The sequence below is a fragment of the Arcicella sp. GW822-FHT02H01 genome, assembly GCF_058802005.1.
Genome location: NZ_JBXANT010000001.1, coordinates 3,155,343 through 3,386,028 on the forward strand (window position 1 = coordinate 3,155,343; position 230,686 = coordinate 3,386,028).

Annotated in this window: 165 protein-coding genes (2 of these 165 only partly in view); 59 read left to right on the top strand and 106 right to left on the bottom strand. The window is 35.5% G+C overall.

From position 1 onward, the window contains the following. Positions 1-227: the final stretch of an Rne/Rng family ribonuclease gene (locus tag AC1RNE_RS13415; RefSeq protein WP_309922564.1), read on the top strand. Its footprint begins 1,330 nt before the window's first position; 227 of the gene's 1,557 nt are visible here — the last part of the coding sequence; its start codon lies off the left edge, out of view; the stop codon is at positions 225-227. 86 nt (positions 228-313) lie between these two features. Next, on the top strand, positions 314-1,648 hold the full coding sequence (locus tag AC1RNE_RS13420) for an AAA family ATPase (protein ID WP_492801440.1): 1,335 nt from the start codon (positions 314-316) through the stop codon (positions 1,646-1,648). A 54-nt stretch (positions 1,649-1,702) separates the two neighbouring features. Here AC1RNE_RS13420 and AC1RNE_RS13425 read toward each other — a convergent pair whose 3' ends face one another. Then, positions 1,703-2,080: a hypothetical protein gene (locus AC1RNE_RS13425; RefSeq protein ID WP_492801441.1), complete on the bottom strand. Its 378-nt coding sequence runs from the start codon at positions 2,078-2,080 to the stop codon at positions 1,703-1,705. A gap of 22 nt (positions 2,081-2,102) precedes the next feature. Further along, positions 2,103-3,266 carry a DUF6973 domain-containing protein gene (locus AC1RNE_RS13430; RefSeq protein WP_492801442.1) on the bottom strand — a complete coding sequence of 388 codons (1,164 nt, stop codon included), beginning with the start codon at positions 3,264-3,266 and terminating at the stop codon, positions 2,103-2,105. A 195-nt stretch (positions 3,267-3,461) separates the two neighbouring features. On the opposite strand from AC1RNE_RS13430, the gene mcrC reads away from it, so the two are divergent. Further along, the gene (gene mcrC, locus AC1RNE_RS13435; RefSeq protein ID WP_492801443.1) at positions 3,462-4,502 is read left to right on the top strand and encodes a 5-methylcytosine-specific restriction endonuclease system specificity protein McrC; all 1,041 of its coding nucleotides are present in this window, start codon (positions 3,462-3,464) and stop codon (positions 4,500-4,502) included. Position 4,503: 1 nt separating this feature from the next. Here the strand turns inward: mcrC and AC1RNE_RS13440 are convergent, their stop codons facing one another. The 5 genes from AC1RNE_RS13440 to AC1RNE_RS13460 all read right to left on the bottom strand — a co-directional run bounded on the left by AC1RNE_RS13440 (position 4,504) and on the right by AC1RNE_RS13460 (position 9,794). Then, the gene (locus AC1RNE_RS13440) at positions 4,504-5,013 is read right to left on the bottom strand and encodes a DUF6702 family protein (protein ID WP_492801444.1); all 510 of its coding nucleotides are present in this window, start codon (positions 5,011-5,013) and stop codon (positions 4,504-4,506) included. A gap of 157 nt (positions 5,014-5,170) precedes the next feature. Then, positions 5,171-6,562 (bottom strand): RIP metalloprotease RseP, encoded by a 1,392-nt coding sequence (gene rseP / locus AC1RNE_RS13445; RefSeq protein ID WP_492801445.1) that lies wholly within the window; start codon positions 6,560-6,562, stop codon positions 5,171-5,173. A gap of 89 nt (positions 6,563-6,651) precedes the next feature. Beyond that, a complete protein-coding gene (locus tag AC1RNE_RS13450) occupies positions 6,652-7,803 on the bottom strand; it encodes a 1-deoxy-D-xylulose-5-phosphate reductoisomerase (RefSeq protein ID WP_492801446.1) in 1,152 nt (383 codons plus the stop codon). Between the two features lie 282 nt (positions 7,804-8,085). Continuing rightward, positions 8,086-8,703: a rhomboid family intramembrane serine protease gene (locus AC1RNE_RS13455; protein WP_492801447.1), complete on the bottom strand. Its 618-nt coding sequence runs from the start codon at positions 8,701-8,703 to the stop codon at positions 8,086-8,088. A gap of 119 nt (positions 8,704-8,822) precedes the next feature. After that, a complete protein-coding gene (locus tag AC1RNE_RS13460; RefSeq protein WP_492801448.1) occupies positions 8,823-9,794 on the bottom strand; it encodes a polyprenyl synthetase family protein in 972 nt (323 codons plus the stop codon). Between the two features lie 137 nt (positions 9,795-9,931). Between AC1RNE_RS13460 and AC1RNE_RS13465 the strand changes: the two genes are divergently transcribed. From AC1RNE_RS13465 to AC1RNE_RS13520, 12 genes are all read left to right on the top strand, one after another. Next, positions 9,932-10,765 (top strand): exonuclease domain-containing protein, encoded by an 834-nt coding sequence (locus AC1RNE_RS13465; protein WP_492801449.1) that lies wholly within the window; start codon positions 9,932-9,934, stop codon positions 10,763-10,765. A gap of 195 nt (positions 10,766-10,960) precedes the next feature. Further along, on the top strand, positions 10,961-11,290 hold the full coding sequence (gene nuoK / locus AC1RNE_RS13470) for an NADH-quinone oxidoreductase subunit NuoK (RefSeq protein ID WP_492801450.1): 330 nt from the start codon (positions 10,961-10,963) through the stop codon (positions 11,288-11,290). Positions 11,291-11,345: 55 nt separating this feature from the next. Continuing rightward, positions 11,346-13,247 carry an NADH-quinone oxidoreductase subunit L gene (gene nuoL, locus AC1RNE_RS13475; protein ID WP_492801451.1) on the top strand — a complete coding sequence of 634 codons (1,902 nt, stop codon included), beginning with the start codon at positions 11,346-11,348 and terminating at the stop codon, positions 13,245-13,247. A gap of 61 nt (positions 13,248-13,308) precedes the next feature. Further along, positions 13,309-14,760, top strand: coding sequence for a complex I subunit 4 family protein (locus tag AC1RNE_RS13480; RefSeq protein ID WP_492801452.1), 1,452 nt, complete (start codon positions 13,309-13,311; stop codon positions 14,758-14,760). A gap of 73 nt (positions 14,761-14,833) precedes the next feature. After that, positions 14,834-16,249 (top strand): NADH-quinone oxidoreductase subunit N, encoded by a 1,416-nt coding sequence (locus AC1RNE_RS13485; protein WP_492801453.1) that lies wholly within the window; start codon positions 14,834-14,836, stop codon positions 16,247-16,249. A 2-nt stretch (positions 16,250-16,251) separates the two neighbouring features. Then, positions 16,252-16,740, top strand: a complete 489-nt coding sequence (locus AC1RNE_RS13490) for a GtrA family protein (RefSeq protein ID WP_309922525.1) — start codon at positions 16,252-16,254, stop codon at positions 16,738-16,740. Positions 16,741-16,979: 239 nt separating this feature from the next. Then, complete coding sequence (locus AC1RNE_RS13495) at positions 16,980-17,147, top strand: PG1828 family lipoprotein (RefSeq protein WP_492801454.1); 168 nt, start codon at positions 16,980-16,982, stop codon at positions 17,145-17,147. A 109-nt stretch (positions 17,148-17,256) separates the two neighbouring features. Further along, the gene (locus AC1RNE_RS13500) at positions 17,257-17,865 is read left to right on the top strand and encodes a SprT-like domain-containing protein (protein WP_309922519.1); all 609 of its coding nucleotides are present in this window, start codon (positions 17,257-17,259) and stop codon (positions 17,863-17,865) included. Positions 17,866-17,909: 44 nt separating this feature from the next. Then, the gene (gene porU, locus AC1RNE_RS13505; RefSeq protein WP_492801455.1) at positions 17,910-21,329 is read left to right on the top strand and encodes a type IX secretion system sortase PorU; all 3,420 of its coding nucleotides are present in this window, start codon (positions 17,910-17,912) and stop codon (positions 21,327-21,329) included. A 95-nt stretch (positions 21,330-21,424) separates the two neighbouring features. After that, positions 21,425-22,588: a type IX secretion system outer membrane channel protein PorV gene (gene porV, locus AC1RNE_RS13510; protein WP_492801456.1), complete on the top strand. Its 1,164-nt coding sequence runs from the start codon at positions 21,425-21,427 to the stop codon at positions 22,586-22,588. Between the two features lie 131 nt (positions 22,589-22,719). Beyond that, a complete protein-coding gene (locus AC1RNE_RS13515; protein WP_492801457.1) occupies positions 22,720-24,003 on the top strand; it encodes a M16 family metallopeptidase in 1,284 nt (427 codons plus the stop codon). A 71-nt stretch (positions 24,004-24,074) separates the two neighbouring features. Beyond that, complete coding sequence (locus AC1RNE_RS13520) at positions 24,075-24,512, top strand: CBS domain-containing protein (protein WP_309922504.1); 438 nt, start codon at positions 24,075-24,077, stop codon at positions 24,510-24,512. A 46-nt stretch (positions 24,513-24,558) separates the two neighbouring features. Here the strand turns inward: AC1RNE_RS13520 and AC1RNE_RS13525 are convergent, their stop codons facing one another. Beyond that, positions 24,559-25,473, bottom strand: coding sequence for a PfkB family carbohydrate kinase (locus AC1RNE_RS13525; RefSeq protein WP_492801458.1), 915 nt, complete (start codon positions 25,471-25,473; stop codon positions 24,559-24,561). A gap of 401 nt (positions 25,474-25,874) precedes the next feature. On the opposite strand from AC1RNE_RS13525, the gene AC1RNE_RS13530 reads away from it, so the two are divergent. Further along, a complete protein-coding gene (locus tag AC1RNE_RS13530; protein WP_492801459.1) occupies positions 25,875-28,202 on the top strand; it encodes a penicillin-binding protein 1A in 2,328 nt (775 codons plus the stop codon). A 71-nt stretch (positions 28,203-28,273) separates the two neighbouring features. Continuing rightward, the gene (locus tag AC1RNE_RS13535) at positions 28,274-29,290 is read left to right on the top strand and encodes a GntR family transcriptional regulator (protein WP_492801460.1); all 1,017 of its coding nucleotides are present in this window, start codon (positions 28,274-28,276) and stop codon (positions 29,288-29,290) included. 37 nt (positions 29,291-29,327) lie between these two features. On the opposite strand, the gene uvrC is transcribed toward AC1RNE_RS13535, so the two are convergent. Next, positions 29,328-31,139, bottom strand: a complete 1,812-nt coding sequence (gene uvrC / locus AC1RNE_RS13540) for an excinuclease ABC subunit UvrC (protein ID WP_492801461.1) — start codon at positions 31,137-31,139, stop codon at positions 29,328-29,330. A gap of 516 nt (positions 31,140-31,655) precedes the next feature. On the opposite strand from uvrC, the gene AC1RNE_RS13545 reads away from it, so the two are divergent. Both AC1RNE_RS13545 and AC1RNE_RS13550 read left to right on the top strand, forming a co-directional pair. Further along, positions 31,656-34,892 (top strand): SusC/RagA family TonB-linked outer membrane protein, encoded by a 3,237-nt coding sequence (locus AC1RNE_RS13545; protein ID WP_492801462.1) that lies wholly within the window; start codon positions 31,656-31,658, stop codon positions 34,890-34,892. 57 nt (positions 34,893-34,949) lie between these two features. Continuing rightward, positions 34,950-36,692, top strand: a complete 1,743-nt coding sequence (locus AC1RNE_RS13550) for a RagB/SusD family nutrient uptake outer membrane protein (RefSeq protein ID WP_492801463.1) — start codon at positions 34,950-34,952, stop codon at positions 36,690-36,692. 74 nt (positions 36,693-36,766) lie between these two features. On the opposite strand, the gene AC1RNE_RS13555 is transcribed toward AC1RNE_RS13550, so the two are convergent. After that, entirely contained in the window at positions 36,767-37,312 is a 546-nt protein-coding gene (locus tag AC1RNE_RS13555) for a CopD family protein (protein ID WP_492801464.1), read from the bottom strand. A 22-nt stretch (positions 37,313-37,334) separates the two neighbouring features. Further along, positions 37,335-38,069, bottom strand: a complete 735-nt coding sequence (locus tag AC1RNE_RS13560; protein ID WP_492801465.1) for a polyprenol monophosphomannose synthase — start codon at positions 38,067-38,069, stop codon at positions 37,335-37,337. Between the two features lie 551 nt (positions 38,070-38,620). Between AC1RNE_RS13560 and xylA the strand changes: the two genes are divergently transcribed. Continuing rightward, positions 38,621-39,952 carry a xylose isomerase gene (xylA, locus tag AC1RNE_RS13565; RefSeq protein WP_309922480.1) on the top strand — a complete coding sequence of 444 codons (1,332 nt, stop codon included), beginning with the start codon at positions 38,621-38,623 and terminating at the stop codon, positions 39,950-39,952. 76 nt (positions 39,953-40,028) lie between these two features. Here the strand turns inward: xylA and porN are convergent, their stop codons facing one another. From porN to AC1RNE_RS13690, 25 genes are all read right to left on the bottom strand, one after another. Next, the gene (porN, locus tag AC1RNE_RS13570; RefSeq protein WP_492801467.1) at positions 40,029-40,922 is read right to left on the bottom strand and encodes a type IX secretion system ring subunit PorN/GldN; all 894 of its coding nucleotides are present in this window, start codon (positions 40,920-40,922) and stop codon (positions 40,029-40,031) included. Between the two features lie 110 nt (positions 40,923-41,032). Continuing rightward, entirely contained in the window at positions 41,033-42,610 is a 1,578-nt protein-coding gene (porM, locus tag AC1RNE_RS13575; protein WP_492801469.1) for a type IX secretion system motor protein PorM/GldM, read from the bottom strand. A gap of 104 nt (positions 42,611-42,714) precedes the next feature. Further along, positions 42,715-43,503 carry a type IX secretion system motor protein PorL/GldL gene (gene porL / locus AC1RNE_RS13580; RefSeq protein WP_492801471.1) on the bottom strand — a complete coding sequence of 263 codons (789 nt, stop codon included), beginning with the start codon at positions 43,501-43,503 and terminating at the stop codon, positions 42,715-42,717. 140 nt (positions 43,504-43,643) lie between these two features. Then, complete coding sequence (gene porK / locus AC1RNE_RS13585; RefSeq protein WP_492801473.1) at positions 43,644-44,786, bottom strand: T9SS ring complex lipoprotein PorK/GldK; 1,143 nt, start codon at positions 44,784-44,786, stop codon at positions 43,644-43,646. Between the two features lie 255 nt (positions 44,787-45,041). Further along, positions 45,042-46,016, bottom strand: a complete 975-nt coding sequence (locus AC1RNE_RS13590; protein WP_492801475.1) for a PorP/SprF family type IX secretion system membrane protein — start codon at positions 46,014-46,016, stop codon at positions 45,042-45,044. Positions 46,017-46,218: 202 nt separating this feature from the next. Next, positions 46,219-47,004: a uroporphyrinogen-III synthase gene (locus tag AC1RNE_RS13595; RefSeq protein WP_323247079.1), complete on the bottom strand. Its 786-nt coding sequence runs from the start codon at positions 47,002-47,004 to the stop codon at positions 46,219-46,221. 85 nt (positions 47,005-47,089) lie between these two features. After that, the gene (locus AC1RNE_RS13600) at positions 47,090-48,346 is read right to left on the bottom strand and encodes a DUF4271 domain-containing protein (RefSeq protein WP_492801477.1); all 1,257 of its coding nucleotides are present in this window, start codon (positions 48,344-48,346) and stop codon (positions 47,090-47,092) included. A gap of 60 nt (positions 48,347-48,406) precedes the next feature. Further along, positions 48,407-49,282 carry a succinate--CoA ligase subunit alpha gene (sucD, locus tag AC1RNE_RS13605; protein WP_309922454.1) on the bottom strand — a complete coding sequence of 292 codons (876 nt, stop codon included), beginning with the start codon at positions 49,280-49,282 and terminating at the stop codon, positions 48,407-48,409. A 479-nt stretch (positions 49,283-49,761) separates the two neighbouring features. Then, positions 49,762-53,340 carry a CRTAC1 family protein gene (locus tag AC1RNE_RS13610; protein ID WP_492801479.1) on the bottom strand — a complete coding sequence of 1,193 codons (3,579 nt, stop codon included), beginning with the start codon at positions 53,338-53,340 and terminating at the stop codon, positions 49,762-49,764. A gap of 213 nt (positions 53,341-53,553) precedes the next feature. Further along, positions 53,554-57,030, bottom strand: coding sequence for a translation initiation factor IF-2 (gene infB, locus AC1RNE_RS13615; RefSeq protein WP_492801481.1), 3,477 nt, complete (start codon positions 57,028-57,030; stop codon positions 53,554-53,556). A 125-nt stretch (positions 57,031-57,155) separates the two neighbouring features. Next, a complete protein-coding gene (nusA, locus tag AC1RNE_RS13620) occupies positions 57,156-58,403 on the bottom strand; it encodes a transcription termination factor NusA (protein ID WP_492801482.1) in 1,248 nt (415 codons plus the stop codon). Positions 58,404-58,505: 102 nt separating this feature from the next. Further along, a complete protein-coding gene (gene rimP / locus AC1RNE_RS13625) occupies positions 58,506-58,979 on the bottom strand; it encodes a ribosome maturation factor RimP (RefSeq protein ID WP_492801484.1) in 474 nt (157 codons plus the stop codon). Between the two features lie 142 nt (positions 58,980-59,121). Beyond that, a complete protein-coding gene (locus AC1RNE_RS13630) occupies positions 59,122-62,445 on the bottom strand; it encodes a T9SS type B sorting domain-containing protein (protein ID WP_492801486.1) in 3,324 nt (1,107 codons plus the stop codon). 336 nt (positions 62,446-62,781) lie between these two features. Continuing rightward, on the bottom strand, positions 62,782-63,669 hold the full coding sequence (locus tag AC1RNE_RS13635) for a hypothetical protein (protein ID WP_492801487.1): 888 nt from the start codon (positions 63,667-63,669) through the stop codon (positions 62,782-62,784). Positions 63,670-63,873: 204 nt separating this feature from the next. Continuing rightward, positions 63,874-64,809: a hypothetical protein gene (locus AC1RNE_RS13640; RefSeq protein ID WP_492801489.1), complete on the bottom strand. Its 936-nt coding sequence runs from the start codon at positions 64,807-64,809 to the stop codon at positions 63,874-63,876. A gap of 20 nt (positions 64,810-64,829) precedes the next feature. Further along, positions 64,830-65,738, bottom strand: coding sequence for a DUF6175 family protein (locus tag AC1RNE_RS13645; RefSeq protein WP_492801490.1), 909 nt, complete (start codon positions 65,736-65,738; stop codon positions 64,830-64,832). Positions 65,739-65,755: 17 nt separating this feature from the next. Then, positions 65,756-66,241, bottom strand: a complete 486-nt coding sequence (locus AC1RNE_RS13650) for a hypothetical protein (RefSeq protein ID WP_492801491.1) — start codon at positions 66,239-66,241, stop codon at positions 65,756-65,758. A 25-nt stretch (positions 66,242-66,266) separates the two neighbouring features. Beyond that, entirely contained in the window at positions 66,267-67,175 is a 909-nt protein-coding gene (locus AC1RNE_RS13655; RefSeq protein WP_492801493.1) for an LpoB-related protein, read from the bottom strand. Between the two features lie 85 nt (positions 67,176-67,260). After that, positions 67,261-68,262 carry a vWA domain-containing protein gene (locus tag AC1RNE_RS13660; RefSeq protein WP_492801494.1) on the bottom strand — a complete coding sequence of 334 codons (1,002 nt, stop codon included), beginning with the start codon at positions 68,260-68,262 and terminating at the stop codon, positions 67,261-67,263. A 95-nt stretch (positions 68,263-68,357) separates the two neighbouring features. Continuing rightward, positions 68,358-68,885, bottom strand: coding sequence for a hypothetical protein (locus AC1RNE_RS13665; RefSeq protein WP_492801495.1), 528 nt, complete (start codon positions 68,883-68,885; stop codon positions 68,358-68,360). 328 nt (positions 68,886-69,213) lie between these two features. Next, positions 69,214-70,212: a matrixin family metalloprotease gene (locus tag AC1RNE_RS13670; RefSeq protein ID WP_492801496.1), complete on the bottom strand. Its 999-nt coding sequence runs from the start codon at positions 70,210-70,212 to the stop codon at positions 69,214-69,216. Between the two features lie 30 nt (positions 70,213-70,242). Next, positions 70,243-71,910, bottom strand: coding sequence for a M48 family metalloprotease (locus AC1RNE_RS13675; RefSeq protein WP_492801497.1), 1,668 nt, complete (start codon positions 71,908-71,910; stop codon positions 70,243-70,245). A 6-nt stretch (positions 71,911-71,916) separates the two neighbouring features. Further along, the gene (locus AC1RNE_RS13680; RefSeq protein WP_492801499.1) at positions 71,917-72,546 is read right to left on the bottom strand and encodes a hypothetical protein; all 630 of its coding nucleotides are present in this window, start codon (positions 72,544-72,546) and stop codon (positions 71,917-71,919) included. A gap of 4 nt (positions 72,547-72,550) precedes the next feature. After that, a complete protein-coding gene (locus AC1RNE_RS13685) occupies positions 72,551-73,543 on the bottom strand; it encodes an RNA polymerase sigma factor (RefSeq protein WP_492801500.1) in 993 nt (330 codons plus the stop codon). 163 nt (positions 73,544-73,706) lie between these two features. Further along, the gene (locus tag AC1RNE_RS13690) at positions 73,707-73,943 is read right to left on the bottom strand and encodes a hypothetical protein (protein ID WP_492801502.1); all 237 of its coding nucleotides are present in this window, start codon (positions 73,941-73,943) and stop codon (positions 73,707-73,709) included. Between the two features lie 183 nt (positions 73,944-74,126). Between AC1RNE_RS13690 and AC1RNE_RS13695 the strand changes: the two genes are divergently transcribed. Together AC1RNE_RS13695 and AC1RNE_RS13700 are read left to right on the top strand one after the other, a co-directional pair. Further along, positions 74,127-74,681 (top strand): RNA polymerase sigma factor, encoded by a 555-nt coding sequence (locus AC1RNE_RS13695; RefSeq protein WP_492801504.1) that lies wholly within the window; start codon positions 74,127-74,129, stop codon positions 74,679-74,681. A gap of 12 nt (positions 74,682-74,693) precedes the next feature. Further along, positions 74,694-75,380, top strand: a complete 687-nt coding sequence (locus AC1RNE_RS13700; protein WP_492801506.1) for a hypothetical protein — start codon at positions 74,694-74,696, stop codon at positions 75,378-75,380. Here AC1RNE_RS13700 and AC1RNE_RS13705 read toward each other — a convergent pair. Both AC1RNE_RS13705 and AC1RNE_RS13710 read right to left on the bottom strand, forming a co-directional pair. Next, positions 75,289-78,174 (bottom strand): CHAT domain-containing protein, encoded by a 2,886-nt coding sequence (locus AC1RNE_RS13705; protein WP_492801508.1) that lies wholly within the window; start codon positions 78,172-78,174, stop codon positions 75,289-75,291. The two genes, AC1RNE_RS13700 and AC1RNE_RS13705, sit on opposite strands and share 92 nt — an antisense overlap. 98 nt (positions 78,175-78,272) lie before the next feature. After that, complete coding sequence (locus tag AC1RNE_RS13710) at positions 78,273-78,713, bottom strand: GNAT family N-acetyltransferase (protein ID WP_492801509.1); 441 nt, start codon at positions 78,711-78,713, stop codon at positions 78,273-78,275. Positions 78,714-78,881: 168 nt separating this feature from the next. Here AC1RNE_RS13710 and AC1RNE_RS13715 point away from each other — a divergent pair, with 168 nt between their 5' ends. Next, complete coding sequence (locus AC1RNE_RS13715) at positions 78,882-79,691, top strand: enoyl-ACP reductase FabI (protein WP_492801510.1); 810 nt, start codon at positions 78,882-78,884, stop codon at positions 79,689-79,691. 142 nt (positions 79,692-79,833) lie between these two features. Here AC1RNE_RS13715 and rpmB read toward each other — a convergent pair whose 3' ends face one another. After that, positions 79,834-80,073 carry a 50S ribosomal protein L28 gene (rpmB, locus tag AC1RNE_RS13720; RefSeq protein WP_184137596.1) on the bottom strand — a complete coding sequence of 80 codons (240 nt, stop codon included), beginning with the start codon at positions 80,071-80,073 and terminating at the stop codon, positions 79,834-79,836. Between the two features lie 253 nt (positions 80,074-80,326). Between rpmB and AC1RNE_RS13725 the strand changes: the two genes are divergently transcribed. Next, the gene (locus tag AC1RNE_RS13725) at positions 80,327-81,433 is read left to right on the top strand and encodes an endonuclease/exonuclease/phosphatase family protein (protein WP_492801512.1); all 1,107 of its coding nucleotides are present in this window, start codon (positions 80,327-80,329) and stop codon (positions 81,431-81,433) included. A gap of 2 nt (positions 81,434-81,435) precedes the next feature. On the opposite strand, the gene AC1RNE_RS13730 is transcribed toward AC1RNE_RS13725, so the two are convergent. From AC1RNE_RS13730 to tpiA, 3 genes are all read right to left on the bottom strand, one after another. Beyond that, positions 81,436-82,302, bottom strand: a complete 867-nt coding sequence (locus tag AC1RNE_RS13730; RefSeq protein ID WP_492801514.1) for a glycosyltransferase family 2 protein — start codon at positions 82,300-82,302, stop codon at positions 81,436-81,438. Between the two features lie 14 nt (positions 82,303-82,316). After that, positions 82,317-83,207 carry a glycosyltransferase family protein gene (locus AC1RNE_RS13735; protein ID WP_492801515.1) on the bottom strand — a complete coding sequence of 297 codons (891 nt, stop codon included), beginning with the start codon at positions 83,205-83,207 and terminating at the stop codon, positions 82,317-82,319. Positions 83,208-83,364: 157 nt separating this feature from the next. After that, positions 83,365-84,126, bottom strand: a complete 762-nt coding sequence (gene tpiA / locus AC1RNE_RS13740; protein ID WP_323247059.1) for a triose-phosphate isomerase — start codon at positions 84,124-84,126, stop codon at positions 83,365-83,367. Between the two features lie 327 nt (positions 84,127-84,453). Here tpiA and AC1RNE_RS13745 point away from each other — a divergent pair, with 327 nt between their 5' ends. Continuing rightward, positions 84,454-85,794: an aspartyl protease family protein gene (locus tag AC1RNE_RS13745; protein WP_492801517.1), complete on the top strand. Its 1,341-nt coding sequence runs from the start codon at positions 84,454-84,456 to the stop codon at positions 85,792-85,794. Positions 85,795-85,850: 56 nt separating this feature from the next. On the opposite strand, the gene AC1RNE_RS13750 is transcribed toward AC1RNE_RS13745, so the two are convergent. The 18 genes from AC1RNE_RS13750 to AC1RNE_RS13835 all read right to left on the bottom strand — a co-directional run bounded on the left by AC1RNE_RS13750 (position 85,851) and on the right by AC1RNE_RS13835 (position 127,733). Beyond that, positions 85,851-86,513, bottom strand: a complete 663-nt coding sequence (locus tag AC1RNE_RS13750) for an ABC transporter ATP-binding protein (RefSeq protein WP_323247056.1) — start codon at positions 86,511-86,513, stop codon at positions 85,851-85,853. A gap of 54 nt (positions 86,514-86,567) precedes the next feature. Next, the gene (locus AC1RNE_RS13755; protein ID WP_492801519.1) at positions 86,568-88,979 is read right to left on the bottom strand and encodes an ABC transporter permease; all 2,412 of its coding nucleotides are present in this window, start codon (positions 88,977-88,979) and stop codon (positions 86,568-86,570) included. Positions 88,980-89,069: 90 nt separating this feature from the next. Further along, complete coding sequence (locus AC1RNE_RS13760; protein WP_492801521.1) at positions 89,070-91,487, bottom strand: ABC transporter permease; 2,418 nt, start codon at positions 91,485-91,487, stop codon at positions 89,070-89,072. A gap of 95 nt (positions 91,488-91,582) precedes the next feature. Continuing rightward, positions 91,583-93,967, bottom strand: coding sequence for an ABC transporter permease (locus tag AC1RNE_RS13765; RefSeq protein WP_492801522.1), 2,385 nt, complete (start codon positions 93,965-93,967; stop codon positions 91,583-91,585). A 98-nt stretch (positions 93,968-94,065) separates the two neighbouring features. Next, the gene (locus AC1RNE_RS13770; protein ID WP_492801524.1) at positions 94,066-96,468 is read right to left on the bottom strand and encodes an ABC transporter permease; all 2,403 of its coding nucleotides are present in this window, start codon (positions 96,466-96,468) and stop codon (positions 94,066-94,068) included. Positions 96,469-96,648: 180 nt separating this feature from the next. After that, complete coding sequence (locus tag AC1RNE_RS13775; RefSeq protein ID WP_492801526.1) at positions 96,649-99,033, bottom strand: ABC transporter permease; 2,385 nt, start codon at positions 99,031-99,033, stop codon at positions 96,649-96,651. Positions 99,034-99,054: 21 nt separating this feature from the next. Further along, the gene (locus tag AC1RNE_RS13780; RefSeq protein ID WP_492801528.1) at positions 99,055-101,421 is read right to left on the bottom strand and encodes an ABC transporter permease; all 2,367 of its coding nucleotides are present in this window, start codon (positions 101,419-101,421) and stop codon (positions 99,055-99,057) included. Between the two features lie 112 nt (positions 101,422-101,533). Continuing rightward, on the bottom strand, positions 101,534-103,954 hold the full coding sequence (locus AC1RNE_RS13785) for an ABC transporter permease (protein ID WP_492801529.1): 2,421 nt from the start codon (positions 103,952-103,954) through the stop codon (positions 101,534-101,536). 97 nt (positions 103,955-104,051) lie between these two features. After that, entirely contained in the window at positions 104,052-106,478 is a 2,427-nt protein-coding gene (locus AC1RNE_RS13790) for an ABC transporter permease (RefSeq protein ID WP_492801531.1), read from the bottom strand. A 115-nt stretch (positions 106,479-106,593) separates the two neighbouring features. After that, positions 106,594-109,065 carry an ABC transporter permease gene (locus AC1RNE_RS13795; protein WP_492801532.1) on the bottom strand — a complete coding sequence of 824 codons (2,472 nt, stop codon included), beginning with the start codon at positions 109,063-109,065 and terminating at the stop codon, positions 106,594-106,596. A 160-nt stretch (positions 109,066-109,225) separates the two neighbouring features. After that, complete coding sequence (locus AC1RNE_RS13800; protein ID WP_492801534.1) at positions 109,226-111,610, bottom strand: ABC transporter permease; 2,385 nt, start codon at positions 111,608-111,610, stop codon at positions 109,226-109,228. 199 nt (positions 111,611-111,809) lie between these two features. Then, positions 111,810-114,194 (bottom strand): ABC transporter permease, encoded by a 2,385-nt coding sequence (locus AC1RNE_RS13805; RefSeq protein ID WP_492801536.1) that lies wholly within the window; start codon positions 114,192-114,194, stop codon positions 111,810-111,812. A gap of 165 nt (positions 114,195-114,359) precedes the next feature. Further along, positions 114,360-116,720: an ABC transporter permease gene (locus tag AC1RNE_RS13810; protein WP_492801537.1), complete on the bottom strand. Its 2,361-nt coding sequence runs from the start codon at positions 116,718-116,720 to the stop codon at positions 114,360-114,362. A gap of 120 nt (positions 116,721-116,840) precedes the next feature. Beyond that, the gene (locus AC1RNE_RS13815; protein WP_492801539.1) at positions 116,841-119,225 is read right to left on the bottom strand and encodes an ABC transporter permease; all 2,385 of its coding nucleotides are present in this window, start codon (positions 119,223-119,225) and stop codon (positions 116,841-116,843) included. A gap of 116 nt (positions 119,226-119,341) precedes the next feature. Next, on the bottom strand, positions 119,342-121,756 hold the full coding sequence (locus tag AC1RNE_RS13820) for an ABC transporter permease (protein WP_492801541.1): 2,415 nt from the start codon (positions 121,754-121,756) through the stop codon (positions 119,342-119,344). 301 nt (positions 121,757-122,057) lie between these two features. Then, positions 122,058-124,436 carry an ABC transporter permease gene (locus AC1RNE_RS13825; RefSeq protein WP_492801543.1) on the bottom strand — a complete coding sequence of 793 codons (2,379 nt, stop codon included), beginning with the start codon at positions 124,434-124,436 and terminating at the stop codon, positions 122,058-122,060. A 100-nt stretch (positions 124,437-124,536) separates the two neighbouring features. Continuing rightward, positions 124,537-126,933: an ABC transporter permease gene (locus AC1RNE_RS13830; RefSeq protein ID WP_492801544.1), complete on the bottom strand. Its 2,397-nt coding sequence runs from the start codon at positions 126,931-126,933 to the stop codon at positions 124,537-124,539. A gap of 122 nt (positions 126,934-127,055) precedes the next feature. Then, complete coding sequence (locus AC1RNE_RS13835; RefSeq protein ID WP_309922375.1) at positions 127,056-127,733, bottom strand: ABC transporter ATP-binding protein; 678 nt, start codon at positions 127,731-127,733, stop codon at positions 127,056-127,058. A gap of 259 nt (positions 127,734-127,992) precedes the next feature. Here AC1RNE_RS13835 and AC1RNE_RS13840 point away from each other — a divergent pair, with 259 nt between their 5' ends. Further along, positions 127,993-128,343 carry a four helix bundle protein gene (locus AC1RNE_RS13840; RefSeq protein WP_492801546.1) on the top strand — a complete coding sequence of 117 codons (351 nt, stop codon included), beginning with the start codon at positions 127,993-127,995 and terminating at the stop codon, positions 128,341-128,343. A 245-nt stretch (positions 128,344-128,588) separates the two neighbouring features. Here AC1RNE_RS13840 and AC1RNE_RS13845 read toward each other — a convergent pair whose 3' ends face one another. The 13 genes from AC1RNE_RS13845 to AC1RNE_RS13905 form a co-directional block, all read right to left on the bottom strand. Next, positions 128,589-129,854, bottom strand: a complete 1,266-nt coding sequence (locus AC1RNE_RS13845) for an efflux RND transporter periplasmic adaptor subunit (protein ID WP_492801548.1) — start codon at positions 129,852-129,854, stop codon at positions 128,589-128,591. Positions 129,855-130,216: 362 nt separating this feature from the next. Further along, a complete protein-coding gene (locus AC1RNE_RS13850; RefSeq protein WP_492801550.1) occupies positions 130,217-130,759 on the bottom strand; it encodes a YceI family protein in 543 nt (180 codons plus the stop codon). A 1-nt stretch (position 130,760) separates the two neighbouring features. Beyond that, the gene (locus AC1RNE_RS13855; protein WP_492801552.1) at positions 130,761-131,672 is read right to left on the bottom strand and encodes a DUF5777 family beta-barrel protein; all 912 of its coding nucleotides are present in this window, start codon (positions 131,670-131,672) and stop codon (positions 130,761-130,763) included. Positions 131,673-131,774: 102 nt separating this feature from the next. Further along, positions 131,775-132,221, bottom strand: coding sequence for a Rieske 2Fe-2S domain-containing protein (locus AC1RNE_RS13860; RefSeq protein ID WP_492801554.1), 447 nt, complete (start codon positions 132,219-132,221; stop codon positions 131,775-131,777). A gap of 93 nt (positions 132,222-132,314) precedes the next feature. After that, a complete protein-coding gene (locus tag AC1RNE_RS13865) occupies positions 132,315-133,493 on the bottom strand; it encodes an efflux RND transporter periplasmic adaptor subunit (protein ID WP_492801555.1) in 1,179 nt (392 codons plus the stop codon). Continuing rightward, positions 133,486-137,817 carry a CusA/CzcA family heavy metal efflux RND transporter gene (locus tag AC1RNE_RS13870; RefSeq protein WP_492801557.1) on the bottom strand — a complete coding sequence of 1,444 codons (4,332 nt, stop codon included), beginning with the start codon at positions 137,815-137,817 and terminating at the stop codon, positions 133,486-133,488. Before AC1RNE_RS13870 ends, AC1RNE_RS13865 begins: the two co-directional genes overlap by 8 nt. 162 nt (positions 137,818-137,979) lie before the next feature. Beyond that, positions 137,980-138,375, bottom strand: coding sequence for a hypothetical protein (locus tag AC1RNE_RS13875; protein WP_492801559.1), 396 nt, complete (start codon positions 138,373-138,375; stop codon positions 137,980-137,982). 76 nt (positions 138,376-138,451) lie between these two features. Then, positions 138,452-140,413 carry a 1-deoxy-D-xylulose-5-phosphate synthase gene (gene dxs / locus AC1RNE_RS13880; RefSeq protein ID WP_492801560.1) on the bottom strand — a complete coding sequence of 654 codons (1,962 nt, stop codon included), beginning with the start codon at positions 140,411-140,413 and terminating at the stop codon, positions 138,452-138,454. Between the two features lie 199 nt (positions 140,414-140,612). Next, positions 140,613-141,524, bottom strand: coding sequence for a rhomboid family intramembrane serine protease (locus AC1RNE_RS13885; protein WP_492801562.1), 912 nt, complete (start codon positions 141,522-141,524; stop codon positions 140,613-140,615). A gap of 86 nt (positions 141,525-141,610) precedes the next feature. Continuing rightward, positions 141,611-142,399: a rhomboid family intramembrane serine protease gene (locus tag AC1RNE_RS13890; RefSeq protein WP_492801564.1), complete on the bottom strand. Its 789-nt coding sequence runs from the start codon at positions 142,397-142,399 to the stop codon at positions 141,611-141,613. Positions 142,400-142,437: 38 nt separating this feature from the next. After that, complete coding sequence (gene cysS, locus AC1RNE_RS13895) at positions 142,438-143,928, bottom strand: cysteine--tRNA ligase (RefSeq protein WP_492801566.1); 1,491 nt, start codon at positions 143,926-143,928, stop codon at positions 142,438-142,440. 91 nt (positions 143,929-144,019) lie between these two features. Beyond that, positions 144,020-145,804 (bottom strand): tetratricopeptide repeat protein, encoded by a 1,785-nt coding sequence (locus AC1RNE_RS13900; RefSeq protein ID WP_492801568.1) that lies wholly within the window; start codon positions 145,802-145,804, stop codon positions 144,020-144,022. Next, positions 145,782-147,083 carry a hypothetical protein gene (locus AC1RNE_RS13905; RefSeq protein WP_492801569.1) on the bottom strand — a complete coding sequence of 434 codons (1,302 nt, stop codon included), beginning with the start codon at positions 147,081-147,083 and terminating at the stop codon, positions 145,782-145,784. Before AC1RNE_RS13905 ends, AC1RNE_RS13900 begins: the two co-directional genes overlap by 23 nt. 217 nt (positions 147,084-147,300) lie before the next feature. On the opposite strand from AC1RNE_RS13905, the gene AC1RNE_RS13910 reads away from it, so the two are divergent. Continuing rightward, positions 147,301-148,476, top strand: a complete 1,176-nt coding sequence (locus tag AC1RNE_RS13910) for a hypothetical protein (protein ID WP_492801571.1) — start codon at positions 147,301-147,303, stop codon at positions 148,474-148,476. A 242-nt stretch (positions 148,477-148,718) separates the two neighbouring features. Here the strand turns inward: AC1RNE_RS13910 and porW are convergent, their stop codons facing one another. Continuing rightward, a complete protein-coding gene (porW, locus tag AC1RNE_RS13915) occupies positions 148,719-150,878 on the bottom strand; it encodes a type IX secretion system periplasmic lipoprotein PorW/SprE (RefSeq protein ID WP_492801573.1) in 2,160 nt (719 codons plus the stop codon). A gap of 176 nt (positions 150,879-151,054) precedes the next feature. On the opposite strand from porW, the gene AC1RNE_RS13920 reads away from it, so the two are divergent. The 4 genes from AC1RNE_RS13920 to AC1RNE_RS13935 all read left to right on the top strand — a co-directional run bounded on the left by AC1RNE_RS13920 (position 151,055) and on the right by AC1RNE_RS13935 (position 155,950). Beyond that, the gene (locus tag AC1RNE_RS13920; protein ID WP_309921110.1) at positions 151,055-151,267 is read left to right on the top strand and encodes an AtpZ/AtpI family protein; all 213 of its coding nucleotides are present in this window, start codon (positions 151,055-151,057) and stop codon (positions 151,265-151,267) included. 207 nt (positions 151,268-151,474) lie between these two features. Next, on the top strand, positions 151,475-153,511 hold the full coding sequence (locus AC1RNE_RS13925) for a penicillin-binding transpeptidase domain-containing protein (RefSeq protein WP_492801575.1): 2,037 nt from the start codon (positions 151,475-151,477) through the stop codon (positions 153,509-153,511). 84 nt (positions 153,512-153,595) lie between these two features. Continuing rightward, positions 153,596-154,885, top strand: a complete 1,290-nt coding sequence (gene rodA, locus AC1RNE_RS13930; protein WP_492801576.1) for a rod shape-determining protein RodA — start codon at positions 153,596-153,598, stop codon at positions 154,883-154,885. Positions 154,886-154,927: 42 nt separating this feature from the next. Next, positions 154,928-155,950: a hypothetical protein gene (locus tag AC1RNE_RS13935; RefSeq protein ID WP_492801578.1), complete on the top strand. Its 1,023-nt coding sequence runs from the start codon at positions 154,928-154,930 to the stop codon at positions 155,948-155,950. Between the two features lie 95 nt (positions 155,951-156,045). Here the strand turns inward: AC1RNE_RS13935 and AC1RNE_RS13940 are convergent, their stop codons facing one another. Further along, positions 156,046-156,420: a DUF423 domain-containing protein gene (locus AC1RNE_RS13940; protein WP_492801580.1), complete on the bottom strand. Its 375-nt coding sequence runs from the start codon at positions 156,418-156,420 to the stop codon at positions 156,046-156,048. Between the two features lie 220 nt (positions 156,421-156,640). Between AC1RNE_RS13940 and AC1RNE_RS13945 the strand changes: the two genes are divergently transcribed. The 8 genes from AC1RNE_RS13945 (at position 156,641) to AC1RNE_RS13980 (ending at position 166,261) form a co-directional block, all read left to right on the top strand. Further along, positions 156,641-157,213 carry an RNA polymerase sigma-70 factor gene (locus tag AC1RNE_RS13945; RefSeq protein ID WP_309921097.1) on the top strand — a complete coding sequence of 191 codons (573 nt, stop codon included), beginning with the start codon at positions 156,641-156,643 and terminating at the stop codon, positions 157,211-157,213. A 121-nt stretch (positions 157,214-157,334) separates the two neighbouring features. After that, positions 157,335-158,393: a FecR family protein gene (locus AC1RNE_RS13950; RefSeq protein ID WP_492801581.1), complete on the top strand. Its 1,059-nt coding sequence runs from the start codon at positions 157,335-157,337 to the stop codon at positions 158,391-158,393. 35 nt (positions 158,394-158,428) lie between these two features. After that, positions 158,429-160,195, top strand: coding sequence for an STN and carboxypeptidase regulatory-like domain-containing protein (locus AC1RNE_RS13955; protein WP_492801583.1), 1,767 nt, complete (start codon positions 158,429-158,431; stop codon positions 160,193-160,195). Between the two features lie 75 nt (positions 160,196-160,270). Continuing rightward, a complete protein-coding gene (locus AC1RNE_RS13960; RefSeq protein WP_492801584.1) occupies positions 160,271-161,371 on the top strand; it encodes a hypothetical protein in 1,101 nt (366 codons plus the stop codon). A 107-nt stretch (positions 161,372-161,478) separates the two neighbouring features. Continuing rightward, positions 161,479-163,314 carry a 3-keto-disaccharide hydrolase gene (locus AC1RNE_RS13965; RefSeq protein WP_492801586.1) on the top strand — a complete coding sequence of 612 codons (1,836 nt, stop codon included), beginning with the start codon at positions 161,479-161,481 and terminating at the stop codon, positions 163,312-163,314. A 64-nt stretch (positions 163,315-163,378) separates the two neighbouring features. Then, a complete protein-coding gene (locus tag AC1RNE_RS13970; protein WP_492801588.1) occupies positions 163,379-163,834 on the top strand; it encodes a hypothetical protein in 456 nt (151 codons plus the stop codon). A gap of 12 nt (positions 163,835-163,846) precedes the next feature. Next, a complete protein-coding gene (locus tag AC1RNE_RS13975; RefSeq protein ID WP_492801590.1) occupies positions 163,847-164,326 on the top strand; it encodes a hypothetical protein in 480 nt (159 codons plus the stop codon). Between the two features lie 42 nt (positions 164,327-164,368). Further along, positions 164,369-166,261, top strand: coding sequence for a hypothetical protein (locus tag AC1RNE_RS13980; RefSeq protein ID WP_492801592.1), 1,893 nt, complete (start codon positions 164,369-164,371; stop codon positions 166,259-166,261). 71 nt (positions 166,262-166,332) lie between these two features. Here the strand turns inward: AC1RNE_RS13980 and AC1RNE_RS13985 are convergent, their stop codons facing one another. Both AC1RNE_RS13985 and AC1RNE_RS13990 read right to left on the bottom strand, forming a co-directional pair. Beyond that, positions 166,333-166,821: a GNAT family N-acetyltransferase gene (locus tag AC1RNE_RS13985; RefSeq protein ID WP_492801593.1), complete on the bottom strand. Its 489-nt coding sequence runs from the start codon at positions 166,819-166,821 to the stop codon at positions 166,333-166,335. A gap of 12 nt (positions 166,822-166,833) precedes the next feature. Further along, the gene (locus AC1RNE_RS13990; RefSeq protein ID WP_492801595.1) at positions 166,834-167,235 is read right to left on the bottom strand and encodes a DUF983 domain-containing protein; all 402 of its coding nucleotides are present in this window, start codon (positions 167,233-167,235) and stop codon (positions 166,834-166,836) included. 319 nt (positions 167,236-167,554) lie between these two features. On the opposite strand from AC1RNE_RS13990, the gene AC1RNE_RS13995 reads away from it, so the two are divergent. Then, positions 167,555-168,643 carry a hypothetical protein gene (locus tag AC1RNE_RS13995; protein WP_492801597.1) on the top strand — a complete coding sequence of 363 codons (1,089 nt, stop codon included), beginning with the start codon at positions 167,555-167,557 and terminating at the stop codon, positions 168,641-168,643. Positions 168,644-168,651: 8 nt separating this feature from the next. Here the strand turns inward: AC1RNE_RS13995 and AC1RNE_RS14000 are convergent, their stop codons facing one another. The 6 genes from AC1RNE_RS14000 to AC1RNE_RS14025 form a co-directional block, all read right to left on the bottom strand. Continuing rightward, positions 168,652-169,884, bottom strand: a complete 1,233-nt coding sequence (locus tag AC1RNE_RS14000) for a glycosyltransferase family 4 protein (RefSeq protein WP_492801599.1) — start codon at positions 169,882-169,884, stop codon at positions 168,652-168,654. Between the two features lie 55 nt (positions 169,885-169,939). Continuing rightward, positions 169,940-170,572, bottom strand: coding sequence for an LON peptidase substrate-binding domain-containing protein (locus AC1RNE_RS14005; RefSeq protein ID WP_492801601.1), 633 nt, complete (start codon positions 170,570-170,572; stop codon positions 169,940-169,942). Between the two features lie 40 nt (positions 170,573-170,612). Further along, on the bottom strand, positions 170,613-171,077 hold the full coding sequence (locus AC1RNE_RS14010) for a gliding motility lipoprotein GldH (protein ID WP_492803642.1): 465 nt from the start codon (positions 171,075-171,077) through the stop codon (positions 170,613-170,615). 85 nt (positions 171,078-171,162) lie between these two features. Next, positions 171,163-172,731, bottom strand: coding sequence for a PSP1 domain-containing protein (locus AC1RNE_RS14015; protein ID WP_492801603.1), 1,569 nt, complete (start codon positions 172,729-172,731; stop codon positions 171,163-171,165). 57 nt (positions 172,732-172,788) lie between these two features. Further along, complete coding sequence (purD, locus tag AC1RNE_RS14020; protein ID WP_492801604.1) at positions 172,789-174,069, bottom strand: phosphoribosylamine--glycine ligase; 1,281 nt, start codon at positions 174,067-174,069, stop codon at positions 172,789-172,791. Between the two features lie 161 nt (positions 174,070-174,230). After that, positions 174,231-176,585, bottom strand: a complete 2,355-nt coding sequence (locus AC1RNE_RS14025) for a RecQ family ATP-dependent DNA helicase (protein ID WP_492801606.1) — start codon at positions 176,583-176,585, stop codon at positions 174,231-174,233. 107 nt (positions 176,586-176,692) lie between these two features. Between AC1RNE_RS14025 and AC1RNE_RS14030 the strand changes: the two genes are divergently transcribed. Both AC1RNE_RS14030 and AC1RNE_RS14035 read left to right on the top strand, forming a co-directional pair. Beyond that, positions 176,693-177,661, top strand: coding sequence for a KpsF/GutQ family sugar-phosphate isomerase (locus tag AC1RNE_RS14030; RefSeq protein ID WP_492801608.1), 969 nt, complete (start codon positions 176,693-176,695; stop codon positions 177,659-177,661). 246 nt (positions 177,662-177,907) lie between these two features. Continuing rightward, a complete protein-coding gene (locus AC1RNE_RS14035; RefSeq protein WP_492801610.1) occupies positions 177,908-180,403 on the top strand; it encodes a bifunctional glycoside hydrolase family 9 protein/polysaccharide deacetylase in 2,496 nt (831 codons plus the stop codon). Between the two features lie 150 nt (positions 180,404-180,553). On the opposite strand, the gene AC1RNE_RS14040 is transcribed toward AC1RNE_RS14035, so the two are convergent. Next, the gene (locus tag AC1RNE_RS14040) at positions 180,554-184,273 is read right to left on the bottom strand and encodes a PVC-type heme-binding CxxCH protein (RefSeq protein ID WP_492801612.1); all 3,720 of its coding nucleotides are present in this window, start codon (positions 184,271-184,273) and stop codon (positions 180,554-180,556) included. Positions 184,274-184,294: 21 nt separating this feature from the next. On the opposite strand from AC1RNE_RS14040, the gene AC1RNE_RS14045 reads away from it, so the two are divergent. Further along, entirely contained in the window at positions 184,295-184,477 is a 183-nt protein-coding gene (locus tag AC1RNE_RS14045) for a hypothetical protein (RefSeq protein WP_492801613.1), read from the top strand. A gap of 4 nt (positions 184,478-184,481) precedes the next feature. Here AC1RNE_RS14045 and AC1RNE_RS14050 read toward each other — a convergent pair whose 3' ends face one another. The 3 genes from AC1RNE_RS14050 to AC1RNE_RS14060 form a co-directional block, all read right to left on the bottom strand. Beyond that, entirely contained in the window at positions 184,482-185,048 is a 567-nt protein-coding gene (locus AC1RNE_RS14050; RefSeq protein WP_492801615.1) for a transposase, read from the bottom strand. A 181-nt stretch (positions 185,049-185,229) separates the two neighbouring features. Then, positions 185,230-186,339: a Gfo/Idh/MocA family protein gene (locus AC1RNE_RS14055; RefSeq protein WP_492801617.1), complete on the bottom strand. Its 1,110-nt coding sequence runs from the start codon at positions 186,337-186,339 to the stop codon at positions 185,230-185,232. A 92-nt stretch (positions 186,340-186,431) separates the two neighbouring features. Next, the gene (locus tag AC1RNE_RS14060) at positions 186,432-187,268 is read right to left on the bottom strand and encodes a sugar phosphate isomerase/epimerase family protein (protein WP_492801619.1); all 837 of its coding nucleotides are present in this window, start codon (positions 187,266-187,268) and stop codon (positions 186,432-186,434) included. Between the two features lie 254 nt (positions 187,269-187,522). On the opposite strand from AC1RNE_RS14060, the gene AC1RNE_RS14065 reads away from it, so the two are divergent. Beyond that, the gene (locus AC1RNE_RS14065) at positions 187,523-188,416 is read left to right on the top strand and encodes an AraC family transcriptional regulator (RefSeq protein WP_492801621.1); all 894 of its coding nucleotides are present in this window, start codon (positions 187,523-187,525) and stop codon (positions 188,414-188,416) included. Here AC1RNE_RS14065 and AC1RNE_RS14070 read toward each other — a convergent pair. Continuing rightward, complete coding sequence (locus AC1RNE_RS14070) at positions 188,394-188,837, bottom strand: transcription elongation factor (RefSeq protein ID WP_492801623.1); 444 nt, start codon at positions 188,835-188,837, stop codon at positions 188,394-188,396. The two genes, AC1RNE_RS14065 and AC1RNE_RS14070, sit on opposite strands and share 23 nt — an antisense overlap. 184 nt (positions 188,838-189,021) lie before the next feature. Beyond that, complete coding sequence (locus AC1RNE_RS14075; protein WP_492801625.1) at positions 189,022-190,032, bottom strand: GntR family transcriptional regulator; 1,011 nt, start codon at positions 190,030-190,032, stop codon at positions 189,022-189,024. Positions 190,033-190,419: 387 nt separating this feature from the next. Between AC1RNE_RS14075 and rhaT the strand changes: the two genes are divergently transcribed. From rhaT to AC1RNE_RS14090, 3 genes are all read left to right on the top strand, one after another. Then, positions 190,420-191,496 (top strand): L-rhamnose/proton symporter RhaT, encoded by a 1,077-nt coding sequence (gene rhaT, locus AC1RNE_RS14080; RefSeq protein WP_492801627.1) that lies wholly within the window; start codon positions 190,420-190,422, stop codon positions 191,494-191,496. A gap of 436 nt (positions 191,497-191,932) precedes the next feature. After that, positions 191,933-193,072 carry an FIST signal transduction protein gene (locus AC1RNE_RS14085; protein WP_492801628.1) on the top strand — a complete coding sequence of 380 codons (1,140 nt, stop codon included), beginning with the start codon at positions 191,933-191,935 and terminating at the stop codon, positions 193,070-193,072. A 5-nt stretch (positions 193,073-193,077) separates the two neighbouring features. Next, positions 193,078-194,604, top strand: coding sequence for a response regulator (locus AC1RNE_RS14090; protein ID WP_492801630.1), 1,527 nt, complete (start codon positions 193,078-193,080; stop codon positions 194,602-194,604). A gap of 69 nt (positions 194,605-194,673) precedes the next feature. Here AC1RNE_RS14090 and AC1RNE_RS14095 read toward each other — a convergent pair whose 3' ends face one another. Together AC1RNE_RS14095 and recQ are read right to left on the bottom strand one after the other, a co-directional pair. After that, on the bottom strand, positions 194,674-197,562 hold the full coding sequence (locus tag AC1RNE_RS14095) for a PAS domain S-box protein (protein ID WP_492801632.1): 2,889 nt from the start codon (positions 197,560-197,562) through the stop codon (positions 194,674-194,676). A gap of 496 nt (positions 197,563-198,058) precedes the next feature. Continuing rightward, entirely contained in the window at positions 198,059-200,203 is a 2,145-nt protein-coding gene (gene recQ / locus AC1RNE_RS14100; protein ID WP_492801634.1) for a DNA helicase RecQ, read from the bottom strand. 182 nt (positions 200,204-200,385) lie between these two features. Here recQ and AC1RNE_RS14105 point away from each other — a divergent pair, with 182 nt between their 5' ends. Beyond that, positions 200,386-202,110, top strand: a complete 1,725-nt coding sequence (locus AC1RNE_RS14105) for a M3 family oligoendopeptidase (RefSeq protein WP_492801636.1) — start codon at positions 200,386-200,388, stop codon at positions 202,108-202,110. Positions 202,111-202,390: 280 nt separating this feature from the next. On the opposite strand, the gene rpsJ is transcribed toward AC1RNE_RS14105, so the two are convergent. Next, on the bottom strand, positions 202,391-202,696 hold the full coding sequence (rpsJ, locus tag AC1RNE_RS14110; protein WP_184135098.1) for a 30S ribosomal protein S10: 306 nt from the start codon (positions 202,694-202,696) through the stop codon (positions 202,391-202,393). 553 nt (positions 202,697-203,249) lie between these two features. Between rpsJ and AC1RNE_RS14115 the strand changes: the two genes are divergently transcribed. Further along, positions 203,250-203,957 carry a hypothetical protein gene (locus tag AC1RNE_RS14115; protein ID WP_492801638.1) on the top strand — a complete coding sequence of 236 codons (708 nt, stop codon included), beginning with the start codon at positions 203,250-203,252 and terminating at the stop codon, positions 203,955-203,957. A gap of 29 nt (positions 203,958-203,986) precedes the next feature. On the opposite strand, the gene AC1RNE_RS14120 is transcribed toward AC1RNE_RS14115, so the two are convergent. Beyond that, complete coding sequence (locus AC1RNE_RS14120; protein ID WP_492801640.1) at positions 203,987-204,697, bottom strand: pseudouridine synthase; 711 nt, start codon at positions 204,695-204,697, stop codon at positions 203,987-203,989. A gap of 141 nt (positions 204,698-204,838) precedes the next feature. On the opposite strand from AC1RNE_RS14120, the gene AC1RNE_RS14125 reads away from it, so the two are divergent. After that, positions 204,839-206,104, top strand: coding sequence for an aminotransferase class V-fold PLP-dependent enzyme (locus tag AC1RNE_RS14125; protein WP_492801642.1), 1,266 nt, complete (start codon positions 204,839-204,841; stop codon positions 206,102-206,104). 327 nt (positions 206,105-206,431) lie between these two features. Here AC1RNE_RS14125 and AC1RNE_RS14130 read toward each other — a convergent pair whose 3' ends face one another. The 8 genes from AC1RNE_RS14130 to AC1RNE_RS14165 all read right to left on the bottom strand — a co-directional run bounded on the left by AC1RNE_RS14130 (position 206,432) and on the right by AC1RNE_RS14165 (position 214,557). Continuing rightward, complete coding sequence (locus AC1RNE_RS14130; RefSeq protein ID WP_309920974.1) at positions 206,432-206,680, bottom strand: acyl carrier protein; 249 nt, start codon at positions 206,678-206,680, stop codon at positions 206,432-206,434. Between the two features lie 95 nt (positions 206,681-206,775). Then, positions 206,776-209,838: an efflux RND transporter permease subunit gene (locus AC1RNE_RS14135; RefSeq protein WP_492801644.1), complete on the bottom strand. Its 3,063-nt coding sequence runs from the start codon at positions 209,836-209,838 to the stop codon at positions 206,776-206,778. A gap of 31 nt (positions 209,839-209,869) precedes the next feature. Continuing rightward, positions 209,870-210,919, bottom strand: coding sequence for an efflux RND transporter periplasmic adaptor subunit (locus AC1RNE_RS14140; protein WP_492801645.1), 1,050 nt, complete (start codon positions 210,917-210,919; stop codon positions 209,870-209,872). 32 nt (positions 210,920-210,951) lie between these two features. Beyond that, positions 210,952-211,515 (bottom strand): glutathione peroxidase, encoded by a 564-nt coding sequence (locus tag AC1RNE_RS14145; protein WP_492801647.1) that lies wholly within the window; start codon positions 211,513-211,515, stop codon positions 210,952-210,954. A gap of 15 nt (positions 211,516-211,530) precedes the next feature. Continuing rightward, the gene (locus AC1RNE_RS14150) at positions 211,531-212,940 is read right to left on the bottom strand and encodes a TolC family protein (protein WP_492801648.1); all 1,410 of its coding nucleotides are present in this window, start codon (positions 212,938-212,940) and stop codon (positions 211,531-211,533) included. A 95-nt stretch (positions 212,941-213,035) separates the two neighbouring features. After that, complete coding sequence (locus AC1RNE_RS14155) at positions 213,036-213,482, bottom strand: PaaI family thioesterase (protein WP_492801649.1); 447 nt, start codon at positions 213,480-213,482, stop codon at positions 213,036-213,038. Then, complete coding sequence (locus tag AC1RNE_RS14160; protein ID WP_492801651.1) at positions 213,475-214,089, bottom strand: TetR/AcrR family transcriptional regulator; 615 nt, start codon at positions 214,087-214,089, stop codon at positions 213,475-213,477. The genes AC1RNE_RS14155 and AC1RNE_RS14160 overlap by 8 nt, the downstream gene beginning before the upstream one ends. A gap of 45 nt (positions 214,090-214,134) precedes the next feature. Beyond that, entirely contained in the window at positions 214,135-214,557 is a 423-nt protein-coding gene (locus AC1RNE_RS14165) for a DUF2147 domain-containing protein (RefSeq protein ID WP_492801653.1), read from the bottom strand. 321 nt (positions 214,558-214,878) lie between these two features. On the opposite strand from AC1RNE_RS14165, the gene AC1RNE_RS14170 reads away from it, so the two are divergent. Beyond that, positions 214,879-215,640 carry a phosphosulfolactate synthase gene (locus AC1RNE_RS14170; RefSeq protein WP_492801654.1) on the top strand — a complete coding sequence of 254 codons (762 nt, stop codon included), beginning with the start codon at positions 214,879-214,881 and terminating at the stop codon, positions 215,638-215,640. Positions 215,641-215,757: 117 nt separating this feature from the next. Further along, entirely contained in the window at positions 215,758-216,405 is a 648-nt protein-coding gene (locus AC1RNE_RS14175) for a VTT domain-containing protein (RefSeq protein WP_492801655.1), read from the top strand. A 79-nt stretch (positions 216,406-216,484) separates the two neighbouring features. Here the strand turns inward: AC1RNE_RS14175 and AC1RNE_RS14180 are convergent, their stop codons facing one another. Continuing rightward, on the bottom strand, positions 216,485-217,300 hold the full coding sequence (locus AC1RNE_RS14180) for a phytanoyl-CoA dioxygenase family protein (RefSeq protein ID WP_492803643.1): 816 nt from the start codon (positions 217,298-217,300) through the stop codon (positions 216,485-216,487). 418 nt (positions 217,301-217,718) lie between these two features. After that, positions 217,719-218,477, bottom strand: a complete 759-nt coding sequence (locus tag AC1RNE_RS14185) for a phosphatase PAP2-related protein (RefSeq protein ID WP_492801656.1) — start codon at positions 218,475-218,477, stop codon at positions 217,719-217,721. A 136-nt stretch (positions 218,478-218,613) separates the two neighbouring features. Here AC1RNE_RS14185 and msrA point away from each other — a divergent pair, with 136 nt between their 5' ends. Together msrA and AC1RNE_RS14195 are read left to right on the top strand one after the other, a co-directional pair. Beyond that, a complete protein-coding gene (gene msrA, locus AC1RNE_RS14190) occupies positions 218,614-219,279 on the top strand; it encodes a peptide-methionine (S)-S-oxide reductase MsrA (RefSeq protein WP_492801658.1) in 666 nt (221 codons plus the stop codon). A gap of 231 nt (positions 219,280-219,510) precedes the next feature. Then, entirely contained in the window at positions 219,511-221,586 is a 2,076-nt protein-coding gene (locus AC1RNE_RS14195) for a protein-disulfide reductase DsbD family protein (protein ID WP_492801659.1), read from the top strand. A 53-nt stretch (positions 221,587-221,639) separates the two neighbouring features. On the opposite strand, the gene AC1RNE_RS14200 is transcribed toward AC1RNE_RS14195, so the two are convergent. Then, complete coding sequence (locus AC1RNE_RS14200) at positions 221,640-222,125, bottom strand: YdcF family protein (RefSeq protein ID WP_492801660.1); 486 nt, start codon at positions 222,123-222,125, stop codon at positions 221,640-221,642. A gap of 147 nt (positions 222,126-222,272) precedes the next feature. Here AC1RNE_RS14200 and AC1RNE_RS14205 point away from each other — a divergent pair, with 147 nt between their 5' ends. The 5 genes from AC1RNE_RS14205 (at position 222,273) to AC1RNE_RS14225 (ending at position 229,885) form a co-directional block, all read left to right on the top strand. After that, the gene (locus tag AC1RNE_RS14205; RefSeq protein ID WP_309920937.1) at positions 222,273-222,794 is read left to right on the top strand and encodes a cupin domain-containing protein; all 522 of its coding nucleotides are present in this window, start codon (positions 222,273-222,275) and stop codon (positions 222,792-222,794) included. Positions 222,795-223,236: 442 nt separating this feature from the next. Then, positions 223,237-223,839 carry a TetR/AcrR family transcriptional regulator gene (locus AC1RNE_RS14210; RefSeq protein ID WP_492801662.1) on the top strand — a complete coding sequence of 201 codons (603 nt, stop codon included), beginning with the start codon at positions 223,237-223,239 and terminating at the stop codon, positions 223,837-223,839. Between the two features lie 7 nt (positions 223,840-223,846). Beyond that, a complete protein-coding gene (locus tag AC1RNE_RS14215; RefSeq protein ID WP_492801664.1) occupies positions 223,847-225,196 on the top strand; it encodes a TolC family protein in 1,350 nt (449 codons plus the stop codon). Positions 225,197-225,255: 59 nt separating this feature from the next. Continuing rightward, positions 225,256-226,416, top strand: coding sequence for an efflux RND transporter periplasmic adaptor subunit (locus tag AC1RNE_RS14220; RefSeq protein ID WP_492801666.1), 1,161 nt, complete (start codon positions 225,256-225,258; stop codon positions 226,414-226,416). A gap of 115 nt (positions 226,417-226,531) precedes the next feature. After that, positions 226,532-229,885 (top strand): efflux RND transporter permease subunit, encoded by a 3,354-nt coding sequence (locus AC1RNE_RS14225; protein ID WP_492803645.1) that lies wholly within the window; start codon positions 226,532-226,534, stop codon positions 229,883-229,885. Positions 229,886-229,945: 60 nt separating this feature from the next. On the opposite strand, the gene AC1RNE_RS14230 is transcribed toward AC1RNE_RS14225, so the two are convergent. Together AC1RNE_RS14230 and AC1RNE_RS14235 are read right to left on the bottom strand one after the other, a co-directional pair. Next, the gene (locus tag AC1RNE_RS14230) at positions 229,946-230,182 is read right to left on the bottom strand and encodes a hypothetical protein (RefSeq protein WP_492801668.1); all 237 of its coding nucleotides are present in this window, start codon (positions 230,180-230,182) and stop codon (positions 229,946-229,948) included. A 197-nt stretch (positions 230,183-230,379) separates the two neighbouring features. Continuing rightward, positions 230,380-230,686: the end of a T9SS type A sorting domain-containing protein gene (locus tag AC1RNE_RS14235; protein WP_492801669.1), read on the bottom strand. 950 nt of this gene lie beyond the right edge of the window; the window shows 307 of its 1,257 coding nt (coding positions 951-1,257); its start codon lies beyond the right edge, outside the window — the gene reads right to left on this strand; its stop codon occupies positions 230,380-230,382.

Below are 230,686 nucleotides of genomic sequence, written 5' to 3' on the forward strand. Positions count from 1 at the left end.
TAGAGCATCATCTTGAACATATTCTAGAGAAACAAAACGAGAAAAAACCAACTATTTTACTTCATCCGTTTTTACATGCTTATTTTACAAAAGGTTTCCCTTCAATTCGTATGAAGTGGTTCTTTAAATATAAAACATGGGTGAATTTAATTCAGGATACGTCCTTTGGTATTACAGATTTCAAATTTCTGAACGACCATAGCGAGCCAATCGAATTGAATGGATAAACGATAATTACCTGAAAAAACAGCCTGATTTCACCTTGATTTCAGGCTGTTTTTTTTGCCTATATTTGTATAAATTTTATATGGAGATGCCTCAAAAAAATGCTAGAAATTATTGGTGGTTGAATGCCAATCCTCGTATTTGGTCGATAGACTCGCTCAAGCCTGAGCAAGTACAGGCTTATGCTTCCCACAATGAGTTTGACCATAAAAGACGTATCTATAAGTATTTCGAGGCTGTAAAGAAAGGGGATTTAGTAATCGGGTATGAATCTACGCCTGTAAAACAAATAAAAGCAATTTTTGAGATTACAGAGCCACTTCACGTCGACCCTCATTTTGGAGAAATAATTTCTTTCAAAATGAAAGAACGAGTACCCGAACCTATCGATTGGATTGAGCTAAAATCCATTCATTTCTTTAAAGATTCGGAAGTATTAAAGAATAAAAACAATCAGGGAAGTTTATTCAAAATTACCGAGGATGAATTTGAGGCCATTCAGGCCATGATTGATGAGCAGAAAGAAGCAATGATGGGTGAAGATGTGTTGATACCTTATGAAAAAAAGGATGCTTTAGTAGACCTATTTATGGATGAAGAGCAATTTGAAGAGATACTAGATACGCTGAAATACAAGAAAAATATTATTCTTCAAGGCCCCCCAGGGGTGGGGAAAACCTTTATTGCTAAAAGGCTAGCTTATACTTTGGTCGGTACTCAGGATGATTCTAGGATAAAAATGGTGCAGTTTCACCAGTCATATTCTTATGAAGACTTTATACAAGGGTTACGCCCTGATGGAGAGGGAGGATTTAAACTGAAAAATGGGGTATTTTATGAGTTTTGCAGACAGGCTCAACGTAATGCAGGTATTGACCATTTTTTTATTATTGATGAAATAAACCGTGGTAATCTGAGCAAAATTTTTGGTGAATTGTTACTCCTGATTGAATCTGACAAACGTGGACGAGCCAATGAAATGCCATTGACTTATGGCGATAAAGACTCTGAACCGTTTTATGTGCCTGATAATTTATACATCATCGGCACGATGAATACAGCAGACCGCTCTTTGGCAATGATTGATTACGCCTTAAGAAGACGGTTTGCCTTTATTAATCTTGAGCCTCTTTTCAATCAAAAGTTTGTAGCGTACTTAGTACAAAAAGGTGTTGAAAGAAATTTTGCTGAAAATATCAGTAAAGCCATTACACAATTGAATCAAGTGATTGCCAATGATAAAAACCTACAAAAAGGATTTCAGATTGGGCATAGTTATTTTTCAACTTTTGCTAACGAAGATGATACACGTAAATGGTATCGCAGGATTGTAAACCTAGAAATCGCTCCGCTTTTAGAAGAATATTGGTTTGATAATGAGGATAAAGTAAAGGCTGAAATTAAGAAGTTATTATGGTATTGAAGACTTGTTTCTTTATTTGAAGAAACAAGTCTTTAATAAATTTATAAAAAGAAATTACAAAGCTGTATTTACAGTTAGTTTTCCCTTGTTATTTTTTAGATGTTTAAATGTAATAAGAGCATGATAAGTATTATCATAAAAATCCCAATACTTATCATTAATACTTACTTTACCTGAGTCTAAAGGGATTTCTAATTTTACATTTTCGTTTCCTTTAACTTCACTTTTATAATAGGTAATAATTAATAAAGCCTTATTATCAAGGTGACCTTGAATATTATACTTCATTGAGGTAGGTGTTTGTGCGTGTCTTTCCACTATAAAAGTCGTATCCTTAGACGCATCAAATGTAACTGTTGCTGATACACGTTCTTTAGTACAGCTTAATAGACAACACATTATAAACACAATAACTATAATGTAGTTTTTCATGAGTTATATTAAATTTTTAGCGTTAAAATGGTATTTGTTGTACACAATTTGAACCTCCGACTGTCCATAATTGTCCATTTTTAGCCATTTGGTAAATATTATAGACTAAATCATTAAATCCTCCTGTAAATGATGCTCCTAGGTTTATACCAATTGTATTGTTTCTTAAATCCATTACAGTTGAACAGCCATCTCTACCATATTCATGTGCATCTGTTAATAATTGTGCAACATTAACACCAAAATCTCTAGTGTGAAGTGTCGCAAATAATACATGTTTAAAAGCATTAGCATGACCATCATCAGCATTTGTATGAAATTGAGCAGCGGTTATTCGCTCTGCTTGTACATAGTGATTATAAAATTTCATAATTTGACCAGTGCTCATGGTCTCTAAAATTGCAATTTCTTGTGGATTTAATACTTTACCAAACTCTTCTAATATTTTCTCTTTAATCCAATCAAGAATAGCTTGAACTAATGCTGGATCGTAGTCAGGGTCTATATAACCACACCCCCAATCGGCACAAGGCTCAACAGTAGCATTTAACACAAAAGGAGAAGAATTCGCTGGGCTAAAAAGTAATGTTACAAAAAGCCAAGTTCCCCCATGATTTACGGGTGCTGTTACAGTAACTTCAGGTAAATCTGTGTTTCCAAAATCAGCTAATCTTGAATTTTTATTGCTTATAACTTTATTGTCTTTATAGGTATATTCTCGCTTATACTTTTCATCCAGTGACATGATAATAACGGTTCCAGTAAATGTGTTACTTTGGACATTATCCTTATTTATTTCTACTTTATAACCATTTTTTTTGCCTTCTACTTCAGTCAAGTATAATTGTTTTATCTTAATTTTTCCAGTTTCTTTAAAGTCAATTAAAGGAACAGTAAGTAATTTGTCGGACAATTTGGACTGCTTATTACTTATAGCTTTCTCCCAAATTTCAACTTCTAGGACTTCGTTTGTAGAATCTAGTGAACCAGTACGTGTGTTTGGATTACTTTCCAAGTTATAATACCATTTTTTGAAATTCTCAATTTCAGTGGCAGAAGGTTTTACACTTTGACTTGAAGTGAAAGGAGGAATCACTTCAATATCACTACTTTCTTTACAATTGGATAAAATTACTGGAATGGCAAATATGCCAATAAGACAGGCTAATCTACGTTTTAATTTCATGTAGTGTATGAGTTTTTAGATGGAGTAGAAAACAAAAGTGTAGGACATTACTTTTACTCTCAAATTTCTACGTTAAAAAATTAGATTGTAATATATTCTAAGGCAAAAATAAAAAAATAATAATATGGTGAGTGCATAATTGTAAATTTGATAGCGATAAATATATCTAAAATCAAAATTTATACTTGTTAATAAATGATTCCTATCGAAAACATATATTACCTACTCTGCTACGCTTGGAATCGGCTTGATGAAAAGGAGCTTGTCAATATTTCTACCATTGAAGTAACAGATTTGCCTAATTTGCTAGCAAGGGTGCTTTTGAAGGGTACAAAATTATTAATTAATCGTGGGCTAGATAAACAATATATTACCGAGCAGAACCTTTATCAAGGCATCAAAGGGAGAGTAGATTTTAATTATTCATTCCGTAAAAATCTATTTCAGCAGGGGTTGGCAATGTGTGAGTTTGATGAACTTTCGGTGAATATTTTGCCTAATCAAATACTAAAAACTACCTTACAACATGTAATTAAGCTACCGACGCTCGATAGAAACTTAAGAAGAGAGATACACGCTATTTTATATCATTTAGCAGAGATTGATACCATTGTAGTCAGGAATGACACTTTTGCAAGTGTAAAGATTAACCGACATAATCAGTATTATCTTTTTTTACTGAACATTTGTGAATTATTACATCACAATCTACTGATTCATGAAAAAACGGGAGAAGTAAAATTTAAAGATTTCCTGAGAGACGAACGCCAAATGGCTAGACTTTTTGAAGAGTTTGTCCGCAATTTCTACAAGATTGAAGTACCCGAAGCAAAGGTTTTTAGAGAAGATTTACATTGGCAGTTTACAGGCGAACAGATGCAGTTTTTACCCAAAATGCAAACAGATATTTCTATCAAACTCCCTTCTGACCGAAAGATTATCATAGATGCCAAGTATTATTCAGAGACACTTCAACATTTTTATGATGCCGAAAAAATACATTCTCGGAACCTATACCAAATGTTTGCCTACTTGAAAAATCAGCCAAACCTACAAGCAGAAGGGATTTTATTGTATCCAACTGTTCAGAAAAGCCTAAGTGTTTCTTATACTTACGAAGGGCATCAAATCAGGGTAGAAACCTTGAACCTCAATCAATCGTGGATGGAAATCAAAAACGATTTGTTAAAAATATTAGATAGAGAACAGCACGAGTTAAAAACTCATGCTACATAAATTACTCAAAGCTAATGGCAAAAATCTTTGTTTTAGCATTGAAGATAAAGGACTTTTTTTCATCTTTTACAAAGACATTCACAATATTTGTTTGGTCTTCAAACATATCAACCAATACATCATTTTTAAGTTTTAATCCTGCAATGGCTTCATTCACGGGAACTTCTAAATAAATCCAAGTAGCCTCACCTTCTTTTTCTTTACCAACGTATTGAATCGCCTTTAGTTGATTAGTGGCATTCACCAACATAAAGTGTTTTTTTACGTATTGTTCTACCAAAGCATCATTTTTGTCATTGTTTTCAATAACAATTTTCTTGTTCTGATTGTCACGTGATATTACTTTCTCTAGGTCATCCGTAAACACCCTTAGACTCACTTCAAAACCTTTGCTTTTAGCATTATAACGCATTTCTGTAAGGCTAGTATGAAATGCATGAAAACCAGTATTACTTAGCTTGAAACTGCTTGAAAGGATAATGATTCCTAAAAGGGGGATAAACCGTTTCACAAATGCAGTTAAGCTAAATATCCCTAGCGAGGGACTTAAGTCCCTCGCTAGGGATAAAAGATTGAATTTAATAGTCTTCTTGAAGCCAAAAAAGCCCCTTCTCTGAAGGAGAAGGGGTTGGTTTTTTTGTATATTAATATTATTAATTACTATCATTCTATTTAAAAAACAATTTGAAGGCACCATTTCCTAATACAAAAACCATTAGTCCCAACAGGATTACTGTTCCTACTTGTTGAGCTCTCTCTAATACTTTTTCCGATGGTGGGCGACCAGTAATGATTTCATACAATAAAAATAATGCATGACCACCATCTAATGCAGGAATTGGCAATAAATTCATAAATGCCAACGCCATCGAAAGCAAACCTGTAAGCGTCCAGAAATTTAACCAATCCCAGTGAGCACCATACATTTCTGCAATTTCAAAAGGACCGCTCAATGCTTTATCAGCACGAACATCCCCCGCAAAAATCTTTTTAAAACCTTTTACATTTTTTACTACTACATCAAAAGCATCGTGAGCACCCATTACAAAGGCCTGTCCGATAGTATAATCCTCATGAGAGAATTTAATCAAACGTTCCATCGCAAAACCAAGCTTTCCTTCTTTGGTAACAGTAATATCCATTGTATCAACTTTGCCTTGTCTTTCGATACCAAAAGCTACTTTTTTGCCAGCATATTTTGTTAGGCTGTCTTTTAATAACTGATAGAAAACTACGGGCTGTCCATTCATACTTACAATTTTATCACCTGCTTTCAAGCCCGCTTTATAAGCTGGCAATTCTTCTGAATCTGTCGACTTCCCGAATATCTTGCTTAATAACGACGGCTTTTTAGGCTCAGTAACTTGTAAAATCTTGAAAGGATACAAAGGTTGAATAAATTGGTCTTTTTGGTCAGATAACTTATTCAAAAAATCAGATGGAATTACCACTTCAATAATTTTTCCAGCACGTTCTACGGTATAAGAAACGTTATCATCCAAAATAGCACCGCCTATTTCGCTATATTCTTTAAAATCTTGTCCGTTTACTTTTAATACTTTATCGCCAGTTTTAAAGCCAACTTCTTGTGCTAAACTTCCTGCGTAAATACCGTTTTTGTTTAATTCATCTTTAGAGATATAATTATTTCCCACTTTGTAATTAATACCAAAGTAAATAACAACACCCAAAATAACATTGACGATAATACCACCAAGCATCACGATTAAGCGTTGCCAAGCTGGCTTGCCACGAAATTCCCAAGGTTCTGGAACAGCAGATAATTTAGAAGCATCTTGGGTTTCATCAATCATCCCTGCAATCGAAACATAACCACCCAATGGAAACCACCCCAAACCATATTCTGTATCACCGATTTTCTTTTTGAATAAAGCAAAGTTCAGCACCGTAGGTACTGGGAATAAGAAATCAAAAAATAGGTAGAATTTATCAACACGCATTTTGAACCATTTTGCGGTAATATAATGCCCAAATTCATGTAAACTTACTAAAATTGACAGTCCTAAAATTAACTGTCCCGCCATAACTAAACCGTCCATTTGCTAAGTGTTATCTCGTAAAATTTAATTGACTATTTACGATTTGTGTTTTGAGATTTCTTTACTGATTAAATAAATATTTATAAATATCAAACTAGCGTTTGGGCTAGTCTTCTTGTTTCTTGGTCTGTCTGTATATAATCGTCGATAGTTGGCTGAGGAATAAATGTTACTTTACTCATACAGTTTTCGATAAGGTCTGACATCTCTAAAAAGCCGATTTTATCCTGCAAAAATGCTTCAACGGCAATTTCGTTGGCTGCATTCATGATACAAGCAAGGTTACCCCCTTTGTCCATCGCTGCGAAAGCTAATTGCAAGTTACGAAATGTTTCGGTATCAGGTTGTTCAAATGTGAGAGACGGATATTTTGTGAAGTCAAAACGTGGAAAATCCGACTTTAGTCTGTTAGGAAAGCCTAAAGCAAATTGAATTGGCAATTTCATATCGGGCAAGCCCATTTGTGCTTTCATTGAGCCATCTTCAAACTGCACCAATGAATGGATAATAGACTGAGGATGAACTACTACTTCGATTTGAGAAGCCTTTAGCCCAAACAACCATTTTGCCTCAATTACCTCAAGTCCTTTATTCATCAAACTGGCCGAATCAATCGTGATTTTAGCCCCCATTACCCAGTTTGGATGTTTTAGGGCTTGTGCTTTGGTCACGTTCAATAAGTCTTCCCGTTTTTTCCCTCTGAAAGGCCCACCAGAAGCAGTCAGAATAATTTTTTCTATAGGGTTATGAAATTCACCTACTAAGCATTGAAAAATAGCAGAATGTTCTGAGTCAACAGGGTAGATGTTTACGCCTTTTTCTTCGGCAAGTTTAGTGATTAATTCACCTGCCACCACTAGGGTTTCTTTATTCGCAAGGGCAATGTGTTTACCTGCTTCAATGGCTTTGATAGTGGGTAATAAGCCAGCATAGCCAACCATCGAGGTAAGCACAATATCAATAGCATCCATCTGAACCACGGCTTCTAATGCTTTTGCACCAGCATACACCTTGATACCTGCGGGGTCTAAGATAGCATGTACTTTATCATATAAATCGTCATTACCAATTACTACGCAGTTAGGCTTGAAAGCTAAGCTTTGTTCAATCAATAAATCAGCATTGTTCTGAGCAGTTAGTACTTCAACTTCGAAAATGTTTTCGTTTGCTTTTATTACTTCTAAGGCTTGTGTTCCGATTGAACCCGTTGAGCCCAAAATGGCAATTTTTCTTTTTTGCATAAATTATAAGTAGCTATCAGCTATCAGCCGTAAGCTATGAATCTTATTAAGTAATTGAGCGATTTAATGAATGAGTAATTTAGAGATTAACACCTTTAAACCGCGGTGACAGACCGCCCACAAATTACTCTTTTTCATTATATCATTTAATTTTGACTCACTATTTATCAGACAATTAGCTAATAAAATATCAATTATATTTAAAGGTATTTATTAAAAGCTTGGTTAGAAATCACAAAGAGGAATGTTGTTTACAACTTCCATTTGATTTATGGTATAAAATTAAAGACTCCAGCCTAGAATTTGATTAATAAAGTGCGAAAATAATGAGGGTTGTAAGAGTAATGTAAAAGCAACCCCAAAAGCAGCACCATATAAGTGGGCAGAGTGGCCAATATTATCTAAATTTCGCTTAGACATATAGTATGAATAAGCTGAATATAAAATAGCATATACAAAGCCTGGCACTGGAAAGAAATACACATATATCTGAGCAGTAGGCTGAAAAAGTATGGCTGAAAATACTACTGCCGAAACCCCACCTGATGCGCCTAGGGCATTATAATAACGGTCATTTTTATGGTCTGCATAACTTGGAACATTGGCCACGATAATACCAACTAAGTATAATACAGCATATAATAACGAACCAATATCAGAACCAAAAATGCCTGAAAAATAATATGCTACGATATCTCCAAAGAAATATAAACTCAGCATATTAAAGAATAAGTGTGCATAATCAGCATGTAGAAAACCTGACGTTAAGAAACGATAATATTCTTTGTATTGCTTTACTGAATAAGGATTCATAATCCATTTATTCATAATGGATTGGTTGTTCCAAGCATAAAGGCTGAGAGCAACAGTAATTCCAATAAAAATGAAAGTTAATGACATATTATTTTTTTAGAATATCTGTGGAAAAATATATTAAGTTACAATAGGTTTGTTTTCATAAAACAAAAGCAGTCGAAACAAATGGTTCGACTGCCACAATATTTCTTGACAAATTTAAGCTAAACCTCTCTATCAATCAAAGTTTCAGTGAATGTTCGTAACACAGCCTTTCGTTCATCATCTACCTTTAGTGAATCTAGGGCTTCAAAGGCTTTATCAAAATAAGCATTTATCTTAATTTTAGCCAATTGGTCTATTCCCAAGCAATCATAAATAGCAGTAACAGCTTTTACTTTTTCAGTCGCATCAAATTCTTCTAAAGACAGCCATTTGTTTAATTCAATTTTTGTATCGCCTGTCGCTTTTTCTAAGGCTTCTATCAGCATAAAAGTCTTTTTATTAGAAATAATGTCACCGCCTACTTGCTTGCCAAATTTTTCAGGGTCACCGTAAACATCCAATAAATCATCTTTCAATTGGAAGCCTAAGCCAATATTTAAGCCAATATTATATAATAAATCACAAGATTTGTCGCTTGCTCCGCCAATGATTCCGCCTAATTCTAGGGCATATCCTAATAATACCGACGTTTTCAACTTTATCATTTCCAGATATTCTTCTTCACTAACGTTCTCACGTTTTTCAAAATTCATATCCAGTTGCTGACCTTCACAAACTTCTGCGGCTGTACGATTAAATCTTTTTAATGCTTTTTTAAAGCGCGCATCTTCCACAAACATCAATAATTCATAAGCTTGTACTAACATTACATCCCCAGAAAGAATGGCAATATTATCATTCCATTTGGCATGCACAGTAGGTTTCCCCCGACGCAACGGCGCTTTATCCATGATGTCATCATGCATTAAAGTAAAATTATGGAATACTTCCACAGCACTGGCAGGTTTTATTGCTTTTTGCCAATCGTCTGTGAATAAGGCTGTTGCCATCAAGGTCATTAATGGACGCATTCTTTTACCACCCAATGACATTAAATATCGAATGGGTTCATATAATTCTTCGGGATGTTCGCCGTAAGTTTGTTGGGAAAATTCTTCGTTGAGAGCTTGTACGAATTGTGTAAGTTTCATTTAATAATTGATGGTTCTTCTTATTAAGAAGTAACGCACTTCATGTTAGAAATGTTATGAATTGCCAAAAATAGAAAGAAGAATTTAAACTCTCACTCGTTTCAGATTTATTTTGGCTAACTTTGCAAAACCTCTAAATGAGGTCTATATTATTTATGCTCAACCATCAGCTCAAACTCCGTAAACCTCTTGCCGTTTTCGATTTAGAAACGACAGGTGTAAATGTTGTAAAAGACCGTATCGTAGAAATCAGTATTGCCAAAGCCAATATTGATGGCACAGTTACGGTGAAAACCCGTCGTGTAAATCCTGAAATACCTATTCCTTTGGAGTCATCTTTGGTACATGGTATTTATGATGAAGACATTAAGAACGAACCTACCTTTAAACAAATAGCCAAATCGATGGCTCAGTTTTTAGAAGGGTGTGATTTAGCTGGTTTTAATTCAAATCGTTTTGATGTTCCTATCTTAGTAGAAGAATTTCTTAGAAACGAGATAGATTTCGATATTAAAAACCGTAGGCTGATTGATGCACAACGTATTTTCCATTTGATGGAACCACGCACTTTGTCGGCTGCCTATAAATTCTATTGCAAAAAAGAATTAATCGATGCTCACTCGGCAGAGGCTGATACTATTGCTACGCTCGAAGTGTTAAACGCACAAGTAAAACATTATGAAGGCGTAAAAATAAAGGATAGTCACGGAGTGGAGATTGAGCCTGTAAAAAATGATATGGATGCCTTGCATGAAATCACTGCAGCTAAACTCGTAGATTTTGCCCAAAGAATGGCTTTCAATAAAGAAGGAATTGAAGTAATCAATTTCGGCAAGCATGCTGGCAAGCCAGTTGTACAAGTATTGAAAGAAGAACCATCATATTATGATTGGATGATGAAGGGTGATTTTCCGATGGATACCAAGAGAAAACTCACAGAAATAAAGCTTAGAGCTTTCAATAACAAGTAAAATAGCAAAAGACAAAGGTCTGGGCAGAATAAACCTACACTTTTGTCTTTTGTTTTTATGCTTTTATCAGTTTTTCCTTAATTTTGCTGATAAGTTTTCATAAGTACATTATAAGATTCAATAAACAAGTAGTGCTTTTTGATTTAGCAAAATAAGTTTCGTTTAATTAAGTTCTCAAGCAGAAACGCTATACTCATGCAACAAATACCTGATGTCATCCGTGAAATAGATTTGAACTATTATGTCTGGTTCAGTACAGCCTTATTTTGTATCGGAATTATTGGCGTATTAACACGCCGCAACGCAATCATCATCTTCATGTCAGTTGAATTAATGCTCAATGCCGTAAATTTATTACTGGTAGCATTTTCATCTTATAAAGCTGACCCCACTGGACAAATCTTTGTATTTTTTATCATGGCAGTAGCCGCAGCCGAAGTAGCTGTTGGGCTTGCTATCATCGTGATGATTTATAGAAATATCCAGACAATTGATGTTGGTTTGTTGAATAAATTGAAATGGTAATTTTCCAATTTAAAACATTATCATCTCAAATTTAGAAAACTTTCAAATTAGAATTATGTCTCTAATTACACTCATTCCACTATTTCCCTTAATCGGCTTCCTTATCAATGGAATCGGATTCCGCCATGTTCCTAAATCTTTAGCTGGTATTATTAGCTCTGCGGCCGCATTTGCCTCTTTTGCTTGTGCTTTAACCTTGTTTTTAGGCTTTAATGGTCAACCTCAGATTGTTCATTTGTTCGACTGGATTACAGTTGGCACCCTGAATATCTCAATGTCATTTCAGCTAGATCAACTTTCGTTGTTGATGCTTTTAATCATTACAGGGGTAGGAACGCTAATTCATATTTACTCTATTGCCTACATGAGTCATGATGAAGGTTTTGGTAAGTTTTTTGCTTTTCTAAATCTCTTCTTGTTCTTCATGCTTTTACTAGTATTAGGTTCAAACTATGTAGTAATGTTCATTGGTTGGGAAGGCGTAGGTTTATGTTCATATTTATTGATTGGTTTCTGGAATAAGAATAGTAATTACGGAAATGCCGCACGTAAAGCCTTTATTATGAACCGTATCGGTGACTTAGGTTTTCTATTAGGTATTTTCTTAATAATTACTCATTTCGGTTCTGTTGAATATTCAGAAGTATTTAGAAGAGTAGTGGAAGATGGATATTCTTCTGGCGACAAAACATTGTTTTATATTACGATTCTTTTGTTCGTTGGAGCAATGGGTAAGTCGGCACAGATTCCATTATATACATGGTTGCCAGATGCAATGGCTGGCCCGACACCAGTATCTGCTTTAATCCACGCAGCTACGATGGTAACGGCTGGTATTTACATGATTATTCGCTCGAATGTGATGTATTCACTAGCACCCGAAACGCTTGATATTGTAGCTTGGGTAGGGTTGGCTACTGCTTTGTTAGCGGCTTCTATTGGTCTTTTCCAAAATGATATTAAAAAGGTATTGGCTTACTCAACGGTTTCACAACTAGGTTATATGTTTATGGGCTTGGGAGTAATGGCGTATTCTTCTTCATTTTTCCATGTAATGACTCACGCATTCTTCAAAGCACTTTTGTTCTTAGGAGCGGGTTCGGTGATTCACGCCATGTCTGACGAACAAGATATTCGTTCAATGGGCGGGCTTCGTAAAAAATTGCCAATTACCTTCATTACCTTCTTAATTGCTACCATTGCTATCTCTGGTATTCCTCCTTTCGCAGGGTTCTTCTCTAAAGACGAAATCTTAGCACACGTGTTTGAACATAACAAATTGATGTGGGCTTTTGGTGTGTTTGGTTCAATAATGACATCATTCTATATGTTCCGTTTATTATTCCTTACATTTTTCGGAGAATTCAGAGGAACAGAAGACCAGAAACATCATTTGCACGAGTCACCCCTTGCGATGACAGTCCCATTGATGATTCTTGCAGTACTTTCAGCAATAGGCGGATTCTTTAATTTTCCACATATTTTTGGTGGTCACGCTAGTTTAGCAGAATTTATGGCTCCATTGTTTGAGCAATCAGCTCTTGAACACGTAGCTGTTGATGAATCTCTTGAAATAAAATTAATGATTGTTTCAGTAATAGCTGCTTTGGTTGCTGCTGGTGTTGCCTACTTCATATACGTTGTGAAGAAAAATATTCCATTAGCTGAAGGAGAGGAGACAGGTTTACAGAAAGTAATTTACAATAAGTATTACATAGACGAATTGTACAATGCCATTTTTGTAAAACCAATCACAGCACTTTCTAATTTCTTTACTTCGGTTATTGAGTTCATAGTAATTGATTTAATTGTAGAAAGTATTGGAAAATTAGTAAAGACACTCTCTAGCGAAATTCGTTTGCTTCAAAGTGGAACAACAGGTTATTATATTTTTGCAATGGTACTATCTATTGCAGTCATATTAGTTTGGGGCTTGAAAAGTTTCCTTTGGGTATAGATTAAAGACAATTAAATACATTGAAAGATTTGCTCATTACAAATCCGATTGATAAAAAAATATGCTAACACTTTCTCTCATTCTTCTTCCCATTATTGCAGGGCTAATTACATTAGTCATCAAGGGAGAAACCGCTAAAACTGTTGCCCTTGTCTTTGCTTTTGCTGAGTTGGCTTTAGGAGCATACTTGTATAAATCATTTGTGCCAGATGCTACTTCACAATTTAGTGTTAGTTACGACTGGATTCATTCTGCAGGGATTAAGTTTTCTGTAGGAGTAGACGGTATCAGTTTGATATTGGTATTTCTTACCACTTTAATGGTACCATTTATCATCCTTTCTACTTTTGGGAATAATTACGCAAATGCCTCAAAACTGCATGCATTGATATTGTTTATGCAAGCGGCACTAGTAGGCGTATTTACTGCTAAAGATGCTTTCCTTTTCTATTTCTTCTTTGAAGCCGCTTTGATTCCTATCTATTTTATTGCAGCTATTTGGGGCGGAGAGAATCGTATTAAAATAACATTCAAGTTTTTTGTTTATACATTGTTTGGTTCTTTGTTTATGTTGTTGGCATTAGTATACTTGTATTTACTAACACCGGGGACGCATTCTTCAGATATTAATGTGATTTATCAATCCGCAAAAGGATTAGAAATATCAACGCAGAGTTATTTATTTGGCGCATTTTTTATTGCCTTTGCTATTAAAATGCCCCTTTTCCCCTTCCATACTTGGCAGCCAGATACTTATCAGGAAGCACCAACGGCAGGAACTATGCTTTTGTCGGGTATTATGTTGAAAATGGGGGTTTATGGCTTGATTCGCTTTATCTTACCAATTGTTCCACTAGGTGTTGAAAAGTGGGGCTTTGTTGCTATCATCCTTTCGGTAATTGGTATTATTTATGGTTCGGTGATTGCTATTCAGCAAAAAGACATGAAACGATTGATTGCCTACTCATCATTTGCACACGTAGGGTTGATGTCGGCAGGTATTTTTTCAAGAAACCTTGACGGTATTCAAGGAGCGTTGATTCAGATGTTGGCACACGGTATTAACGTAGTTGGTTTATTCTTTGTGGTAGAAATTATTGAAAGAAGAACAAAGTCGCGTGAATTACCACTTTTAGGAGGAATTACACAAACGACTCCAAACCTGACAGTATATTTCATCATCCTAATGCTAGGTTCAGTAGCTTTACCGCTTACCAATGGTTTTGTAGGTGAATTTTTGTTATTGAAAAGTGTGTACGAGTTTAATGCATGGATAGGAGCAGTAGCAGGATTAACCATCATTTTAGGGGCAGTTTATATGTTGAGAATGGTTCAGAAATCAATGTTTGGTTATACTTCTCCGATTACAGAAGGATTCGCAGATTTGACTTTTAATGAAAAAGCAGTATTGTTACCGCTTTCATTCTTAGTAATTGCTTTGGGCATTGCACCGAATATTTTCTTAAAATTAACTGAACCAGCTGTTAGCCAATTATTATCAATCATCAAATAATTTGATTATTGGATTTGTGAAATTGTTTTTGCCTTTTCAGAAATTCAACTATTCAAGTTTTCAAATTTGAAACATGAACGCAATTATAGCATTATCACTCTTCGGGATTTCTAATCTATTTTTAGGTTTTTTGAACAACCGTAAAATATTATTACCAGCTACGCTAGTTTTTGTCCTTATTGCTCTTGGATTAAATTTCGCAGACTGGAATCACGAATATTATTGGTTCAATAATATGTTGAAAACCAATAATCTATCAGTCAACTTTGTTTCTATCATTTTGTTGTCAACCTTACTTGTAGTAGGTATCTCTCGTAGTTTTGGTGATGACGACGAACACTCGCATCCAGCCGAATACTATGCTATTTTGTTGTTTTCTACGGTGGGTGCTATCATGATGGTAACTTTCGAGAACCTGATTATGCTTTTTGTAGGCTTAGAAATCCTTTCTGTTTCAATGTATGTATTGACAGGGTCAGATAAACGTAGTTTACGTTCAAACGAAGCGGCGTTGAAATATTTTTTAATGGGTTCTTTTGCAACGGGAATTTTGTTGTTTGGTGTAGCATTGGTTTATGGTGCAACAAGTTCATTCGATATTCATGGAATAGGATTGGCAGTAGCTCAGGCAAAAGAACAAATGGGTGGTGCATACGGTCCATTGTTGTATGCTGGCGTAATATTGATAATGGTTGGCTTGCTCTTTAAAATTTCGGCAGCACCTTTTCACTTCTGGACACCAGATGTGTATGAGGGTGCACCAAGTATCTTTACAGCATTTATGTCAACAGTAGTTAAAACTGCAGGTATTGCAGCTACTTACCGTATTTTATCAACGTGCTTCCCTTCAGTATATGGTTTGTGGGGAAATCCATTAGTCTATATTGTTTGTGCAACGTTAGTAATTGGTAATATCTCTGCCGTTTATCAGCAAAGTTTCAAGAGAATGCTAGCTTACTCTAGTATCTCTCATGCTGGATATTTATTAATCACGGTTCTAGCTAAAAGACCTGAAACAAACTCTTCGCTTTTGTTTTATTCACTCGCTTATGCGATTGCTACTATTACAGCCTTTGCGGTGTTAATTGTAGTCTCAGAAGCAAAATCTAAAGGAGGAAAAGCGGATGAAAGTTTTGATTCCTTGAATGGGCTAGCCAAAAATAATCCATTATTAGCATTTTCTTTAACGGTATCAATGTTGTCTTTAGCAGGAATACCTCTGACTGCTGGTTTCTTTGGTAAGTTTTTTATCTTTAGTGATGCTTTCTCTAACCCTTCAGTATTGTTCAAAGGAATTCTTATCCTTGCCATTTTGATGTCCGCGGTAGGGGTTTATTATTACTTTAAGCCAATCATTGCGGCGTATATGAAAACAGGAGAAACAGAGAAAATAGAACTATCACCGTTTTATAAATATATCTTAATTCTAACAACAGCGCTGACTATTATATTGGGAATAGCTCCTGATTTAGTTAAAAATATCTTTTAATCTTGTCGAATTCAAAATTACTTAACAAAAAGGATCTAATCGTTTACTTTTTGGTTGCTGGAACAGGAGTTGTCATTCAGCTAGTTTGTAGTAGCCTCTTTCAGTCTTGGTTTTCAATAAGTTACGAAGCAAGCATTGCTCCCTCGTATTTTATTTCTTTGATTGCAGGTTTTATCCTCACTAAACTATTTGCATTTAATGCTCGTAAGTCAAGCCAAACTCGCCGTGAAGTAGTGAAATACTTAATGGTAGCTACTTTTTCGGGAGGAGTAACTTGGTTTTTCGCTACTTTCTCTTACAGAATTTCAAATCATTATTTCGAAATTTTCCATTACTTAATCCCTTTTTCAAAAAAGGTGATTAATGTAAATCAACTAGTTTGCCATTTAATTGGTAACGGTTTTAGTTTTATGTCAAACTATACACTTCATAAAACTTTTACTTTTAAAGACACGGGCTTCTATGACCGATTAAAGAAGCTAGTTTTGTGAAATATAAATATTTTAATATTTAATTTTATTTTTTATTGTTGGTCTGCTCGTTGAATTCATAAAAAGATATTAAAATAAAAGAGATTTTAAGGTTTTAATTGTACTTTTCTTTGATTAAACACTGTAAAAGGTAGATTTTTTACCAATTATTAAGAAATACTTAAAATTTATTTACAAATCCTTGCATGGAATAAAAGTTGTACATAAATTTGTATCAAACAAACCCCAATCACAACGAAATGAAGAAATTTTTTGCATTCGCTTTAGTAGCTGGTATGATTTCATTAGCTGCTTGTTCAGAAAAGAAAGCTGAAACTACTACAACTGATACAGTAACTGTAGATACTACAACTGTAATTGATACTGCTGTTGTTGATACTGCTGCTGTTGATACTACAACTAAGTAATTATCAGTTTCCTTATGGAAAGAAAAAAGCCTTAACCTAGTTAAGGCTTTTTTTATGACCTCGTGTATTTCCTTCAGAAATCAACGAGGTTTTATAGTATATTAGCATCATGAAAAAAGAATTAGAAGTTTTTCAAAAATATTTCCCGAGCACAACTATTAATTACTGTTTTGACTTGTGGAGAACATACCAATTTAACTTTAAAATTACTCGCACCCGCCAATCCAAATTAGGTGATTATTCCTTTAGAAGAGATAAAGGACATCAAATTACGGTGAATGGCGATTTAAACCCCTATTCTTTTCTAGTAACTTATGTTCACGAAGTAGCTCACTTAGCTACTTTTAAACAATTTGGGAATAAGCCAAAACCGCATGGTAAAGAATGGAAAAAGTATTTTAAAGATTTATTTGTGCCATTATTGAATGAACAAATTTTGCCTATAGAGATAGTTATTCCATTGAAAGAATATCTACAAAATCCCTCTGCGACTACTCAGAGCTATTCGCCATTGATGAAAGAGTTGAGAAAATATGATCAATTATCGGATGATTGCTCAAAAATAATTTTAACAAATCTGGAAAAAGGCGAAATATTTGAATTGAATGGAAGGTATTTTGAAAAAGGAGATTTACGCAGAACACGTTTCTTGTGTACAGATAAAGCTAATGGCAAACGGTATGTAGTTTCGGCCATTGCGATGGTAAAAAAAATATAATTTTTGAAATCAGCTTACGTTTAAATAAAGTAAAAAATGTAATCTTGAAAAAATCACTTATAAATAGTATTCTATTTTTCCTTTTCTTTTTTCCTTTAAAAAACTATGCTCAAAATTCAGTATTGGCAAAAGGTAATTGGATAAAAATTGGGGTAAAAAATAATGGAGTTTATCGATTAGACGCTGAGTTTCTACAACGAAATGGCTTTGATTTAGCTAAAATCAATCCTCAAAATATTCAACTCTTTGGCAATGGTGGAGGAATGCTCCCTCAAAGCAATCTACAGAATAGGGCTGTTGATTTAACTGAAAATAATATTTATATTGAAGGAGAAGCCGACGGAAAGTTTGATGCCCAAGATTTTATTCTTTTCTACGGACAAAGTCCGAACAAGACCTATTATGATTCCGCAACGGGCTTGTTAAAGCACCAATTCAATATTTATGCTGACACTACTTTTTATTTTTTAACCCTTGCAGAAACTAAAGGATTAAGGATAAAAGACCAAGCGTCTGTAGCCGCTACGAACAATATCTCAACATTTGATGATTACGTTTTTCATGAAGTAGACCAAAAAAACATTTTGGCACAAGCCCCTTTTGCTGGTTCTGGCAGAGAATGGTTTGGTGAAGAATTTTCGGGAACTAATGAGCAGGTTTTTGCTTTTAATCTTCCAGGAATTATCGCAACTTCAATGGTAAACATAACTTGTTCGGCAGTAGTATCGGCTTATGGGCAAACAGACTTTGTTATAAGAGCCAACGAGCAGAATTTGGGCAGAATGGCAATGTCGGCAATAGGTAGTGACCGATACGATTATAAAGGAGCCAGTGCGACAAAAAGTTTTAGTATTAGCGGTAGTGCCTTTGCTAGTACAGATGCCTTTAGAGTTGGCCTAACTTATGATAAAAAAACACTTACTTATGGCGTAGGATACTTAAATTATTTAGGTATTCAGACAAAAAGAGTTTTGAAGTTATATAATCAACAGACGATTTTTAGGGCTATTGAAAGTATAAACTACCCAACCGTAAATTATGTCATTGAGAAGCCCATAGCTACCTTTAAAATTTGGGATATTACTAATCCCCTACAAGTACAAAATCAGGTATATTCTTCACAAAACCAGTCCGTAAGCTTTGGACTTACTAGCCAAATACTCAGAGAATTCATCATTTTTAGCAATGCTGATTTTCTTGTTCCAGTATCGACTCAGAAAATTAATAATCAAAATTTACATAATATTGATGTTCCTAATTTAGTAATAGTTAGTTCACCTTTGTTGAGAACCCAAGCCTCACGTCTGGCAGATTTTAGAAGAGAGCATGATAAATTATCGGTACTGGTGGTGTCGCCAGAAGAAATTTATAACGAGTATTCTTCAGGGAAACAAGATATATCAGCCATTAGAGATTTTTTGAGGAGTCTTTATCAAAGAAAGCCTGATACCATCAAATATTTATTGCTTTTTGGGGACGCTTCTTATGATTATAAGAAAAGGCTGAGCGTAATTAATGATGAAACCAAGGCTATTTTAATACCCACTTATGAAAGTAGGGAATCATTACATCCTATTTTTAGCTATTCTTCAGATGATTACTTTGGCTTTTTACAGGATAATGAAGGTGAATGGACGGAGAACCAAGCTGGAAATCATAGCCTTGAGATTGGAATAGGTAGATTGCCTGTTAAGAATATAGAAGAAGCCAAGCAGATAGTAGATAAGTTGATAAATTATGGTACGAACAAAAATACAATTGGGCAATGGCGAAGCAAATTAGCTTTTGTGGCTGACGATGACGATGGTAATATTCACCAGCAAGATGCAGAGGCTTTTGCCACTATGATAAATATATTTTCGCCAGCTTATCAAACAGGGAAAATTTATTTAGATGCCTTTCCTTTGGTTTCTTTACCCGAAGGACAGCGGTCGCCCTTAGCCAATAATGCGCTTAATCAAGCTTTTCAGCAAGGGTCGTTAATTGTGAATTATAATGGTCATGGGGCTGAAACTGGTTGGACTGACGAACAAATATTGACGTTAAAAGACATACAATCTTGGACAAATTTTAATAATATGCCCTTGATGCTTACGGCAACTTGTCAATTTGGTAGATTTGATGACCCCAATCAGATTTCAGGAGCCGAGTTATCTATTCTGAACCCTAACGGTGGTGCAATTGCCTTATTAACCACCACACGACCTGTTTATCAAAACACTAATTTTTTTATTAATCAGGCCTTTTATCAAGCTGTTTTTACGCCTATTAATGGAGTAATGCCAAGATTAGGGGATGTGATGGTTTATACAAAAAATAATAGTTTGCAAGGAGTATTGAATAGAAACTTTTCATTGTTGGGTGACCCATCTATGAAATTAGCTTATCCTGAACATGAAATAGCCTTTGTGAAAATAAATGGAAAAGAAATAGCCAAAGCCGATACTTTAAAAGCCCAAAGCAAAGTGAAAATTGAAGGCGAAATAAGACTGCTAGGAACACAGACAAAGGTAAATACATTTAGTGGAAAAGCTGTTATTACAGTTTATGACAAAGAAAAGAGTATTTCGACCAAGGGAAACAAGGGGGCAAAGTTCAATTATCAAGATTTTACTAACATTTTATTTAAAGGAGAAGTAAGTGTTTTGAATGGAAGCTTTACTAGTTCTTTTGTTGTTCCTAAAGATATTAATTACCAGTTAGGAGAGGGTAAAATCTTTATGTATGCTCAAACTACTGATGGGGCACTCGATGCTTCGGGTGCATTAAGCCCTATGATAGGAGGAGCAGATAATCGTTTGGAACAAGACAATACTCCACCCAGTGTAAAACTGTTTTTAAATGACTTATCTTTTATTGATGGAGACTTAACGAATGAGAGTCCGATTTTTTTAGCTAATATTGCAGACGAAAATGGTATTAACATCGCTAGTGAAGGATTGGGTCATGAACTATTATTAACGGTTGATGATACGCTGAAAATAATTGTAAATCAATACTTTATTGCTAATAAGGATGATTATAGAAGCGGACAAATAAAGTATCAAATCAAGAACTTAATAGCAGGGGAACATCAATTAAAATTAAAAGTTTGGGATACCAATAATAATTCCACTGAGTCTTCGTTACGATTCAGAGTCAACGCCGAGAGTGAAAATACATTAAAAAATGTATTCTGTTTTCCAAATCCAACAAGTGAAAAAACTACTTTCAGTTTTGAGCATAATCAAGAAGGAGATGATTTTAATGTAATTATCGAAATTTTTGATACTTTTGGGCATCTAATTAAACAAATAAAAGAAAATGCTTACCAAGTAAGCACACCATTTAATAAAATTTCATGGAATATTGTAGAAGATTCTGTTTCAAATGTAACTGGTAATTACTTTTATCGTATTTTTGTAAAGTCACTAACAACTGGATATCAAGCAAATGGAAGTGGCAAGATTATCTCGTTAAAATAATTTCCAGCAAAGAATATTTGGATAAATTTTGTAAAAAAAGGTTTATTGACTACTTTTGATATGCCTCGTTCCAAGAAACTTTAACCTTAAAGACAATGATTAAAAAAATTACCAGCGCTCTAAGAGTGACCCTGTTGTTTGGATTAACAGTGCCCGCTGTGAACGTCTTTGCTCAAACTCAAACTGAATTTACTAATGCACCGTCTCCAGTTATTCAATCTTTAATAATTACTCCTGATGCCCGCTCGGCAGCAATGGGCGATGCAGGGGTAGCCCTATCGCCAGGTGATGGCGATGCGAATAGTATTTTTTGGAATCCAGGAAAAATCCCTTTTTCTGGGAAAGATATGGCTGTTTCTGTATCATATACGCCATGGCTACGCCAATTGGTTAATGATATGGGGCTTTTGAATGCTAGTTTTTATAAAAAAATTCAAGCAAATCAAGCACTAGGAATATCAATTCATTATTTTGATCAAGGTAAATTTCAAGCGACTGACGGTATTGGAAACTCTTTAGGAGATTTTTCTTCAAAAGAATATTCAATCTCAGCTTCTTATTCTCGTAAATTATCTGAAAAACTTGGACTTGGTGTAAATGTAAAATATATCAATTCTCAATTGTTTCCGATTACAGCTAATGCAATTGTTGTACAGAACGAATCTACAGTTGCTGCGGACATTGGTTTATTTCACACTTCAAAAAGAGATAAGCCTTGGAATTATAACTGGGGTGTAATGATTCAAAATATTTCAGGCCGCGTTTCTTATGGCTTATCAGAATCTAATTTTATTCCGACTAATTTTAAAGCAGGTTTTGCGGCTATCAATACGATTGATCAACACAATAAGTTGACATTGACAATGGATATCAACAAATTGATGGTGCCTACTCCGAAAAAAGTTAATAATGTACTGCAACAACCATCAACAGCTATTGGGGGTATTTTGGGCTCATTTGGTGATGCTCCAGACGGATTTAGTGAAGAATTGAAAGAAATCAATGTTTCTTTAGGAGCAGAATATTTATACAATGATTTATTTGCACTAAGAGGAGGTTATTTCTATGAAGATGCTTATAAAGGAGGTCGTAAGTATTTTACAGCAGGTTTTGGTGTAAAATTAGAAAAGAAATTTGGGTTAGATTTTGCCTACTTAATTCCAGTATCAAGTGGAAACGCATTAGCACAAACACTTAGATTAAGTTTACATGCTACTTTTAATTCAGCTCCAAAAGTGGCAACGACAACAACCAAATAATTTTGTATAAAATATTATTACAATAATAGAATGAATGGCATCTCGAACGAGATGTCATTTTTTTTAGTTTAAAATATTAGCCTATACCAATGAACATTTATAAAGTCTAATAAAAATTAGTATAACGAGAAATGATTATAGATAGAGTAAAAAATCCAGATTATCAAACTATTCAGCAAGTAAGCATTCCAAAAATTGAAAGCATTTTCTTGTCAAACGGCATTCCATTGCATTATATCAGTGTTGGGGAACAACCTGTAGTAAAGCTCGAAATTAGTTTTGATGCAGGGAATTGGTATGAAAAAGAAAATGGAGTATCATTTTTTACTGCCAAAATGCTTGGAGAAGGAACAGCTAAATATTCGTCTTCACAAATAAGTGCTTTTTTTGATCAATATGGAGCCTTCATAGAGTTTGGTCATGGGCTTGATAGAGCAAATATTACGGTATATGGATTAGCGAAGTATTTGCCTGCGCTTTTGCCCATGGTACAGGAAATACTCAATAATGCTACTTTCCCAGAGGATGAGTTAATAAAATTCAAAAAAATACAGTTACAAACGCTATCAGTAAACACTGAAAAAACTTCGTTTTTAGCCAATAAAATTTTTAGAAATACCATATTTGGAGATAATCATCCATACGGAAAATCTTTGGACGAAGAAGCTATCAATACTATTAGTCGTGCATCGTTACTTGAATTCTATCAAAGCTTCTGGTTAAATAAAAAGCCACGAATATTTTTATCAGGAAAAATAACGGAAGCGGAAGTAAAGCTGGTAGAAGACTTTTTTGGAGATATTAAAGTGCAAGAGGGCGATAAAAAATATTTGGATAATACCCAAGTATACAGAGCTGAGAAGAAGGAAATATTGATAGATAGAGAAGAAAGCGTACAATCGTCTATCAGAATAGGAAAGCAGATGATGACTCGCAAACATCCAGATTATTTTAAAATGCTGGTTTTAAATGAGACTTTAGGAGGATATTTTGGCTCAAGATTGATGAAGAATATTCGTGAAGAAAAGGGACTTACTTATGGCATTTCTTCAAATATTGCTCCTTTTTCACAAGCAGGTTATTTCGTGATTGGAACTGATGTTAAAAAGGAATACACGCAACTTACAATAGATGAAATCCATAAAGAAATAACAATACTTCAGAAGGAATTAATTGATGCTGAAGAATTAGAAGTTGTTAAAAACTATATGATTGGTTCATTTGCTGGCTCTTTGAATACGCCATTTGATATTTCAGACCGTTATAAGGTTATTTTTTCTGAGGGACTTCCTACTGATTTTTACGATTGTTATATTCAAAATATCCAAACTGTTACTACTGAGATGGTTATGGAAGTGGCAAATCAGCATTTATCGATAAATTCTTTAGATGAAATAGTAGTAGGTGGAAAATAAATTGACTTTTCGGCTTTTTTATTTAGGATTTTTTCGCTAAATTATAGCATTATAACAAAATAAATAAAGCTATGAAAAGAGTATCTAATCTTATTTATCACAAAGGAAATACTGTTACTGTCATCGATGCTTCTAAAACTGTTTACGAAGCACTTGAGATTATGGCCCAGAAAAATATAGGGGCACTGGTAGTATATAATCAAGATGAGTTTGTAGGAATACTCACAGAGCGAGATTATGCTCAGAAAGTAATTGTGAAAGGAAAACATTCTAATGATACTTTGGTATCAGAAATCATGGAATCAGAATGTCCCTCTGTTAAGTTTGAAGATTCTATTGAAAAATGTATGGAGATAATGTCTGAAAGACATATACGATATCTACCTGTAATTGCTGAGAAACACGTTGTAGGGATTGTTTCGATGGGAGACGTAGTACGATATATTATTGAAGACCAGAAAGCAACGATTAGTCATTTACAAAACTTTATATCTGGCGGAGGAATGTGAAGATGTCGGATTACTAGACGATACAAATCTAGTAATCCGAAAAAGCTTAAATATCAAATCCAGCTAAATCTTTAAATTCATTGATACGTGAAGTAAGTTCTTCATCGTTCAGGTCAACAATTCTTTCTGTACCAAATTTCTCTACACAGAATGATGCCATTGCCGAGCCATGTACGATGGCTCTTTTCATATTTTCAAAGCTGATATCGTCAGTTTTAGCTAAATAGCCAATAAATCCACCAACAAAAGTATCTCCAGCACCAGTTGGGTCAAACACTTGTTCTAGTACCAAAGCTGGGCAGAAGAATAATTTATCACCTTGGAAAAGCAAAGCTCCGTGTTCTCCCTTTTTGATAATTAATGTTTTAGGCCCCATTGCCATAATCGTTTTGGCAGCTGTTCTTAATGAATAATCACCTGAAAGTTGGCGTGCCTCCTCATCATTGATACAAAGTACATCAATCATAGTAAGTACTTTTTTCAAATCATCCATTGCAATATCCATCCAAAAGTTCATTGTATCCATTACAATTAATTTTGGGCGTTTTGCCAAACGTTCGATGACTGTTATCTGTACTGCTGGCGTCAAATTACCCAACATTAGGTATTGGCAGTCTTGGTATTGTGCTGGAATAATAGGGTCGAAAGTGCCTAAAACATTTAATTCAGTAACTAAAGTATCACGAGAATTCATGTTGTTGTGATAACGACCAGACCAAAAGAAAGTTTTTTCTCCTTTTTTTATTTGTAAGCCAGTAGTGTCAATTTCTTTACTTTCAAGAAGTTGAATATATTCTTGTGGGAAATCTTCGCCTACAACCGCTACAAGGTTTACGGGAATTTTGAAGTAAGAGGCAGACAAAGAAATATATGTTCCTGCACCACCGATGATTTTGTCTGTTTTGCCGTAGGGTGTTTCGAGGGCATCAAATGCTACCGAACCAATTGCTAATAAACTCATTTAGAATATTTTAGAATATTGAAATAATCATGCAATTTACGACTTTTCAAGTGTTTATATATAGGCGTTATTTATAAAGTTGGTATTTGAAGGATAAAAATCCGCAGAAATGCTTGTGTAAATTTCATATAAAACTATCAAAATATTGTATATTGATAAAAACCTCAAAAGGAAATCATTTCTTTTACAATTTTTAAAAAACCAAGACGTTCTCTGCAACAGAAATACCATTTTGCAATTGGCTAAAGTGCAGGTATTTGCAGGAATTCAATATTTAATTTTTAAATTTGTAAGATAGTTAATTTAATATCATTGCTCATTCATATCTTAGGGAACTTGCAGGTTTAAGTTTGTTACCACTTAAATATAATCCTTTTATAAATCCTTATTGAAAATTACCCATGATTCAATTTCAAACTGGTAAATACAAACTAATCATAAAACGGCTATGGAGGCTGTCGATTATTGGTTTTGTTGCTTTTATACTCTATATCTTTGCTGTTCAATATAACTTCTTATGGCTTTTTGGCGGGATGCCTAGTTTACAAGAACTAGAAAATCCGAAGAGTCAGATTGCCTCTGTTTTGATTTCTGAAGATGGTGTAGAATTAGAAAAATATTTCCGTGAAAACCGCTCACCGATTGAGTATGAAGAGCTTTCTCCTAATATCATCAATGCTTTAATTTCAACAGAAGATGCCCGTTTTACACAGCATTCTGGGATTGATTTAAGAAGTACTTTCAGGGTTATATCACATTTTGGTAGCGCTGGAGGAGGAAGTACGCTTTCACAGCAATTGGCCAAAAACCTTTTTGATACACGTAGGCTAGATCAAACAGAAGATGGCCCAAGTTATAAAGGATTGTTAGCAAAAATCCCATTGGTCAGGACGATAATCGCCAAAACCAAGGAATGGATTTTAGCCATTCGTTTAGAAAGCCGTTATACCAAACAAGAAATACTTAAAATGTATTTAAACGAAGTAGAGTTTGGAAATAATGCCTACGGAATTAGAGTAGCTTGTAAAACTTACTTTGGAAAAAGTGTGGGAAATGTATCCGTAAAAGAAGCCGCAACTTTAGTCGGAATGCTGCAAAACCCTGCCATGTACGACCCTCGTCGTCATCCAGAAAGATGTCTTGTTCGTCGAAACGTTGTACTAGGTCAGATGAATAAATATGAACATCTGTCGGAAGGAGAAATGATATCCTTGCAAAATGAACCGCTAGATTTGAAATTTAAAGTAGAAAATCAAAACACTGGACAAGCTCCTTATTTTCGTGAAGCTGTAAAAAAACAACTACAAGCCCTCCTTGCTGATATTAATTCAACCAGAGACGATGATGACCAATTGAATTTATATACTAGTGGTTTAAGGATTCATACAACCATTGATTCAAGATTGCAGGCCTATGCTCAAACATCTTTGGAAGACCATATGAAGGCCGAACAAAAGTTGTTTTATGCACACTGGAAAGGCAGAAACCCGTGGGTTGATGAAAGAATGCACGAAATCAAAGGGTTCCTGAAAAGTGCAATGAAACGTACTCAGCGTTATAAAGCATTGATGGAAGAATTGGATGGAGATGAAGAGGCTGTTTGGAAAGTATTGAAAACACCTGTGAAAATGACGGTATTTTCTTGGCAAGGAGATAGAGATACTACTTTATCACCTCTTGATTCTATGAGTTATTACAAAAGAATCTTGAACTGTGGATTCATGGCGATGAATCCCAACGATGGGCATATCAAAGCTTGGGTAGGAGGAATAAATTTTAAATATTTTAAGTTTGATCACGTAAGACAAAGTAAACGCCAACCAGGCTCTACCTTCAAACCATTTGTGTATGCAAGTGCCCTTGAAAATGATGCTGTAAGTTTGTGTGAAAATGTAGTTGATGAGCCAGTAACGTTTGGCCCAGAAGATGGAATTGATAGACAATGGACACCGCAGAACTCAACAGGTAGTTATTCTTACGCTTCTATGTCGCTTCGTCATGCTATGGGGCTTTCTATTAACTCCATTTCTGCTAGGTTAATGAAGTTATTAGGACCAAGAAAAATAGCAGAATTTGCCAATAGGGTAGGTATTCAGAGTAGTTTGATGGAAGTTCCTGCTTTATGTTTGGGTGCTAGCGAGGTTTCTGTATATGAGCAAGTAGCCGCTTATAGTACTTTTATCAACCAAGGCTATCGTATAGAACCTATCATGATTTTGAGTATTGAAGATAAAAATGGGAATGAATTAAGACGTTTCGAAACAACGACCAAACAAGTAATTAGTGCCGATTTAGCCTATAAGATGACTTATATGTTAAAAGGGGCTGTACAAGAATCAGGCGGAACGGCTCAAGGATTGAATCGATATAACTGTGCACAAGGCAATGATATTGGTGCAAAAACAGGTACTACGTCTAATTACTCAGATGGTTGGTTTATGGGTGTTACTCAGAACTTAGTAGCTGGTGTTTGGGTAGGAGGCGACGACAGAAGTATTCACTTTAGAAGCTTGGCACTCGGACAAGGAGCAAAAATGGCTATGCCTGCTTATGCTAATTTTATGGATAAAGTATATGCTGACCAGTCTTTGGCAATAGCAGGTTTCAAGAAAGAACCTTTTAAAAAACCTGACGGAGCAGATTTAGGGTGTAACTCTTATACCGTAGATTCAACGCAAGTACAAATGCCTACTGCTAAACCCAAAGAAGAAGAAGGCTTTTTGAAATAAAATCTTGAATTTTCGATTCATTTAAATTTGGAGAGAAAATGAGTGTAATAATTGTCGATTAAACCCCATCAATGAAAAATAAATTACAAATCGAACCTAAAGCTCAAAAACCAAAATATCAACAAATTGTAGATGAAATCATTGAGAGAATCCAACAAGGACTTTTAAAAAGAGGTGACCAACTCCCGACAATTAATGATATTACGGCGTCTTTGGGTGTTGCTAGGATGACAGTAATTCGAGCCTACGAAGAGCTTCGAGAAAGAGGAATTGTGGCTGCACAGCATGGCAAGGGATATTATGTTGCTTCAACTAATATTCAGGCTTCCATGCACGTTTTTGTGCTTTTTGATGCCATGAACTCTTATAAAGAAGTACTTTTCCATGCCATGAAAGAGGCGCTAGGAGAAAATGTTTCTATTGATTTGTTTTTTCATTATCACGATTTGAAGGTTTTTGAAAACGTAATTATTAATAATATTGGTAATTATAATTTCTATATTATTATGCCTCACTTTAATGAGGATGTTTCGGATATTGTTACGCAAATATCTAAAGACAAATTATTGATTTTAGATATTGATGTCGAGCAACTGGATGAAGAATATGCAGTTTTATACCAAGATTTTGAACAGAACTTTTATCAAGGACTCACAGAAGCGATTCCGATGTTGAATAAATACGAAAGTTTAACATTGTTCTTGAGTAAAAACCAGTTTCAGTACACGCCCAAAGGTATTATAAAAGGGTTTAGTAAATTCTGCGAAGCACACAATGTAATAGGAGAAGTGGTAGATAATCTCGATGTTGAAAACCTGCAAAAAGGACACGCATATATACTTTTCTTAGAGAATGACTTAGTCCGTTTTGTCAATTATACCCATAAAAAACAGTTGAAACTAGGAGAGGAGATAGGCTTACTTTCTTATGATGATACACCGATTAAAGAAATTTTAGCTGAAAACGGCATTACTACTATCTCAAACGACTTTGTTCAGATGGGAAAAATGGTTGGAAGAATGGTGCATAATCGACAAAAAGGAAAGATTGCTAGCGCAAGCTCATTGATAGTAAGAGGTTCATTATAACATCATCCACAGATGAATGATGTTATAATGACAGCTATTATTGGTCGTTAATTACTTTTAATTGCTCTTTTAATTTTAAAGCTTTTGCTCTGCCTAATAGGGTTTCTAATTCCTCAGAAGTAGCCTTATAAATATTACTTACAGTACCAAAGTGCTTCAATAGTTTTTCGGCTGTATTTTTTCCGATACCGTCAATGCTTTCTAGTTGACTAATAATAAAGTTTTTAGAACGCTTATCTCTGTGTTTAGTAATACCAAATCTATGGGCTTCATCACGAAGACGTTGTATTAACTTGAGTGATTCCGACTTTTTATCAATGTATAGTGGAATGCTATCTTCTGGGAAATAAATTTCTTCTAGTCGTTTGGCGATACCAATAATCGGAATTTTTCCATAGAGTCCCAAGTTTTTCAATGCATCTGCCGAAGCACTTAATTGTCCTTTGCCACCATCAATAATAATCAAATCAGGTAAATCTGCCTCTTCTTGCAGTAATCTTGAATACCTCCGCGTAACTACCTCGTGCATGGTAGCAAAATCATTAGGCCCCTCAACTGTTTTTGGGGTAAAATGCCGATAGTCTTTTTTAGAGGGCATCCCATTCTTAAAACACACCATTGCTGATACGGGGTTTGTCCCTTGAATATTAGAGTTATCAAAACATTCTATGTGGCGTGGTATAGATTTTAATTGCAAATCATTCTTTAAGGTAAGCAAAATCCTCATTTTTGCATCACCTGCACTTTCTTCAGAGGCTTGTCGGTCGGCTTTTTCTTTCTTAAAGTATAGCACATTTTTCAAAGACATCTCCAAAAGCTTTTTCTTATCTCCAATTTGTGGAATGGTATTTTCAACTCCTTTCAACTCAACTGACAAGGGAATATTAGTAATTACCTCTTTCGCTTCGCTTTCATACTTATCACGCATTTCCCATACCATCATGGTCAATATATCTTCATCGGTTTCATCCAACTTTTTCTTTACTTCTAACGACTGAGTCTGCGTGATAAAACCATTCAATACTTTCATGAAATTAAAATAGAAAGCATTTTCATCTGAAACAATTGAAAATACATCAACATCCCTAATGTTAGGATTTACCACAGTTGATTTACTTTGAAAATTAACAAGATAAGCTAGTTTTTCTTTGAATTCCTGTGCTTCTTCAAAGGCTAACTTAGAGGCTGCCTCTTGCATTTTTTCTTCAAAATATTGCTTAGGAAGGCTCATATTGCCTTTCAAAATATTCTTAGCTTGGTCTATTTCCTTTAGATAATCTTTTTCAGTTTGTAGTGCTTCACATGGACCCTTACAATTACCAATATGGTATTCTAAGCATACTTTAAACTTTCTATCTTCAATATTTTTATGATTAAGGTTCAAATTGCACGTTCGAAAAGTGTATAGCTGATTAAACATTTCAAGGATAGCATACATCGCTTTCTGATTAGCAAAAGGGCCAAAGAAAGTCCCCATTTTTTTATCCACCCTTCTGATGGTAATAATTTTGGGGAAAGGCTCATTGGTCACACAAATAAAAGGGTACATCTTATCATCCCTCAACAAAATATTATATTTAGGTTGAAACTTTTTGATAAGTGTATTTTCTAAAAGTAAGGCATCGAATTCAGTGTGAACAATGGTAAATTCAAGGTTTTTGATTTGACTAACTAAACGTTTTGTCTTTCTATCATGCTGATTCGATTTGGCAAAATAACTACTTACTCTATTCTTTAAATTTTTGGCTTTTCCTACATAAATAACAGTTCCTTCTTCATCGAAATATCTATATACCCCCGGAAGTTCTGGAACTTTAGCTAAAGCACTTTTATAATCAAACTCATCCATATCATTTTATTTAAAGTACAAATTTACTAAATAAAACAACCACCATTTTGGAAAAATTTTACTTAGATTTTTACAAGAAAATTGTAAAATAAATGCTGTACGGGTTTATTGGCTTCTCCGTAAAAAAATAGATTTTTTTTATTTTTAAATTATTTTAATAGTAACGCTCTATATCTAAAAAACTTTTTAATTGGCCCAAATTAGCTTAAATAATATTATTTTATCAAATAAGAATATAATACTAAAAAAACATAAATAATATTAATATACTGATAATCAATGTGTTACAAAATGTTAAAATAATACTGGTTAATATTTTTTTATTTATAAAAAGTATCAAAATGATACAATAAATATTATCAAAATGATACATTAAGAATATAGGCTCATCAAATTAAAATGAAATAAATTATTAGAATATATATAATCGTTTTGTTATGGAATTAAAATAAGCATATATTTACAAGGATTTTCGACCAAAAATCTAATTTTTTCAATCAAAAACCCAATTTTATTATGAACACAAAATTTTACTCTACATGGAAGAGTATGCTTTTGTCGTGCGTCTTTTTATTAAGTACGTTCTTGACAATGGCACAGGACAGACGAGTAACAGGAAAAGTTACTGGCGGAGATGGTCAGGGTATTCCTGGAGTCTCAGTTCTTCTAAAAGGTACCCAAACTGGGGTTTCAACCGATGCAAGTGGTAGTTTTGCCATCAATCTCAAATCAGGTAAAGATGTTTTGTTAATTTCAGCAATTGGCTATAAAAGCACTGAAGTTAAAGTGGGTGTACAGAGTACTGTAGATGTTATTTTAGCAGAAGATGTTTCTGCCCTTGATGAAGTAATTGTAACAGGTTATTCTAGTTCAAACAAAAAAGAATCAACAGCTGCTATTTCAACAGTAAAAGCGAAAGATTTATCAGCCGTTCCTTCAGGTAATATCGAACAGCAATTACAAGGTAAAGTTTCAGGGGTAACTGTAATTACGAGTGGTCAGCCGGGTACTACAAGTATTGTGCGTGTACGTGGTTTTGGTTCATTTGGTGGTAATAACCCATTATATGTTGTTGATGGGGTGCCTACACAAAATACAGACTTTATTTCTCCAGATGATATTGAGACAACAACTGTATTGAAAGATGCTGCTGCTGCTTCTATCTATGGAGCAAGAGCTGCTTCTGGTGTAATTGTATATACTACTAAAAAAGGAACAAAGAAGGCTCGTCCTTTAGAAGTAACTTATGATGGTATGTATGGCGTGACTGATCCAGGTACTGGAGTTAAAATGTTAAGTCCTCAAGATCAAGCTACTTGGGATTTTGCTGCTATGAAAAATGCTGGACAAACTCCTTCACACGTTCAGTATGGTTCTGGAACTACTCCAATTATTCCAGATTATTTAATGGTAGGACCAAACCGTAAAGGTGTTGTTGGTAGTATTGACCTTGCAGCTGAAAAAGCTAATTATCAAAATAACCCATTAGCAGGTAATTTATATTTAGTAATGGCTGCTAACAAGTCAGGTACAGATTGGTACAAAGAAATAACTCGTACTGCTCCAATCACAAGACATAACTTAGGGTTTTCAGGCGGTACAGAAACAAGTCGTTTCTATTTCGGATTGGGCGTTCAAGAACAAGCAGGTATCTTGAAATTCAACCAATTCAGACGTTATGACTTCCGTGCTAACTCTGAATTTGATGTTACTAAGAAATTACGTATCGGTGAAAACTTACAATTTACTTACCGCCAAACAAAAGGTTTAGCCGGAGGTAATGGTGGTGCTGGTATTGCACAAGAAGAAAGTTATTTATTGGATGCTCAACGTATGCCAACAATTATCCCAGTTTATGACGTATTCGGTGGATATGCTGGCTCGGCTGCGGGTGGTTTTAGTAACCCTCGTAACCCAGTTCAAGGGTTGACATTAAACTCTAAAGATAATGTATTTGGTTTGAGTGGCTTTGGTAACATCTATGCTGAATACGATGTATTACCTGAATTGACATTGAGAACAAGCTTTGGTGGAGGTGTTGGTTTTGGTACTTATCAAGACTATACATTCGTTGACCATGGTAACTCTGAGCCAAGTGCAGGTAAGAATGCATTAAGAGAAGGAAGCTCATATGTATATAACTGGATATGGACAAACCAAGTAAATTACAAAAAGAAATTTGGTCTTCATGGTATTGATGCCTTAGCGGGTATAGAAGCGTTGAATACTGGAGCTGGTAGAAATATCGAAGGATTTGGACAAGATCCATTTACTACAAGTCTTGACTACCTAAGTTTAACTACTATCTCAACAGGTAAAAACGTTTCAGGTGGATTGTTTAGCGGTGTAAATTTCTATTCATTATTTGGTCAGGCAAATTACTCTTACAACAGCCGTTATTTCTTAACAGCAGTTGTACGTCGTGATGGTTCTTCTCGTTTTGGTGCAAACAATCGTTATGGGGTATTCCCTGCGTTCTCTGCAGCATGGAGACTATCTTCTGAAGACTTCATGAAAGATTTAGTATTTTTCAATGATTTGAAAGTAAGAGCAGGTTGGGGACAAATGGGTAACTCAAACAACGTTGATCCAAATAACCAATACAGTTTATATTCTTCAAGTATTGGTACTGCTGCGTATGACATCAATGGAACAAACAATTCAGTAGCAGAAGGTTTCTATAGAAGCCGTATCGGTAACCCGAATGCAAGATGGGAAACTGCTGAAACTTCAAACATTGGTATTGATGCTTCTATCTTAAATGGCAAGTATGAAATTCAATTGGACTTCTGGAGAAAAGATACAAAAGACTTATTGTTCCAAGTACCAATTGCTGCAGTAATCGGTGTTTCAGCCGCTGCTCCGTCAGTAAACATTGCTAACATGCGTAACCAAGGAATTGACTTACAAATTGTCAACCATGGAAACTTTAGTCGTGACTTCAAATATGACCTTACAGTTAACGGTTCATTGTTAAGTAACAAAATTACTGCGTTGGCACCAGGTACTGATTACTTTGATGTAACTCCTCCAACAAACCGTTTAAGTATTGCTCCAACACGTAACATGGTTGGTTACTCAATGGCTTCTTTCTACGGATATAAAGTATTAGGTTACTTTAAAGATGCTGCTGAAGCTGCTGGTGCTCCAACTCAAGATGGTGCTGGTGCAGGTCGTTTCCGTTATGCTGATATAAATGGTGATGGTGCAATTACTGCTGATGATCGTACAGTATTAGGAAGTCCAATCCCAACATTTACTGGTGGTATCAACTTAAAAGTTACTTACAAGAACTTTGATATCGAAACATATTTGTACACTTCTTTAGGAAACCAAATCTTCAATATGACGAAATGGTACACGATGTTTGGTTCAACGTTCCCAGGTTCTGCAAAGGCTGATGCTGTTAAGAACTCATGGACTCCAACTAACTTGAATGCTTCTTCTCCAATTTTCGAGAACGTATCTAACTTCAGTACTGATACACAACCAAACTCATGGTATGTTGAAAATGGTTCTTATTTAAGAATGACTAACTTGACTTTAGGATATAATTTACCTAAAGCTACTTTAAATAAGTTGAATATGAAGAAAGTAAGAATTGCTTTATCAACTAACAACGTATTTACAGTATCAGGTTATTCAGGTCTTGATCCTCAAGTTGGTGGACAAGCAGATACTAACTTCGGTATTGATATTGGTAACTATCCAGTAACAAGAAGCTATAACTTGTCAGTAAAACTTGGTTTCTAATATCTTGTTGCTATAAGATTAGGGAATTATGTTCAACTAAAAAATAGAAAAACTCAAATGAAAATAAATATAATTGGTAAAACACTTGTCGGTACAGCCCTTTTATCTGCTATTCTAGTGGTTGGGTGTAAAGACAGCTTTTTGGAGGTAGCTCCAAATGGACAATTAACAGCTGCCCTTTTGACTTCAAAAGCAGGTCTTGAAGGTACATTAATGGGGAGCTACAGTATGTTGAATGGACGTGGATATTCTCGTCTTGCTTCATCAACTAACTGGGTATATGGAAGTATACTTGGGGGAGAAGCTAACAAAGGAACTGAATCTGGTGACTACGGTGCTATCAACCCAATCCAACGTTTCGAAACAATTGCAACTGCAAGTGATGTTGAAGATACTTGGAAAGCAAAATACGAAGGTATCAGTAGAGCAAATGCTGTTATTCGTTTAGTAGCTAATGCTGATGCTGCAGTTACTGCTGCTGACAAAGCGAGGATTTTAGGAGAAGCTAAATTCTTGAGAGGTCACTACTACTTTGAATTGAAGCGTTTGTTTAATTTTGCCCCATACGTTGATGAGACAATGGATTATGGTACAGGTATCGAAAAAGTTAAAAATGATACTGACCTTTGGCCAAAAATCGAAGCTGATTTCAAGGCTGCAATCGCTGGTTTACCTGAAACTCAGATTGCGGCAGGTAGAGCTAATAAATGGGCTGCTACTGCGTATTTAGCTAAAGTATATATGTATCAAAAGAAATATACAGATGCTAAAGCACTATTTGACCAAATTATTGCCAATGGTAAAACAGCAAACGGTAAAAAATATGCTTTAGTTGCTAAATATGCTGACGTATTCAACGCTGCTAACGATAACAACGAAGAATCTGTATTTTCTATCCAAGCTGCTGCTAACACAGGTAGTGTGAACAATGCAAACCCTGAGAATGACTTGAACTTCCCTTATGGTGGTGCAGCTGCTCCAGGTGGATGTTGTGGTTTCTTCCAGCCAAGTTTTGAGTTAGTAAACTCATTCCGTACAGATGCAAATGGTTTGCCTTTATTGGATGGTTCTTATAACTCTGCTACTAATGCTGTGAAGAATGACTACAATCTATTATCGAAGGATCCATTTACTCCAGATGCTGGTAATTTAGATCCTCGCTTAGATCACTCTGTAGGTCGTCGTGGTATTCCATATTTAGATTACGGCCCGTTCCCTGGTGCTGACTGGATCCGTTCTCAAAGCTGGGGTGGTCCATACTCTACTAAGAAATTTGTTTATTACAAATCTCAAGAAGGAACTTTGACAGATGGTAGTTCTTGGACAAGAGGTTATGCTGCAATGAACTATAATATCATTCGTTATGCTGACATATTGTTAATGGCTGCTGAAGCTGAAGTAGAAGTTGGATCATTAGCAAAAGCTACTGAATATGTAAACCTAGTTCGTAATCGTGCTTCTAACCAAGCTGGTTTTGTGAAAGGTGCTGACGGAAATCCTGCTGCTAAATATGTAATCACTACATACGGTACATTCGGAAGCAAAGCTGCTGCTACTACAGCAATTCGTTTCGAACGTAAATTAGAGCTTTCGGGTGAAGGTCACCGTTTCTTCGACTTAGTTCGTTGGGGTGTTGCTGAGACTGAACTTAACAAATACTTTGCGTATGAAGGCAATCTCTTGAAAGTAGCGCTTGGTGGTGCTAAGTTTACTGCTGGTAAGTATGAAATTTTACCAATTCCTGCAACTCAAATTGATAGACAAGGAAAAGATATCCTAAAACAAAATCCTGGATATTAATCTTGATAATGTAGTGTAAATAAGAAAGGGATGGCAATTGCCATCCCTTTCTTGTTATATAACGCAAATGAAATTTACTTCTTTTTCTCTCTGATTGATTTAACAATTCTGACTGCTGACATTATCAATATAGCAAAAATGATTAAACCAATAATTCCCCAAATCCAATCGACTGTATTCTTTAAAACGACGATAAATACAATGGCAAATAAAAAGATGGTAGCTACTTCATTGAATAATCTTAACTGAAATCCTGTAAACCTAAATTTATCTTCTCTGAGCTCTAAGATTAATTTTCGGCAATAAAAATGATAACTTATTAAGCCGAGTACAAACGCTAATTTTAAATGAAGCCAACTTTGTGAAGCAAAACTATCCCACCATAGCCAGTAAATCATTGTAGTACCCGTTATGATTGTTAGCCACATGGCTGGAACCATGATAGCATTGAAGAGTACTTTTTGCATTCGTTTATACTCTTTTTGAAGAATTTGTCGTTCAGGGTCAGGCTTCTCATTCGCTTCAGTGTGGTAAACAAATAAGCGGGGTAAATAAAAAAGCCCAGCGAACCAACTCGTTACAAAAATGATATGTATTGCTTTAATATGATTATATTCCATTGTTAAACCATTTTCAATGATTTTATGAATGCTTGTAGTTTTTGAAAAAGCTATTAACCTTCATTTGAATAACCCCGAGAATAGCCTCTTTGAAAATATTAGCCGACATTTTAGAAACGCCTTTGGTTCTATCGGTAAAAATGATAGGTATCTCGGCAATCTTAAATCCATACTTCCATGCTGTAAATTTCATTTCTACCTGAAAAGCATAGCCAACAAATTTAATTTTATCAAGATTAATTGTCTTTAACACTTTAGAATGGTAGCATTTAAATCCTGCTGTTACATCCATTATCGGCATTCCTGTGATAAAACGAACGTAATAGCCCGCAAAATAAGACATTAGAACCCTTCCCATTGGCCAATTGACAACGTTTACCCCACTTATATAGCGTGAACCAATAGCCATGTCAGAACCCTCTATACAAGCATTATAAAGCTTTACTAAATCTTCGGGATTGTGCGAAAAGTCCGCATCCATTTCAAAGATATATTCATAATTATTGACAAGAGCGTATTTAAACCCATGAATATAGGCAGTACCTAAACCCAACTTCCCTGTTCTTTCTTGTAAATGCAAACGATTTTTACCGAATTCATCTTGAAGTTCTTTTACTTTCATTCCAGTACCATCTGGTGAACCATCATCAACAATTAGTAAGTCAAAACTTGGTTCTAAACTCATTACTTTACGGACAATGGATTCAATGTTTTCAATTTCGTTGTATGTCGGTATAATTACAAGACGAGAGATCATTATGGAATTTGCGCAGGTTAAAATTTAATATTGATACAAAGTTACGAAAATCTATAGCATATTATGGTATAGAAAATTTAATAGCAGGAACAGCCGAACAAATATCCATTCATAACCCGTATAACTTATATAAAGACTTATGGAAAGGATATTAACCAAATCTGGAATATTTATCTGTTACAAGACTTTTTAAAGCCTTTATAACGAATTATTTATGTTTTGAATACTTCATTTAATTAAATAGGGTTAAAATCTGATAAAAATATCATTATATTGATGTATAATTGTATTTTTGTTGGTTGAATTTTTCGGAGATATCATTGAGATAAAATACTCTTAGACAAGTTTATACCAACGTTATAATACTATTTTATTGTCCATTTTAACAAGATTTAAGAATGTCTTCTACTTCGAATAAAAATAATTTCAAATAATGAGAAACATTTTTTGTGTTTCTTAGATGTAATAGTATTTTTGCATTAAATTTATAGAACAGTATAGAACACATATTTATACCGACTAAACAAATTAAACAATCAATAACAAAGACAATGGCAAACATCACGTTAGGCGACAAAGAGTATTTCGCAGGAATTGGTAAAATACAATTTGAAGGAAGAGAGTCTGATAACCCTTTAGCGTTCAAATGGTATGATGAAAATCGTATTATTGGAGGCAAAACAATGAAAGAGCAAATGCGTTTTGCAATTGCTTATTGGCATACTTTCTGTGGAACTGGTGCTGATCCTTTTGGTCCTGGAACAAAAGTATTTCCTTGGGATGCAAAAAATGAAATCGTAGGAAGAGCTAAAGATAAAATGGATGCAGCCTTTGAATTCATTACTAAAATTGGTGCTCCATACTATTGTTTTCATGATATTGACTTAGTAGATGAAGGAAGTTCTTTATCAGAATACGAAAGCAATATGCAAGCAATTGTAGACTATGCAAAACAAAAACAAGCTTCAAGTGGTGTGAAATTATTATGGGGTACTGCCAACGTATTCTCGAACCCACGTTATATGAATGGAGCTTCTACTAACCCTGATTTTTCAGTATTGGCGCATGCAGGTACACAAGTAAAAAATGCTATTGATGCTACTATTGCTTTAGGCGGTGAAAACTATGTGTTCTGGGGTGGTCGTGAAGGTTATATGACATTGTTAAACACAGATATGAAACGTGAGTTAGCTCACTTAGGACGTTTCTTAACGATGTCGCGTGATTATGCTCGTAAAAACGGGTTTACTGGTAAATTCTTCATCGAACCTAAGCCATGTGAGCCAACTAAACACCAATACGATTTTGACTCTGCTACCGTAATCGGCTTCTTGAAAGAATACGGTTTAGAAAATGATTTTATGTTGAATTTAGAAGTAAACCACGCTACTTTAGCTGGTCATACATTCCAACATGAATTACAAGTAGCTGCTGACAACAATATGTTGGGTAGTATGGATGCTAACCGTGGTGATTATCAAAACGGATGGGATACTGACCAATTCCCTACTAATTTAAATGAATTAGCTGAGTCTATGTTGATTATCTTAGAGGCTGGTGGAATCACACAAGGAGGTATCAATTTTGACGCTAAGACACGTCGTAATTCAACTGATTTAGACGATATTTTCTTGGCTCACATCGGTGGTATGGATGCTTTTGCTCGTGCATTAGTCATTGCTGATAACATCTTAGAGAAATCATCTTACAAGAAATTGCGTAAAGACCGTTATGCTTCTTTTGATGGCGGTAAAGGTGCTGACTACGAAGCTGGTAAATTAACTTTAGAAGATTTAAGAAGTTATGCTTTTGAAGTGGGTGAACCTAAAGTTACTAGCGGTAAGCAAGAATTATTTGAAAATATCATCAATCAATTCATCTAGTCTAGGTTGATTGATAATTCATAAAAAAAGCGAATGGAAATTTTCCACTCGCTTTTTTTATGATATTATTCTTGGATTAATATTCCCAAAGATTATGTTCCATTTCCATCAATTTGTATTCTAATTGTTGAGATTGGATTAGCCCTTGTTTTTCTCCTCCATAAAATTCGTCTAAGCTTTTATCTTCAGGGTTCCCTTTTTTGGTAAGTCTAGCATGGAATAAACGTAAATCGAAAGCATCTGCCATATTTTTATGTTGAGCTTCGTTTTGAGCATTATACCAGATACAATTTGGGTTACTTCTGAATAGTTTGTCTAAGTCTTTGTATTTGAATGACGCTACAGTCTTATCAAAACCAGCCGCCGTTTTATTAGCAGGAATAATGATTGTGATAGCTTGAATATCATAGTATAAACGAGAGCGCTGTTTATCAAAAATAGCATCTTCTCTGATTTCTATGATAGAAAGCTCTTTAGCGAAATACAAATCTCCCGTTTCACTGGCAGGCTTAGCAGGAGCTTTAGCACCATTTGCCGCAGGTTTAGGGTCTCCCCAGCCATCATCAGCCCCTGTGGTAGCAGTACTTTCAGCACCGAATCCTGCAGCTCTTTCAGCATCAGAAAGGGCATTGTCTCCGATAGAGTTTTCAACAACCAAGTTCTTTAGAAAATCTTCTTTAGAAATCTTCGTTTTTAATGAATCGTTTCTATAAGGTTGCAAAACCCCACTCTGAACCCATTCCATTAAATATTTGGTAATCTCGTTTCCTTTAGAGAAAAAAGGTTGGTTTTGCTTTTCATTCAAATCCATTCTTCTCCATAAACGCATCTTCCACATGATATTAGAATCATCGATAGGACGTACAGAGTCGGGATTTTTTCCTCTAATGTCTTTTTCTTGTGCTGTTACCAGCGAACAAGAAACTAAACTAAGAACAATTGCTCCGGTAATTTTGATTAAATTTTTCATAATGTTATTATCATTACAAGTTTTACACTAAGCTTGATTATCAAATACTTGTAAACTTATAGCTATCACAAATTTTGTATAAATTAATGTCGTCTATACAAAATATGAGATTAGTTTAATGGAATATTCTTTACCATTTGAAATGGAATAGTTTCTATTACACCTTTAAAGTTTTTTCGTTGAACACCTTTTACCTCGATATAGTAACGGTCTCCAGCTTGAGCACTCTGCGCTAATGAACTAATACTTCCAGCACCAGGTAATGTAATGTCAGCAACTTTTTTAGAGCCTCTTGCTAAAGCTACATAAATTTCTGATACACGGTATTGAGCATCTTCAGGATTGGTTGCTTTGAATGATTCATCGGCAATTGCTCTTGCTTCAACACTTCTTAAACCACTTGCACTAGCACCACGCTTTTCATCTAATTCACCACCACCACCGAAGATTTTCACTTCAGGTCTTGGTACTCTTCTTACTCTGAATTTCTCTGTTCCTAATAGGATACCACCATTGTTGATGTTTAATTCTACAGAAGCAGCACTTGGTACTACAGTTACTTTACCACCACCAGCAGCAATAACCTCTGCACCATTGGCACTAAAGCTTGGTTGCCATAAAGCACCTAATCCTGGGCTAACAATACTTAATTTATTCGCACAACCTAAATACAACGGAGGTAAGCTACCTGCTTCGATATTATAAGTTGGTTTTAAGACAAAGTATTCACCATTAAGGGTTCTAGTTTCAGGACCGTTAGGGCCATTGAATGAGATACTAGCCGAATAAGTTTTCTTTGAAAGTCCACGACTGTCGTATTGACCGCCCTGTGCCTTAAACTTAATCTGACCTTTACCATCTCTTACAGGTACTCCAGCACCATTGAAGCTCATTCTAGGCGTAATTCCACTTGAATAAGCTGCAATAAACATTTCAGCTTCATAATCCATACCAGCTACTACAGTATTAGATTTTGCAGAAACCATGGCTAATATTTTATCGAACTTGATGTCTTTGATACCTACTTTCTCTGCTAATTGCCCTAAAATAGTACTTTCGTAACGACGAATTTCAGATTGTTTCTGACTTAACGTTGCTAAAGCAGCAGGTACTGGCGTTTCAGCAAAGTTCAATTCAGCGAAATCTTTATTTTTATTGTTAGCATCCTTAGCTACCGCAGGGTCTTCTTTTCCTGAAAGAGCTAGGGGCTCAAACTTCGTATTTTTATCACTATAAGTTGCTATTTTAGTGACAAAATTATCAAGCTGAGTTTTTAAGCCATAAGCTAATCCATTCTTTTTACCCCCGATCATTATCTCATATACTTTTTCGGTTTCTTTCATACCGACATAAGCACCTGTTTCTGGATCTATACCACCCGTTTGTTCAACGATAGTACCTTTCAAATTATCTAATTCACCAACCATCGCGTCAGAAAGCTTACGTACTTCTTGCGCTTGTCTAATGATATCAGCATATTGAGCAGGATTAGGCGAATCATTTACTTTTGCCTTAATCCCTTCAACAGTTTGGTTATTTTTTTGAACAGCAGAGCCATTCGCTGCTTCTAAGCTATTATTTAATAGTACAAATTTTTGTAAAAGGGCATCGCTCACTTGCAATGCAAGTAAAGCTGTGAGCACCAAATACATCATCCCAATCATCTTCTGACGGGGCGTTTCTTTCATTCCAGCCATTTTCTTATCTACTTGTAGGAGTTTTTGTTTAAGTTTTTTTTCAACATTTTGTCTTGATTAGTATTAAACTATCAAAGACGGATATGTTTCTTAAATTAGTTCCCTTTCATGGCTGTTAACATACTTCCATAAACATTGTTTAGTGAAGTTAAGTTAGAAGTCAATTTGGCTAATTCTTGCTTAAACTGCTGAGTATCTTTACTTGCATCAGCCATGTTTTCCATCGCTACTGTTAAGTTGCCATAGAAAGCATTCATTGCTTTTAAATGCTTGTTTGTATCTTGTAATTCTAATTCATATACAGCATTCAATGCACCCATGTTTTGAGTAACTTTCTGGAACTGTACACGATATTCTTTAGCATCTTGTGAAGCATTGGCCATTTCACCCATTGCACTCATCGTTACGCCATAAGCCTTGTTCATTTCTGTCATTGTACCAGCAGCAACTTTTACGTTTTTAGCATATTCGTTTGTAGCTACAGTAGCATCAGTAATTGTTCCAATTTTTGAAACCGTTTCTGTTAATGACTTCATGCCTTTACCTAAATTTTCAAAAACATCTGGCGTAATTTTAGCATTAGCTAACATTTCGTCCATTTTAGCTGTTAAACCAACGCCTGCAGTTGACGTTGCCACACTTCTTTTAGGCAATTCACCTTGAAAATCTTTAGATAATTCTGGATATACTTTTTCCCAATCGTAAGATTTCTCAGGTTTTGCAGAAAGATACAATACCCCAAATAATATAAATATAAATGCTTCAGTAAACATACCAACCATTAGCATTTCATTGGCATTATTCCAGTGTAAGATTTTAAATAAAGCACCAACGATAACAACTGCTGCACCAAAACTGGCGATAACGTTAATAATTCTTTCCATTTGTCTTTTTAATGATTTTGAGTGTAATATGATTTGAGAATGATTTGATGTGTGAAGGGATTATCAAAACGAAGCGAGAGAATGTTGTCGTAAATTAACGACTGGATTCCCTCGCTTACGATTTAAAATCGTTTTTTCTTTTATCTGAATTCTTTTCCAGATGAACGTCCTAAATGATTCATGGCACAACGGAAGCCGATATAAGATCGTTTCTTTGTTTCATATTCATAAGAACGAGTACCTGTTTCAAGATAATAAGCAACATCTTTCCATGAACCGCCACGAATAACTTTTCTTGGTTCGTCTTTATCGTCATTCATCGTGTTTAAGTCCCAAGTAACTGCTACAGCATTGTCTGCATAAGCATCTAAGCACCATTCGGCAACGTTTCCTGCCATGTTATATAAACCATAATCGTTCGGATTGAACTGGTTTGCAGGAGCCGTATAAGCATATCCATCTGCATCATAATTACCTCTGTGAGGCTTGAAGTTGGCTAGCAAACATCCTTTAACGTTCGCTACATAAGGGTTACCCCAAGGATATTTAGCAGAAGCTTTTCCACCACGAGCAGCCCATTCCCATTCAGCTTCAGATGGTAAGCGGAATCTTGGAGAAATATACATTCCCTCAGAGGTTCTGTAATCATTATAAGCTTTTGTTCGCCAGTCGCAGAAATATCTTGCAGCAATCCAGCTTACGCCCACTACTGGATACATATCAAAAGCAGGGCTTGAGAAATAATATTCAGTCATTGGGTCACCATTATGATAAGTAAAGTCTTTACTCCATACAGTAGTATCAGGATAATATTCAGAAATAACTTTTTCTTCGCCTAGTACAGCGATTGAGTCTGTCAACATTACATCGGTAAATTGACGATATTCGTTGTTGGTGATTTCTGTGTCGTCCATATAAAATTGAACAACTGTTACACGTTTGTTAAAACCAACTGACGATGCAGCAATATCTTCATCCGCTTGCCCCATCATATAAGAGCCAGCCGGAATTAAAACCATGCCTAGTGGAGTAGTTTGCTTCCAACCTTTACGGCTAGTAGCTGCAATTTCCCCATTAACCATTTTAATATCTTCTTTTTTGCTACTTCTACTTCGTTTACCGTTTTTGCCTTTGGCAACCTGTTCTCCTCTAGACCTGCTACTTCTTCCCCTACTACTAGTCGATTTGCTAGTACCAGAAGAGCTACAGCTATCCAAAAACAAAACAGTAGTAACTACTAAAAGTAGTAAGGATATTTTCCTGTAAATTCCACTGTAATTCATAGTGTCTTAACTTTTTTAATTGATACCCGTGAGTAAAATAAGGTAATGATCTCTTAAATTTTGATAATGGTTGTATTAATAATCGTACTTTATATTTATTGTAATAAAATTCATTTTTAGTGTTAAATCTTCTTAAAAACGACCTTATTTACTCGGTTATTATAGTAACCCAAAAACAAAGTTAATATTTTTTTTTGTTGTAAATACATCAATCGTTTATTTACGTTTTTGTAAGCACATTTTACAGAAAAAAAACTACTGATGTCTGAACCTTGGTGTACGTACAGGTGTCTTCTTTCCACCAAATAATTTAGGTGCTGGCAAGGCATAACTTATTAATACTTCGTGTGATGTAGGCGACTTAGCTGTTTGCCCAACAGTGGTTAAATCTAGCGAATATCCCAATCTTAATGAGTTATTCAACATCGAAATACCTGCAATAATGATACCAGCATCGTTTAATCGATAGGAGCCTCCTAACCAATATTTTTCTGTATAAGTAAAAATCGCACCTCCTTCTAAAGCCGTTGTTACGAAATCACTACGCCAAAGGGCTGTAGGAGTAACTTTTACGTCATCGTTTAAATAATAATCATAACTCGCCGTTACATTCAGGGCTTGTTTGATGGTATACTGACTAGCTCTGTCAACACCAAAACTATAATTTGGATTATTTACGTGATTAAGACTTACCCCGATTTGATAATTCTCTGCTTTATATAAAACCCCCAGTGATAAGTCTGCTTTGGTTTCATTAAGTTTTTTTAGGGCTGCATCCACAATTGGGTCTCCAGATTCACCAGGTCTGAAATTTGAATCAAATGTTTTAGTATGAAAACCACCCTTTATACCAATTGAAATAATCGAACCATTTCTAAGCCCGATTTGATAAGAATATGATAACAACATATTCTGATAACCACTTCCAGAGGGTGTTTTGTCGTTCACAAACTGAATACCAAGCCCACTATGAAGGCCATTTAACGGCATTGAGGCTGTAAAAAGCTGTGTTCCTAATGACCCCGAACCATCATAAGTAGTTTGATAGGCTGTCCATTGATTACGGTAATGTAATTGAAATTTCATCACACCATCAGTACCAGCAGTGGCTGGATTAATGTATAGTGGATTAAACATATATTGGCTTAACTGTGCATCTTGTTGAGCAAAGACGGAATAGTTTGCCAATAGCAGTAGAATTATAGTAAAAAATTGTAAATTCTTTCGCATAGTCTTTCAAAAAAGTACAAATAAGTCAAATACAGGCTTTAATTCCAAATCTAATAAACATTTGTATAAATTACGTTAAAAAATGTATCTCATAGATACTCCTAACGCTAATTTATTAATATTTGTTGTGATATGGTGATAAAAAAAGAGACCCATGAGTTTATATTACTCACAGGTCTTTTATGAATTCTTTTAAATAGTCTTAAATACTATTTGCTTTCTTGATATAAAGCTCCAAAGCACCCGTCATAGATGGGGCATTTGGAAGAGGCGCTTGAATATCCAAAATCAAGCCTGCTTCTGTTACTGCTTTTGCCGTTGTTGGTCCAAAGGCAGCAATTCTTGTTTTGTTTTGCTTGAAATCTGGAAAATTATGAAACAAAGATTTTATGCCAGAAGGGCTAAAAAATGCAATTACATCATAAAACACGCTTTCTAAATCAGATAAATCTGAAGAAACTGTTTCATACATTACAGCCTCTGTAAGTTGTAAATCGTTTGTTCCCATAAATTCTGGGATATCACTACGACGCTTGTCTGAACAAGGAAATAAAAACTTTTCAGTTTTATGTTTCTTGATTAACTCAAGTAATTCAGCAGCAGTTTTTGTTCCTGTAAAAATCTTACGTTTACGTATTACAATATATTTCTGCAAGTAATTAGAAGTCTGTTCTGTGATACAGAAGTATTTCATATCAGCTGGTACTTCTATACGCGCTTCTTTACAAATGCGAAAAAAATGATCTACAGCATTACGACTAGTAAAAATAATGGCAGTATGATCAAGGATATTGATTTTTTGCTTCCGGAAGTCCTTAAAAGCAACGCCTTGAATTTCGATAAATGGGCGAAAATCAACTTTGATATTGTATCTTCTTTCCAACTCAAAATATGGTGATTTATCGTCGGCTGGGCGTGCTTGCGTAACTAAAATACTGGTTACTTTGGTTAATCTGTCTGGATGTGCGGTTAATGCTATTTCGCTCATGCTCAATGCAGTTAAACTTGATTGGATTATTGTTTGGGCTAATGTGCTATTTTTAGAACATTTTTTTGTTGAATTATCACATTATTTAGAGTGCAAAACGGATGCCTACTATAAGCGGTATTAATTCAACGATGCAAAGGTACGAAAATAAATACAGATTTTTTAGTGCCGTCATCTTATTTATCGTAAAGTATAAAAGTGCTAGGCGTCCGATAAAGAATAATGAAATAGGGAAGAACAAATATTTTTCTGCATTTTCCGTGATTTCAGGTATTGATATCGTACTGTAAGTGAGTATAATTAGTACAATCAAGAAAAAAATACTTGAAGCTTGAATAATTTTAAAAAAATGGATATTGATGATTTTATCGAGCCTGTAAAGGTTTGAAAGAATCATTAAGGAGATATATTTAAAAATATATGCGCCAAAGATAATTGAAGAAATTACTAAGAAGTTACTCAATAATACGCCAAGTGTTTCTCCTTCTTGAAGGATACTGCTAGTAGAGAATAAATCGTTCTTTTCATTAATGACTAGCATAAAAATAAAGCCGATTGTAAAACTAAGGTTTATGACAAACAGTAGATTCCCTAAATCAAAAGGCTTGTTTACGATAAATGAATCATCTCGTACACTAATTGTCAGCAAGTCTTTGGGATTAAAAAAACGCTCGAAAGATTTTGGCTGATAATTATACAAAAATGCGTAGGCACCTACTAGTAAAAATAAGCCAATCACAAAAAAGTTTTGGAAAGAGGAAATATCACGTGGAATAATGGTTAATAAAGACTCAGATAATTCAAATGTTTCCTGAGTTCTAGATATTCTATTTCCTACATAAACCATCAGTTCTTCAATATTGGTATTGCCACCATAAATTGTAAGAAATAGTTTCGTTTTTTTATAGACTCTCTGCAAGCTGTCAACATCTAAAACAACCCATTTATTAATAGGTAATTGTTGTTGTAAGGAAGCATTAATGAATAGGTAATTTTCTTTGGATGAGTAATATAGAATTTTATAAGTTTTATAATTTTCTATATCACAAAACAAGCTAAATGAATTATAGTCTTTATGGAGTTCACGAACATAGGGAACATAGGCTTTATATCGTTCATCAAATACCTGCCAGTCATCTCGGTAGTCATGCACTAAATAATAAGCGTTGCTTGGCCCAACGGTGTCTTTGGCAAGGGTGTTAGGAATGAAAAATAAATACCCCGATAGGATTAAAAAGCCTATTCTGAGGAAATAGTATGATTTGACTAAACGCAAAATCCTGCATGATTGAATAAATCGTGCAGGATTTTGTGAATGAATATATTGTTGGAAGGATTTCAAGTCTTGATAGTTTTGTGCAAAATTAGAAAAAAACTATCAATAATTCATTGAAACCGTTTACTACAATCCTAATGCTTTTAACATTGTAGCACCAATATCTGCTGGAGAATGTACTACGTGGATACCACAAGCTTCCATGATAGCCATTTTAGCAGCAGCAGTATCATCTGCACCACCGATAATAGCACCAGCATGACCCATTCTACGACCTTTCGGTGCAGTTTGACCAGCGATAAAACCTACTACAGGTTTTCTGTTTCCGTCAGCTTTAATCCATTCAGCAGCTTCTGCTTCCATGCCACCACCAATTTCACCAATCATTACGATACCCTCAGTTTCAGGGTCATTCATTAATAATTCAACGGCTTCTTTAGTAGTTGTTCCGATGATAGGGTCACCACCAATACCAATTGCAGTTGTTTGTCCCAAACCTGCTTTTGTTAATTGGTCTACAGCTTCGTAAGTTAAAGTTCCTGATTTTGATACGATACCAATTTTACCTTTAGTGAAAATAAAACCAGGCATGATACCTACTTTACATTCACCTGCTGTCATTACTCCCGGACAGTTTGGTCCAATTAAACGACAATCTTTGTTCTGAATGTATTCCTTAGCATAAATCATGTCTTTGGTTGGAATACCTTCTGTGATACAAATAATTACTTTGATACCAGCATCAGCCGATTCCATAATAGCATCAGCAGCAAATGCAGGTGGTACAAAGATGATTGAAGTATCAGCACCTGCCTTTTCTACAGCTTCAGTAACTGTATTAAATACAGGACGGTCAAGATGGGTTGAACCACCTTTTCCTGGCGTTACACCACCAACTACATTAGTACCATATTCGATCATTTGCTGAGCGTGGAATGAACCTTCAGACCCAGTAAAGCCTTGTACGATTATTTTTGAGTTTTTGTTAACAAGTACACTCATTTCAGATAAATATTTGGTTTGTAAAAATCAGTTTTTTTGTGAAATTACTGCATTTAATCTTAACAGTGATTATATTTATACAGTGCCTACGTAAATTTATCGTAAAGGTATAGTTTGCAAAGCAAAGGACAAAAAGGAATTTGGAGATTGAGCAATATACTTATTTTAAATAGTGTTTAACCATTTGATTATTAATAACTTAGATGTATTTCTATTTCTGGAAATATAGTATAGCTTATTCACATAAGGTATTTTTTGCTTAGCAATTTTGAGATAATGTTTTGAGCTAAAATTTTATTCAAGATTTTAATCCTGCCTTGTTAGAATTTTTTTTGAAGAAAATAACCATCAAATATCCTTTTGCTATTTGTAAGGATAAAGCCCAATAGGAAGAGAATCTAATCAGAAAAGGAAATAAAAAAAGCAAATCCAGCTAATTAGCTGGATTTGCTTTTTTTATTTCCTTTTTATTGTTTAGGTTAAAGCGCTCGCTTTTTACCTTTTGAATCTATTACTTCTATTGATTTCAAATTTGAATTTATCAATACGCTTCGTGATGATTGTGATAAAAACGAATTGCCATAGCCAACTTCTACTCTGCGTGTTTTTCCATTTTTCAGATTTTCCAACACAACGCAATCATTGGTTTTCAAAGGCTTACTTTGAAGAGTATTGTTGCTTAATTGGAATGTTTTTAATGCTCCACGGTTTTGTGTAGCCATTACCAAGGTTTTTCCTTTTGCATTAGTAAGTCTTACTAAGCCTTTTGCATCACCCGTTACGCCAAAGGCTGTTTCTGGCAATAAGCTTGCTTTGAAATTCCCTTTTCCATCGCCTTTCAAGAGGAGGCCATTGAATGCATCCAGTCTACCTACAGATACTTCAGACGCAAAGTCATTTCCTACCATGAGTACGTCAAGATGTCCGTCGTTGTCAAAATCCTCCGTCAACATTCCTAATACAGGGGCTGTTTGTGCCTCCATAGGTAATGCTTTTACTTTGAAATTACCACTGCCAAGGTTTTCTATATAGCTTGTTTTTAGGTAATTAGCCCTTAAAACGAGGGCGTCTTTCAATTCCTCTTCGGTGAAAAATCCTTTAATGTCGGATTTAGCTAGTTGATTATAGGTTACAAATTTCTTACGTGTAGTAATCATTTGTTTACTTAAATCGTCGCGACCATTAAAAGCAAATTCTTTTTTATGAGCGTCTGTGTCTTTAGGTTTAAAAAAGACCGTTGGGATAGCATCATAATTACCATCCGTATTGAAGTCTTTGGCGTATATAGACACGGGTTCAGTATCGCTTGCTCTCATGACAGAGTTTTTACCAAAATTACCAACGATATAATCCATATCTCCATCATCATCAAAATCGCCAGCGGTAATACTATTCCAAAATCCAATTTGCTTGTTAAGGTCTAAAGCTCCTTCTAGTTTTTCTAATTTACCCTTGTTGTTTTGTAGCATTGTAATGGGCATCCATTCGCCAGCAAGCATCAAATCTACCCAGCCATCATTGTTATAGTCTGTCCAAATGGCATCACATACCAAACCTATATTTGATAGACTTGGTGCTACCTGAGTACTTACATTGGTGAATTTTACTTGCCCAATTTTTGAATCATTTCTAAGGATATAGCTAGAAACTGGCATTGGATAGCTAGAAACTTCTACACGCCCACCAATAAATAAATCAAGGTCACCGTCTTTATCATAATCGGCAGCTTTCACACAAGAGCCACTTTTTAAGAAGCTAGGTAAAGCCTGTGTTTTTTGTACAAAATGCCCTTTGCCGTCATTTTCATAAAATCTATCTTGATAAGTTGGCGAATCTTTTGGTTGTTCGTTACTACCACTTACAATGTACAAATCAAGGTCGTTGTCGAGGTCAGCATCAAAAAGCAAAACCCCCATATCCTCCGCAATTTTTGTAAGGTCAGTTTCACCGCCTATCAAATCAGACTTAACAAATTTTCCAGCTTGATTTTGTAATAAGAAGACACCCTTTTGTTCAGAAGGCCCACCAATAAAAATATCTTCAAGTCCATCACCGTTTACATCGCCAACGGCAATCGCTGGGCCAAATTGGGATAGCTTATGGGGAATCAACTTCTGAATATTGAAATCAATAAAATCTTTTTCAGTATGAACATAATCGATATTAAGGGAATCTGTAAGATCTGCAAAAAGTGTTGTACGTTTTAAGGGCTGACTTACATTGAGAATGGTAGCATTCTTTTCATAAACCGTTAAAACTTGGTTCGCAGCTACATTTTTCAATAGTTGAGTTTTGCCACTTTGCCAAATGATTTTCACTTCATCTATTTTCTTGCTTTTGCCTAAACCGAAATGAGCAATGTTTTCGATAGTAGAAAGATATCCTCTATAAGGCGTATTTTCATACACTTGCTTTTGTCCGTTTTGATAACTGATTTCTATGAATGCTCCCAAGCCACCAATATTTTTATCTGTTCCTTTTAGTTTTATACGTAGATAATTACTTTCGGTGGGCTTCGTTTCAATTAAATTATTACGATAAACAGAAGCCGAATCGTTGATGTTGTTGGTAACATAATCTAAGTCTCCATCATTATCTAAATCTCCATAGGCTGCTCCATTAGAAAAACTAGGCTTAGTAAGTCCCCATGAAGCACTGACGTCATCAAAAGCAAAGTTTCCTTTATTCTTAAATGCATAGTTCGTGATTTTTATAGAAGGGATAGAATCCAAGAGCATCATTCTAGGCACCATATTACCCATTTCAGCACGGTAAATCATGAAGTCTTGATCAGTAATATCACGTGGAAAACCATTGGTGATAATAATATCTCTGAGTCCGTCATTATCAAAATCTGTTGCCATAGGCGTCCAACTCCAGTCAGTTTCAGCAATACCCGCCAACAAGCCAATCTCACTAAAAACAGGTTTGCCTGTTTTCGGATTAAAACCTTGATTCATTTGTAACGTATTTCGAGGATATTGGAAATCATACCCAAACTTTTCATTGTTTTGATAAGTCAGGTAATTATTAGGAGGCAACATCATCTTTTTGCGATAATTATCCGCAGGCATCATATCAACGGCTAAAATATCGACAAGACCATCATTGTTTAAATCGGCAACATCATTACCCATGGCTGAATAAGAAGTGTGCTTGAAATAATCATGGGCTTGGTCGGTAAATGTACCGTTATGGTTATTGATATAAAGTAAATCGTTCGTCAGGTAATCGTTGGTAATATAAATATCCTTCCAGCCATCTCTGTTAATATCAGTAATGTTTATTCCTAAGCCATAGCCTTCTATCAAAATACCCGCCTTTTTAGAAATATCTGAATATACGCCATGCTTTAGTTTTTCATCCCAATCGTTGCGGTATAATCTACCTGTGCGTTTAGATGAACCATCTACTATTTTATCATGGTATTTATTTGGAAAACGGATGTCTTCCATTTCGTTAATCAATACATATAAGTCTAAGTCACCATCGTTGTCATAATCAAAAAATGCAGCATTAGTTGTATGGGTGGTGTCGGCAATGCCATATTCCTTCGCCATTTCTTTGAAAGTAGGAATGCCATCTTTACCAACACCTTGGTTAACATATAGCATATTAGTACGTTCTGAGGCTACCTTTTTAACAGTGGCACATACGTATATATCTAACAGGTTATCATTGTTGATATCAACAACAGCTACACCAGAACACCATTTTCCCTGTCCTGCAACGTTAGATTTTTCGGTTACATCCTCAAACTTTAGCTTGTTAGCCTCATCTACGCCTTTGTTTAAGTATAGTTTATTAGCTACTTGATTGCCCGTAAAATAAATATCAGTAAGATTATCATTATTGAAGTCTCCAAGGGCTACTCCGCCACCATTATAGACGTATTCAAACTCAAGGACATTCATCGTATCGTTTTCTATAATCCGATTGGCGAAAGTAATGCCTGTATCTTCTGCGGATAATTGAGTAAAGAGTGTGTCTTGTTTTTCGCAAGCGCAAAATGAAAAGATAATAGTGATTAATAACAGCAGTAAAAGTTTTTGATTCATATTAAATAAGATAAGTTTTGAATATAAAATTAGCAAGATTTTATATGAATTCTATATGCTAAAGCCTTAAAATAAATATTGATAGCATATTTTTTTTATAATTTATATTTAAATAGTAAAATTAAGTGATTGGTATGGAAAAAGAGGAGAGGGGTAAAACACAAAAAAAGCTCGAAGATATCTCCGAGCTTTTTTTGTGCTATTATTAACGAATTATAATGTACGTTTCAATTCTTTCATTTCGTAACATTCGATGATGTCACCTACTTCAAGGTCATTGAAGTTTTTGATTGAAAGACCACATTCATATCCGAATTTCACTTCTGCCACATCGTCTTTGAAACGTTTTAAAGCAGAAATTTCACCTTCATGAACCACGACGAAGTCACGGATAACACGAATCTTATGCGAACGTTTCACTGTACCATCTAATACATAAGAACCTGCTACAGTACCTACTTTAGAGATTTTGAATACGTCACGTACTTCAATGTTAGCAGTTACTACTTCTTCAAACTTCGGTGCTAATAAACCTTCCATCGCGTCTCTTACATCATCAATTGCTTGGTAGATGATAGAGTATGTACGAATTTCGATTTGTTCGTTTTCTGCCAAACGACGAGCGTTCACACTTGGACGAACTTGGAAAGCTACAATTACTGCATCTGAAGCAGAAGCCAACAATACGTCTGATTCTGAAACTTGACCAACACCTTTGTGAATGATACGAACTTGTACTTCTTCGGTAGATAGTTTCAATAATGAATCTGACAATGCTTCTACAGAACCATCCACGTCACCTTTTACAATTACGTTCAATTCTTTGAATGTACCGATAGCTTTACGACGACCGATTTCATCTAAGGTAATATGTTTACGTGTACGTAATGATTGCTCACGGATAATTTGTTCACGTTTGTTGGCAATTTCACGTGCATCACGCTCATTTTCCATTACACTTAGTTTGTCACCCGCAGCAGGAGCACCACTTAGACCAAGTACTTGTACTGGAATAGATGGACCTGCTTCTTTTAATTTATTACCACGGTAATCGAACATGGCTTTTACACGACCATAGTGAGCACCTGCAAGCATCATATCTCCTACTTTTAATGTACCAGCTTGAACCATGATATTCGCAACATAACCACGACCTTTATCTAATGAAGCTTCAATAACAGCACCTACAGCACGTTTATTAGCATTGGCTTTCAATTCTAACAATTCGGCTTCTAGTAATACTTTCTCTAACAATTCATTGATACCCATCCCTGATTTTGAAGAAATTTCCTGAGTTTGATATTTACCACCCCATTCTTCTACAAGCATGTTTTTGATAGATAATTGCTCACGAATTTTTTCTGTGTTTGCACCTGGCTTATCTACTTTTGAGAAAGCAAAAACAATAGGTACACCAGCAACCATTGCGTGGTTGATAGCTTCTTCTGTTTGTGGCATCACTGCGTCGTCTGCTGCAATTACGATAATGGCAACGTCTGTCAGTTTAGCACCACGAGCACGCATTGCCGTAAAGGCTTCGTGACCAGGCGTATCCAAGAAGGTAATTCTACGGCCATCGTCATGTTTTACAGAGTATGCACCGATGTGCTGTGTGATACCTCCGGCTTCACCAGCGGCAACTTTAGCACGACGGATATAATCTAGTAATGATGTTTTACCGTGGTCAACGTGACCCATAATCGTTACGATTGGCGCTCTCGGTAATAAATCCTCTTCAGCATCTTCTTCTTCAACAATCGCAGATTCGATTTCTTCTTCAGCTGAAACAAACTGAACTTCAAAGCCGAATTCTTCTGTAATTAAGGCGATAACATCTGCCTCAAGACGTTGGTTGATTGAAACGAACATTCCTAAACTCATACAAGTAGAAATGATTTCGTTTACCGATACATCCATTAAAGAAGCCAATTCGCTAGCTGAGATAAATTCAGTTACTTTTAAGATTTTTGCTTCTTCGTCTTCTGCTAATTGACGTTGTTCATTTCTTTCTGCACGGAACTTACGTTTAACACGACGTTCTTTTGCACCAAAGTTAGACTTATTGGTTTGCCCTTGCAGACGAGCCATCGTAGCCTTGATTTGGTCTTGAATTTGTTTTTCAGAAACTTCACCTTTAGGTTGTGGTTTTACGCCACCGCCAGCATTATTGTTGTTATTATTTCCTGCTGGTTTTTTCTTAAAGTTGTTATTATGCTGATTATTATTATTACCCTGATTATTGTTGTTGTTATTCTGGGTATTATTGTTGTTCTGATTGTTGTTGTTGCCTGATGCTCCACCATTATTCGCAGGTTTTTTAGCATTAGGGTCATTCGTAGCGGGTGCAGCATTAGGTACACCATCTTTTTTAGGACGAGGGGCACCTCTTTCGTTACGGATTTCAGCTTCTGTAACTTTAGCACCACCAGGTTTATCAATACGCTTACGCTTCTTCTTATTGTTATTATTGTTGTTGTTATTTCTAGAACCACCGCGAGAAGGCTCGACAGGTAAAGAAATTTTCCCTAAAACTGTTAATCCTTTTAGTTGCTCTCCTTTGGCTTCGATTAATTCCACATTTGAAGTATCTTCAGGAATTTCATCGTTACGTCCTAGCTTTTGTGCTGGTGCTGGATTAGGACGTTGTTGTTGCGGCTGAGGAGCTGGATTAGGAGTTGGTAAGTTGCCACCCTGTTGTACTGGACGAGCCTGATTGTGATGTGCACCACCGCCTTGCTGTTTGTTGTGCTGAGGGTTCTGATTGGAATTCCCGCCACCTTGTTGCTTATTATGCTGAGGGTTTTGATTCGGATTCCCGCCACCTTGCGGTTTATTTGGCTGATTCGGGTTGTTATTATTCCCTCCGCCTTGTGGCTTGTTGTGTTGATTTTGGTTATTATTATTATTCACCCCACCTTGTGGTCTATTGTGTTGGTTCTGATTATTAGGCTGTATTGCTGCTTCAGCAATTTTTGGTTCTGCTACTGGTGTTGCGACTGCTTCTATCACTACTGGTTTTTCTAATACTACCACAGGTTCAGGCTTTGGTGCTTCCTTAACCGTTTCAACTTTTGGAATCTCTACTACTTTAACCTCTTGGGTTACCACAGGAATAATCGCTGGCTTTACCTCTTCAACTTTAGGTTGTTCAACTTTCACTTGAATTTCAGGTTGTGGCTCAGGTTTAACAGTTTCAACCTTCACCACGGGCTCTTCTACTGTAGGCGCTGGTTTTGGTTCAACTATTGCAGGCTTTTGAGGAACAGGATTGCCTTTCGCATCCAATTCTATTTTACCAAGTACTTTAAATTGTACTTCGGCTCTTCCCAAAATAACATCTGATTCTTTCTCAGCTTTTGCTGGCTCGGTTACTTTTGTTTGTTCTGATGCTTCTGTATTCTCTTTTCCTCGGAAGTAAAGAGGCATATCATCATCCTGTTTTTTTACAAGTACAAACTCTTCCTCTGTAGGTTTTGATGAAACTACAGGAGTTGCTGCACCAACATCCTTTAATAAGGATTCGGCTCCATATTCTTTTGCTACGAGCTTTAACTGCTCAAAATTTAGTTTGGCGTTGGGGTTGTTCTCAACCTTATGACCTTTGACAGAGAGATATTGAACAATGGTTGAGGTTCCCACGTTAATCTGCTTTGCCACAAGGCTCAAACGCATCATTTTATCTTCTGCCATAATTTCTGTTGATACTTTTCTATAGTAATTTGTAATTTTAAGTAATGAATGATAGAATAGCTTTTATGAGTAAGTGAGATATAAACAATGACTATTCTATCATTCTATCACTTACTCATTCTAAATTACTCAAACTCCGAACGTAGAATTGATAATACCTCGTTTACGGTTTCTTCCTCAAGTTCAGTACGACGAATTAATTCATCGCTATTCAATTTGAGTACTTGTTTTGCCGTATCAAGACCGATTTTGTGTAATTCTGTAATTACCCAATCCTCGATTTCGTCAGTAAATTCAGTTAAGTCAACATCTTCTTCGTCAACTTCACTTTCTTTAATATCACGATACACATCTAATTCGTAGCCTACTAACTTGCCTGCTAACTTAATGTTTTGTCCTCCTTTACCAATAGCCAAGGAAACTTGGTCTGGTTGTAAATACACCGCAATTCTCTTTCTTTCTTTATCAATTTTCATTGAGCTTACTTTGGCAGGACTTAAAGCACGACCAACTAGCAATTCAAGGTTTTCTGTATAATTGATAACGTCAATGTTTTCATTCTGTAATTCACGCACAATGCCATGAATACGAGAACCCTTCATCCCCACACACGCACCTACTGGATCAATACGGTCGTCATAAGATTCTACCGCTACTTTTGCACGCTCACCTGGTTCACGCACAATTTTACGAATCATGATTTGTCCATCATAAATCTCAGGAATTTCTTGTTCAAATAAACGTTCCAAGAAAACAGGAGAAGTACGAGAAAGGATAATCTTTGGCGTACCGTTGTTCATATCTACTTTATGAATAACTGCTTTTACTGCTTCACCTTTTTTGAAACGGTCTTTCTGAATCATCTCTGATTTTGGTAAAGTCAACTCGTTGCCTTCACCATCAGTAATGATAAATTCTTTTCCAATAATTTGGTAAACATCTCCCGAAACCATTTCACCCACCAAGTCTTTGTATTTTTCAAAGAGGCCTTCTTTTTCTAAATCCTTAACTTTTTGAATCAATGTCTGACGAGCCGTTTGAACAATTCTACGACCGAAATCTTCTAGTTTGATTAATTCCGCTACTTCTTCGCCAATTTCAAAATCAGGTTCAATTAATTTTGCTTCTGCCAAAGGAATTTTGTCATAATCCCAAATATCTTCTGAATTGTCATCAACAATTTCACGTGTACGCCACATTTCTAAGTCGCCACTTTCAGGGTTGATAATTACATCAAAATTTTCATCCGTACCGTATCTTTTACGAATCATCGTGCGGAATACGTCTTCCAGCACTTTAATCATCGTCGGACGGTCGATATTTTTTTCTTTTGCAAAATCCGCAAACGATGAAATTAACTCTGCACTGTTCATCTTTTCATAATTTTATTAATGTGAAAAGAAGCCAACAAGTAGAATGTATGAGGAATAGATTTGCTCTAATTTCAATGATTCAACAATTCGGCAACTCGACCACTATTTAAACGATATTTGTACTTTTGCTTGCTGTATACTCGAAAAAGGAATCGCGACTGCCTCTATTGGCTCTACTTTCTTACTTTTTGTTTTCTTTGGTTCTTCTTTAAATATAATGCCTTCATCGCTTACATCTTCTAAAGCTCCTATTTTTTCAACGTTGTCTTTCAAAACTAATTTTAAATTACGACCAATGTTTTTTACAAACTGACGCTTAAAAGTAAGCGGATGGTCGATACCTGGCGACGATACTTCAAGATTATAGGCACCAGTTATCAATTCGTTGGTTTCAATAAAATGGGCTAATCTTCTACTTACAGAAGCACATTCTTCTATTTTGATACCTTCATCAGTATCCAATAAAATAGTGATGTTCTGTCTTGTCTTACTTTCACTTACTTGAACATCTACAATAAACAATCGTCCTTCTTCAAGGTATGGTTCAATAAGTTCGGTTATTTTTTCTTTTGTCATTTCTTTTTATCACGATAAAACTACCGTGCTACAATCTAGTAAACAAAAAAGAGGGACTATCGACCCCTCTTCCTTTAAATTCTCTGCAAAAGTAATAAAAAATGTGTTAGAAAGCAAGCTTCCTTGTTGGTTTACAGTGTTTTTACCTCACTAAAAGTAAAATTCCACTCTTAACTAGCCTTTTTGGACGAGGGTCAATGATATAAGGGTAAGATCCTATGGGAAGAACTTCGCCGTTTACTTTGCCATCAAAAGGTTCTTTATATCCTTCAGAATGAAAAATAATATTGCCCCACCTATCAAATACACTAACTTTTACAAGAGGGAAAGCCTCAATCCCAAATATTTTCCAGATATCGTTATCTCCGTCGCCATTGGGGGAAAACGCATCTGGAACGATAATTTCACAATTGCTAACCACAAAATTGTGTCCTGTTGAATCTTTACAATATTTATTGTTTGTTGCTACTAAGCTAATAGTGTAAGCTCCTTTGTCTAAAGTGAAATCATCTGGTAAAGTTCCTTTAAATGATTGCCCATTACTCACTATCCAATTAAACTCATCTGCATTAGTAGATGAATTTAACATATTGATAGATTCAGCAATACACAAAATTGAGTCTGCAGAAAATGCTGCCTTAGGGTTAGGCATGCTGTTCATTATAACGTTCTTTGTAATATCTCTGGTACATGTTTTTCTGTTTCCTACTAATGTCATTTTTACTGATAGGCTTCCTCCATTACTATTAAATTTGTGTATCGGAGCATAGTTGATAGAATCTATTGGAGAACCATCCCCAAAGTTCCATCGCACCCCACTTACTGTACTTGGGTCTGTCAGATTTTTAATTTGTACTTCCTGTCCTTGACATACCAGCGGAGGAACTGAGAAATCTCCTTCAGGAAGCTTATTTGTCTTAATCGTTAAAGTAGTAGTATTAGCACTACAGGCAGTTCGGGCAGTGAGTTTAACAACAAAGGATGTATTGGCCCTATTAAAAATATGCTCGGGATTTTCTAAAATTGAAATTTGCCCATCACCAAAATCCCACACCCAACCTTCGGGCTTAGGAACAGAAGCATCTTTAAAGCGAATTACTTCGCCCGGGCAGGCTTCCGCAGAACTTACATTAATAAGTGCTTTGATATTTGTAGGATATACTTGAATCTTTGTGATATATGTGTCTGTACCACATTCATTATTAACCAATAATGATACAGAATAGGTTCTGATGGTTGAATCATTATTAATGAAAACATGAGATATCGTATCTGCTTTTGAGATTATATCAGCACTGCCATCTCCAAAGTTCCATACACCATTTTTTTCACTACCAGATGAACGATTAGAAAACTTTATTCGTGCAGGGTTACACCTAACAATGGTAGAGTCGACACCTATTTCAGATTTCACTATTGGTTTTACAATGATTTCGATAGAAGCAGATTGTTTGCCACAACTATTCTCGATACTAAGGATTGTTTTGTAGGTCAGATTGTTTTTGCTAATATTATTAAAAACATGAGAGCCAATTTTATAGCCTTTTTCGCTAGGACTACCATCTCCAAAATTCCAGCTATAGGTTAAGTCTGTACGTTCTACCTGACTTACAGTAAAAGAAACAGGTAATGGAGCACATCCCATTGTCTGATTTGCTGTTATATTGATAGCAGATGGGGGTGTTGTAACGGTGACTACCTTACTAATACTATCCATACAACTTCCCGATACGGCAATTAGTTTTATAGAAGTACTACCTGAAGGAATATCTAATGAAGGGCTGGCTTGGGTAGCTACCTGTGTAGTGCCAACAAACCATCTGTAGGTTGTTGCACCAGTAGAATTGTTTAAAGGCTGTACTTTGTTACCTGCACAGCCATCTTTAATACTGAAATTAGCTTTAGGACGACCAATCTTTATTTGGGCAGAAGCACTTGCTTTACAGCCGATACTACTAGTTACGTCATAATTTATTTTTATAGTGCTTAAAGAAATTCCAGCTAAAGAAATAGAATCACCGATGATACAAGTTGAACAATCTGGACTGGTCCAATTTCCTCCTGAAGGACTACTTTTTAATTTTACACCTGAAACCCCCTGACATACATCAATATCATTTATCGTAATATTAGCGCCTGCTACACTTATTTTAACACTATCGGCTACTCTACATTTGCCTATTCCTTTTACGTATTTAATAAGATAGGCTCCTGTTGTTTTGGGATTAAAAAATGTATTCGTTCCTTGGGTTTGTATATTAGGATTGCTATCCCAAGCGCCTCCTGGGATATCTACTTTTAATGGTAAAAGATTAGAACCGACACAAATTGTTGTATCGCGAGGGAGCGATAGTATCCTAATAGGTTTTGCTTGTGCTACAAAGAACGTATCCGAAACTTGTTGGTTTCCACAAGCATTTGATAGTCTCGCCACAACGATATAAGGCGATGTAGATTCAGGTAATAACTTTTCTTCTGTTAATCCCAATGGACTTCCATTTAGCGTATAGCTTGCATCAGCTATAGGATTGACTAGTTTATAGCGGATGGGTTCGCAGACGTCTGGCTGAGCTGTAATCTTTAAAGTAGGCACATCAATTACTCTATGAGGACAATAGGCAACGCTTGGACTAGAACAAGGATTATCGGCAGTTAACTTGATATTATAAGACCCTGTTTTTTTGAATCTTATTTTAGGCATAGGGGAATTCCGATTTGTCTTTTCGATATATTCCCAATCTACACCTTCAACACCCGGAATATCCCATCGTAAGGTGGTAGCATTTGCAGAAATAGTACCATCTAAACGTAGAACACCACCATTACCCAGACAAATAACTGTGTCTCTTCCAGCAACTACATAACCAGAATCAGAAATAGAAGCAATCGCTTTATTGATTACTTGGATATTTTGAACATAAGGCTGGCTAGTTCCACATGAATTTGTTGTTTTGAGGGTAACGTTATAATATCCCGCCGTTGTATAGGTATGGGTGCTAGTAGTACCCTTAGGTGAACCATCGCCATAATCCCACTCATATTTTGTGATAGCAGGGCACGAGCTATTCACAAAGTTGGTCGATTGTCCAATACAAATAGTAGAAACACTAAATCTAGCTTTTGGTAGATTTTTGAATGTAATAGGCGTGATGTTTCTATCAGGGTCTGGATTACAGGAAGTCTCATTAAGGGCAGTTATTTCTAAACTGTAATCAATAGTAGCAGTACACCTGGCAATAAAATCCTTAAAATTATAAGTATGAGGATGAGTGATTTTTTGTTGGGTGCTTGATGTAGGAACAAGGGTATTAAAAGTTTGTGAGAAACCATCTCCCCATTTGATTGTATAGCTTGTAATAGGGCAATGGTTCGGCGGAACTACAACCTCCGCAACGAATGGGAAAAGAGTGTCTTCTTTAATACAAATATTCTGACCCACTGTTGACGTTATCGTGACGTTTGTCACTGTTTGACTAAAACTTTTAATGAGTTGAAAGAAAAATAATAAAAAAATAAAGATAATTTGTTTATGTTTTTTCATAGTAAAACTTAACCTGTAGCTATTAATTAAATAGAAAGAATGTAATTATAGTATAGATAATAACTTCATATTTTTTGTTCATAAAATTGATCGTTTTAGATGTTAAAACTCCTGTTTTTTAGAGCATCAGAACTATAAATATAAGCATGGAATATGAATATATTGTTTTGAATATGAAAAAATACAACCTTAATTAATTAAAAATACCTGCATCTAAAAAACGCCCTCACAAGAGCTATTTCTTTGTATAAGCTACCATGTCTATTTGCCAAAACCAATCCCCAAACGCAAACCCGTATAATAAAGAGGTTCTTCAATACCTTTGTAATTTTTGGAGTTAACAACTTGAATAAAAGCTGACATATCTACAACAAAAGGGAGTTTGTAGATTTCACAACCAATACTAGCACCGTATCCAATCTTACTCAGACTAGTAGTATTAGTACCATTACCATAAGGGTTAAGAATATACTCATCTTTATTGGTAAGCTTAGAGGAGATAATATTAAAAGAACCTTGGGGGTGTATATAGAACCCTTTGACTAAATATAATTTAAAGCCGATTTGGATAGGGATTAATTGAAATTTATCTAACGAAGAATATTGTATAAGTTTGTTCTTGGTAACTGGGTCGATATTAGTATAATTACGTTGTACTTGCCACTGGTTTATTCCTATAGTTGCCGATAAGGCAATTGCTTTGGTAAGGTGTAAATCTACACGTAAACTTCCTCCGAAACCTAACAAAATAGCTGCACTATCGTTAGTGGCTACCCAGCGTTGGCTTAAAGGCTCTAAAACGTAGTTACAGCTACCTCCAACATTAATCACTAATCGAGGTTGGTCTGATAAGTGTTTATATTTATTGGCTTTATTTTGCTCATTAACCTTTTGCGGAGGAATATTTGTGTCTTCTATGCTACCATCAGAGAAAACAATTTTTAAAACATCACTTTTTGCAATGCTTAAAATATCTTCTTTAGGATTACTAGCAATCTTATATAAGATTGCTGTTTCTGAAATGTCGTCAATGTTACAAGTATTAGCATCGTCTATTTTGAAAATTTGATTACTCTTTTTGGTTTGAGACTGTGCAGCAAAACTTATTAATAACCAACTAACAAATGCCAGTGAGATAGTTTTTTTCATCGTATGTTATTTTATTATTTATTCGTTTAGGCTTTTAATACTTTCTCAAGAGGGTTAATATATAAGCTTTATTAACATTTAAAACACATGGATACAACACGTAGATAGAAATTGCCTTTAAATAATTTTCTATACGCGTTTGTATATACGTAAATAGCGTATTGTTGCTATTGATTAGTGAAAGTCAAATGTTAAAAAACCTAATTATCGTATTACTATATCATAAGAATACTCTTGACGGTTATTCAAATATCGTTGTGAAATATCAGCAATAGATTTTAAACGATATTTTTCTAGTTCAAAAGCGTTACTGATAATCTTCTGTTGCAAATCAAATTCTCTTTTTTCAACATCATCTACTTCCTTAGCATGAACCTTAAAAAGAGTCTTCACTTCATTAGTACATTTAGATGAAGGGTCTATTTGGTTCAATAACTCAAAGCCTTCTTTAAAATTCTTTGTAGCAAATTTGGCTTTAGCTGCTTGAAGCACTTCTGTACATATCTTAGTTTGATATTTAGTATAGATATCAAACGCTTTTTTGCGTGCCTCATTATAACATGGTACATCAACAGGAATACTCATAATCAAGCTAAATGCTTCTGCTTGCTTGCCTACATTTGCAAGCTGTTCGGCTTGAGTTAATATAGTAGAGCATTTTTGAGTATAGTAATTAAGTATCCTATCCTTTGTTTTTGCAATAAATTCATCAAACGATTTATTATCTGTTTTGATAGCACTGAGTAAATTATTAATAGCTATCAGATGTGTACGACCACTTCCTTGAATATTCGTTGTAGTACTTCCAAAAATATATTTGTCGTCAATCTTTTTTATGAAAAGACTCATTTCCGCATCAATAATCACCATTTTTTGCAGACCAGGTTGAATTTCTCTTTCGTTATAAATTTTTATAATAGGATATAATACAATGCCATTATCAATTTCTCCAGATGCAATTCCTGTATTTGTTAATAGCACTGTCAGTTTTGTTGCTAGCATTGAAAGATTTTCCGTACTAAACCCTTCTTGCTCCTGAGGTACTACTACAGAGATATTTAACTTGCCAAAATTATCATTTTGGGCTATTGCTGGCTTAATTGTTAGGAATGCCAACAACAAAAAGATATATATTTTCATAAGGTATAATGATTAACCTATTACTTAAATGATACAAAAATTGTATTTCCTTTGACAAGTCTTTCAACTTTGAGTTTTTTCCCTTCAATCATAAGACTGTTGCAAAACTTCAAAATCTCTAATCCATAACGTGTAGGAGTAAGTGATCTGCCTTGTGCATCATTCCTAGGAATTCTAACAACATCAAACATTACTTTAAGCTTTGTAACACCTTGAATATGATAACTCTTTGAATTATTACCAACCCATTCTTCTAATACATCTGAGATGGGTAAATTGTCTTTATTGGTTTCAGAACTCATCGAAATTCCAGTATCATTATTGAGATTAAATTCCAAAGCCATATACTTGCCATTCTCTACAATATCATTAAATTTCTCCTGCATAACATTGAGAAAATCTTGGACAATGCTTTCTATCGCTTGGCTTGAAAGCAAGCCAATATCTTCTGAATACACTTTTCTGCTAAAACCAACCTTATTAGAAAGTGACATTGACGTAGAAGATTCGTAGGCAGTTAAAATAATTTGGATTCTATTTCCTGTCGTGCTTTTTTCAAATTGATACTCCACCTCTACACTAATATCTGTACCCGAAGATTGAATAATAGCAGTTTTTATATCTGTTTGCTTATCATTATTTAATACGTCATTTGTAGATAAATTTCTTACTTTAGACAGAAAATCTACGGTAGAATAACCTCTATTATCAAAAGCTTCTTTTACTTTAGTGAGTATCACTCGATTGTTAACATCCGTTTCTATCAATTTCCTAAGGTCTTCTTCTTCTTTAAAAAATGGAAAAACCATAATAGTGGGTCTAGTAACAAGTACCCGCTCCTGAGTAGGAGTTTCTTTATTTGTTGAAACTTGTTGAGCATAACAGAGTTGAGACAAGAAAAGAAATAAAACAAAGAATCTTGTTTTCATAATTTTGATTTAAAAGATTAATAACCAAATTTTCTAATTACTTGAATTTGCTCCATGTGTCGTCTCAAACCATCGTAATTGATAGTGATAGCAAAAGGAATACTTTTTAAATTGCTTGAAGGAAGTTTTTTTATACTTTCCAAAGGTGTGGTATTTGTAATAAAGCGGTTGTATTCTTCTTTTTCAAAAAAGGCCTTCAATTGAGGTAAACTTTCGACCTTTGCTTTATTTTCTATTAAGGGTAATCTAAAATCTGTATTTCTAATTTGAGTATTGGTAGCATCAGGAAGACCAACATAGATTAATTGTTCAAAAGCCCTAAATGCTGCATCATTCTGAATTTCAAATTGCTTTTGTCCATACCCAGTAACCCTTACTTTAACTGTACCTCCAACATCTTGTCCTAAATAACTAATTTGATTGCTCGTGACAGCGTGTTGAACACAACAAGTTATTCCCCACAGCATGAATACTAAACCGTATAAAAAAATGAGCTTTTTCATTGAATAAAACTTTTTAAGTTCACCTTTATTTAATTTTATTAGTACTGGCATTGACATTGCTATTAGTACCCTTTTGAAGAATTACGATACCTCCATCGGTTACCTTACATAAGGTAATGTCTCCTTCAATAGCTTCTATTTTGAGTTGCCCAATTTCTTGTTTACGTTTCAGTTTTTTCCCTCCAACATCCAATACTGATTCTTCATAGACAAATAACGTTTGCCCTTTTTTTAGATTCATCCCTTCACCCATCGCTACTAATACTTTTTCTGCTTTTTCACCCTTTTGCTCTTCTATCTTAATGATTTTAGAAGTCAAGGAGAAATACGAATTAATAAATGCTGTAGTTCTTTTAACGATATCAAGGGTATTGACAGTCAGATTGTTAATCAGCGTATTGCCAGCTGTGTTAGTGTTTACATCAGAGGAGCTTTGGTAGCCTCTGCCAAGGGTTGAAAGTGCCGTTCCTGTACTTAATATTGACCCTAATGTCTTTTTAGAATTATCATTTGAAATATTCTTAGTAACCACTATTTCAGCCGTTTCTACATCTATTAAACTTAATGTGATAGAGATAGCTCCATTTGAACCCCCTGCACCAATATCGCCTAATACCAGAAAATTAGCACCGAGTTGTTCACCCTGTTTTGCCACTTTGGAGCTATTATTATATATTTCATTTTTTTGTTTTTCAAGTTCATCAAAAATAGCTTTATGGTTTTTTCTTTCAATTATTGTAAAGCGTTTGGAGTTTACAAAGGCTTCCATAACTTGCCCATAAATGATTTCAATGTCTTCTTTTTTGACATTACTCACAGCAGTAAAAGGCAAAATCGCTACTGTAGTTTTGTCTTCATAGTTTTTAACGAGGTTACAGTGGCTATACAATGAAGTCAATATTAATTGCAAGCAGATAAATATTCGTTTTTTCATCAGTATGGTATAATTTAATTATTTTATCTTTTATAAGATAGTATTACAATTGAATGAGAGGTAAAAAATGTATTGGGATAATATGCTACAAACGGCTAACAAAAGGCATCAAAAAGGTTTTTCCATTAGATAGCTTTACTTGCAAATAGAGAAGGCGAGGCACATTAGAGAAACTACTAGCTGTGGCTTGAAATGTTAAGGTATAATAATTAGCATTACCATGTAAAAGATTGCCTAATGTGCCAAAATAACTGATAAGTTGTTTAGCATCTTTTGCCCACATAAAAGCTCCTCCTGTATTAAGTGCCATGTCATTAAGTACTTCAAAATCTACCCCACTGCTTAAACCAACTGTAAAAACAGGAACATTTTTTTGAATAGATAGCGCACTGGTTATCGCTTGACTTGAGCCATAATTGTCTTCTCCATCAGTAAAGACTACTACTACCTTGTTTTTATTTGGAGCTTTTGAAGCTGCATAATTAATTGCCCATTGTGTTGAGTAGAACAATGGTGTATTTCCTTTGGGAATAATTGTTGCTAAAGAATCTAACGAAGGATAAAAGGAATGCCCATTAGTAGTAAAACCTCCGTGCAAATAAGTATAGCTATTGGAAGATGGATAATTACGCCCTGTTGTAAAGCTTCCAAGGGCCACTCTGTCATTATTGCCAAGCGCATTCAAGAATATTTGACTCGCTTGTATTCTTAAATCCTTAGGGTCTGTTGCATCTGTACTTCCACTTTGATCAAGCAATAAGAGAGCACTATAATCACCCTTAAAATCTGTTTTACTACCACCCTTAACATCTAAAAGTTTAAATGTCATTCCTTTAGGGTTTGTTAAAGTATCTTTTATAGAAAAATTTTGAAGTCCTAATGAATTTACAAAACTACTAGTAGCATCTACAACATGTACGTCAATGCTAAAAGTAGCAGTTTGGGCAGCTCGGACAGGAGCTCCAACACGAATAATGGTTCCTGAAGGAGCACCTAAATCAGGTATTTCAATAGTACGGATACAACCCTGTAGGCTAGTTATCGTTATTACTGAAAAAAGGATTATGTTATAAAGCTTGATTTTCATAATGATAAAAATTGTAGTATTCTATTTGCTTACTAAGGCTTTAACTGTATCCACTTTTATTAAATGAAACTAGAACAGTACGCTAATCTCTACTACTAAAATTTAAAGGCTAATCCAATACGAACATTCGATAATCCTGTACTTCCTGCTTCCAACATACCTCCAATCTTCTCTGAAAAATAATATTTACCTCCAACAAAATAATTAAGATAGATGCCACTTCCATAAGAAAAACCAGACCCAAAACCACTTTCTCCCCATGAAAAACTCTGATATCCTAGCCCTAAACCACCATATACATCCAACTTATTATCAGTGATTTTTAAGATTTCATTAAAGTGATAAGAGCCTCTGGCTCCAATATAAAAAGCTGTATATTTCCAGTCATAACTACTGCCATAATAACTACTACCATAGCTTCCTGAGTTGTAATCAAACTGTCCTCCGACACTAATATTTTCTTTTATACCAACTTCATACGACACTCCCAGTGGAATACCTTGATAGTAAGAGTTGAGCCCAACGCCAATATTTAGTAATTTATCTCCTTGTTTGTATGCTTGAGAGGAAGCATCTAATGACCCAACTAATAAAAGAAATATTGGGAGTAGTAGTTTTTTCATGGTACAAAATGTTAAGAATAATATTAATTGATTTAATAAATACAATCTGTTATGTGCATTATTTACCACTGAAGCATTAATAGTAACAGGCCTGGAAAATAATTAATCGCACATCAGCTTTTACTTTATCATTATATACCGCAAGGAGGGAGAGGGTAACGAGGTTATTGAAAAATATTTATCAGATTTTTGAAGTTTGCTCTTAACAATGAAATTCACTGATATAATTGTTAAGAAATAATAAATGCTGTTTCATGGTAAATAATGATTTATTGACCATTATTTACCAAAGAAAGGAGGGAAGTAACAGAATTTGAGAAAAGAAAAATTATTTGTAGTCTACAACAACATCATAAGCTCCACTATTATTAGTTAAATCGATATCATTGATATTAAAGGTAATGTCAAGATATTGGCTACAATCAGTTTTGATTTGACAGTTTGAACCACAATAGTGCCAGCTTTTTTCATTATTTATTTTATAAATCAAAGCAGCATGAAAAATACTAGGAATAATATTGTAAGTATCCAAAGGAAAGCCTAATAAGCCTGTCTCTCGCCCATCAGGAGTAGAGGCCCCCACATAAGGCCCAACTATAATGGTACCACTTGCTTTTACAGATAATGTACTACAAAGATTATCTAATTTGATACCCTTTGTAATCAATTCACCCACTTTTAAATTAAGCGGTAAGAAATTGATATTTAGGTCTTTGCATGGAATAGAATATAGTTTATTAACAATGCTGGAGTCTGACTTTGATAATTTAAGTACCTTGTTAGTTAGATAAGGATACATCATAGAAGAAATATCTGTCGATGTTTTCATTCCTAAGAATAAACCGACATGATAGACTATCACCCTTGATAGACTTTCGTTATCCCAAGGAAAACTATTACTCAATTGTATTGTATAACTATTGCTATTTTTAACAAGAGAAGCTATACTGTTGATAGGAAATACAAAAAATCCATTCAAGGTAATTAAGTCTCCATGTGGTATAGTATTCCCTTCAACAAATTGTATTTTAATTTCCGATTTAGTGCTATCTGAAAATTGCAAGAAAGATATGTTTTTATTGACCTTCTGCCACAGGTTAAAAGCTAGTTTGATAGCGTTTTGTTGAGAAGTTGTTTCAAGCTGTTGATAATTGTTTACAAAGGAATATCTAAAAACACAACCACTTGAGGCCTTGTAATCAATTTCGTCATTAATGGTAGCACTAATGGATTTAACTTCTTCGCTAGGTTGAAGCTCCTGTTGACACTCCCAAAAACAACAGCTACCTAAAAGTATCAGTACTATTCTGAGGATAAATACTTTCATCGATTTGTGGTTTTATGAAAACTTGATTCTTTACAATTTCCAGCACCTAAAAGCCAGTTCAATACCAATTTGGTAGGTCCAGGCATTAGCTTTTGTACTAGTATTCGCTTGAAGACTTAAGGGAATAGTTTGGGCTTGAAAAGTAATCATAGCTCTTATATATTTACTTTTCATTCTTCTTTGCAAATGTTCGCCGCCAATACCAACGTATATACTAGGACTCCATCCTGTTTTTACGATAGGAGATTCATTTATTAAAAAATTAGTATACTTCGTTTGTAAATTATAATTAAGGCTAGCTCCGAAGGATAGTAATAATCCAGTTCTACTATCACAAAGGGTATCTTTCTGAGACCCACTAGTACTATGAGCGATGTAAGGACCAAAGCCAATTTGTTTTAAATCAAATCGCTCTATTGCTTTTTTCACTACGTCTAGCTCATTATAAGTATCAAAACTAAGGTTAGAATATCTTATATCTATCCCAAGTCTTCGCTTTTTATACCAAAAATATTGACTTAGCCTTAATCCTACAGTAGGGCTACTATATCCTTTTGCAGGAACTGTTTGTTTATCTGAAGTTAATTGAGGAAAATTTAATGAAACTCCACCAAATGCCTCGATATTCCAATTACTTTTTTGTTGAAGTATCGATTTAATATTTTTAATGTTCTCTTGATTTTCTTTGTATATGGCAGTGTTTGGATACAAGATTGAAAGAGTAGAGTCTATTTCCTGATAAGTATTTAGTGCTGTGCAGTATCTGCCAGCCTCATAGTCGGCATTTGCTTTTTTACTTTTTTTAATTGCTTTTTCATATACTTCAAATAATGCTTTACTAATAGCAATCTCTGATTTAGTTAATGAATCTTTTAATTTTTCATCTTTAAAAAGATCTTTTAATGGTATAGTATATTGTTGAAATTCTTTGTCGCTATCACCACCAAAGCCCTTATTAGGATATATCGGGCCACTAAGATAAACTTCTAATAATCTTTTTCTTGATGTCAAAACTTGCTCTGAAAGGTTAGGTTTATATTTTCTCAATTTATCAAATGCATCATTCATATATCCTAATATCTCCCTAGGGTTGTAGCCAGTATTTAGAAGTAATTTGACTCCCATAAAATCAGCTTGATATTCTAAAAATTGACTTTTAATGACAATTTTTGGATTATGTTCAAGGAGGGTAATTAAAGAATGTATTTCAGGGTTAAGATTAGTTAATCGTATTAAGTTACCTGAAAAGTGTCCGCATAACATATGTCCTACTTCGTGAGCTAATACAAACCATTCGCTTTTTTTTACTTGGAGATTGTCGAATAAATTATTAGAAAAAACTAAGCATAATTTATTACTCTCTGACTTGTATGGTCCTGAAAATGCTCCTCCATATTCTTTTGTACACTCATCGTCTTTTTTTACAATAACTGTTCCTTTGAATTCTTCATAATGATTTTTCATTTGATGGTTATAAGCATTGATAAAAATCGTCACGATATTCCTAGCATTCTCTGTACCATAAAAGAAACCCAAGTTATTGTTTAATGGAGCTGCATTAAAATCTAATAGAGAAACCCTACCAGACGTTATGTCATCATTAGTAACACTTTCGCAACTACATTTTTGTCCCCAAGCACAAATTATACTCATCATATTAAAGCAAAACAGGCAAAAAATCAATAAAGGTCTTTTCATAAAAACTTATTTTTCGGGGATAAGTAATTTTGGTTTATTAGACGAATCTCTTACAAGTGGGTAGCTTGTATTGAGTGTATTTAAAGTATAATATTGTGTTTTTGATTGGTGTTCTAATGACCAATTTTTAATATTGTCAGGATCATAAGAATTTAAAGTGATTTTTAAGGTATCATTTGAAAATTGATAAGTATCAACGTTGTCTTTTCTTACTGCAATCACTATTGAATCAACTTCTCCTGCAAAACCAAGCATTCCATCACCTGTTTCGTTTATTTCAAACTTAGTATATTGTATTTCGTTTGTATTAGGGAGAAGCATCCACCACACAAGACCAGCAAATATGATAATGCCAGCTACAGATGCTGCTACCCTACTCCAAATTATTTCCCTCTGATTATGGATAGGTAATGAAATGGGATTAATATTTTTTTTGAAAGTTTCAATTTCATCTGCTAATACTGTCATTCTCTTGCTATCTATGCGTTCACAAATAGCTTTTTGAATAAGATAATCCTGATAAAAATCCTCATCTTCTATCAAGCGTTGTTCTATCTGTTGACTGGTATGTTCATCAGCATTTCCTTCTATGTATAAAATCAATAGTTCAATCTTGTTATCGTCCGTTATTTTCATGTCTTTAAGATGTTTTTTTGATACAGTCTTTTACATCGTTATGAAGCTTAATCTTTAATCTCTGCATTATTTTCCTAAGATTACCTTCAGAAATACTGGTTTGATTATTAATATCTGTATAGCTTGCTCCTTCTAATCGTTGTTTAAAAATATATCGTTCTGTAGCGGATATGCTTTTACTGTTTAAGGCTACCTCCAAACAATGTTCCATCATTTCTTGTAGTTCATTTTCCTCCTTTACTCTTTCATCATCAATAATGTGAAGATTGGTATACATTTCTTCAAAATTTTCAGCTAAGGAAATGGGGTTTTTTCGCCTTGAAACATTCTCTGTAGTGTGTTCTGGTACATCAACTTGTTTATTGTTTTCCTTGTTAAAAGCACTTCTATATTTATTGAAGGCTATGCCTTTCAAAAAATAAGGTAAAGGAGATGCGAGAGGGGGTATTATTTTTTCTGTATCTGTAGCTTGAGTTTTTTTAATTGATTCCATCAATACATCAACCAAAAACGTTTCTCTATCTTCCTCTGCTGTATATAAGCTTTTGGCATAAGTAACAGATTTGGACAAATAAGGAGATTTCAGTGCAGGCAAAAGCCTAAAAATAGTAGGAGGGTTTCGTCGTTGTTTAAAATACCATAAAAGACCTACATTGTCAGCAAATTCATCCAATAATCGTTTGGTTTTTTCTTTACTTTCTATCGTAGCTTCTTTAACATGATATTCACTTTCAATAGAAATAAAAAAGGAAATGAAAGTTTCGTCAATGATTTTCTCTTTGTCTGTGTCTTCAAAATGATATTTCTTGAATTTAGGAGCATCACTTTCTGTTTTTCCCTTTTGCTTAGATTTCCCCTTTTTTTCTAAAGCTACCTCAGTAGAGTAAGTCTGGCTAAAAAATACTTCAAGAGTTGGCTTGTATCTGTGATAGAAGTCTTTTCGCCAGTCTGGACTAGGCTTTGAAAAAAAAACGATTAGTTTGTTAAAGATTGACATGGGATAGATGTTTAGTGGCTTATATATTTTCCATAAAATACTAATTAAAAGATTACTGTTCAAGTGAATAGCTGTAAAAAATATTAAATTTAAAAAAGATAAAGCCCAACCTAGGTATATTAAGGATGGGCTTTAAGAATTTGATTAAATTAAAGGATTTTCATTAAGGATGCCAATCAACTGGAGGTTTAAGCGAATCAAGAGAATCATCATTAACAACCACTTTAAGCTCAACATCCTCTATTATTTTAGAAGATGAATCTATTTTACTTTGTGTTTTTACGGCTGTTAATTTAGGCTCGTAGATTTCTCCCTGTGAACAAGAAGCTAAAAAGAATGTGAAGGCTAGTAAAAGCCCAGAGAAGATGCGTAATCTTCTTGTGAAATTTGCATGTTGCATAAATAAGAAATTATATGGGTGATTGAGCGTTAGATTTGATGATGTATTCATCAACCTTGCTCAATCAGTCCATGCTTCTCTTTCATGCTTTGTGACAATTTTTAGAGAAATTTTTTTTTATTTTTGTCATGTTACCTTCATCTCTTTAGTGGTAAATAATGACAGAACATTTACCCTAAAGCCATGAAAGATATTGAGATTGTTAACAAGCTTCAAGCAGTAGAAGATTACGATAAAGTTGCTAGGTGGTTATACAAGCAACATCAAGCAAAAATCATTAAGATGGCCACCTATCATACTGGTGATAAATTAGATGCTGAAGAGATTTATAATGATAGTATAATGACTTTTCTGGCTATCGTAAGGTCAAATGAATTTGACCCTTCGCTTTCATCAATAAGTACCTTTCTTTATAGCATTGCCAGATTTAAGTGTTTGAAAAAAAACGAGTCAAATAATCGTAGGATAAATAGAGATACGCATGCTTTTGAGGATTTATCAGAAGAACCAGCGCTTACACCTGAACAAATTATTATTGCACAAGAGCGTTTGGCGTATTTAAGTACGCTTCTTAACTACTTATGTGAAAAATGTCGATTAATTATTGAAGCTCATTATTTGAATGAGTTAACATGGAAGGTAGTTGCAAAGATGTTTGATTATGCAAGCGAAGATGCTGTAAAAATGAAAGGGATGCGGTGTTTGCTTAAATTAAGGAATTTTGTATCTCAAAATTAAAAAAATAAGAAAATGGATGAAAATGACAAAATAAAAGAGCTGAGTTTAATAGATCAATACCTTAAAAGGCAGCTTTCGGAAGAAGAGGTGGAGGAATTCGATAAAAAAATATTATCAGACACCAATTTTAGAGAGGATTTTAAACAAACTCAGAAAATGTATAAAGACTTAGAGGATTTACGTGCCCAAAACCTCATGAAAGAAGCATTAAAAAAAATAAATGCAGAAGAGAAAAAACGAATAATAGGAATTCCCCTGAGAATTCTACAGAAAAGTCTTTCGATAGGAATAGCTACTTGTTTATTGATAGGTTTATTTTTAATTAATAGTACTGTTAATCTACCCGATACTGAAAACGATATTAATGTTTTACGTCAGATTGATACTAATGACCTATCAGATGAAGAAAGAAAGGTTTATAAAACCTTTTTTGATGGACAAGCCCATTTTGTTTCTGGAGAATATTTGACAGCTTCAATGGATTTTGAAAAAGTGCTTAAAATTAGTGATTTAAGAGAATACTTTAAAGAAGCAGCAGAATGGCATTTAGTACTCTCTTATTATAAGAGTAATCAGCCCAAAAAGGCAGAGAAATTGTATGAATCACTTAGAGATTGTGATGATTGCGAGTACCAAGTAGCTTGGTTAGATAGATTGAAAATCTGGTCCCAAATCCAGTGGCAAAAGCTAAAGGGATAAATGACTTTTTATAATAAACTAACGAGAATGCTATACCTATCACGATAATAATGATAGAACTGCTCCATAACCAATGCACAGCAAACGAACTTGTTTCAAAAACAGGTTCGCTACGACCAATCAAAACGAAGTTTGCCCAAAAAAAAGGATGATTAAATTTTTTATAGGATTTACTATGCCAAAAATCATTTCTTGTTTTTTGAATAGCGATATCTATTGTCTCTCCATCCTGCAGATATTCATTTAATTTTTTTGAGAATACTGCCGTCGTAACATCATTCGCTTTCCAGTGTGTTGTTACAATAGACGGGCATCCAGAATAAGCAAAAGCCCTTGAAAGTGAAATCATTCCTTCTCCGTTCTGTACTTGGCCATATTCTGCTTCACAAGCATCTAATACTACTAAGCGAGTATTCTTTAAATCAAGGGCGTAGATTTCGTCTAAAAACAAACGATATTCCCTATTATCTGTTGGGTAAAATGCAATAAAAGACTTTGAAGGGTTTTTGTCATTGGTAAAGGCATGGGTAGGTAAATAGATTACTTTATAGTTTTTATAATTAGCTAAAAAACTGTTTTTATTAGCTTCTGCATCAATGAAACTACTTTTGTTAATAGCAATTGCTTCTTCTTTTGATTTTTTGAGGGCTTTAAAAGTTGTATCATTCAGTTTTATCGTTTTAATAAAAGGAGCAAAAGCAATGGTTGTATTTTTATTAATAATTTTTGGTTGAAGCAAACTCCAAACCGCTATAGAATAAGTATAAGTAATATAATGTGTTTTACATAAATAATCATTCATTACCTTTCCTGATTCTAGCACTTCAAACGGAAGAATACCAAATGTGAGATCTCTAGAGATTAATAGATGCTTAGTTGAAGCTAAAAAGAGCTCAATAGGTTTTATTAATGTCTGGAAAAGTAAGATAGCATGTTGTCTTCCTTTGTATTTGCTAATACCAGGAGGGGTAGAAATTTCTTGCTGTAAATTATTTAATACGCTATTGAAATCATTAGGAATTCGTTGCTTCAATATTTTTACGTTTGCTTGCTGAATAGCCATAATGTATAGATATTCCTGAAAGCTGGCATAGCTAATGTAGCTAGTTTGAGGAGGTAATAATTGTTGAACTTTACCTAATGATAAAGTATCATTATTGAATTTGGCTTGATAATAAGCTGGATATTCTTGATGTAACTTCTCTGTTAAATTAGTGTATTCAAGGTTTTTTTTTAATAAGGTTTGCTTGTCATCAACTTCCTCCTTATTAATAATTTTTATCTTTAAATAAGTTATCTGCTTCCTTAACGTTGCTAAATATTCTAATTCATTCGTTGGAATTATTTGAGAACGAGTATTCCTCTCCATGATAGCATCACTAATAGAGATTTCTCTACTCAATTCCATTACTTTAAAAAAGAGGTTTTGGGCTTCTATCGCATTTTGATTGGTAAGCAGATATTCATGACTTAGTTGTAACGCAAAGCCCTGAGCATCTTTAATGCTATTTCCTAAGAAAGCATTGTAATGCTGTAAGGTTTGAATCTTCTTTACAAAAGCAAAAGCATTTAATGTTTTTAAGGCTGTATGAGAAGCTTGTTTAATATAGATAGCTTGTTTGTAATGACGATAAAATTGGTAGAGCAACCTTGATTTGATATTAAAGCTTTCGATGAGCGTTTCAAAAGAAAGTACTTGTTCATTAATAGTGGGATTATCTTCGAGCCTGTTACTTTTAAAGCTGAGTTGAGTTCTTTGTAATGCTTTTTGAATATAATCGGTAGCTGACAATAAATGATTATTATCCATTTTGATAATAGCCATTTCATTCATTGCTTTCGTGATAATTTCATATCCTTGCGAACTACCTTTAACAAAAGGTATAGTAATGATTTTTTGTAAAGTGAGTTCTGCTGTTTGAAGATTATGCTCAGATTTTTGGATTTCAAATTGACAAAAAGCCTGTGTCAATTCTGTATCTTGATTTTCTGTTTCTTTCCTGTTTTTTTGATAAAGGCTGATAGAGTTACTTAAATATGGCTTTGCCTCCTCATACTTTTTTAGTTTGATTAAATCATTGGCTAGGCCTAGTAATAAAATACTTTTATGAGCATCATCTCCATTGCCATGATACTTTATTGCTTTTTTCCGTTGAGCAATTGCCAATTCATATAATTTTTGCTTTTCAAAACTGTAGGCTAAGTTGTTGTAAAGCACACTCATAAATGCTAAACTCCTATTCTTTTTAGAAATGATAATTGCTTGATCAAACACCGCTTCAACTTGGCTAAACTGATGCCTGTCTATCAGAAAAATGGCTTGATTGTTATAGTGAGGTATTACATACAGAGGTATTTGTTTTTCTAAATAAGGCTTTTTGCTGAGCAACATATTTCCCTGATGAAAAAAATATTGACATGAATCTGGCTTATTCAACTTTTTGTACATTTCCCCTAAACTTGAATAAAGTTTAAAAGTAACAGAGTCACTATTAATCTTTCCAATTTTAACAAAATTCAACCCTTTTTTACACCATTTTAAGGCTTCAAGATAATTTCTTTTTTCATAATACATAGTGCTAAGGTCTACACTAAGATTAGCCATTGTTAGATAATCCTTCGTTGAAAAAGAGAGATGAAAGGCCTTCTGATAATATATCAAAGCACTATCTTTTTTATCTTCATCATAATATCTCTCAGCTTTATTTCTCCATGTATCAGACAAGTTCTTTTTTTGACAAAAAGCACAAAAACTGACAAAAAAAAATAATAGCGTTAGTAGAATGTATTTCATCTATATTAAGGTTAGTAAAATGTATTCACTTGAAAATCTGATATATAAAAATAGAAAATATTTTTTCAAATCCAAATAATTTTACCCCTCAGGAATCTTTATAAATTTACCCTAAAACTAAATCCATGCTTTTCAAAGGTTAAGCTTTCATAAAATGCATGGGCCTCGTGGCGTTTTAAATTACTGGATAATACTAATTTATAACAGCCTGCTTCTGTGCTTTTTTCCATGGCGAAAACCATCATTTTTTTACCGATTCCTTTTCCTTGAAAAACATCAGAAACCACGACATCTTCAACCACAGCGGAGGGAGTGCCAATATGAGCCAGATTGTCCATAATTAATAAGGCGAAAGTGCCGATAATATCCTCCTCATTTGTTGCGACATATACCTTATAGTTAGGATAACTCATCATTTTCTGAAAGAGAGCTTCTGCTTGTTCAATGGTTAGAACTTCTCCTTTATCTAGTACTTTGGCATAGAGACTGAGGATAGCAGGTAAATCTTCTTTTATGGCTTGTCGAATTTGAATATTCATGGTTTTAAGAAAAAAAATAGTACTTTTGGACAAAATTTTAACCTTGATTTTAGTATCCATCTAAAATACTTAATTATTTTAAAATGAACTCCGTATCCTCAGAATATAAGTTTGTTAGAAGAATAATTTAATTTTAAGCACTAAAATCAACAATCAGAAATCAAAAAAATGTCATACGGTTTATTAAAAGGAAAAAGAGGAATTATTTCTGGAGCATTAGATTCCAACTCTATCGCTTGGAAAGTAGCTCAGCGTGCTAAAGAAGAAGGAGCAATTATTACCCTTACCAATGCACCTTTAGCAATGAGAATGGGAGAAATCAATAAATTAGCCGAAGAGTGCGAAGCTAAGATTATTCCTGCTGATGCTACTTCTGTTGAAGATTTGGAAAAACTTTATGAAGGATCAATGGATGCTTTGGGTGGAAAAATAGATTTCGTATTACATTCAATCGGAATGAGTACAAACATCCGTAAAAACAGACCTTATGGCGATTTAAACTATGAATGGTTTATGAAGTCATTAGATGTTTCTGCTTTATCATTCCACAAAATGTTGCAGGTAGCTGATAAAATGGATGCTATTGCTGATAATGGTTCAGTGGTGGCTTTGTCTTATATTGCAGCACAACGCTCTTTCCCTGACTATACCGATATGGCACAAGCTAAAGCGATGTTAGAGTCGATAGCGCGCTCGTATGGTTTCCATTATGGAAAGAAAAACGGAACAAGAGTAAATACGGTTTCACAATCGCCTACTAAAACTACTGCTGGTACTGGTATTTCTGGATTCAATGCTTTCTATGAATATGCTAACCAAATGGCACCACTAGGAAATGCAACGGCTGACGAATGTGCAGATTACGTAATTACTTTATTCTCTGACTTAACGAAGAAGGTAACAATGCAAAACCTTTTCCATGATGGTGGTTTCTGTTCTGTAGGTATTTCAGAAGAAATCGTAGCTAAAATGGGATAATCAACATAGGCTTGCGTAATAATATATAGTGCAGATAAGTGTGGCAATCTCTTTAGAGGTTGCCATATTTTGTTTATAGGCTTAAACGAAAAAAGCTCTTTACATCAAATGCAAAGAGCTTTTTAAGCAAATATTTTTATTACTATAAACTCAAAGTACCTCTACGAGCAGCATCTACTAAAGAAGCTTCTAAGCCTTTTTTGTTAATAGTACGGATAGCTTTCGCTGAAACTTTCAACTGTACCCATACACCTTCTGATTCTAAGAAAAATTTCTTAGTGTGTAAGTTTGGAAAAAATTTACGCTTAGTCTTGTTGTTAGCGTGAGAAACGTTATTTCCAACTTGTGTTTTTCTTCCTGTTAATTGACAAACCTTCGCCATGATAAAATTCTTTTATTTGTTATGTAAAATCGCCTTGAGAGCGATGTAATAGACTTGATTACCAGTGTTTTCCGAAATGGAATGCAAAATTATGAAATATTTGTTAATCTAACAATTAATTACTGAAATAAAACGAATATTTTTCGTGTTATCATTCAAAGACACACTTAAATTGAAATATTCATGTTTTATTATTTATTCAAGACATTCAAAATTAGTACTTTTGTTTAAAGCTAACTGCCAAGATTACATCATGCTAAAAAAAACAGTAACATCTCTTTTGTGGCTAATAAGTCTTCCTTTATATATATATACTTTATTTACCTATTTATTAGCTTATACTCTAGTAATTGATCACTGGTTTGTTGGTTTTATGATGATGAGCCTACCCGTCGTCATGTTGCTCTGCGCTATCACCGCCATTACGTGGTTATTTATCCGTCCATCCAGAATGATTCTGCCTATTATTGTTTTACTAATTGGCTATCCATTTATCCGACGCACATTTGGTTTTCATATAGCCAAAGAAGCAGATAAAAATTTATCTGTACTTGATTATAATGTGTATGGTTTTCAACATAGTGCATATTATGAACATTTTGAAGATAACGAGATTAAAGAAAAGGTAAAGAACGAAATTTCATATTGTGTAGATACTCAGGCTGATATAAAATGCTTTCAAGAATTTTCTAGTTTTAGAGAAGACCCAACTTTTAATACTTTTGATGCCATGATTGTGGATAATCCCTATTATGTAATCAACAGTATTTATGGCACAGGTAGAGTTTTTTCATTAGCGATATTCTCTAAATACCCTATCATTCATGAAGAAAAAAGTTTGTTTGGACAAAAACCTGGAAAAGACAATGGTAATGGCTATCTACTAGCCGATATTGCTTTGAAAAACGACACCATCAGGGTAATTAATTTACAATTACAATCAATGGGAATAAGGGTGAAAAAAGTGGTGGATGAAGTAAAAGGAAGTTCATTTGGTCAGGCTAGAGATGAAGCTCGCGCTATTCTATGGAGTTTGAAAATGGGATTCATTAAACATTCAAAGGAGATAGAACTGATTGAAAGACTTATTGATGAAAGTCCATATCCTGTAATTGTGTGTGGAGACTTTAATGAAACGCCTTATGGCAATGCTTATGGACATATTCGTGATAGACTGAAAAATTCTTTTGAAGAAGCTGGCAATGGCTTTGGATTTACCCTGAATCGCAGTCCACGATTTGTGAGAATCGATAACCAATTCTGTAGCGAATCTATTGAAGTATTAGATTTTCAAACACATAATGATATTAAGTATTCAGACCATTACCCTGTATTTGGAACTTATAAAATACAGAAGTAGCACTATAAATCAGGTTGATATTTCCCCATCTTGTTTTGTTTAAAATCACGACGCGCTTCAATAACATACTTAATTATTTCCCAAGAACTGTCTCCATAGAAAAAACCTTTCTTTAAAAATGACATTGCATTCTTATTAATTTTTTGCATTTTTTGCTTGTCAAATTCTTTGTATTTAGACTGTAAATAGAGGTTGTTCCTATACATATAATAATATCGTAAAGGCGAGTGCAATTCTTTTTCTTTCTTGACTAAATAAAGGGTTTTGATAGAGGCCTTTGTGGCTGTTTTTCCTAATTCATGTTGAAGGAATATATTCATAAACTGAATAATTTTATAGCCAGCTTTTTGAACCCGCAAACAATACTCTATATCAACACCATCTATAAAAAGTTTTTCATCGAATTCCCCAATTTCTTTGTAAGCAGCCAAGTTTAACATCGTCCCTGAGGTAATGATACTATCTACTTCTTTAGAGATAGACTGGGTAATCGACGTTTGATTTTTGCGGTCAAATTGTGGGCCAAACAAACCTACCTTTGCTTTGTCTGAAAAGTCATTAATGCTATCTAAGTAAAATTTGATGGAGCAATCGTCAAACCTAGAATCCTGATCCATCATTAAAAGCCAATCAAAACCTTCGTGGATAGCCATCTTGGCTCCAGTGTTTAATCTTTGTGCTATGCCAGCATTATGTTTATCATGAAAATACGCTACGTTCTGCAATTCACAGAGCCTATCTTTCATAAAAGTACTTTCTTCTGAATTATCAAAAACAAATATTTTATCCACTGCATTAGCATAAGTACTTATGTTATGTAGTGTTTCTAAAGTAGGATAATATAGTATTACGACAGCAGCAGTTTTCATAAAGTACAAAATGTTTAATATTGAGCAATCAACTTTTTGACTAAAAACTCAAATTGAGGTTGAAAAGAGAATTCAAATGCGTTAGGTCCTTCAGGAATAACATTAGGGGATTTGTAATAACTTTCCAGCATTCTCGGTGTTTTTAGCGCCTCAGCAATAGCAAAAGGGAATGATTGGTTTCCTATAAAAAACTTGGCTCCAGCAATCACAATGGCTAATTCAAGAAAATTATTGACTGGTACGTATTCTAGCTGTGGTATAATGGATTTCATTAACTGGTATTCTTCGGGTAACCCTACGAACACTAGATTATTGTATTTTTTTAGAATAGAATAATCTACCACTGGCGAATTATAACGTATACTTCTTGCTATAACGATTTTATCAGCCATTGTGGTATCTTTTGGAACATCTAGCCAAGGTTTGCTTAAATCGTAATGAGTAGCAAAACAATTAAAGTACCATCTACTAATATTTCCTTTAGAATAATCGAAAGGAAATTTTCTGAATATATCTAAATCATAATCAATTTCTTGCTTATCATAAATATCAATTTGCTGAAACTGTTGCTGATGAGCCAAAAGAGGTTCTAACATAAGTATCGATTTTTCGTTTAGTCCAATACCTTTAAGAGGGTGCTCTCCGTCAACTTTTATTTTCTGACCGATATTCAAATGGAGGCGTGCTTTGCCATTTTCAGCCAAAGCATACATGGTAGGAATAGCATAGATAATATCACCCAAATGCCCACTATGTTTGAAGTCAACAAGGGGTTTGGGGGTATCTAAAAATTTAATAGAAGGAATATTGCTAACCTTTAATTGATATTTATAATTTTGATAAGCGTCTTTGTTAGTATTTTTTAAATAGAGTTTTTCAAAAGGGTTCAGTTTTTTAAATGCCATGTATAAAATGGTATAATTGAGAATGTGAGTTTAAAGAAAAGTTGAGTAATATATTGTTAATCAAGTTGTTGACCTTGATTAACAAGTGAAGTTAGCATTTATTTTACAAAAAATCCCGCATAGGTTTTCCTAAACGGGATTTTATATTATTATTTTATTAGAATGACTTTGCAATATTCGTAAATTCACGAGATTTCAATGATGCACCACCAATTAAGCCACCATCTACATCTGGACAAGCAAATAATTCTGGAGCATTTTTTTCATTACAGCTTCCACCATAAAGGATAGAAGTATTATCAGCGGCTTCTTGGCCATATTTTGTAGCAAGATGAGCTCTTAAATAAGCGTGCATTTCTTGTGCTTGGTCAGAAGAAGCCGTTAAGCCTGTTCCAATTGCCCAAATTGGTTCGTAAGCAATCACAACTTTAGCGAAATCTTCAGCAGAAAGATGGAAAAGACTGTCTGTCAATTGTGACGCTACAAAAGCAAGGAAATCTTCTCCTTGACGTAATTCTAACGACTCACCACAACAAAAAATTGGCGTTAATCCGTTTTCAAGTACAATGTTTACTTTTTCAGCTAGTTCTTCGTTCGTTTCGTTAAAATATTGACGACGCTCTGAGTGCCCAAGAATAACGTGTGTAACACCGATTGACTTTAGCATAGAAGCCGAAATCTCGCCAGTGTAAGCGCCTGAAGCTTTACTTGAACAGTTTTGTGCAGCAATACCTACATTTGAAACTGTTTCAGTATATTTCTGTAGAGTAGCTAAATAAAGTGCTGGTGGAGCAATAATTACTTGCACATCAGTATTTACTTCGTCTTTTACCATGTTTACAACTTCAGAGGCTAAAATTAATGCCTCATCAGCTGTTTTATTCATTTTCCAGTTTCCTGCTACAATTTGCTTTCTCATTGTTTTTTGGTTAATTATAAATTAGATACTTTAACAAAAGTACTCGTTATCACAATTTTAAAAAACAAAAAAGGACAAGTATCTTCATTCTGAAGGAGAAAATTTTGTTTTTTTTAAAAAGTTAACCTCTCAAATGGGTACAAGATTGACTATAAATTCAAAATAAAATTGCTTTTATTAGGTACGCTAAATCTGCTATTTTTCTTAAAAAATACTTAACGAAAATTTTTGTGTACTTTTCTTTGAATAAACATTAATTTTTCTATGTAGACCCTTGGAAATATGTAATATTATTCTGATATTTAGTTAAGAAACTGACTCTTCTCTATGAAACTCACTTGGCATAAAATATTAATGTTCAGTACTTTACCGCTGGCAGGGTATTGTCAAGATACTATTGTACCTGCTGAACAAAATAATAATGGTGTTACAGTCACCACCATTCCCCGAAATGAATATCCAAAGAAATTTAAACTGAAACCTGTAGTCGAGGAAAACTTTGGTTTTCAATTACTTAAGAAAAAAAAGAGAACTATCATTCCCTTTGAATTTCATGCAAATTTAGTGATAGTACCCCTCAGGGTTAATAACTCTGATACCTTACGTTTTATTCTGGATACTGGCGTAAGTTCAATCATTCTTACTGATTCCAAAATAGCGCAATTGCAACACATGAATTATAGTAGAAATGTGAAAATTGCGGGTGTTGGTATTGGCAATGACCTTGAAGCTGGAATAGTGTTGGATAATACTATCAGAATGGGTGATGCCATCGGCTATCGACAGAATATTGTAGTGCTAAAAGACGATATCCTAAAACTAAGTGAATTTGTGGGAAAGCCTATACATGGTATTATCGGATATGACCTTTTTAATCGCTTTGCAGTAACGATTGACTTTGCAGAAAACCAATTGATTCTGGAGAATCCAGAACATTATAAATATAAGCCTTCAAAAGGAGAACGCTTCCCTATTTCTATAGAAGAAAATAAACCGTATCTAGGGACAGTAGAATTAGTAAATGGACAAGAAAAGGTGCCTATCAAAGTTTTGTTAGATACAGGCGCTGGGCATGCTATCTCTATTGAAGTAAATAAGAAATTTAATATACAATTGCCTCCTAAAGTAGTGAAAGCACAACTTGGGCGAGGGTTGAGTGGTATTATCAATGGTAACTTGGGGAGACTACCTAAAATTAAGTTTGGGAAATTTGAATTAAACAATGTGGTGGCATCGTTCCCTGATAGCTCTTCTTTTCATTTAAAGCCAACTAATTTTTCTGAACGTCAGGGAAATATAGGGTGCGAGTTTCTCAGAAGATTTAAAGTTACTTTTAATTATCGTGATAAATACGTGGTCTTGAAACCTATCAATAGAAGGATGAGAGAACCCTTCGAACACAACATGAGTGGCATGGAATTGATGGCAAGTGGAAGTGATTACCATGAATTTATGATTGAAAGAATTATTGAGAATTCTCCTGCACACTTAGCGGGTTTGCAACAAGGAGATAGAGTAATATTTATCAATAACAGATCGTACAAAGATGTATCCATTACTGAGATCTATAAGATATTTCAGAAAGGAGAAGGCAAGCCGATTAATTTAGTAGTAAAAAGAGGAGCAAATGTGATTTTTACAACGGTTAATTTAAAAAGGTTGATATAAAAAAGTCGCTCAGAGAATATCTCTGAGCGACTAACACTTAAACCAAAACTAAATTTTTATCTTTCGATGCGTCCATCTAATAACTCAATTACTCGGCTACCATAAGTAGCATTTTTTTCCGAGTGAGTTACCTGAATAATGGTTACGCCTTCATCGTTCAATGTTTTAAACAATTCCATGATTTCTTGGCCTTGCTTTGAGTTCAGGTTGCCCGTAGGCTCATCTGCCAAAATCAAATTGGGTTTTGTGATAATAGCCCGAGCAATACCCACTAACTGTTGCTGTCCGCCCGAAAGCTGATTGGGGAACAAGTCTTTTTTACCCACAATATTGAACCTGTCTAGAATATCAGCTACCATAGATTTCCTTTCAGACGACCCAATGCCATGATACAACAATGGCGTTTCGATATTTTCATACACCGTTAGTTCATCAATCAAATGGTAGGCTTGGAAGACAAAGCCAATGTGTTTTTTGTATAATTCTGCTCGTTGTTTTTCTTTGATTTTAAGTACGCTGTGTCCCATAAAAGAATACTCTCCTTCATTGGGTTCGTCCATCATACCAATAATATGCAATAGCGTAGATTTGCCCGAACCCGAAGGTCCCATAATGGATACAAACTCCCCTTGCTCAATAGTCAAGCTTACATCACGTAAAACGAATGCTCTATTTACTCCTGAATTATACCAACGAAAAATGTTTTTGAGTGCTAACATATTTTTAATTTTATAAAATGTAATTGTCTGACAATAACTTTTAACAGTATTTTTTTACTCTGTTTTTAAGCTTTTTACAGGATTTTCTAAAGCTGTTTTAAAGGTTTGTAAGAAAACAAAAAGGCTAATGATAATGCTGAATCCGAAAGCAACGATGGCAAACATTTGCCAACTTAAATCTATACGATAGGCATAAGCTGAGAGCCAATTGTTCATACTCATTGCGCCAAGTGGAAAGGCAATTACGATGGCAATGGCTATTAAAACCACAAATTCTTTCAGAAAAAGCATGATGATACTGATGCTCGAGGCACCCAATACTTTGCGAATACCCAGCTCTTTGGTTCTGCGTGCAATGCTCATCGAAACCATTCCCAAAATCCCCAATAGCACAATAATTCCTGATAAAATCGTTGCGATTTGCGAGGATTTCTTAAGTTGAATTTCAGATTGATACAACTTTTGTAACGTATCATCAATAAAAGTATATTCAAAAGCCGAACCGGGCATTAATGTTATCCATTTTTGCTCGATACTTGATAAAGATTGAGCGAGATGGTTAGACTGAATTTTAAAAGATAAATACCTGAAAAAGGTAAAATCTTTCACATTCATAAATACTAAAGGTGAAATGGCTTTATGCATTGAACCTATATGAAAATCTTTCGTAACACCCACAATGGTAAAAGGTTGTGTAGAGTAATGAATACGAATTTCCTGACCAATGGCTTCTGTGGGATTTTTAAACCCCAAGGTTTTAATGGCAGTTTCATTCAATACAATTTTTCCAGCTTGAAACCTTTCTTGTGCACGCTGAAAATATACACCTGCAATCATTGGTATTTGATACGTATCAGCATATTTTTCATCCGTTGCTATGGTCTGAACATACACTGCTTGGGTGGAATCTTGCCCCATTTTATAAAAAGCATTATTGTTTCCTCCATGACCTGCTGGAATATCATACGACAAACTTACTTGACTTACTTCTTTTAGTTTAGCCATCTCATCTCGGATTCGTTCCATTTTATCAACGCCTTGTGGCGACCAATCACGGGGAACACTTAAAGTAACAACGGCTTCTTTATGATACCCCAAATCCTTGTTAAAAAAGTAATTGACCTGTTTATTAATCACACTTGCCCCAACACAAACAAAAAGAGCAATCGAAAACTGCGAAACGATAAGGACTCTTCGCAAGAAAATATTCTCTTTGATAGATTTCAGTTTGCCTTTTAAAGAATCTATGGAAGGCAAATTGGACAAAATAAAAGCTGGATAAACACCCGAAATTAAGCCAATCAGCACCGAAAAAAGTATAGCAAAAAGGTAAAAATATGGTGAAACCGACAACAAAGAAGGTATTTTCTTGTGGAGCATTTGTCCGAAAAAAGGTTGAAATACTTCATAAAGAATCAGAGAAATCAATAAACTGAACAAAGAAATCAAGATGGATTCTGCCAAAAATTGAAGCATTAATTGCTTTTTCTGGCTACCAAGCATTTTTCTAACACCGATTTCTTTGAGTCTTGTAACAGCATTGCCGATAGACATATTGATAAAATTAACAATTGCCATCAGCAGAATAAACAAAGCCACAAAGAACAGCGTAAGAATGGTCTTTTTTACGATACTGTTGTTAGCTTCAAGATAAACCTCTTTCATCGGAACAAGGTAAGCTTGAAGATTGGTACTGATATTTTCGGGTGCATTGGCTTTGATGAGTTTCGCCATTACTTGCGTAACCGTTGCTGGATTTACGCCTTTTTTTAGCTCTACAAAGCCAACATTATAAGGATTGTTCCAAGCGAAGTACTTCTCGATTCCCCAGAATTTACTGCTTTCAAAAGACATTAAAATTGGGATTCTGGTATCAGAAAGTAAGTGCATCACCGAATTAGTATTTACTTTTCCCAAAACGCCCGAAATCATAAAACTCTTTTTGCTTCCAGCATTTGATTCTACCGTCAGGCTTTTGCCAACACAATCCAATTTACCAAAGTACTTAATTGCTTGTTCAGACGAAATTACCATTGAATAAGGTTGGTCTAAAGCCGTTTGGCGGTCGCCATAAAGCAATTGAAAGCCATACATTTTCAATAAAGTAGCATCGCCAATTTGAATATCTTCTCTGAAAGCTTTGTCACCGTTTGAAATCGTAGAAGTATAGCCTTCAAAGCCATAGTAATTTTCTACCATATTGGGGTAATTCACTTTCAAAGTTTTTGCCAGCGGAGCAAGTGTCGTGATTTCTAAACCGAAGTCTGCTTGCTTCCATTTGCTTTGAATTAAATACTGATTTTCTACATTTTTTAAATCAGCATTTACTTGTAACTCTCCCCAAATGTAAGTGCCTATTAGTAAGGTAAAAGTAATACCCACAGATAAACCCAATATAGAAACCAATGAGTAAAACTTCCGTTTCATCAAGTTTCGCCACGCTATTTTAAAGTAATTTTGTATCATAATTTCAGAAATTTATTAGTTCAAAGTGAAGATAATCAGACTAATATATATTCTGATTTAGCTTAACTTTTTTTAACATTTCAATAGAAATTATTCTGTCCTCAAACTCTTTACAGGGTTGGCTAAAGCGGCTTTTACTGCTTGGAAACTTACTGTTAATAAGGAAATTACAATGGCTGTGATACCTGCCAAAGCAAAAATCCACCAAGAAATTTCAATTTTATAAGCAAAATCTTGTAACCATTTTGTCATTGCCCAATAACCTAAAGGAAATGCAATAAGGCAAGCCATTAAGACTAATTTTAGAAAATCTATTGACAATAAACTTGTAATACTTATTACCGAAGCTCCTAATACTTTCCTGATACCTATTTCTTTGGTGCGTTGTTCTGCGGTGAAAGTAGCCAAGCCAAATAAACCAAGACAAGCTATTACAATTGCTATAAGCGTAAAATAAATAATAATACCAGCCGAACGTTCTTCTTTTTCATAATTCCTTTGGAAGTCTTGGTCAAGGAAAGAATATTCAAAAGGCGTGTCAGGGTTTATTTTTTTCCAAACTTTCTCTATATCAGCAATTACATCTTTGTAGTCTCCTTTCTGTACATTAGCTATTAAATAATGGATTTGGTCATTACCCAAAAGTTTAATTAGCCCAAATGGAGATATGGTTTCGTGCAGGCTTTTATAATTAAAATCTTTAACAACCCCTACAATTTCTCTTGCGAAAAGTTGATTGTTTAACTCACTGTAAATTTTTTTACCAATGGCATTTTCACTACTAAAACCTAATTGTTTTATGGCAGTTTCATTTAAAACAATCGCATTGGTATCCGCCTGCGGATTACTTGAAAGCGGTCTGCCTATCAATATTTTATAACCAAGTGTAGAAATATAATTGTCGTTTACTCTGGCAAAATGAATATCCACATTGTCTTTCATGGTATTACCTTCTGCATAAAATAGCTGGTCTTCAATTAATTGAATCCCAGGATAACTTGAACCAGCAGTTATTGAAACTATCTTTGGATTTTTCGCCATTTCATTTTTTAGGGCTATATAGTTATTAGCCGATGTTGTACTTTGAAATGGTAAAATAATCTGTTGATTTTTGTTGAAACCTAAATCTTGATTTCGTATTAAGCTCATTTGTTGCCAGATAATCACGACTGCTAAAATCAATGATATTGAAATAACAAACTGAAAAACAACAAGCCCTTTGCGAATAGCAATTACTGAAATACGATTGATTAATTTACCTTTTAGTACTTCAATAGGTTTGAATGAAGCCAGATAGAATGAAGGATAAAGCCCTGCGAAAAATCCTGTGGAAAGTGTAATGCCAATAATCCAAAATAAGGTATTGGGGTTTTGGAACAGCATTAATTTCTTTTGAGTAAAACCATTAAAAACAGGTAAAAATAATTGGATGATTAATACTGCAATGAAAAGTGCAATGATACACATCATCAAGGATTCTCCCAAAAACTGTCTAATCAATGCACTTTGATAGGCACCAATTGCTTTTCGGATACCAACTTCTTTCGCTCTTTTTTCAGCTCGTGCTGTTGAAAGATTCATGAAATTAATGCAGGCAATCAATAATAGAAAGGCTGCTATTGAGCTGAAAATATAGATATACTTTATGTTTCCATTTGTAGAAATTTCGTTTCCAAAATTTGACTCTAAGTAAATATCCTTTAAAGGTTGTAAAAAGAAATGTTTTGATACACCCAACGATTTTAGGTCTGCTCCTCCGTTATGTTGAAAAAAGGCTGGCAGTTTTGCTTCAAAAGAAACAGGATTTGTGCCTTTTTTTAATTTAAAATAAGTATGAAATATACTATTGTTTGCCCAGTTGGTTTGGTTTTTTACCCACCCACCAATTTCACTATTTTGCATAGATAAAAATATATGAGCATTGATATGTGATTTATCTTCGGTTTCTTTAAATACTCCTTTTACAGTATAATCAGATTTCCCATAAGGAATCTCAACGCTGATTGTTTTATCTATAGGGTTCTCATTTCCAAAAATTTTATAGGCAACTTTTTCTGATATAACTATGGTATTGGGCTGATATAAAGCTTTTTGAATATCACCATATTTGGACTCATAAGTGAATATTTTAAAAAAAGTAGAGTCTACATAATAAGCATTAGTTTCATAAAATTGCTTATTGCTTTTAATGTTTTTCAATAGCATTTTATCAATACCGGGAAATTTCAAAAGACGTGTTGCTTGCTCTACCTCTGCAAAGTCCTTCTTTAGTGCACCCGCAACAGGTGCTGGAACAGACACCCATTTTTCTGTTTCAGTCTGGATGGCAATTCTATATAATTGAGCTACTTGATTAAGATGTTTATCATAACTGAGTTCGTCAAAAACATACAAAATTATCAACATACAAGTAGCAAGCCCTACGGCTAATCCAACAATATTAATAAACGAATAAACCTTGTTTCTAACGAGATTTCGTAAAGCGATTTTCAGATAGTTTTGTAACATAATGATATGACTTTAGGATTGATGACTAAATGACCAAAAGATTTTAGATTTGGGATTTTGAAAAAAACTCCGCACTCAAAACTACCAACTCCAAATCATTCTGTCCGCAAACTCTTTACAGGATTAGCCAAAGCTGCTTTTACTGCTTGGAAACTTACCGTTAATAAAGTGATAATCAATGCTCCTAAGCCAGCAAAAGCGAAAATCCACCAAGAAATATCAGTTCTATACTCATAGCTTTGTAACCAATTGTGCATATAGTAATAGGCAAGAGGGGTAGCTGTTAAAAGTGAAATCAGCACGAGCAATACAAATTCTTTTGAAAGTAAAGTCCATAGGTTTAACACCGTAGCACCTAATACTTTTCTGATACCAATTTCCTTTGTTCTTTGTTCTGCTACAAAAGAGGCTAGTCCGAACAACCCTAAACAAGAAATAAAAATAGCGAGTACTGCAAAGAATGAAGTCAGCTTTCCGATTCTTACTTCATTAAGAAATTTTAGATTATATTCATCATCAGCAAACCAATAATCAAATGGCATATCAGGAGCATATTTTTTTAAAGTATTCTCAATTTTACCTAATGCTTCTGAGGGACTTACGTTAGGATTAATTTTGATATTAATAATATTTATCCATTTATAGTCTAATACAAAAACAGTTCGTAAAGCAGGTTCATACGGAGAGTTCATGACCATGTCTTTTACTACGCCTAGTATCTTATAAGGTTTGCCATCGATTTTCATGGTTTCGCCAACTACTTGTTTGATGCCCATGAATTTTACGGCAGCCTCGTTCAATACAACGCCAGTAGAATCAGTTGAAAAGGCTCTTGAGAAATCTCTTCCTTCTTTGAATTGCCAACCTACCGTTTTCCCAAAATCGTGGGTTACTGCAACTGTGCCAAAATTGCCTTGTACACTAGGGTCTTTGTCCTTCCAATCATAACCATTATTAATTGCCCAAACACCCGTTGTTGGACTAGAAGACTCAGACATTTCTGATACAGCACCAGTCTTTATCAAATCATTTCTGATGGCATCATAGTGTTGTAATAATTCAGGCGTATTGACAAACATTGTTAACAAACCTTCTTTGTCATACCCTATTGGGCGATTCTTAGCAAATTGAATTTGGTTGTAGATGATAATCGTGCCAATGATTAAAGTAATTGAAACGGTAAACTGCACGACTACTAACACTTTTCTAGGCATTGAGGCAAAATGCCCGATTCTGAAAGTTCCTTTCAACACTGATATGGGCTGAAAAGAAGATAAATACAAGGCTGGATAACTTCCTGCTATAAAGCCCGTAATTAAACAAAAAGCTATATTCAAAAGCCAAAAAGCTGGACTTGTATATAGGATAACCATTTTTTTATCTGCTATTTCATTGAAAGCAGGCAAACTAAGTTCTACCAATAGTAAGGATAGTATAAAAGCGATAAATACTACTAAGAAAGATTCACTAAGAAACTGAATGATTAATTGACTACGCATTGACCCAATGGCTTTTCTGACACCAACTTCTTTAGCACGTTTTTCAGAACGGGCCGTACTTAGGTTCATAAAATTGATACAAGCCAATAGCAACACAAACACCCCAATAATGCCAAATAGCCAAACAAACTCGATTTTTCCACCTGTATTTATGCCATTTTTAAACTCAGCATATAAATGCCATTTATTCATAGGATGAAGAAATACTTCAGGTTTAAAAGAAGCACCTGCTTTATCGACCTTAAGGAGTTTGACATTTTTTATTTTTGTAGAAACCTTATCTACATCAGCATTATCAGCCAATTGAGCATACGTCTGAAAGGCATTACTTCGCCAAGGATTGCTTAGCTTTTCATCCCAATTTTCATTTTTGATGTAAAGATCCCAAGGAGCGATAAATGCTAAATCATGAAAATCAGAATTATGAGGAATATCTTCATAAACACCAGTCACTTTTAGCGTAAATTTATTATCAATTCTAAAAGATTTGAACAGAGGGTTTTCATTACCAAAAAATGCTTTTGCTGTTGATTCATCAATTAAGATAGATGAAGGGTCTTTCAACCCATTATTTGTTCCTTTCAGCATTTTTAAGCTTAGCATTTCTGGAGCCTCAGCTTCAAAGTATTCGCCTCGTATAGAAAGCTTTTTATCACCAAACTTCAAAATATGCTTACCTCTTCCAGAAGACATGAGTACAAATTTGAAATCGCTTCCATATTTTTCACGAATTTCAGCACCCAGTAAATAGGGATTAGATGTCTGAGTACCCACTTCGCCATTAAAGGTTTGGTGTTGCATTACTTGTACAATTCTATCATAGTTTTTATGATATTTATTGAACGACAATTCATCATGAATCCACAAGCCAATCAGTGTTGCCACTGCCATACCAACAGCTAATCCACCAATGTTAATAAAAGAGTAACCCTTGTTTTTAACAAGATTACGAAAGGCGATTTTGAAATAGTTTCTAAGCATAATGATATGACTTTAGGATTGATGACTAAAAGACTAAAGGATTTTAGATTTGGGATTTTGACAAAAAACACGCTACATTCAAAACTCCTAACTCCAAATCATTCCGTCCTTAGGCTCTTTACAGGATTAGCCAACGCTGCCTTGATAGCCTGAAAACTTACTGTTAATACGGTAATAGCGATGGCACCTAAGCCAGCAAAAGCAAAAATCCACCAAGAAATGTCTGTTCTATATTCATATTTCTGTAACCAATTGTGCATAAAGTAATAGGCAAGAGGCGTTGCTGTAAGGAGTGATACGATTACGAGGATTAAAAAATCTTTTGAAAGCAAAGTCCAAAGGTTTAAAACCGTAGCACCTAACACTTTTCTGATACCAATTTCCTTGGTTCTTTGTTCAGCTACAAAAGAAGCCAGTCCGAATAAACCTAAGCATGAAATAAAGATAGCAAGGGCAGCAAAAAACAAGGCTAGTTTCCCGATACGCTCTTCAGTTTTGAATTTATTAGCAAATTCTTCATCTGCAAACTTATAGTCGAAAGGAGCAGAGGGAATATACTTTTTGAAGGTAGCCTCAATCTGTGAAATAGACTCGCTCGTACTTTTATTAGGATTCAATTTAAGGGTTATCCAATTCACATTATGTGAACTCAAGAAGTAAAAAGCTTGCTTTACGGGTTTGTATGGCGACTGCATCAGCATATCTTTAATTACCCCAACAATCGTAAAATTTTGTGCATTTTTACCAGTACCCCAAGTAACGGTTTTTCCAACGGGATTTTTAATACCCATAAACTTTACAGCTGCTTCATTGATAACTAGCCCTAATGAATCAGTAGAGAAATCTCTTGAAAAGTCTCTTCCTTCTTTAAACTTCCAACCTACTGTTTTTCCAAATTCATGGGTAACACTGATGTTTGCAAAGTCAGTATCTAAATTAGGGTCTTTGCCTTCCCAAGAAAAACCACCTGAATTTGACCAAACTTCGGTTAATGGACTTGATGATTCGGCTAATTCAACAATAGCTCCCGAACCTTTTAATTCATTGCGCAGTAAATCAAATTTTCCATAAAAGTCTGGCGTTTTCATCATTATCATCATTAGTCCGTCTCTATTATAGCCAATAGGTCTATTTTTTGAAAACTGTACTTGTCGGTAAATAATGATAGTACCAATAATGAGTGCTACTGAAACGGTAAACTGAAATACTACTAAAACCTTGCGTGGTATAGCCGCAAAACGCCCTGCTTTAAAGGTACCTTTTAGTACTTTAACAGGTTGGAAAGATGATAAATATAAGGCTGGATAACTACCAGCGACTAAGCCAGTAAGTAAACTAAAACTAAGTGAGAGAATCCAGAACAAAGGGTTTGTCCACAGAATCGTCATCTTTTTATCTGCTACGTCGTTGAAGAAAGGCAAAACAAGTTCTACCAAAATGATTGAAAAGATAAACGCAAAAGCTACTACTAGTAAAGACTCGCTCAGAAATTGGGCAATTAATTGGCCACGGACTGAACCAATGGCTTTACGAACACCTACTTCTTTCGCACGTTTTTCAGAACGAGCAGTGCTCAAATTCATGAAATTGATACAAGCTAATAGCAATACAAAAATACCTACAATGCCAAATAACCAAACATATTCTATTAATCCGCCGATATTTACACCGTTTTTCCAGCTAGACTTTAAGTGCCAGTCAGCCATCGGTTGAAGGAAAATTTTAGCATCAAATCGTCTTTCTTCTTTGGGAAGATTGTTGAATTTTGAACGAAGAATGCGTTTATTGACTGTTTCAAAATCAGTATTATCAGCTATCTGAGCATATAATTGAAATGAATTATTATCCCATTGATTATTATCTCTTGCTCTTTTTATCCAATCTTCTGAAGAAATGTATAAGTCCCAAGGGGCAATGAATTTCAAATCTCTGAATGAAGTATTAAAAGGTAAATCTTCATATACGCCTGTTACCTTTACATTCAGTTTATTATCAATTTTCATGGTTTGATTAATAGGGTCTGAATCTCCAAAAAAAGCTTTTGCCGTTGATTCTGCAAGCAAAATAGAATTAGGTGTTTTCAGTCCTTCATTCGTTCCTTTCAAAATTTTCAGTGACAACATTTTAGGGGCATCAGTATCGAAGTAAATTCCACCTTTAGATAATTGCTTGTCATTAGTAGATAAAATATGGTCTCCTTCCCACGAAGCCATGGCTAAATATTTAAAATTATTACCATACTTGCTTTTAAGCTCAGGCCCTAAAGGAAAAGGCATAGCATTGCCTGTATAAACTGTGCCATTTTCTGTTTGATGTTGCATACCAACACCTATTTTATCATAATTTGTATGATATTTATCGAAGGATAACTCGTCATGAATCCATAAACCAATCAGCATTGCTACAGCCATACCAACTGCTAATCCACCAATGTTGATAAAAGAATATACTTTATTCCTAACAAGATTTCTGAAGGCTATTTTGAAGTAATTTTTGAACATAGCGTGAGGAGGTTATTTTGATGTTGATATGTAACATATATTTTCAAAAACATCACCAAAAAATTATCTATTTGATTTTCAGTAGATTATAAATTTTTACAAAAAAAGAAGTGTCCGTTTTCGGACACTTCTTGTGCGGTTTTGAACAAATATATTGGGTGCTATAAAAGACGTTTAGCCTTATTCAGACCTTAAACTCTTGACAGGATTTGCCAAGGCTGATTTAAAGGCTTGGTAGCTAATCGTTAGTATCGTAATGCATACTAAAAGGACTAATACTAAGGCGAACATCCAACCACCAATGTCGATACGGTAAGGGTAACTTTCTAAGAATTTACTAGCAGACCACCAAGCTAACGGAAAAGCAAATACAACGGAAACAAACACTAATTTCAAAAAATCTTTGGTCAGCATGGCTACGATGGCTAACGCAGTTGCTCCAAGCACTTTTCTGATACCTATTTCTTTGGTACGTTTTTCGGCAGAAAGTGTAGCTAATCCAAAAAGACCAATACAAGAAATAAACATGATTAAGATAGCCGAAAAGCTAATGATTTGCTTCCATTTTGCCTCTTTTTCATATTGTTTCTGGTTGATTTGGTCTTTAAATTCATAGATATAGGGTTGCGTAGGGCGTAGTTTTTTAAATACTTTTTCGATGTATTTTAAACTAGCAGGCGTATTGCTAGGCTTAATTTTGATATTCAGTTGCGCATACGAACTCATTTCTGGATTGCTTGTGAATAGTTGAGGCTTGATGGTTTCGTATAAGGACGAAAAATGATAGTCTTTTACTACGCCTACTACTTGAAACTTTCTATTGCGTGAAAAGAAATCAACTGTTTGCCCGATTGGATTTTTCCAGCCCGCTTCTTTTACAAAAGCTTCATTGACCAAAATGGCTTGTGCGGTATCCGAAGGAAAATCTTTAGAGAAATTTCTGCCTTGTACCATTGGTATTTGTAGCGTAGGGAGATAATCTTGGTCAACAATATCAAAGGCAAAAACAATGTCTTTGTTGCCATTGATACGAGCAAGCGTATTCCAAGAACCACCTTGTCGTGGCGCTACATTTTCGATAGCAGGATTTTTTAATAATTCTTGTTTAAAGGTCTGTGTTTCGGTATAAGTCATTCTGCCCGTGGATAGTTCTACGATATTGTCGTCTTTATAACCTAAATCTTGTTTGACTAAAAAATCAAACTGAGCGTATAGAATCAAGGTAGCCATCATCATAAAGGCTGCTAACGAAAACTGAAAAACGACAAGACTTTTTTGCAAGAAACTACCCTTTGAAAGCTTAAAGCGACCATAGAGTGTATCGACAGGACTAAAGCTGGATAATACCAACGCTGGATAAATACCTGCCAAAAATCCTGTGAGGAGGAACAAGCAAAAATAAGCAGCAATCAGTTGAATATCAAAAAGGTATTTCAATGATAAAGCTTTGTTTGATAAACCATTGAAGACAGGCAACGTTAATTCTACCAAAACAATGGCTAACAAAAAGGCAATGAGGCTCAAGACAAAAGATTCGCCCATGAATTGCCAGATAAGTTGCTTACGGTCGCCACCAACTACTTTTCGGATGCCAATTTCCTTACTTCTTTTGACCGAACGAGCTACCGTTAGATTTACAAAATTGATACAGGCAATCAACAATAGAAAAATAGCCAACCCAATTAATACATAAGAATACATGGGATTACTTTCGTCTCTTAGTCCATTGGCTGCTCTGAATTCTGTAGAAAGATGAACGTCTAAAAAGGGTTGCAATCCATATTGTATGGTACTTTGGTAGTTCCATTTTTCTTTCGCTTCAATCAATTGCCCTTTTGCTTCACGTGCATAAATACTGGCAAATTTCGCTTCTAAGGCCTTTGGGTTAGCAAAAGGTTTTAAGGTTACTATTGTGTTTAAATAAAAGTTTATCCATTGGTCATCATGCGTTTTATCGCGGTGATAGGGCATCAATAAATCAATCTTAACAGAAGAATTTTGGGGCGTCTTTTTGGTAACAGCACCCACGGTGAAATCTTGAAAGGTATCATCGTAATTAATAGACAATGTTTTGCCTAAAGCAGGCTGTTTGCCAAAATATTTTTCAGCAACCTCCTCCGAAATTACCACGGATTGTGGGTCTTTTAAAGCTGTTTTAGCAGAACCTTCTGCAAAATCAAACGTGAAAATGGTGAAGAAAGAACTATCTACCTTCATGGCATCTTGCACCAGAATATCATTTCCTTTTTTGATATTATAACTTTCGCCTTGCATACGGACGTAGTTTTCAATCTCGGGCAATTGCTCTTTAAAACTAGGGCCAGGCATCATGCCTGTAATCCCAAATTTTTGTACTTTACCATCTGGAGCAGTTTCAGTAGAGGTGATTCTATAAATCTGATTGACATTTTTATGGAAACGGTCGTAACTGACTTCGTCTTTGGTATAAAGTACTATCAGCATACAGCAAGCTAAGCCAATGCTTAAACCCGCAATATTGATAAACGAAAACACCTTATTGCGTTGGAGGTTTCGGATAGCTATTTTTAAATAGTTTTGTAACATCGCTTTAATGGGTTAGTTTTTTTATTCGTTACGGAGGCTTTTAATGGGATTGGACACTGCTGATTTCAATGCTTGATAACTGACCGTAATGAACGCCAACGCCATACTGGTTAAACTTGCCAACAGAAAGGTTTCCCAAGTAAGGGATATTCTAAAGACAAAGTCTTGCAACCATTTTTGCATAGCCCACCAAGCCAATGGAATAGCGATGAAGTTGGCAATGATAACAAGCCCTAGGAAGTCTTTAGAAAGGAGGAATACAATGTTCCTGATGTTGGCACCTAATACTTTTCTAATACCAATTTCCTTGTCTTTTTGCTCTGCCAGAAATGTAATTAATCCGAAAAGACCTAAACAGGCTATCAGAATAGCGATACTAGTAAAGCTGAAAAACATCTTTGACATACGTACTTCATTGGTGAAGGTCTTTTGAAATGCTTCATCTAGGAAATAAAATTCAAAGGGCTTCTCGCTTTGATATTTTTCGTAGATGTTTTGCACTTGTGCCACTTTTTCTTGCATATCGGTTTTTGAGTCTAACCGTAGATAAATACAACCAGATAATATTTCAGTAGGATTAGGTGCAGCTACTGAAATCATCAATGCTTCGATTTTTGATTTTACGCCCACGTAATGAAAGTCTTTCATGATACCACCGACTATGGTTGTACCACTTCCGAGGTTCACAGATTTTCCTACAGGATTATCACCCAACTCCATTTGTTTTACAGCTACTTCGTTTAGATAGATTTTTGCTGTTAAATTTTTATTGTCAATAGGCGCTTTCAGCCATTTCAAATCAACAGTATTAAAGAAATTTTCGTCGGTGCTGATAGAAAATAATGTAACTTCTTTTTTAGAAATCAATGACTTAGTAAACCATGCATTTACGCCTTTATACAAGGGTGTTGAAACGCTTGAAACACTTTTTACACCACTTATTTGCTTGAGTTCATTGTTGAACAATGCGATTTTTGAGGCAGCACTTTCTTCAATAGGTAATACCAACACTTGGTCTTTGGTTAGTCCCAAATCCATGTTTCGCATAAAATCCAGTTGTTGTTGTACTACCAAAGTGCAGATAATAAGCACTACAGAAACAGAGAACTGGAAAATTAAAAATCCTTTACGAACGATTGCACCACTCTGTTGGCTTGAAAACTTACCTTTTAGCACTTCTATCGGGCTGAACCTAGAGAGAAAAAGGGAGGTATAACTTCCAGATAATAGAATACTTAATACAAATATTGATAGCAGTAAGCCTATAAAAAGAGGGCTTTTCATAAAAGAGGTATCTACCACCATGCCCAAAATGTCGTAAAATGGCTGACGTAGTATTTCTAGTAATAGAAAGGCTAACACAAAAGAACATAAGCAATATATAAAGGCTTCTACATAAAACTGCTTTACTAAACCTAGGCGTTCGGCACCAACTACTTTTCTGATACCTACTTCCTTTGCTCTAATCGTGGCTCTGGCAGTTGTCAGACTCATATAGTTAAATAATGCCAATACGAGAATTAATATCGCAACACCCGAAAAAATTAAGGCAAATTTTGTATTTGCTTTGTCTGAGTAATTACTTCCGTTATGAAGTTTATCAAATTGTTCAAGCGAATAAGTGGCAGTTTCATCAAAACCTCCTGAGAGTTTACCCGCTTTAACAATCGTCTTTTCTACTTTAGAAACAGACTGCTGTTTATTCAATAACACATAAGTTTCAAATGAACCCGCACGCTCCCAAATTGATAGGTGAGAGGCATCTAGTTTTGGGAAAGTGGAAATGGGAGTAATCAACTCAAATTGAAAAGTTGAATTGGAAGGCATTTGTGCCATAACACCCGTCACCGTGAATACTTGTTTGCCTTCTAATAGTAATGTTTTTCCAATAGGATTTTCGTTGCCAAAATATTTTTTAGCAACCTTCTCAGAGATAACCAAACTGAAAGGATTGTTTAAGAATGATGTATCGTTGCCTTGTAAGGTTTTAAACGTAAATACTTTGAAAAAAGAAGGGTCAACGAATGAAAGCAATTCTTCTTTGAATTTGATTTCAGGATGAAGCGCATTTTTGAAAGTGATATTCCTTTCTTTCGCTATTCTTACAATCTCTTTTACCTCAGGGTTACTTTGCTTTAATATTCCACCCAATTTAGCATTCATAGCTGTAAATTGAACAGTTTGTTCACCGTATTTGCTCACCGATAATATTCTATAAATTCTATTACCTTTTTCGTGAAATTGGTCGTAGCTAAATTCATGCGAAACAAAAAGTAAAATCAGCATAGCGGCTGCTAAGCCCGTAGCTAGCCCACCAATATTCAAGATAGAATACAGTTTATTACGCCATAGATTCCTAAGAGCTATTTTTAGATAGTTTTGTAGCATGATATTTATGATTTAAAGATTTCAGGACTAAATGACTGTAGGATTTTAGATTTGGGATTTTGAGTTTTAATGAAAATACTCCTCACGCTGCATTCAAAACTCCCAATTCAAATCATTCTGTTCGTAAACTTTTTACGGGATTAGCCAAGGCGGCTTTAATCGCTTGGTAACTGATAGTCAACAAAGCAATGAGGACAGCTAATATTCCCGCTAATACAAATACCCATGCATTGATGTCGATACGATAAGCGAAATCTTGTAGCCATTTGTTCATGAGCCAATATCCTAACGGAAAAGCTAAACAACAGGCTACTAACACCAATTTGAGGAACTCTTTAGAAAGCAAGGTTACGATTTGTTGTACTGAAGCACCTAGCACCTTGCGAACCCCAATTTCTTTAGTACGTTGTTCAGCCGTGAAAGTAGCTAAGCCAAACAACCCTAAGCAAGCTACAAAAATGGTCAGCCCTGAGAAAATACTTAAAATGACACTTATTTTCTGTTCGCTCTGATACGTTTTTTCAAATAGCTCGTCCATGAAAGAATAGGCAAAAGGCTCTTCTACATTAAACTTTTGCCATTGGTTTTTCAATGAAGCCAACAAACCTTCCACATCTTTGCCTTTTACTTTGATGGTTAAACCATAGGTTTTTTCAGAAACCATCAACAAAGGTGTGATACTTTCATGGAGCGATTTAAAGTGAAAATCCTTCACAACGCCAATGATTCTATAAGTAATTTTCAAGCCTTCGTTATTTTTTAGGCGAGTAATGGTATGTCCAACGGCATTTTTACCCCAACCAAAAGCCTTTGCTGCTGTTTCGTTAATAATCATTGCGGTAGAATCCGTTGCAAAATCTTTAGAGAAATTTCGTCCAGCAATGATTTTCATGCCCATCGTTGGAATATACTGCTCGTCGATTTTGTACTCTAACGTTCGCATCATTTGGGAATCATCTCCGTCGGGATAGCCCAGAGAATTATTTGAATCACTCGGTCCGGCTGGTAAATAACCAGCACTGGTTACGCTCAATACTCTTGGGTCTTGTAAAATTTGCTGACGAAATACTTCTTCATTTTTTCCCATCGACCAAGTATTTCGCATGATGAGTAATTGGTCTTTGGCATAGCCTAAATCTTTACTTTGAATAAACTTAATTTGCTGATATACGACCGTTGTACCGATGATTAGAGCAATAGAAATAAAGAATTGAAAAACTACCAAACCACTTCTCAGACTGATACTTTTTCCTGCCAATTTAAATTTTCCTTTCAGTACTTCCACAGGATTGAAAGAAGAAAGGAAAAAAGCTGGATAACTGCCTGCCAAAACGCCAACCAAAAAACCGAAAAGTAAAAAAGCAAGAAGTAGGAGAGGGTTTTTGAGGAAATCTAATTGTAAATCTTTTTCGGCTAAATCATTGAAAATTGGTAAGGCTAATTGCACCAACATCAAAGAAAGTAAAAGTGCAACGATGCTTAAAAGTACCGATTCAAATAAAAACTGGGTAATCAAATCTTGTTTTACAGAACCCAATACTTTACGAACGCCTACTTCTTTGGCACGTTTGGAAGCTCCAGCCGTAGAAAGATTCATGAAATTGATACAAGCGATGAGTAACATAAATATCGCAATCGCTCCGAAAATATAAACATATTGAATGTTTCCGCTGGCTTCCATGCTACCAGTATAACCAGCGTCTAAGTGAATACTGGTTAAGGGTTGAAGGAAAAGTCCAAGCTGATTACCTTTCTGTAAAAACTGCGAAAGGCTCATACCCATGGCTACTTGGATTTGCGGACCCATGTATTTTTTAATGACTTGGGGCAATTTGGCTTCTAGTTGCTTATAATCATACCCTTCTGGTAGCACCAAATACGTGAAGAATCCTGAGGTCATCCATGAATCACTCTTTGCATCTTTTACACTGGACATTGAACCAAAAATATCAAAATGGAAGTGCGAATTATGCGGTACTTTGTCGATAAGCCCTGTTATTTTATAATTCTCATTCCAACTTTTGATAAATAATACCTTGCCGATAGGGTCTTCGTTTCCGAAATATTTTTTAGCTAATTCCTTTGTGATGACAGCCGTATTGGGTTGAACCAAAGCCGTTTTAGCATCACCTTTCAAAAGAGGCAAAGTAAATACTTGGAAGAAATTGGCATCTACAGAAGCAAAAGAGTTTTCCTTGAATTTCTTGTCGTGATATACAATTTCAGGCGAACCGCTGGTGCGTAAACGAGTAGCATCTAGTACTTCAGGATAATCATTTTTCAATACCTGTGCTGTTGGGGGCATCACATTGGCCTCATTGATTTTTCCATCATTGATAGAAGCTTTAAAAACAACACGATAAATCCTGTCGGCTTTTTCATTAAATCGGTCATAGCTTAATTCATCATAGACAAAAAGCATAATGATAAGGCAAGTAGCAATTCCCAAAGCCAAGCCTACGACATTAATTGCTGAGAAAGTCTTGTTTCTAAGCAAATTACGAATAGCGATTTTTAAATAATTTTGTAGCATTGTTATATGACTTTAGGATTTATGACTAAAGGATTTTGGATTTCGGTGAAAAAAATACTCCTCACTCCGCACTCCGCATTCTAAACTCTTCACTCATTTATTCTGTTCTTAAACTTTTCACGGGATTCATTAAGGCTGATTTGATAGCTTGGTATCCAACGGTTAGCAAGGCAATTCCCAAAGCCAAAGCTCCCGCCACTACAAAATACCACCATTCAATGGTTATTCTACTCGCAAAATCTTGTAGCCATTGTTGCATAAAATAATAGGCAATTGGGCAAGCAATGATGATGGCGATAAATACTAGTATCAAAAAATCCTTTGATAACAATTGTACAATACTGAGGACAGATGCTCCCAATATTTTACGGATACCAATTTCTTTGGTGCGCGATTCTACCGTGAAAGTAGCTAACCCAAAAAGACCCATACAAGCAATGAAAATTGCCCAGACAGAAGCCGTTGTGAACAAAGTACTATATTGACTTTCGGTTTCATATTGCTTGTTGAAATTGTCATCCATAAAGGAATATTCAAATGGATTACCAGAAAAATTGCTTTTAAATATGCTTTCTAGTTTACCTACTTTAGAGACCATATTGTCTCCAGATAACTTTACAGTCAGGTACGAAGAGCTATTCTGCGGATAGAAAATCATCGGGTCGATAGCTGTTTGTAAGCTTTTATGATGATAATCTTTCACTACCCCAATCACTTCAAGGTAACGCTCGTCCCATTTGATTTTGGCATTTACAGCCTCTGTTGCCGACCGAAAGCCTAATTGTGCAATGGCTTTTTCGTTCAAAAGCACTTTGCTATTATCATTCCAATCAACATCACATTCTTTAGCCGTAAAATTGCGTCCCGCCTTTAAAGGAATCTGATAGGTTTTCAAAAAGTTATTGCCAATGATAACAAATGAATAAGCTTTCTGTTCATCACCTGCTTTTGATTTTGCTGAAGTGAAACCAACTGTCGTAAAATTATACCAGTTACTAGGGACGCTTCCGCTCGTGCAATAATCAGTCACAAAGCTTTGTTGGGCAATCGCTGTTTCAAAGGCACTTATTCGACTTTTATAAGTACTATCTTTGCCAATTTCTGGGCCTTTTATGACTAACAATTGCTTGATATTCATGCCTAAATCTTGGTTTTGCATGTGTTTCAATTGACTGAAAACAATAATCGTTACAATAATTAGGGCAATGGAAATACTGAATTGTGTCACTACCAATGATTTCCTCAAAAATATTCCTTTGGTCGATTTATGTAATTTTCCTTTGAGTGTTTCTATCAATTTAAAATTAGCCAGCCCAAAAGCAGTATAAACACCCGAACCAATAGAACCTACGATTAGCAAACCCAAGCCTATTATCCACAGGGAGGAGGAGAGGAGGGTTGCGAAAGACAGGTCTTTCTGAATTGTCTGATTGAAAAATGGTTGTAATAAAGTAACTAAAAAGATAGCTCCCACGAAGGCAAACAAATTAACTAACATCGATTCTCCTAAAAATTGGAGTACTAGGTTACTTCTAGTGGCACCGATTACTTTTCGTACGCCTACTTCGTTAGCTCTTTTCAGTGCATTGGCTGTGCTAAGGTTGATATAGTTGAACCATGCTATTACCAAAATAAGGAATGCTATTCCACTAAGAATGAACACATATTTTACATTACCATAGTGTTGATAAGTATCTGAAAAACTACTGGCTAAATGTATTTCAGAAAAGGGTTGCAATCTGAAATTAGTAGCATCGTTTTCTTTGCTAAATTCAGTTCTAAGGGTGTTTAATTTGCCTTCAAGTGCCAAATAATCAGTTTTTTGATTGAGCAAAAAATACGTGTCAATATATTGTGAGTCTAAATTATCAATACTTGCCCAATCATTGCCATTTAAATTGGCTGGATTTTTTAGGGTTTCTAAAGAAAGTACTAAATCTAACTTTATATCCGAATTATCGCCCATGTCAGCAAAGACGCCTTTTACGGCATAATCTTTTTTGCCAAATTGGTTATATAAGGTAAGCGTTTTGCCGATAGGGTCTGCTTTATCAAAATACTTTTTAGCGGCCGACTCAGCCATGAAAATTACGTCAGGTTTGTTTAATTCACTGGCCGTGCCCTTGATAAGAGGGAAAGTGAAAAATGAAAAGAAATTACCTTCGGCATAGGCAATATTTTTCTCTCTAAACGAAACATTCTTAGATTCATTTTTTACAATGCCTTGCGCTACTCCATCGGCTACTCTGCAATATTCTTTTATTTCTGGAAGACGCTCCTTGGCTTTGGTTGCCCAGCCTGGTTCTACTTGCGCCCATGTTTCGCCTTTATTATTCTGGTTCAGTAGGCGATACATGTTGGGTAAATTAGCATGAAATTGGTTCACGCTTCTTTCCAAGCTTACATATTCTAAAATCAACAAAAAGGCAGAAATTCCTAAAGCCAACCCTGCAATATTAATAAATGAGTAAACCTTGTTCCTGAACAAGACTCTCAAAGCTATTTTAAGATGATTTTTGAACATGAGTAGTTATGACTTTAAGATTTTAGACTTTAGTATTTGTGACTTTAGGACTAAAGGATTTTGGATTTCGGTGAAAAAATACTCCTCACTCCGCATTCCAAACTCCTCACTCCATTCATTCTGCTCGTAGGCTCTTTACAGGGTTCATCAAGGCTGCTTTGATAGACTGGTAGCTTACTGAAATCAAGGCGATGATGATTGAAGCAATGGCTGCCAAAGCAAAAATCCACCAACTGATGTCTACTCGATAAGCAAAGTCTTGTAGCCATTTATTCATTGCCCAATAAGCAATTGGCGAGGCTATTACAATGCCTAGGATGACTAACGTCAAGAAGTCTTTTGATAACAACTTCACAATCTGACTTACCGATGCTCCCAATACTTTTCTAATACCAATTTCTTTCGTGCGTTGTTGGGTTGTAAAGGCTACTAGGCCGAATAAGCCCATGCAAGAAATCAAAATAGCAATACCCGTAGCCGTATTTAGGATTTGAGCAAAACGTTTTTCTTTTTCATAAAACTTCGCAATACTTTCATCAAAGAAAGTAGCGTTAAATTCTTCATAGCTATTTGGATATACTTCCTTATAAGCCTTTCCTATTTTGGCTAAGACGGCCTTGAAATCAGCAGACGATTGTCCTTTGCTGCGCACTTTTACGTTGAAAGCCGTTTCATATTTATTCTCCGACATCATGTATAAGGGCTGAATAGCCTTGTGCAAGGGTTGTAAATGAAAATCAGCCACTACTCCCACGATTGGTAAGTTGATATCTCCTTTCCCTCCTGAATAAATCAAAAATTGACCAACAGCTTGTTCTGGTTTATTAAAGCCCAACGCTTTTGCATAGCTTTCATTAATTACAAATTCTTTGGCGGTATCGCTAGTTGTAAGATTTCTTCCAGCGATAACTTTCAATCCATACATTGGGATATAATTTGCATCAACAGAGCGTCTGTGAACATCCAACTTAACTTCTTTTTTCCCATTTCTATAGGTAACCCTGTTGGTAGAATATCCATTTTTAGCTGGTTTGTCACCTAGACTAATCATTTCTACTTCAGGGATTTGTTTTAGCTTTTGAATCAATACATTCTTCTTATTATTTTCTGTATCGTGCCAATCGCTATAAAAATTAATGATAGCATCCTTCTTAAAGCCTAAGTCTTTATTAATCATAAACCTAGATTGCGTAGCGACGATGATTGTCCCTAAAATGAAGACTTGCGATGCCGTAAACTGAAACGTAATCAATGCTTTGCGGAGGAATGCTGTTCGGCTTTGACCATTCACTACCTGATTTTTTAAAGATGATACAGGCTGATAGGATGAAATAATCCAAGCAGGGTATAAGCCCGATAAAATACAGGTTACGATGGTAATGGTTATTAAAAAAGCAATAATGTTTGGGGCTAAAATATTAAAATGCAATTCTTTAGGAACGAAATCTTCAAATACCCAAAGGATGGGTTCTACAAATAAAACAGACAGCAATACCGCTGAGGTAGTGATGATGAGGGTCTCACATAGAAACTGTGTAATCAAGCTTTTACGATTGCTCCCCAACACTTTACGTACCCCAATTTCTTTCACACGGGTGATAGATTGGGCAGTAGCTAAATTGACAAAATTGATAGCGGCAATCATTAATAAAAATACTGCGATACCTAGCAAGGCATAGAGTGTTGGTAAATGTACCTGACGGGAAAAATTATCACCAAATTCAGCATTGAAATGTATATCAGACAAAGCTTGCAAACTAAGGGTACGCCCAATATTCCATTCGTCTTTCTGATCAAGATGCTTCTTTAGAAAAGTTGGAAACTTGGCATTGATATTCCCTGCTGTGGTATTCTGACTAAGTTTCACAAACGCCATAGAACTAGAATTTGTATTGGTCCATTCGTCCAATTGAAATTCTTTTCTCCAGTTTTTTGCCTCGATGCTTTTAAAGGAAATAAAAACTTTGAATTTGAAATCAGAATTATCAGGCAATTCTTTGACAATCCCTGTTACGGTTGTAACCAAAGAATCATTAAAGTATAATTGTTTGCCTAAAACTTGTTGTAAAGGAATTTTGCCAAAATATTTTTCAGCTTCATTTTTTGTTAATATTACCTCATTAGGGGTTTGAAGGGCTGTTTTTTGATTACCCTCTAGCCATTCATAATTGAAAATATTAAAATACTGTGGCTGACAAATCAAGATTTCAGCATGATTGCTTTTCCATGTTTTAGGCAAATTTTTAGTGTCGTTTTTACCGTTTGGTACTGTTACTTTAGATTCCCAAACATGGCAAGCCGTAAGGTATTCAATGCCTGGTACTTCCTGTAAGATGGATTCGGGCATGGGGGCAGATAAGCCTGCATTAAAGAAATACTTGCCATCTTGATTTTTAAATCCAGACGTGATTCGGTAAATCCGTTCACGGTCGGGATGAAAATTTTCAAAACTCAATTCAAAGCTTACCAACAGGTAAATTACCAAACAAGCACTTACGCCAATAGCTAAGCCCAGAATATTAACTAAGGAATAGAGCTTGTTTCTAAACAAGATTCTCAAAGCGATTTTTAAGTAACTGTTGAACATAATTTTTTAGACTTTAAGATTTTAGAAATAAGACAAAAGACTTTAGGGTTTACGATTTTTAAGATGTAGGATTAATGACTTTAGGACTAAAAGACTAAAGCGTTTTGGGCTTAGGTAAAAAATATATCCCTCACTCCGCATTCAAAACTCTAAACTTCATTTATTCTGTTCTCAGGCTTTTTACAGGATTCATCAAAGCTGATTTTGTGGCTTGGTAACTCACGGTTATTGTCGCAAAAAGTAGCGTAACAAGGAATGAAACTATGAAAATGTCAATGTTGATATTAATTCTATAAGCAAAATTCTGTAACCATTGATTCGCCGATAGCCATGCAACAGGCGAGGCTATCAAAAAGGCAATGATGACCAGTTTGGCAAACTCTTTACCGAATAGCCATAATATTTGTGGAACAGAGGCTCCTAAAACTTTTCGGATACCAATTTCTTTCGTTTTAGTTTCTGCCATAAATGCTACTAAGCCATATAAACCCAAGCAACCAATAAAAATAACAAGCAAAGCAAAGACATTCAGGAGTTTAGAAATCATGGTTTCTTGCTCGTAAAACTTCGCTATTCTTTCATCCATGAACGAAAACTCGAATACATTTTCAGGATAAACACTTTGCCAAATAGCTTTGATTTTATCAATTTTATCGCTAGTCACTTGCCCGCTTAATTTTATGCCAGCAAACTGAAAGCTATTCTTTTGCATACCAATAACCAAGGGTTCTATTTTCTCATGAAACGAACGTTGATGAAAACTCTTGACAACACCTACGATGGGTGCTTTTATGCCAAATTCTCCCACTTCTATTTCTTTCCCTATTACTTCGTTTGCATCTTTAATACCAAGTCTGGCTACTAGTTCTTCATTGATTAAAAATTCGCGGATGCTATCATTTGCCACAATGTTTCTACCAGCAATGAGTTTAATGCCAAATGTTTCCAAAAAATTAGTATCCGCTAGCTTAGAGCGAGCTGGGAAGCCTTCCCAATCTCTCCCCGCATACCTTATAGAACCTCCATAACCACTATTATCAGCAGGCGGACGAAAGCAAAAACTAACATTTTTTACATCGGGGTCTTGGCGAAGTTTATTCAATAGCACATCCGTTTGGTTGTGTCTTTCTCCAAAGACAGGAATGATTAAAAGAGTATCCTTATTAAAACCTAAGTCACTATTCTTGAAAAAATCCATTTGTTGAAAAACCACAAATGTGCCAATAATTAATAATTGTGAAAGGGTAAATTGAATAACAACCAAGCTTCGTCTGATGGGAAAACCTGCAATTTGCTGATTGGTATTACTGCCTTTCAAAGCTTTTGTCACGTTAAATCCAGATAAGACAAAGGCTGGATAAAAGCCAGATAATAAAATAACCAATGCGAAAAGTATAATCAAAAAACTAACTAATTGATAGTCAATGATAAGTGTTAGGTTTGTATGTGTCCAGTCACTTAAAACGGGCAAAAATTGTTGTGTAAGAGCAATAGCTAAAATCAAAGATGACCCAACAATTAAAGTGACTTCGGCAATGAATAACCAAAAGAGATGGCTACGTTTACTGCCGAGTAGTTTTCGGATACCTACTTCCTTATTTCTTTTTAAGGCTTGGGCTGTGGCCAAATTTACAAAGTTAATACAAGCTGTGATAACTAAAAACACACCAATTATGACTAAAACCCAGATAGTTTCTATTCTGATAACACCTCTATACAGTGGATTAAAGTGAATATCTCTCAAGGGTTGAAGATGGTGCTTAAAAACGTTGGCATCTGCACCATGATATTTTTTAGAAAAAGCTATCATTTTACGGTCAAAATCAGCAGGAGCAACATTGTCTTTTAACAAAACAAATACTTCTTTATTTGAATCTATCCACCCCCAATCTTCAATATGTTGCTTTGGTTCTATGGTTTTAAATGACTCCATAGAAATAAACATATCCATTTTATTATCCGTATTTTCTGGATAATCGTTTAAAATACCCGCTACTTTCAGGGTGAATTTATTATTAACCTGAATGATTTTACCCATTGGGTTTTCATTCCCAAAGTATTTTTTCGCTAGTTTTTTCGTCAAAACAACGGTATTGGGTTCATCCATTACTGTTGGGTTACCAACAATCCATTGGTAATCGAAAATATCAAACCAATTTTTATCAGTATAGGCAATCCCCGTTTTTTCTAAGTAACGATCTACCTGAGTTGTACTTTTAGGAATACCAACGGTGTAAGACATATTTTTGGCGATATATGATGCCTTTTGTACTTCGGGTATATCATTTTGAATGGCTTTTACCATTGGGTAGGGGCTACCATTATCGTGTTCGAGATGGTCTTTACTAAATTGTAAATCACTTACTACCCTATAAATATTATCAAAGTTTTTATGGTACCCATCAACACTTAAATTGAATTTTACAAACACAAAAATCAGTAAACCTCCTGTTAAACCAAGCGATAATCCTACGACATTAATTAGGGTATAATTTTTATGTCTTAGCAGTGTCCTGATGGCTATTTTTAGATGATTCTTTAGCATGACTTTCAAGATTTTAGCATTTGTAATATGATCAATGTTTCAATTATGAGTTTTGAGCGGTACTTCGCCACAATGTTGATTTTTTTTGCCCGCAGATTTTTAGAGATTTATTTCGCAGATTTACACAGATATATTATTTGTCAGCGTAAATCTGCGGTATTTATCAGCAATATCTGCGGGTAAAAAATCTACACTCAGTTTATTCTGTTCGTAAGCTTTTAACTGGATTGGCAGAGGCCGCTTTGATGGCTTGGTAACTTACTGTCGCCAACGTTATTACTAATGCTCCTAAGCCAGATAAGCCGAAAATCCACCATGAAATATCTGTGCGATAAGTATATTTCTCAATCCAGTTGTTCATAAAAAAGTATGAAATAGGGCTAGCTATCAAGATGGAAATCATCACCAAAACCACAAAATCTTTAGATAACAATTGCCATAAATTAAATACTGACGCTCCTAATACTTTTCTAACACCAATCTCTTTTGTACGTTGTTCCGCGGTGAAAGATGCCAAGCCAAAAATCCCTAAGCAACTAATGAAAATAGCAAGAATAGCAAAGAAGGTAGCCAACTTTCCAATACGTTCTTCATTACCGAATTTCCTAGCGTATTGGTCATCCACAAATTTGTATTCAAAAGGTGCAGCAGGATTATATTTTTTGAACACTGTTTCTATTTTGCTCAATGCTTCTCTTGAACTTGAGTTGGGATTAATTTTCAGAATGATTACATTTTCCTGATCTTTTGAGATATGGAATAACGATGGTCTAACAGGTTGATAAGGAGACTGAACCACCATATCTTTAATGACGCCCACTATTTTAAATGGTTTGCCATTCCATTTAAGCGTTGCGCCAATCGGATTTTTCAATCCTATAAATTTTACAGCGGCTTGGTTTAGTACAAATGCCAACGAGTCAGTAGCATATTCTCTTGAGAAGTCTCTACCATCTACAAATTGCCATCCAATCGTTTTGCCATATTCATAGGTTACGCCATTATTAGGGAAATCAACGGCTAGATTTGGGTCTTTTCCTTCCCATTCAAAACCGCCATTTGTGTTCCATACTTCAGTAGTAGGGCTTCCAGATTCTGTCATTTCAACAATAGCTCCCGAACTTTTTAGTTCACTACGGACAGTCTCAAAATGGTTATGAACATCAGGCGTGGCCATATTCATGATAATTAGCCCGTCGCGATTATAACCAATTGGACGACTTTTAGCATGTTCTATTTGTCGAAATACGATGATGGTTCCGATAATTAAGGTAACAGAAACAGTAAATTGAATAACGACTAATACTTTACGAGGAATAGTAGCATAGCGACCTACCTTGAAAGTTCCTTTTAATACTTTTACAGGTTGGAAAGAAGATAAATAAAGGGCTGGATAACTGCCTGCTATCAAGCCTGTGATTAAAGTAAAGAAGATACCTATCAACCAGAAAAAAGGGTTAGTCCACAAAATATTCATCTTTTTGTCGGCCACTTCGTTAAAGAATGGCAAGAACAACTGTACCAACAGGATTGATAACCCAAAAGCAAAAGCTACCACTAATAATGATTCGCTAAGAAATTGTGCAATCAACTGTGAACGAGCTGACCCAATAGCCTTACGGACACCCACTTCTTTGGCTCTTTTTTCTGAACGGGCAGTACTCAAATTCATGAAATTGATACATGCCAACAATAACACAAAGATGCCAATAATGCCAAATAACCAAACGAACTGTATTCTTCCACCAATATTTACACCATTTTTAAAGTCTGAATACAAATGCCAATTGCTCATAGGTTGTAGAAAAACCTCAGGCTTGTATCGTTTTTCTTCTTTACCAAGGTTATTGAATTTCACATTGATGATTTTCTTTGAAACTTTATCGAAGTCTGCATTATCTGCCAATTCAGCAAATGTCTGGGTGAAATTACTTCCCCAAGGATTATCCATCTTTTTAATCCAATCGTTGGTAATCAAGTATAGCTCCCAAGGCAAAATATAGCTCATTTCTCTAAAGCTTGAATTATAAGGTAAGTCTTCATAAACCCCCGTCACTTTCACGCTTGTTTTATTGTCAATCTTCATCAATTTTTCCATTGGGTCAGCGTCGCCAAAATAGGCTTTTGCGACAGACTCAGACAGCAATATTGAATAAGGTTCTTTTAGTCCTTCTCTGGTACCTTTCAGCATTTTCAGCGTAAGCATTTCTGTTACTTTTGGTTCAAAGTAGTTCCCACTTTTAGTGAGTTTCTTTTCTCCAAAAGTCAAGATATGGTCTGATGTCCATGACGACTGTAACACATATTTAAAATCGCTACCATAATGGCTACGAATCTCTTCAGCCATCACCGCAGGGTTAGATTCCTGAGTAGCTTTTTCGCCATTATAAATATTATGTTGCATTACTTGAGCGATACGGTCGTAATGCTGATGGTATTTATCATAAGAAAGTTCGTCCCAAATCCAAAGCCCAATCAGCATGGCAACAGCCATACCTGTAGCCAAACCTGCTATGTTGATAAAAGAATAAACCTTGTGTCTAAGCAAAGTTCTTAATGCGATTTTTAAATAATTTTTTAGCATGATTTTCAAAATTTAGTTTTTTCAAGGTGACTGAAATATTTTAAAAAGATTTAAAAGTCAGAATGTCTTTTTTTAGTTGTGAGCGACCCGTTGCGACGGTTCAGAATTTTATCAGCGTAAATCTGCGGTATTAATCTGCAATATCTGCGGGTAAAAAACTCCAAATCATTCTGTCTTTAAACTCTTTATAGGATTCATCAAAGCCGCCTTAATCGCTTGAATACTTACTGTTAATATGGCAACCAACAAAGCCAATGCACCAGCTACAGCAAAAATCCACCATGAGATTTCAGTTCTGTAAGCAAAGCCTTGCAACCAGTTGCTAGATACATACCAAGCAAGCGGTGCAGACATTAGAAACGCTAATAATACCAGTTTTAAAAAGTCTTTTGAGAGAAGATTTACAAGGCTCAGTACAGACGCTCCCAATACTTTTCTGATACCGATTTCCTTAGTACGCTGTTCAGCTATAAAAGCCGCCAACCCAAAAAGTCCAAGGCTTGAAATGAAAATAGCCAAGAAAGCAAACAGGCTGGATAAAGTACTTACTACTTGCTCGCTTCTGTATTGTTTGGCATATTCTTCGTCGGTGAAATAATAAGTAAATGGATATTCTGGATTTATTTTTTTGCATAACACTTCTAATTGGGCAATAGCCTCAGCCGTTTTGCCCGCTTCTACACGCACAATGATGTTGCCTTGTTTATATCTATCGCTCAGGTAAGTAATCATGGGTCTGATAGGCGTGTGTAAAGATTGAAAGTGAAAATCTTTCACTACTCCAATGATTCTACCTTTTGCTCTACCCCAAGTAACAGACTCGCCAACAGGATTTTTAAAACCCATTGCCTTTTGTGCCGTTTCGTTGATGATAAATCCTAATGAATCTGATGCAAAATCTTTTGAGTATTCTCTGCCTGCTATCACTTCAAGATTCATCGTTTTCGCAAAATCGTACCCAACACCCACTGGGGTAAATCTTATTTTATCATTAGGATTACTGCCTGGCCAACTAATTGCTTCTGTACCGTCGCCAATACCTGCGGGATTGGCAGTCATGTGTGATATATATTTGATGCTTGAAAGGTGCGAGATTTCTTCTTTTAGAATATTATATTTCTTATTCAGGTTGCCCTCTACAGGAAAATAGAGAAGGTTTTCACGGTTAAAACCTAAGTTTTTGTGTTGGATATAATCTATTTGGCGATAGATTACAATCATGCCTATCACCAAAATGATAGAAAGTGAGAATTGAAAAACAACCAAGCCTTGTCTTAACCAAGTAGATGCTGAGTCGAATTTCAACGTACCTTTTAATACTTTAATAGGATTGAGGGACGACAGAAAGAATGCAGGATAACTACCAGCAACAATACCCGTTATAAAAGTCAGGACTATTAATAAACTCCAGAATGAAATTTCATTGATAGGTAAAACGATTGCTTTCCCCGTAAGGCTATTGAAAGAAGGTAACAATAGCGTAACCAGTAGGACAGAAATAGTAATCGCAAAAATAGTAAGCAACATAGCCTCGCCGATAAATTGCTTGATTAGGGCAGTACGAACAGCCCCCACTACTTTACGAACGCCAACTTCTTTGGCTCTTTTTGCCGAACGTGCCGTAGCTAAATTCATAAAATTGATACAGGCAATTAATAGAATAAAAACTGCCACAATGCTAAATAAACGAACGTATTCAATGCGTCCTCCTTCCATTTCAGCATTTTTGAAATTGCTATTCAAATAGTATTCATGAAAGGGCTGCATGGCCAATTCAGTTTTATCCAAGCCCTTTCTATATTTATCTAGTACATGCTTAATCTTATTGGCTACTAGCGTAGGATTAGCATCTGGTCGAATCATAAAAAAGGTCAGAGGGTCTGTACTGCCCCAATCTTTGGCCCATTCATTATCAATAACGTAAGCATCCCAGCTACGTAAACAGTCAAATTTCAAGGTGCTATTTTTCGGTAGGTTTTCAAAAACAGCCGTAATAACTAAATCATTACGATTATCATAACGGATTGTTTTGCCAATGGCTGCTTCTGGACTACCAAAAAATATCTCAGCCATTTTTCTAGAAATAGCAAGACTATTGAGGTCTTTTAAAGCAGTTTGGGCGTTCCCTTGTAATAACTTGAAGCTGAACATTTTAAAAAAGTCTGCTCCCGCTACGTTAGTTTCTTGTTTATTTACTTTATCGCCCACCATAAACGTTTGGCTACTAGGCCAAGAAAAAGCGGTTGACATTTGTATTTCAGGAATTACCCTTTTTAATTCTTCTGCTAAGGGTCCGGGTGTCCAGATTACTCCTTGTGTTTTTCCGCTAAAAAATTCCTTCATGTAAATTCTATACAATTGGTTTTTATTAGCATGAAAAGCATCAACACTTCGCTCATCTTGAACCCAAAGCATAATCATTAGGCTACACGTCATGCCAAGGGCTAACCCAAGAATATTAATCACCGAAAAAACCTTGTTTCTCAGTAAATTACGAAATGCAATTTTTAGATAATTGTTGAACATGATTTTTGTGACTTTAAGGTTTGTGACTTTAGGATTTTAAGATTATGGACTTTAGGATGCTGGACTTTATGACTTTAGGATTTTTGTTAGAGAATTACAAAACATCTAATAACACTCCATTTATTCTGTTCTTAAGCTTTTTACTGGATTCATCAGGGCAGATTTAATTGATTGAAAACTGACAGTCAGCAAGGTAATTGACAAGGCTCCGAGACCAGTCAACGCAAATATCCACCAAGAAATGTCTGTGTGGTAAGCATAATTTTGAATCCAATTATTCATAAAATAATAGGAGAGGGGAGTGGCAATCATAAAAGCAAGTAACACTAATACCACAAAATCTTTTGATAGCAATTGCCATAAATTAAAGACAGTAGCCCCCAATACTTTTCTGATACCAATTTCTTTGGTACGCTGTTCGGCTACAAATGACGCCAAGCCAAAAAGCCCCAAACATGAAATAAATATGGCAAGAATAGCAAAGAAGGTAGCTAGTTTACTGATACGTTCTTCATTATCGAATTTTTTGGCATATTCTTCATCGACGAAATTATAATCAAAGGGTTGTGAAGGATTATACTTTTTAAAGATGGTTTCAATTTTACTCAAGGCTATCGTTGCACTTATTTCAGGATTTACTTTAGCGAGGATATACGATACATCGTCTTTCGTGAAATTATATACAGTAGGTTTTACTTGTTCATAAGGCGATTGCATGATTACATCTTTTACTACTCCAATTACCGTGAAAGGTTGCTGAAACCATGATATTGCTTTGCCGATTGGCTGTTTTAAACCCATTAATTTCACAGCCGACTCATTCAAAATCACGGCGGTAGAATCTGAAGCAAAGTTTTTAGAAAAGTCACGACCTTCCTTCATTTGCCAGCCTATCGTTTTACCATAATCGTACGAAATACCAATGTTAGGAATTTCTGCTAATAGATTAGGGTCTTTCCCTGGCCAACTGAATGCACTACTAGATGACCAACTTTCTGTAGTCGGTGCAGAGGTTTCACAAACATTCACAACGGCTCCTGATTTTAATAGCTCGTCTTTTACTACATCAAAATGTTTATGAATTTCATTGATGGCTTGTGGTAATGAAACCAGTCCATTTGTTTCATAACCAATGGGTCTGTTTTTGGCATATTGTATTTGGCGGAAAACTACAATTGTGCCAATAATCAAAGTAATGGATACCGTAAACTGCATTACTACCAACACTTTGCGGGGCATGGATGCAAAGCGCCCAATCCTGAAAGAACCTTTCAGTACTTTAACAGGCTGAAATGATGATAAATAAAAGGCTGGATAAGTACCTGCAATTAGCCCTGTAAATAAGCTAAAGCCTATTCCTGCTAACCAAAATAAAGGATTTGACCATAGAATCGTAATATTTTTATCGGCAAGCTCATTGAAAAATGGTAAAGACAATTGCACTAAAAATAGCGATAAGATAAAAGCAAAAGTCACCACAACGAATGATTCACTAAAAAACTGTGAAATCAACTGGCTACGTGCAGAGCCAATGGCTTTGCGAACGCCTACCTCTTTGGCTCTTTTCTCACTTCTGGCAGTACTTAAATTCATAAAATTGATACAAGCCAAAAGCAATACAAATATGCCAATGAGACCGAAAAGCCAAACGTATTGAATCCGTCCGCCAATATTAAAACCGTCTTTAAACTCAGAATATAAATGCCATTTGCTCATTGGTTGTAGAAATAGCGTAGGTTTTAATTTAGCCAATTCTGCATTGACCTTTTTCAACTTTGCATCCTTAATTTTATAGGACACTTTATCGAAATCGGCATTTTCTGAAAGTTGAACATACACTTGGAATGCATTTGCTCGCCAAGGGTCGCCCATTGTTCTAACCCATTCGTAACGAGTATTAAATAATTTGTAAGGAGCAATAAAAGAGACTGTATGGAAAGTAGAATTAACAGGGAAATCTTCATAAACACCCGTAACTTTTACAGCATACTGGTTATCCATTTTAATCACTTTCTCTAGAGGGTCTGTACTACCAAAAAGTGCACGAGCTACCGAAGCGGATAAAATGACAGAATAAGGGTCATTTAAGCACTCACGAGAACCTTTTAACATATTCACTCCTAGCATTGCTAAGCCTTCTGGTTCTATATAGGAACCCACTTTTAAAAATTTGTTATTGCTATAACTTAATACATTCCATACATCGTTCATCGTGAGGACAACATGCTTAAAGTCGCTTCCATAGTTTTTCCTAAGCTCTTCTGCTAAAGGATATGGCACGCTTTCTCTTGTTTGTACTTCCCCATTATTGCTGATGTGTTGCATCACCTTAGCAATGCGATCATGATTTTTATGGTATTGATTAAAGGTTAGTTCGTCCCATATCCAAAGCCCAATCAGCATAGCTACTGCCATACCAACTGCCAATCCACCGATATTAATGAACGTATAAACCTTATTTCGAGTAAGGTTTCGGAAGGCTATTGTTAGATAATTTCTGAACATGGTTTCTGAGACTTTAAGGTTTTAGACTTTAGGACTTTAAGATTTGTGACTTTAGGATTTATGACTAAAGGATTAAAGTATTTTCATTATATCGCTCGGCGGAGGGGTGCTCCATATCATTCTGTTTTTAAACTCTTTACGGGGTTTGCTAAGGCTACTTTTATGGCTTGGTAACTAACAGTCAATAAGGTGATTAATAAAACACCTAAACCTGCCGCTGCAAAAACCCACCAAGCAATATCTATGTGGTAAGTGTATTTCTGTACCCAATTATTCATAAAATAATATGCTAGGGGCGAAGCTATACACAGCGAAATCATCACCAATAACACAAAGTCTTTAGACAATAAAGCCCATAAATTGGTTACAGTAGCTCCTAATACTTTTCGTACACCAATCTCTTTAGTGCGTTGCTCAGCTACAAAAGATGCCAAACCAAAAAGCCCTAAACATGAAATAAAAATGGCTAAACAGGCAAAAAAAGTAGCAAGTTTGCCAATGCGTTCTTCCTGACTGAATTTTTGAGCAAACTGTTCATCTACAAATTTGTAATCGAAAGATGCCGAGGGTACTATATTTCTAAATACAGCTTCAATTTTTGGGATAGCATCGCTGGCACTTACGGTAGGCTTTATTTTGATATCTATCATACTCCCTGATTCGTAGTTGGCATCTAACTTGAAAAAACCACGTTTTACAGGTTCATAGGGAGATTGCATCACCATGTCTTTTATTACCCCAATTACCCGCCATGATATGTTGGCTTCTTCATTTTTTATGAATTCCCCCACAGGATGTTTAAAGCCTAAGTATTTAGCAGCGGTTTCATTGATAACAATACAGTTAGAATCTGTCGCAAATGCTTTTGAATAGTCGCGACCATCTACAAACTGCCAGTCTACCATTTTGCCAAAGTCGTGGGTTACAAAAGTTAATCCAAAGTCTGAATCTGTTTCAGGGTCTTTACCTTTCCAGCTAAATCCACCCATGTTGTTCCAAACGGCTGTTAGCGGACTAGATGAAAGCGCCATACTCGACACCATGCCAGTATTCAGCAATTCACTTTTCAGGATGTTAAACTTTCCTTTGTAATTAGGGTCGTTCATAGGGATTGTTATCAACCCTTCTCTATTATAGCCAATTGGTCGGTTACGGGCGTGCTGGATTTGTTGATACACCACGATAGTACCAATAATCAAGACGACTGATACGGTAAACTGAATAACAACTAATACTTTTCGAGGCATTGCTGCCAAGCGTCCTAAACGAATCGTTCCCTTCAATACCTTGATAGGCTGAAATGAAGAAAGGTAAAAAGCTGGATACAAACCTGCCATAAAACCCGTGAGGGTGATAAAAACAATGTTTAATAACCAGAAGATAGGATTTGTAAATGGAATAGCTAGTTCTTTGTCAGCCAATTCATTAAACCATCCTATTGATGAGGAAACTAATAAAATAGAAAATGTAAACGCTAAAATTACTACCAGAAAAGACTCGCTCATAAATTGCTGAACAAGTTGCCCTTTTGCAGAACCAATGGCTTTGCGAACACCTACTTCTTTCGCACGTTTTTCAGAACGAGCAGTACTTAAATTCATGAAATTAATACAAGCCAAAAACAACACAAAGACACCAATAATACCAAAAAGCCATACAAATGTGATTCGCCCACCTGCTGGTCTACCATCTTTGAAATCACTATACAAATGCCACTGTTTCATTGGATATAACAGCATTTCGAGCTTGAATTTTTTGATATCCTCCTCCAATTCTTTAGGGCCATTTTGCTGGTAAAACTTTTGAATACCTGCATTAGCAACGTCCATCGTTACGTTTGGCTGTAACTGTACATAGATGATAAATGAAGTATTACCCCAATCGTTTTCAGCTTTTTTAATCCAATCGTTTGATGATACCCATAAATCCCAAGGCGAAAAAAATTGACAATCTCCGAATCGATTGTTTCGAGGGATGTCTTCGTACACCCCTTTAACAATTACATTCATTCGATTATCAATCTTCAAACTTTTGTTCATTGGGTCAGTAGTCCCAAAAATTGCATCGGCTGTTGATTTTGAAATGATGATAGAGTTAGGCGTATTCAAGGCAGCATAGTTTCCAGCTAACATCTTTAAAGAAAGCATGTCTGCAATACCTGGTTCTATAAACTCACCTCTTTTTGATAGCTTTTTATCATTGAGAGAAAGCGTGAAGTCGCCTACCCAAAAGCCTAGTAAAATATGTTTAAAATACTGTTTATATGTTTTTTTCAACAAAGCCCCCATTGGAAACTGCATGGCTTCTCCACCTCTGATTTCCCCTGTAGTAGGCTCTGTCCCAAGTCTTCTGATTTGTGCTATACTTTCATAATTTTTATGGTATTTGTCGAATGATAATTCATCATAAACCCAAAGCCCAATCAGCATCGCTACTGCCATACCCACTGCCAATCCACCGATATTGATGAACGAATAAACCTTATTTCTGAACAGTGTTCTTATTGCAATTTTTAGATAATTTCTGAACATGGTTTTCAAAGTTTTAGGTTGGTAATATCATTGAAAGATGCTGAAAGTTTTATGTTTTAGATATAGCGTTTTACCCGCAGATTTTCAGAGATTTTTTTCGCTGATTTACGCAGATACTATTTGTCAGCGAAAATCAGTGGTATTAATCTGTAATATCAGCGGGTAAAACTTAAAACTCTTCACAGGATTTGCCAAGTACGATTTTACCCGCTGATTTTCGCAAATACTATTATTTGTCAGCGAAAATCCGCGGTATTAATCTGCAATATCAGCGGGTAAAACTCAAAAATCAGTATTATATCTACTCTGTTCTTAAACTTTTCACAGGGTTTGCTGAAGCGGCTTTTACAGCTTGATAACTTACGGTTAATAGCGTAATCACCAAAGCACCTAAACCTGAAATTCCAAAAATCCACCACGAAATATCTGAACGGTATTCATAATTTTTCAACCAGCCATTCATAAAATAATAAGCAATTGGGGTAGCGATTAAGAAAGAAATCATTACTAAAATCACGAAGTCTTTAGAAAGCAATTGCCATAAATTGAATATTGAAGCACCCAATACTTTTCTTACGCCAATCTCTTTAGTGCGTTGTTCTGCCGTAAATGAAGCTAAGCCGAATATGCCTAAACAACTGATAAAGATGGCTAAACAAGCAAAGAAAGTCGCTAATTTTCCGATGCGTTCTTCGCTACTGAATTTCTTTGCATATTGTTCGTCGGCAAATTTATAATCGAACGGACTACCAGGATTATATCTTCTGAATACATCACCTACCTTGTCTAATGATGCGGTAGCACTCATTTTAGGGTTTAGTTTGATATTGAAGAAACTAGCCCATTCATAATTGACAAAGAATATCGTTGGCTTGATGGGCTCGTAAGGTGATTCCATTACCATATCTTTTATAACACCTGTTATTCTATAATTTTTACCGTTCCATTTGATGTTTTTCCCAACAGACTCTTTAAAGCCGATGAATTTAGCTGCCGCTTCGTTCAAAACCATTGCGGAGGTATCAGTAGCGAAACTTCTTGAAAAATCTCGTCCATCTACAAATTGCCAACCTACGGTTTTACCATAGTCGTGCGATACAGCAATGACACCAAAAAGTGCTTGAAGATTAGGGTCTTTTTTCTCCCAGTCAAAACCTATCTGATTAGAATATACGCCAGTAGTCGGACTTGACGATTGAGATACTTCATAAACAGCGCCTGTTTTTAATAAATCGTTCCTCAAAGCATCATAATGTCCTACTAATTCAGGGGTATTAATGTTGATAGCAATAAGCCCATCGCGGCTATAACCAACTGGACGATTCTTAGCATGCTGAATTTGGCGATAAACAATAATGGTTCCGATGATTAAAGTAACCGAAACGGTGAATTGAATAACAACTAATACTTTACGAGGAATAGCGGCAAAACGCCCAACACGAAATGTCCCTTTTAATACATGAATAGGATCAAAAGATGATAAATAAAATGCTGGGTAACTTCCCGAAACCAATCCTGTAATCAGTGAAAATGAAATACTGAGTATCCAGAAATATGGATTTCCCCATAGTATATTCATCTTTTTATCCGATAACTCATTGAACCAAGGAAGCGTAAGTTGTACTAAAATAATGGTAAGGATAAAAGCAAAAACTACAATCAATAATGACTCACTCAAGAACTGAGTGATTAATTGTGAACGCATAGACCCAATAGCTTTACGCACACCTACTTCTTTAGCACGTTTTTCAGAACGAGCTGTACTCAAATTCATGAAATTGATACAAGCCAATAAAAGTACAAACACCCCAATAATACCAAACAACCACACAAACTGAATGCGTCCACCTACAATTTTACCATCTTTGAATTCTGAATATAAGTGCCATTTACTTAATGGATGCAAGAAAACCATTGGTTTGGCCGCATCTTGCTTGTCGTGATTGAACTTCACATATTTAATTTTAGCAGAAACTTTATCAAAATCAGCCTGCGGGTTCAGTTCTGCAAATGTTTGAAACGAATTATTATTCCATTGGTCTTGTGAATTTCTTACCCACTCTGTTGTAGACAAGTATAAACTCCAAGGCAATAAGAAGGTAACATCATTCAAACTAGTATTATGAGGGAGGTCTTCATAAACCCCTGTTACTTTTACATCAGTTTTATTATCAATCTTTACTACTTTATTGATTGGGTCTGTATTACCAAATAAAGCAATAGCTACTGATTCTGAAAGGAGGATATTATAAGGGTCTTTCAAACCTTGCTGTGTACCTTTCAACATTTTCAAGGTAAACATCTCAGGGAATTTTGGTTCTACGAAATTGCCTGTTTTAGTGAATTTCTTATCACCAACTGCTATAACACGTTCGAATGTCCAAGAGGATAACACGACATTTTTAAAGTCACTACCATATTTAGCTCTTAACTCAGGAGCTAAAGGCAAAGGCATTGCTGTTTGTGAACCTGTTACGCCATTCCAAGTCTGGTTTTGCATGACTTGTGCTAGGCGGTCGTATTTTTCGTGGTATTTATTAAAAGAAATTTCATCATAAATCCATAGACCAATCAACATCGCTACAGCCATTCCTACAGAAAGTCCAATGATATTAATGGCAGAATATGCTTTGTTTCTCAGCAAAGTTCTTAAAGCTATTTTTAAATAATTTTGTAACATAGTTTTAGGGATTGATGACTAAAGGACTAACGGATTTGGGGTTTTGAATTTCGGTAAAAAAAATACTCATCACGCTGCATTCAAAACTCCAAATTCAAAACTATTCCGTTCTTAAACTTTTTACTGGATTTGCCAACGATGCACGAATAGAGCGATAGCCAACTGTAATGCCGGCAATTAAAATGGTAGTGCCTATTGAAAGCAAGAATATACCTACGCCTATGCTAATTCTGTATTCGTAGTTTTGTAGCCAACCGTTCATTATCCACCAAGCTGCTGGTGCGGCGATGACAAATGCGATGATGATTAATTGTGCAAATTCTTTTCCGAATAGTGCCAAGATGTTTCCAACACTTGCGCCTAATACTTTTCTGATACCGATTTCTTTGGTTTTCTGAGTAGCCATGAATGATACCAATCCGTATAGCCCTAAACAACCAATTAGGATAGCCACTAAAGCAAAGAAATTAATCAGGTTGCCCATGGTTTCTTCTTCCTGATAGGCTCTTTGGATGGCTTCGTCTACAAATTGATTATCGAAATAACTTTCTGGATATACCTGATTAAAGGCTTTTTCCAACGATTTAACTACTTTCTGATAGTTTGCCGAACGTAATTTTAAGTTGGCAAAGTAAAAATTAGTAGCATCGGTTGTCATATAAAGTGGGTCAATGGTATTTGCCAACGATTGTTGGTGAAAATCTTTCACTACTCCAACAATATCTACATTCTTGCCTCTTGAGGCAAGTTTTTTACCGATGATTTGAGCAGGGTCTTTAATCCCTAATTTCTTTACAAAGGCTTCATTGACAATTACTTCTCTGACAGAGTCGGCAGGGTAGAGGTTTCGACCTGCTACTAGCTTGATGCCATATAAATCTAAATAGTTGGCATCAACTCCTTTAGCGTGTGTACTCCATTTTTCACTTTCCGGACGGTTATCAAATTTTAGACTTGTACTACTAACCCAACCAGATTGTGGAGCACCCGACATTGAAAAGCTTACTTTCTCAACATCAGGAATAGCCGAAATCAAGTTTTTAAAGGTGTTCATTTTTACAATATCTTGTCTAGGCACAAATGGTAGCTGAACCGTCATGATTGCATCCTTTTTGAAGCCCAAATCAGTATTCTGGAAATAGGATAGCTGACTAGTAACTACAGCCATACCAATGATTAGCATTTGCGAAATAGCAAATTGAACTACTACTAAACTTCTTCTTACCGAAAAACCTCCTACTTGTTGCGTAGAAATTTTTCCTTTTAAAGCCATTACGGGCTGGAAACCTGCTAAAACCAAAGCTGGATAAGCTCCAGAAAGCAGAATTACAGCTACTACGATACCAACGATATAAAGAATGACTGAGGCATCGAAATAGAAAGTAAATTTGAATGCTCCATCTAAATATTCACGCGCTATTTTCTCGCCAAATTGGAATAGAAATAAAGAAATCACCAAGGATGTAATGGTAATCATAGCAGTTTCTGCCATAAATTGCCAGAACAATTGCGACTTAGAACTACCCAAAACTTTACGAACACCTACTTCTTTTGAGCGTTTCAATGCCTGAGCAGTCGCTAGATTAACAAAGTTGATACTTGCGGTGATGATTAAGAAAATACCAATGGCAAAGAGTGATAGGATTAAGTTTTTGTTTACACCACCATAATCTTCTGAAAAGTGAATTTCTTTGAGTGGTTGCATCGGGTAACGTATTGTTTTTACCTCATCTGGTCTGTATTTCTTTACGAAATTCAGCATTTGCTTATCCCAGTTAGCTTTAGTGAACTTATCATTCAGCGAAACAATACAGCGAGTGCTACTATTGGTACTGCCAAAATCATCGTTGATTGAACCATAAAATTCTTTCAAACTAGCATAGGATGTCATTACTTGGTAAGCAAAATCGGTATTGTCTTTATAATCTTTAAAAACACCAACGATTTTTAGACTCAAGCGACCATCATTTTTAATGATTTTGCCAAGCACGTCAGTTGTTCCAAAATACTTGATAGCATTTTTCTCACTGATTACCACAGTATTAGGGTTTTTCAACTCTTCACTACCACCAGCAATCCACTCATAGTCAAAAATTTTGAAGAAAGAAGGCTCAACGAATGCTCCTTCTTCGGTTTCTTTAAATTTTTTATCTATGCCATTTCCCGACGGAACTGCTACAAAATAGCCCCCTTGTATTTCTGTCATCGAAAGGTTTTCGATTTCTGGATACGAAGCTAAAACAGCCTTCCCGAATGGATACGGAATGCCTGGTGTATGGAAGTTTTCTCCACCTTCACTTGATATAAATTCACTTACAATTCTGTAAGTATTTGCATATTTACTGTGATGTTTATCTATATTAAAATGGTAGCGAACTAAGGCGAAAATCAACATTGCACAAGTAAGCCCTAAAGACAAACCTGCAATGTTGATAAAAGCATAACTTTTGTTTCTCAAAAGATTGCGAAAAGCTATTTTTATATAATTCTTTAGCATGGTTTTAAAGGTTTTTAGCTGTCAGTTTTAGCAATGAGCCTTGAGCGATGAGCTTTGCAATTTTATCTTAGACAACGAGAACTCACTTCTCACTGCTCAAAGCTTACAACTCATAGCTTTCTTTATCCCAAAATATTCTCCATCACAACTTTTCCATCTAACAAACGTATGATTCTGTGTGCATAACGAGCATCGTGTTCAGAGTGCGTTACCATGATGACAGTCGTACCAGCTTCGTTCAATTCAGTTAATAACTGCATTACTTCATTACCGTTGGTAGAATCCAAGTTACCTGTAGGTTCATCGGCCAAGATTAATTTTGGCGTATTTACTACAGCACGTGCTACAGCACAACGCTGTTGCTGACCACCCGACAATTGTTGTGGGAAGTGGTTTCTACGGTGCATAATTTGTACTTTTTCTAATACTGCTTCTACTTTTTGTTTGCGTTCGGCAGCATCCACACCCAAGTATAAAAGCGGTAATTCTACATTTTCATACACTGTTAGTTCGTCAATCAAGTTGAAAGACTGGAACACGAAACCAATATTACGCTTGCGGAGGTCAGCACGGCGGCGCTCGTTGAAATGAATGATTTCTTCGCCATTGAACATAAAGCTACCTTTCTCGGCGTCGTCCAACATACCAATGATATTTAATAAAGTAGATTTACCACAACCCGAAGGGCCCATGATGGCTACAAATTCACCTTTCTTTACTTCTAATGAAAGTTTATTTAAAGCAACCGTTTCGATGTCTTCAGTACGGTAAATCTTTTCTAAGTCTGTAATTTTTAACATGGTTTTAGATTTTTAGCTTTGAGCTTTGAGCTGTGAGCCTTGAGCTTTAAGCAGTGAGTTTTAGCTATGTAATTTTAGTTTTTGATTTCAATTAGCTTTCAGCCTTGAGCTTTGAGCAATGAGTTTTAGTTATGTACTATTTAGTTTCTAATTTTTGTTTTTAGTAATTATTGCTTTATGAATTATTGTTAAATTAGCTTTCAGTACTGAGTTTTTAATGCCAAATTCAACTCAATGCTTATACCTAAAAAATACTACAATGAGAGATTTTAAAAAACTACAAGTGTGGCAAAAAAGCCATTTACTAACCTTAGAAATTTATAAAACAACTACTCTTTTTCCTAAGGATGAACTTTTTGGACTTATCAGTCAAATGCGACGTTCTAGCTCATCTATTCCTACCAATATTGCTGAAGGTTGTGGTCGAGAAAGTAATATCGAATTCAACCGTTTTTTAACAATCGCTAAAGGTTCTGCCTCTGAGTTAGAGTATCAATTATTATTAGCGAAAGATTTAAACTACATCAGCATACAAAGCCATGATTTTCTTAATGATAAAGTAAACGAAATTAGAAAAATGCTTTATGGATATGGTTCGAAGCTATTATAGCTATTAGCTTTGAGAAGTGAGCTTTGAGCTTTAACTTTTAGGATTTCATAAATAATAACATATATGAAAATCTAAAATCTATCTAACTCAAAGCTCATTTTTTACAGCTATTATAGCTATTAGCTTTGAGAAGTGAGCTTTGAGCTTTAACTTTTAAGATTTCATAAATAATAACATATATGAAAATCTAAAATCTATCTAACTCAAAGCTCAAAACTCATGGCTTATAGCTCACAGCCCAGAGCTTACTGCTTACTCTCTTTTTTTATAACCAATTCCTGCATATCCCCATAGTTTTCATAACTAGACGTTACTACTTTATCACCTGGTTTTAAGCCTTCCAAAACTTCATAGTATTCAGGGTTTTGACGACCCAATTGAATATCTACTTTATAAGCTTTTTCTCCGTTTTCACCTACTTTGAAAATCCAGTTTCCACCAGTTTGTTGATAGAACCCACCTTTTGCTAATAACACAGCCTGAGTTTGGTCACTTAAAGATAAACGTACTTGTAAAGTTTGTCCACGACGTATATCGCTTGGTGGTGTTCCTATAAATTCCATATCTACTTGGAAACGTCCATTCGTTACTTGTGAATAAACTTTCTTAACGCGTAGCTTATACGTTTTGTCTGAAATGGTAAACTCGCCCGTTAAACCAATGAATACTCTTGAAATATAGTGTTCGTCAATATCAGCACGCACTTTAAAGCCGCTCAATACATCGATTTGTCCTAACCTTACACCACGTACTTTGTTTTCGCCGACCTCTGCATTTCTTGAAGTAAGCTGACCAGCCACAGGAGATTTTACTATTAAATCAGAGGCTTTCTTACGCATCAACTTCAACGTTTCTTGCGTACGAGCCACCGTCTCTTTCATTTGTGTTAGCTGAGTTGCCGTTGTGATTGAATCTTGCTTCAACGTTTTTTCAATCAATGATTTACGGCGAACATTATAGTTATAAAGGTTTAGAGATGATTTATAATCTTGTTCAGAAATTACTTTTTCTTTATGTAAACGATTGTTCAAATCATACACTCTTTTGGCTTCTAACAATGCATTGTCAATGTCTGCTAAGTTAGCTTGTTGACGAATGGTGTTTTCACGCGCTAAGTTTTGAGTGTACTGCATTTGAGTAATCAATTGAAAAACAGAAGTTTCACGATTGGCAAGGTCTAGCTCAAGGTCGGTGTTAGATAATTTTAATAAAGGCTGATCTTTTTTTACGATAGCACCATCTTCCACAAAAAGCTCTTCCACTCTACCGCCTTCACTAGCATCCAAATAGATAGTTTGAATAGGTAAAACAATACCATTGATAGGAATAATCTCTTGGAAGCTTCCTTTGCTTACTTCCGAAATCATAATTTTGCCTTCATCCACATTCAATTTGCTTTTACCTGTGGTATTGAAATAACTTGCTGCAATCAGGCCAACTATTGCCACGCCCCCCACCCAAGGAAGAATGCGTTTTGCCGACCATTTGTTTTTTTCGATTACTCTATCCATTGTATTGAAATTAATTAATAAGATTAGATGTGTTTCATCATTTAACCATTCTGTTTGAACAATTTATTGAGAAGATAATGCCAAAAATGTAAACTACTGATAATTAGTATATTGTATTGTATTTTTATTGAAAAGTGTTCGGAAATGATACACTTTTTGTTCGGAAATGAACAAAGGATAAGAAGGGTAATATAGCTTTAAAAATAAGAAGGATTAGCTTGATTAATCAATAGCGGTTAACGGTATTTATTGAAAATGATATTTGATAATTTTTAACGATAAAAAAACCAGCTTTTGGATTAAGAACATCGTATTATTCTTAATCCAAAAGCTGGTTCAAAAGCTTCATTTTGCAAAGTGTCTTACTTTTTTATCAGGGTAAAATTGTTCTTTACGGATATTTTCTCTGCAATTTTTTCCCATACTAATTTAGGAACATCTATTTTGTAGTCAACTAAGGCAATTTCAAAATTAGATTCTATGACTATACCTTCATTACCAATGATTAGTTTTCCAGTAATGGCTTTCTCGCGCGTTACTCCATGAATCATCATGACTCCTTTTACAGTAACATCATAAGAACCCTCTTTCGTGAAATCTATTTTTTCAGCGATTTTCCCTTTGAATGTTGCTGCAGGAAATTTCTCAGATTCTAAATAGTTTTCATTAAAGTGTTCTTCCATTAATCTGTTCGGAAATTTGAATTGATTAATGTTCATTCTCACAGCAATATCGTTGGTAGTCGTGTTCAAAATAGACGAAACAGCACTATTTACTGCTGAAATATCCTCTAAGGGCGTTTTAGAAAAAAAGCTGGTTTTGCCTGTTTGCGTATAGAATAACTGTGCGTAGCTCGCTTGACTTATCAACAAAGCACCAATAAAAGTAAGGAAGTGGTTTTTCATATTAATTCTTTTTTTTGTTTGACTTTCCATCAAAACTAAATGTTCTAGAAATATTGAATCCATAAAAAATATCAGCATTACTCCACTGTCCAATGGTCTGAGCAATAAAATGACGCTCAATCATTCCTTTTGAATTCGTGAAATGCAACTGGAAAACGTGTCCGCCTGTTTCAATGTCAAAACCAATGGCTAAAGAATTGTGGTATTTGCTAGAAACACTGCTAGTGCCATGGTCGGTAAGGTAATATTCCGCATTTAAGCTTAGCCTTTTAGAAAGTTTGTATCTTCCCCCAAAACCTAATGATAACACCTCACTTTTCATGTCTGTAACCTCCGTTTTATTGAAATGAATAATAGTAGGCATGACTTGTAACGAAAGTTTCTCACTGAATTTACGAGCAATCAGGATTTGTCCGCAATAGGTCTGACGTTCAAGGTTATCATTAAACTTCAATGTTGAGCCAGATTCAAGGGTATAACCTGTAATCATCGTATTGGCTGCTCCGCTCACATACCCTGTAACAGTAACAGGCACATTAGTCGACTGGCGAATAGCTTTGTATTTTAAGTAATAGTCGTAAGTTTTTTCTTGCGAACTTCTACCTACACCAACCGTTAGGTTATCGGTTAAACCATATTCTAAGCCCAATCTGATTTTTGCTTCATCTAGTCCAAAGAAATTATCAATAAACCCTGAATTGACTGCCCCGAATCTATGCGAAATCCAGAAATTAAGGTGCTTCTTATTAACCGTTTCAATGGTCTGTCCATTGATTAAGCGCGTAGCTTTAAAAGTTGCGGTAGTATATTCAGTTTTTGTTTCATTTTGCTTGTCAAGCATATCCATGAGATCGTCCTGACAAAAGCTTTGGAAACTCAATAGGCAACTGAATACTAATAGATATTTTTTCATAAGTCTAAGATTTTTAAACGAAATGGCTTTCAATAATTCATAAAGCCATTTCGTAGTTTACTGTCATTAAAGACATACGTAATTTTTGGGTGTAGCGTCTCGCTAACTTACTGTTAAAATTGTACCGCTTTGTGTAACAGTATAAGTTCTTAAGCCACCACTCCCATAACTATTAGTTCCTTTGCCATTATTATCATAAGTAGCTCCGTGTTCAGTACAGTAGAATTTATCAGTAGCATAGGTAATTTTCTTCTGCCCTTCATGGCTACAAATCAACGTTACAGCAACGTAAGTACCTACATTAGTATAAGCCACAACGATATTATTGGTTCTATCAACAATGTATCCTCCCTTTGTTAGTAAGGTTACATTAGCAGTTACCGATAAATCAAAGGTTATTCCGCCAGTAGGTAGTGGTCCTGCTATATCTCCTTCATTGGTACAGGAGGTCATCGTTACACCACAGTACACTGCCATTAAACTGGCTCCAGATAATCCTAATTGTTTTAGAAAAGTAAGGCGATTAATTTTTTCTTTTGTGACATCCATAATTTATAACGTTTAATTGAGAAATAGTTTCTTCTGTACAACGATTATAAATACAGGATTAAGCCTTAAAGGGTTGCATCTAATAAAATTTAATTAATGCTCGCCATGTTCTGTACCAGTAAGCATAGCTTGTAAAATTGATACCCCTTGTTTTACAATTTGTTGATTTTCAATGTTTTTATCGAGTATCACTTCTATGTTTCCGTTTTCGACTGTTCTAATTTTTACTGCAACTTGCTTAAAAGTATTTTCTTTTATTTGGATAAAAATGTAGCCCCCATTGTCATGCAGCACTACAGCTGTTTCAGGTAATGTATTTACAATTCTTTTACCCGTAAAAATTTTCGTATTAACATATTGCCCCACAGTCAGTTTATCTTCCATTGCTTCATTATCAATATGTCCGTGGATATTAATAGTTTTAGTGTCAGCATCTACATTTTTTCCTACCAAAAACACAGTAGCCATCATTGGCTTTTCAGCAAACTTAGGACTTTCAATCACTATTTTTTGTCCAACCTTTATTTTATTGATGTCGTTTTCAAAAGCTTTTAGCTCTATATGCTTATGGGCATTGCCCACGATTTCAAATAATACATCCGTCGGAGCAACATTCTTCCCGATAGATACATTGGCAGTTTTGATATAACCTTCGATGGGTGAAGTAATATTAACAGAAGATGTAATTTGTCCTTTTTTTAATTTTTCTATCGAACATCCTATCAATTCAAGTTTTAACTCTAAGGCTTTGGCTTGTGCTTTCATAGAAGATACCTCCGAATCAGCTTGTTGTAATTTCTTTTTAGCACCAACGTCTTCCCTACTCAAAACATTCTGGCGGTCTAATTCCTGCTCTAAGAATTTTAGGCGACTTACAGCCTGTAAATAATCTTGTTGCAATTGGATATAATCCATGCTATAAATAGTTGCTAAAACACCGCCCTTTTTAATAGCCGAACCCGGAAGAATATTAGTGCTTTTTACATAACCACTAATAGGAATACTGACTGACGCCATATTCATAGGGGGTACATCTACTACACCATTGGCTTTTACTTCATCCGAAATAGTGGTTTTATCAAAAGCCCCAACTACTAAATGAGCGTTTTTTACTTGCTCAGCAGATAAGGTGACGATGTCTGTTTTTTCATCCTTATCCTCTTTTTCTTCTGTCGCTTTTGGTTTAGAACAAGCTAAGGCTATTACAAAAACGAAAGCCACTACAATACATTTTTGAAGGATATTTATATGATATTTTTGAGAATTATTCATTTCCGATTAATGTTTCGATGTTGATAATAATTTGGTTAAAGTTTTGCAATTCAGCTAAGTGCCTTTCTTTGATTTGCCAAGCTTGTGTGATATTCTGCACAAATTCTACATATTCTATCTCACCAGCCTGATAGCTTTTAGCAGCCGTTTTGGCTATTAAATCGGCTTGGGGAATTGCTGAATTTTTATAATAATTCAAAGACTTATCAGTTTTGTCGAATTGAATTTTCAAGGAATTTAGCTGACTTTGTAGTTGATTTTCAGCATACTGATATTGCTGATTAATTACCTCTTCATTGATTTTAGAAGCACTGATTCTTGCTTGTTGTGCCTTCGTGAAAATCGGTACATTAATGCCCACTTGTACATAATTTTGATTGAAATGTTTTTCAATAGTTTGGTTGGTCAATGCTACTCTTACATCTGGTTTCAAACGTTGTTGTTCCAAATTGGTTTGCAGTTTGCTTACTTCGCTTTGTTGTTTGATGATTTCTAAGAAAGGATTTGAAGCCAACTGCGCATCACTCACTAAAAGTGTTTTTTGCGTATCAATGCTATAATCAATCACGAAGTTTTCACGAGTATTCATCAAAAATTGCAGTGTTTGGTACAGGTTTTGCTCATCAGCTTGTGCCTGCTGAATACGATTTTGTATTTCCCTTAACCGTGTTTCTGAGGATACTTTTTCTAACAAATCCGTTTCACCAGTTTTATAGCGCACTGAGGCAGCTTTGAATGCACTTTGATAAAGGCTGTCTTGTTGCTGTAACAGTTTGATTGATTGGTGGGTATATAAAATTTGGAAGTAAATACTTTTTACTTCACCAATCAACTGTGTTTTAGTTAATCTAGCCCGCTTTTCAGCCGTTAAAACATTGCCTTTTAGCACGTTTTCTTGGGCTTTATATAAACTCGGCAAAGCAAAGGCTTGTCCTACTGAAAAAGTGACATCATTACCATCAAACACTTGTGTACGACCGTACTGCGCATCAAAACTTGTTTTAGGCAATTCGCGAGCAGTTTTTACCAATGTCTGATTTCCTCTAATTTCTAGGTTCGAAATCTTTAAGTTTTGGTTTTGCTGAACAGCCTTATCAATACACATCTGTAATGACTGTGGTGTATTGTTTTGTGCAAAAGTGGTAGTACTTATCAATAATAGTACGATAACAGTGGCTATGTTTTTGGGTGTTTTAGGGTTTCTATTAAAAACCAAACTATAAATCACAGGGAGTACTACCAAAGTCAGAATAGTTGCTGTAATCAAACCTCCAATTACTACAGTCGCCAAAGGCCTTTGTACTTCTGCACCTGGGGAATGGCTGAGTGCCATTGGTAAAAAGCCCATAGAAGCCACTGCTGCCGTCATCATTACGGGCCTGAAACGTGTTTTGGTTCCTTCTAAAATCCGTTCTTTGATGTCTTTTATACCTTCTTTTTCAAGAATTTTGAAGTATGAAATCAGTACGATACCATTCAATACGGCTACCCCAAAAAGAGCGATAAAACCAATACCTGCCGACACTGAAAATGGCATATCTCGAACCCAAAGCGATAAAATACCGCCAATGGCCGAAAGAGGAATGGCAACGAAAACAATGAGGGCTTCAACCAACGAATTGAAGGTGAAGTATAAAAGTGCAAAAATCAAGAAAAGGGCTACGGGGACAGCAATAAACAAACGACTTTTGGCTGCTTGGAGGTTTTCAAAAGTACCTCCATATTCAATAGTGTAGCCAATTGGTAGTTTTACTTGCTTGTCAATAATGCTTTGTACCTCGGCTACTAAACTTTCTACATCACGATTCCGAACGCTGATTCCGATTGAAATTCTACGGCGAGCATTATCTCTGGTGATTTCAGCAGGGGCATCTTTGTATTGAATATTGGCAACTTCTGAGAACGGAATTTTTGAGCCATTGGGTAAATCCAAGTATAAATCTTTGATATTCTGGATATCTTTTCGATACGAAGAATCGAGACGAATCACTAATCCAAAACGTTTTTCACCTTCATAGACTACACCTGCTTCCTCGCCCGCAAAAGCTGATTTTAATAGCGTATTGAGGTTACTAATTTTTAAGCCGTATTGTGCAATCTTTTGGCGGTCGTAAGTCACCACCATTTGTGGCACACCAGCTATTTGTTGTACTTTTAAATTAGCAATACCATTCACTTTATGTATTTTTTGTGCTATCTCTTGGGCTTTTACAAATAAAACATCAAGGTCTTCTCCAAAAATTTTAATGGCTACATCCGACTTTACCCCTGCAATCAATTCATTAAAACGCATTTGAATAGGTTGCGTAAATTCAAAATTTACCCCTGGAATATCTTTTAATAATTCCTCCATTTTTTCGCCAAGTTCGTCCATCGTTTCAGCCTTTTTCCATGCTTTAGGATCTTTCAAAACAATGATTAAATCGCAAGAATTAATACCCATTGGGTCAGTAGGGATTTCAGATGAACCAATTCTAGAAACTATTTGGTCTATTTCGTCAGGAAATTCACGAAGTAAAAGCTTTTGGGCATCATTATTCGATTTGATACTTTGTGACAAAGAAGCATTGCTATGCAATATCGTTTCTACCGCAAAATCTCCTTCGTTTAATTCAGGGATAAATTCACCACCGAGCGTGCCAAAGAGTAATAAACTTGCTACGAAAAACGCTAGCGAAGTACTTAAAATAATCAATTTTTTATTCAATGCCCAAGTGATGATGGGTTGATAGTATTTATATAAGAAATTAATAATTTTATCCGCAATGGTCTCTGAATGGTCAATCTTTTTGCTTAAACACAAAGACGACATCATAGGCACATACGTCAACGATAAAATCAATGCACCGACAATCGCAAAACTTACAGTTTCGGCCATCGGACGGAACATTTTGCCTTCCACGCCCGTAAGAGCAAGAATCGGGAAATAAACAATCAATATAATGATTTCACCAAAAGCGGCAGATTTTCTGATGGTTACTGCTGAGTCATACACAGACTCGTTCATTTCTTGTTGGCTCAAGACATAGGCTTTGCCATCATGACTGGCAGGAATTGTACGAGTATGTAGCCTGTGGACAACGGCTTCTACAATGATAACGGCTCCGTCTACAATCAAACCAAAATCAATCGCTCCGAGTGACATTAAGTTGGCCGAAACACCGAAGAGTTTCATCATGGCGAAAGAAAAAAGCAAACAGAGGGGTATTACAGATGCTACTACCAAGCCTGCTCTAAGATTACCCAACAGTAATACCAAAATAAAGACGACGATTAAACCACCTTCGATTAAGTTTTTCTGAACAGTATTAATAGAGTTGTCGATAAGCTTACTTCTATCCAGAAAGGCTTCTACTTTGACACCTTCGGGTAGTGTTTTCTGAATTTCCTCTATGCGTTTTTTAACTTGAACGACTACTTTTTCAGCGGATTCTCCTTTTAATAAAAGCATTACTGCACCGACAGCTTCGCCTTCACCATTACGTGTCATAGCACCATAACGAACTGCATGACCGAACTGAACTTTGGCCACATCACTAATCAATATGGGAATGCCTGCACGGGTAGTGATGACAACATTGTCGATGTCTTGTAAGCTATTTATGCGTCCTTCTGAACGAATAAAGTAGGCATCGGTTCCTTTTTCGATATAACTACCGCCCGAATTAGCATTATTATCTTGTAAGGCCTGAAATACTTCTGCAATACTCAGGTTCATTGCTCGTAGTTTTTCGGGATTAATGGCAACTTCATATTGTTTTAAATGCCCCCCGAAAGAACTTACTTCAACGACACCCTTTATGCCCAATAGCTGTCTTTTAACTACCCAGTCTTGTATTGTTCGTAAATCGGACAACGAATATTTATCTTTAAATTTGGGGTCGACTACTAGAGTATATTGATAAAATTCGCCAAGACCAGTGGTAATAGGAGCCATCTCTGGGCGACCAGCCCCAGGAATTAAATTGGGTTCGGCTTCCCTCAGCTTTTCAGAAACTTGTTGCCTCGTTATTTCAGTAGGGACATCATCATCAAAAACAACAGTAATTACCGATAAGCCCATTCTGGAAACAGAACGAATTCCTTTGGTATTAGGAACAGTTCTTAAAGAGATTTCGAGTGGGTAAGTAATGAATTTTTCTACTTCAGACGCTGGTAAAGCGGGTGATTGCGTGATTACTTGTACCTGATTTGAAGTAATATCTGGCAGGGCATCAATGGTCAGTTGGGTTAAGGAAATACCACCCCACGTCACCAATGCCAATACCAATAAGCCGATTGTCAGCTTATTGTATATGCTGAATCGAATGATTGAATCTATCATTGTATGTATGTCAAGAAGAATAGCCCAAATGGTAGGATACAAAAAATTGTAGCCCTATCAAGAGGATAGCTCATTATTGTAAATAAAGGTATTTTCACGAAGGCACCTTCGTGAGGAAAGAATGATAAGAAATGACAAAGCGTATTTTGCCTAGAAGGGATATTAGAATCGAGGAGGGTTGAATAGTGTCTGCACTATAGAGAAACGATAGAAATTTTTCCAAACGAAATTTGGTTCAGAAAAAACTTTGAAGATAGCAACAAAGGGGAGGACAATTTTTTTATTGAACGTAGGTTCACATAGCGTTGTGGTGTTATGTGAATTTAGGTTTGGTAAATTTGAATGAGAATGTTTCGCTGTTTTGAAGTGTTTAGACGTAGCAGAATAATGCATGGCTAAAAACTCTAGGAAGCTAATATTTTCATTCCAACTATTTTTGTGTTGATTGTAATGTTTTACCAATTCTCCAACTTTGGCTAACTGCAAAGCATCAGCTTTTGGGAACAAACTCCCTATAAAGATGACAAAACTTAGCAATATGGCTGTAAATTGTTTCATACAACAAATGTAGGTAATTAAGGGGAAAATAAAAAAAGGCGAAATTAATTCGCCTTTAGATTTACCTTTCAATAGCTTAATTTAAAACTATCTTAATATTATCTGTCTTGGGAGCATTTTTTTCAGTGCCTAGAATAGCTCTGACTGCCTCAGCAATTCCCTCAGGATCAAAGCCACATTCATGGTGTAACTCTAATTGTTCGCCATGTTCTACAACCCTGTCTGGAATACCCAATCGCTTTATTTGTGCCGAATAGTTATTATCTAGCATAAATTCAGCAACTGCTGTACCAAAACCACCTTGTATACAACCATCTTCAACGGTGATGACTTTATCGAAGTTTTGGAAAATCTCGTGCAGCATTACTTCATCCAAAGGTTTTACAAAACGCATATCATAATGTGCGGGATTGATTCCTTCGTTCTCTAATACTTCACAAGCTTGTACAGCATAATTACCAATATGACCTAGCGTAAGGATGGCTACTTTTTCTCCATCTTTTATTTTGCGTCCTGTACCGATTTCAATTTTTTCAAAGTCAGTTTTCCACACTGGCATCATCCCTTCGCCACGTGGGTAACGGATAGAAATACAGCTTTTCAGTTGTTTAAACTCATCATCAGAAACGGTAAACATGATGTCTCTCAATTCTTTTTCATTCATCGGAGCAAAAACTATCATGTTCGGAATACAACGCATATAAGCAATATCATAAGCACCATGATGCGTTGGGCCGTCGGCACCAGCAAAACCAGCACGGTCTAGACAGAAAATAACGGGTAGTTCCTGAATAGCTATGTCGTGAATCACTTGGTCATAAGCACGTTGCATAAACGTTGAATAGATATTGCAGAAAACCGTAAGACCTTGGGATGCCATCCCTGCCGAGAAAGTAACGGCATGTTGTTCGGCAATTCCTACATCAAAAGCACGGTTTGGCATTACTTTCATCATCAAATTCAGCGAGCTTCCCGAAGGCATTGCAGGTGTTACACCCATAATTTTCGGATTTTTCTCTGCTAATTCTACAATCGTATGCCCAAAAACATCTTGATATTTTGGTGGCTGTGGCGTAGAATAATACTTCTTCTTGATTTCGCCAGTAATTTTATCAAATTTCCCAGGGGCATGCCATAGCGTTTGGTCTTTTTCAGCCAAGGCATAGCCTTTCCCTTTTGTGGTAATGCAATGTAATATTTTAGGGCCAGGAATGTTTTTCAAATCATTCAGTACCGTTACCATATATTCTACATCATGCCCATCAATAGGACCAAAATATCTTAAATTCAAAGACTCAAATAAATTACTTTGTTTCAACAAAGTAGCTTTCAGTCCGTTTTCTATTTTAGAAACAATATCCTGAGCAGATTTGCCAAATTTTGACATCTTGCCTAACAGGTTCCACACTTCGTCTTTTACTCTGTTATAAGTATGCGAAGTAGTAATGTCTGTTAAATATTCTTTTAAAGCCCCCACGTTAGGGTCAATCGCCATGCAGTTATCATTCAGAATAATGATAATATTATTCGGAATATCACCCGCATGATTCATCGCTTCAAAAGCCATCCCAGCCGTCATTGAGCCATCCCCAATTACGGCAATGTGCTGGCGGTCTGTTTCTCCTTTATAATTAGAAGCAACAGACATCCCCAAGGCTGCTGAAATAGAAGTAGAAGAGTGTCCTACACCAAAGGCATCATATTTACTTTCTTTGCGTTTCGGGAAACCCGATATTCCACCGTATAGGCGATTGGTATGAAAATTATCTCTACGACCCGTCAGAATTTTATGCCCATAAGCTTGATGTCCTACATCCCATATTAGTTGGTCGTTAGGGGTATTAAAGACATAGTGAAGTGCTACTGATAACTCAACCACACCAAGTGAAGCCCCAAAATGTCCGCCATACACCGATACATCATCAATAATGTACTGACGTAGTTCGTCACAAATTTGTAACAATTCTGAGCGATTACGTCTCCTCAAATCTTCGGGAGTGTTAATCTGGGCTAATATTTTTCCGGGTATAATTTGCATCGGTTTTTTCGAGTGAAAATTGTAAGTAGATAACCCTGTTTATCCTTAAAATGTTTGACTGATAGTTAAATATAGAAAGAATCTAAGGTGAAACTTAGCAACAAGCTAACAAATTTACGGAAATATTTGAAGCTTAGTATCAATTAAAAAAGTCAAGCAGATTTTCTACTTGACCTTTTTAACGAAAATGGTTATAATTTTACTTCTGTGAAGCTTTAAAAAGCTTTTGTTTTTCTTCTTTTGTCAGACTTTCGTAGCCAGAACGCGAGATTTTATCTAGAATTGCATCTACCTCATCTTCATCTGGATAGCCAACGCCCACACCTACACTTGAACTATTATAAGATGTCTCTTTTTGGCGATAAGCCACTTTGATTTTAGGCTTTTCGGTACGATTGACAATTCTTTTGAAAAAATCTACCGTGGCATCTATAGGTGTTCCCCAATCGTTGCCTGCCTGCAATTGTTTTACATATAAATAACCCAACAAAGCTCCACCCAAATGCACAATACCTCCGCCAGCGTTGATGCCAATGGTTCCAGCCAATGAAATTAAAAAGAAGAAGAAAGCAATGTATTTTATTTTAACAGGACCAATCAAAAACAAGAAAAACGTATAGTCAGGTGCAAGCGTAGCGGCAGCAAACATAATTGCCATGACACTGCCCGATGCCCCAATAATGGTTGTATTGATTGCTGTTTGGTAGTAAGGAATAAAATTGAAGGTAAGCAATGCAAAAATACCTCCGAAGATAGCCCCCAAAATGTATAAATTGATTAGCCTACGGCTACCCAAAAATTCCTGAATAATTGCTCCAAACCAGTAAAGCATTAGCATATTAGGCAATAGATGGGCAATGGGATTGACAGAATGGAAAAATGAGTACGTCAGAATCGTCCATGGACGGTACAAAAAAGTACCTAAAGACGGCGTGAGGCTCAGGTATGACAACGCATTGTCGAACAATTCTGCTTTTTTGAAGAAAATTGTAAGACTTATCAATACCAACAACATCACCACATATACAGCTACATTCAGCCATATCAGCTGGATTAAACCATTATTTCGCTTGGAAAAAGCATCTTTAAAGTCATCTAAAATCCCACTCATTTTTATATTCCTTTATAAACTTTAATATTACTCAAAAATTATCAATGTTTCAATATAACAGATTGAAAAACAAAAAGTTAGTACTTTTAATAGAAGGAGTTTCTGTTTTTACCCCATGTTTTAATCAGTATAAAGGCAAAAACCATTCCACCAATGTGGGCAAAATGTGCCACATTATCACCAGGCATTTTATTGAGCCCCGCATATAGCTCGTATAGTCCATATAAAGCTACAAAATATTTTGCTTTTATTGGGATTGGAAGTAAAAAAAGCATAAGTTCTGTATTAGGGAAAAGCAAAGCAAAGCCAGCCATTACCCCAAACACCGCACCAGATGCTCCAATTAGCGGAGTATCCAACACAGATCTCAAGCATTCTTGTGCAATTAGAACAGAATTCTGTACGGTAATATTGTTTGGATTACCTTCAATTAGTGCATAAGCATTATGAGGTATTCCGTCTGGGAAATACTGATACAGAAATTTACTGAACTGATTTAAGTCTGGGTGCTCAATATACGCCCTTGTGGCAGCTTCAAGTGTTGAATAATCATAATATTTTAACCCCATATATAACAAGCCAGACCCCATTCCTGTTACTAAAAAGAACGTTAAAAAACGTTTCTCTCCCCAATACATTTCCAACATCGGCCCTAAGAAAAACAATCCGAGCATATTATTAAAAAGATGTCGAAGGTCGGCATGAACAAAAATAGATGTTAAAAACTGGAAGGGTAAAAACTTCTCAGAAGTAAAGTAATGAAGCCCCATTACCGACACAATCATCTCTTTATGACCAAAATATTCAACACCAAATACGATGATGTTGATAGCCATCAATGCCCTAACAATAGGCGTTAAACCCGGAGTTCTCATTTTTATTGTTTATAGATTAAGCGAAATTAAGTTTACGACTATTCCTCGTATGCCCAATCAATTTTAGTTTTCATGTCCTTGATAACGAGCCCATTTGCTTTAAAGTAACCCCTTATTTCGTCTACCTTATCGTATTGTTTTGCCTCTTTGTATTCACGGTATAACGAAAGCATTCCTTTGGCAAAAGCCTCTATGTTTTCGTTAGGCTCTTCAATAAGACCAAGTACATTTTCAATAATAGCAATAAAGCTTTCTTTTAAGGAAGTAAAAACTTGTTCTCCTAACTGTGCTGTTTGTAGTTGTCCCATGTAAACTTGGTTTATTTTCTTTACCAAATTAAATAAACCCGCAATGGCAACTGCTGTATTTAAATCGTCATTCAAACCATCGTAACAAGCTTGAATGCCTTTCTCTATTTCTAATACGTGTTTTTCATCAACTGCGATTGAATCATCAGCCAAATATTCGATATTTTTTATAATTCTTAAACCATTAATTAAACGCTTATACCCTTTCTGAGCTGCCTTTAGGGCTTCATTTGAAAAATCAAGCGTACTTCTATATTGCGATTGCAACATAAAGAAACGAACCGTCATTGGACTATAGGCTTGGTCTAATAATGGATGCGAACCTGCCATCAATTCGCTAGGTAAAAACGAGTTACCAAGTGATTTAGACATTTTTTGTCCGTTCACCGTAAGCATATTAGAGTGCATCCAATAACGAACAGGCTCAACACCATTAGCTCCTTTGGCTTGGGCAATTTCGCACTCGTGATGTGGGAATTTTAAATCCATTCCGCCACCATGAATATCGAACGTATCACCTAAATATTTAGTACTCATACAAGTACATTCCAAGTGCCACCCTGGAAAACCATCGCCCCAAGGGGAAGTCCAACGCATTAAATGTTCAGGTGCTGCTTTTTTCCAAAGGGCAAAATCCAGTGGATTACGCTTTTCGCCAACGCCATCTAAATCACGCGTTTCCGTTAATAAATCATCTAATACTCTTCCCGAAAGTTTACCATAATTACCACCTTCAGCATTATAGCGAGCAATATCAAAATATACTGAACCTTGCGATTCATAAGCCAAACCTTTGTCGATTAAAGATTTAGTAGTTTCTATTTGCTCTACGATATGCCCTGTAGCAGATGGCTCGATACTAGGTGGCAATAAGTTAAATTGTAGGAGTACCTTATGGAAATCGTTGGTATAACGTTGTACAATTTCCATCGGCTCAAGCTTTTCAAGCTTCGCCATTTTACCAATTTTGTCCTCCCCCTCATCTCCATCGCCCACTAAATGGCCAACGTCAGTAATGTTTCTTACATAACGCACTTTATAGCCAATATGAGTGAGATAACGATTGAGAATATCGAAAGTTAAGAACGTACGAACATTTCCAAGGTGAACGTAATTATATACAGTTGGTCCACAAACATACATTCCCACATGTGGAGCGTTGATGGGCGTAAAAAGTTCTTTTTCTCGGCTGAGGGTATTGTATATCTTTAGGGGTTGCATTCAGTTTGATTATTCTTGTGGACTAAATTGATTTCTTTTACAAAACTAATAAAAGTATAATGGATTGAGAGGCTTTTGAGTTCAAAATGCATTAAGACTTCTCTGACAACTTGTTTTTGACTGTCTGGATAGATTCTTTTATAATTTCTTTTTCTTCTTTAAAATATACAGGCATTAACGACAATCCCTTTTCAAAATTTTCTAAAGCAAGTGTCTCATTTTCCTGTTCCTCATAAACTTTTCCTATTTGATGATAAGTAAGCCCTAATTGATGTTCCTGTTTAGTTTTTTCATTACATTCAATAGCTTTTTGATAATTTTCTAAAGCTTTATCCCAAACTCTTTGTTCTTCATATACTCGTCCTATTTGATGATAAGTTTTACTTGATTGATGTTTTTGCCCAGTATTTTCTTTCCACTTAATAGCTTTTTGATAATTTTTTAAAGCTTCATCCCATTTTTTTTGTATTTGATAAACCATTCCAATTTGGTGATAAGTTCCTCCTAATTCATGTTGTTGTCCAGTATTTTTATATCTGTCAATTGCATTTTGGTAATTTTCTAAAGCTTTATCCCAATTTCTTTGTTCTTCATATACAATTCCTATTTGATGATAAGAAATTCCTAATTTATGTTCTTGTCCAGTATTTTCTTTCCAATCAATTGCGTTTTGGTAATTCTCTAAGGCTTTATCCCAATTTCTTTGCTGTTGATAAACCATCCCAATATTATGATGAGTAGTTCCTAATTGATGTTTTTGTCCAGTTTTTTCTTTCCAATCAATTGCATTTTGGTAATTTTCTAAAGCTTTATCCCAATTTCTTTGTTCCTCATAAACAATCCCAATACTATGGTGAATACTTCCTAATTGATGTTCTTGCCCAGTTTTTTCATTCCAGTGAATAGCTTTTAGATAATTTTCTAAAGCTTTATCCCAGTTTCGTTGTTCTTGATAGACCATTCCAATTTGATGATATATATATCCCAAATTATTCCAATTGTTTTCTTGATATAGTTTTGCAAAAACTTTATTATAAAGTTGAATTGCTATTCTAAAATGTCGAAAACTGAAATTTAAAGTAGCATAATCATAAAGTAGTTTGTTAAAACTATCGCCAGTAATTTTTAATCTTTCAGCAATTCCAATAGCGTTTTCATAATATTTTTTAGCATTTTCGTAGTCAAAGTATTTAGCATATTCATCCGCTAAAAGACTATAAAGATTCAGTCTTTCTCGCATGGCTCTTCCTTTATCAGAGTCATTAAGAGGTAAGTGCTCTAATTTATCTTTTAAACTTTTGATATATTCTTCACGGATGGGTAGTTTAGCAGGAATATTATTGGGTGCTGGACTAAGAGCTTTTTCTTGATATGTTTCGTCTTGTTTAAAGACGAAGAAATTAGTTACCCAGCTCCAAAGGTCTGGAGCTTTGCGTTGTAGTTGGATAAAAAAATCATGGTCACCCCACAGAATGGTAAGATAGTTGGGCTTTCGGAAAATAATTTCTCTTTCAAAATTCAGTTGAGCAATCATACCTGAATCAACGATTTGTCCATCTTTAGAGCTTAGTCGGCTATTTTCTAAACCAAAAACATTGACGCAATAACTTATGCGTTCAGAATCAATGATAGATTTGGGCAATTTTTCTTGAAGAATTTGATGTAAAGAGATAACGTGAAAGGGAGTAAGGTCTATATCATAAAATTGGTATTGAGAAAGTCTTTCTTTGAGGCTTGATGAAATCCTTGCTTGTAAATCATAATCTGGTACGCTTATCATTACAATGGTCGGTTCTTTACGGTCTTGTAATGTAAACTGTATTTCTTCAAGTAAATTATCATTATAGGCTTTCTCAAGCTGAAAGTTCGTTGGCATTTCTCAGGTATTTTTCAAGGATAGGATTTATTTTAATTGACTTTATACCATTGTATTTAAGTAAAAGTAATCCATATAACATTTCTTTGACTTTAGCTTCTGCAGGTTCAAAGTCTCCCTTTTTTAATATTTCGATATAGCTCTTATTAATACTCTCACGCATAGTATTTCCTATTTCATCAACAACTTCCTCTACAATGGTCACATCGATTTTTTTCTTTCCTCTAGTTTTACGAATAGCAACATTTACGATTCTAAACAACTGCCTAATACATCCCCCTGAATAATAAATACATCGATTAAGTGCATCTCTATCTTCAAAAAAAGTATCAAAATCAATACGTTTCGTAATGATTTCGCAAAGTGCATCACAATTTTGAGGATTGCTAGTACGAATCATTGGGACTACATATTGACTTGTAAAGCGAACAGGTGATTTTTCTATCTGATAAAAAGCATCTATTCGTACACTCATAATCATATTTGCGTTAATGCCTATCAGTACGTTGGCATCTTTAACAAAAAGAGTTTCGTATTTCTCAAACATGATTTTTTCAGACCCATCTATAATAAATAGAATATCTTGTCCCAAGCCTTCCCTTTGTATATCAGTTCTAATATCTGAAAGATAATCGTTAAGTAACTGAGTCAGATGCAATAAGTTTTTGCGAGTTACTTCACGAACTACCTTAGCCGTTTTTGTCTCTCCTGCCAAAAGGTTTTTTAAAGAACCTCCAATTTTAAAAAAATCAAGAAATCCAATGCTTGCGTCTATGCTTACGCCAATTTCATCTTTGATACTTTCGCTAATTTCTTTTTTAACTTCTACATCACTAAAAAACATTTTCGCTAACTCTTTGAGCGATTCCGTATTTCGACTAATCCCATTTTCTTGAAGTTGCGTAATCAGTTTTGTAATGAGTAAAACGTAAAAGTCTTCTGGCTCAAATCTCGAAATCTCTAATTCTTCTTCAATACTGATAAAGACTGAAAAATACTGACTTGGTTGATTAAGTTCTTGGTGCAAACGTTTAAGTTCAATCGTTTTGCCAGAACCAATATGGCCCGAAAATATAAGTTTAACGTATTCTTTTGTCAAATGAAAAGAACCATCTTCTCCAATTCCTAAATCAAATTTTATGTCGTTAAGGTATTCATTACCACGTACTTTATCGAGATCGACATAGAGATTGCTGGCAAAAATATCTTCTTCAAAAGTAGGCTCAGTTACGGCTCTTGCTTCGAAAGGATCGCTAACTGGATAATTAAATTTTGACATTGGGAATGATGTTTTTTGTTGTAAAAGTAAAGAATTTCATCAAGAGTTCAATATCAATAAAAGCTCTCCTTGTAAACTGCTGTAGGATAAAAATATTAATGTAGTAATTCTCATTTGCTAGTTAATATTTTCGAAAGCGAATAGCGTCTTATTTTATAACGCAAATCTCATAACAAAATCCTCTATCTTTGAAAAAAAATAATTCAACTGAACAACAATGACCATTTTAGAAGTAGCTAATCATAAACATCTCCAACAAGAATTTCTTTTATTACCCGTTCGCTTGTATGAGTATGATAAAAATTGGATTCGTCCGCTCGACCAAGACATTGAAAATACCTTTAATCCTGAGAAAAATAAATATTTTAAGCATGGTGAAGCCATCAGATGGATTTTGCAGGATGCCGCAGGTAAAACCATCGGTAGAGTAGCTGCTTTTATTAATCAGGAGACTGCTAATAAAGAAGAACAACCTACGGGAGGAATGGGCTTTTTTGAATGTATTGAAGATGAATCTGCCGCTTTTTTATTGTTTGATGCGTGTAAAAATTGGCTGGCTGGCAAAGGCATGGAGGCAATGGATGGCCCAATCAATTTTGGAGAAAGAGATTCTTTTTGGGGATTGATGACCAAAGGATGGCAATTTGAGCCTACTTATAAAATGCCTTGGACGAAGGCTTATTATATTCAGTTTTTCGAGAAATATGGTTTTAAAGACTATTTCCAACAATATGTATATGTCACGCCAATTCGTGCGGCTACGGTTGCTCCAACGGTAGAGGAAAAAGCTAGGCGTATTTATGAAAACCCTGAGTATACTTTCCGCCATATTGAAAAAAGTAAACTAGCAAAATATGGAGAAGATTTCAGGACAATCTTTAATGAAGGCTGGGCAAAATTCCCAGGGGTAAAAGCCATGACGGAGGAGCAAGCGAGCAACCTTGTAAAACAAATGAAGCCTATTATCGACGAGGAACTGACATGGTTTGCTTATGCTGGCGAGCGTCCGATTGCTTTCTTTATCGTGATTCCAGATATCAATCAGATTGTAAAACACCTTAATGGAAAGTTTGGCGTATGGGAAAAAGCGAAGTTTATGCTTTTGCTAATGCGTGGAGTGATTACCCGTACATGTGGCGTAATTTTTGGCGTAGTGCCCGACTATCAAGGCAAAGGAGTTGAGTCTGCCATAGCTTTACGTTTCCGTCAGGCGGGTAGAGATAATCCGCATTATCAGTATGAAACGATTGATATGAATTGGGTAGGCGATTTTAATCCTAAAATGAATCGTTTTGTTTCACAACTAGGAACAACCAGAGATAAAGAATACATTACTTATCGTTACCTATTTGATAGAACAAAAGAATTTAAACGCAGCCCGAGAGTGGGGTAGATAGTGATTGAGTTGTGATTTAGTGATTTTCTTTAGTTGTGAATGATTGAGTTGTGAGTTAGTGATTTTTCGAAAAAGTTAAAATAAAATGATTTTTGGGGAACTCATTTAGCATGAATGAACTTCCTTATCACAACTCACAACTCACAACTCACAACTCACAACTCACAACTCACAACTCACAACTCACAACTCACAACTCACAACTCACAACTCACAACTCACAACTCACAACTCACAACTCATTTCGCTCCCACCGCTGCTAGTCTTTCTTTGGCTAAAGAAATTAATTGACTTTTAGGGTAATCTGAAATGAAGTTTTCTAAAGCTGTTTGATAGGTCTTCGTATCTTGTGTTTTAGCGAAAAGAACAGCTTTCAAAAACACCATTTTATCTTCTATCTGACTGTTCGGATATTCCTTTAATCCCTTTTCAACAATGCTCATAGCATTTGTGAAATTATTTTGTACATAATAATTATAAGCTTCTGCATACAGTTTTTGCACTTCCGACTCTTTGCCTGTACTTAAACTTTCATTTTGGCTACGTATCAATAATCTTGAGAAATAAGAGTCAGCATATTTACTCATCAACTGATTTTTATAAAAAGCATATACTCCCGCATTATCTTCGTTTAATAAACATAATAGATACAATACCTCTGCTTCATGACTAGAAGTAGGAAAATCCTTTAAGAATTTCTCAAAAGTAATCGTAGCATTTTTAGGTTCGTTCAAATTGAGCTTATATACTTTTCCTAAGGCAAAAGTGGCTTCTTCTTGTCTTTTTCTTGAAGCCAGCAGTGCTTCTGGTGAAAATGGAATTTTAGCCTTTAGTGTCTCAATAGCCGTTTTCATCACATCATTGCCTGTATTATTTCCATTTAAGTCTGCGACGTTTGTACCTAAGGTATTACTAACATTTTGATTACTCAAAGCATTACCACTATTAAAAGAAAGGACATTGTCTTTGGTACTTCTTCGCCAATTATCTTCCAAAACCCTATTCCCCCAACGTGCTATAAAGGCCGTTTTGCCTTGGCTCATAGCAAGTGGATTATTGAAGTACCACATTGGTTTATTAGGGTCGTTGAAGGTATTGACTACATTTTTATTTTGTAACTGCTTACTTTTATTGGCTATCTCCGTAGCTCTTTTCTGACTCTCTTCTTTCGCTTGTTGGTCTAAATATACCTTCTCTAAAACCTTATCTAATTGAGCAGGATTCATTTTAGCTAAACGTTGTAGAGAGTCTTCCGTTCTGATGATTCTTGTTTGCATGACAAAATCAGCTAAAGAACGTTGCCTATCAATAACCCGTTTATATTGTGGGTCCTGCTGAGGAAGTGATATCGCCGTGCTGTCGTAATAAGCAGATGCCATTTCATAATCTCCCATTTGGTTGTAATAAGAATCAGCAAGCCTTAGATAGGTAAACGCTAATTGCTGAGGATTCTGGTTCGTTCTTGCTGATGATTGCAAGAATCTTAAGCCAGATTGTGTATTCCCCTTCCTAATTTCAGCAGTTGCCATGGCTTCATAAATCTTGTCTTGCAAATCTTTGTTTTTAGGGTCTTTCAACAGTTTTTGAAAACTATCGGTTTGTCCTAATGCCAAAGACTTGTTGAGCTTGGCATAAAAATCCAAGTTATAAGATGGTCTGTTTTTACTAACACTAGCATATTGCTGAGCCGCTAGTTGTGGATTATTTACTAATTCATACAATTGTCCTGCAACAAAAAACAATCTGGCTTTTTCTTCGTTTTTAGGCATGAACGGCAACGCCTCTTCAAGAATAGCGACAGATGTTTTGTATTCTTGCTTTAATTGATGGAGATATGCTTTTGTTAGGTAAAAACCTACCGTGTTTTCTTTATTCAATGGTTCTGTCCGAAGGATTTCTGCTACTCTAAGCGCAGTTTGATATTCGCCTTGTTCTGTATAAGCACGCATCAAACCAATGAGGGCTGCATCTCGGGCATCATCGCTAGTAGCACTTGTGTTGACAAACTTGAAAGTTTCGATAGCATTTTTATAATCTTCTTTCAAAAGTCGGGCTTGTCCTATCATCACATAGGCATCATCTAACCATTTTGAGTTTTGATGACGCTCGGCAACCAAAGAGGCTTTTTTAATAACAGCAGCTAATTGTTCGTTAACAGTTTGAGCTGACAGAGAGTCTATCGGAAGAAGTATTGGTAACAGTTGTGAGTAATTATCTTGACGAGCATCAAAAATTAATGATTCAGCTTCTTTGAATTTTATTTTTGCTTGGAACAATGCATTATACTTAGCATTAACATTATGAAAGCCTACGCTCAACGGAGAGCTACTGTATTGAGAACAACCCAGTATGAAAATCCCGAAAAGGCAAGCGATATATAAAATAAAATATTTATTCATAGAAATTTGTAATGCTGAAACCGTGAAAGAAACGCAACTTTACGTAAAATTAGTATCAGTTTTTATGTTAAAACTATTTTTTTAAATTATTCAACACCCAGAGCGATATAAATTCATTCTTGAGCTTGTCAACTAGTCCATTTTTTAATTGTTCAGTTTCAAATTTAATTAATATCATGAAAGACGATTCTCAAAATAATAACAATAAATACATGCGTTATATGGGTGCAGGTATGCAAATGCTTGTCACAATAGCGACTGGTGTATTTTTAGGAAGATGGCTCGATGAAAAAATGATGATGAAAACTCCTTGGTTTACCATTGGCTGTTCATTGTTTTTTATATTTGGAGGAATGTACCTTTTTATCAAAGGTTTACCTAAAGAATAATTTATCAAAATATTACAACTCATTTGCTCCTTTCATTGATAATTTCCCGAAAAATAACAAATTTTGTATAATGATTTCTGGTATTGTTTTTCCAATAGAGTTCTTGCGTGAATTCTACGGAGAATCCGTACCAATAATGCTATCATGATTTAAAAACGTAGACATTTATTCGCCTTTGGGCTTATTTATATAAATATTTTATTACTCGTGGACGAACTAAGAAAACGATTTATTCAGGGATTTTTCATACTTATCGGATTAATTTATATTTGTAGGCTTTTCTTCCTGCAAGTAGTGGATGAAACCTATAAATTAGATGCTGAAAATAATGCCATCAGAAAGATAATTCAATCACCTTTCAGAGGCTTGGTATATGATAGAAACAAGAAACTTATCGTAAGCAACACGGTAGTTTATGATTTATATATTACTCCAAAAAAAGCTAAAGTTGCAGATACCTTAAAATTCTGTAGCATTTTTGGCATTACCCGCCAGAGCTTCGATAGCCTTACGCACTTAGCAAGGATATATTCGCCCGTGCGTCCTTCTCTTTTTTTAAGACAGCTTTCTCGTGAAGATTTTGCCAAAGTACAAGATGCTATGGTAGATTACCCTGGTTTTGAATTTCAACTAAGTGCCGTTCGTACTTATGATTCAAAAGCCATGGCAAACGCTTTAGGATATGTAGGTGAAATTAGCCCTGAACGCTTGGAAAAATTGGAAGAAGATGGTGACGAATACTACCGACAAGGAGATTATATTGGCGTAACAGGTCTTGAAAGATTTTATGAAGAAGACCTTCGGGGAGAAAGGGGCATCAAATATATGATGGTGAATAGTAGGGGAGTGGAAAAAGGCCCCTTCAAAGGTGGCGCTTTTGATAAAAACCCTATTGCAGGTAAAAATTTATTGAGCTCAATAGATATCAACCTACAAGCTTATGCCGATAGTTTGATGCAACACAAGGTCGGTAGTGTAGTAGCGATAGAACCAAGTTCGGGCGAAGTACTGGCAATGGTGTCTGCTCCAACCTATGACCCAAGTCAATTATCAGGACGTACTTTTTCAAAATACTTTCAAACACTGAACCTCAATCCGCTTCACCCTTTACTGAATCGTCCGCCAAGTGCTTATTATCGTCCGGGGTCTACCTTTAAAATTATACAAGCATTGGTAGCGTTACAAATGGGAGTTATTAGTCCGGGAACAGGGTTTGGGCATGCGGGTTCGCCCATTCGTTGTAGCCACAACCACCCCGTGGCGAGCGATGTTCAAAAAGCCATTCAGTACTCTTGTAACCCTTATTTTTATCAGACTTATAAACGCATGATTTACAATAACTCTGAGAAAAATATATTCAAGAAGTCTGCTTTAGGTTTACAGAAATGGGATGAGATGGTGGCCAAATTTGGTATCGGTCAATCCTTAGAAATAGATTTGCCTAATGAGAAAAAAGGAAAGTTGCCTGATGTAAAGTATTACAATAAAATGTATAAGGGAGAGCTTTCATGGAAGTTCTCGAATATCGCTAGTAATAGCATTGGCGAAGGTGAAATTATTGTGAATCCTTTGAAAATGGCAAACGTTGCGGCGATAATTGCTAACAGAGGTTGGTATATTCGCCCACATTTGGTAAAAGGAGTTGACCAATTTGGTGAAATTGATCCGAAATATAAAGAGAGAGTATCAGTTGGAATCGACCAACGCCATTTTAATACAGTGATTGACGGAATGGTACTGGCTGTAAACAACGGAACGGTGTCGGGAGACGGTAGAATGAATGATATTCAAATGTGTGGAAAAACAGGAACGTCACAAAACCGACATGGAGAAAACCATTCTATTTTCATTGCATTTGCTCCTAAAGAAAACCCCAAAATTGCCATTGCCGTTTTTGTAGAAAACGCAGGGTCTGGTGGAGCGCACGCCGCACCAATTGCTTCTTTGTGTATTGAAAAATATATCAAAGGGCATGTAGACCGCAAAGCCATTGAAACGAAATGGATGAATAAAAGTTATCCGAATATGCTTACGGTGAGAAATGAAATGGCTTCGAAACCAAAAACGAAAATGAAGCCAGATACCGCTCAGAAAGTAGATGAGGAATTATTTTTAACAAGCCCTACAACCATCACTTTACCACTTGGAGGCTCACCAAAAACGAATGAAGTAAAAATTCCGATGAGCCCCAAGAAACCTACAACCAATATCAAACCAGTAGAGAAAAAGAAAGTAGCGAATTAAAAATATGCTCAGACTCAATTTTCTCATTTCCTAAAAATACCGTTGTGCAATGTTAATTGCATGACTTAATTCATCGAACTTAACTTGGCAAGGCAAGAAAAAATATCAAAAAATTTAGACTGGATTACAGTCTTACTTTTTATCGTTTGCGTAACTGTAGGCTGGTTTAATATCTATGCCGCCATTTATAATCCTGAAAACCCACTTTGGATTGGCGACCCAGGCTTCTTTGATACCAATGCAGGTAGGCAACTTATTTGGATTGGTACAACGGTCTTGCTCATTATTGCCATTTTGGTGATTGATTATCGCTTTTACGATACTTTCGCTTTTATTATTTATGGCTTTTTTACCTTCATGCTCATCGTGGTCTTGCTCGTTGGAACTGAGGTAAAAGGCTCACATTCGTGGTTTAGGATAGGTGGGTTTCAATTACAGCCAGCAGAGTTTGCTAAAATGGCTACAGCGTTGGCATTGGCAAAATACATAAGTACGCCAATGGTGAACCTGACTCGTTTTAAAGACCAGTTTACAGTAGCGTTGATTATCCTAATTCCCCCTATCCTTATTCTAGCTTCTCATGAAACAGGCGTTGCCTTAGTCTTCGCATCTTTCATGATTTTATTATATCGCGAAGGGCTTCCAGGGATTTATCCTGCTGTTTTTCTTTCTACTATTATCTTGTTCGTGCTGTCTTTGATTTTTGAAGAATGGGAAATTTATATCGGTTTGGCCGTATTAGTAGGTATTGTTATTTTATTGATGCCTCGTTATGAACGTAAAACAAAAAATATCATTACCATCATAGGTATTGCCGTTGTAATGGGATTGTTCGTTACGGGCGTTGACTGGGCTATTAATAATGTATTGCAACAACATCAACGTAACCGTATAAAAGTATTAATTGACCCTGACTTTGATAGGAAAAAAACAGGCTATAACGTTCGTCAAGCTAAAATTGCCATTGGCTCTGGAGGCCTTTTTGGGAAAGGATATTTACAAGGAACACAAACAAAATTTGATTTTGTACCCGAACAAAGTACCGACTTTATTTTCTGTACAGTAGGCGAAGAAGAAGGTTTTCTCGGTAGTTTACTGGTAGTAGGTCTATTCTTGGCACTTTTGCTTCGAGTCGCTTATCTGGCCGACCAACAGAAATCTAGGTTTGCCCGAGTCTACGGCTATGGAGTAGTCTCCATACTTTTTTTCCACTTTATGGTCAACATAGGCATGACTATTGGACTGATGCCCGTTATTGGTATTCCTCTTCCATTTTTTAGTTATGGAGGGTCGTCGCTATGGTCGTTTTCAATTTTATTATTTATATTTTTGAAAATAGATGCCCATCGTACACAAGTTCTTTCTAGGTGGTAAATTGATAGTAGCCTTATTATTTACAGCTAATTTTATTAGAACATGGCATTAATATCTAAAAAGAAAGTCCCTTTCAAGATTAATCTTCAACTCAGAAAATATTTAACAAAATATGGTCGGGAGATTAAAATGCCAATTCAATATGCCGATTTATTACGCTTTGAAAGCTCGATAAGTTTGTATGACAAATTTGGGAATGATACCTTTTGGATTACCGTTTTTTTCCCACATTCCGAGATTGAACATGTTTATGAAGGACTCAAGAAAATTTATGCTGATTTAAAAACGGATGGAGATGAAAAGGTAATAAAACACCTTACTGTTGATAGGGTAGATTTGTGTACTTATGGAAATACACAACCTTTTAGGATACGCATTGTAAACAGAGTAAATGATAACTTCGATTATTTTTACATCAAAAGAGCCGACTGTTCCAGAGTCTACGGGATGGAATTAGAACACCTGCTTTCGCCTAATAGAATCAGTTATCTTACTTACGAAAACTCTTTGGTGGAGGAGCACATTGCAGGGATTCCAGGTGACCAGTTTTTTAAGAATTACCTGAGCGACCCTAACATCAATGAAATACGTTTGGCAAAAGAATTTGTTAAATTCAATGAAAGATGTTTGGTGCTATTGCTAGGAGATATGCACTCTTCCAACTTCGTAGTAGAAATTACCCCAGATTTTGAAGAAGTATATTTTAGAATAAGGTCGATTGATTTTGACCAACAGAGCTATGAAGGAAAACGAACTGTTTATATGCCACAATATTTTAAACAGAATAATCCTTTGATTGAAATGGGTATGCGTCATATGACCCCCGAATCTGTAAAGCAGTATCAAATAGAGGAACGCTCGCTGATTTCAAAAAGGATGAAAGTAGAAAGCCAAAGAGTTTATGAACTAATGGCAATTATGGCAAAAGACGATATATCAACCCCCGAAAATACGGAGCAACTTAAAAATGAGTTAGCAAAATATTATAACTCTGATCAATTCTTGAAGTGTAGAACAATGGGAGAAATAGTGTGGGTAAGCTTGGAACAAGTCAGGATGCAGTAAAACTTTATCACTAGGGAGGGACTTAAGTCTCTCCCTAGTGATAAAGTTTTACTCTTGGAATAGAGAGAAATATATAGTTGAGTCAGATGTTAAGTTTAAACCTTTTTCGAAACCCCTAAAAATAAAAATACCCAACCCACTATCAATGCCGTTCCTCCGATGGGCGTTATTGCTCCCCACATTGTTACGCCAGTAGCACATATCAAATAAAGAGAACCTGCAAAAATAAGTGTTCCGATTAGTAACGAATATCCTGCCCAATTCAAGAATTTGTGTGAAATCTTATCTGTTAAAATTCCTACTAGAATTAATGCTAAAGCTCCATACATTTGATAACGAGCTGCCGTTTCAAAAGTATCTGTTCGATTAGCGGCTTCCAAGGCAGCCTTAAAAGCGTGGGCTCCAAAAGCACCTAATGCTACCGAAAGACCAGCAAGTAAAGTACCAGCCTGTAAAAAAAATCTATTCATATTTTTGCTAGATAAAAAAGAAATATTCCACAAAGAACGCAATGAAAAATAGAGATTCAATGATAATTACTTGAATATTTATGATGCCTTAAAGTATAATTTGACCAATCATCATTTTTATCGTAGGGGTTAAACCAATTTTAGTTGTCATCACTAAAAATGTCAAGTAAGAGTTGTAATTTTGTGAGAGTAACTCTACGGAAAATAATCTCTTGAAATTTTGCAACTCACTGATTCTGATATTTTGTTAGCCATCCGACAAGGAAATGAGCGTGTTTTTGAAGCAATGTTTCGAAAGCACTATCAGGCTTTATGCAACTATTCTTGCAACATCCTAAAAGACATGGATGATGCCGAAGAAATAGTGCAAAGCGTTTTCCTGAAATTTTGGGAACAGCGCCAAGAAATAGAAATAACAGTTTCTTTAAAATCATATCTTTATCGAGCTGTTCACAACACTTGTTTAAATCGTATAAAACACCTTAAAGTACAAGAAGTATATCGCCAACATGTTGGTGAGTTTATAGAAAATACATTTGATTCTGCCACTGATTTATTAGATAAAAATGAACTTGAAATCCGCATAGCTGAAGCATTAGAAAAACTGCCAGAACAATGCAGACTTATTTTTAAAATGAGTAGATTTGAAGAACTGAAATATCAAGAAATAGCTAACCAATTGGGGCTTTCTATCAAAACGGTAGAAAATCAAATAGGGAAAGCACTCAAAATTATGCGAACAGAATTGGCAGATTATTTGCCTTTATTACTATTTTGGGTACTTTTCTATTAAAATAACCATAAAGGAAATAAGCACTTAAAGTAATAAAAACTTTCTAAATCTCTATCTATTCAAAACTATTGCTTAATAACCAAATACTAAAATTACATATATAAAAGCCTTTGGGTTTAAGATGATTAACGAAGAAAACATAGACGATTTACTGGCAAAATACCTTGCAGAAGAAGCTGATAGTCAGGAAGCTGATGCTGTAAACGAGTGGATTAGTTTGTCGGATGATAATCAAAAAACCTTCGAACATACAAGTATTATCTGGGAAAAGAGTGCCTTGTTAAATAATCAACAAACAGTTGATGTGGATACTGCTTGGGCAAAACTCGGTATTGGCTCAGAGAAAATCAAGAGAACAGCTGATGAATCAAATTATATAAAACCTTTGCCTCATAAAAGTGGAGGTAGCGAACACCAGTTGGAAGGAAGAAAGTCAAATGTTATCAATCTTGTCTTTAACAATTTCCTCAAAATTGCAGCAGTTTTAATTTTCATCATCGGAGTAGTGTTTTTGGTGAAGAAGAATACTGAGCCAGACATTGCATTACTTACTTTCCAAACGGGTAATATTCCTACAGAAAAAGTCTTAGCTGACGGAACAAAAGTCTTTTTAAATAAAAACTCGACAATTAGTTTTCCTGAGAATTTTGAAGGAGATACCAGAGAAGTAAAACTAACGGGAGAAGCTTTTTTTGATGTACACCATGACAAAGCCCATCCTTTTATCATTCACGCCAATGGTACAGATATAAAAGTACTCGGAACATCATTTAATGTAAAAGCTTATGATGCTCAGGTACAAGTAGTGGTGAATACAGGGAAAGTACAATTTTCAAAAAATACTCAGCAAGTTATTCTAGTAAAAGGCGAAAAAGCTGAAATTTCAAAAGGAGAAGAGGCTATTGTAAAATCGATAAATGTCGACGAAAACATACTTTATTACAAAACAAAATCGTTTAATTTTGAAGAGACTAGTTTAGATGAAGTAGCCCAATTGCTTTCAGATAATTTTGGAAAAAGTATTGTTTTTGAGCAAGATAAAATTAAAAACTGTAAACTGACTGCCACCTTCCAGCAAGAAAGCTTGGATAATATTCTCACCATAATTTCCGAAACCTTCAACCTGAAAATTATCAAAAAAGGAGATTCAATCGTGCTTCATGGCGAAGGCTGTCAGTAGAATGGATTGAATAACGATTTGAAAATCGTTCCACTATGATAGCTTATTATTTTAAATACGTTGCTTTAAATATTTGTTTTTTACTGTTAATTACTCATTCTTCTTTAGGACAAATCCCTATTTTAGAACGAAATATTAGTGTTAGGTTCAATAATGATAAAATTACCCAAGTGCTAGATATCATTGCTAGCGAAGGAGGTTTTAATTTTTCCTATAATTCTAATTTGATTGATAGTGACAGGCGAATAGATTTGGCTGTTACCAACCGTCCAGTAAGGGATGTGCTAAAACAAATTTTTGGCACCTCTATTAGCTACAAAGTACGTGGACAATATGTTATTCTTCAGAAAAATATTACAGAAAATCAAAACTTACATTTTGTATTAAGTGGCTATATCGTAGACCCCGAAGAAGGTATTAAACTGCCAGATGCGAGTATTTATGAGAAAACGAGTTTAGCCTCGGCAATTTCTAATCAATTTGGCTTTTATAAAATTAAGCTATCTACTAAGAAATTCCCCATTCGGTTAAGTATCTCCAAACCAGGCTATGAACATCAAATAGTTTTAATAAGAAATGCTCAGAACGATTACCTCAATATTGAATTAGTGGCAGAGAAAAAAGAGTTGACTTATGAATCGGCTTTTGATGACAACTCGATTGAACAAATGGAGTTGTTCCAAAAAAGAAACCAGATGATTGAATCTGCACCTGTCTTTAAAGATAATCGTCCTGCCTTTGTAGATGCTGCTGGCGACGAAAGTTTTCATCCTGTTTTTGTCCCTTCCGATTCCTTGGCTTATCGAACAGACTGGGAAAGATTTAAAGATGGCGTAGGGAAATTCTTTGTCAGACGAAGCCAGCGGATCAATGCCTTTAACATCAATGATACCCTTAATCAAAGACTTCAAGTATCATTACTCCCTTTCTTAGGAACCAACCGCCTACTTTCTGGAAGTATCGTAAATGATTTTTCAGTGAATATCCTGATGGGGTATTCTGGTGGAGTGAATAAATTAGAAATCGGAGGTTTATTAAATGGCATTCATCACGATGCAAGTGGTTTACAAATAGCAGGGCTAGGAAATATTGTAGGGGGCGAGCTAAGAGGTGTGCAGGTGAGTTATTTACTAAACATTGCGGGTAATTTAGGCAAAGGACTACAATTGAGTGATGGTATCAATGTAGTAGCAAAAACATCCAATGGTTGGCAAGTGGGTCTTATCAACTTTGCTAAAGATGTGGGGAAAAAAGGAAAGCAAATAGGGCTATTGAATATTAGTGAAACATCAGAATCAACCCCTTTTGGGTTATTAAGTTTTGTTAGTTCAAAGGATGGCTATAAACGGTTGGAATTAACGCTTGATGAAAACGAAACAGGAAGTGTAACGTTCAAAACAGGGGTAAGAAAGTTTTATAATATTGTAACGATTGGCTATAATTTCCTCAGAACCCGAGAACTTTTCAGTGCAGGCTATGGCATTGGGCGTGCCTATGAAATGAGCCACGGATGGATGCTTAATACAGATTTAGTGGCCAATGTTTTAGTAGAATACGATGCCTTTAATCCGAATGTTGGGGCTTTATATAAATTTGATATAAGTTTTGAAAAACAAATTGCCCGAAACGCTGCCATTACCTTTGGCCCATCATTCAAAGCACTTCTTATTGATAGATACAACATTAATACTTGGCAAGGCAAACCATTCAGCCGTATACCAAGCTATACCCCTTTGTTCGCTACCGACCATTCTACCTTTTGGCTTGGTTTTCAAATGGGTTTAAGAATTCGCTCTAAATAATGCTACTATTTTATTATATTTCGAAAATTTGTGATTATTTTGATAACTAATTGGCTTTAAATGAAGGTTTTATTTATGAAAGTATTCTCTCTACTATTACTGTTTTTATTATTTGCCTTTTCAGGGATAAGTCAGGGAAAGATTAAGACTTCAAACAATTATGCTCAAAAAATTATTGGCAATTGGATGAAAGATTATATTGATATGAAAGATGGAAGTAGCAACGATGACCCTGCTGTTGATGAAATAGTGGCCTCGATGCTTATTTTCAGAAAAACTAATACCGTTACTGTCATACAAGGAAAAGAAGCGGTGAATACCCCTTTTGAAATATTTGGAGATACTTTGTTAGTTGGCAGAGCAGTATTTTATAAAATAGAAAAACTTACTGATTACGAGCTGGTATTTACGCAGATGCTTTTGGATATTCCTGACTATCAGTTGCGCCGTTATCATTACCTTGCTACCAAAGAAAGCTCAGGGGAATATTTTGAGAGGCGATATATTAGAGCAAATCTTAAAATTCAGGCAAATGGAGATTCTGCCTACGCATTTAGCAAATACATTTTCCCTAAATTTAAAACAGGGAGGGAAATGTTTAGAGGAGCTAGCTTTAATACTTTTGAAGATGTTTATCAATATTCCTATGAAGCTATCGAAACAGCTTTTGATTTTCCAATAAGGAAGAAAGGCAATTTCAAAGTGGCTTTTATGGTAACAAAAAGTGGAATATTGAAAGATGTAATCATCCAACAAAGCTCTGATTCAAGCTATAATGATAAGCTCATACAAGCTATTTTGCAAACACGAAAACAATGGATTCCAGCGGATATTGATGGAAAACAAGTAAACGTAGTATTTAATTATGAGTTTGATTTTGGCAACGATAAAGAAGATGTGGAGAACGATAATAACTATTTTGACCCCACACTCTATGCAAGCCTGATGGATAGAGGCGACAGACAGATTGAAAAAAAGAATTATATAAAAGCTATCAAGCTGTATACAAAATGTATCTTGATGAAAGACGACGCCTTTGATGCGTTGTACAAAAGAGCAGATGCTTATTTTACCTTAAAAGTTGAGAAGAATGCCTGTTCAGATTGGAATTATTTAGCGACTAAAGGACAAAAAAAGGCAGAAGCTTTATTTATAAAAAATTGCTTGAAACGATAAGAAAGCAAGTGTTCTAATGTGTTATGGTTTTTTTGTGAAAATTAATGCCAAAACGTGATAATCAAAGCAGTTTTTTTTTATAAATTTCCTGAAATATTAAAAAAACAATGAAAAAACTATTATTTCTATTATTTCCAATTTCAACGTTTGCCCAAACTGAAATTCCGCTCAATGATTTAGGAGCCTTCAAAAATCCGAGTGCAAACTGGACAATTGTGGGGGGTATTTCAGGAGATTACCAATCGGCTACTTTAACAAGTACCGAAGGAAAGGGTATTCTATATGCCTCTGCGAAAGGGGCCAAGTATCAATCAAATGATGATTTGATTTTTAAACTTGAGCATGGCGACATTAGGCTATCACTCGACTTTATGATTCCGAAAGGCTCTAATTCTGGCGTTTACTTACAAGGACGCTACGAGGTGCAGATTCTGGATTCATGGTTGAAAAAACAAGTCACTGATGGTGATTGTGGTGCTATCTATCATCGTTGGGACGAAGCTCGTGGGGCTGGCAACGAAGGATATGAAGGACACGCACCTCGCCAAAATGCCGTGAAAGCTCCAGGCTTGTGGAATCATCTGGAGATTGATTTCAAAGCACCTACTTTTGATGCCTCAGGTAATAAAATCACGAATGCTCGTTTCAACAAAGTAGTGTTAAATGGCATTATCATCCATGAAAACATTGAACTTACGGGGGTAACACGTGGGGCTATTTCTCCGAAAGAAGCTGCAACAGGGCCTATCAGAATTCAAGGAGACCATGGTGCTGTGGCATTCAAAAACATCAAGTACGAAGTTTTTGATAAAGCCCTTGCTACGTTTAGTCCAACTAATTATGAATATTACCAAGGAAAATATGCAAGCCTTCAAACAGGTACAAATAAGCCTGTAAAGACAAGTACTGCCCCAAAGCCATCGATGAAACTTGCGGAGGCGAAATCAGATTACTTGTTGAAATTTCAAGGTAAAATCACGATTCCAGAGACAGATACGTATACATTCACCACTAACTGGACTGGTACGGGAGCATTGATAATTGATAAAGATACTATTACCAAAGGCGATCATTGGTATAGCGAGGACGTAAAAGGAAGTACGAAACTTACGGCTGGTGAACATACTTATACGTTACTTCATGCTAAAGACTTTGGTTGGGGTCCTAAAGCCCTTGGCTGTTTTATAGAGAGAATCGGTGCCCCTAAACAAGGAATTACCGAAAGAACATCGTTGCCAGAACCAGAAGCCACACCGCTAATCGAAGTAAAAGTAAGTCAAGAGCCCGTTTTACAACGTTCATTTATTGTATATGGCGATAAGAAAAAAACACATGGTATCAATGTAGGATTACCAAACGGGTTGAGTTATTCTTATGACTTAAACCAAGGAGGATATTTACAACTATGGAGGGGAAAATTCTTGGATGCTACATTGATGTGGTATGACCGTGGCGAGCCTCAAACTTCTGTACCGATGGGGTCTGCTATTACTTCGAACGATAAGTTTCCTTTAGCATTTTTAGCGAGTGACTCTGCGCCTTTCCCAGATACGTTGACCAAAAACGATTTGAAATATAAGGGATACAGTTTTAAAAAATATGATGTAGCTGGTCAGCAAATATCCTTTCCTGATTTTATGTATGAGTACAAAGGAGTAAAAGTAAAAGATACTTCTTTGCCAATGACACAAAATGAAGGGATTAATCGTCATTTAAGTTTTGAAGGCAATACAACAGATGCTAAATTGTATGCTTTATTGGCTGAAGGCAGTGCCATTGCTAACCTTGGCAATAACCGTTTTTCAGTAGATAATCAGCAATATTATGTACAGGTAAATTCAACAGAAACTAATAAAGCAATCATTCGTGAAAGTAAAGGAAAAAAACAATTATTATTGCCTTTAACTGGATTGAAAGAAATATCTTATCAATTGATTTTCTAAGTTTGTATTTACTCAAATCCATCGTTGAGTTTCTTAAACAGTTTGCCATTTAATTTGATTTGTCATGAGTGAATTTGAATCATCGAACCTCCAATTATCAGGAGGAAATAAGTCATCTGTCTCGACTAATAGCCTTTCACTGTATGATGAATATGGTTCGATAGCCTATGGTATTATCTTGCAGATAGTACCTCAGAATCAAATAGCACAAGAAGTAATGATTGATTTATTTGATTCATTAACGGTAAATCCTTGTGTAGAAAACAAAGTAAGCATAGCTGTATGTATTATCAGGAAAGCAAGAGAAAAGGCATTGCTGTATAAGGAAAAGCTTGATGTAGGGGCTTCTACGATTCAGCAATTTAGTGCTGAGTCAGCAATAGAGCAATCAAAAATTATTTTTGATTTATCCTTTCGTCAAGGAAAAACAGCTGATACAATTGCTAGCCATCTGGACATTCCGAAGGCCAGAGTGTATAAAGCTATCAGTGAATACTTCAAAACTTTTCGCCAATCTTAATTGAATACCATTGTGAAAAAACAAGAATACATACAAAGCGGAATACTAGAAAGCTACTTGTTAGGCATTGTTTCTGAAGAAGAACGAAGAGAAGTAGAACAACAAGTATCAATTGACAAAGATATTGCTGAGGCCCTTAAAGTGCTGGAAATAGACATTACTGATTTTTATACAAAAAATGCTGTTCCACCACCACCGATTATTAGAGAAACCATTGCTTTGAATGCACAACATGCAGGAATAGTTAAATCGGATCATTATCAGCAAACGTATTCATCTGAGCAACAAACTGCTCAGGATGAACAACCGCGATATTTAGAAGTAGAGGTAAACGATACGCATATCAAAGTACATAAATATTGGCGTCCAGCTTTTATAGCAGTCTTTATTTTATCAAAGGTTTTTTTAATAGCAGCCTTATATCTTTATTTCAAAGCGGATAGTTTAACCAAAGAAAACGAACGTTTGAAACAAGAAATTAAGCTTAAATAAGCGTTGATTATTTTGTTATCAAAATAAATTAATTTCCAAAAAATGAAAATAGCATTAAAAATATTGCTTTCGATGGGTATATTGGGTTATGTTACTCAAAGCGCATTTGCACAAGCGAAACCAAAACCTTTTACAGAAGAGGACTTTTACGAAATAAAAACAATTGCCATTCCTGACGAAATAAAATTAGAAGCAGGTGGAATTGCTCCCATGCCCGATGGGCGAGTAGGTGTTTGTACGAGAAGAGGTGAAGTTTGGATTATTGAAAATCCTTATCAGTTGAACGGAACGAAACCAAGCTATACGCTTTTTGCGAGTGGCTTACACGAATCTTTAGGCTTGGCTTATTATAAAGGCTCTTTTTACTGTACGCAACGGGGTGAATTAACCAAATTAACCGATACTGATGCTGATGGTAAAGCTGATATTTATGAATCTGTAGCCAACTGGGATTTATCAGGAAATTACCATGAGTACTCGTATGGACCAGTTTTCGATAAAAACGGTGATATGTACCTTACTTTCAACGTAGCATGGGTAGGATATGGCGAAGGAAAATTAGCTAAATGGCGTGGATGGTTAGTAAAAGTGAAGCAAGATGGCACACTTGAGCCTGTAGCGACAGGTTTACGCTCGCCAGCAGGTTTTACTATCAATTCTAACGGCGATGTATTGTATGGCGAAAACCAAGGCGACTGGGTAGGGTCTGGTAGAGTGACACATTTGGAAAAAGGAGACTTCGCAGGGAATGCAGGTGGGTTGTTTTGGACAAAAGAGCCAGACTCGCCCTTGAAATTAACAAAGGCCGATATTCCAGATACTGGCGAGCCAATGTATGAAGCTGCTAAAAAAGTAAAAGCATTGAAATTGCCTGCTGTTTGGTTTCCACACGCTTTGATGGGTATTTCGACTGCCGATATGATTGAGGACGAAACAGGTGGAAAATTTGGACCTTTCCAAGGACAATATATTGTTTTTGACCAAGGACAATCAAAGGCAATGAGAATGTCTTTAGAAAAAGTAAATGGTAAATATCAAGGTGCTTGTTATCCTTTCCGCGAAGGTTTTCAGTCGGGAACAGTACGTGCTAGATGGGGAAATGATGGCTCTATTTTCGTAGGAATGACTTCAAGAGGTTGGGGTTCTACTGGAAAAGCCTTATTCGGTATTCAACGTTTGGTTTGGAATGGAAGAACACCTTTTGAAATGAAGAACGTTCATGCAATGCCAGATGGCTTTGAAGTAGAATTTACACAGCCTGTAGATTTAAAAAGTGCTGAAAACTTAGCTAGTTATGAACTGAAAAGCTTTACTTATAAGTACCATCATCAATATGGTAGCCCAATAATCAATCAAGAGACAACACCATTGAGAGGCGTAATAGTTTCGCCAGACCGCCTGAAAGTACGTTTAGTAATGGATAACCTACGCAAAGGATATATTCATGAAATCTTGGCTTCTGGTTTAGTAAATGACGAAGGTCAGCCTTTATTACACGATATTAGCTACTATACGTTGAATGATATTCCTGCGGGCGAGTTGGCAAAAATAAGTCCAAAAGCTACTGCTCCGACAACACCAGTTAAACCTGCGACTTTGCCTGTAAAGAAAGAGAAAACAGTAGGAACAACATTACCTGTTGATACTAAGCAAGTAGCATCATTGTTGAAAAAACACGCTTGTACAAGTTGTCATGCAGAAGCTACAAGAGTAGTTGGTCCTGCGTTTACAGACGTAGCCAAAAGAAATTATACCAATGAGCAAATCTTAGAATTGGTGTATCATCCTAAACCAGAAAACTGGCCAGATTATGCCACTGAAATGGCGTCGATGACGCACGTACCTAAGGCCGATGTATTGAAAATTGCTTCTTGGATTAATTCGTTAGGAAAGAAACCAAAAGTAGATTTGAATAAAATAGAGAATAGGGATTAAGGTTTTATAACAAAATAGCGGAGGGCAGAAATTTAAATTTCTGCCCTCCGCTATTTTGTTCATTATCCACACTACTCAAAAGATTGATACATCACATAAGTATCAACCAACCCTAATTGTTGATGGTTAAATGCCTTGGGGATAGTACACATAATCTGAAAGCCAATATTTTTCCAGAGCTTTACCGCATAAGTATTGGTACTGACTACAATATTAAATTGCATGGCTTTAAAGCCTAATGATTTAGCTTCTTGCAAAGAATGTTCACCCAAAAATTTGCCAATTCCTTTCCTTTGAAAACTAGGATGAACCATGTATGAACCATTTGCCACGTGCGAACCTAAATCTATCTGGTTAGGCTTAATAATATAAGTGCCACAAATTACGCCATCTTCAACTGCTACATAAGTAAACATATAATCAGCAAACCAATGTTTGGCTAAAGCTGATTTGGGCGTGTGTGGGTCAATTACATAGGTATCTCCAGAAGCGATTACCTGATGAAAGATTTCCCAAACACCATCATAATCTGTAACAATGTCAGCTTTTCTGATTTCCATAATTTACAAAAGCTATCTTGGTTTATATTTTACAAAACCAAATAAATGAATGAATATAGAACGGGATGCTCTGAAATTAAAAGGCACAGCAGCCAATGAAAGCACTGTGATTGGAATGATATAATAGAGAATAGGAGGGTCGTTGAAAATAAAGAAAATAGCAACGCCTAAAAATGCTAAGAAGCCCACATTGATACCATAACTAATAAACATGGCACCATACCAAAAACCTGGCTCTACTTCAAAACGTAGGTTGCAAACAGGGCAATTAGTGTGCATTTTATCAAATTTGTTAATTTGCCAAAACGGATACATAAACATCTTTCCTTCTCTACACTGGGGGCATTTTCCTTCAATAATCGCTTGAATCCTAGAATGTTTTACATCTAATTTTAGCTTAGTACTATTTTCCATATCTGTTTAATTTATATTGAAGCTGTTTAAACTTTCCCTTTCGGGTTAAACTAAGTCTTTTAGAATAGCTTGTTCCAAAATTTACTCAACGTAGCGATGCTATGCTTCCCAAATGTTGAAAAAATCAATTCAAAAATACAATACTTTCACCTCAGAAACGGAAAGTTTAAACAGCTTCATTGACAAAGTTAAGCTAATTCAATAAAAACTCAATTTTTATACTACTTGCTTTCATGATTATCGTTTTGATGAATAATTGCAGGGCAGAATAAAGTAATTTTGAATTCCCGAATAGCTCATATTTTAATAGCAAACGTATATGTCCAATACAAATAGTCTTATTCTTACTCAACAACCAGATAAAAATCTTTCTAAACTTCAGAAACAGTTTAATGCTTATGTACTGAAAATTGATGAATTAAAGCTAAGGCTCGTGACAGATAAACAACAGATTGAAATAATTACCAGCACTATTCAAAAAGAGGTAGCCCCACTTGAAAAAAAGCATCTATCCAAAATTGCCGACTTAGTATATGTTTTTGATAAACATCATGATGACCCTTTTTTTAAGCGTAAGGAGAAAGAAAAAATAGCCCATTTTATTTTAGAGAAATCAGTTGAATTAATTGAAAGGGCAGGTGTTGAGGAACTGATTCCGATTTTTAATAAATATAATGAGACTGGAACCTACGAGGAAATTAGCGAAGAATATGAAAAGAAAAATATAGAATCTATTAAAGATACAATGCGATATGAATTTGGACTAGAATTAAGCGAAGAAGAGTTGAACATTAATAATGCTGAGGAATTAGAAGAGCTATTTGAACAAAAGCTGACAGAGAAACAAGCAAGCGAGGAGGCTAAAAAAACAACAAACCAGAAAACAGCCAAGCAGTTAGCAAAAGAAGAGAAGCTAAAAAAAGAGGCTAACAATATCAGTAAATCAGCAAGAAGTATTTATACAGATTTGGTAAAAATGTTTCATCCTGACCGTGAACAAGACGAGACTGAGCGGGCACGTAAAACCGAAATTATGAAGGAAATAACGGCTGCTTATGAAAAAGACGATTTGTTTGAATTGCTCAGGCTGAAAATATCATTGACTAGTACCAATGTTGCCTCCCTAACCATGGCCGACGAGCAATTGAAGTACTACAACAAGCTACTGAAAGAACAAATAAATGAGTTAGAGGCAAGTCTGTGGGAACTGCATAATCAAGCCACAATCACCAATAATGGCAGTAGTTTATTGCATCGTTTTGGAGGAGATACTAAAACGATGAAAATGAAATTTAAGAAAACTACCAACTACTTGAAACAGATGATTAATGAAGTAGATAGAAATATTGAGGTATTAAGATTGAAAGAAAATATGAGAAGGTTCCTCAAAGATTATTACGCTGATTAGTACTAATCTTATTGATTGACTACTTCATTCAAGGCTAATACAAGTCTGTCTGAGCCAGCCTGTAAAGACCAATTCTTACGGACATTCGTTAACGCAAAATCAGCCATTTCCTTTCTGAGTGGTTTATCTTTAATCAACTTTTCAATATAATAGGCTAATTCACTTGTTTTGTTATTTGTTAAAAAACCATTTTTGCCATGAATTACGGTTTCACGCACTCCTGCTTCGGCAATAGCCACTACTGGTATGCCACAAGCATTGGCTTCTAGTGGAGCAAAGCCAAAAGGTTCTAGTTTAGACGTGTACACTAGGCATATTGCATTACTAAGTAATTGTATCAATTCATCATCGGAAACCATTTTCTTTAGTTCAATCTCTACGTTTAGTTTTTGTGCAAGCTTTTGCATTTCTTGCCAATACTCTTCCGTTGCCATATTGCCTATCCAGAGTAGCTTCGGTCTATTTTGTTTAATCAAGCCCAATGCTCTAATGGCAAATTCAGGGTTTTTATGGGTCATAAAACTTCCTAGCCCTACCACATACTCATTTTGACTAGCATTTCTATGAGTGGACGGATGAAATAATTCAGTATCTACACCCAAATAACAAACTTCCGAGGGTAATCCATACACTCGTTGACAGCTTTCAGCAGAGAAATAAGAATTGACCAACACTTTATTAAAAGCATCAAAATTTATCCGCTCTTCCCGTACAAACATACGGAACCTATTTAAACGCCATGCACTAGCAAATGTATGAGTCCAGTATTGTAAACTAAACTTACTCTGTGACCTAACAGGTGCTTCCCAAACTTGTTTGGGCATGGCTTCGTACAAAAAGCGCATGGGTTCGCCTAAATACAAAACCTTTGGTATTCTTACGAATTTGCCGATAAAGGGAACGGCATAATAAGAACAACTATTAGCAAAAAGTACATCAAAATTACCAGCATGAATTTCATCCGCACATTGTTGGCAGTGCGCTTCCATGGCAAGCATATTGGCTTCTTTTTCAAAAAATAATAAAGATATTTTTTCTTTAAAACTAGGATTAAGCTTAGTATGAGTTATGGGTACTGAATGAAGAATTACTTCTGAGGGCAATTTCATAAAACCACCAGCATCTGGATTTACCGCCCAAACTTCTACATGATGTCCACGTTCTACTAAACCTTGAATATGATACTGTAAGGCTCTGCTACCTCCACCACTATGTAAATTATGCCAAACAGCAATTCTCATTTTAATAATATTTATATGCTAATAATGAAGTTGATAATAGAATCGGGTATGTATGTTAGAAATTCAGAGGGTCTAAATTCTTGAAATGCCCATTCATTTTAATTCTTTCTTTTGTTTTTTCTATTTCTTGCAATACCGTGATTACTCTTTCTAGGTGCTGTATTAAAAAGCCCTGTCTTTCTGCTTCGGTAGGCATTTTTAGTAATTGGTATTCTTCTTCTAAGGATAGCCCAATTTTATGGGCTATTTGATAGGAGTAAGGCTGGTCTTTATTGATATCAAAAGTGTTTTCCTCTTCTAGTAATTTGTATAATACCTTTACTCTTTCTAACAAACCAATCATTACTATTGGGCGGACTTCCACTTCGGGGAGCATTTCTAAAACCCCACCAGCATACATTTTTAGATTGACAGGGTTCTGAAAGTCAATAATTCTAAAAGCCCTTATTCCCTCTGTTTTGATGTCCATTCGCCCATCGTCATATCTTTTTGATACTGAAATGATTTTGACTTCCGTACCAAAGCCTGGTAATTTTCCATCAATAAAAGTTGGAATACCAAAGGTATTTCCGTTATCCAAGCATTCATTGATTAATTCGCGATAACGAGGCTCGAAAATGTGAAGATTGAGGGCCTCCATTGGATAAACCACCAAATTGAGCGGGAATAAAGGAAGAAATTTTTGCATGACTAAGTTATCTCGTTACGATTACTTATCGATTTAAAAATTAATGAGCTACTACTTTTTCAATCGAAAAACCTGCACTTATGATATCCAATAGTGGGTCTTGTCGCATATACTGACGAATCTGGATTTTGTATTTTCCATTTTTAGGAAAATGAAAATCTTTGAAGACTAATACTTTATGGTCGTAAATATCACCTAGTCCTTCGCCTAAAGAACGACCAGAGGTTTGGTCGAACAAGATTACTTCATCCAATTTTTGATGAATTATTTTCCCTGTTTCTGTCGTTAAGTAATGCGTCAGGTACAAATTATAGTAAGGATACGAGCGATTGTTACGAATGGTATAAAAAACATTGTATGCCGATGCTGAGTCTTTTACTTCAAAAGTAAAAGTTGGAGCATCTTTAATAAACCATTTTGCATCAGGAATATCATAATTTTCCTTTAGGATAGTGTTGGTATCACAAGATGAAAGCGTGCATAAAAAAAAGGCTAACAAAGCCATGATATAATCGTTCAGACGCACGGTTGGCATGCTGAACGATTTATTAATAGCCTTGTTAACCCAATATTTTGTACTCGACATATCGCTAAACTGCTTTGTTATCGTCATTGTTACGGTTGTTGTTCCGATTTTGTGGCGGACGATTCTGTTTTTGATGATGGGGCTTTTTATTTCCCTGATTGTTGTTATTCGTTTTAGCTGGCTGAGCACCTTTGTCCTGTGATTCCGAAGCATTAGCATTAGGCTGTTGATTGCCTTGGTGCTGTGGCTTAGGGCCTTTAGAATGCTGAGGTCTCTGGTTGTTTTTAGGGTGAACAGCCTTTTGTTGCTCTTGTCCTTTTGCTCCCTGTTGTTTTGGCTGTTGAACAGGCTTTTCTTGTGGTATTGCCTTATCTTCAGTTTTTACAGGGCGTTGTTCAGCCTTTACTTCTCTTTTTTCTTGTTTGAATTCTTTACGTTCAGGACGAGGATTATCTCTTTTCTCTGATTTGAAGTCAGGACGGTCACCTTTTTTCTTATCAAAGCTTTTCTTGCCACCGTTTCCACCGTACTTTCTGTCCATTTTATCTAAATCTGCATTTAATGGACCTGCACCTTTTTCGATTTCTAGTTCAATTTTTGCAGACTCAGCACCATCGATAGATTGTGGTTTTACGCCCCTTTCATTCAAGGTCATAATCTCCCTTACCCTATCAACCGTTACAGGAATCCAGTTACTTTCTTCACCTCTATAACCAAACCACATTACTCTTTTAAAAATATCCGTTTTCTGTAAAAAAGCTTCACCCTTTATCGTTTGAAGAGATTTCTCAATTGTCGGAATATCTTTCAGGGCATCCATATAGGTTTCTAATTCATAGTTCAAACAACATTTAAGTCGTCCGCATTGACCAGAAAGTTTTACAGGATTCAAGGAAAGGTTTTGATAACGAGCTGCCGAAGTAGTTACGTTTTTAAAGTCAGTCAGCCAAGTAGAACAACACAATTCTCGTCCACATACACCAATACCACCTACTCTGGCAGCTTCTTGACGAAGGGAAATTTGTTTCATTTCAACCCTCACTTTAAACTCACTCGCCAACATTTTAATTAATTCTCTGAAATCCACACGGTCGTCAGAAGAGTAATAAAAAATAGCTTTGGTGTTATCAGATTGAAACTCAACATCCGAGAGCTTCATATTCAATTTTAATTCCTTGATAATTTCACGGGTGCGATACATCGTAGGATAATCACGTGCAACAGCTTGGTCGTGTTTTTCAAGGTCTTTATCATTGGCTTTTCGGTAGATAACTTTTATTTCTTCGTTATCTTTCAGCCCCTTCTTTAGCATTTGTAAACGCACAAGCTCGCCTTGTAAAGATACAAAGCCAAGGTGATGCCCACTTGGGACATCAACGATTACAGGGTCGCCAGCATAGAGTTCAATTTGATTAGTGTTTCTGAAATATTCTTTTCTACCACCTTTAAATTTTACTTCTACAACATTGAATTTACTAAAAGTAGGAATATCCATATTCGACAGCCAGTCGAACACGTTCATTTTATTACAACCGCCCGTACCGCAAGCACCGTTGTTCTGACATCCTCCAACAGCACCACCGTCTTTATTTTTAGTTCCACAGCTTCCTGAGGAGCAAGATTTACATCCCATAATTTAAGGAGAGAATGAAAAAAACATTCTACTTTATGTGTTTATAAATAAGTATGATTAATACCTCAACACATCTAACCCAATATCTTTTCGATAATATTTTCCATCAAAAAGCACATCTTGGGCAGCTTTTTGAGATTTTTGAATGGCTTTCTCTAAGGTATTAGACATGCCTGTCAATACCATTACTCTACCACCATTCGTAAGTACTAAATTATTGTCTAGTTTAGTACCAGCATGAAAAATTGTAGCTTCTTTGATAGAATCATAACCCACAATTACATCACCTTTTCTGTAGTCATTCGGGTAACCACCAGCTACAACTACCGTAGTAACGGCATGTTGTTTACTTACTGTAAAGTCGGCCTCATGCAATTCATTTTTGGCAGTAGCAATCATTAAAGCTAAGAAATCAGACTCAATTCTTGGTAAAACCACTTCTGTTTCAGGATCGCCCATTCGAGCGTTATATTCAATTACATAAGGTTCGCCTTCATGGTTCATTAAACCAATAAAGATAAAACCATTGTATTTTATACCTTCGGCTTTTAAGCCAGCCAAAGTAGGCTTGATTACTTGGGCATCTACAGCCTCCATGAATTTAGCTGTAGCAAATGGCACAGGTGAAACCGCACCCATACCACCAGTATTTAAACCTGTATCGCCTTCGCCAATGCGCTTGTAGTCTTTGGCTTCGGGTAGAACTTTGTAAGAATCTCCGTCAGTTAACACAAAAACAGATAGTTCAATACCTGTTAGAAACTCTTCAATAACCACTTTGCTACTAGCATCACCAAATTTTGCATCAACCAACATTTCGGTTAAGGATTCTTTGGCTTCGTCTAGCGAAAGGGCAATAATTACTCCTTTACCAGCCGCCAATCCATCGGCTTTTAATACGATAGGTAGCTTTTGGTTCTCTAAATATTTTAAACCATCTTCAAGCGTATCTTTGGTAAAAGTCTGTGATTTCGCTGTAGGAACACCATACTTTGCCATAAAATTTTTCGAGAAATCTTTTGAACCTTCCAGCATTGCTCCATGGGCATCTGGACCAACCATCAAAACGTGTTTTAAATCCTCTCTCGACTGAAAATAGTCTCTTACTCCTTTTACTAAAGGCTCTTCTGGGCCTACAATTACTAACTCAATATCATTTGTTAAAACCGCTTCAGCTATTTTTTCAAAGTCATTATATGAAATAGGTAAGTTTGTAGCAATTTGTGCAGTTCCAGCATTACCCGGTGCTACAAACAATTTATCACAAAGAGTACTCTGGGATATTCTCCAAGCAAAAGCGTGTTCACGTCCGCCAGAGCCTAAAATTAGTGTATTCATTTATTGTTATTTTCTTGTGTTTCAATGGTTAATTACCGTTATAACCATTGAAACATTCCATTAAGCAATTTTATTGATTGATTCTTAAGGATTAATGTAAGTGCTCAATGTGAAAAATGAAGTTGCTGTGTAAATTAAAGTACATACTAAACTCACAACTCTTAATTCGCTACTTCACTTAAAAACTTAATTCTCATCAATCTCAATTCTTCTTCGGTAATATCATCAATATTACATTCTTCCAAGGCCACTGCGATATTATCAGATTCAGCCTCCATGAAATATTCAAAAATCTCTTCTTGTTTATCAGGTTCAACCACTTGGTTGATATAATAATCAAGATTTAGTTTAGTACCAGAATAACAGATATGTTCGATTTCCTCAATCAATTCTGCCATCGAAAGCTCCTTCTGGTCAGCAATGATATCCAAATCTACTTTCCTATCAACCTGTTGAATGATATGAATCTTGATTTTTGATTTATTCACGGCCGATTTAACAACTACTTCCGTAGCGGTTTCAATCTCGTTATCTTCAACGTACTTTTTGATTAAATCAATAAACTGACGACCAAATTTTACAACCTTACCCATACCAACACCATTAATCTGAGCCATCTCATCTTTGGTAGTTGGGTAAGTGGTTGCCATTTCCTCAAGAGATGGATCTTGGAAGATTACATACGGAGGAAGATTTTTTTCTTTGGCTAGTTTTTTACGAAGGTTTTTCAACAATTCAAATAATGCTACATCATACGAACCACTGCCTGATGCTGCTTCTTTTTCTTCGTCTTCTTCTATTTTCTCGTTTTCGTAGTCGTGGTCTTTTGAAAGTGTTAATGGATAAGGGTCTTTCAAATACTCTTTCCCTTTTTCAGAAACCTTCAATACACCATAATTCTCAACATCTTTTTCTAAGAAACCTAATACCGCTATCTGACGCACCATCGAAACGCATTGTTCAATCGGTTCAGGTTCAGCATTTTTTCTGCTCTTAGATTTCGCTGCTGGTTTTGCTTTCTTTTGTTTCGGAATCGGATTTCCATCCTCATCTTCTTCATCCGAAAATTCTACTTCGTCATCATCGTCATCATCGTCGTCTTCGTCCTCATCAGCATTCAGTTTGAACAATGATTTAGCTTTTCCGAAGGTTTCAATTTTGTTGTGTTCATAACTGCCCACATACTGGCTTTTATAACCCATCAAAATATCTGCGATATGTTGTGCATCAAAACGCTCGCCTGTTAATTCAACCGTTTTTAAGGCCAATACTACGGCTTCTTCTACTTTATATTTTGGCGTTGGTTTGTTACAGTTGTCGCAGAAACCACAGTCTTTATCAACGTGTTCACCAAAATAATTTAATAATTGACGACGGCGACAAGTACCCAAGTTGGCATAATGTACCATTTCATGCAATAGCATACGGGCAGTATCGCGCTCTGTAATGGTTTTATCCTTGTTGAATTTATCCAACTTGTTGATATCTTCTTTCGCATAAAACATGATACAAGTACCATCTAGCCCATCGCGACCAGCTCTACCAGTTTCTTGATAATAGCCTTCCAATGATTTAGGGGCATCGTAGTGAATCACAAAGCGAACATCTGGCTTATCGATTCCCATACCAAAGGCAATCGTTGCTACCATTACATCCGTTTCTTCGTTCAAGAAAGCCTCTTGATTAGCCATGCGAACATCACCATCTAAACCAGCATGATAAGGCAAAGCTCTTACACCATTTACGTTGAGTAAATTGGCAATTTCTTCTACTTTCTTACGGCTTAAACAATAGATAATTCCCGACTTTCCATGATTGGCTTTGATATATTTGATAATTTGTTTATCAATATCATCACGCTTCGCACGGATTTCGTAATAAAGGTTTTTACGATTGAATGAAGACTTAAACAACCTAGCTTCGTCCATGTTTAAGTTCTTCTGGATATCCTGCTGAACTTTTGGCGTAGCCGTGGCTGTAAGGGCAATGATTGGTAACTTTGTATTGATGCTTTCTACGATAGAACGAATACGGCGGTATTCAGGACGGAAGTCATGCCCCCATTCCGAAATACAGTGTGCTTCGTCAATTGCTACAAAAGAGATTTTTGCTTGTTTTAAAAATGCTAGGTTATCCTCTTTGGTTAAAGATTCTGGAGCGATGTATAACAACTTTACCTCTCCGCTAATAACCGCATTTTTAACTTTCGTCATTTCAGCACGGTTCAATGATGAATTCAAGAATTGAGCATTGATTCCAAATGCATTCATTTGATCAACCTGATTTTTCATCAGGGCAATCAACGGAGAAATTACGATAGCAGTACCTTCCATCGCAATGGCAGGCATTTGATAACATAATGATTTCCCCGCACCCGTTGGCATGATAACAAAAGTGTTTTCGCCAGACAGGGTGTTTTTTATAATATCTTCTTGTTCACCACGGAACTGGGAAAATCCAAAAGTCTCTTTGAGTTTTTCTTTTAAAAAGTCGGTGGTTTCTTGTGTAACACTCATTGTTTTTGAAACTTGTAAAAGGTTTTTTGATTAATATCGTGGTTAATAATCCTTTATCTTTGTAATAAATTTAACACAAAATCAGTCTTGAAAAACTGTTTCTAACATTGAAATTAGTAAAAAATATCCAATCAACTGCAAAAAAAGTTTTAGAGGAAGAAGCAAATGCAATCCTAAAAATTGTAGCATCAATTGATTCCTCGTTTGAATCATGTGTAAATCACCTACTTAAGGCCAAAGGTCGCTTGGTGATTACTGGTATTGGCAAATCTGCAATTATCGCCCAGAAAATTGTGGCTACGCTTAATTCAACTGGAACGCCCGCTTTGTTCATGCACGCTGCCGATGCTATACACGGTGATTTAGGGATGATTCAAACAGAAGATACCGTAATGTGTATTTCAAAATCGGGCGATACACCTGAAATAAAAATTTTGATACCCCTTATTAAGCGAACTGGTGTAAAATTAATTGCAATGGTTTCAAATACAAGTTCTTATCTAGGTAAAAATGCAGATTTTATTTTACATGCCTATACTGAGAAAGAAGCAGATATTTTAAATCTTGCCCCTACAACTAGTACAACAGTAGCTTTGGCATTAGGAGATGCCCTTGCAGTATGCTTATTAGAATGCCGTGGATTTAATAGCGATGATTTTGCCAAATATCACCCTGGAGGAGCTTTAGGTAAGCGTTTATACCTGAAAGTATCAGATATTTACCCTAATCATGGATTGCCCCTAGTATCCGAAAATGCAAGTATTAAAGATGCCTTTTTAGAAATTAGTTCTAAAAGGTTGGGTGCAACAGCAGTAGTAAATCAGGACAATGATTTATTAGGTATAATTACGGATGGTGACGTACGAAGAATGCTAAACGTACATGATAATTTGGTGGGACTAACAGCGAAAGATATCATGACAGCCAAGCCCAAATCAATTAATGCCGACGCTTTTGCCGTAGAAGCTTTGCAACTGATGCAAGAGAAAAGTATTACGCAGTTAGTAGTAGTAGAAAATAATAAACCAATAGGTTTTGTTCACTTGCATGATTTGTTGAAGGAGGGGTTGGTATAGAAAAAGAGAAGTCTTGATGATAGTAATCTCCATAATATGCGATAGTTTTTCCAATTCGTGACGCACTGCGTCACGAATTAAGTTGGACACATTATTGAATAATTAAGTAGAGGTAAGAATGAAGCGTAACGATTACAATATATTGACTTGACTATTGAGGGTAATTGTGATACTTGCCCCTACAAACTAGTATAAATAAGCTTGAACCTGAGGAATTAATACGCTAATTTTAAAGTAAAAAGCTTCATGAAAAAACTATACTTCATCATTTTAACTTTCTTTTCATTTTATACTACGATTGGTCAAACTACTCAAAATGCTTGGATAAGAATTAATCAAGTAGGGTATTTACCACAATCTCAAAAAGTGGGTGTTTGGGTGAGTAAAAACGAAGAGAAAGTCACAAGCTTTTCGTTGATTGATGTACTGACGAAGAAGGTAGTTTTTCAGTCGAGCCAAGTACAACAATTTGGTAAATATGCTTCTTTTCAATCCGCGGTTAGGCTTAACTTTTCAAAGTTTACACAGCAAGGCACTTATTATCTTCAAGTAGGACAAACCAAATCTCCTATATTCCGAATCAATGCTGATGTGTATGAAGGTTCTGCCGATTTTGTGCTGAAATATATGCGTCAGCAAAGAAGTGGATATAATCCTTTCTTGAAAGACTCTTGTCATAAAGCTGATGGCTTTATCGTATATCATCCTGATAAACAAAAAGACTCTACACACCTTGATGTATCGGGTGGTTGGCACGATGCCTCTGACTATCTCCAATATGTTACAACCTCCGCTAATGCTATTTTTCAAATGATGTTTGCTTATCAAGAAAACCCTGAAGTATATACCGACAAGCATGATGCTTGGGGAAATCTTGGTAAAAATGGTATTCCTGATATATTAGACGAGGCTAAATGGGGATTAGATTGGTTGGTGAAAATGAATCCAGCTAAGCATGAGTTTTATAATCAACTAGCTGATGACCGTGACCATAGAGGGTTGCGATTGCCTAATAAAGACTTAACCAAATATGCTACTAACCAAGGCTTGGCCAGACCCGTATATTTTATTACAGGCAAGCCACAAGGCTTTAAATATAAAAACAGAACCACAGGTGTATCTTCTACAGTAGGCAAATTTGCTTCTGCCTTTGCACTTGGTCATCAATTATTCCAGTCGTATTATCCAGCATTTGCCAAGCAATTAAAAGAAAAAGCCATAGATGCCTACCAGTTCGGGAAAGAATTGCCTGGAGTTAGTCAAACTGCCCCTGGAGGAGCACCTTATTTTTATGAAGAAGACAATTGGGTGGATGACATGGAATTAGCGGCTACACAATTATCGAATGTACTAACTGAACGGAAAATCGTTGATGAAGCAGCAACCTTTGGTCGACAAGAACCTACTACGCCTTGGATGGGAGCCGATACAGCTAGGCATTATCAGTGGTATCCATTTGTGAATTTAGGTCATTATTTCTTAGCAAAGAACACTACTCAAAAAACGTATTCAAAGGAGTTTAAACAATACTTAGAAAGTGGAATAGAGAAGGTTTTTCAAAGAGGAAAAAATAATCCTTTTCTGAATGGTGTTCCTTTTGTTTGGTGTTCAAACAATTATGTAAGTGGACTCATCATGCAGTTGGTATTATACCGAAAACTTACGAACAGTACAAAATACATAGAAATGGAAGCCGCCATGCGTGATTGGTTGTTGGGCTGTAATCCTTGGGGAACGAGTATGATATGCGGATACCCAAGTGCTGGAATATCACCACAAGACCCTCACTCAGCCTTTACACATTTATACAATTATAAAATAGATGGCGGTTTGGTAGATGGCCCTGTGTATGGTTCTATTTGGAATAAGCTGATAGGAATAACGCTTTATCAACCAGATGAATATGCGGACTTTCAATCTGACTTGGTAGTTTATCATGATGATTACGGCGATTATTCTACTGACGAACCCACGATGGATGGTACTGCTAGCTTGTCGTTTTTACTATCACATTATGAAAAAGAGGGTTTGAGCCAAACTAAAAATAAAAGTAAAATAGAAAAAGAATCGGGCGGGATTATTAGAATGAATCCTGATGAGAAGAAAATCTACCTAGCTTTTACAGGACATGAGTTTAATGATGGAGGGGAGATTATCACTAAAGTATTGGATAAACATCATATTAAGGCTAATTTTTTCTTTACAGGAGAGTTCTATAGAAACCCTGATTTCAAGAGTACAATTGAGAAATTGATTGCACAAAAAAATTATGTAGGATGCCACTCTGACAAACATTTGTTGTATGCACCATGGGCAAAACGTGATTCTCTTCTACTCACTAAAGAGCAATTTACAACCGACCTTCAACAAAATTATGATGCCTTAGCGAAGTTTGGCGTACAAGCTAAACAGGCTCAGTATTTTATGCCTCCCTTTGAATGGTACAATCAAACGATAGCTGATTGGACAAAACAAGCTGGGCTTACGCTTGTGAATTATACTACTGGAACTTCTTCTAATGCGGATTATACAACGCCAGAAATGCCTAATTATAAGTCTTCCGAGCAGATATTTCAGCGAATATTACAATATGAAACAAGCGAAGCTAAAGGCTTGAATGGATTTATCTTATTGACGCATATAGGTGTTTCGCCAGAAAGAAAAGATAAGTTTTATCAAAGATTAGATGAACTGATTCAGGTGTTGAAAGCTAAAGGTTATTCATTTGCAAGGTTTGAATAGTAACAACTCTGTAGCACGAGTTTCCAACTCGTGTATAGTAAATTAAGAAGATTTCACGACTTGGAAAGTCGTGGTACGGTGCGGTGATAAAACAAAAAACCTCCACAAAATACATGTGGAGGTTTCACTAATTATTTTCAATCAAAAAAATTATTTTACTACTTTCATTATGCCGTTCATGATACTCCAGTGCCCAGGGAAAGTACATACAAATGGATAATCTCCTATTTGTTCTGGTACTGTGAATGTCAGACGATATGATTCTTCGGGGTTTACCAATGGCGTTGAAGCAATGATTTGAGGAATGTTAGGTACATAGTTTTTATCTAAAGCATCCTTTTGTGTAATCATTTTGTTCGCTGCTTTTCCGATGATTTCTAAAGATTTTGGTTTACCAATTACCAAGTTATGTTGCATGGCATCAGGGTTTTCAAAAACCAATTCTACTTTAGTACTAGCTTTTACCGTGAATTCCTTTTTATCAAACTTCATTTCTTCCTTCACAGACTTTATCACAATCACCACCTTGTTGGCATCTACCACTTCTTCTTTTACTTCCCATACTTGGAATAAACGTGCTAATTTAGCTTTGTTATCAGCCGAAAGAGTTTTGTTTAAACTTGCTAAGAAAGCCTTGTCACTATCTTTCACCTGTGATTTTTTTCGATAATTCCAGCCATCAGCGATTCCTTTAATCAATGAAGCAGCACTTGTTTCATCCAATTTCTGGCTTAGTTTTAATAAAGCCACCACAGAATCAGGAGAAGAAACATTAGCATAGTTTTTCACGGCTTTTTCGATAGCATAGTTCGCCATACTCTTCGGAGCATTGAATGTCAATTTCTGACTATACGCATTATTCTTCTCGTTATCTTCAGCGATGATATTGGTTTTATCTACTTCTACTGAGATAGTATAAGTACCTGCCATATCAGAAGACAGACCTAAATTACTAGTCCATGCACCATTGTTATACTTATCAATATTAACAGTTTCGCCTGCTGGAATACCTGCATTAAATGTATGGCTTACTAAGTCGAATTTTCTACCTACGCCTTCAATTCTGATGTTAAGATTAATAACTTCTCCTTGAGCAACAGCTACACCTCCTTGGTTTTTCACTTCGATGTTGAACAAAGTACTTTCACCTAATGCTGGATTAGCAGGGGTAAAGTTGATTTTACTAATTACTAAGTCAGGATTGTTGCTGGTAGACTTAGTAGCAGGAGCTTTCTCATTTTGCATCATGGCCGCATGGTCATGATGAGCAGGCATAGCATCTGTTTTTGCCTTTGTCGTAGATGCACTTTTTAAAAGAGTCTGCAAGTACTTTTTAAGTAAAACCTGATTGTGGCTCGTTAATACCGAAGCAAAGGCATCAGGTAACCAACGGTCGTTTATCTCAGTTGATTGTTCTAATCTAGTTAACAAAACTTTCTCAGATTCTGCTGTCAAAGGCATTTCTGATAAAGCCAATAATGTGTTTAATACCACTAAAGGCTCTTTATCATTCAAGAGGTTATTGTTCAACAATATTTTCACGGAAGCCTCATTGCGTGGTAAAATTTGTACAGCAGTCTTACGAACACCCGAACATGGATGTGATAAACTAGCAACCAACGCTTGTTGTACTGTAGGGTCGTTTATTACGCCTAATCCTTCCAATGTACGCAACGCATGAATTACACTTGGATTGATACCTGCTTCGTCTAAAGATTGGTCTTTTGTGATTTCAATCAATGCTGGCACGATGTCTTTTTGTCCACGTTCCACTAACATACGCTGAGCATTCATTCTCCAGAACATATTCGTGTTCTTAAGTGACGCTAACAATTCTTGTGGACGGTCTTTCGATAAACTCAAAGGAGTGTAGCTAGGAGCTTCTTTATAGCTTACACGGTAAATTCTACCATGTGTATAATTTCTCAAATCGGTTTCATAAGCATTTCCTTTACCCATTTCAAAACCATTTGGTTTTGGGTTATGTTGGATGATAAAAGAATACCAATCGGCAATCCAAACGGCACCATCAGGACCAACCTCTGCAAATACTGGAGATACCCATTCATCGGCACCTGCCAAAAGGTTAAAACCTTCTACATCGCTGTAATCAGTACCATTTTTCGTCATTACATTTTGGTGAACTACGTGTCCTGTAGGTTCACACACAAAAGCCGTTTTGTTCCAATAGTTTTTCGGGAACGCTCTAGCCGTATAGAAGTTATGACCCGCCGCTGCAGTATATCCACCAAAAACATCTACCTGACGAATTCTTGGGGTAATGGTTTTCATATCTTTATGTGTATCCGTACTTCGGCTACCATTATTTGATAAAGGCGCTAAAATATTTCTATGTGGAATAGCCATATACCAGCCATGTGAATTGTTGGCAGTTGAACCAAAAACATCGCCAGTTTCATTGAAAGCAAAACCCCAAGTATTATTTGAAGTACTAGTGATATGTTCAAAATCAGAACCGTCGGCTTTGAATCTAAAGAATCCTTGAGCGAATTTAACAGAATCTTTTTCTGCAAATTTTCCTTGAAAGCCTGCATAACCTACGCAACCCCAAATCCAGTTATCAAAACCATAATGCAAGTTTGATGGCCCAGCATGGGTATCAGAAGTACCAAAACCAGAGAACAATATTTTCTTTTCATCGGCTTTGTCGTCACCATCAGTATCTTTCAAAAATAGCATGTGTGGTGCTTGAGCTACAATAACACCTCCATTGGCAAAAACCAATCCTGTAGGAATACTTAGGCCGTCTGCAAAGTGAGTGAATTTGTCAGCTTTACCATCTTTGTCGGTATCTTCACAAATTAAGATATAGTCGCTACCACCAGTTTCTTTGCGTTCGTTAGGGTAATCTTTGGTAATGAGTACATATAAACGACCACGTTCGTCCCATGACATAGCAATAGGGTGCATTACGTTAGGCTCGTGGGCAAATACTTCTAAATTAAAATCAACAGGTACTTGTATGTGCTTAATAGATTCTTCTGGAGAAAGCGCTGCTTGCAATAATTGTGGGTCAGGGCGTTTTTCGTAATTAGGTAACTTTGCTGGACTATATGAAAATGCTTCGGGCAAAAGTGCTGCATGAGCAGCCTGTGCTTGTTCATCAACAGCCCAAATGATTCCGTTTTCTAACAGTTTCAAGAAATCAGGATTTGTCCATGTGCGTTCATCATGTCCGTAGGCTGTATAAAATACTTTGCCCTTTCCATATTGGCGTGTCCAAGTGTAAGGTTCAGTTTTAGCATCTGGACGGTCTTTTGTCTGGTCAGCTTTGATGTCACGTGTCATCAAAACATTGTTATCTGGCTGTAATTGGCTATGCAAATACGTTTCATCGAAGGCTTTGATGCCTGAAATATCTTTTAAAATTGGACTATTAGGCTGAACAATATTCGCTCGGATAGTGTCCATTGTGTGGCGCCAGAACTGCCCACCTACCATTTTAACATACTCAGGCGAATTTCTAAAACAGAAAGAAGCACAGTGTATTGGCAGAATTCCTTTTCCAGAAGCCACATAGGCTAAGAGAGCTTTCTCAGCATCAGGCGTGATATTATCCCAGTTGGCATAAATCATCAAGGCATCAAACTTATTCAGATTAGTAGTATTGATATCTTCTAATTTATCAGTATAAGTAATGTTGATACCTTTATTTCCTAAAGCCTCCATCAGCGTTGGTACGCGGTCTATCGGTTTATGGTGGCCATTATCACCAAGGAATAACACTTCCAAACGACGGGCTTTCACCGTTGTTTGTACAGCTGATTGTTTATTTTTTTTTGCTTTTTTCTGAGAAAAACCTACTAGGCAAGTCAGTAATAAGCAAAGACAAAACAGTGATTTTTTCATTTTTGATAATTGAATAAATTCATGGATTATTTAAATAAAATTGGGTATTTGGCTATTGAGAGTATTTTCATGATACAAAACACGGGCAATAGTACTTTAGCATTCTTGTTAATTTTTACTGTTTCGACTATCGTGGTCTGTGGCACACAGAACACTTACATTCGCACCAATTATGGTCTGTGTGCCACAGACCATGGTAAGTAAGGAGCTAAAATCTGTCCATATAGTGTGTTAGAATACCAAATTCGTCTTCACCTGTCTCATAAAATTTAGCAGAAGACCAGCGGTAATTTTCAGGTCTATCAGTAAGATTCCATTTTTCCTGTAAAGGATTCAAGTGAATGTATTCTATTTTTTGTAGAACCTTAGCTCTGGTATTCATCAAAATTGCTAAAGGGTCTCTTTGCCAAATTCGATATTGTCTTTCTTTTTCATTTACTTCAAAATGTAGCAAAACTTTAGGGTGATTGAGTTTTAAATCTTTCACTATTTCATGCGCTACCTTTTTATTAAATGAAGCATGAGGCATTTCTTTGCCATTTTTATTGAGTAATTCCCAAACAATGTGGAGGTGGTTTGGCATAATAACAAAAGCATAAATCTTGATTTGTCCTAATGCTACTAATTCTTGCCAAACGGATATAACCAATTCAATATATTTTTCTTGATTAAATAATCGTTTCCAATCCTTCACGGTATCAGTCCAGAAATAAACTTCATCAAGAAACATTCTTGAATTACGAATGCCATATTTTTTGATTAAATCTTCTCTCATTGTTTTAAGGTGTAGTGTAAATGTTTTATTATATGTCGTGGTCTCAACCGACTCCATGGTCTGTGGCACACAGAACACTTACATTCGCATCAGTTGTGTTCTGTGTGCCACAGACCACGGAGTCAGATGACTTTAAACATATCGAAGAAATTAAAGTCTCAAATCCAATTGATTAAAAATCTCAAAAATCAGGAATGTAAATAATTTCGCCTCCTTTCAAAGCTGATTCATGTGATAAAATACCTACTGATGTCCAGTTAGCAGATTGTTCAGCATTTGGGAATGGGTCACGGTCTTCCACAATAGCCGACACAAATTCATGTACAAGGTGCGGGTGCGAACCACCATGTCCTGAACCTTGTAAAAATGAAAGATGTTGGTTTTCGTCAGTATCATATACGCCACCTGTAGTAAATACTTGAATTTCTTCAGGTAAATAATGAGCATAATCTGGCACCGTTACTTTCTCTGGTATTTCTGGCTCAGGTTTCTTAGCAGTATGTACTACGTGCTCTTCGTGCTCAATCAATGACCATTCAAAAGATTTTTTAGAACCATATACTTCGAAACTCTCGCGGTATTGGCGAGCAACATCAAATAATGAACGATATACTAAGGCACTTAAATCAGAATCTTTGAATTTGATATGCGCTGATTCGATGGCAAAAGGAGAATTATAATGTTGGTGCAATTCCTCACGAATGGTTCCTGAACCAAAACATGAAACGTACTCTGCTTGTAGTTTTAATAAACCAGCTACAGGACCCACACAGTGCGTAGCATAGTGCATTGGGGGTAAACCTGGCCAATAACCCGGCCATCCGTCCATGTCTTGTTGGTGCGAAGCCTTTAAGAATTGAACCTTGCCTAGTTCGCCTTTTTCGTATAGTTCTTTTACATATAAAAATTCACGGCTGTATACTACCGTTTCCATCATCATGTATTTTTTGCCAGTTCTTCTGGTTGCTTCCACGATGGCTTTACATTCTTCTACAGAAGTAGCCATAGGAACAGTACAAGCTACGTGTTTGCCTGCATTCAACGCTTTTAAGCTTTGTTCCGCATGGTTATGGATAGGCGAATTGATATGAACAACATCAACATCAGGGTCTGCTAATAAATCATCAAAGCTTGTATAACGCTTTTCGATATTGAAGGCATTACCAATTTCATTTAATTTCTCTTCTGTACGCTGACAAATAGCATACATATTAGTGTGAGGGTGACGTTGATAGATGGGAATAAATTCAGCTCCAAATCCCAAGCCGACAATGGCAATGTTTAGTTTCATGATTTTAATTGTTAGTCTATTAAAAAAGTTGTGAGCAACTAGCTGTGAGCCTTGAGCTTTTTTGGTTTAGGCAAATGACAATTGCTCATAGCTCAAGGCTTATAGCTCATTGCTTGAATAAACTCCAAGCTTTCTATCATCAGTGTTTCTTCATTTTCAAACATCTTTCGCCAAATGTTGGCTACTGCTAGTTTTGAACTAAAGGCTTCTACTGATAAATAAGCATCGTATTGTATTTCTTCTAAAGCGGTAAAAACGTCTGTCCAGTTTACATTACCTTTCCCTACCGTGCTTCTGTCGTTCTCAGATAATTGCACATGTACTAAATGCTTGCTTAGTTTTCTGATAGCATCTCCCAAGCTTTTCTCTTCAATATTGGCATGGAAAGTATCAAACATTATTTTGCAATGTGGATGATTGATGTCTTCTACTAATTGTAATAGTTCATCAGCACACGATACTAAATAACTTTCAAAACGATTGAGGTATTCTAAGCCTAGTACAACACCTTTCTCTTGTGCGTAATCTGCAAGTTCTCTCAGGTTTTCTACTGCCCAATTCCACTCTTCTTCGGTAGCAGGCTTTCCTGTAAAATGACTTAGTGCTGAATGATACGGTCCCGTTAATAAATCTGCCCCTAATACTACTGCACAGTCGATAGCCTTTTTATTTCTTGCTAAAGTAGCGGCTCTCATAGCTGGGTCTGGACTAATTTGATTAAAGTCTGGGCCACATATTGTTACTGCAATTCTATCCAACCCTAACTCGTCCAATTTTGTACGCCATGCTTGCCAATGCTCAGGGTCAACATCAAAAATCGGTACTTCTACTCCTGTAAAACCAATTGCTTTTATTTGTTCAAGAACAGGGAAAAGACTTTCGTCAATGGTTGTACCCCATAAAAGCAGATTCATTCCGTATTTTTTCATAATTAATTTATGGTGATTTATCAGAAACAATAACTTTATTACGAGCTAATATTTAAAATAAAATCCCTGATTTTCAAAGATTAAGCAAAAACTTAAAAGCTTTGCTAGTTTAAAGTTTGTTAAACAGATAAGATTTTTTAACAATACAAAATAATCTAAAAAAAGTCATAAAAAACTCCGCTGTTTTGATTAGTTTTGACTGTATTTTGATATTTTTATTATTAACATCCATAATTATAGTAAAAAAATAGGTTTTGAAAAGTCCCTTAAACAAAAGCATAGAATCGCCCAATCATTCTTTTACTATTAAAGAATTGAAGGAACCATACTTTGACCCCAACTGGCATTTCCATCCGCATTATCAGTTATTTGTCGTACTGGAAGGCACAGGAACACGGTTTATTGGGGATAATATCAAACACTTTGAAGCAGGAGATATGGTATTCGTAGGACCTGACTTGCCCCATCTTTGGCGAAGCGATGAAGTGTATTTTCAGGGAAATCATGCGTTAAAAACACATGGTATCGTAGTGTATTTTACAGAAGATTTTCTGGGGAAAGATTTTTTTGAGAAATACGAAATGACTAAACTCAAGCATTTCTTTTTAAATGCTAGTCGTGGGTTAGAAATCAGCGGAGGCTTGCATGATAAGATACTTACTTTCATGAAAGAGCTATTGCCATTGCAGGGTTTTGAAGGAGTATTGAAATTGTTAGAAATGCTGAATCTGTTAGCAAACGCTAGTGAATATGAATTTATCAGTAGTGTTGGCTATACCAACCCTTATAAAACTTCAGAAACAGAACGGATGCATAAAGTACACGAATATGTACTTAATAATTATCGAACCTCTATTAACTTAACAGAAGTGTCTTCTTTAGCAGGCATGGCTCCTGCTGCTTTCTGCCGTTATTTCAAGGCAAGAACGAATAAAACTTTTTCTGATTTTGTAAGCGAACTTCGGGTAGGTTATGCCTGTAAATTGTTGATGGAAGATAAATTGAGTGTAACGCAGGTATGTTATGAAAGTGGTTTTAATACTTTATCAAACTTTAATAAACAGTTTAAAGATTTAAAAGCCCAAACGCCCTCGCAATTTAGGCTAGCCTTTGGCGATACTTCGTTTAAAAAATCTCCTCAATCATAGCCTCTTTGCCTCTAAAACTAAAGGTTTCTCCTTTACCCTTACCCATTAACAATGCTCCGATAGGCGACTGTGGAGAAATTATCATGATACTGTCGTTATCAATTTTACAGATGCCCACACTAACAGCTAGGAAATAATTTCCGCTAGACGTTTTAAGATAAGCCCCAACCGCTCCTTTTTTAAAGGTAAGACTCATGTCAATTCTTTCTACAATGGCTTTTTCTCTTTTGGCTTGTTCGTGCATTAAGCCATGCATATCTCTATCGAGTTGCCCCATCGCTCGTGAGGTTTCGTATTTATCCCCTGCTGATGATTTAGATTCTTCATTGGCAGAAGCCTGAGCCGCCTGCATGGCATCATAAGAAGTTTGTATTCTTTGGTCTAAAAAGTTTTTTATATAATCGACAATCTGTTGTTTCATACTTTTGTAGCTATCAGCTTTGAGCAATGAGCCTTTAGCTTATTATTTTTATAGCGGAGGGGCTCAAGGAGGAATGGTTATTACTCATCTGTAAAGAACATATCAGTTTTGAGTAATGAGCTATCAGCTTTTTAAACAGCGACAGATAAAAGCTCATAGCTCATTGCTCAAAGCTGATAGCTACCTAAAGCGTTTCTCTTCGAATCATGTAAAATGGATTCTTGATTTTTATTTTTTTATTATCCAATAGCAATGCCGCTGCAGTTCTGCCCATTGTTTCAAAATCTGTGGTGACCACCGTAATTCCCAAAAGCTCTTTCAAAGTAGTTTCGTTAAAAGAAACCACTCCGATTTCAGTGCCAAGGGCGTAGCTCGACTGTCGTACTTTTTTAACCAATTCTGCTAAATCGTGTTCTTCCACTACCACGTAGGCTGTTTGTGGTATCAAAAATGTTTCATCAGCATTCTCTCGGATAACAAATTCTTTGTGCGCATTTACACAAAAATAACGAACACCCCGTACAATATCTACAGGATAATTGCCATCGCTAGGAAAAACTAATACCACTCGGTTATATTTAGCAAACAAATCATTAGCACTTTCTAGTGCTTCTGCTACATCTCGTTCAAAATCCTGATAGACTGCCAAGCACTCGTGTTTGTATTCGGGCAAATCTTTGTCAAGGAGTACTAATTCATCTGAAGGAATTTTTTCCAAAGCCTTCATGGCAATAGCCTTTTCTGAATCAGGAAAAAAATGAGGCATAACTACATAATAATTGTACTTGCCAAGGTTCTTATCGATGATTTCATCAAAAAGACGAGCATTATAATGATGAATTTGTAAATCAACCGACGCTTTATCGCCTAATACTTTCAAGAAAGCATAGTATATTAATTTTTTATACGAGCTTAATTTGTTGAATATCAGAAGAATACGCATTTTTCTGCTTTCTCCACTATTCACATAATATCCTTTCCCTTGTACAGAGGTAATAAATCCTCTTTCCTTTAATTCACGATAGGCTTTTTCTACGGTGTCGCGCGCTAAGTAATATTCTTCGCTAAGTTCGCTAATAGAAGGGAGCTGTTCGTTTTTCTTCAATACATTGCGTTCAATATCCGAAATAACCGATTGAATAATCTGCTTGTACTTTGGTGTTTTATCGCTTGGATTGAGTTTGAGCTGGTACATATTCTTAGAAAAATCAGCTTCATACCATTTCGTTTAGAACGAGGTGTAAGGCTGAAAATTAATTTGAGCTAGACATTCTTTTAATTTAATCTTCTGAGCAGGGAAGTGCATGATAGTTCCCTTTCATTTTTGGTTTATCCTTGTAAAATTTTATACGATTCCAAGAACCAAATTTACAAACTATTATTTCAAAGAACTAGAATTATAAAAATTACTCAAAAATTGATAATCAATTTCTTCGATGATTTTAAAAATGTTCTCCAAATATGATTTGTAGTAATTCTTGATATCCACTGAATAATTAAAAATACTTTTTTCTTATAAAACTGTAAACACAATGGCCTTTTAATGGAGTGTTTACGTAGTTAAATTCAAAAATAATTGATTATGGGAGCAATTTTGGGCGTTATTTTTCACTTTATTGGTGGCTTTGCATCTGGGAGTTTTTATATTCCTTATAAAAAAGTTAGAGGGTGGTCATGGGAGAGTTATTGGATAGTAGGAGGGGTTTTCTCTTGGTTAGTAGTACCACCTTTAGCAGCTTACCTTACCATTCCAGATTTTTCTTCGATTATTGCTGGTAGCGAAGGCAGTGTTTTATTTTGGACATACACGATGGGCGTTTTGTGGGGAATTGGTGGATTAACTTATGGTCTAGGGGTAAGATACTTGGGTATATCATTAGGTAGTTCAATTATTCTAGGGCTTTGCTCTGTATTTGGCTCAATTATTCCTTCTATCTATTACTACTTTAATAAAACCGCCGGAAAAGATACTATCTACGATTTAATTTCTACTAGCTGGGGACAAATGGTATTGCTTGGCTTAGCTGTTTGTGTACTAGGTATTGTGATTTGTGGAAAAGCTGGTAGCAGAAAAGATAAAGATTTAGTAGGACAAGTAAATGCTGAAAATCAAGAATTTGATATTGTAAAAGGGCTTACCTTTTCAATCATTTCAGGGATATTGAGTGCTTGTTTTAGTTTTGGTATTGAAGCAGGGTCAGCAATGTCTAACATCGCCAATGAAATTTGGGTGACAAACAACCCTGGACAAGGTGAGTTTTTGTATCGTAACAATGTGGTATATGTAGTTATTCTTTGGGGAGGTTTAACCACCAACTTAATCTGGTGTGTTTACTTAAACTTCAAAAATAAATCTTTTGGAGATTATACCAATGCTCAGACGCCTTTATTGAAAAACTATGTTTTCTGTGCAGTAGCAGGTACTACATGGTTTTTACAATTCTTTTTCTATGGTATGGGCGAAAGCAAGCTAGGTAATGGACCAAGCTCTTGGATACTTCACATGGCATTTATCATTTTAGTAGCCAACTCTTGGGGGCTAGTATTGAATGAATGGAAAGGTGTTTCTAAAAAAACATTGTCTACTATTCTGGTAGGTATCCTAACAATTGTCATTTCTGTATTAATAGTAGGGTATGGAAATTCGTTGAAAGGCTAAGAATTTTTTTTATAAAAAAGATGAGCATCAAATTTAAAAGTTTGGTGCTCTTTTTTTATGCCCATCAATTGGCTTGTAGAGGTAAGTAATTGAAATAAACGTTGAATATTTCTGATAAATGTCTTTTTAGCATGGTCAAAAAATAATACACTTAAAAATAACATTATTTAGCTAAGCTTTTTTTGATTAATGAAGGATATCTTCTGCTAAATTTTATTTGAATATGAAATACGCATAATATCTTTTTTTTAAGAATAGTAGTATCTTTGAATTTAAGGACAAATTTTTGTGTAATTTAGATAAGAGATTCTTTCCCTTTTATCTATAAATCAGAGATTTGAGATAGGCGTGTCGCTGTTATCTATCGTAATTTAATAATTGGTTTAGAAAAATATTTTAATCAATAATATCAATTAAAACCTAACCTTAATTTACAATGAAAATCCAACAAAGCGTATTCAAAAACAATCAGTGGAAAAGTATCTCAGAAGGCAATGATTTTGTTGCCTCAAACGCAAATTTGGTTTTAGCCTTTGGCGAACGAATTTGTCTCGAAACAGTTAAGCCCTATCAATATCTTAAAGATTTATACCCTAATGCAGATATCGTAATTAATTCTACTTCTGGAGAAATTTATCAAGATTCCGTCCACGATGGTTCAATTATCGTAACTGCTATACAATTCGATAAAACGCTTGTTAAAAGTATTGCTATAGATATTCAAAGCCATTATGAAAGCGGAAGTGCTGGTGAAAAAATAGCATCTGGCTTAGAAGGAGACAACCTAAAAGCCATTTTCATTATTTCAGATGGTTCTAAAGTAAATGGGAGTGAATTGATTGCTAGCTTGAACCACAAAATCAATGAAAATATTTTGGTTTCTGGTGGTTTAGCAGGTGATGGATCAAGATTTGAAAAAACATTGGTTAGTCTCAACAATGACCCACAAGAAGGGAAAATCGTTGCCGTAGGACTTTATGGTGAAAATCTCAGATTAGGACATGGAACCATGGGCGGCTGGGATGGTTTTGGTCCTGAACGCAAAGTAACAGAGTCGGAATACAATATATTATACAAAATTGGAGATGTAGCCGCACTGGATTTATACAAAGAATACCTTGGAAAATATGCGGAAGGGCTTCCTGGGGCTGCGCTTCTTTTTCCTTTATCCATGCGTGAAACCGAAGATTCAGAACCAGTAGTAAGAACAATTCTTTCGATTGATGAAGAAAAGAAGAGTATGACTTTTGCTGGTGAATTACCAAAAGGCTCTTTGGTGCGTTTTATGAAGGCCAATTTTGACCGTTTAGTTGACGCTTCAGCCAAAGCTGCCCAAGACTCTATTCAACCTTTTGAAGATTCTCCAGAATTAGCCATTTTGGTAAGCTGTGTAGGAAGAAAATTAGTACTTGGACAAAGAACTGAAGAGGAGGTTGAGGCGGCCCGTGAAATAATGGGTGACGATACTATTATAACAGGTTTTTATTCATACGGAGAGATATCACCTCTCAATCCGAATGCTCGTTGTGGATTGCATAATCAAACCATGACAATAACCACACTTTCTGAAAATTGATTATAATGAATAATACAACATTTCATCGCTTACTTGCCAAGCAAATAAAAAAACATTTATCAGACGAATGTTTGGAAAATGAAAACTTCCAGACCTTTATAAAAGCTGTTAATGATTCATATCTTAGTTTTGATAGAGACAAAGAATTATTTGAACATTCTTCTTTATTGAATGATAGAGACTATGCTGAAATCAATACTAAACTTAAGGAGGAAATAAAACAAAGACGCCTTTCTGTTGAAAAATTGATTGAAGCTATTTATTCGTTAGAAGTAAATGAAAGCTCTGAAGTAAAATCTTTAGATCCTGATAATCTACTGGAATTGATGGATTTCTTAAAAATTCAAATTGATAATCGTAAGCAACTTGAATTTGATCTTATCCGCTCGAAAGAAGAGGCAGAGGCTGCCACTCAGGCAAAATCAGAATTTCTTTCAATGATGAGCCATGAGATTCGTACTCCTTTGAATGCTATCGTAGGGCTTACTTATTTGATGCAACAAGAAGAAGTATCGGAATCGTTGGCTGAAAATTTAAAAATACTTCAATTCTCGACGAATAACTTACACGTACTTATCAACGATATCTTAGATTTTAGTAAGATTGAAGCTGGCAAAGTTGAGCTTGAAAATGTTCCTTTTGATATTAAACAATTGATATCAAACATCAAAAAAGCCAATCAGATTAAGGCTGAGGAAAAAGGAAATAAGATAAAGTTAATGATTGACGATGATGTACCGAATGTCGTAGTCGGAGATGCCTTACGTTTAGGACAAATCATCACAAACTTAGTATCGAATGCCGTTAAGTTTACTAAAAATGGAAGCATAACAGTAGAACTTGCTCAGCAAAGAAGAACAGCAACACATGTAACGCTGGATATTTCTATTACTGATACGGGGATAGGTATTCCAGAGGAAAAGCAAGCAATGATTTTTGATAAATTTACGCAAGCTAATTCTGAAACTACGCGTCAGTTTGGTGGTACTGGTCTTGGCTTAGTAATTACAAGAAGCTTGTTGCAATTACACGGCAGTGATATTAATCTTCAAAGTGCAGAGGGCAAAGGTTCAACATTTTATTTCACGTTAGAATTAGAGATAGGTACGGAACTAAGAGCAAAAGTATCGAGTGAAGGACATAATGAATTGCTTAACGAGCATACCTTAAAAGGAGTAAGGGTGCTTTTGGTTGAGGATTATCCGATGAATATCAAAGTAGCCACTAAATTCTTAGAACGTTGGCAGATTGTGATTGATGTAGCTGAGAATGGACAACTTGCGATAGATAAGTATCAAAAAGGAAAGTACGATTTAATATTAATGGATATTCAGATGCCAGTATTAGATGGATATTCTGCAACAGCCAGAATCAGAGAGTCTGACACGGATATACCAATTATTGCATTGACGGCTTCAGCTACGCTGAACAATCAGGACAGGGCATTTTTAGTGGGAATGAATGACTATGTTACCAAACCATTCAACCCTAATGAGCTTTTCCAGAAGATTGCGAAATATAGTTATAGATAGTCATTATTATTACATAAAAAAGGCGCTTAATGAATTTTCATTAAGCGCCTTTTTTATGTAAAGCGCGTTTTATAAAGCTGCTTGAAGCTTACTTAATTCGGCTTTCAATACAGGGATTCCTTCACTTAATTTAATTTGAAAAGCATTCCAATGAGCCAAGATTCCTTCGTATTCTGGATTTTCTTTGATTTTCTTTTCCATAACAAGCAAATACTTTTCTAGCTCAGTTAATCCAACCATGCCTAGTGTTGGCTTTAATTTATGCGTAAGTTTTCTTAAATCTTCCCACTTTTGTTCATGAATTAAACTCGGAAATTCATTGAAATCTGGCAGTACATCTTCTAAAAATGTCTGAAAAATATCAGCTGCATATTCTTTGTCATCTCCGTAAAGATCATCTAAGCGTTCCTTGTCAAGAACAATGCCGTGCGTATAATCATTATTACTAGCACTAGTAGATGACTCTTCTGGTACAAGCACAGCATATTCAGATTTTGTATTTACATAATTCTGAATGACACTCAATAAGTGATTTGGAGAAAAAGGCTTAGTCACGAAATTATTCATGCCTACTTCAAATGCTTTATTTTTTTGATCAAGCATTGCCGAAGCCGTCAAGGCAATAATAGGCGTGTTTTGATTAATATTTTCAGTGTTACGAATCTTAATCGTCGCTTCATATCCATCCATATTTGGCATCTGGATATCCATCAAGATAATATCAAAACGTTCTTTTCTAGCCTTCTCGACAGCTTTTTTACCATCGGAAGCAATGGTGTAAGTAAAATGCCATTTGCTCAATAAGCTACTAATGTATTTTTGATTCATGGCATTGTCTTCAGCAACGAGTACCTTACACGACTCTAGGTTACTGTTTGCTTCTTGAATGACATGATTATTTTTTACAACTTCAGTTTTAGCCTTTTGGAAAGGTAACGTGACAATAAAAGTAGTTCCTTCTCCTTCTCTACTTCTTACCACGATGGTGCCGCCTTGTAGTTCTACTAGCTGTTTAGTAATGGCTAGCCCCAAACCTGTTCCTTTGTGTTTATGTCCTTGTTCAGAATCTACTTGTTTGAATTTCTGAAAGATTAAATCTAATTTATTTTCAGGAATACCAATCCCTGTATCTGAAATCTTGAATTCAATCCAACAAGTGTCTAATTCCTCCCTTTGAAGTTTCACCATGATATCAATACTGCCTTGTTCTGTAAACTTTTCAGCATTGCCTATGATATTCAACAATATTTGGTTGAGCAGTAAATCGTCTCCTAAATAATTGCCACTTATTTTTACATCTGTCAATAGATTAATTTCTACAGGGCTACTATCAAGTTTTATCTGGAAAACCCTTTGAATAGTACGGAGTAACCCAACCAATTCAAAAGGATGCTTGTGTATCTCTATTCGTCCTGCTTCTATTTTTGCCATGTCTAATAAATCTGAGATAAGACTGTGTAAAAAATCAGCTGATGTTTTCAAGATATCCAAGTATTCAAATTGCTCATTTGTCGGACGTGTATCAAACATCAAATGGGTCATACCAATAATAGCGTTCAGAGGCGTACGAATTTCATGGCTCATATTTGCCAAGAATTGCTTTTCTGCTTGTCTAGCTTCTTCAGCGATTACTTTCGCTTTGGCTAGTTCTTGCTCAAGGAGCTTTCTTGCGGTAATGTCGTAATGAATACCCATAGAGGCTACTACGTCTCCATGTTCATCCATAATAGGCGCACCGCTAATTAATACCCAGATAGGCGTTCCGTCTTTCTTAATTAACGATAATTCATACGAACTTGCTTCTCCTTTTTCTCTTTCTTCTTGACGCTCGTCAACAATTTCTGTTTCAGCTTCTGGCAAAAACAATTCTTTGGCATTTTGCCCAACAAGTTCTTCATTGGTATAGCCCAACATTTCGCAGAAACGGTCGTAGGCTCTTAGGATTGTATGGTTATTGTCAACTTCCAATAAACCCAACTCCATATTATCTAAAATACCTCTATACTTTTCTTCACTTTTACGAAGTTGTTCATGCGCTAAATATTTATCAGTTACGTCAGAATAATTGAATAAATGCCCTTTGTATTGCCCTTCAAGAAAGATAGGAATATAGTTTCTTTCTACGATTCGGCCATCTACTAACTCAATTTGTTCGTCTATTACAATTTCTCTTTTATTTAAAATCTCTTCGACTCTAACAACAAACTCTTCAGGGTTTTTGAAAAGTTTTTTTACGTCATCTATCAGCGTAAAGCAATTAATTCCCACAAGGTCATTTGGTGATTTCTTTATTTTGAATAAGTCGCAAAACAGTTGATTGGTTAAAATGATGGTATGGTGTTCATCTTCTACCAAAACGCCTTTTTGTAGGTTTGAAATTAAATTTCCAAACCGAGCTTGCGTAGCTCTCAGGGTATCTTCCGTTGTTTTTCGTTCTGTAATATCTCGCGCAACGGCTACTAATTCAATTGATTCGTCGTCGTTTTCAATGCGTCTTACGTTCTGACCAATCCACACTATTTGACCAGATTTTGATTTTATAGGAAATTCATTATAAGTACTTTCTTCCTTATTCTGAACCATTTCCGTATAGAAATTAATAAGGGATTCTTGATACGCTGGTAAAACTAAAGTAGTAAAGTGTTGGCCGATAATTTCATCTTCAGAAAAGCCTAATCTTTCTTTTACAACTGGATTAACATAGGTAAAGTAGCCATCCACAGATACTTTGTAAATAATATCCTGAACAGACTCTATTAAATGACGATATCTTTTCTCTGTTTTTTGTAATTCACCAACAGTAGTTTTTACTTGTTGCTCAAGGCTTTGGTTAAGTATTTGTAATTTTTCAGTGGTCTGGTAGAGTTCCAAAGCCTTCTTTTCCAAGATATTCTCAGTTTCTTGATGAGCTTGTTTTTCTAGCTCTATTTGACGCTTGAGCTTTTCTATTTCTTCCATATTAATTTTTTACACAATCAAAGGTTTTTGCTTCAACCCGCTAGTTGGGATATATAAAACATAAAATTTTCCAAAATATTAAACTTTATAAAAGTTTAATATTTGTTTATCATAAAGCGTGTAGGTTGAAGTTATTAAATCACACTTTTTAATGAATTTAAAAAATGGTTAATGGTACTAAATAATGATACTTATATATGATTTTTGTTTATTCAATATGCTTGTGTGTTATTGGGAAAAAAGAAGTTAGCTTAGGATTAAAACTAAAATCCATTTAGACTTTTAGAAACGCTAAAATTGAGTGCCAAATGGAATTTTGAAGTTTATAAATTAATTATTTTGTACTGAATTTATGAGGTTATAGGAGATTACATAGCTTTGATAAATGACTATGAAATTTAGCATTTTTTTTGTTAAAAATGTGTGTAGTGACAATAATTATACAAAATAACATTAAAGTTTTACTTTTTATAAAAATATCTTGATAATAGCTTTTTTATTTTACCTTTTCTGCCATTAAAAGCGCTATTCTTATTTTATGATATTCATATTTTGCATCCATCGCTTCAAATAAAGGTTTTACAGGGTCGCCTTTTTTTACGTTCATTACTTTGGCTGCTCCCATAATTTGTTCATATTCAGTAGGAGTAATGAAGGCTGAAATATCAATGTTTTCTCCATCTTCATACAATTTGGCAAGATGTGAAAAAATAGTAACAGGGTTCAAATTTCGTTGTTCTGCAATTTCTTCTATCGAAAAACCTTCTTTGTACAACTGGAAAGTATAATGATGGGTATCGATGCCTGTAGCCTGGCTACCTTTTGGAACAGTTTTCAGAAAATTTCTAATTTCAAGTAAGAAAGCCTCTCCAAATTGTCGATATTTCTGTTCACCTACTCCCGAAACATTCATGATTTCTAACTGAGTAAGAGGTTTTTTCTGTGCCATATCTGATAGCGTAGCATCTGAGAAAACCACAAAAGGCGGAATGTTTCTATCATCCGCTATTTGTTTTCTTAGCACTCTCAAACGCTCAAACAGTGCATCTTTAATAACTTCTTTTTTGCTTTTCTCTTTTGGTATATTGGCTTCGCGTTCGGCTTGTTTTTCTTCAAAGGGTCTGTAACGCACCAATTGTACTTTTCTGCCTTCTTTTAAGATAGCCCACGATGCCTTATTGAGCTTATAAGCATGGGCTTCGTCATAAGCAATATCCATGACGCCCGAATTCAGCATTTGTTGTAAATAGTCTGCCCACTCATCCGCTTTTAACTCTTTGCCTGCCCCAAAAGTTTTGATTTCATGGTACTTGTGTTCGATAATCCTTCTGTTATTCGACCCTCTCAGAATATCAATCAACATACTCATAGCAATGTTTTCGCCAGTACGAGCAATGGCCGAAAGAGCTTTTTGGGCTATTAATGTAGCATCAAACCTAATCGGAGGGTTTTTACAAACATCACAATTACCACAATCGGTTGTAACCTCTTCGTTAAAATAGCTCAAAAGGATGCGTCGCCTACAAATTTCAGCTTCGGCATATTGTTTCATCCGTTCTACTTTGGCTACTTGCACTTCTTTCATTTCAGCAGGCAATTCCGACGTAGCAATCATATCTTTCCTGACTAATAAGTCATTATAAGAATAGAAAAGCAAGGTATCCGACTTTAGTCCATCACGCCCAGCACGACCAATTTCCTGATAAAAACTTTCCACATTTGATGGCATCGAATAATGGATTACCCAACGCACATTCGATTTATCAATACCCATTCCAAAAGCGATAGTGGCTACTATTACCTGAATGTCATCTTGAATAAATTGATTTTGCACCCTAGAACGTTCATTGGCAGGCATTCCTGCATGATAACACTTAGCGTTAATGCCTACTTTTTGTAAGGCTTCGGCTACGGATTCAGTGTTTTTTCTACTCAGACAGTAAATGATACCACATTGTCTAGGATGTTCTGCAATAAAGTTTTGGATAATTTTAACACGATTCCTTCCTGCTTGTACAGCAAGCGAAAGGTTGGGTCTATCAAAAGAAGAAATGAATACTTTTGCTTCGGGAATGCCTAATTGAGATAAAATATCTTTACGGGTTACTTTGTCGGCAGTAGCCGTTAAAGCAATCATCGGTACGTTTGGTAACGCTTTTTTTAAGACATTCAGTTTAGTGTATTCTGGTCTGAAATCATGCCCCCATGTAGAAACACAGTGGGATTCGTCAATGGCAAACAGACTTATATTTAGCGAAACTACCCATTCTAAATATCCTTGTGTAAAAAGTTTCTCTGGAGAAATATATAATAATTTTAACTCGCCATTTCTGCATTGGCGTTCTATATTGCTTTGTTCTTGGGTAGTTAATGATGAATTGACATACTCCGCCGCAATACCATTAGCCTTTAAGGCCTGCACTTGGTCGTGCATCAAGGCAATTAATGGTGAAATCACTAAGGTTAAGCCTTGCATCATCAAGGCTGGAATCTGAAAACATAATGATTTCCCACCGCCCGTTGGCATCAACACCATTGCATCTTGCCCATAAAGGACCCAGTCAATAATATCTGATTGTAATGGTCTGAAGGCATTATAGCCGTAATATTGCTTAAGGACTTGTTCTTTGGTGAGTGACATGAATTTTTACCGAACGTAGGAGTTGTTTAAATGGCATTTTTATGCAATTTACATTTTTCAGGTGATTTTTGCTTAAGATTGGGGCAATGAAACAAAGTTCTATTACTTTTGATAAACAAAATTTAACATACGAGTAGCTTGAAATCTGATAAATAGCTACCTACTTCTTTGATTAAAATAAAATGACAAAATCCATAAACATTAATCCACCAATCCGTAAATTTTTAACGGCAGATTTTCAATTAAGCACTTGGGAAAGTGTAAAACCTTTATTTGATAATTTAGTAGAACGTACTATTAATAGTGCAGAAGATTTACGTAAGTTTTTCACTGACCGTTCTGAATTAGAAAGCTATCTTTCTGAAAATTTTGCTTGGCGTTATATCAAAATGACTTGTGATACGGGCGACAAAGAAATCAAAGCAAATTTTGACGATTTTGTTACTGAAATACAACCTCATTTGGCTGAATACGACGATGTTTTGAATAAAAAGACGTTGGAAAGTCCATTTCTGGATGAATTGACTGATACAGGTTTTGACATTACGATTAGAGGAATGAAGAAATCGACTGAAATTTTTAGAAATGAAAACATTACGTTGTTTACTGAAATTCAGAACCTTTCTAGCCAATATCAAGCGATAGTAGGAGCGATGACGGTTGAGCTAGACGGACAAACCAAAACTTTACAACAAGCAGGGGTTTTCTTGGAAAATGCCGACCGTACACTAAGAGAATCTGTTTATAGAAAAATACAAGAACGCCGCTTTCAAGACCACGAGAAGCTGGACGAGCTTTTTAATAAATTGACAGCTTTGCGTCATCAGATTGCCTTGAATGCAGGGTTTGAAAATTACCGTGATTATTCTTTTGCAGCATTAAAGCGTTTTGATTACACGGCTGCCGATTGCTTTAATTTCCATGATGCTGTAGCTGAAACCCTTGTTCCGATGTTGAACAATTTAGCGAAGGAAAGAAAAAGTGCTTTAGCTGTTAGCGAATTACGTCCTTGGGACAAAGGCGTTGATGCACAAGGTCGCCCAGCGTTACATCCATTTAAAGGAGGAGAAGATTTATTGAATAAAACCATTGAATGTTTTACGCAATTAGACCCATTCTTAGGCGAATGCCTAACCATTATGAAAGAAATGGGGCGTTTGGATTTAGAATCAAGAGTCGGAAAAGCACCAGGGGGATATAATTATCCATTAGAAGAAACAGGCTTCCCATTCATTTTTATGAATGCCTCATCATTGATGCGTGATGTGATTACGATGCTTCACGAGGGTGGTCATGCGGTGCATTCTATCGTGACGAAAGATTTGATGTTGAATACTTTCCGTAATTTCCCTTCGGAGGTAGCAGAATTAGCTTCGATGTCGATGGAACTGATTTCGATGGATTTCTGGAATGTGTATTTTGATAATGAAGAAGAGTTAAAGCGCGCTAAAATTCAACATTTGGAAGACATCATCAGTACACTTCCGTGGGTAGCAACGGTTGATAAATTCCAACACTGGATTTATGAAAACCCAACGCATACGGTTGAAGAGCGCACCAAGGCTTGGGTAAGTATCTACGAAAAATTTACTGATTCGATAACGGATTGGTCTGGTTTAGAAAATTATAAATCGTGGATGTGGCAACGTCAATTACATATTTTTGAATTGCCTTTTTATTATATCGAATACGGTATTGCACAGTTAGGCGCTATTGGCGTATGGAAAAACTATAAGGAGAATCCAGAAAAAGGATTGGAAGGATATTTGAATGCTTTGAAATTGGGTTATACCAAACCAATGCGTGAGATTTATGAGGCGGCCAATATTCCTTTTGATTTTTCAAAAGAACATATTGCTTCGTTGATGGATTTCGTGCAGGAAGAATTAGCCATTTTGAAAAAGTAAGAAATACAATTTTCATACTTAATCTGATTGCTAGATTTTTCCGAAATTCCGCTGTTTGAGCGAAGCGAGTCGGTTCGCCGATGCGATTCGGAATTTCTTGATTTTCTTTTGCGGTCCGCCGCGCGGTTACTTTTCTTGTATCAAGACAAGAAAAGTAAGACGTTGATAGCTAGTATTTTATCTTTTGATATTGAATCTAACAGTAATATTTAGTCTTAACTAAAAAATCCCTTTTAACAATGTTAGAAGGGATTTTTTGTATGTATCTAAGCAAGGAAAACTACACCTTGATTTCAACATCAACACCTGAAGGCAACTCTAATTTCATTAACGCATCAACTGTTTTTGGAGAAGATGAGAAAATATCAATTAGACGCTTGTAAGTACATAATTGGAATTGTTCACGAGCTTTTTTGTTAACGTGTGGAGAACGTAAAACTGTGAATTTTTCAATTTTTGTAGGCAAAGGAATTGGTCCTGAAACCACTGCACCTGTAGCTTTAACCGCTTTCACGATTTTCTCAGCCGATTTGTCCACCAAAGTGTGGTCAAATGACTTCAATTTAATTCTGATTTTTTGATTCATCGAATTGGTACGTTTAAATGATTTGATTCCCTTGACGAAAGTACCATTAGCTTCATTTTCGGGACTGCAAAATTAGTGAATTTATTCATACTCAGAACGATAACAACCAAAAATATTTAGCAATTCTATTGAAATGTTTTTATTCCATTTCCCACATTTTAGGAAACTAGCCTCAAAAAAATAAATAATAAAGCATTTTTCAAGCAAGAATTAAAACACAATAGTTAACAAAGGTTAATGAGAGGAATACCTGAGTAAAGAAAATCTATCCGTTACCAAAAACATATCTAAAAACAACAAAGTATTGAATGTTTGTTCAATATTTTAACGCTTTTTTGTGTGTATCACTGGTTTTAATTTATAAGTAGTATAGGTAATATATTTCCTGTTTTGAAATTTTACTATACTCTTGCAAAAATAAATTAATATTATTTTTTAAAATACATTTTATTGATTATCAACATTTTATGTTTTTTGTTGAAAAATTAAAATAAATGTTTCCAACTATTACAACTACGGTGGGGTCATTGTTGAAACAAACTTTTTAAAAATCATGAAAAAAATCATTTTAAGTGTATTCGTAGCCTCACTGTTATTCTCATGCTCTATGGAGAATACTCCTTACATTCCGACGTATACTATTGGCGACAATTTTAATACTTCAATAGAGGGTTGGAAAGGAGATTTTGCAGATTATCCAGTAGGTTCTGAAGATTTCTATGAGTTAAAATTTGCTCAAGCTAAGTTGCCAATGCCATTGGATACCACCAAAAAAGCATTGAGAATTTCGGGCAATAATCATAGTGATGATTTGTTTATGTATATCACCAGAAAATACTCTGGTTTGAAGGCTAATCAGAAGTATTCGATAAGCTTTGAAGTAGAATTTGCTTCGAATGCTCCTTCAAATGCAATGGGTGTAGGTGGTGCACCGGGCGAAAGCGTTTATTTTGGTTTGGGCTTTACATCAATCGAGCCTAAAAAAGTGATAGATAGTACCTCTAATCACTACAAAATGAACATCAAAAAGATGCAACAGGCGACTAGTGGCGACGACATGAAAGTGTTTGGAAACATTGCAAATGGTACTGAGAAAAGTGAGTATAAATTAATCAGAAAATCAGGAGTACTTACAGGAACTACTGATGCTAAAGGAGACATTTGGTTGATTTTAGGCACTGATTCGGGTTTTGAAGCCACTACTACTTTGTACTACACAGGCTTAAAGGCGATTGTTCAAGAAGTACAAGGAAGTATTTAGTTTAGCGAAGGACTTTTGATGCATCAGCATTAAAGTCCTTCGGTATTCATGCCAATGGCAGAAAGTATTCGAGTAAACTCTTCATTCATCGGAGCAATGATTCGAGTACTTTCTTGCGTAAAGGGATGAGTGAAGACTAATTCTTGTGCATGTAAAAGCATGGTATGCAAATCGAATTTTTCTTCAAACATCTTATTATGCTTACATTCCCCATACGTTTTATCGCCAATCAAATAATGCCTTAATTGAGCAAAATGCCTGCGAATTTGATGCATTCTACCTGTTTCTGGTGAAATCTCTGCTAAAGAATACCGCGAAGTTGGATAGCGACTTACTTCAATCTGAAGTTCAACTTGTTGCAAACATCTAAAATGAGTAACAGCGTCTTGAAATCCACCTTTCTCACGTTCCAAAGGTCTGTCGGTCATCCCAGTTTCGGGTAAATAACCTCTTACCAAGGCTAAATATTTCTTTTGAATAGTATGGGCTTCAAATTGCTTTTTCACCTCTTTATCTGCCTCCGCCGAAAGGGCGAATAATAATACACCTGAGGTCTTGCGGTCTAAACGATGGCAAGGACTAACCCAACAATTCAATTGGTCACGTAATAGTTGCAGTGCAAAAACACTTTCATCGGCAGCAATAGAAGAACGGTGTACCAATAAATTATGCGGTTTGTTAATAGCAACAAAATGTTCGTCTTGGAAAAGTATAGGAAGTGGTGGAAATTCTTGAGACATTCAGCGTGAGATTACATCAAATATTGATGCAATTTACGATGCTTTTTACCGAATTCAGAAAATTCCATTTTTAAAGTCTTATTTATTCTGTAATTTCAAGGAAAGCAACACTATTTAATACTTCTTCTCCAAACCATACTCATGCTTTCTAAACGTCAATTCCTAAAAACATTTACAGGTATTTCGGCTATTTCGATGCTAGATATTGAAAGCCTGCTGGCTAAAACCATTGATATTCCTGCCCAACAATTAGCCGAAGACGAAGCCTTTTGGTCAAACATCCGACAAGCCTATAACTTTACCCATGATTTTATCCATCTTGAAAATGGCTATTATTCTTTAGCTTCTAATGAAGTATTAGAAAGCTATATTCAACACATACGGGATGTAAACAAGGTGTCATCTTATTATATGCGGACTCGCCAGTTTGATGATAAATTGGTTTCTCGAAAACAATTGGCAGACTTGCTCGGCTGTTCGTATGAAGAACTGATTATTACACGGAATACTACTGAGTCGCTAGATACTATCATTGCGGGCATTAATTGGAAAGAAGGCGATGAAGCCATTATGGCTGAACAAGATTATGGAGCGATGTTGGATATGTTCAAGCTACAAGCACGCAGGTATGGCATGGTGAATAAAATAGTGTCAGTACCCAATCATCCAAAATCAGACGAAGAAATTGTGGAGGTGTATGAAAAAGCTATTACGCCCAAAACTCGTTTATTGATGATTTGCCACTTAATTAATATTACAGGACAGATTTTACCTGTTAAGAAAATTGTAGAAATGGCACATCGTCATGGGGTAGAAGTGATGGTAGATGGTGCTCATGCTTTTGGGCATTTAGATTTTAAGATTACAGACCTTGGGGGTTGCGATTATTATGGTAGTAGTTTGCATAAATGGCTAGGAAATCCGTTAGGGGCAGGGATTCTTTATGTCAGGAAAGATAAAATAAAACAGATTTGGCAATTGTATGGAGATATGAATTTTGCCGATGACGATATTCGTAAACTGAATCACACAGGGACCGTACCTGTTGCTACAGACTTAGCCATTCAGGATGCTATTAAATTTCATCAGAAAATTGGTATTCAACGAAAGGAAGCTCGTTTAAGATTCCTTCAAAAATATTGGACAGATAAAGTACGAGACAATCCGAATATCATACTCAATACTCCTAAAGAAAATACCCGTAGTTGTGCTATTGCCAATGTGGGCGTAAAAGGGAAAACTCCTCCTGAATTATCAAAGCTTCTTTTTGATAAATACAAAATCTTCACGGTGGCGATTGCTAATCAAAAAGCGAATGTGATGGGTGTAAGAGTAACCCCACATTTGTATATTACTACGCAGGAGTTGGATGTGTTTGTAAAAGCGTTGAACGAAATAGCTGGCTAGATTTTTATCAAATATGAGTTACTTCGAATTTTAAAATTAAAAAAGCGGTCAAAAATTGATTTTTGACCGCTTTTTTGATTGAGAGACCCCGAATTCCTACTGTTTGAGCGAAGCGAGTTTAGGAATTCTTGATTTTCTTTTGTTACTTTTCTTGTATCAAGACAAGAAAAGTAAGGACAAGACGATAAAACAAAACTTCTAAAACCCATTACTCCAAAGAAAATTCGGGATAATTAATGTTGATAGAATTTGAATGATTTTGGTCAAGATTAAATTTATATTAAACTCTTCCAAAAAGGCATGTAGCCATGCTTAATACTTTTGTAATTAAGCTTCTACACGAACAAGATTTGCTTCCATTACTTCAGACAACTGTTTTATCGTCTGGATTTTATCCACTTCATTATCTGGCAAAACAATTCCATAAGTATTTTCTAAATAAACAATTAATTCAAGGAATTCTAATGAGTTCATCCCTAAATCTGCATAAAAACGTTTCTGTGGTGCAATTAATCGCGGATTGATATAGAAATTCCGTGATAAAAATTGAATAAGTTTACTCGTGTTGAATTTCATTGATTTAAAATTTTAATTTAATAGATAAAATTCTCTCTGTTAAAAACGCTCAATGATATTCAAATAGTATTTCACTTAGGGCTTGTAAAAGCTTATTAAGCCACAGTTGCTTTTTTACTAATACTTGGCGGAAGTAACTTATACATTACTGGCGTAACCAAACGAGCCAACAATGTAGAACTTGTAATACCACCGATTAGTACAATTGCCAAAGGCGAATACAAATCAGAATATTCAATGATCAATGGAATTAATCCTCCGATAGCAGTGAATGATGTTAATAAGATGGGTACGAAACGAATTTCACCTGCTTGGTGAATGGCTTCGTCTAGTTCCATCCCGTCTTCTCTGAGTTGATTCGTGAAATCTACTAATAAGAGCGAGTTTTTAATTTCTATACCAATTAAGGCTATAAAACCAATTACGGCCGTAAACGATAAATTTTCTCCTGCAATTAACAGCCCAACAATGGCTCCGACAATTCCCAGAGGAATAACAGAAAGTACAATGAGCGTCGATTTAAAATTCCTAAATTCTAAGATAAGAATAGCAATCATCCCAAAGACAGTTATCAGGATAATTACCCCTATGCCTCCGAAAGATTTTTCTGCATTTTCTGCTTCGCCCGATACCGTATAGTAAAAACCTTGTGGGAATTTGAATTTATTCAATTTCTGAATTAATTCTTGATTTACTTTGGCAGTATTATAACCAGACTTCAAAAACGTAGAAATGGTTACATAGCGGTCTTTATTATAATGTTTAATCTGGTTGGGCGAAGTTTCAAATTTCACTTCAATCAATTGTTTAATAGGAATAGCTGTTCCTAAGGCATTATTGACGTAGAGGTTATCAAATACCTCAAAATTCTGTTTGGTATCAGTTCTTGGAATCGAAACATTGATGTTATAGTCATCAATTTGTCCTTCTTCACGATAAGTCCCTACATTCAAGCCCGCAATGCCCAAACGCACTGTACGGTCGATATCTGAAATGTTTACGCCCAACAAACCAGCTTTTTCTTTGTTAATATGTACTCTTAGGTCAGTTGGTTGTACCCTTAGCGGATTGTCTGTATAAATAGAGCCTTCCTGAGCTGCTAAAATCTTTTCGATTTGCCCAGCAATGATTCTTAAACTATCTAAATTATTCCCAAAAACTCTGTAAGCAATCGGTGCTTCCAAAGGTGGGCCTTGTTCAAAATCTTTTACTTCAATTTTAGCATTTGGATAATTAGCCAACTGGGTTCTCAGGCGGTCGATTATCTGCTTTTTCTCCTTCGTTTCAACATCTTGTAAAAGAACAAAAATCTGGCCAAAGTTTTCAGATTCTGCCCCACCAATTACATTATAATAGATCCTTGGATTGCCTCTACCAATGTTAGCCGCAATGTTTTTAATTTCTGGCTCTTTTTTTAATTCATTTTCTACAAAACGCACTACTTCGTTCGTCGCTTTTAGGTTGGTTCCTACAGGCGTTGTTATGTTGACCAAAAACATGGGCTTTTCGGAAGTAGGGAAAAGCGAGAAGCCTAAAAAGAATTTGGCAATCATCATTACGCCTACAAAGATGCCTAAAGCACCAGCAAGGGTAATTTTAGGGTGTTGTAAACACCAATCCATCAATTTGCCATAAGTAGCAGAAATCAGACGTTTCATGCCTCTTAAAATGAAATTACCATCGGCATTTTCATGATTTTTTAAGATAACACTTGATAAAAACGGCACAATCGTCAAGGCTACAACCATAGAGGCTAGTACTGTAACACTGACAGCCATAGGTAAGCTACGAATGAATTTTCCAGCGGCTTCTGGTAAGTTGGCCACAGGCAAGAAAGCAAAGATTAAGAGTACTGTACAACCTACTACCGCCAAGCTAATTTGCTTAGTGGCATCAATAGCCGCTTGCTTCTTAGGAATGCCCATCCGCATAAATCGTTCGATATTTTCGACGACTACGATGGAGTCATCTACCAGAATACCTAATGCTACAATCATTCCAACAATAGAAAGTTGGTTGATGGTAAAACCTAAGGCATATAAAAGTGCTAATCCAATGGCCAATGAAAGTGGGATAGAAATCATTACGACTAAACTGGCCCTAGAACCCAAAGGCAAAAGGGTAATCAAGACCAATAAGATAGCAATGCCGAAATCTTTGGCGAAACGCATTAAGCGTTTATCAACAGATTCTGCTTGATCGAATACTTTTACCAAGTCTACCGATTTAGGTAATGTCTTTCTGAACTCCTCGATTTTTGGATCAGTCTGTGCGCGTACTTTAATAATATTTTGTCCAAATTTTTGGCAGGCTGTTACAAATACACTTCTGTGTCCATTTAAGCGCGTTTTATGAGTTTCGTCTTCGTAGGTATATTTTACTTCGGCAATGTCTTTTAAATAAACGATTTTAGTGCCATTGGTAAACACGATAACGTTTTTGATTTCCTCAATGTCTTTAAAATTGCCAGAGGTTTTTACATTGAATTTTTTGTTTGAAAGATTCAAAGAACCACCTGGAATATTTACGTTTTCAGACTGAATCGCTCCTAAAACTCTGTTGACAGGAATTTTGTCTTGTGCCAATTTTGCCTGATTCAACTCTACCGAAATCTTTCGCTGAGGAAAGCCCCAACTTTTAATATTTTTTAGAGAACGGTTTTTCTCTAAAGTTTTTTCCAAATCGTCGGCATACTTTTCTAATTGAGAATAGGGTAGGTTTTCAGACACCAAGGCAAATTGGTAGATATTTACACCGTCGGGCTGATACCGTTCTATGCGTACATCTAGCACATCGGCGGGTAACTCTTTTCTAACGGCGTTCATTTCACGCACTATCTCTTGGTATTTTTCTTCGGGGTCCGACTCAAAAGCATATTCTACCTGAAAAATAGCTACGCCATCATAAATACTGGTTCTAACTCTTTCGATATTATCTAATTCGTTGATACGCTTTTCTACTACATCGGCTACTAACTGCTCAACATCTTTCGGCGATGCACCTGGGTAAATAACAGTGACACCAAACTGGGGAGAAGAAAACTCAGGGTCTTCTCCACGAGGCATATTCAATAAGGAGTAAATACCTATTGAAAGGATACCCAAAAACACGACCAGCGTGAATTGGTAATTTTTAACTGAGAATTCAGAGATTTTCATAATAATTTTATTTGAGTGTGAAACTCTCTTTTTATTGAATGATTTTTACCTTGCTTCCTTCTACTAAATACGCAGACCCGCCAGTGATTACTTGTGTAATGGGTACAGAAGGGCTCTGGATAAATACTTTATCATTATTGATAGAAAGTATTTTAATCGACACTTTGTGTGCTTTTCCGTTTTCAACTGTATACACAAAAGCATCATTTCCGTTACCTTCAATGACGGCATCGATGGGCACAAAGGTATTTTGATGGATAGCATTTGGTGTAATGATGGCATTACCGAATAGCCCCGCAGCCATTTTTTTGCCCTGCGTATTTAACTTTAATTCAGCCTGATATAATCCAGAACTTTGGTCTGCTCCTTGTGATAGATTAGAAACTGTAGCCGTAAATGGAGTATCGGCAAAAGCATCTAATTGAATCGTTGCTTTATCTCCTAAATGAAGGCGTGTCCAGTCCTTATCAGCAACACCTACTTTCAAGACCCAGTCGTTAGCACTGGTTGCATTCATAAAGAATACAGGAGTGCCTGGTCCAGCTAATTCGCCTTCATTCATGAGCTTTTTTACAATTACACCTGTAGAAGTGGCATAAATCTTAGAAAATCCCTGATTGTAATTCGCAATTTCAAAGTTTTGTTTGGCTACGCTCAAAGCCGTAGTTAGGTTTTGTACTTGTTCAAGGGTAGCGACAGAATCTTTATAAAGATTGGTCACTCTTCTTAAATCACGTTCGGCTTTTTGTACACTTTCAGAAGCCTGTTGTACTTGAGCATTGATTTCAGTAAGGTTTAACGAGGCTAATAGTTGTCCTTTCGAAACATTCTGACCTTCCTTTACATAAATTTTGGCAATAATTCCGCCTGTTTTAAACGATAAACGAGCTTCTTGTAAGGAAGCCATTAATCCCGAGGCTTTGATAACTTCATTTGAATTTCCTTGGACAACCTCCGCCAATTTCACGGCGATTACGTCTTCGTCTGCCAAAGATTTTTTTTCTTCCGCTTTTTTGCCACAACTTACCAGTACCGAAAACAGGAAGGAAAAGCCAATAGAATAAGTGATAATTTTTTTCATATCCTTTGAATATTTATTCTTAAAAAATTGATTTAGAATGCTAATGCTTGTTTGAAAGAAGGATTTTCAGGCTTAATGGCTGAACCAAAAAAATGCGTTAATTCTCCTTTTTCGTTGATTAAGTATTTACAAAAATTCCAGCTTGGTGCTATATTGTTCCAGCCATTTTTGTTTTCATCTGAAAGCCACTGATAAATAGGATGTTTGTCATTGCCGAACACACTTACTTTTTCAGTAATCGTGAATGAAACGCCATAGTTTACTTGGCAGAATTCTTCAATGTCAGAGGCACTACCAGATTCTTGTGCTAGAAAATTATTGGCAGGCATACCGATAACAACTACTTTGTCTCCAAATTTTTCATGAAACTGTTGCCAGTCTTCATATTGTGGAGTGTATCCACATTTAGAAGCCGTGTTGATAATCAATACTTTTTTGCCTTCAAAATCAGCAAAGTTGATTGTTGTTTTACCTGTCAAGTTCTTGATTGTTAAATCATAAAATGACTTCTTGCCAGCTTTTGCCGTTTTGGGGCGGGCGATGATATTATTTTTTTCAGTAATGTTTCTGAAAATACTTTTTATCGTGTTAAACATGATTTCTTAGTAGGGTTATTTGATTTCGTAACTAGCTTTGGCTCTTTCTAGGTCGGTCCATTTTAGCCAAACATCATAAAGAGAAATAGACTGTTGTAATTGTGCTGTGGTGATTTGTGTCTGTGCATCAAGTAATTCTATAAAATTCAGGTTGCCTTCTTTGTATCTGCGGAGCATATCGCGGTAATATCTTTCAGCAGTTGATATTTGTGAAGCCTTAGATGCAAATACTTTTTTAGAGGAGCTTAATGAGTTTTGTGCCATTTCAGTTTGGAGTGCCAACTGGTTTTTTACCTGTTGAGCTTGGGTATCCAAAGCTGCCAAGTCCATTTCCGACTGTTTTACTTTTAACTGATTCCTGCCAAAAGAATAAACAGGTAAATCGAATGAAACCCCGAGCAATACAAAGGCATTAGGATTAAAGAAGTTTTTATCAGCACTGGCTATTTGGGCGAAACGTCCTTGCGAACCTACATCTAAGGAAGCCCCCACTTTTAGTTTTTTGTAAGATTGACTCAATCCTACCAACTGTTTGTTGATATTGATTCCTGCCTGAATCTTATCTAGTTCCTCTCGATGTCCATCTTCAAGATTCAAGTCTAGTAGAGATGTATTGAGGTTTTCGATTTCAATGTTGGAATTAAAATCCTTGTTCAATAAAAAATTAAAGTAAGCTGCTGCATTGAGTTGATTACCCTTGGCATTACTAATTTCAGCATCAATTTTTGCGATTTCGTTACGAGTACGTACCAGCACTGTTGGATTTGCCGAACCATTCTTAATCAAACTTTCATTTACCCGTTCGCTTTCTTGAAGAATTTTCAACGCATTTTCATACACCTTAACAGCTTCACTGGCTTTTAAATAATTAAAATAAGCTGCTTTAATGTCGCGTACTAATTCACGTTTATACACCTGAATTTCGGTTTGCTGTACCGTTATTTGCTCTTTTTTAATAGCTTGATTGTATCTGATTTCAGCATTCAAAATGGGCATAGTAGTTTTAAAACGTAAATCGTAAAAGTCTTTAGGAACTAGTTGCTCAGAAGTATTGGAGATTTGCGGAAACTTGTTTGAATTGGTCAGTGCATTTAAGGTTGAGTAAACAGGGTTTACCAAATCACCTACTGGAATTTCGATTTTACGTCCGCCCTGTGCCGCCGAAACAGTAGTGTTAAAACTAACATTAGGTTTAAAGAGTGCCTTCGCTTCTTCAAGTGCATATACAGCTTTCTGTAAAGAGAATTGTTGCTGTTTGATAATCTGGCTATTTTTTAAACCTTCTTGCACATATTGGTTTAAAATATCTGATTGAGCCTTTGAGTCTGTCAAGAAGCAAATACTTACAAGCAATAGTAAAACCAGTTTATTATTGGCAAGATTGATTGCTATAAAAGGTTTTGCGTAAATTTTTAGGGTTTTCATAAACGTTATTTAAAATATAAACAGTGTTTAGTTATTAAGCAAAATAAAAAGCACTTAACCTGAAATGTTGAAATAGTGCTTTTTAAGTTGATAAATTATAAGGACTTTATTTCGTTGCTGGTAGATACAAGATTGGTCGTACATTTTGCAATGATCGTCCCTTGTTCATTCCTGATTTCGCCTTCTGCATGGGCTATTTTTTTTCCTACTCTGATTATCTTGGATGTTGCGGTAACCTTTTCTCCAATTTTAGCAGAAAATAGGTAATCAATCGAAAGATTGACAGTACTATAGAAAGCTGTATGCCCCATGCTAAAGATTGTCATCCCGATAATATCATCCATCATCGTGGCTGCTACGCCCCCATGAAGAATATGCGCAGGGTTACACATATCTTTGCGAATGGTATATTCTACCGTAATAGCGCCATGTTCAAGACCAATCAGAATGCCATCTAGCCATTTTGATACGGGCGAAGGACTATTTTCGGCTAAGGGTTTGCCGACGAGGTTAGTAAAAAAATCAAGCGATGGATTAGTCATGTTGAATAAGTTCTATCATCTGTTCCACTGAAGCAGACATTAATTGTTGAATGTGTTCTTGTGGGAACATTTTAAATCTATTTCTTATTTTAAGTGAAACTAAGCCGTGCATAAACGACCAAATCGACATAGTTGCTAATTCTAATCCAGAAATTTTGATTAACTTATTATCAATACACTCCTGCACAATCGTGCAGATAAGTTCAAAACATCTATGTCCACATGCCCATTCTTCATTGTCAAAAATGGCTTCCATGGGAGCATTCTGGATAAACATCAAATCGTACATGGCTGGATTTTCCAATGCAAACTTCATGTACGCATATCCTTGCTGACGAAGTTTTTCAAGGGGATTCTGTATGCCCTCAATCGCATCAGACATTTCCAGTATTAATTTTTCAAAACCTAATTCATGAACAGCAAAGAAAATCTCACTTTTGTCTTTAAAATAAAGATATATTGTTGCTGGACTATACTCTACACGGTCGGCAATGGCACGGATAGAAGCCTTCTCGTAACCATCTTCTATAAAGGCTTGTTGCGCGGCTTCTAAAATCATTGACCGAACTTCTTGCCTTTCTCTTTCTTTTCTCTCGATAATACCCATATTTTGAATGTTCGATTTTAAAATGTGGATACAATTTCCACAAAATCATTTAACTCTTGTCCATACTGTTGATCTTCCTAATAAAGAAATACCAATATAGCCCCTGATTTCTAATTCGTCATTACTCTTTAGCTTCATCGTGCAAGAGTAGCTCTTGCCATTATTAGGGTCATAAACGTTTCCGCCTTCCCATGATTTTCCTTTGAAACTAAAGTCTTTTAAAATAGTAGAACCTATAATATCTTTATTTCTTAATGAAGGGTCTGGATTCTTCTCATCTTTTTTTCCAGAAGACTTTCCCCAAACTACTTTTCCGAAATATTTTTCACCTTGTTTAAAGATTAATACCTTCCCATCTTTTTCCTCAGAAAGCCATTCACCTAAAATAGCATCTTTATGAACAGACTGTGCCTTGCCAAGATTGATTATTAACAGAAGCATAATAATCGTGCTAATTGTATTTTTCATATTTTTTAGAAGTTTAAAATCATTAGGCACAAAAATAATGAACAGTGTTCATAAAAAGAACACCTTTTTGTTAAATTTTTATAAATCTAAGAAAAATTATTTTTCAAAAAAAGTTAAGTGATTGTCTTATAGGTTGTTATGAGTGTCTTGTATTGAATTAACACAATATATGAACATTCTAATTTGCTGGATAGCAAGGATATATTTAATTTTGCAGTTCACGTTCTTGTATTGATTAAATAATGTGCTTTTTTTGAAGTAAAAATTTGGAAATCAATACCCGAAAAACGACAGGTGACAACTGATAACCGATAACAAAATATGAATTATCCACTTACTCAAATTCCTGAGAGAACTACTAAACCACGCCAAAAAGGATACACAATGGTGATGGACAAAGGTCTAAGTATCAGACAGATAGAGGATTTTTTGGAAACGAGTGCTGCTTATACTGACATCGTAAAGTTAGGATGGGCTACATCGTTTGTAACCCCAAACTTGAAAGAAAAATTAGCCGTTTACAAATCAGCAGGGATTCCTGTATATTTTGGAGGGACTTTATTTGAAGCTTTTATTATTCGTAAACAATTTGATGAGTACCGTCGTATTTTAGATCAATTTGGAATGGAGTATGCCGAGGTTTCAGATGGTTCTTTAGAAATGGAACAAGATGATAAATGCGAATATATCAGAACTTTAGCCAAACAAGTAACTGTACTTTCTGAAGTAGGTTCTAAAGATGAAGCTAAAATCATTCCTCCATACAAATGGATTAAATTGATGAAGGCTGAATTAGAAGCAGGTGCTTGGAAAGTAATTGGCGAAGCGCGTGAAGGCGGAAACGTTGGTTTATTCCGTGCATCAGGTGAAGTTCGTCAAGGATTAGTAGAAGAAATTCTTACAGAGATTCCAGAAGAAAAAATCATTTGGGAAGCTCCACAAAAATCTCAACAAGTATGGTTCGTGAAGTTGGTAGGTGCTAATGTAAACGTTGGCAATATTGCTCCGCACGAAGTGATTTCTTTAGAGACCATTCGTCTAGGATTAAGAGGTGATACATTTACTCATTTTTTAGATAAGTAACCACTCAACATCAACAAACACAAAGAATCAGTTATTAGTGAAGGCGAATCCAAGAAGTCCCTTTTCTCATAACTGATTTTTAATGTATAATGCTTACTAAACAAACCCAATGTACAAATGGAAATTATCAACTTTTTCTTACAACTCCTCAAAGACCCATTACATGCACTTTCTGATTTTATCAGTGAACATGGCACTGTTACTTACGGATTACTTTTCTTGATTATTTTCGTAGAAACTGGGCTTATCGTAATGCCTCTATTACCGGGGGATTCTTTGCTTTTTGCTGTTGGCGTATTGGCTGCTCCTGCAACAGGTGGTAAAATTGATATTACATTTGTTATTCCGCTTTTAATCGGAGCCGCTCTTTTGGGCGATAATGTAAACTATTTTATCGGAAAGTATTTTAGTGAATACGTAAAGTCTAAGGATAAGATTCTATTTTTGAAACGTGCGCATATTACAAAAACAGAAGATTTTTATGCCAAACATGGTGGACAAACGGTTATTATGGCTCGTTTTGTGCCTATTGTCCGTACAGTAGCACCATTTGTAGCGGGTGCAGGAAGCATGAAATATAGTACTTATATTACTTTTTGTATATTGGGCGCTACACTTTGGGTGAGCTCAATTACGCTACTTGGTTACTTTTTAGGAAATAACGAATGGGTAAAGCATAATTTTGAAAAAGTGGTTTTAGGGATTGTTGCCTTTTCAGTTTTACCAATGATTTTTGCTTTTGCAAAATCGAAATTTTCAAAATAGATTTTTCGGAATTATATAGAACTTAAAAAGCCTGTGGAAAATATTTTCCACAGGCTTTTTAAGTTCTATTACTGATTGCTTATTTCTGAACAACTTTTGCAAAACGGTGATAAAATGGCGTTTTGCTATTTTCGTTTTTAGGCATGTATTTACCTGTGATGATAGGTACATACATTACTCTACGACGAGACTTCTCACCAACATTTGGTGAAACCTCTACTCTATGCCACAAACGGCCATCGTGTACTGTTAAATCTCCTGCTTGAATCTCAAAACCAACCTCCTTTGTATCAGGGGTATGGTCGATAAAATATTTTTTACCAAACAAAAGCTTTAAAACACTCTGGTTTTGTGTACCTGGCAACACTCTTAACCCCCCGTTAGAACTTGGGCAATTATCTAAGTGTACTCCTACGTTCAACATAGGAAGGATTTTCTGACCTAAAAATAAATCACGAGGGCTGTCTGTATGCCATCCCATTTGTGTGAATTTACTGTTTGGCGCATTTACATAATGATTAAAGACAAGACCATCCTTTTCGTTGTCGCTAATACGGCCATCATAAGGAGCTAATAACTCAACCAATACTTGTAAGCGAGGGTCTTTCAAGAATTCACCTAAGAAAGTACTATACTTATTAGTAAAGCACATTCTTTGAATCATCTTATTACCGTGTTCGTCTTTACCAAACTTCAACGGAATACCGTTGATTTTCTCAACGCCATCAGCCAACCATTGTTTTTCAATTTTATTTAATTCGCTGATACACTTTTGAATAGTTTCAGCATTAATGAAATTTTTAAATTGAATTACACCATACTTGCGGAAATAATCTTTCTGCTCTTGTGTTAGTTTCTCCCCTAATTGGAAGGTTTTGTACTCAAACTTTACCATATTTTTACCCTGAATTAAAGTGGTTTGCAAGAACTATATTTGATAGAAAGTTCCTGATACAAAACTAATTTGTTCAACCAAACCAGTTTTGTAAAAAATTGTACAAAATAAAGTTTAACGATTCTTACAATCGTTTCATAAACATAGTTGGGCAGAACTATGTTTACTTAGTTTAGGAATAAGAAAATCAATCTCCTTTTTCCATAAAACAATGCAAATTAATTGAATGTAATCAAATTGTAAATTTTTCATTAGAAAATTTACAATTTACCTCTGTTAATTAACAAATATTAGTTACAAACTTAAAAACGCTCAATAATTTTTTAATACCTACTAATTTTTGACTTGCAAAATTAAGGGTTTAATTAATATATTTTCTATCATTCCCTTAAAATACAACGGTTTATGATTTTTGGACTTAAATAATTTTACCGCTAAGCCAGAAAAGGGTTTCCAAGATAATGAAAAATAATAATATTATCCCACAAGTGATTGACCATTTTTGTTTATTGATATAACGTGCAATCACATAAGAAAGTGCAGTAAAGAAAAATGCACCAATGACATCAGCTGTATAATGTACATGTTGAACTAGCAATAATATTGCCAAAGTGATGCATGCAATAGCCGCTAATGTTTTTTCCCAACGTTTTTCAAGAAACAACCAAATCATTACCATGGTTGCAGTATGACCAGAAAAAAATAAATCTTTTGTGATAGGTTCGGTATCTCCATAGATTAATAATTCTGCAAAAGTATCATGAAGAGGAACTAAATCGATAGGAGGATTCAATGGAAAAAAATAAATACATGACATCCTCAATACTGTTTCAATCACAAAAGTTAAGCAGAAAAGTAAAAATAATTTTGGCTTAACAATTACCCTACAAAGTAGGAATACGAGCATTCCGTAGATAACAGCAAAAATTGGCGTTGAAACATCCAACGCTGGTATAGTGTTTAATACAATATCAGAAAGGTAGGCCCCTTCGCGTTTTTGAATATTAATAAAATAAGAAGGAAATTTTGGGGCAGCCCAAAAGGAAACACCAACTGCTGTTAGTAATTTAATGGTAAATCCATCTGACTGTATAGCATCTTTCCAACGTTGCTGTACAACTTTAAAGTAACTTTTTGATGTTTTTTGTGGTTCTGATTTTGTAAGTATGTCGTTCATCAGACAATCTAATTTTTTAATTGGTACTATCTTTGGATATTATTTTTACGTATGTAATGTTACAAGGATATCATCGTTGTAAGAAATACTTTCATAAAAAATACAAACTTACATCAAGTTTTAAACGTTATCAACAATGAGAACAAAAATTAATATCATACTTCTTGGAATATTTACATTGTTAGTAAATATTTCATGTGCTAAAAGTTCTGATAATCAGAAAAATACCAATAAAATGAACAATGAAAAAGTCAATCTTGAAGGAACAGAAATAGTTACGTTTGGAGCGGGATGCTTTTGGTGTGTGGAAGCTATTTTTCAGCAAGTAGAAGGTGTTGTAAAAGTAGAATCAGGTTATTCTGGAGGAAAGGTTAAAAACCCATCTTACAAAGAAGTTTGTACGGGTCTTACGGGTCATGCAGAAGTGGTACAAGTAACTTTTGACCCTAAGAAAATATCTTTTGACAAAATTTTAGAAATTTTCTGGAAAACCCACGACCCTACTACCTTAAATCGTCAGGGTGCTGATGAAGGACCACAATATCGTTCTGCCGTTTTTTATCATAACGAAGCCCAGAAAAAAACTGCTGAGGCTTGGAAAGCTAAACTAAATGCTGAACATGTTTTCCCGAATCCGATTGTTACAGAAATTACTCCATTTTCAGTGTTTTATCCTGCTGAAGATTATCACCAAGATTATTATGAATTGAATGGGCATAATCCTTATTGCCAAGTAGTGATAAAACCGAAGCTAGAGAAATTTACAAAGATATTCAAAGAGAATTTGAAGAAAATGAACTAGTTCAATAAAGACAATTATTTAAAAGGTTAAATTTGAGAAAATTTAGCCTTTTTATTTTTTTAAGTAAAAGCAATTGAATTGCTAAACATACATTTATTGCTATTGATTTGCTTTAAATTGCGTTTCAAAACAATTAATAAGGCTTAATAAAATGTATTTCTGTAAGATGTAGAACCCACAGCTACAATTTACTGTTTAGAAAATTAAGCATATTATACAATCCATCAACAGATGAAAAAGTTATTTTTTAGTTTATTAATATTACTTATTTATTCAGTAGGCACTACTGCACAAAAACTTACACCCGCCAAATGGTCTTGGGCTTTATCAAAAGCAAATCCAGCAGTTGGCGAAACGGTTGACATCATTTTTTCGGTAGATATTCAAGACGACTGGTATTTATACTCTTCAGATTTTAGTGAAGACTTAGGCCCAACAGTTACTACGATTAAATTAAAAGCAAATGATAGTTATGAGGCCGTAGGAGGCCTAAAGGCTATCAATCCATCTAAGAAATTCGATAAAGAAATTTGGAATGGCGAATATACCTACTTTAAACATAAAGCTACTTTTCGCCAAAGTATCAAGATATTAAAAGCGAAATTTTTAGTGGAGGGTGCTTATGATAGCCAATCTTGTTCAGATGTTAGTGGGACGTGTGTTCCTGTAAAAGGTAATTTTGCTTTAGCAGGAGCTGAAAAAAAAAACGATAGCCGCCCCATCGAAGAAAAAGCTGTAAAAACAGCTACAGAAAGTACTACTTTAACACCTGTTGTTAAAGACTCGGCGGTAGTTAAGACAGAAATCCAAGCAGATACATTAGTAGCTGAAAAAAGCACTAGCTCAGTAGCCTCTGAAACAGCAACATTACCCGCCGAACAACAATCGTTATTTGCTTTCTTTTGGGTAGCTTTTGGTGCAGGACTTTTGGCTTTGTTAACACCATGTGTGTATCCACTAATTCCGATGACAGTAAGTTTTTTCACCAAACAAAAAGGTGGAAGAAAATTAGCATTCCTATATGGCTTTTCGATTGTAGCTATCTATGTACTATTTGGGACTTTGATTGCAGCCTTAGCAGGGCCAGGCTTTGCTAACTGGTTGAGTACACACTGGATTCCTAATTTGCTATTCTTTGTCATCTTTGTATTTTTTGGAATATCATTTTTGGGTTGGTTCGAAATCGTTTTGCCTTCAAATTTTGTCAATAAAATAGATGCTCAGTCTGATAGAGGAGGTTTAATAGGGGTGTTCTTTATGGCGTTTACGTTAGTATTGGTTTCGTTCTCTTGTACTGGGCCTGTTGCTGGTTCTATTTTAATAGCTTCTGCCCAAGGCGAAATCATCAAACCTATTATTGGAATGTTGGGCTTTTCGTTAGCCTTTGCTATTCCATTTACTTTGTTTGCTATTTTCCCACAATGGTTGAAGAGCTTGCCAAAATCTGGTGGCTGGATGAATTCTGTAAAAGTAATTTTAGGCTTTTTAGAATTAGCATTAGCCCTTAAATTCTTAAGTACTGCCGACCAAGTATATCACTGGGGTATTTTAGATAGAGAGGTATATCTGGCTTTATGGATTGTAATATTCTCGTTAATAGGGTTTTATTTATTAGGCAAAGTTCAATTACCACATGATGACAAAACAGATAAGGTAAGTGTGCCAAAAATGTTGATGGCTATTTTGGTTTTTTCTTTTGTCGTATATATGGTTCCAGGAATGTTTGGAGCACCACTAAAAGCATTAGCAGGTTGGTTGCCACCCCTTACTACACAAGACTTTGTGTCGTCGGGGTCTTCTAGCAAATCAGAAGGTGGAGATGTTAATTTCCCTAAAACAAAGTATAGTGAATTCCTTACTTTACCGCATGGTTTACAAGGCTTTTTTGATTATGAAGAAGCCGTAGCATATGCCAAAAAAGTAAATAAGCCTATCTTTATCGATTTTACTGGACACGGTTGTGTGAATTGTAGAAAAATGGAAGAAAATGTATGGTCAAATCCAGCGGTATTGAAAAGACTGAAAGAAGACTATGTAGTAGTGGCTTTGTATGTGGATGATAAAATGGAATTACCGAAAGAAAAATGGTATATCTCTAAAGACGACGGACAAGAGAAAACTTCAATGGGCGACCAGAACTTAGATTTTCAGATTGTAAGATTCAACGGCAATGCTCAGCCTTATTATTGTTTAGTCAATCCAAATGAACAAAAAGGAACTTTGGCTCCCCCAAAAGCATTTGATTCAAATGTTGAAAATTTTGTGAAATTTTTGGATGAAGGAAAAGCAAAATATGCTTTAAAATAATATTTATTGAGTTATTAATGTCAAGAGGTTTACGAAAGTAAGCCTCTTGACATTTAAGGCAACATCCTTAGCCGATTGAGTGCTTGTTGTTCAAGCCTGACAAGCCTTTCCATTTCTTCTTCGTATAAATTTGATTTTACTTCAAGGAAAAAGAGGAACTGGTAATCAGCATATTTTTGAAAAGTAAAACGTATTCTTTCTACTTGATAATCAGAAGTAATCACAGCTACCATATCAGGTTCATAACGGTTGATGATTCTATGGCATAGCTGAATGTCTTCAATGGCGGTTTCACCTAAAGAGAATTCAATAAACCTGTTGTGGGCAATTCCTTCTTCTAATAAAAAATTCTGTAGATATTGGGCATGCGGATACTCAGAAGTATTGAAATGACTGCCAAAGCCACCCGTACACAAGACATAAAATTCAGGATTATTTTTCAAGAATTTTGATGCACCCAATACTCTGTCAATGGCAATCGGTGAAAGGTTTCCATCATAAGTATTGGCATCGGCCATGATAATCAATAATCCATTCATAAGGAAAATACCATTTAATAATTTTATTGTTTTATTTGATGGGAAGACACGACAAAGATAGAACTATAATTACTAAATAGTTTTTGCCTATCAAAGGGAAATTATTCAAAACTCTTAACTTTGTGATTCAAAAAACTGTCAAACCTTATGAATCTTACCCTTTCTCAAGATGCTGATAAGGCATCTATCTTTGAACAAATTGCAGCTGCCTTGGCGGAAGATAACTTTACTGTAGTGAAACAAGACCAAACTCGTCCTTGGGGAGGTTTTTTTGTTATCGACGAAACTCAAGCACCAGCTTTTGCAGCTAAATATTTTCCACATTTGGAAATGTCTGAAATTCAGATTACCAATAAATTATCACCAAAGATTTTAGTTGTAGCTCCTGAAAAACGTTTGTCATGGCAATACCATTTCCGTCGTGCTGAAATTTGGAAAGTAATTGCAGGTACTACAGTAGGTGTAAAGATTAGTGATACAGACGAAGAGTCTGACGAAGTGAAGGTATTAGAATCAGGAAGTTTTATTCAGATGGACACAGGCGAACGCCACCGTTTAATCGGTTTAGATGGTTGGGGTATAGTAGCCGAAATTTGGCAACATACTGACCCTGAAAACCCTTCTGATGAAGAAGATATTGTTAGATTACAGGATGATTTTGGAAGATAATTCCAACCATTATTATCTCTATTGCGTCATTAATTTATCATAATAACAAAAGGTCGTCAAGAATCATCTGTTTTCTGACGACCTTTTTTTGTGGTCTTAACAAATAAAAAACCAGAATTTTAAGGAAAGCTGGTATGTTTTTTGATGTAAATAATTAATAAAAAGGTATTTCACATCACCAAAAAAATAGACAAGATAAGCAAGTATATAAAAAAAATGCAAATACGGTTAGTTTGCTAAAACTAATTTGCTTTACAATTATTTAACATAACCCGCACATATTAAATATTTAATAGCTGCTAATAGCTTCAACCGCTTATCCCCGTGTTTTACCTTTTCTAAAAAAAATCATAAAAAACTTTGAGTGAGCTGAAAGTTTCCATAGCTTTGCATAAGAAACTTTTAATGTTTCTAAAGTTTCCTTACCAAATTATTACATCACTTGGAAATCAAAGAAAGAATTATCATTAAGGCGAAAGAATTGTTTTTTCGTTACGGAGTAAAGTCTGTGACTATGGATGATATTGCCAACGAGTTAGGAATTTCTAAAAAAACGATTTATCTACATTTTGAAGACAAAGACGATATCGTGTTTCAGTTGTTTCAACAAGAAATGAAGGAAGATAAATGTGAATGGGAAGAAATCCACAACTCGTCAAAGAATGTCATCGATAGAATGGTAAAATCAATGGAGGTCATTAAGCAAGCCTTTGCCGAGGTAAATCCATCAACATTATTTGATATTAAAAAGTACCATCCTAGGTCATGGAATATCTTTCAAGAACATAAGGAAAAATTCATCCTAGAAAGTATCAAAAAAGATTTAATTGAAGGCATAGAACAGGGCTTGTTTAGGGCTGAAATTAAAATAGATATTCTTGCTAGAATGCGTCTTGAACAAATTGAAATGGGATTTGACCCTAGTAGTTTTTCAATTAGCAAATTTACCATAGTAGAAGTACAATTAGAACTCCTAGACCATTTTATCCGAGGTGTTTTAACCGAGAAAGGAACCAAAATTTATAATGAATACCAACAAAAGTAAACTTCAAATGAGAAAACTTCTAAGAGGTAATTTGCTCTTATTTAGCATTTTAATTACTTCACAATTCGTAAAAGCACAGCAAAGCTACTCTCTCCGCGAAGCGGTAGATTATGCTGTCAAGAATCATACCTCTATCAAAAATGCTCAAATTGATATTTTAACTGCTGAAGCAAGAGTAAGTGAATTGAAGGGTATTGGTTTGCCACAAGTAAGTGGAAATATTGGATATACCAACAACGTAATTATTCCGAAGGTATTTATCCCTGCTAAAACATTTGACCCTACTGCTAGTGAAGGGGATGTAATAGCGGCCGAATTTGGCGTTGCCAACAGTGGTCAGGCGGGTATAAATCTTAATCAAATCTTGTTTGATGGTTCATACTTACTAGGCCTTAAGGCAGCAGATGTCTACAAAGAGCTATCTAAAAAGACATTGGTACAAACTAAGCAACAAGCCGCAGAGAATGTAACAAAAGCTTATTACAGTATCTTGGTGAACGAGGAAAGAATCAAATTACTTGATTTAAACATCGGTCGTTTAGATTCTTTATTGCGTGATACTAAGGCATTGAATGTACAAGGTTTTACAGAGAAAATAGATGTACAACGACTTGAAGTTCAGATGAATAACTTGAAAATAGAAGCAAAGAATGTACAACGTTTGCAAGATTTAAGTTACCATCTGTTGAAATTCCAAATGGGAAAGAAGATTACTGAAACCATTACTTTGACGGATAAATTGGCGGACGTAAATATTTCAGAGGTATTGCCAGAAACCCCGCAGTCTATTAAATATGGTAACCGTATTGAATATTCTATCCTTGAAACGCAAAATCGTTTGGCTGAATTAGACTTGAAAAACCAAAAGGTAGGTTATTTGCCAAGAGTGATGTTGACAGGTGGCTATAACTATTCGGCTGGTCGTCCTTCATTTACAGATTTACTTACTAAATCTTGGGTTAATGCCGCATCACTTGGATTATCGATACAAATACCAATTTTTGATGGCTTCCAGAGAAAATACAAAATCGTTCAGTCGCAAAACAGTTTACAAAAAGTAAAAAACAGTTTTGAATTATTAGAAAACTCAATTGACCTTCAAGTAACACAAAGCCATATTACTTTAAAGAATGCTTACGAAACACTTGAAGAGCAAAAAGCTAATATGGAATTGGCTAAAGAAGTAGTAAGAGTTTCTAAAATCAAATACCAACAAGGGGTAGGTTCAAACTTAGAAGTAGTAAATGCTGAAATTGCTTATAAAGAAGCACAGACTAATTATTTTACTACCTTCTATAATGCATTGGTTGCGAAAGTTGATTTAGACAAAGCATTGGGAAGACTTTATACCGAATAAATTCAAAGAAAATTATTAAATAATCTAGATTATAAAAAGACATTTACCATCATATCAACATGAAATATTTATTAAACAAACCAAATACCTCTAAGCTCACAGGGCTTCAATTATTATTGGTGGGGAGTATACTAACAAGTTCATTGTTCATGGCATCTTGTAGTAAACCAGATAAAAAAGCTGAATTGGCTGCTTTAAAAACAGAACAAAAAGAGCTTGATACCAAAATTAAAGCATTAGAAAAAGAACTAGGTGCTGGCGAAGATAAAGCAGAAGCTAAAGTAGTAACTGTTTCGGTAATGCCGATTCAAGCTGAAAATTTCAAACATTTTGTTGAGGCACAAGGCGTAGTTACTTCTAAAAACATTGTTCAAGTAACGCCACAAATGGCAGGTGCTATCACTGGTATTTTTATCATTGAGGGTCAGGCTGTGAAAAAAGGACAGTTAGTTGCTACGATAGACAACAATGTGTTGAAAGAAACGTTGGCTGAAATCAAAAATCAGTTAGATTTAGCTGTTACACTATACAATAAGCAAAAAACACTTTGGGACCAGCAGATTGGTACAGAAGTACAATATCTTCAAGCTAAAGCGAACAAAGAATCTTTGGAGAGACGTATCGTAACAATGGAGACTCAGTTGGCAATGACGAAGGTATATGCACCAATTTCTGGAACAGTAGAAATCGTTCGTCAGAAAACAGGTGAAATGGGTTCTCCGGGTGTACCTATTGCTCAGATTGTAAACGTAGGCGATTTGAAAATCACGGCTAAAATTGCTGATACTTATGTAGGCTCAGTAAAACAAGGTGCTACAATGACAGTGAAATTTCCAGATATTAATAAAGAATTGAACGCAAAAATTTCAGTAGTAAATGCTGTAGTTGACCCAGTTTCAAGAACATTTGGGATTGAAGCAAACATTCCGAATTTGGGTGGAGCTTTAAAGCCAAACCAAGTAGCAATTGTTAATATCAACGATTTGACTAAATCTAATTCGTTAGTGGTTAATCAAAACATTATTCAGAAAACAGAATTAGGTGATATTGTTTATGTAGCTGTTACCGAAAAGGGTAAGAAAATAGCACGTAGCAAAGTAGTTAAAACAGGTGTTTCTTATAATGGTAATGTTGAAATTTTAGAAGGTCTTACTACGGGTGACTTAGTAATTACTCAAGGGTATCAAGAATTAGTAGATGGAACGCCAGTGGCATTTTAATCAATAGCCATCCTCACATTTACGCATTACTATCACTCAACATTTTATCATGAAAGAGCAAGAAGAAAACGAAGCCCTCACCAACGAGAAACATGGTTCGGGGGCCATATATAACATGATTGGTTGGTTAGCAACCAACCAGAAAACGGTGTATCTTTTCACCGTAGTGCTATTCATTGTCGGTATTGTTATTTATAATATTTTACCGAAAGAACAATTCCCTGATATTAAAGTACCGCAAATTTATGTACAAACTATTTATGCAGGAACAACACCAGGAGATATTGAAAATACGATTACCAAGCCAATCGAAAAGCAAATCAAGACGATTGCTGGGGTAAAGAAAGTAAAGTCGAACTCACTACAAGATTTCTCAATTATTTTAGTTGAATTTAATCCTGATGTGAAAGTAGATGATGCTTTAAGAAAAGTAAAAGATAAAGTTGATATCGTAGAATTACCAAAAGATTTAACAAAGAAACCTGTTGTACAGGATGTTAACTTTTCGGAATTCCCGATTATGAACATCAACTTAGCAGGGAACTTCCCATTGGCTAAATTGAAAGATTTCGCAGAAGATTTACAAGATGAGATTGAAGGTTTACCAGAAATTACCCGTGTAGATATTGTAGGTGCGTTAACACGTGAAATCCAAATCAACCTTGATTTGTACAAAGCACAAGTTGCTGGACTTACTTTTAGTGATGTCCAAATGGCCATTCAAGGTGAAAACGTAAACATTTCTGGAGGAGAGCTAAGCGTTGAAGGTGTTCGTAGAACGTTAAGAGTAAAAGGCGAGTTTAAATCGATGGACCAAATCCAGAATATTCGTCTTCGTTCGTCTTTAGGCGCAATGGTTCGTTTAGGAGATGTTGCCGAAGTAATTGATAGCAGTGAAGAACAGCAAGATTTTGCTCGTTTGAATAATAAGAAAGTAGTTACGCTGAACGTCATCAAACGTGGTGGGGCTAACTTGATTGCTGCCTCTGAGAAAATTGAGGAAATTATCGCAAAAGCGAAGGAGAATCGTTTACCACAAGGTTTGGAGATTAAAATCACAGCCGATTCATCTGAAAGAACAAAAGGAGATATTAACGATTTGGTAAATACCGTAATCCTAGGGTTTATCTTCGTAGTATTAGTATTGATGTTCTTCATGGGTGTTCGTGATGCTATCTTCGTTGGTTTGTCAGTTCCTTTGTCTGCTTTGTTAGCATTCATTCCTTTGTATTTCATGGGCTTTACCCTGAATACAATCGTACTTTTTGCTTTCTTGCTAGGGCTAGGGATTGTAGTGGATGATGCGATTGTGGTTATTGAAAACTCACACCGTATTTTCAACCGCTATCGTCATATCTCAATTGTTGATGCCGTAAAATTGGCAGCTTCGGAAGTATTTATTCCTGTATTATCAGGAACTACTACTACGATTATGCCTTTCGTACCGTTGCTTTTCTGGCCAGGTATTGTGGGTGAATTCATGAAGTTCTTACCAATTACTTTAATCTGTACGTTGATTGCTTCGTTGATTGTGGCTTATGTAATGAACCCAGTTTTTGCGGTTTCGTTTATGAAACGTCATGATGAAAACGAGCATGTAGATACAAGTGTACAATCTTTGAAGAAACCTGCTATTATATTAGCTATCTGTGCTGTGCTTGGGTATATTGTGAACTTTGGTTTAGGAAACTTCTTTGTGTTGATTCTTGCATTGTATGTTTTCAACCATTTTATCCTTACGCCTAAAATCATCATTCCTTTCCAAGAAAAATCGTTACCAGCTTTCAAGAATAATTATCAAAAATTAATCTCTTGGGTAATTACAGGCTATCGTCCAGTATTTGCAGTAATCGGAATGGTTGTTTTGTTGATAGTTACTTTTGTATTGATGGGAATTGTTCAGCCAAAAGTAATCTTCTTTCCAAGCGGTGACCCTGACTATATCTATATCTACAACAATATGCCAGTAGGTACTGATGCCCGTGTAACGGATTCGGTAACTAAAGTGATTGAGAAGAAGGTATTTGAGGTATTGAAAAAAGAAAATGCCGAAGGAATGGTTAACTCTGTGATTTCAAACGTTGGTAAAAATGCTGGTGACCCAACCAACCCAGATAGAGCGCCGACACCACAGAAATCTAAAGTAACGGTAGCCTTTGTTAGTAAAGTTAACCGTGGAGGTATTTCTTCGGAAGTAATTTTAGATAAGGTTCGTAAAGAGATTAAAGCATTACCATTGCCAGGTTCAATTATTTCAGTAGATAGAGAAAACAATGGACCTCCGACAGGTGCGCCTATTGCGATTGAAATTGCAGGAGACGACTTTAAAGAGTTAGCAAAACTTGAAAAAGATGTTCGTCGTGTGATTGACAAATCTGGTATCAAAGGTATTGAAGAGCTGAAATCAGATTTGATTACTAACAAGCCTGAAATTATCATTGATGTTGATAAAGAGAAAGCTCAACGTGAGGGTATTTCATCAGCACAAGTAGCAATGGCTGTTCGTACTGCCTTGTTTGGTACTGAAATCTCTAAATTCAGGGATGATAAGGATGAATATCCAATTCAATTAAGAATTAAATCAGAAGATAGAAATCAGATTGAAAAATTATTGAGTTTGAATATTACTTATAGAGATATGGTAATGGGTGGAGTATTACGCCAAGTACCATTGAATTCGATTGCTAGTATTTCTTATTCTACTTCTTTCAGTCAGATTAATCGTAAGAACCAAGAGCGTTTAGTAACCTTGAGTTCAAATGTAGTACAAGGATACAACGCCAATGAGATTGTAGCAGAGATTCAGACGTTGATTGACGATATGGATGTGCCGAGTGGTTATACACTTCGCATGGGTGGTGAACAAGAAGACCAAAAAGAAACGGGGTCATTTTTAGCAGGAGCACTTGTTTCAGCAGTATTATTGATTTTCTTGGTACTGGTAATGCAGTTTAATTCTATCTCGAAACCAGTAATCATTTTTGTTACCATCTTGCTTTCATTTATTGGGGTATTGTTGGGCTTTATGGCATTCGGTCAAACATTCTCAGTTATCATGTCGGGTGTAGGTATTATTGCCTTGGCTGGTATTGTGGTAAAGAATGGTATTCTATTGATAGAATTTACCGATGAATTAGTACACAGAGGTTATCCATTGAAGAAAGCCATTGTAGAAGCAGGAAGTACACGTTTGACGCCTGTAATCTTGACAGCCGCTGCCGCAGTACTAGGATTAGTACCTTTGGCAATTGGTTTGAGTATCGACTTTGTGGCAATGTTTACAGAACTAAATCCACATATTCATACAGGTTCTGATAGTGCTGCTTTCTGGAATATTTTAGCATGGACGATTATCTACGGACTTACGTTCTCTACGATTCTTACCCTTGTTATTGTTCCTTGTATGTATTACATCAACGAACGTATCAGGCAGAAATACTTTGGGAAACCAGTAGTACAAGAAGTTTAGAAAAAGAAGAAGCCACAGCAATTAAGTTGTGGCTTCTTCTTTTTTGTAAAGATGAGTTTTCTATTTTTGAAAAGAATCAACAAAAGTCTTTTTAAGTAACTTTCCTTTTTTTACTCGTTGCATTTCTTTGAAGCTTTTCTCAATATTGTCAAGTGGTTCGATTTCTCTATGTTGAGCAAAAACGCCATCAAGCTTTTTTAAGTCTTGGTATTTTTCTGTAATTACTTCCCAAACATTTATCGGTATAACTACTGCTGTGGGTTTTCCATAGGTATCGGATAAGTATTGTAATGCCATCGTCGTAATGTTTTAAAGTGATTATATTGGCGGTCGTGTAATCAAATATAACATATTTTACCGTTTTTGATGACAATGATTTTCTATTTTAAATAAGTTTTTGATAGAATAAGTAAATTTACTTATGATTTTTAGCCTTCTTAAACCGTTGGATTATGACAACATTATTTTTTATACTTAAACTTAGCAATACAGCCTTACTTAAAAACAATAACTTTATGTTCTTTAATAGCATCAGTAGTTTTTACTTTTAGTACATATATACCCAAATTCAACCCTTCGGAGGGAATAACTTTCAAGATAGTATCTGTGATAGTGTTCTTTTCAAAGGCAATATTTCTGCCGTTGAAATCAAAAAGGCTCAGTTCCGATTCCTCTGCATTTTCTACTTTAACATAGAATTCAGTAGTAATAATTGGGTTAGGAAATACACCAAACGAAACATTAGCATCTGAGATAACTACCGATTGAGGAGGAAAAAACTGTTCTTTTTTATCTGTTGCT

What these genes read in the sequence shown, in the direction of transcription:
- AC1RNE_RS13815 (WP_492801539.1), bottom strand. Translation starts at nt 119,225, where the DNA reads ATGTTCAGAAATTATCTAACAATAGCCTTCCGAAACCTTACTCGAAAT.
- AC1RNE_RS13725 (WP_492801512.1), top strand. Translation starts at nt 80,327, where the DNA reads ATGCTAAAAAAAACAGTAACATCTCTTTTGTGGCTAATAAGTCTTCCT.
- AC1RNE_RS13550 (WP_492801463.1), top strand. Translation starts at nt 34,950, where the DNA reads ATGAAAATAAATATAATTGGTAAAACACTTGTCGGTACAGCCCTTTTA.
- rseP (WP_492801445.1), bottom strand. Translation starts at nt 6,562, where the DNA reads ATGGACGGTTTAGTTATGGCGGGACAGTTAATTTTAGGACTGTCAATT.
- AC1RNE_RS13640 (WP_492801489.1), bottom strand. Translation starts at nt 64,809, where the DNA reads ATGAAAATATATATCTTTTTGTTGTTGGCATTCCTAACAATTAAGCCA.
- AC1RNE_RS13515 (WP_492801457.1), top strand. Translation starts at nt 22,720, where the DNA reads ATGATTATAGATAGAGTAAAAAATCCAGATTATCAAACTATTCAGCAA.
- AC1RNE_RS13430 (WP_492801442.1), bottom strand. Translation starts at nt 3,266, where the DNA reads ATGAAATTAAAACGTAGATTAGCCTGTCTTATTGGCATATTTGCCATT.
- AC1RNE_RS14185 (WP_492801656.1), bottom strand. Translation starts at nt 218,477, where the DNA reads ATGAACGACATACTTACAAAATCAGAACCACAAAAAACATCAAAAAGT.
- AC1RNE_RS13800 (WP_492801534.1), bottom strand. Translation starts at nt 111,610, where the DNA reads ATGCTAAAGAATCATCTAAAAATAGCCATCAGGACACTGCTAAGACAT.
- AC1RNE_RS13610 (WP_492801479.1), bottom strand. Translation starts at nt 53,340, where the DNA reads ATGAATCAAAAACTTTTACTGCTGTTATTAATCACTATTATCTTTTCA.
- AC1RNE_RS14125 (WP_492801642.1), top strand. Translation starts at nt 204,839, where the DNA reads ATGCTTTCTAAACGTCAATTCCTAAAAACATTTACAGGTATTTCGGCT.
- AC1RNE_RS14090 (WP_492801630.1), top strand. Translation starts at nt 193,078, where the DNA reads ATGAATAATACAACATTTCATCGCTTACTTGCCAAGCAAATAAAAAAA.
- AC1RNE_RS14040 (WP_492801612.1), bottom strand. Translation starts at nt 184,273, where the DNA reads ATGAAAAAATCACTGTTTTGTCTTTGCTTATTACTGACTTGCCTAGTA.
- AC1RNE_RS13805 (WP_492801536.1), bottom strand. Translation starts at nt 114,194, where the DNA reads ATGCTAAAAAATTATTTAAAAATCGCATTAAGAACTTTGCTTAGACAC.
- AC1RNE_RS13530 (WP_492801459.1), top strand. Translation starts at nt 25,875, where the DNA reads ATGATTCAATTTCAAACTGGTAAATACAAACTAATCATAAAACGGCTA.
- AC1RNE_RS14060 (WP_492801619.1), bottom strand. Translation starts at nt 187,268, where the DNA reads ATGAAAAAATACGGAATGAATCTGCTTTTATGGGGTACAACCATTGAC.
- AC1RNE_RS13830 (WP_492801544.1), bottom strand. Translation starts at nt 126,933, where the DNA reads ATGCTAAAGAATTATATAAAAATAGCTTTTCGCAATCTTTTGAGAAAC.
- AC1RNE_RS14035 (WP_492801610.1), top strand. Translation starts at nt 177,908, where the DNA reads ATGAAAAAACTATACTTCATCATTTTAACTTTCTTTTCATTTTATACT.
- AC1RNE_RS14050 (WP_492801615.1), bottom strand. Translation starts at nt 185,048, where the DNA reads ATGAGAGAAGATTTAATCAAAAAATATGGCATTCGTAATTCAAGAATG.
- AC1RNE_RS13730 (WP_492801514.1), bottom strand. Translation starts at nt 82,302, where the DNA reads ATGAAAACTGCTGCTGTCGTAATACTATATTATCCTACTTTAGAAACA.
- AC1RNE_RS13655 (WP_492801493.1), bottom strand. Translation starts at nt 67,175, where the DNA reads ATGAAAAAACGAATATTTATCTGCTTGCAATTAATATTGACTTCATTG.
- AC1RNE_RS13425 (WP_492801441.1), bottom strand. Translation starts at nt 2,080, where the DNA reads ATGAAAAACTACATTATAGTTATTGTGTTTATAATGTGTTGTCTATTA.
- AC1RNE_RS13520 (WP_309922504.1), top strand. Translation starts at nt 24,075, where the DNA reads ATGAAAAGAGTATCTAATCTTATTTATCACAAAGGAAATACTGTTACT.
- AC1RNE_RS13660 (WP_492801494.1), bottom strand. Translation starts at nt 68,262, where the DNA reads ATGAAAATCAAGCTTTATAACATAATCCTTTTTTCAGTAATAACGATA.
- AC1RNE_RS13500 (WP_309922519.1), top strand. Translation starts at nt 17,257, where the DNA reads ATGAAAAAAGAATTAGAAGTTTTTCAAAAATATTTCCCGAGCACAACT.
- AC1RNE_RS13595 (WP_323247079.1), bottom strand. Translation starts at nt 47,004, where the DNA reads ATGAGCGAAATAGCATTAACCGCACATCCAGACAGATTAACCAAAGTA.
- AC1RNE_RS13955 (WP_492801583.1), top strand. Translation starts at nt 158,429, where the DNA reads ATGATAGCTTATTATTTTAAATACGTTGCTTTAAATATTTGTTTTTTA.
- AC1RNE_RS13485 (WP_492801453.1), top strand. Translation starts at nt 14,834, where the DNA reads ATGAACGCAATTATAGCATTATCACTCTTCGGGATTTCTAATCTATTT.
- AC1RNE_RS13780 (WP_492801528.1), bottom strand. Translation starts at nt 101,421, where the DNA reads ATGCTACAAAACTATCTAAAAATAGCTCTTAGGAATCTATGGCGTAAT.
- AC1RNE_RS13690 (WP_492801502.1), bottom strand. Translation starts at nt 73,943, where the DNA reads ATGCAACATGCAAATTTCACAAGAAGATTACGCATCTTCTCTGGGCTT.
- AC1RNE_RS13685 (WP_492801500.1), bottom strand. Translation starts at nt 73,543, where the DNA reads ATGTCAATCTTTAACAAACTAATCGTTTTTTTTTCAAAGCCTAGTCCA.
- AC1RNE_RS13420 (WP_492801440.1), top strand. Translation starts at nt 314, where the DNA reads ATGCCTCAAAAAAATGCTAGAAATTATTGGTGGTTGAATGCCAATCCT.
- AC1RNE_RS13990 (WP_492801595.1), bottom strand. Translation starts at nt 167,235, where the DNA reads ATGGAAAATAGTACTAAGCTAAAATTAGATGTAAAACATTCTAGGATT.
- AC1RNE_RS13985 (WP_492801593.1), bottom strand. Translation starts at nt 166,821, where the DNA reads ATGGAAATCAGAAAAGCTGACATTGTTACAGATTATGATGGTGTTTGG.
- AC1RNE_RS14075 (WP_492801625.1), bottom strand. Translation starts at nt 190,032, where the DNA reads ATGTACCAGCTCAAACTCAATCCAAGCGATAAAACACCAAAGTACAAG.
- AC1RNE_RS13790 (WP_492801531.1), bottom strand. Translation starts at nt 106,478, where the DNA reads ATGTTCAAAAATCATCTTAAAATAGCTTTGAGAGTCTTGTTCAGGAAC.
- AC1RNE_RS13980 (WP_492801592.1), top strand. Translation starts at nt 164,369, where the DNA reads ATGAAAATAGCATTAAAAATATTGCTTTCGATGGGTATATTGGGTTAT.
- AC1RNE_RS13845 (WP_492801548.1), bottom strand. Translation starts at nt 129,854, where the DNA reads ATGGATAGAGTAATCGAAAAAAACAAATGGTCGGCAAAACGCATTCTT.
- AC1RNE_RS13670 (WP_492801496.1), bottom strand. Translation starts at nt 70,212, where the DNA reads ATGAAAGTATTTATCCTCAGAATAGTACTGATACTTTTAGGTAGCTGT.
- AC1RNE_RS13710 (WP_492801509.1), bottom strand. Translation starts at nt 78,713, where the DNA reads ATGAATATTCAAATTCGACAAGCCATAAAAGAAGATTTACCTGCTATC.
- dxs (WP_492801560.1), bottom strand. Translation starts at nt 140,413, where the DNA reads ATGCAAATTATACCCGGAAAAATATTAGCCCAGATTAACACTCCCGAA.
- AC1RNE_RS13545 (WP_492801462.1), top strand. Translation starts at nt 31,656, where the DNA reads ATGAACACAAAATTTTACTCTACATGGAAGAGTATGCTTTTGTCGTGC.
- AC1RNE_RS14115 (WP_492801638.1), top strand. Translation starts at nt 203,250, where the DNA reads ATGAAAAAAATCATTTTAAGTGTATTCGTAGCCTCACTGTTATTCTCA.
- AC1RNE_RS13860 (WP_492801554.1), bottom strand. Translation starts at nt 132,221, where the DNA reads ATGGATGTCACAAAAGAAAAAATTAATCGCCTTACTTTTCTAAAACAA.
- AC1RNE_RS14135 (WP_492801644.1), bottom strand. Translation starts at nt 209,838, where the DNA reads ATGAAAATCTCTGAATTCTCAGTTAAAAATTACCAATTCACGCTGGTC.
- AC1RNE_RS13450 (WP_492801446.1), bottom strand. Translation starts at nt 7,803, where the DNA reads ATGCAAAAAAGAAAAATTGCCATTTTGGGCTCAACGGGTTCAATCGGA.
- AC1RNE_RS14055 (WP_492801617.1), bottom strand. Translation starts at nt 186,339, where the DNA reads ATGAAACTAAACATTGCCATTGTCGGCTTGGGATTTGGAGCTGAATTT.
- AC1RNE_RS13840 (WP_492801546.1), top strand. Translation starts at nt 127,993, where the DNA reads ATGAGAGATTTTAAAAAACTACAAGTGTGGCAAAAAAGCCATTTACTA.
- AC1RNE_RS13995 (WP_492801597.1), top strand. Translation starts at nt 167,555, where the DNA reads ATGTCCAATACAAATAGTCTTATTCTTACTCAACAACCAGATAAAAAT.
- AC1RNE_RS13940 (WP_492801580.1), bottom strand. Translation starts at nt 156,420, where the DNA reads ATGAATAGATTTTTTTTACAGGCTGGTACTTTACTTGCTGGTCTTTCG.
- AC1RNE_RS13905 (WP_492801569.1), bottom strand. Translation starts at nt 147,083, where the DNA reads ATGTCAAAATTTAATTATCCAGTTAGCGATCCTTTCGAAGCAAGAGCC.
- AC1RNE_RS13680 (WP_492801499.1), bottom strand. Translation starts at nt 72,546, where the DNA reads ATGAAAATAACGGACGATAACAAGATTGAACTATTGATTTTATACATA.
- AC1RNE_RS13760 (WP_492801521.1), bottom strand. Translation starts at nt 91,487, where the DNA reads ATGTTACAAAACTATCTGAAAATCGCTTTACGAAATCTCGTTAGAAAC.
- porL (WP_492801471.1), bottom strand. Translation starts at nt 43,503, where the DNA reads ATGGAAAGAATTATTAACGTTATCGCCAGTTTTGGTGCAGCAGTTGTT.
- AC1RNE_RS14175 (WP_492801655.1), top strand. Translation starts at nt 215,758, where the DNA reads ATGGAAATTATCAACTTTTTCTTACAACTCCTCAAAGACCCATTACAT.
- AC1RNE_RS14160 (WP_492801651.1), bottom strand. Translation starts at nt 214,089, where the DNA reads ATGGGTATTATCGAGAGAAAAGAAAGAGAAAGGCAAGAAGTTCGGTCA.
- rpmB (WP_184137596.1), bottom strand. Translation starts at nt 80,073, where the DNA reads ATGGCGAAGGTTTGTCAATTAACAGGAAGAAAAACACAAGTTGGAAAT.
- rhaT (WP_492801627.1), top strand. Translation starts at nt 190,420, where the DNA reads ATGGGAGCAATTTTGGGCGTTATTTTTCACTTTATTGGTGGCTTTGCA.
- AC1RNE_RS13525 (WP_492801458.1), bottom strand. Translation starts at nt 25,473, where the DNA reads ATGAGTTTATTAGCAATTGGTTCGGTAGCATTTGATGCCCTCGAAACA.
- AC1RNE_RS13810 (WP_492801537.1), bottom strand. Translation starts at nt 116,720, where the DNA reads ATGTTCAACAATTATCTAAAAATTGCATTTCGTAATTTACTGAGAAAC.
- AC1RNE_RS13665 (WP_492801495.1), bottom strand. Translation starts at nt 68,885, where the DNA reads ATGAAAAAACTACTACTCCCAATATTTCTTTTATTAGTTGGGTCATTA.
- msrA (WP_492801658.1), top strand. Translation starts at nt 218,614, where the DNA reads ATGAGAACAAAAATTAATATCATACTTCTTGGAATATTTACATTGTTA.
- AC1RNE_RS13675 (WP_492801497.1), bottom strand. Translation starts at nt 71,910, where the DNA reads ATGAAAAGACCTTTATTGATTTTTTGCCTGTTTTGCTTTAATATGATG.
- AC1RNE_RS14025 (WP_492801606.1), bottom strand. Translation starts at nt 176,585, where the DNA reads ATGAGTGTTACACAAGAAACCACCGACTTTTTAAAAGAAAAACTCAAA.
- porK (WP_492801473.1), bottom strand. Translation starts at nt 44,786, where the DNA reads ATGAATTACAGTGGAATTTACAGGAAAATATCCTTACTACTTTTAGTA.
- AC1RNE_RS13700 (WP_492801506.1), top strand. Translation starts at nt 74,694, where the DNA reads ATGGATGAAAATGACAAAATAAAAGAGCTGAGTTTAATAGATCAATAC.
- rpsJ (WP_184135098.1), bottom strand. Translation starts at nt 202,696, where the DNA reads ATGAATCAAAAAATCAGAATTAAATTGAAGTCATTTGACCACACTTTG.
- AC1RNE_RS13855 (WP_492801552.1), bottom strand. Translation starts at nt 131,672, where the DNA reads ATGAAAAAATATCTATTAGTATTCAGTTGCCTATTGAGTTTCCAAAGC.
- AC1RNE_RS14180 (WP_492803643.1), bottom strand. Translation starts at nt 217,300, where the DNA reads ATGGTAAAGTTTGAGTACAAAACCTTCCAATTAGGGGAGAAACTAACA.
- sucD (WP_309922454.1), bottom strand. Translation starts at nt 49,282, where the DNA reads ATGAGTGTACTTGTTAACAAAAACTCAAAAATAATCGTACAAGGCTTT.
- nuoL (WP_492801451.1), top strand. Translation starts at nt 11,346, where the DNA reads ATGTCTCTAATTACACTCATTCCACTATTTCCCTTAATCGGCTTCCTT.
- AC1RNE_RS13885 (WP_492801562.1), bottom strand. Translation starts at nt 141,524, where the DNA reads ATGAGTGGGATTTTAGATGACTTTAAAGATGCTTTTTCCAAGCGAAAT.
- AC1RNE_RS13950 (WP_492801581.1), top strand. Translation starts at nt 157,335, where the DNA reads ATGATTAACGAAGAAAACATAGACGATTTACTGGCAAAATACCTTGCA.
- AC1RNE_RS14005 (WP_492801601.1), bottom strand. Translation starts at nt 170,572, where the DNA reads ATGCAAAAATTTCTTCCTTTATTCCCGCTCAATTTGGTGGTTTATCCA.
- AC1RNE_RS13900 (WP_492801568.1), bottom strand. Translation starts at nt 145,804, where the DNA reads ATGCCAACGAACTTTCAGCTTGAGAAAGCCTATAATGATAATTTACTT.
- AC1RNE_RS14000 (WP_492801599.1), bottom strand. Translation starts at nt 169,884, where the DNA reads ATGAGAATTGCTGTTTGGCATAATTTACATAGTGGTGGAGGTAGCAGA.
- AC1RNE_RS13890 (WP_492801564.1), bottom strand. Translation starts at nt 142,399, where the DNA reads ATGAGAACTCCGGGTTTAACGCCTATTGTTAGGGCATTGATGGCTATC.
- AC1RNE_RS13865 (WP_492801555.1), bottom strand. Translation starts at nt 133,493, where the DNA reads ATGAATAATTCTCAAAAATATCATATAAATATCCTTCAAAAATGTATT.
- AC1RNE_RS14010 (WP_492803642.1), bottom strand. Translation starts at nt 171,077, where the DNA reads ATGGCTTTGTTAGCCTTTTTTTTATGCACGCTTTCATCTTGTGATACC.
- porM (WP_492801469.1), bottom strand. Translation starts at nt 42,610, where the DNA reads ATGAAAGAAACGCCCCGTCAGAAGATGATTGGGATGATGTATTTGGTG.
- AC1RNE_RS13835 (WP_309922375.1), bottom strand. Translation starts at nt 127,733, where the DNA reads ATGTTAAAAATTACAGACTTAGAAAAGATTTACCGTACTGAAGACATC.
- recQ (WP_492801634.1), bottom strand. Translation starts at nt 200,203, where the DNA reads ATGTCACTCACCAAAGAACAAGTCCTTAAGCAATATTACGGCTATAAT.
- AC1RNE_RS14140 (WP_492801645.1), bottom strand. Translation starts at nt 210,919, where the DNA reads ATGAAAAAAATTATCACTTATTCTATTGGCTTTTCCTTCCTGTTTTCG.
- AC1RNE_RS14150 (WP_492801648.1), bottom strand. Translation starts at nt 212,940, where the DNA reads ATGAAAACCCTAAAAATTTACGCAAAACCTTTTATAGCAATCAATCTT.
- AC1RNE_RS13695 (WP_492801504.1), top strand. Translation starts at nt 74,127, where the DNA reads ATGAAAGATATTGAGATTGTTAACAAGCTTCAAGCAGTAGAAGATTAC.
- rimP (WP_492801484.1), bottom strand. Translation starts at nt 58,979, where the DNA reads ATGACAAAAGAAAAAATAACCGAACTTATTGAACCATACCTTGAAGAA.
- AC1RNE_RS13560 (WP_492801465.1), bottom strand. Translation starts at nt 38,069, where the DNA reads ATGATCTCTCGTCTTGTAATTATACCGACATACAACGAAATTGAAAAC.
- AC1RNE_RS13965 (WP_492801586.1), top strand. Translation starts at nt 161,479, where the DNA reads ATGAAAAAACTATTATTTCTATTATTTCCAATTTCAACGTTTGCCCAA.
- AC1RNE_RS13785 (WP_492801529.1), bottom strand. Translation starts at nt 103,954, where the DNA reads ATGCTACAAAATTATTTAAAAATCGCTATTCGTAATTTGCTTAGAAAC.
- cysS (WP_492801566.1), bottom strand. Translation starts at nt 143,928, where the DNA reads ATGCAACCCCTAAAGATATACAATACCCTCAGCCGAGAAAAAGAACTT.
- AC1RNE_RS13770 (WP_492801524.1), bottom strand. Translation starts at nt 96,468, where the DNA reads ATGTTCAAAAATTACTTCAAAATAGCCTTCAGAAATCTTGTTAGGAAT.
- AC1RNE_RS13480 (WP_492801452.1), top strand. Translation starts at nt 13,309, where the DNA reads ATGCTAACACTTTCTCTCATTCTTCTTCCCATTATTGCAGGGCTAATT.
- infB (WP_492801481.1), bottom strand. Translation starts at nt 57,030, where the DNA reads ATGGCAGAAGATAAAATGATGCGTTTGAGCCTTGTGGCAAAGCAGATT.
- AC1RNE_RS13820 (WP_492801541.1), bottom strand. Translation starts at nt 121,756, where the DNA reads ATGTTCAGAAATTATCTAAAAATTGCAATAAGAACACTGTTCAGAAAT.
- AC1RNE_RS14095 (WP_492801632.1), bottom strand. Translation starts at nt 197,562, where the DNA reads ATGGAAGAAATAGAAAAGCTCAAGCGTCAAATAGAGCTAGAAAAACAA.
- porW (WP_492801573.1), bottom strand. Translation starts at nt 150,878, where the DNA reads ATGAATAAATATTTTATTTTATATATCGCTTGCCTTTTCGGGATTTTC.
- AC1RNE_RS13910 (WP_492801571.1), top strand. Translation starts at nt 147,301, where the DNA reads ATGACCATTTTAGAAGTAGCTAATCATAAACATCTCCAACAAGAATTT.
- AC1RNE_RS14130 (WP_309920974.1), bottom strand. Translation starts at nt 206,680, where the DNA reads ATGAAATTCAACACGAGTAAACTTATTCAATTTTTATCACGGAATTTC.
- AC1RNE_RS13970 (WP_492801588.1), top strand. Translation starts at nt 163,379, where the DNA reads ATGAGTGAATTTGAATCATCGAACCTCCAATTATCAGGAGGAAATAAG.
- AC1RNE_RS14120 (WP_492801640.1), bottom strand. Translation starts at nt 204,697, where the DNA reads ATGTCTCAAGAATTTCCACCACTTCCTATACTTTTCCAAGACGAACAT.
- AC1RNE_RS13850 (WP_492801550.1), bottom strand. Translation starts at nt 130,759, where the DNA reads ATGAAAAACCACTTCCTTACTTTTATTGGTGCTTTGTTGATAAGTCAA.
- AC1RNE_RS14165 (WP_492801653.1), bottom strand. Translation starts at nt 214,557, where the DNA reads ATGAAAAATACAATTAGCACGATTATTATGCTTCTGTTAATAATCAAT.
- tpiA (WP_323247059.1), bottom strand. Translation starts at nt 84,126, where the DNA reads ATGAGAAAGCAAATTGTAGCAGGAAACTGGAAAATGAATAAAACAGCT.
- AC1RNE_RS13705 (WP_492801508.1), bottom strand. Translation starts at nt 78,174, where the DNA reads ATGAAATACATTCTACTAACGCTATTATTTTTTTTTGTCAGTTTTTGT.
- xylA (WP_309922480.1), top strand. Translation starts at nt 38,621, where the DNA reads ATGGCAAACATCACGTTAGGCGACAAAGAGTATTTCGCAGGAATTGGT.
- AC1RNE_RS14015 (WP_492801603.1), bottom strand. Translation starts at nt 172,731, where the DNA reads ATGGGATGTAAATCTTGCTCCTCAGGAAGCTGTGGAACTAAAAATAAA.
- AC1RNE_RS14225 (WP_492803645.1), top strand. Translation starts at nt 226,532, where the DNA reads ATGATTGGTTGGTTAGCAACCAACCAGAAAACGGTGTATCTTTTCACC.
- AC1RNE_RS14200 (WP_492801660.1), bottom strand. Translation starts at nt 222,125, where the DNA reads ATGAATGGATTATTGATTATCATGGCCGATGCCAATACTTATGATGGA.
- nusA (WP_492801482.1), bottom strand. Translation starts at nt 58,403, where the DNA reads ATGAACAGTGCAGAGTTAATTTCATCGTTTGCGGATTTTGCAAAAGAA.
- AC1RNE_RS13590 (WP_492801475.1), bottom strand. Translation starts at nt 46,016, where the DNA reads ATGCGAAAGAATTTACAATTTTTTACTATAATTCTACTGCTATTGGCA.
- mcrC (WP_492801443.1), top strand. Translation starts at nt 3,462, where the DNA reads ATGATTCCTATCGAAAACATATATTACCTACTCTGCTACGCTTGGAAT.
- AC1RNE_RS13635 (WP_492801487.1), bottom strand. Translation starts at nt 63,669, where the DNA reads ATGAAAAAAACTATCTCACTGGCATTTGTTAGTTGGTTATTAATAAGT.
- AC1RNE_RS13755 (WP_492801519.1), bottom strand. Translation starts at nt 88,979, where the DNA reads ATGATACAAAATTACTTTAAAATAGCGTGGCGAAACTTGATGAAACGG.
- AC1RNE_RS14105 (WP_492801636.1), top strand. Translation starts at nt 200,386, where the DNA reads ATGACAAAATCCATAAACATTAATCCACCAATCCGTAAATTTTTAACG.
- AC1RNE_RS13795 (WP_492801532.1), bottom strand. Translation starts at nt 109,065, where the DNA reads ATGTTCAACAGTTACTTAAAAATCGCTTTGAGAATCTTGTTTAGAAAC.
- AC1RNE_RS13765 (WP_492801522.1), bottom strand. Translation starts at nt 93,967, where the DNA reads ATGCTTAGAAACTATTTCAAAATCGCCTTTCGTAATCTTGTTAAAAAC.
- AC1RNE_RS14070 (WP_492801623.1), bottom strand. Translation starts at nt 188,837, where the DNA reads ATGAAACAACAGATTGTCGATTATATAAAAAACTTTTTAGACCAAAGA.
- AC1RNE_RS13735 (WP_492801515.1), bottom strand. Translation starts at nt 83,207, where the DNA reads ATGGCATTTAAAAAACTGAACCCTTTTGAAAAACTCTATTTAAAAAAT.
- AC1RNE_RS13535 (WP_492801460.1), top strand. Translation starts at nt 28,274, where the DNA reads ATGAAAAATAAATTACAAATCGAACCTAAAGCTCAAAAACCAAAATAT.
- AC1RNE_RS13460 (WP_492801448.1), bottom strand. Translation starts at nt 9,794, where the DNA reads ATGAAACTTACACAATTCGTACAAGCTCTCAACGAAGAATTTTCCCAA.
- uvrC (WP_492801461.1), bottom strand. Translation starts at nt 31,139, where the DNA reads ATGGATGAGTTTGATTATAAAAGTGCTTTAGCTAAAGTTCCAGAACTT.
- AC1RNE_RS13650 (WP_492801491.1), bottom strand. Translation starts at nt 66,241, where the DNA reads ATGAAAAAGCTCATTTTTTTATACGGTTTAGTATTCATGCTGTGGGGA.
- AC1RNE_RS14085 (WP_492801628.1), top strand. Translation starts at nt 191,933, where the DNA reads ATGAAAATCCAACAAAGCGTATTCAAAAACAATCAGTGGAAAAGTATC.
- porN (WP_492801467.1), bottom strand. Translation starts at nt 40,922, where the DNA reads ATGAAAAATTTAATCAAAATTACCGGAGCAATTGTTCTTAGTTTAGTT.
- AC1RNE_RS13455 (WP_492801447.1), bottom strand. Translation starts at nt 8,703, where the DNA reads ATGTCATTAACTTTCATTTTTATTGGAATTACTGTTGCTCTCAGCCTT.
- AC1RNE_RS14045 (WP_492801613.1), top strand. Translation starts at nt 184,295, where the DNA reads ATGGATTATTTAAATAAAATTGGGTATTTGGCTATTGAGAGTATTTTC.
- AC1RNE_RS13775 (WP_492801526.1), bottom strand. Translation starts at nt 99,033, where the DNA reads ATGTTACAAAACTATTTAAAAATAGCTATCCGAAACCTCCAACGCAAT.
- AC1RNE_RS13645 (WP_492801490.1), bottom strand. Translation starts at nt 65,738, where the DNA reads ATGAAAACAAGATTCTTTGTTTTATTTCTTTTCTTGTCTCAACTCTGT.
- AC1RNE_RS13495 (WP_492801454.1), top strand. Translation starts at nt 16,980, where the DNA reads ATGAAGAAATTTTTTGCATTCGCTTTAGTAGCTGGTATGATTTCATTA.
- porV (WP_492801456.1), top strand. Translation starts at nt 21,425, where the DNA reads ATGATTAAAAAAATTACCAGCGCTCTAAGAGTGACCCTGTTGTTTGGA.
- purD (WP_492801604.1), bottom strand. Translation starts at nt 174,069, where the DNA reads ATGAATACACTAATTTTAGGCTCTGGCGGACGTGAACACGCTTTTGCT.
- AC1RNE_RS14155 (WP_492801649.1), bottom strand. Translation starts at nt 213,482, where the DNA reads ATGACTAATCCATCGCTTGATTTTTTTACTAACCTCGTCGGCAAACCC.
- AC1RNE_RS13825 (WP_492801543.1), bottom strand. Translation starts at nt 124,436, where the DNA reads ATGTTACAAAATTATTTAAAAATAGCTTTAAGAACTTTGCTGAGAAAC.
- nuoK (WP_492801450.1), top strand. Translation starts at nt 10,961, where the DNA reads ATGCAACAAATACCTGATGTCATCCGTGAAATAGATTTGAACTATTAT.
- AC1RNE_RS14230 (WP_492801668.1), bottom strand. Translation starts at nt 230,182, where the DNA reads ATGGCATTACAATACTTATCCGATACCTATGGAAAACCCACAGCAGTA.
- AC1RNE_RS13465 (WP_492801449.1), top strand. Translation starts at nt 9,932, where the DNA reads ATGAGGTCTATATTATTTATGCTCAACCATCAGCTCAAACTCCGTAAA.
- AC1RNE_RS14195 (WP_492801659.1), top strand. Translation starts at nt 219,511, where the DNA reads ATGAAAAAGTTATTTTTTAGTTTATTAATATTACTTATTTATTCAGTA.
- AC1RNE_RS13960 (WP_492801584.1), top strand. Translation starts at nt 160,271, where the DNA reads ATGAAAGTATTCTCTCTACTATTACTGTTTTTATTATTTGCCTTTTCA.
- AC1RNE_RS13935 (WP_492801578.1), top strand. Translation starts at nt 154,928, where the DNA reads ATGGCATTAATATCTAAAAAGAAAGTCCCTTTCAAGATTAATCTTCAA.
- AC1RNE_RS13920 (WP_309921110.1), top strand. Translation starts at nt 151,055, where the DNA reads ATGAAAGACGATTCTCAAAATAATAACAATAAATACATGCGTTATATG.
- AC1RNE_RS13715 (WP_492801510.1), top strand. Translation starts at nt 78,882, where the DNA reads ATGTCATACGGTTTATTAAAAGGAAAAAGAGGAATTATTTCTGGAGCA.
- AC1RNE_RS14220 (WP_492801666.1), top strand. Translation starts at nt 225,256, where the DNA reads ATGAAATATTTATTAAACAAACCAAATACCTCTAAGCTCACAGGGCTT.
- AC1RNE_RS13870 (WP_492801557.1), bottom strand. Translation starts at nt 137,817, where the DNA reads ATGATAGATTCAATCATTCGATTCAGCATATACAATAAGCTGACAATC.
- AC1RNE_RS14170 (WP_492801654.1), top strand. Translation starts at nt 214,879, where the DNA reads ATGAATTATCCACTTACTCAAATTCCTGAGAGAACTACTAAACCACGC.
- AC1RNE_RS13750 (WP_323247056.1), bottom strand. Translation starts at nt 86,513, where the DNA reads ATGTTAGCACTCAAAAACATTTTTCGTTGGTATAATTCAGGAGTAAAT.
- AC1RNE_RS13875 (WP_492801559.1), bottom strand. Translation starts at nt 138,375, where the DNA reads ATGAAACAATTTACAGCCATATTGCTAAGTTTTGTCATCTTTATAGGG.
- AC1RNE_RS14145 (WP_492801647.1), bottom strand. Translation starts at nt 211,515, where the DNA reads ATGTTTAACACGATAAAAAGTATTTTCAGAAACATTACTGAAAAAAAT.
- AC1RNE_RS13555 (WP_492801464.1), bottom strand. Translation starts at nt 37,312, where the DNA reads ATGGAATATAATCATATTAAAGCAATACATATCATTTTTGTAACGAGT.
- AC1RNE_RS13745 (WP_492801517.1), top strand. Translation starts at nt 84,454, where the DNA reads ATGAAACTCACTTGGCATAAAATATTAATGTTCAGTACTTTACCGCTG.
- AC1RNE_RS14215 (WP_492801664.1), top strand. Translation starts at nt 223,847, where the DNA reads ATGAGAAAACTTCTAAGAGGTAATTTGCTCTTATTTAGCATTTTAATT.
- AC1RNE_RS14205 (WP_309920937.1), top strand. Translation starts at nt 222,273, where the DNA reads ATGAATCTTACCCTTTCTCAAGATGCTGATAAGGCATCTATCTTTGAA.